Source organism: Yoonia sp. R2331 (assembly GCF_041103235.1).
Lineage (GTDB): Bacteria > Pseudomonadota > Alphaproteobacteria > Rhodobacterales > Rhodobacteraceae > CANMYO01.
Genome location: NZ_JBGCUN010000002.1, coordinates 1 through 230,686, shown reverse-complemented (window position 1 = coordinate 230,686; position 230,686 = coordinate 1). Strand labels below are relative to the sequence as shown.

Here is a 230,686-nt window from a genome sequence, read left to right as displayed (position 1 = left end):
CGCTGTGAGCTTCTGCACGAGCTCTGCAGACAGACCCCCCAAGGCACCAAAGTCCGTATCGCGCGGAATGATCGTTGCTTCATCTTTCGCCATCGCGGCAATGTCTTTTTCCTGTCTTTTGATGTAGTTGGAATAAAGAGCGTCGTTCTTGATTTGCTCTTCGATCCCCGGTTCAAGCGCAGGAACCGCGTTAGAAATCCCGCGTAGCTCAGCAAAGCCAAAGTCGTTTAGGGAAAGCGCATCAAGCGCCGTTCGCTTTGGGCCATCTACATTCAGCTTTGCACCAGACGACGCAATGTCACGCGCCGATAGTGTAATCTGCGAAAGCGTCGCGGCACCGCGTTTGATTTTTTCGATCTTTGATTCAAAATTCGCCCACCGCTGATCGTCAACCAACCCCAATTTACGTCCTCTTTCGGTCAAGCGCTGATCGGCGTTGTCAGCCCGCAAAAGAAGCCGAAACTCGGCACGTGACGTAAACATGCGGTAAGGTTCCGTCACACCCCGGCTGGTCAGATCATCAATCATCACGCCGATGTAGCTGTCTTTACGGCTGAACACGACAGTATCTTGATCACGCGCACGCATCACAGCGTTGATTGCCGCCACTTGTCCCTGTGCGGCCGCTTCTTCGTATCCCGTTGTGCCATTGATCTGGCCCGCAAGGAACAATCCAGGACAGGCCTTCAATTCGAGCGATATGCGCAGCGCACGCGGATCGACGTAGTCATATTCGATGGCATAGCCCATCTGCTCAATTTCGACCTTTTCGAGCCCCGTCATGGAACGAACGTATTGTTCCTGCACCTCCGCCGGCAGAGAGGTTGAGATCCCATTAGGGTAGACGGTGCTGGTGGTCAGTCCCTCTGGTTCGAGAAAGACTTGATGTGAATCTTTATCCGAAAACCGAACCACTTTATCTTCGATAGATGGGCAATAGCGGGGACCAACACCGTCAATATGTCCGCCGTACATCGCTGATCTGGATAGGTTTTCCCGAATGATATCATGGGTCTGTGTGTTGGTATGGGTGATGCCGCAAGAAATTTGACGGACCGCAGGTGCCACAGACATAAATGAAAACAAACTTGGGTCTTCATCGCCTGGCTGCTTATCCAAACGCTCCCAGTCAATCGTAAGACCGTTTAGACGAGGCGGTGTGCCCGTTTTCAGACGGCCCATCGGCAGACCAAAGCTATCTAAACGCTCGGCCATTGCGACAGAGGCGTTATCACCGACACGGCCGCCGGGGCGCGATACATCCCCGATATGGATAACCCCACGAAGGAACGTTCCGGTCGTCAAAACAACACTCTTGGTCGAAAGTGTCGTACCGTCCGCAAGATGAAGCCCTGTAACCTCACCACTTGCAACACGCAGATCGGTCGCCTCAGCCTCAATCACGGCCAGATTCTCTAGTCCAGCAAGCGACGCCTGGACAAATTCCCGATAGAGGACCCGGTCAGATTGCGCACGTGGTCCACGAACAGCCGGACCCTTAGTGCGATTGAGCAGGCGAAATTGAATACCAGCCGCGTCGGCCGCAAGCCCCATCAAACCACCCAGCGCATCAATCTCTCGGACTAGGTGGCCTTTGCCAAGGCCGCCAATTGCCGGGTTACAGGACATCACACCAATTGAATCCTTCCGCAGCGTGACCAGCGCGACCTTTGCGCCCATTTTGGCCGCAGCCCACGCCGCTTCAGAGCCAGCATGGCCACCGCCCACGATCACAACGTCAAAGTGTTTCACGTGAAACATCCTACTTTCCGATGCAGAAGCTAGAGAAAATCTCGTCCAGAAGGTCCTCTACATCCACGCGCCCGACGATCATGTCAACCGCCCGGATCGCCTGCCGAATATCCTCTGCCAGAAGGTCCATTGGCCGACTCTGTGTCAGATCGATGAGCACCCCATCTATGCGATCCCGCGCATCCATCATCGCAACCCGATGGCGGTCCCGCATTGCGACTCCGGCTGAGCCTGCTCTCTTCTGAAGCTCTGACGTAAGTGCCGCCAACAAAGCGTCCAAACCTTGGCCCGTCAGTCCAGACACCGCCAGTCCATCTATAGCACGCACATCGGCCTTGCCTTGGACCACGAGATCACCAGTTTCAACGGGAAGTGGAAAATCATCCTGATCCGTTACCAAGAACAACCGAATGTCCGCCAACCGTGCCCTATCGACAGCACGTTGAACGCCAATTTCTTCAACAATATCAGTTGTTTGCCTGATACCAGCAGTGTCCAACAAGGTCACGGGCAACCCCGCCAAATCCATCTGAATTTCGATCACATCGCGGGTCGTCCCAGCGACATGCGACGTGATCGCCGCATCACGTCCGGCCAGCCGGTTCAGCAAACTCGATTTTCCCACGTTAGGTGCGCCGACAATCGCGACCTCAAATCCATCCCGGATCCGCTCTGCAATGGCGACACCATCGATCTGAGCGCTCAAGTCAGATGCAACCTTTGTCAGCAATGCCTGAACCTCTGGTGTGACATCGACGGGGACATCCTCATCGACGAAATCAATGGTCGCTTCGATCAACGCTGCCGCTCTTATCAGATCAACGCGCCAAGCCTCTGCCAAATTTCCCAAGCCACCAGCAAAAACGCGCATCGCCTGTTTCCGCTGCGCTTCTGTTTCTGCGTCGATCAGATCCGCCAGCCCTTCCACCTGGGCGAGGTCAAGCTTGCCATTCTCCAATGCCCGCCGGGTGAATTCACCTGCTTCCGCGCTGCGGCCACCTGCCGTTTCCAATGCAGATAGGACCGCCCGCACAATCGCCGGACTACCATGCAGGTGAAGTTCGACAACCGGCTCACCGGTAAAGCTCTTTTCACCTGGAAAGGACAAAACCAGAGCCTGGTCCAGAACAACCCCATCCGCAGACCGAAGAACCCGCAAGCCCCGCTGCACCGGCAGGTCAGACATCAACCCACCAGCAAGCTCAAACGCCCTCGGTCCCGATACGCGCACCACGGCAATACCCGCGCGGCCGGCGGCAGTGGCCAGCGCAAATATCGTATCCTGCGACATCGTCGTCAGGTGTTCATAGAATCGAAGAAGTCAGCGTTGGTCTTGGTCTGCTTGAGCTTACCAAGCAAGAATTCGATAGCATCTGTCGTGCCCATCGGGTTGAGGATCCGCCGCAAGACATATGTCTTCGCAAGATCGTTCTTATCGACCAACAATTCTTCCTTCCGGGTACCGGATTTGAGGATATCCATCGCAGGGAACACACGCTTGTCCGCTACCTTGCGGTCAAGCACGATCTCAGAGTTACCCGTACCTTTGAATTCCTCAAAGATCACTTCGTCCATCCGACTACCGGTATCGATCAGCGCGGTCGCAATGATCGTCAACGATCCGCCTTCCTCAATGTTCCGCGCGGCACCAAAAAAGCGCTTGGGCCGTTGCAACGCATTGGCATCCACACCACCGGTCAACACCTTGCCAGAGGACGGCACAGTGGTGTTGAACGCACGGCCAAGACGAGTGATCGAATCAAGCAAGATCACAACGTCCCGCTTGTGTTCAACCAGGCGCTTTGCCTTTTCGATCACCATTTCGGACACCGCGACGTGACGGTCTGCGGGTTCGTCAAACGTCGACGACACAACCTCACCTTTCACAGACCGCTGCATGTCCGTCACTTCTTCTGGGCGTTCATCGATCAACAGGACGATCAAGTAACACTCTGGGTGGTTCTTCTCGATCGAGTGCGCGATGTTCTGCAGCAGCACCGTTTTACCCGTGCGCGGGGGCGCCACGATCAAGGAACGTTGCCCTTTACCAATTGGCGACACCAGATCGATAATCCGCGCGGACCGGTCTTTCTTCTGGTGCTCGTCATCAACCTCCATCTTCAGTCGCTCATCTGGATAAAGCGGGGTCAGGTTGTCAAAGGCAACTTTGTGTTTTGTCTTTTCCGGGTCCTCGAAATTGATCCGTTCAACCGTGTTCAGAGCAAAGTAGCGTTCACTGTCGTTCGGTTCCTTGATCAACCCTTCGACCGTATCGCCGGTCCGCAGCGAATGCTGGCGGATCATCTCAGGTGACACATAAATGTCGTCAGGACCGGGCAGGTAATTCGCCTCTGGCGAGCGCAGAAAGCCAAAGCCGTCCTTGACGACCTCTAGCACCCCATCACCGCCAATCAGCCACTCTTCGTCTGCACGTTCACGCAGAATCGCGAACATCATGTCGCCCTTCCGCATGGTCGAGGCATTCTCGATCTCAAGCTCTTCAGCCAGCGATAACAGATCCTTGGGGCTTTGCGCCTTCAGGTCAGCAAGGTTCAGACGATGTTGGGACATATTATATTCCATGAGCGCACCGAAACGGCCCGCATTGTGTTCTTACGATTGGAAAACGCTTGTCGCCCGGACGGGCAGCGCCGCTTCATCTAAGGCGCTTCCAGCGCGGAGTCAACAAAACCTAGAACGGACGCACGATCACGGCAATCACAATGACAAACATCAAAACGGTCGGCACCTCGTTTATCAACCGATAAGTCCGCCCGCTGCGCGTGTTCTGGCCCGCGGCAAAGTCTTTGCGGCGCGCGGCCAACCAACCATGCGCGCCTGACATTGCTAAGACCGCGATAAGCTTCGCCCAACTCCACACAGCGCCAAAATCAAACGCCCCCATCCCGATCAACAAAAGACCACATACCCATGATACAATCATTGCCGGGTTCATGATTACACGCAGCAGCTTTGCTTCCATCACTTGGAACGTCTGATCAAGCTCTGACCCTACGGTCGCTTTCTCAGCATGATAGACAAACAGCCTGGGCAAATAGAACATTCCAGCCATCCAGGAAATCACCGCAATGATATGTAATGCCTTGATCCAATCATAGAATGGCAGAAGCCAGCTCATGTGATCCTCTCTTTCATGGTCTTGTTCTTCCTTAATAAAGAAAGAAAGAAAAGAAGGATGATGATGATTATGGGTTGCCCGAATCTGTGGATTACAAATTCATGCGCAGGTTTATCCCCAGTCTTAGGCCAACAGAGATATCCCTAATATATCAGTAGTATCAGATATTATCATTTATCTACAAATAGATATGCGAAAACAGAGCCGCCAAATTTCCTTACCTCTCCCCTTGACCTCACCAAACTATCAAAGTTTTGCACACCCCGACTTATCCTTATCCCAAGGAGATAAATTCACCTGAACGCATCTGGAAGTAGCCGGTTATCCGCAGGCCTTGCATTCAACCCATCTTCATCCCAAACCTGTCCCCCATGAACACCCAAGGTTATCCCGGATTTCATCCACATGGCTGAACCGATCATCCTCGCTTCCGGCTCTTCGATTCGGGCCACTTTGCTGCGCAACGCTGGTGTCAATTTCACGGTTGATGTTGCGCGCGTAGACGAAGACGCGATGAAATCCGCGTTGCAGGCAGAAGCCGCAAAGCCCCGTGATATTGCCGATGCGCTGGCGGAAATGAAAGCCTTGAAAGTCGCAGCGCGCCATCCCGAGGGCTTGGTCATCGGCTGCGATCAGGTACTGGCGCACGGGCAAACGACATTTTCAAAGCCACGTGATCCCGATGATGCCCTTGACCAGCTCAAGCAGTTGCGCGGTGGTCCACACCAATTGTTATCGGCGGCGGTGATTTTTGGTGAAGGGCGTCCGGTTTGGCGTCATGTCGGTGTCGTTCGGCTGCATATGCGTGATGCGACTGATGCCTATCTTGAAGACTACGTCGCCCGCAATTGGGAGGATATTCGCCACGCGGTCGGCGCATATCAGCTTGAACAAGAAGGTGCACGGTTGTTTCACCGGGTCGAAGGCGATTATTTCACTGTACTGGGCCTGCCCCTATTAGAGCTCTTGTCATATCTGACGTTGCGCGGAACACTGCCGGGATGATACCTGCCACCCCCCTTGCCGGTGTGATCGGAAACCCGATCGGCCAATCCAAATCGCCTAAGGTGCACGGCCATTGGCTGCGTCGCTACGGCATCCGTGGCCAATATCTGCCGCTAAAGGTGGAGGATACGGATCTCGCAGAGGTGATCCGCGCAATGCCGAAGATGGGATTTGTCGGCGCGAATGTCACGCTTCCGCACAAGGTCGCTGTGATGCAGCTTGCCGATCACATCAGTGACCGCGCGATCTTGATTGGTGCGGCCAATACGCTGATCTTTCGCGAAGATGGCAAAGTCCACGCGGACAACACGGACGGCTATGGATTCATTGCCAACCTGCGGCAAGGTGCGCCGCATTGGGATCCAAAAGCCGGGCCAACGGCTGTGTTTGGTGCTGGCGGTGCTGCACGGGCGATCATTTGCGCGCTAGCCGATGCAGGCGTGCCAGAAATCCTGCTGTCCAACCGCACTCGTCCAAAAGCGGATGCGCTGCGCGCTGAGTTTGGTACGCGGATCAATGTTGTGGATTGGGTTCAGGCTGGCAACATGCTCGAAGACGCAACCACGGTTGTGAATACAACCTCTCTGGGCATGACAGGTCAGCCCGAACTTCGGGTGCCTCTGGACGGTTTGCGCCCGGATGCCGTAGTGACGGACATCGTTTATGCGCCCTTGCGGACCCAACTTCTAGCCGAGGCAGAACGCCGCGGCTGCACGGTTGTTGATGGGTTGGGCATGTTGCTGCATCAGGCCGTTCCAGGCTTTGAACGCTGGTTTGGCGTCAGGCCCGAAGTGGATGATGCCTTACGCAAAGCCGTCATCGGATGAGCTTTGTTCTGGGTCTGACCGGCTCCATCGGGATGGGCAAGAGCACAACGGCCCAAATGTTTGCAGAAGCGGGTGTGCCAGTGTGGGATGCCGATGCCGCAGTTCATCAGCTTTATGCGCCAGGTGGTGCCGCTGTTGAAGTTGTAGCCGAATTGTTTCCCGATGCGATTGACGATGATCAGGTTTCACGCCCGAAACTGCGGCAGCGGATTGTTGATGATCCGAAGGCCCTAGACCGGCTTCAGGACAAGGTGCATCCGCTTGTCGCGCGTGACCGGGCGGCGTTTCTTGCCGCGCAAGCGGCGGATATCGTTCTTCTTGATATTCCACTTCTTTTTGAATCAGGGGCCGAGGGTCTATGCGATGCAATTGTTGTTGTCTCGGTGGACGCACAAACACAGAAAGCGCGCGTCATGGGTCGGGGCGAGATGACAGAGGCCGCATTCAACATGATCCGCGACCGCCAAATGCCAGATGCTGACAAACGTGCGCGGGCTGACTACATCATCCAGACAGATACAATGGATGGCGCACGGCAAGCCGTGCAGTCCATTATCGCGGACATCAGGGGCAAGTTGAATGCGTGAAATCGTGCTGGATACAGAAACGACCGGATTTGAACCGGGCGAGGGCGACCGGATCGTTGAAATTGGCGCTGTTGAGTTGATGGGTCATGTGCCAACAGGGCGCACATACCATCAGTACATCAATCCGCAGCGGTCGATGCCTGAAGAAGCCTTTGCCGTGCATGGGTTGGGCGATGAATTCTTGTCCGACAAACCGGTCTTCAAAGACATTGCACAGGACTTTGTGGATTTTGTCGGCGACGCCAAGCTGATCATCCATAACGCCGCTTTTGATATGAAGTTCCTGAATGCCGAACTTGGCTGGGTGAACCGCCCGCTTTTGCCGATGGATCAGGCGTTAGATACACTTGCCATCGCACGCAGGCGCTTTCCCGGGTCACCTGCTTCGCTGGATGCGCTGTGTCGCCGGTTTGGCATAGATAACTCTAGCCGGACGCTTCATGGCGCGCTGCTGGACAGTGAAATTCTGGCAGAGGTCTATCTGGAACTGATTGGTGGTCGTCAGCCAGATTTTGCCCTGTCGGCGCAGACAGAAGCCAAGTCAAATGCGCAAACTGCCGAAGACTGGCGGCCAACGGCGCGGCCAACCCCGCTGCCGTCACGGCTGACCGAAGAAGAGGCCGCCGCCCATGCCACCTTTGTGGACCAGTTGGGCGACAGCGCGCTTTGGAAGCGGTTTAGTTGACCTTTTGCTGGTCCTGCTGACGGCGGGCCAGCTCAGCGCGGTAAAGCGCCAAAAAGTCGATCTGTTCGAGGTTCAGTGGCGGGAAGCCACCGTCACGCGACACATCCGATACGATGCGGCGCACAAATGGGAATGTGATGCGCGGGCATTCGATCAGCAGATAGGGGTGCAGTTGTTCTTCTGGCACACCTTCGATTTGGAAAACACCAGCATACTCAAGCTCCAACACGAAAAGCGGCTCGCCCTTTTCCTTGGTCTTGGATGTGATGTTCAGCTTGGTAATGACTTCGTACTGGTTGTCGGCGCCGCGCTTGCGAGCGTCCAGATTGACCTGCACCTGGATTTCGGGCTGCGCATCGCCACCCACACCCTTTTGGGCCAGTATGTTTTCAAACGATAGATCGCGCACATATTGTGCAAGCACCTTGCTGGTGATCTGTTGCGGCTGGGCGGCAGCTGCTGCGGCCTCTTCTGGTTTGGCGTCGTCTTCGGCCATTGTGCTCTCCGTCATGCTAGGTTGGATCGCTCTTAGCAGGGGACGGGACGAGCCTCAATGCTAATGGCGGGTCCAGCCAGATGGTTCATGGGTTGGCTTTTGCGGCTGATCAACCTCTTCAAACTCGCCATCAATGACACGGTCGCGGGGTCCGGGGCGGGGTTGGGCAGATTGTGGGCCCATTTCAAAGCGGGCGACTTTCACGCGCGACCGCAGGTATTGATAGACCCGCGCCCGCACCGGTGGGACCAGCAGAGCGAACCCGACGATGTCGGTGAAAAACCCCGGTGTCAGCAAAAGCGCGCCGGAAAACAGGATCATGGCACCATTGGCCAGGGATTCCGACGGATCGCGCAATTCACTGAAGCTGGACCGCAATTGGGCCATTTCCCGCGCACCTTGTTGCCGGACCAAAGTTGACCCGATGATCGCCGTCACAACCACGATCAAAAGCGTTGGCCACAGACCCAGCCATCCGCCGACTTGAATGAACAAGGCGATCTCGATCAACGGAATTGCAATGAACAGCGCCAAAAGGGGCATTGGGTTTCCTTATTGTGACAGGTGGGGCAGTGGACTCGGCCCCGTTGCCACCCTACATAAGAACCCAACACGGCGGTTTCCATGCCGCAACAGAAAGAGGCGACGATGAACGCACCTATTATACAGCTTTTGGTCCTTGCTGCGATCGCGATTTTCCTGATCGTCCGCTTGCGGTCTGTGCTGGGTACCCGCGAGGGTTTTGAGAAGCCGCCGATCCCGAAACAGTCGGAACGTGCGGTGGATCGTCGCGGGTTTGAAGTGATTGAAGGTGGCGTTGATCACGATATCGCAGACCACGCCCCAGAGGGCAGTGATACCGCTTTGGCGTTGGCCAAAATGAAATCGGTTGATCCGTCGTTCAACGTGACCGAATTCTTGCAAGGCGCCCGCGGTGCCTATGAGATGATTTTGATGGCGTTCGAGCGGGGTGATTTGTCTGATGTGACTCCGTTCATCAGCGAAGACGTGTTTGAAGCGTTTAGCGAGGTTGTCGATCAGCGTCAGGCCGAGGGTCTGACAATTGAGGCACAGTTTGTTGGCATCAGTGATCTGGGTCTCAACGAAGCGACATTCGACGAGGCCACGAAAGAGGCCGAACTGACCGTCCGCTTCACCGGTGAGATGACATGGCAGGTCCGCGACAATGCGGGCGATGTGATCGAAGGCAACGATACCGAGATCAAGCGCCAAAAGGATGTCTGGACCTTTGCCCGTGAAATGGGCAGCGACAACCCGAACTGGCGGCTGGTTGCAACGGACGCATGATCCGCGCGCTTGCGGCGACCTTGGCGTTAACGGGGGCAGCCGTGGCCGAACCGAACTATACGTTTCTAAGCTTTGACGAACTTGATGGATGGGCTGCGGATGATCATGCCGCAGCCTTATCCGTTTTTGCGGAAACTTGCGGCGATATCCCCCGGACGGACTGGCAACGCTTATGCGCCTTTGCCAAAGACGGGCCAGCCGCGCGCGATTTCTTTGAGACGTTCTTTCAGCCGGTGCTGATCGAAGACGGTGATCCGATGTTGTTCACCGGCTATTTTGAGCCAGAGATTGCAGGCGATCTGGGCCGGTCAGAGGCTTACGCCCACCCAATTTACCGCTTGCCTGATGACTTGGTCGAGGGGCAACCCTATCTGACCCGCCGCGAGATCGAAGAAAACGAAGCGCTGGCCGAAAAGGGTCTGGAAATCGCCTGGCTGGCTGACCCGGTCGAGCTGTTTTTTCTGCAAGTCCAGGGATCGGGCCGTATCAGGTTGCCGGACGGCGAGGTCATTCGCGTCGGCTATGCTGGTAAGAACGGGCGGGACTATTCCTCTGTCGGGGCCAAGCTTGTCGAAAGGGGCGCGTTCGCTGCACACGAGGTTTCCGCAGACGCGATCAAGGGCTGGGTGAAAGACAATCCCGAAGAGGGGCGGGAGCTGCTGTGGCAGAACGATTCATACGTTTTTTTTCGCGAAGTGAACGAAATACCGTCAGAAAAAGGGCCGCTGGGGGCGATGAACCGGTCGATCACGACGCTGAGGTCGATTGCGGTCGATCCGTCGATCACCCTGCTGGGCGCCCCGGTCTGGATCGAAAAAGACGGTGATGATCCGATGCGGCGATTGATGATCGCGCAGGACACAGGTTCCGCGATCAAGGGTGCGCAGCGGGCTGACATCTTCTTTGGTACAGGGCCAGAGGCCGGGCGTCAGGCGGGTAACATCAAGGACGGTGGCCGGATGGTTGTTCTGATGCCGGTTGAATATGCGCTGTCCAAGGTGACAGAGCCGCTGGAATGAGAAAGCCACGCCACCTTTCGCCAGAAGATCGGGCGATTTGGGATCAGGTCGCCCGCCGGGTCGAACCGATGCATCCTAAACTGCAAGAACCCAAAGCAGAGCCTGAGCTGGTGAAAACCCCGGCCAAGCCTAAGGAATCTCTTCCCTTTTTCGAAGTTGGCGCCAAGTCAAATCCACGACGCGAGGACGATGTCTTGCCCGGACTGGGGCAGGCCCTGCGACAAGCGCCAGTACAGATGGACCACAAGGCCTTTGGCAAGATGTCCCGCAGCAAGCTGAAGCCAGAGGCGCGGATTGACCTGCACGGGATGACACTTGATCAGGCGCATCCAGCGCTGATGCAATTCATCTATAACGCCTTTGACGATGGCAAACGGCTGGTTTTGGTGATCACTGGCAAGGGCAACATGCAGGCGCAGCCGGGGCAGCGCGGGGTTTTGCGGCGCTATGTGCCGCAATGGTTAAGGTTGCCGCCGCTGGGTCCGAAGATTCTGGAAATCCGGCCTGCGCATATCCGCCACGGTGGTGACGGCGCGTTCTATGTTTACCTAAAGCGGGCGCGTTAATCGGGGATGCACAATGCGTGCACAAACCATGCACAACCCGGCTGCAAACAGGAAATATAATGTCAGCCAGATCATTTGCGTCGGAAAATTAACGCCCAGATCGATGATGACACCAGAGATGCCCGGTCCAATCGCTGACCCAAAGACCATGATTGCCCCGGCCGCGGCCTTGATCGCGCCAAGGTGTCGGGTGCCAAAAAATTCTGCCCAGAATGCACTGGCGAGTGTGGATTGTATCCCTTGTCCGATCCCCAGAACCGCCAACCCGACAGCCGCCATAAAGATCGTGGATGCCGCACCAATCACAAAGAAGGCGACGGCGAAGGGCAGCATGTAGAACGGCAGAATGCGGGCAGAGCCGAACCGGTCAATCGCCCAACCGCACCCAAAGGTCGCGGCAACGGTCACGGCGGTGGACAGCGGGAAGAGGGCGACAAAGGCGACGTGACTCCACCCTTTGACATCGGCGATATGCACCTGCTGAAACCACAAGGCCGTGCCCCATGCGGGCGGGCCGAGAAGGGCGGGAACCAAAAGCCAGAACACAGGGTGGCGCAACACCTCTGCCCGTGTCCAATGGCGGCTGTCCATGCCGAGCGCTTCGGATTCTTCGGCCATGGACTGGGGGGTCCGCTCTTGTCGCAAAAGCCGCGTGACCACAGGAATGGTCAAGAGCAGGACCGCAGCGCAGATAAGCCACAGGATGCGCCAATCGGTTGTCAGCAAGAGGGCCGCAAAGATGATTGGCAAAAACGCGGTGCCAATCGAAAAACCGATGCTGGCAATGGACAATGCCTTACCACGGGTGGCAACGAACCAACGGGCCATCGCGACTACGGCGAGATGTGACAACATGCCTTGTCCGGTAAAGCGCAACAGAAAGACGGTCAGCACTAGCCACCAAACAGCGGGCGCTTGCGTCATCATCAGGCAGGCCACCGCGAGGCCGATCATCACAAAAATTGCCAAAGCGCGGATGCGAAAACGGTCGGTCAAAGCGCCCGCCCAAATCATCAGAACGGCAGAGGCTGTGGTGGCGATGGTATAGGACAAGCCCCAGCCGCCATCGGTCAGCCCATGCGCTGCTTTGATCTGATCTGCGAAGATCGAGATGAAGAACGTCTGCCCGTAAGACGACGAAAATGTCAGGATCACTCCGGCAAGCAGGAACGACCAATTGTCGCGCAGGAAGTTGAGGTAAGACATGCCGCTTTGGTTTCAGGTTTTCCGACCCGAGGGAAGCGCAAGTTTGTGTGGGCCCCGGATCAATCCGAAGCCCGCAATAAGTTGAAGGCGGTCGGCTTAGAGAACGTAGCGCGAGACGTCCGTGCTGCGCGCGAGTTCGCCCAGGTGTTCCTCGACGAAATCCGCGTCAATCGTGATCTCATCGCCCGCGCGGTCTGGGGCTGAGAATGACAGGTCCTCGAACACACGCTCGATTACGGTGTAAAGTCGGCGGGCCCCGATGTTTTCAACGCTTTCGTTCACCTCTGCCGCGATCTTGGCGAGGGCGGCGATACCGTCGGGGGCAAAGGTCACTGTGACCTCTTCGGTTTTCATAAGTGCAGAGTATTGCAACGTCAGGGCGTTGTCCGTTTCGGTGAGGATGCGGACAAAATCGTCTTCGGTCAGTGCGCGCAGCTCTACACGGATTGGCAGACGGCCCTGCAATTCCGGCAACAGATCTGACGGTTTTGCGACGTGGAATGCGCCGGAGGCGATGAAAAGGACGTGGTCGGTTTTGATTGGCCCGTGCTTGGTGCTGACGGTTGTGCCTTCGATCAACGGCAGCAGGTCGCGCTGCACACCTTCACGTGACACGTCAGCGCCTTTGCGGTCCTGGCCGGCAGCGACCTTGTCGATCTCATCCAGAAAAACGATGCCGTTCTGTTCGACCGCTTCAAGTGCGGCTTTGGTGACGGTTTCATCGTCCAGTAGTTTGTCAGCCTCGTCCGCGATCAAGGCCTCATAGCTTTCGGCGACGGTCATCCGCTTTTTGACGGTGCGCCCGCCCATTTTGCCGAAGATATCGCCAAGGTTCATCATGCCACCCATCTGGCCTGCGCCCGGCTGGCCGGGGATTTCGAAACCGCCAAAGGGGTTGGAGGTATCGGCCAGCTCAAGCTCGATCACGGTGTTGTCCAGATCGCCAGCTTTGAGCTTTTTGCGGAACATCTCGCGCGTGCTGTCGCGGGCATCGGTGCCAGCAACGGCGGTGATCACGCGATCCTCTGCCTGTTCGATTGCCTTGGCTTTCACATCTTCGCGCATGTGTTCGCGGGTGTCGATAATCGCGGCCTCGACCAAGTCGCGGATGATCTGCTCTACATCGCGACCGACATAGCCGACCTCTGTGAACTTCGTCGCCTCGACCTTGATAAAGGGTGCGCGCGCTAGTTTCGCCAAGCGGCGCGAAATTTCGGTTTTGCCGACGCCGGTGGGCCCGATCATCAGGATGTTCTTGGGATAAACTTCGTCCCGCAGGTCATCGCCCAGTTGCTTGCGCCGCCAGCGGTTGCGCAGAGCGACGGCGACGGCACGTTTTGCGTCTTTTTGGCCGATGATAAAGCGGTCCAGTTCGGACACGATTTCGCGGGGGGTGAGGTCGGTCATTTTTGGGTCCTGACGTAGGAAGATGGGGGCAGGCGATGCAGCGGCACAAAGCCGGGCATCAGCCGCAGAAGAAATGCGCGGATGCGTTCCCAGAACGCGCCGAGCAGCAAGAGGATCATGCCAAGGAAAAGAATGGTCCAAGCAGCGCCCGCGCCGTCAAAGACGGTTGCTGCGATGGCAACAATATAGCCGATGGCGGCAATCAGGAATGACCGGCGGTCAATAACGATTGCAACAAGCGCAAAGAGCGCAAGGATCACCAGCAAGATCAGATTGGCGGTTTGGGTTTCCTGTTCCAGCAGAGTCAGCGCCATGGTGTTAACCAATGCAGGCGCGGCCACAACGTGGAGCCAAAACCCATTGGCGCTGCGCCGGGTCACGCGGTGTGGGTCGGACATGTCAAAGGCCATCGCAACAGCAAAAACCGCAAGTCCCAGCGCCAAAGTGATAAAGGCGAAAGGTCCGCCTGCGGACAACAGAAACAAGTCGGACACGTCCTGTGGGGTGCCGGATGTTGTCGCAGCCATCAGCATCGCCACGATGAAAAGCCCAACGGCGATCATTGCCATGGTGAATGGAACCCGAAAGCGCATCCAGTAGATCAACAAGGCCACAGTGCCGAGTGCGAAGGGCATGGGCAAGCTGCTGAAATCGTCCTGTGCGACCATGAATGGTTGGGCAAAGTAGACCGTGAGCGCCAGCGCGGCATTTCCCGCAAACAAGACCGAAAGCGCGATAGCAGGGGCCACCATGCGGCGGCGACGGACGAAGTACTCCGACAACCCCCAAAGGATCGCCGCACCAAGAAGCCCGAAATACACCGCCTCTTGTTGCGGGTTGTTGATTTCGGCGACGTAGATTGAGCCGACAACAAGCGCCCAGCCCGTTGCAAGGATGCCAAGGCCCACGACGATGAAGATCTCGTTGAAGCCTTTAAACAGCTCGAACGGTTCGTCGCCCGGCGACAGGTTCTCGCGCGCGCCTTTTCGGCTATGGGCAAGGGCGGCCATATTGGCGGCTTGCGCCTCTGTGATCAGGCCTGCGGCCACGGATGCTTTGATGTCGGACGGGTCAAGCATGGATCACAAATCCGTTTGCGCTGTAGGTGCTGTGGGCGGAAGGGTTTAGCATGGTAGAAACCAAGACAGGAGAAACACGATGCATCGCCGCACATTCATAGCAGCCGGAGTGAGTATGTTTGCCGCCCCGGCCCTTGCCGGTGGACATGGCCGATTGGGCCAGCTGGAAGGACGTTCGACGCATACGTCCTCTGGCACGGCCGAGATTGCGGGCGATACTGTCAGCCTGCTGGATGACTTCTTTCTCGACAATGCGCCGGACCCGGTTGTCGGTCTGGGCAAGGACGGCACCTATGATCCCAACACCTTCATGGGTGAATTGAAGGCCATGCGTGGCGGGTCGACCTATACGGTGCCGGCGGGCATCAACACTGACGACTACAACGAGGTTTACGTCTGGTGTCGGGCGGCGAATGTGCCGCTGTCGGTGGCGCGGGTTAACTGATTTTTTCAACGGTCAGGTTTCCGTTGGTGTAGACGCAGATATCAGCGGCGATGGCCATTGCTTTGCGGGCGATGGTTTCAGCATCGTTGTCGCTGTCCATCAGGGCGCGGCCCGCTGCAAGGGCATAGTTGCCACCCGATCCAATGGCTGCGATGTCATGTTCGGGTTCTAGCACGTCACCGGCACCGGTGATCACGAACAGATCCTTGCCGTCCGAGACAATCAGCATCGCCTCGAGCTTTTGCAGGTATTTGTCGGTACGCCAGTCCTTGGCAAGTTCGACCGAGGCGCGGGCAAGTTGGCCCGGTGTCGCTTCGAGTTTCTTTTCCAGCCGTTCCAATAAGGTAAAGGCGTCAGCGGTGGACCCGGCAAAGCCGCAGATTACGTCGTCACCACCCGGCGAAAGACGTCGGACCTTGCGGGCGGTGCCTTTGATCACGGTCTGGCCAAGGCTGACCTGCCCGTCGCCCGCGATCACAACCTGCCCGCCCTTGCGGACACCGATGATTGTGGTGCCGTGCCACCCCGGGAATTCGTTTTCAGCCATTGTTCGCCCTTTTTCGCAGTTGCGGTTTATATGGACGCAAGAATTGCAGCAAACAAGGGCGGGACTTGAACCCCGGTTAGCCGCCACCTAGCGTGGCGCGCATGGAACAGCCCGATGATGTGACCTTTTACCTAGAGCCCGGGCTGCTGGAAAGCGCCCAGAAGGGAGAGCATAATTTCATCGGGCTGGTCGCATCCGTTCTGCAAGAGGCAGGGCTGAACCCGCAATACACGCCGAACACCGGGGTGGCCCGTCTGCGGGCCGAAACGCGGCCCGGATATGCGCTTTTTCACATGGATCAGCCAAACCACGATCGCGCACTGACGATGCGGCGAGCCTATTTCTATCCGTTCTGGCAGATCGAGGCGTCGTCGAAGCGGTGGGAATGGGATGTGGCCTTGACCGAGTTTGATCCCGCACAGGTGGACAGGGCCGAAGCGGATCGCTTTTTCAACTTTTGGGGTCGGCGGCTGTATCAGCAAAAACCGTCAAACGCCGTGCGCCAAAAGATGATCTATGTGCCGCTTCAGGGTCTGATCCGGCAACGCAGATCATTTCAGTGGTGCAGCCCGGTTGAAATGCTGGAACTGACTGCGCAACGCTTTCCGCATCATCAGATCATCGCAACATTGCACCCCAACGAAGACTACACGTCTGCCGACCGCATGGCGCTGGCCAAAGTGATAGGACGCCACCCCAAGGTCGAGATCATCGAACGCCCGATGGAGCTGTGTCTGCGGGATTGCGATTTTGTGGTGACGATGAACTCAAGCGCAGCCTTTAGCGGATTCTTGTTCCGCAAACCGGCGGTTCTGTTCGGGCAGATAGATTTTCATCACATTGCGGGCAGCGTGATGCGCGACGGAGAAGATGCCGCCTTTGACGCCGTAAACCGGCAACCGGATTATGCCGGTTACATGTGGTGGTTCCTGCAGCAGATGTCGATCAATGCAGGCAAGGACAACGCAAAAGAACGGATCAAGAGCGTGCTGCGCGGCCACGGTTGGCCGGTTTGATCAGGTCGACGGCTTGATGATTGATGCTTGGTCCCAAGGTTGGGCGGCGTCGATGTAGATTGAGCGCGTGGGCGCATGTCTTCCCGGGTCATCCAGCGAAGACGCGTGCGCATAGATCCGGTCATTTGATCGTTCGCTGCGTCGGGTCAATTGTGAACCGCAGTTGGTGCAGAAACCGCTAAACGTGGACTGACCTGAGCCACCTTGCATTTCAAAGGTTTTGTAAGGGCCGTCGATTTGGAATGTGTTTCGTTCCAGCGGCACCATCTCAGAATGACCGGTTCCGGTCAGTTGTTGGCAATCGCGGCAATGACAGCGAAACATAGGTGCGTCGAACTGAAAGCCCTGAAATCGGACCAATCCGCATTTGCAACCACCGTGTACAGGGTTCGTCATGTCAAACTCTCCGTTTCGGAAAGCTTAGAGCCAACGAACCAAACTGTCAGCTATCCCATCAAAAAGGGCGCCCCGGTTTGGGACGCCCTCAAACCTGTGGTCGTTTGGATCAGATCGAGGATTCGATCCAGCTTTGCAATGCGGCCTTGGGGGCAGCGCCAGCTTTGTTAGAGATCACTTCGCCGCCCTTGAACACGAACAGTGCCGGGATGCCGCGCACGCCCATTTGAGCAGGAGAGTTTGGATTTTCGTCAACGTTCACTTTGACGATCTTTACTTTGCCTTCCATTTCGGATGACAGTTCTTCCAGTGCCGGGCCAATTTGCTTGCAGGGGCCGCACCATTCGGCCCAGAAATCGACAACAACGGGGATGTCAGACTGGCGCACTTCGGCGTCGAATGTGGCATCGGTGACAGCAACGGTGGCCATGAGTATTCTCCAATAGGATAGGGTCAGGTGCGGAACCTAAGGACGGCTAGGTCCGGGGTCAAGATGTCGTCACACGGGCGAGAGCGGCTGCAACAATTTGTGCCGGAAGCGGCATCAGCGTGGCACTACGGGTCCACAAGATCGCGGTGTCGATCTGGCGATCGGGGTAAATCTGAGCCAAAGCAGCAGCATAGGCCCCCATTTGCCGCAGCAATCCTTCGGGAACCTCCTCCGCGCTGGGCGGCACCTTGCGGTTTGTTTTGAAATCAACTGCCAGAATATGCGTGTCAGTTATAATCAGACGGTCAATCGCACCATGAATGCGCGCGCCGTTAAGGTCGGGCAAGTTGGCGGTGATTCCGACCTCTGCGCGGGCATCGGGCGCAAAAATATGTGCAAGGGCGGGCGTATCCAGCACGGTGATGGCGTCGGCGATCAGGGCTTGTGAAACTGCTTCGCTGTGCACATCGGGCGCGGCGGCCATCACGCGCGCCGCCATATCGCGGCGTTGGGCCGCTGGAACTGTTGGCAAGTGTTCAAGCAAAAGGTGAAAGCTACGCCCAATGGCTAGCGCCTCTTCTTGATCCGCCTGTGCGGGGTCACCGGGTACGGTCTTTTCTCCGCCGAGATCAGAGGGGGATAGGGTCGCATCCCGCGTGACCTCTGGCAGGGGGGTGAAGTCAGGCAATTCCACTTTGGTGACCAACGGGTCAGTCGCGTGTTGCAGATGACCAGCACCCCACTCGCCATGGGTGTGGCGCAAGATCGGGAGTGAACCGGCCAGCGCATCGTTGGCCCCGACTTGAGCCATGCCGATGTTGACAAGATCGTGCCAACTGTCGCCGTCTTTGCCCAGATCGCCTGCTGCACCAACGATCAGCCAGTTTTCCGCACGTGTCATGGCGACGTAAAGCAGGCGCAGGCGTTCATTCTTGAGCGCTGCGACCTTGGCAGCGCGTTGGTCAGCGATGGCTGGGGGATCATCGGCGGCTTTGGTCTTCCAAAGCGCCGTTTCACCCGCAATCAGGATTTCGTCTTTCACGTCGGTCTTGCGGGCAGCGCAGTCGGGGAGGATGACAATCGGAGCTTCAAGCCCCTTTGAACCATGTACAGACATCACCCTGATCTGATCGCCCTGGTTGTCCATCTGGCGTTTGATTTCAAGATCGTCCGTATCCATCCACGACAGAAAGCCGGTCAGACTGGGTGTGCCCATGCTTTCAAACGCCAGCGCCTGCGACAGCAGCGCATCAATGCCATCCTCGGCCTCTGTGCCAAGCCGGGCCAGCAGGTTGCGGCGGCCATCGTGGCGCACAAGGATGCGGTCGATCAGGTCGTATGGGCGCAGGAAGTCGGCTTGTTTCAGCAGATCATGCAGGATTGCAAGGGTCTGTTGGTGGCTGGAGTTGCGCAGCGCTTCCCACAGCACACCTTTGGCGGGGCGGTGGTGTGCGAGTGTGTAAAGATCCTGTTCGGACCAGCCAAACAAAGGGGACCGCAGGGCGGCGGCAAGGCTGAGGTCGTCATCGGGCAGGGCAAGAAAGTTCAGCAAAGCCGCAATGTCGCGCACGGCCAGCACAGCGCCTACGCGGAACCGGTCAGCACCGGCGACGCGCAGGCCTGCGGCCTTGCAGGCGCGGATGATCTCGGAAAAGAGGGTGCTACGGCGCTGCACAAGGATCAGAAAGTCGCCTTCGGTGATGTGTCTGCGTCCCTTATCTGTCGGCAGGTACTCATCGGCGATCATGCGCTTGATCTGACCGGCGATCTGGTTGGCCATCTGCACGTCATGATGGCTGGTCTGTGGTTGGTCGACGGGATTGTACCAGGCGTCTTTGTCTTTTTCCGGTTCTTCCGTCTTTTCGATGACGGGCCAAAGGTCCACGCGCCCGGGCATCTCGGATTTGAAGGCGATGTGAAATTCGTCGTGTCCAATTGCGTCGCGCTTATCAGGATCAGCAAACGTGGCATCAACAGTGCTAAGGATCGCCTGCGACGACCGGAATGAGTGGCGCAAGTCGGTGGATCGCAGCCCCGGCCCGGGTGGTGCGAGGGCAGCATCGTAGTGCGCCTGCATGCGGTCAAATTCGCGCGGATCGGCACCTTGGAACGAATAGATTGATTGCTTTTTGTCACCGACGACAAAGATTGTGCGTGCATTTCCGTCACGCTCTGACACGCCAGAGGTCAGTTCCTGCGTCAGGTTCTTAATCACTGTCCATTGCGCGGGGCTGGTGTCTTGGGCTTCGTCCACCAAGACGTGGTCGATACCGCCGTCCAGCCGGTAAAGCACCCATTGCGCCACGCGCCAATCGGTCAAGAGCGCTGCCGCCTTGTCGATCAGATCGTCAAAATCCAACAATCCACGGGCCGTCTTTTGGGCCGCGTAGCGGGTGACGAATGGGTGCGCAAAGTTGTGAAGCACGCGACTGCGTTCGAAAGCCTGGAGCGTCAGGCGCGTGTCGCGCGATGCTTCCACCTCCTCCATCAACACGATCAACGCGTCGATCAGTTCAGGATGAGCGGCACGCAAGGCCTTTGTCGGAAAGCTGTCAATCTTGGCGCCATATGGGGTTTTCGCCTTCTCACCGAAAAGAAAAGTGGATTCCAATATGGCCAGATCGTCGAACCCCGGTGCGTTGAGCGAGAGTTTCGCAAGTTTGTCGGCAGCCTTGTTGTCGTTGGTGCCACCTGTTCGCAGCACATTGATCAGATCGGTAATGATCTCTTGATTGTCGCGGCTGAAAACCTCGCTGATGAGAGCATCAGCGGATTGATCAGGCCGCAGATCCAAGGCCGCGCGCAGATCGTCAATCTGTGTCGGTGACGCAAAGTGTTTTCGCCTGCTGGTCACTTCCGCCAGTAGCTTGTCAATTTCAGCGCCTGTGAAATGTCGCATCAAGTCATATACGACAGGGCGGTCAGGCCCTTGGGCCATCGCATCGACCACTTCCGCGCGCAACAAGACGGCGGCGCGATCCTCCATTTCCTGAAACTGCGGGCTTACCCCGGCCTCGAGCGGGAAACGGCGCAGGATGCTGGCACAGAAAGAGTGGATCGTTTGAATCTTTAACCCGCCCGGGGTTTCGATCGCGCTGGCAAACAGCGTGCGGGCCTTTGACAGCGAAATTGCATCAAGGGATTGATCGACGCCGAGTTGGGCAAGTTGGTCGCGTAAATCGGCATCATCTTTCATCGCCCAGTCACCCAGACGTTGAAACAGGCGGTTCTGCATCTCAGCCGCGGCGGCCTTGGTGTAAGTCAGACATAGGATGTTTTGCGGCGCGGTCTCACCTAGCAACAAGCGCGCGACGCGGTCCGTCAAAACCCGGGTCTTGCCCGAGCCGGCATTCGCCGTCAGCCAGGTTGAGGCGACAGGGTTGGCCGCGTCGACCTGACGTTGGCTGGCCTCATCACGGATCATGTCAGGTCCACCGGTTCGGGATCGTCGCTGATATCCCATTCGCCAAACCGTGAAAGGTGGTCAAAATCGCTGTGATCCGTGGTCGAAAACATCGCCAAACGGGCAGAATATCCACGATCTGGCCGCTGCCAACGCTGCATCAGAGCAACGAAGTTGGTCCAGACCTCACGCGCCGGATAATCGGCCAGGGGCGCTGGCGTGGTGACGGTATCGCGCGACACACCTAGAAAGCTTGCCCCGGCAACTGGCATCGGGCCAAGTTCTGGAAAGGCACCTTGTTCGACCATCGCCGCCTCGAGCAAGAGCTGTTTGTCGAAAAGCTCTTGCTGGAGTTTGCTTGGCACGGCACCAGTCTTGTAGTCATAGATCAACGCCTTGCCGTCATCCGTCGCGTCAAAGCGGTCTGCCTTGCAGGTCAGCGTGACGCCGGTCTGACCGACGCCAATTTCGCCCTTGGCTTCTGCCAGTTTGAAGGTCGCCGCGTCTTGCCGTGCTGCCTCGTCCGTAAGAAACGCAGCTGCGACCTGTTCCATCCGGGCCAACCATTGCAAGCGCACCGCGGGCCATGGACAGTGAAGTTCCAATTCATGTACTGCGATGTCGTGTAGCCGTGTCAACGCAGCGGGGTCGCGAGCGTCATGGCGTTCCGAAATGAAAACCTCGAGGATTTTGTGAATGATCTCGCCCCGCAACGGCGCGTCGGCGCTGGGCTGAAGCGGATCGAGTTTGTTCAGGTGCAGGACCTTGCGGGCATAGATCGCGTAAGGATCGCGGATCAGTGTTTTGATTTGCGTGACCGACAGCGATTTGGGTCGTGCCGCAACCGGGGGTCGCGGCGACGGGCGCGTGGCACGGGGGACATCGGCGGCAGGGGCGTTCAAGGCGGCCGCCATCGCAAGCCAGTCTTGGCCGCGCGCGCGCATTGCCGTCAATGCATCGGGGCCGTTCTGGTCCGGCAGCCCAGCCAGAAGGTTGGTCAAACGGTTGACCCAGCGCGATGGCACGGTTTCGGCGTCAGCAGATCGTTTGGCGCGGGTTATCCACACCTCTTTGCCCGCGACGGCCTGCTGATAGTCATGTGCAGAAAGCCCGATGCGACGTTCAGGCAACAGCAAGCCGGCAGAAAGCCGCATCTGTCTGTTCAGCCATGGATCGGGTGATGGCGTTTCGGGCCAAGTGCCGTCGTTCATCCCGCCGAGGATGACCAGATCAGCGCCGCCTACCCGCGCCTCGAGCGTGCCCCAGATCAGAATGCCGGGGTGGCCAAGGTCGCGATCCCGGACAGAGCCTGCGCTGAGCAGATTGCCAAAAAGGGCGCGGTAGTCTGCGATAGAAATCGGTCCGGCTGCGTCGGCGTCACGCGCGATCATGTCACACACGCTGCGCGCTTCGCGACCCGCCTTTTCGTCCCAAAGTGGGCCCGTGTCATTCTTGGAACCGGCGGACAAACGTTCGGCCAGCGCCGTATGGCGCGCCAAATGATCCGACAAAGTGGCGTCTTCATCTGCTGCGGCTTCGGTCAGGATCGTACCAATCCATTGTGCCCAAGGCACGGCATCAGGGTCTTTTTCCGCTTCGCCCGTCGCCCAATCGGTCAAATCCGTGGCGGTTAGAAATGGTGGACCGTAGCGGCGCAGGCGCATTTCAAGCCGCCGGGTGCGGAGGAGGTGGGTGTTGCGTCCTTCACCTGCGTGGGTCAACGGATGTTTGAGCAGGATCAGCAATGCCTCGGCCGTTGCGATTTGCCCCATCAGATCGGCCACGTGGCGCAGCAAGCGGCCAGAAGCAGTCTGCGCCAATGGGACGCCCGCGCTGTCGTCTGGTGTAATATCCCAACGGTCAAGTGCTGCTGTGACCTGTCGGGTCAAGTTGCGGTCGGGTGTGATCAACGCGGCGGTTTGCCCATCTTGTGCGGCTTGGCGCAGACGCAGGGCAATTGCCTCTGCCTCTGCCCTTGGGCTTTCGGCCTCGACCAATGTCACATCTTTGGTCGGAAGTGTCAGGTCGCCCAGCGCAGGCCCTTCCGCGCGCCATGCATCTGTCACCGGTGCGGGGCGAAGTGATAGTGAAATCAGCCGGTTGCGCGGGTTGTCGGGCATGTTGATCCATTGCCCGACCTGTTCGGGTCGCATGGTAAGGCCATCCAGCAAGCGGCGATATCGGAATTGCGGATGATCCTCTGCCGTCAGCGGATCGTCCAGCGCGGACCAATAGGTTTTCAGATCGGGGTCAAACCCGGGCAGTAGTAGCGCACCTTGCGGCAGACGCGCGACGGCTTGCATGAAAACCTGCGTCGCACCCCGCGAGCCCGTTGAACCTGCAACGATAATGGGATGATCCGGTGGTTTGTCCTGCCAGCGGGCGGCCAATTGAGTCGCCACACGCCGAAGCCGTGCTTGCGCGTCCGGCGGGCGATCATCGGCATCAAAGAAGGGGCGGAGGATGTTCAGGAACTGCAGGGCGCGCTGCCAGTGGCCGGATTGGTCGGTGACGTCCAGCATTGACAGCGCGTCGGGTGATACGCCTTCGCCGTGCATCTCTTCCATCAGGTTGGCGAGGCTGTCGGACAAATCGTAAAGTGCAGATCGTGGCGCAAGGTCTGGTTCCTTGTCCAACAGGGCTGCGACGAACGTCGAAAGCTCTAGCCTGCGGCGTAGCGCGGGAACGGGCATGGGAATACCGGCCTGCGTCGCCTCGAACCCCAGATCGGTGACAAGGCGAACCTGCGGCAAGAGCCGTGCAGGGCCTGCGTCAAACAACGCACGGATGCGGCGTTGCATTCGGGTTGTGTTGACGTAGACAACGGTGCGCGCGAGGTCGTCGGCGCGGGCGGTTAACCCATCCACAAGTGAGACAGGAAAATCTGCGCCGGGTGGCGTGCCAAAGACGCGGGGGGTGTCGATCGGGTCAAACATGGCGGCTTAGCAATTCCTCTGCCAGGGGAATGCTGTCAGGTTTGCCAACGTCGCACCAGTGACCGGGGTATTCGACGCCAAAAAGGCCAGCTTGTGAAGCAGCGCGGTCCCACAGGACGTTCATTGAGAAGGCGATGTCCGGAATGTCATTCAGCTCGGCTGTGCGGGTCAGTTGCAGTCCAGTGTAGATCGGGCCAGGGCCGCGAGAAAGCTGTCCATCCGTGGCAATCAGGAAATCGCCCTTGCCGGGGTGCCCGATCGCGCGCGATTGCGGAACCACCAGCAGCAAAGATTGCATCGTATCGCGCCAAGCGGCGCACAGTACGTCGATCGGATTGGGGCCGCGCCAAACTGCATCTGTGTTCAAGGTCAAAACAGGGTCGCCACCCAACAGCGGCAGCGCCTGACGCAGCCCGCCGCCGGTTTCAAGGCGCAGATCAGTTTCGTCAGAAAACAGGATATCCTGCCCAGCAAGGTGGTCCCGGATCATTTGGCCCTTGTAGTGCAAGTTCACCACACGCCTCCCGACGCATGGTGAGCGGGTCAAATCCAAAGCGTGGTCTAGCAGATTGCGCCCGGCTACGGAGATCAACGGCTTGGGGCGGTCGCGGGTCAGATTGCCCATGCGCGTGCCCAGCCCGGCAGCAAATAGGAGGATCGGATAAGTCGTCATGCAAAGCCTGCCTGAGCTGGTGTCGGCAGCTGAGAGACCAAAACTGCACGCAAATCTTGAAGCGCTGGATGATCCAGATCTGCCATTAGATTTGCCCAAACGCGCGGCATCAGGGCCTGATATTTCGGCTTTGCATCCTCTCGGATCAGACGGGCAAACACCCCGAGGATGCGCAGATTGCGCTGGGCACCTAGGGAGGCCAACTGGGGCGCAAAGCTGTCGCGCGGGGAACCCGTTTGGGTGCAATAATAATCCGTCATCTGCGCCACAACGTCCGGTGCGACTGGACGACGAATGTCGCGTAGCAAAGACGCAAGATCATATCCCGGCGGCGCGATGAAGGCATCCTGGAAGTCCAAAAGCCCAATACGATCAGTGCCAGAGTTATTGGGCCTCCAGATCAGGTTTTCGGCGTGAAAATCACGGAGCGCCAAGACGTCAGGTGCGTCGACCAGACTGTCGAAATGTCGTGTCACACATTGCGCCAAGACGTCGGCATCGGCTTGTGGTGCGTAATGAGTGGCCGTGATCCGCACCATGTCACCGGCGACCTTTGGGGTCATGACCGGCAAGCGCGGCGGCGTGACGTCTTTAAGGCGCACCACGACATCGACCGCAGCTTGATACAGCGTTTTGGCAGACGCGCCGACCTCGAGCGCCTTTGCGATATCGGTTTGGCCGAGATCTTCGAGGACCAGAAATGGATCAGCGCGGTGAAGCACCTTGGGCGCGCAAAGCCCCTGTTGGGCCAGAAACACGGCCATGTCGGTGAATGGATCGAGCGCAACGGGACCGCTGTTCATCAGCACAACGGTTTGATCATTTGCCCCGGTCAGTCGAGCGTAACTGCGGACAGAGGCGTCACCCGCAATCTTACTGTGGCGCCAGTCCGCCCAGGGCGTCCCGGCGAGAGGATCGGTCAAGTCAGACATCCAGCCGCTCTGCCCAGTTACCTGGCATGCTCAAGGTAAGGTGATGCGCCGGATCACCTGCGGTGAACTTGAGTTGTAGCGCACCGGGGGGGGCTTGCTGGCCTAGTCGGTCTGGCCATTCAATCAGGCAGACCGCTGTTTCAAGCGCCTCATCAAGCCCAAGCTCAAAGACTTCTTGGGGGTCGGTCAGGCGATAAAGGTCGCAGTGCCAGATTGTCAGATCAGCATCGTCGTAGGTCTGAACGAGCGTAAATGTGGGTGAGGGAACATCTTCTTCCCAGCCAAGGCGCGCGCGGATCAGGGCGCGTGCAAAGGCTGATTTGCCCGCGCCAATTTCACCTGACAGCAAAAGCGTGTCGCCAGCGCGCAGCAACGGTGCGATCGCTGCCGCAAACCGCGCGGTGGCATCTTCGTCTGGCAATGTGACGGAACGGGTCTGGGGCGCGGACATGGGTGCAGATTATGCAGCACGCCGTTCGCTGCAAGTGCAATCAGCGTTTGGCCAGCTTTGCAGCGTGAGCACGTGTGGTCATTGGGGCCAGAACCGGCTCTTTCGGTTTTGCGATCTGGAAGCGCACCATTGTCATGCGCCCGGCCAAGGGTTGGGCATGGCATTCGGCATGGCGCCCATCTAAAAGGGTAACCCGATCTGAAAACGGCTCTCGACGGCCATTGGTGGAAGCGAAATCTTCAAGCCGGGGCCACAAGGGTGACGGCAAGCTGGCGTCGCGCCAAGACTGCATGGCATCGCGCAGGCTTTGACTGTGCACGACGTCATCGTCTTCAGATTCCCACAGTGCGCGATAGGCATCATTTGCGGTGACAAGCGTATTGGCGTTGGAAAAGACGGCAATCGCGTCGGGCAGTGAATCGATCACCGCCTGAGCGGTCTCAAGCTCTGTTCTGAATTGGCGGGTCAAGGAAACCTCTGCACTGATATCCTCGAACAGGAAGGCCAATGCGCCATCAGGGTGCGGTTTGCCGGTGACACGGAATGTCTGGCCGTCCGGCAGGTCCCAGTTTTCGCAATAGGTCCCTTCTTGTGCCTCAGCCTCTAGCCGGGTGAATTGTTCCCGCCAACTGGTGTAGTCCTTTGGTTCTGGCAGGCGACGCATGTCGCGCATACGGTTCAACAGCATTTCGATGGTTGGACGGGCACTTAGAAATTCAAAGGGCAGCCCAGTCATATCCAAGAGCGCCGGGTTGAACATCGACAGCTTGCGTTGGTCATCAAAAATCGCAAGTCCCGTCGCCAATTGTGCAAAAGTCTTGCTCAGCGTTTGCTGAAACTCGCGCTTTGTATTCTCTGCCCGGACAACCGCGTTCACATCAACCGCAAAGTGGACGGTTCCGCCCATCAGCGGCATCGTGGTAACATCGAACCAATGTTCGGAATTTTCACCGCGCAGTTGAACAGAGGCCCGGCGCACGCTTGGTTTGCCATCCTCGCGCGGGAAAGTGTTAAGGTCTTGGAACAGCTTTCCGCCGGGCCAGACCTGATCGGCCATCTCAGCGTTTTCTGCGGCGCGGTCAGAGTAAGTCAGAAACGCACCATTGGCCCAGATCAAACGACCATCAGCGTCTTCACGCCAGATCAATTGTGGGGCCGCGTTGGTCAGGTCGCGCAGCATCGCAAGCTCTTCGCCAAAGGCGGTTCGGGCGAGCGCGGCATAGTGCAGATCAACATCATTGCCGTCCTGCGCACCCAGGATGATCCGCTTGAGCCCGTCATGACAAGTCAGCGTCAGCATCAAAGGGGTTCCATTCAACGGTGTCAGAGTTTGGGTTTGTCCGGGGCCAAGTGCCTCAAGCTCTGCGGCGAGTTCGGGAAAATCGCGATCCAGCAGGCGGATCAGTGCATCCCGTTCCGAAAGACCATTTGGTCGGTCCGATATCAACTGTGCACCGCCCGGTGTTGCATCAACCAACTCTGTGCCATCAAACAGAAAAACCGGTTGCGAGGGCGGACGATCTGCAAGCGTCAAAGTCGCCCGAGAAGCCGGCCAGAGCCGGGTCAAGGCCATATAAATGATCGCTGCAGAAAGAACTGAAGCGACAGTGACCGGTAGAATCGAAGGCCAGATGATGTCCATCAAGGTGAATCCCAACGCAATACAGGTTGAGGATGGGTTAAATTGCTTAATGGCTGGTTAAAGGAGGTTAGCTTACGATGGGCTGGTTCTGGCCAAGGGCGCCTTTGCCCGTTTGCGCAGTCCGATCCAGCAAGATGCGATCCCACGAAACCGTCACCACGGCGCCACCCGTTGCCTGCCCAGCCCAGCCGGCGTGTCCGTGACGACGCCCATTAGCAAAGGTGAGTTTTGCGCCCGACCGTTCCAGCAAGGTTTTGGCAATAAAAAGTCCCAGCCCCATGCCTTCATAGCCCGGGCGTCGCGCACCATCGAGACCGCCGCGCCGCCGCCGGACGAAAGGATCGCCAATGCGACCAATCACAGACTGAGGAAAACCGTGACCGTCGTCGGAGATGCGAACAGTCACCCTTTCGTCCGTCCAGGTCGCTTCAATCTCGACACGGCTGTCCGAAAAATCGACCGCGTTCTGCATCAGGTTCCGTAGTCCGTGAATGATTTCGGGTCGCCGGGTGATTGTGGGCTGCAAATCGTCGCTGTCATCATCGGTACCGATATAGAATACGACCTGTTTGCCGCGCTCCAAATGTGGCTCAGCGGCTTCGCGCACGACGGTTTCCAAAGGTGCTGTGCGCAGGTGCAGATCGTCTTTGCCTGCGCGGCCCATGGAGTGCAGGATGTCGCGACAGCGTTCCGCTTGCTCCCGGATCAGGGCTGCATCCTCTAACAGCTCCGGTTGCTTTTCGAGTTCTTCTATCAACTCGCTGCTGACAAGTTTGATTGTTGCAAGCGGCGTGCCCAATTCATGCGCGGCGGCAGCGACGACGCCACCAAGGTCCGTCAGCTTTTGTTCGCGCGCCAATGCCAGCTGCGTTGCAAGCAAAGCCTCGCCCATTGTGTGCATTTCGTTGGTGACCTGTCGGGCATAGATCGCCAAAAAGATTACCCCTATGACCAGCGCCACCCAGAACCCGAACTGAAACAAATCAGGCAGCATCAAAATCTCGCCAGTGGCGCGCTCAATCGGGATGTTGGTGCGATAGAGTAATGTGGTGATAGTGATCGCCAGTATGCCCAAGACCACCGTGCTGGACAGGTGCAACACGGTTGCTGCGATAGTGACCGGGGCCAAGAGCAACAGCGCAAAGGGGTTGGACAGGCCGCCAGTCAAATAAAGCAGCACGCCCAGCTGCACGACATCGAAGCTGAGTATGAACGATGCCTCTCTTTCCGACAGGCGCTTGTTCTCAGGGTAGAGAAAGCTGAAAAACAGGTTCGCTAAAACCGACGCTATGATTGTCAGTGCGGCAGCCGGAACCTCGATCCGGAGGCCGTAGAAACGAACGGCTACGAATATCGCGATGATTTGACCGGTGATCGCGAACCAGCGCAGTAACACAAGTGTGCGCAATCGCACCCAGTTGCTGCGCTCGCGCTCTTGCAGGACGTCATGTATTTCCGTGGGCATTGGGGGCCTTGGGGCTGCGGCAAGCTGTGCCATTGTTAAGGGTCGCACAATCTAGGATCAATGCGACGAATTGAAAGGAATTCGAATGATCAGGATGATTTCAGTGGCGGCCAGTGTCGCGGTCCTTGGGGTTTTGGGGACGACCTATGTCCTGACCCAGCGGACCCCGGCAGGCTGTGGCGGCGGTGTTGTTGCCGGTGGCGACTTTGGCGGGCCGTTCACGTTGGTCGATGGCAGTGGTGCCACGTTGACCGACGCTGACGTCATCACTGAGCCTACGCTGATCTATTTTGGCTACACTTTTTGCCCCGATGTCTGCCCGATTGACAATGCCCGCAACGCAGCCGCCGTAGACATACTGGCGGAACAAGGCATCGACGCGACGCCAGTATTCATCAGTATCGATCCTGCGCGTGATACGCCGCAGGTGGTTGGCGACTACATCCAGAACTTTCATCCAGAGATGATCGGCCTGACAGGTTCAGACGAGCAGATTAAGGCTGCGGCAGGCGCATACCGCGTGGTCTATTCTCAGGCAGACGACGATCCAGATTATTACCTGATGAACCACTCTGTCTTTACTTATTTTGTGACACCTGAAGACGGCTTTGTCGATTTCTTCCGACGCGAAGATGGGCCTGAAGCCTTGGCAGATCGTGTCGCCTGCCATGTCGCGCAAAGCTGAGATTTGACCATGGGAGAGGTCACACTAAATCTGGTTCATGGAACAAAAGGCAATCAGAATGGACAACGAAGCGCTGGATCTGGGTCCTGACGGCTCTTTGCTGCTGGTCGATGATGACGAAGCCTTCGTCAAGCGGCTGGGCAAGGCTATGGAAAAGCGCGGCTTTGCAGTCGAAACTGCAGAAACTGTCGCTGCTGGAAAGGCCATCGCAACCGCGCGGCCACCGGCCTATGCGGTGGTCGATTTGCGGCTGGAAGACGGAAACGGGCTGGACGTGGTTGAGGTTCTGCGCGAGCGCAGGCCTGAGAGCCGGATCGTAGTCTTGACTGGTTATGGCGCTATTGCAACGGCTGTTGCGGCGGTCAAAATCGGTGCGACAGATTATCTGGCGAAACCAGCGGATGCGCGGGATGTCACCAATGCGTTGCTTGCGCGCACTGACGAACTTCCGCCACCGCCGGAAAACCCGATGAGCGCGGATCGGGTGCGCTGGGAACATATTCAGCGGGTCTATGAACTGTGCGACCGCAACGTCAGCGAAACGGCGCGGCGGCTGAACATGCATCGGCGGACGCTACAGCGGATTCTGGCAAAACGTAGCCCGCGTTAAGCGGCCGATTTCAGCCAATCGGCAAAGATTTTCAGTCGCGGTGACACCACACCGGGTCGTCTAACGATAAAATAGCCCAATCCTGATTGCGGTACTTCGAGGACCGCGGTCAGTGTGCCGTTGGCAATGTCACCTGACACCAGCGCCTTTGACGCAATGGCAACACCCGCGCCTGCGCGTGCGGCGGCAAGCACCATGCTGAGCGTCGCGACTTCTTTTGTTTGACAACATGCCGGGTCGAGCCCTTCTGACATCGCCCAGACATAGGTTTCGCGGTGCATCGATTCAAACAGCCAAGGAAGGTCAGAGAGATCTGCAAGGGATGTGGCCGTTCGGCCCCGCAACAGATCAGGGCTAGCGACCACGACGTAGTCGGCAGACACCAGAAACTCTGACGAAAGGCCCGGCCAGTCGCCTTTGCCATAACGCACTGCCAGATCGAACCCGTCACGCCGCAGGTCACTTAATCCGGTTGAGGGTGTGACCGAGACGGTGATGTCAGGATGCGCCGACCAGAACGCCCCCATACGCGGCATCAGCCAGTTTTCCGCAAAGCTGGGCGTGACAGAGATGGAAAGCGGCGCGTCTGCAGCCTCTGCCATAACATCGCGCACCCCCGCGATAACTTGGGCAAATCCTGTAGTCAGAGCAGGCAACAGCTGTTGTCCCTGAGGGGTTAGAGCCATGCCGCGTCCTTGCCGCGTCAGCAGTGGACAACCCATGAAATCTTCGACTGTGCGAAGGTGCTGAGCAATGGCCGCATGTGTGACGTTCAATTCAGCCGCTGCTTTTGACAATGACCCGGTACGGCCCGCGGCCTCGACCGCGCGCAATGCCGGAAGGGAGGGGACAGAGCGCCAATCCATTATGAAAGCTCAACTATCATATAGGTATTCTTCCTGAGTCGCACTGTATCTGTAAACCCCTTATCTGTTGGTCATCGACTGATGAAAGGAACAGACCATGCTATCAATTTTTGCTTCATCGTTTCAAACGGCGGCCCGTCAGGACAATTGGGCGGCACCAACATATTGGACAACCCATCGCCGCCCAATCAACCGGCGTCAGGCGCAGCAGATCGAGGCCGAGCGCAAGCTTGCACAGCTGCGCAACGTTGGCATGTGGTAATGGCTAAAGATCGATGCGCTTAAGGATGCGGTCCAGGCGTGTGCCATCCATTGCGCATCATAAGGCGTTTGGTGCGCAGTGGTTTCACCAGCCAAAATGATTTCGTTTGTCAGTGTTGTCATGGCCACGGCATCGTCAGTGGTGGCCGGACGAATAATCATAGGTCTGCCATCAGGCTTTGGCAGCGCGCAGTGAAATCCTGGCGTACCTCGACGGGGGGTCGCAAGCGAATATCCAGCGATTGTGCAAGCGTTGGGTCTTGCTTGCCAAAGAACCTATCCGCTTCGGCGCGTGTGAAACCTGCGATCTGGATTGCTTCCAGCCACGCAGACAATTTGTCGGCGCGCTTGATCTGCTTTTTAACGGTCACCGGGATCTGCGCAGGCAGTCCGAACCGGAGATGAACGGCAGCGGTCAGCCGATCATCAAGCTGGCCGTAACTTGGGCCAACCGCGGCCTTCACGGGGCTGATCATATCGCCGATGACATATTCCGGCGCATCGTGCAGCAACGCGGCCAATTGCCATTTGATAGGGGCCTTTGGGTTCTGCGAGCGAAAGATCTGCTCCACCAGAAGCGAATGTTCGGCAACCGAATAGGCAAAATCACCTTTGGTCTGCCCATTCCAACGTGCCACAAAGGCCAACCCATGGGCGATATCTTCGATTTCGATGTCCACCGGGGTCGGGTCCAGAAGGTCCAGCCGACGGCCCGATAACATCCGTTGCCATGCACGAGTTTGCTTTGCCATTTGCACTTAGTGCCGTGGATGGATCGCAGGGTCAAAGGGGCGTTAGCAAACTTTTTGCCTTTTTGTTCCATGGTAAACGCACAGGGAGGCGAATTTGTCTCGCGCGGAAAACTGCGCCCGAAATGGGAGCCTCGAAAATGGCCCGACGTCACGTACTTGCGGCAGCAGCCGCCACGATTATCGCCACGACAACCGTTGTGCAGGCGCAACAGACCTGTCTAACCCGCGAAGTCATCGTTCAAAAATTGGGCGAAGGGTATTCAGAACGACTTGTTGGCCGCGGCCTGCAAGGTGAGGCGCGCCTGTTTGAGGTGTTTATGTCCCGGGATGGTTCCAGTTGGACCATCATCCAAAGCTTTCCAACCGGCCTGTCTTGTATCATGGCCGCGGGCACGCATTGGCAGCAGGACGATATATCTCAGGTTTTTTCAGCGGACGGCTGATTGGCCCGTTTCTTGCGCAGAAAGATGTGAAACTGGGGCCGCAAGCTGGGTGGCATCAACCAATTGTAGAACATCCACAGCCGCGCGAGCAGCATCTTGTTGCCATGATAGGCCGCGCCAGTCGTCATGAAATAGCTGCAATCCTGATAGTCTTCGGGCGCGAAGAAGCGGCGGATTGTTTGGCGTGTATTCAGACGATACGTCGTTGGAAAGACGTCTTCTTCTTTGCGCTGTGGTGCGAGTTTGCGAAGCACGCCGACATGCATCTTGTTGGGAACTGCGCGGGTGATGATCCCGGTCAAACCCCATTTGTTGGGCGTGCCTGCGCAAATCCAACCGCCCGGTCGCAAGATGCGGTCTAATTCTGCGGCGTAGAATGCAGGATCAGCAATATGTTCGAAGACCATCCATGAAAAGATGATGTCAAAGCTGTTGTCTTGAAACGGCAACGGCGCGCCAACTTTGGCGTGGTGTCGGTCTTCAGTATCGGGGTTTTCGAGCACGACGGGATCGACATCAAAAGCTGCGAAACGCGCCACGCGGCCGGTCAGGTCGGTATGCACACGCGCGCCTTCACTTTCGCCATAGCTAAACCGGCCGCGCCCGGCGCCAAAATCGAGGACATGCGCCTCTTTTGGTAGGATCGATGCCAGTCGCGTGAAAAAAGCGACCCGGCCATTGGCGTGGTGATAGCCGCCTGCGTCGAACTCCGGATAGATCCGCCTTAGAAAGTCACTCATTCCAATGGTTCCGCCAATGCGCTGCGCGCTGCTCTTACCGCGAACTTAACAGCGACAAAAGGTTTCTTGTCCGTTGGGCGGTTCTTTTGTATGCGCAAGCACAAACCAATTGGATTCAGGACACCGAAAATGGCCAAAGACTACGTTGTAAAGGACATCGAACTTGCGGCTTTTGGCCGCAAGGAACTTGATATCGCAGAAACGGAAATGCCGGGCCTGATGGCCTGTCGCGAAGAGTATGGCAATAGCAAGCCGCTGAAAGGTGCGCGGATTGTCGGGTCATTGCACATGACCATCCAGACGGCCGTTCTGATTGAGACTTTGGTCGAACTGGGCGCTGACGTGCGCTGGGCGTCTTGCAACATTTTTTCAACCCAAGATCACGCTGCCGCTGCCATCGCAGAAGCAGGTGTTCCGGTATTTGCGGTTAAGGGTCAAAGTCTGGAAGAGCATTGGGACTATTTGGACAAGTCCTTCATGTTCCCGGAAGGCGCGAACATGATCCTTGATGATGGTGGCGACGCGACGCTTTATGTGCTTCTAGGCGCACGCATGGAAGGGGGTGAGGACGTGCTGGCGGTCCCGACCTCGGAAGAAGAGGAAGTGATCAAAAAGCAAATCCAAAAGCGGATGGCAGAGACCCCCGGCTGGTTCACAAAGACCAAAGCCGACATTCAGGGCGTGTCCGAAGAGACGACGACGGGCGTGCACCGCCTTTACGATCTGCACAAAAACGGTCAGCTGCCGTTCCCTGCGATCAACGTTAATGACAGTGTCACAAAGTCGAAGTTCGACAACAAATACGGCTGCAAGGAATCGTTGGTCGACGGTATTCGCCGGGCTACCGACACGATGATGGCCGGTAAGGTCGCTGTGGTCTGCGGTTATGGCGATGTGGGCAAAGGCTCTGCCGCGTCGCTTGCCGGCGCGGGGGCCCGTGTCAAGGTCACCGAAGTTGATCCGATTTGTGCGCTTCAGGCAGCTATGGACGGATTTGAAGTTGTCGTGCTGGAAGACGTGTTGGACAGTGCTGATGTCTTCATCACAACCACTGGCAACAAGGACGTCATCCGTATCGAGCATATGCGCGAGATGAAGGATATGGCGATCGTCGGTAACATCGGCCATTTCGACAACGAGATTCAGGTCGCCGCGCTGAAAAACCACAAGTGGACCAACATCAAGGAACAGGTGGATATGATCGAGATGCCGTCCGGCAACCGGTTGATCCTGCTGTCTGAGGGCCGCCTGTTGAACCTTGGCAATGCGACAGGCCATCCGTCATTTGTCATGTCGGCCTCTTTCACCAACCAGGTTCTGGCGCAGATCGAACTTTGGACGAAAGGCGATGAGTATCAACCGGGCGTCTACATCCTGCCCAAGCATTTGGACGAAAAGGTCGCGCGCCTGCACCTTGGCCGCATTGGCGTCAAGCTGACTGAGCTGAAGAAAGAACAGGCCGATTATATCGGCGTAACGGTTGACGGACCGTTCAAGCCAGAGCACTACCGCTACTAAGAGGTGGGCAAATTGCCCGCATTCCGCAAGATTACAGGCCGCGCGATCCGACGCGCGGTCTTTCTGTCTGTTCTGGTTTTCGGCTGCATTTTAGGGGCGGCTGCAATCCTGCACCCGGAAACGCCGCTGCCAGATTACTGGAATCCGTTGCGCCCTCTAAACGTCGCGGCACCGCTGACGCCGATGACCACGTGGAAGCTGGGGCGCACTACTGCAGACCCTGAGGCGTGTCTGGCGGCGCTGGGCAAAGTGTCACAGATCACCTCTCGCGCGTCTTTTGCCACGAATAACCCTAATTGCGCGGTCACTAACCCTGTCACGATCCGAGATGTCGGTGCCGCGTCATTGGGGACACTCGAAACAGGGTGCGCTACAGCACTGCGGTTGGCGATGTGGGAACGGCACAGTGTTCAACCAGCGGCACGCGAACACCTGGATACTGACGTGTCCGAAATCCTGGATCAGGGCAGCTACAATTGCCGCGCGATGCGTACGTCTGCCGGCAACAGCACCCGGTGGAGCACGCACGCGACGGCGGATGCGATTGATGTGCGTGGCTTTCGCCTCAGTGACGGCGGTCAGGTCATTTTGCTGCGCGACTGGGGTGCTGAAAGCGCAAAGTCTGCCTTTCTGCGCGAGGTTCAACGGGGGTCGTGTCGGTGGTTCAAGACAACACTGGGCCCTGACTACAATGCTCTCCATGCGGATCATTTTCACCTGCAATCGCGGGGATGGGGCACCTGTCGTTGATCCGCCGATCCGGTTTTTCCCCCTTCTTTTTGCTTGTTCCGGCACACGACCTGTTATTACCTTGCCGCAACGCCTCGCATGGGTGGGGTGAATGGGGCCATTTCAGGCCGAAACACAAACGACGGGGACAGCCATAATGGGCAAAAGAGACGAGTGGATCGCGAAGTACGCGGATGATCTTACAAACAAGTGCGGCATGACACCTGATATGGACCTGCTGACCAAAGTGACCATTGGGTGCGGCCCGGCGATCTACAATGCGGATGCGTCCACCGTGGCTGGCGGCCAAGAATCTGAGCTGGAAACCGTCAAAAACAATTTCCTGATCAAAAAGCTTGGCTTGTCGGACGGGCCAGAGCTGATGGATGCAATCAACAAGGTGATCGAGGTCTACGGCAAGTCAGAGCGCAACAAGTACCGCGCCGTTGTCTATTACATGCTGACCAAGCATTTCGGCAAAGAAAGCGTCTACGGCTAACACCGGACGCAGAATGCTGGAAACGCCCGCCAAAACTGGCGGGCGTTTTTTGGTTTAGAACAATGTCAGTACGATCCCGATAGTAGCTGCTGCCAACACCGCATAGCCGCTGTCGATGATGGCCAGCTTCCAAGGCCGTTTCGAATACCCGGTGTTGATGAAAATCCACGGGCTGATGAAGAACAAGCCAACGCCCAGTCCCGAAATCAGGCCTTTGCCCACGCCGTCGATTCCCGAAAGCGCGAATGTGTGGCGCATCATGCCTGCGACCAGCAGGATCATGATAAAGGACACGATATAGGGGGTCGGCCCGTCTTCTAAGGGCTTGCCATCTTCGCCAACTTCGATGTCAGCGACCTCCATCCAAGGCTTTGATAGCGCCATGTAATAGGCGGCCCCGACTGCAAATGCCGCAACGGCGGCGATGATAACGCTCAAGAATCCCATGATCTTCCCTTCCTGTTGGCTGAGGCGATTATAGGTGGGACCGTTAAAGTTGCTACGGTTTTGTCTTTCCCAGCGCACACAGGATGTTCCATTCATCCGCGGTAACCGGCTGGACCGAAAGCCGAGAGTTCTTGACCAGCACCATTTCTGAGAGGCGTGGATCGGCCTTGATGGTTTCAAGGCTGACGGGTTCGACAAAGGGACGCAAGGCACGGACATCGACGCATTCCCAACGGTCATCATCGGTTGTGCTGTCCCGGTGCGCGGCAGCGCAAACTTCGACAATTCCGACGATTTCAAGGCCAGAGCGTGAATGGTAATAGAACCCGGTGTCGCCGACCGACATGGCGCGCATGTTGTTGCGGGCCTGATAGTTGCGCACACCGTCCCATTCTTCACCCGCGTCGCCTTTGGCAACCAGATCATCCCATCCAAAGACATCGGGTTCGGATTTGAAAAGCCAATGGGCCATTGTCATTCCTCTTTCAACGGGCGCGCCAGTAGAGTCTGAAGCGCGGTTTGGGGGTCAATCTCATGATGGGCGAGTTTGGCGACAATTGCGGTCACCGGCAAATCAAGGCCAAGATCCCGTGCCAGTTTTGTCACCGCACGGGCGGTCGCGGCGCCTTCGACCGTAGTGCCGCTGTCAAAGGACTTGCCAGCACCTAGTGCGAGGCCGAACCGATAGTTGCGCGACAGATCAGATGTGCAGGTCAGTGCCAGATCACCCAATCCTGAAAGCCCGGTCAAAGTGCTCGGGTCGGCGCCCAGATGGTCCGCAATCCGCTGCATTTCGGAAAATCCCCGGGTCAGCAATGCGGCGCGCGCGCTATCACCAAGGCCCGCGCCAATCGCCACGCCGCAGCCAATCGCGACCACATTCTTGAGCGCGCCGCCAAGTTCTGCCCCAATCACATCTGTCGTCGTATAAAGCCGCAAATTCGCGGTTGAAAGCCATTGCTGCAACATCTTGCCAGCAGCCTCATCGCCGCAGGCCAGCGTCAGTCCGGTGGGCAAGCCACGCGCAATGTCATCGGCAAATGACGGGCCGGTCAGCATCGCAGGGGTGGCAGAGGGGACGATGTCGCGCACCAGCGCAGACGGGCCGGTCAGGGTTTCAAGGTCGATACCTTTGCAGCAAGCGACCAGATATTTGTCTGCTAGCGCTCCCGCATTGTCAGTCAGAAAGCCGCGTAAGGTCTGCGCGGGGATCGCCAAAAGCAAAGTGTCGCATGCAAACAGCCGTTGCAGATCACCCGTTGCCAACAATGCATCGGGCAGCGTCACACCTGGCAGGCGAGGGTTCTGGCGGGTGCTTTGCATCTTTTGCGCCGCGCCTGCATTGCGCGCCCAAAGCGTGACGGGTCGTTCATCGCGCGCCAAAGATACAGCCAAAGCCGTTCCGAATGCACCAGCACCAGCGATCCCTATCATGCCTTGGCTCCTTTCTTGCCTGATCCCAGCATGGCCGGGGTGCGGTCGTCCAATGGCCAGCGCGGCCGCGCCGACAGTGTCAAATCATCCCTTTGACCCGCAGCCAAACGCAATCCGCCCGCATAGGCAATCATGGCGGCGTTGTCAGTGCAAAGCGATAGTGGCGGCGCGCTGAATGCGACCGACCGATCTTCACAAAGTGCTTTCAGCCGCGCGCGGATTTCGGTGTTGGCTGCAACACCGCCTGCAACGGCGAAACATGGGGTCGGTGGATCGAGGTCAAGGTAGCGGGCCAGCGCTCGCTCCGTCTTGTCGGTCAGAATATCAGCCACAGCGCGTTGAAATCCGGCAGCAAGGTCCGACTGATCGGCCGCCGTGAGACCGTGTTGGTCTGCTAGGACGGAGTCGCGCGCGCGCAACATTGCAGTCTTAAGGCCGGAAAAACTGAGATCACAACCGGGTCGATCCAACAGTGGGCGCGGAAGTTTGAACCTGTTGGGATTGCCGGTTTCAGCGGCCTTCTGAACGGCTGGTCCACCAGGTTGCCCAAGGCCCAAGATACGCGCTGTCTTATCGAATGCCTCACCCGGGGCATCGTCAATTGTACCACCGATACGGGTAAAGTGGTCGTGCCCGTGAGCGATCAGAAACTGACAATGGCCACCCGAAACCAACAGCATCAGATAGGGATAAGTCACATCGCCCAATAGCATCGGGGTCAGGGCATGGCCTGCAAGATGATTGACGCCGACGAGCGGTTTACCGGACGCGGCAGACAAACCCTTTGCGCACATCACGCCGGACAGAACCCCGCCGATCAGGCCCGGCCCCGCGGTTACGGCAATCCCGTCGACATCATCCAAGGTCAACTTGGCGGTGCTTAACGCCTCTTCAACACTCAGGTCGATCTTTTCGGCATGTGCGCGCGCGGCAATTTCTGGGACCACACCGCCAAACGCGGCATGCAACGTGGTCTGGCCGTAGACCACGGATGACAGAATCGAAGTGCCGCGCACCACGGCGGCGGCGGTGTCATCGCAGCTGCTTTCAATGCCAAGAATGGTGAGCGTCATTGCCGTCCTTACCTTGCGCCGGGTGGTCTGGCAGGTAACACTGAGAGGCCGCGCAAACAATGGCGGCGGAAAAGGTCCATGACACCGACGCTTTTGATCACGCGCCCACAGCCTGCTGCAGACAGCTTTGCATCTGCTGTGATTGCGGCACTGCAAGAGGACGTGCCAGTCGTGATCTCACCTGCCTTACAAATTGTGCCGTTGGATCCTGGCACGATCCCTGCCCCAGCCCATGTCGTTTTTACGTCTGTCCACGGAGTGGCACAGGCCGTTCGGCTTGGCGTTACGAAGGTTCCGGCGTGGTGCGTTGGTGACAAAACGGCAGCCGCGGCGCGCGCGGCAGGTTTTGATGCAACCTCTGCCGGTGGCGCAGCGAACGACCTGATCGCATTGGTCATTGATCGCGCGCCTAACGGGCCGATGTTGCATTTGGCTGGGCGACATCACCGCGGTGACATTGCGGCAAAGCTGTCGCGTGCCGGGTTCCAGTGCACCACCATCGCGACCTACCTCCAAGACCTTTTGCCCCCAACCGAAGCCGCAATCGCGCTTGCACGGGGAACGAAGCCTGTTGTTGCCCCTGTCTTTTCCCCCAGATCGTCCCATATCGTGAACGGGTTGGAGTGGCATGGCCCATTGCATGTAATCGCGATCAGCGGTGCTGTTGCCGAAGAGATGGCGCATATGGGGTGCGATACTATTCAAACGGCCAGCCAACCAACCGAAGCCGCCATGATCACGGCGACCGCCCGGCAGTTGCGGGCGATATTGGATCGGTGAGGTGGCTTGAGGGTCCGAACGGGCCGGGATAACGTAGGCGTTGCGTCCATTCCGGCGCAATTGTCAGCAAAAGGGTGTGGACGTGGCAAAAGAGCCTGCAAAACCGCGCAAGCCGCGGAAGAGCACAAAGCCGAAAGCAGAAACGCCTGCTGAAGAGGTGATCGGGGCAACAGCCGAAGACGTGACTGTCACAGAAGGTGACAAGTCGGGTGCGGTGGCAGAACCTGTACCAGAGTCCGTCGAGGACGCGCCCGCTGAAGAAAAGCCAGTCGAGGAAACTCAGACCGAAACTGAAGAAAAACAGCCTGAATCCACGCCCAGTGCGCCTGTTGCTGCTGCGCAGACGTCGCATCAGCAAAGCATCTTTGTTCCGCTTTTGTTGGGCGGCTTGCTGGCCGGCGGAATTGGTTATGGCACTGCTTATCTGCGCTATGCAGACCAAGAGACGGTCGAACCTGCGGTTTCAGCGGCAGACCTTGCCGAGTTGCGTGACGAGATCGCAGCCTTGCCGGACCCGACAGATACAAGTGATTTGTCAGCGACCGTTGGCGAATTGCGTGATGAAATCGCGCGAATCGATTCCGACGTTGCAGCACTGGCACCGCGCATCGACACGCTTGAACGGCAACCGAGTGGGGATGGCACATTGCCGCAGACCGCAGTGGATGCGTTTGAGGCTGATATGCAAGCGTTGCGCGATCAGATTGCGACCCAACAGGCCGAACTTGCTGCAGTCGCGGACCAGACCGCAGCACGGTTGGAAGACACGCGCGCCGAGGCGATAGCGATTGAACAGAACGCGGTAGAGGCAGCGCGCGCGGCGACAGCCAAAGCATCACTTGCCCGGGTGCAGGGTGCGCTGGAAAGCGGCGCGCCGTTTGGCGGACTGCTGGGAGAACTGGAATCGGCGCTTGGCGGTCCCGCACCCGAAGCGCTTGTCGCTGTGGCTGAAGGAACCGCGACACTTGGCAGCCTTCAATCGGACTTTCCTGCAGCTGCACGGCGTGCTTTGTCTGATGCCCGCGCTGAGGGGGTCGATGGCGATGAATCCTCTGGCATAGGGGCATTCTTGCGAAACCAGCTTGATGTGCGGTCCGTGGCGCCAAAAGAGGGTGCCGGTGTCGACGCCACATTGTCACGTGCCGAGGGTGCGCTGCGTGAAGGGCGGTTGAACGATGCCTTGTCAGAGATCGGAACGCTGCCCGATGTTGCGCGCGCGGCCATGTCCGATTGGCTGACCCAGGCAGAAGCGCGCGCGGCAGCCATTGATGCCGCTGATACCCTTTCCAATTCACTTTCAGACAACTGAAGGCCGCCCTAATGCTATTGTCCTTGATCAAGATTATCGCCTTCATTGCCATCGTGACTGGCCTGACCTACGGCGCCATGCAATTGATGAGTGTCGACGGCGGGGCCATCGTATCCGTTGCAGGCATTGAGATGACGCTGTCACCCCTGCAACTTGTCTTTGGCTTTGTCGGGCTGGTGGTTTTGGTTTGGCTGCTGCTGAAATTGATGACGTTCCTGTTGGCGACTTATCATTTACTGAACGGCGACGAGACAGCGATTTCGCGCTATTTCGATCGCAATCGCGAACGCAAAGGGTTCGAGGCGCTGTCAGAAGGCATGATGGCATTGGCATCGGGCGAAGGGCATCTTGCGATGACGAAGGCACAGCGTGCACAACGTTACCTGAACGCGCCGGAACTGACGACATTGCTGACCGCACAGGCCGCCGAGATGACAGGCGACAAACGTCAGGCCGAGGAAAGCTATAAGGCACTATTGGAGTCCAGCCAGACCCGCTTTGTCGGGGTGCGCGGATTGATGAAACAAAAGCTGTTGGCGGGGGATACCGATACGGCGATGGCGCTGGCGAAAAAGGCTTTCGCCCTGAAACCCAAACATGAAGAGACGCAGGATGTTCTTTTGAAGCTTCAGGCCGAAAAGGAAGATTGGGCCGGCGCGAGAGAAACACTAGGCGCAAAGCTGAAGGCCGGCAATTTGCCCCGCGACGTACACAAACGCCGCGATGCGGTTCTGGCCCTGTCAGAAGCGCGTGACATTATGGAAGACGGTCAATCGATCGAGGCGCGTGAAGCTGCGATCAACGCCTACCGGCTTTCGCCCGATCTAATACCGGCGGCGGTGATGGCTGCGCGCGGCTATATCGCGCAGGACAAACCGAAATATGCAGCACGAGTGTTGTCAAAGGCTTGGGGCGTGCAACCGCACCCGGATCTTGCTGCGGCATTCGCCGAAATCGCGCCGAATGAAACGGCGGCGGCACGTCTTAAGCGGTTCGTGTCCTTGACCAAACAGAACCCCGACAATCCCGAAACCAAGATGCTGCTGGCAGAACTGCATATCGCGGCAGAGGATTTTCCGACGGCGAAACGTGCGCTGGGCGAATTGGTCAATGATGATCCGACTTCGCGAAGCTTGACCTTGATGGCGGCGATTGAGCGCGGCAGCGGCGCCGAAGATGCCGTTGTCCGTGGTTGGCTTGCGCGCGCGTTGACAGCGCCGCGAGGGGCGCAGTGGATCTGTAATAATTGTCAACACATCCACACCGAATGGGTACCTGTCTGCAGCAACTGCGCGTCATTCGACACGCTGGCCTGGAAGCGCCCACCAGCGGGAGAGGTAGCAATGCCAACCGGGACAGAGATGCTGCCGCTGATCGTGGGACAAGAGCCCGCCAACGATGTTGTCATGGTTGAAGACGTCACCGATGTGCCCGAGGCGGAAGTCGTGGAAGAGGCGAAATAGGTCTTTTCCACGCCCGGGCAGGGTGCTAACACACACCCCGGAACGCCGCTGTAGCTCAGCTGGTAGAGCACGTCATTCGTAATGATGGGGTCGTAGGTTCGAGTCCTATCAGCGGCACCACCGACATTCAGAAATTTCCGGCGATTGCGCAGGCAATTGCCAAAATCTGTAGTTCTTGAAACTTATCAATCAGCTCCACTGAATGGCGACGCCATATTGCCGATGATCGGCATCATGGCGTAGCTTGCGTGAATCTTGAAAAATGTCAGTGCAACTGTCCTTGCACGGTTGACGTCAATTCCGTCAAAGAGAATGGCTTGGGCAAGAAGACCGAATTTGGAATGCGGTCGTCGGTGTCGGAAAACGCGTCTTCGGCGTATCCGGACACAAACACAACTTTGGTATCTGGTCGATCCACCAGCGCCTCTCTGACCCAGGTTGGTCCATCCATGCCGGGCATAATGACGTCGGTGACGAAGATATCGACGCTCAAATCCTTGTCGGACAAAAGCTCCAGCGCCGCCTCGGCGCTGTCTGCTTCGAGCACCGTGTAGCCGCGTAATTGAAGCGCGCGGCTGGCAAAGGCCCGTACGGGTGCTTCATCTTCGACCAGCAATACCACCCCTTCGCCGGCCTCGCTGCGGATGCGTGGTTGTTCAACCACCAGCGGTAAACTTTCGGCGACCGGCAATGTGTAGGCGGGGAACAACAGCTGAAATTCGGTCCCCGATGTCATGTCACTGGTCGCAAAGATGAAGCCGCCGGTTTGTTTGACGATGCCATAGACGGTCGACAAGCCAAGACCTGTGCCTTCGCCAGTGCGTTTGGTGGTGTAGAAGGGTTCGAAAATCTTGGGCAGGCGTTCAGGTGGGATACCGTGCCCTTCATCAATGACTTTGACCACGACGTATTCGCCAGGCGGAATCGTGGCGCGATCGCGTTCGAGTACCCGTTCCACGACCATATTCTCTGTCTTGACTTTGATCTCGCCGCCTTTGGGCATGGCATCGCGGGCGTTGACCACAAGGTTCATCATAACCTGTTCCAACTGCCGCTTGTCGGCTTTGATCGAGGCAAGGTTCTGATCGTGATCTAGCGTCAGACGCACCTTTTCACCTACAAGCCGGTTCAGCAGATGGGTCAGATCGGCAAGCGTGTCACGCAAATCGATCCGTTCGGGCTGCAGGTTTTGTTTGCGGGAAAACGCCAAAAGCTGGCCAACAAGGCTTGCCGCCCGGTTTGCGTTTTGGTGAATCTGAATGAGATCGCCGTAGTCCTGATCGCCCTGGTCATGGCGCAACAAAAGCAAGTCGCAATGCCCTGAGATGGCGGTAAGCAGGTTGTTGAAATCATGCGCAACCCCGCCTGCCAATTGCCCGATGGCCTGCATTTTTTGGCTTTGCACGAATTGCGCTTCGAGCGTTTTGAGTTCGGTCACATCGTTCAGCACCGCAATCAGTTGCGGCCCCTCGCTGCCTTGGGCGTGGTTCAGCGTGACCTGCACGAATGTTTCATGATGATCCCCGCGTCCGCGTAGAAATTGAGAAACATGTCCGCCTTGACCGTTAACAGCCTCGCGCAGCCAATCGCCGATGGGGCGGCCAAGACCATCAAGGACATCCTGCACCTTTTGTGACCGCGATTCGTCGATCCCGAGCAGCTGCCGTGCCTCGCGGTTCGAGGCGAGAATATCCCCTTCCTCTGCGATCTTCATCAGCGGTACTGGCAGGTCCTCGATGGCATCCCAGCCGCCTGCCATGGGTCGCGCAATTGATCCGGACCCTTCGTGGGTTGGCAATGCATAAAGCTCTCTTCGCCCGGCGGGTCCGTTCACAATGGCAACCAGGACATCTTGTGCGCCATCTTCGCATTGGACGCGCAGTACCTGACCGTTGCTCAACTCGGTCGTTCCAAAGACATCAACCAGCGATTTTGGCCGACGCCCAAGCAATTTGCGAAATGCTTCATTCAGATAGAGGATCGCGTTCGACGGCCCCACAGTCATCATCGGCAGCGTCAGGTTATCCGCAGCGCGCCCGGATGATCGGGTGTTTTTGCCGGTGTCGTCCAGACGCCAAAGCTGCGCGTCGTCGGCCACCTGGACCACCGACAGCCGGAATTGACCATTACGAGTCGAAAGGTCCTCTTTGGCAGACCCTACAGTAAAGGCCCGGTTCTGAAGTCGGTATAGAGCTACCTCAGGATTGGCGAGAATTTTGCCAAATGCGGTCGTCAGATGGTCCTCGCTGGCGTCGCCAAAACGTTCTTCGGCCGCGGCATTGGCGAATCGAATCTCACCTTCAGCATCTGTCAGAAAGGCAGGGTCTGTGTCGTGGCTGATCAACGCACGTACAGCGTCTTCCAACGCAGCCTTTTCGCGCTGCTCCTTCTTTTGCGCGGGGCTTAGCGCGGCCGGCCAGCGCCCAGCGTAGATGGCAATCACTGTCAGGGATAACGCGAAAATACCAAGCCCAATCCGCAAAAGCGGATGGTTAAGAAACACCGATGCGGCAGAGGCAATTGCGGCGCACAAAAGGAATACCCAAGCCGGCGGACCGAGCCGTCCATCATCCGTCACCAATGTGCGCAGCTGCCGTTGATCCGCGTCCAAATCCGAGCCCCTTTGTGTTGGGCTTTGCTAGCGCAGACTGCTTAACTAAACATTAAGCGCGCTGAGCATTCTTGGGACAGGCAATCAGACAAGTTGCAGGATCGCAAGAAAAAACCCGTCATGCGTGTGTGTTGGCAAGAGCTGCTCACGGACCGTAAGCCGGAAATCGGGATGCTCTTTCAAGAAATCGTCAACAATTTCATCGTTCTCCTGATGCAGGACAGAACATGTCGCATAGGCTAGATGACCATCGTCTTTTACCCGTTTTGCCCCTTGTCGGATTACGTCTCGCTGCATTTCGGACAGTTCTGCAAGGCGGGCCGTGTTCAGTGTCCACTTTGCCTCGGGCGTGCGGCGCCACGTGCCGCTGCCTGAACAGGGGGCGTCGCAGAGCACCAGATCGTACATGTTTTTCGGTGCATCTACTGCAATGGTGATCGACACATCGGCGCGTGCGGCACGCGCGGGGATATCCGCCATCCGCCGCGCAGCGATGTCATGTGCCGTAATCTGGGCATCAGTCATATCGGCCAGTGCCAGCGCCTTGCCGCCACCGCCCGCGCAATAGTCCAGCACACTGCCACCGACAAAGGGCGCAACCGTCTGCATCGCCCATTGAGAAGCCGCATCTTGCAGCTCGACCAGGCCATTCTGAAACGCAGCGCTCACCGCGACGCGCCGCGGGTTTTCCACAACCTGCAAGGCTGTTTTGATATCAGCGATTGGTTCGGTTTTGACGCCGTCGTCCGCCAGCGCCAATTGTGCGGTGTCCCGACTACCGCTCCGCAGGTTCACGCGCAACGACACCGGCGCGCGGTTCTGTTGGCATGTAGCTGTTTCCCTCGCTTGGTCCCCCAGATCGGCCTGCCAGGTGGGCCAAAGCCAATCGGGCATGTCGAATGCCTCGGCATCGGTCATTTCAGGTGATTTCGGTGCAGCCTCTGTTGTTGTCAGTTCGGTTGGACCATAACCGCCTGCGCCAAAGACGGTGGTGGGATCAACTCCACCTTTGCGCAGTAAGCCAAGGATCAATGCGCGCCCACCGGTTCCGCCGCCCCAAGCGGCGACGCTGCGCTTTTGTCGCAGGACGTCATAGACGTGATCGCGGATCGCCGCGCGGTCCTTTGACCCGGCAAAGCGGTTTTGGCGCGCCCAGGTCGTCAGCACCTGTTCTGCCGGTTGCGCGGCGCCAATCAAGTCAAGAATTTCGATCGCAGCGGCATAGCGGGCAGCAGGTGTCATGCGGTTACCGCACTTGATATTGAAATGATGCGAGTGGCCTTACCCAATGCGATAATTCGGGCTTTCGCGGGTGATCTGCACATCATGCACATGACTTTCTTTCAAACCCGCACCAGTGATTTTCACGAACGAAGAATTCGTCCGCATTTCTGCCACCGTCGCATTGCCGGTATAGCCCATTGCCGCACGCAGCCCGCCGACCAATTGATGCACGACGGCACTGGCAGAGCCTTTGTAAGGGACTTGTCCTTCGATCCCCTCTGGCACCAACTTGTCGCTGGCCGCATCCTTTTGAAAATAGCGATCCGCTGATCCGCGCGCCATCGCACCAAGCGACCCCATGCCACGATAGCTTTTGAAGCTGCGGCCCTGATACAGGATCACTTCACCGGGGCTTTCATCCGTGCCAGCAATCATGCTGCCGACCATCGCGCAGGACGCGCCCGCGGCAATTGCCTTGGCAAAGTCGCCAGAAAACTTGATTCCGCCGTCTGCAATGACCGGCACGTCATCGGCTGCTGCCGCACAATCCATGATGGCGGTCAACTGTGGGACGCCAACACCCGCAACCATCCGCGTTGTGCAGATCGAACCGGGGCCGATCCCGACTTTTACGGCATCAGCACCTGCACCGATCAGCGCCTTTGTCGCCTCTCCCGTGGCAACATTACCCGCGACAACCTGAACTTCGTTCGACAATGTCTTGATCCGTTCGACGGCCTTGGCGACCCCTTCAGAGTGACCGTGGGCGGTGTCGACGACAATCATATCAACGCCGGCTTCGACCAATGCCTCGGACCGCTCAAACCCGCTGTCGCCGACGCCGGTGGCCGCTCCGACCCGAAGCCGTCCCAAAGGGTCTTTGCAGGCCATTGGGTTCAGCACGGCTTGTTCGCTGTCTTTGAGCGTCAGAAGTCCAGTTAGCTTGCCCTGACCATCGGTGATCAGCAACTTTTCGATCCGGCGCGCCTGCATCAAGCTGCGTGCCTCATCAAGATCAGCAGGCTCTTGCAACATGGCAAGGTTGTCGCTGGTCATCATGACGCTGACAGGTGTGTTGTCATCGGTCGCAAATCGCATGTCACGGTTGGTCACAATACCCACGACCCGTCCATCTGGTCCAACAACGGGAAAACCTGTCACGCGGTAGCGTTCCATCAAAGCCTTTGCATCGGCCAACGTTTGATCCGCGCGCAGCGTCACAGGGTTATAGACCGTGCCAGAGACGAAACGCTTGACCCGGCGGATTTCCTTGGCCTGCGCATCGACATCCAGGTTCTTGTGCACCACGCCCATGCCACCAGCCTGCGCCATTGCAATTGCCATGCGACCCTCTGTCACCGTGTCCATCGCGCTGGACAAAAGTGGGATATTCATGGTGATCCCGCGAGTTGCGCGCGTGGCCGTATCAGCAGTCGACGGCAGTACAGAAGATGCGCCCGGCACCAGCAAAACATCATCAAAGGTGAGTGCCTCACGAATCTGCATCGACCTGTCTCCTGGCTCAGTCCCGTTGGCACGTCCCTATTGCATGGTTACCCCACCTGTGAAAGGCCAAATTGTCGCGAACATGCTTGTCCCCACCACGTCTTGGGCGCATCCTCGCGCAATGGGACCTCCGACATCAACGCAAACGCCACCGCCGTGGCGTAAGAGCCTGCCGCGATTGATACTGCGGCTGGCCGTTGCAGTGTTGCTGGCGTGGTTAGGGTTGCAGTTCTACGAATGGGTTTCTGTGCAGGCGATGTCGATGACAGGCATCGGTGGCAGCCAGATGATGCTGGGCGTGCTGACATTGGTCTTGATCGGTTACGCAATCCTGCTGGCGGTTCCCTTTATGCCGGGGGTTGAGATTGGCGCGGCCCTGCTGCTGATGGAAGGGGCGAGGATTGCACCATTCGTTTATCTGGCGACAGTGATCGGACTGGTGCTTGCCTTTGTTGTCGGTCGAAATGTCTCGCTCAAATGGCTGCATCATGTCTTTCGCGACCTCCACATGTTGCGCGCCTGTGCGATGATTGACCGGATTCGAACGCAAGAACCACGGGACCGTCTGAACGGGCTTTCTGACGCACTTCCCAAACCGCTGGCGCAGGTGCTGATTGGCTGGCGCTATTTGACCATCGCCGCTTTGATCAACCTACCGGGATCGGTGGTGATTGGCGGCGGTGGCGGCATTCTGATGCTGGCCGGGATCAGCCGCCTGTTTCACCCCGCCTGGATGCTGTTGACCATCGTGCTGGCGGTTGCGCCGGTGCCACTGGGCGTCTGGATATGGGGCACAGACCTTTTGCGGTGACCGGTCGCATGACGCTGCGCATAATGATTATGCCGTGAATTGGCCTTTTTCATCGCTGACATTCCGCTAAGTTTCGGACAATGCGTCAAAAAGGCTGATCATGCGTAACGATCCTCTTGTCATCTTCACCCCGTCGGGCAAGCGCGGGCACTTTCCCGTTGGCACGCCGATCCTGACCGCTGCGCGGCAATTGGGTGTCGACCTTGATAGTGTCTGCGGCGGACGCGGGATTTGTTCAAAGTGTCAGATCACACCCGGTGTTGGCGAATTCCCGAAACATGGGCTGACCGTGGAAGTGGATTCCCTTTCGGAATGGAACAGTACCGAACAACGCTACGACGACATTCGCGGTCTGAAGAAGGGCCGGCGTCTGGGATGTCAGGCGACGGTGCAAAAGGACGTTGTCATCGATGTGCCCGCCGAAAGCCAAGTGCACAAACAAGTCGTTCGCAAGCGTGCCGAGGCGCGCGACATCGTCCTGAACCCTTCAACCCGGTTGTACTACGTCGAGGTTGCCGAACCCGACATGCACGACCCCTCTGGCGATCTGGAGCGCTTGATCACAGCGCTGCGCCGCGACTGGGATCTCCCGGCGCTCGAGGCCGACCTAGGTGTGCTGACCAGTCTGCAACCGGCCCTGCGCAAGGGGCAATGGAAGGTAACCTGTGCTGTGCATCTGGGCGACGCGACCTTCAGCCCCCGGATCATGCAAGTCTGGCCCGGTTTCTATGACGGATCGATCTATGGCTTGGCGGTTGACCTTGGGTCCACCACGATCGCGGCCCACTTGTGTGACCTGCATACCGGCGACGTAGTTGCATCATCGGGCGTGATGAACCCGCAGATTCGATTTGGTGAGGATCTGATGAGCCGTGTCAGCTATGGCATGATGAACCCTTCGGGCGCCGAAGAAATGACCCGCGCCGTGCGCGAGGGGATGAACAGCCTCTTCGTGAACATCGCGGCCGAGGCGGGCATTGACCGCAATCTGATCGTGGACGCTGTTTTCGTGTGCAACCCGGTGATGCATCACTTGTTCCTAGGCATCGACCCGTTCGAGTTGGGCCAGGCACCCTTTGCCCTGGCAACTTCGGAATCTCTATCGCTGCGCGCGTTGGAACTCGATTTGAACCTGCACCCCGCCGCACGGGTCTATATGTTACCTTGCATCGCGGGGCATGTGGGTGCGGACGCCGCTGCGGTCGCGCTTTCCGAAGCGCCCGACAAGTCCGACGACCTTGTTCTGGTGGTGGACGTGGGCACGAACGCCGAAATCCTGTTGGGCAACAAGGACAAGGTGCTGGCCTGTTCGTCCCCCACCGGGCCTGCGTTTGAAGGCGCGCAGATCAGCAGCGGCCAGCGCGCGGCCCCCGGAGCAATTGAACGGGTTGAAATTGATCCGGCGACCAAGTTACCGCGCTTCAAGGTCATCGGCTGTGATCTTTGGTCCGACGACCCCAAATTCGGGGCAGAGACTGCGACCACCGGTGTGACAGGCATCTGTGGATCAGGCATCATCGAAATTGTCGCGGAAATGCGGATGGCCGGCATTGTGGACGGCCCCGGCCTGATCGGGTCAGCCGAACAAACCGGGTCCCCCAATTGTTTTCCCGAAGGTCGCACCAACAGCTACCTTGTGTATGACGGTTCGTCTGAGGGCGGACCCAAGATCACCGTGACAAACGTGGACATCCGGCAAATCCAGATGGCCAAAGCCGCGCTTTATTCCGGTGCGCGCCTGCTGATGGACAAGTTCGGTGTGGACAAGGTTGATCGCGTGGTGCTGGCCGGGGCTTTTGGTGCGCATATCTCGCCCAAGCACGCCATGGTGCTTGGCATGATCCCCGATGCGCCGCTGGACAAGGTGACCTCTGCCGGGAACGCCGCTGGCACAGGCGCGCGCATCGCGCTTTTGAATACCAAGGCGCGGGCGGACATCGAAGAAGTCGTCCACAAAATCCATAAGATCGAAACCGCGATCGAGCCGCGCTTTCAAGAGCACTTTGTCAATGCGTCCAATATCCCCAACGCGGTTGAACCCTTCCCGATCCTGAACACCATCGTCGATCTACCCGCTGTCAACCATAACCAAGGTGGAGACGATGGAAGTGGTGGGCGCAGACGCAGACGACGCGGCTGACTTAGGCTGCTCGTCTAAACGCTGGCCCGGTCTGAAAAGGTACGGCCAGCATTGGCGGCATTTTATATGCTCCCTTTGCGCGACGCGAGGTCCAGACAAAGGTTTCCACATATGGCGCCTGACCCGTCGCACGGCCCAAAATCATTGCGCCCACGATCCCGGTGTAAAGCGTCAGAAGGTAGAGTGGATAGGCCAGCATCAGCGCGTCGAGCTTTCCAACGGCCAGCGTGGCAAGTCCGGCAGCGACAAGTGACACAACCCATGTGGTCATCGTCTCGCTGCGTGGATCGCGGAAAGCTTTCCAAATTGTCAGGCCCCCCGCCAGCAGGCTGATACTGATCGAAATCGCCAGCGCAAGTCCCGGCGAGTCGGTCATGTACCACAACCCCAGGCCAAATGCCGCCAGCGACAGGATCACCTTGTTCCGCCGACTAAGATACGCACCAAAGCCGCGCGTGATGGATTGCAAAAAGACAATCACCGTACCGCTGACCTGCACCACTGCAAACCAGATGGCAGGCCCCGGCCCGGCGGCCAGTTGCGTCGCGAGCGCAATCGACCCAAGCACCGACCAAATCAACCAACCCGCCCGGTCCGGCTGTGTTCGGCCTTTGGCGGTATCAATAATGTAGGGGACAAAGGCAAAAGTGCTGAGCAGTCCCGACATTAGACCAAGCAGCAACAATGGGTCCGCGAACAAGCGGGTCACAAACGCATCAATCATGAAACGCGATCCAGCAATAAGGATTTAGGGGAAGGACCCCCCATCTATTCCCTGCAACCTATCCAGCGGGCTGATACCTCGACAGTCAGGTATTCCAGACCTGTCCAAAACATGGGATGTGTCACCAGAAAGTCAGACGTCCAGATGCGTGAAGGGGCCGTGCGCCTGCTCGGGGTGACAGTGGGTTGCCCGCAGTGCCCCGTGTCGTGAAGCCGCAAGATCTGGTACGGGTCTGTCTAGGTTTCATCGCGGCAGAATTTATTGCCCGGCCGATTCAAGACCAACGGTTGGCGGAGACTGATGATGAAGGCGCGAAGACTCCTCTTGAATGCCCTCCGAATCCCTACGCGCCTGTGCGTCTTGGGCGCGATCTGACCGATAGGAATCGTGCAACTGTGCGATCTTCCGGCGGTCGAGCGATCCAAGAAAACCGCACTTTCGATGAATTCGACCTTGGAAATGCGAAAAATGTATAGTCGTTTAGGCAAATCATATTGGTTTAGATGCAGTTCAGTCGACACCATAAGACACGGTTTGAATTTAGGAACCCGAGATTTCTGGGAGGAAAATCATGAAATCACTGATGAACTCGGCTCTGGGCCTTTCGCTGGTTGTTGCAGGCGCAACAACAGCAACGGCTGACAGCCACGCAACTGAACTGACAATCGCAATCGTCAACAACGGCCACATGATCAACATGCAGACCGTTGCGGAAGCTTACACCGAAGAAACCGGCGTCGTCCTGAACTGGGTCTCGCTGGAAGAAGGCGTTCTGCGCGAGCAGGTGACCTCTGACACCGCAACCGGTGGTGGCCAGTACGACATCATCAACATCGGCATGCAGGAAGCACCGATCTGGGGTGCCGCAGGCTGGATTGAGCCGCTGAACTTTGGCGCTGAGTACGACGTCGACGACATGCTGCCAGCAATGCGCAACGGTCTGTCGCACGAAGGCACACTCTATGCTGCACCATTCTACGGTGAGTCTTCGATGGTCATGTACCGCAAGGACCTGATGGATGCTGCCGGCGTGTCTATCGCTGACAACGACAGCTGGGACAACATCAAGGCAGCTGCTGCTGCAATCCACGATCCCGACAATGGTGTCTACGGCGTATGTCTGCGCGGTAAGCCAGGCTGGGGCGACAACATGGCGTTCATCACAACTGTTGTGAACTCCTTTGGTGGCGCATGGTTTGATGCTGACTTCACGCCAACACTCGACTCTGACGAGTGGAACGCTGCAATCAACTTCTATGTTGATCTGCTCGGCACATACGGCCCTCCAGGCTCTGAAGGTAACTCCTTCAACGAGATCCTCGCGCTTTACAACGAAGGCAAGTGCGGCATGTGGATCGACGCAACAATCGCTGCTTCTTTCCTTGAAGTAGACGGTGTTGCATATGCTCAGTCGCCAAACGCTGGTAACCCAGTTGGTGCGAACTGGCTGTGGGCTTGGGCGATGGCAATTCCTGCCGGTTCGCCAAACGCCGAAGCTGCTGCAGACTTCATCGAGTGGGCCACTTCCAAAGAGTACATCCAGGCCGTGGGTAACCACCCTGAGTTCGGCTGGGGCTCTGTCCCAACTGGTACACGTGCGTCCACGTATGAAATCCCTGAGTTCCAGGCTGCTGCTGCATTCGCCGCCGCCGAGAAAGCAGCGATTGACTCTGCCGCTCCAGAAGCAACTGACATCAAGCCATACGTAGGCGTTCAGTTCGCTGCCATCCCTGAGTTCCCAGAGGTTGGTTCCGCTGTTGCTCAGGAAATGGCAGCCGCACTGTCCGGTTCCAAGTCCGTCGAGGATGCACTGGCTGCTGCACAAGCTGCTGCTGTCGCCATCATGGACGAAGCTGGCTATTAAGCCGCCTTACAAAATGCGGGGTCCGGCCATCGCTGGCCGGACCCCACCCCACCGCATAATTTGATCGCCGCCCCGAACCGCGCAATATTGATGCTGCTGGCAGGGCGGTGGCGACCCGCCACTTGACCGACCACACTACTCCTCAGCTTTGCAAGGGTACTCAAGCCATGTCTGACAGAACCATCCCAAGACTGCTGCAAACCCCCGCCGTGCTTCTTTTGCTGGTGTGGATGCTGGTCCCGCTGAGCATGACGCTCTTCTTCTCGTTCATCCGCTATGCACTGAACAACCTGCGGCGACCTGAATGGACAACGCCCGACATCGCCAACTGGCGTGGTTTCGGCAACTACAATTACGTGCTGAACAACAAGGACTTTTGGTTCGCCATCCAGAACTCAGTCCTGATCGTGGCCAGCATCCTGATCATCACCGTCATCCTTGGATTGGCCATCGCAGTGTTGGTAAATCGGTCCTTTCCGGGCCGTGGGATTGTCCGGGTCTTGCTGATCTCACCCTTCTTCGTGATGCCCGCTGTGAATGCAGTTCTGTGGATCAACATGATCCTTGATCCGGTGCTTGGGCTGAACGGTGTCGCCGTCGAAGGCATCAACAACATGGTGGCTGGTCTCAAGGATGCGCCGCTTGTCGGTTGGTTCTTTGCCCTTTGGCCGGAACTGCGGCCCATTTCGTTCCGCGGCACAGATACGTCGGCCTATGCGGTCATCATGATGGTCGCGTGGCAATGGACGCCGTTTGCAGTGCTGATCTTTATGACCTCGCTTCAATCCGAAGACGAAAGCCAGAAAGAAGCAGCGACGCTGGACGGTGCAGGACCCTGGTCGCAATTCATCAACCTGACCGTGCCCCATCTGGCCCGACCCATTGCCATCGTGGTAATGATCCAGTCGATCTTTCACCTCTCGCTTTATGCCGAGATTGAGATTGTCAGCCGGGGCAACGGCAACAAGAACCTGCCGTATCTGATCGGCGAATTCTCTTCCAACAACATCGGTGCCGCGAGCGCCACGGGCATTTTCGCCGTCATTCTCGCCAACATCATCGCGATCTTCTTGTTGCGCATGGTTGGCAAGAGCTTGATGGACTAAGGGGGCAAGACGATGGCTGCAGTTACTGAACGCTCAAGATTTGGCGGTATCATCTGGCCCACCGTGGCCTGGATCGTCGCGCTGATCTTCTTCTTTCCGATCTTCTGGCTGGTCTTCACCAGCTTCAAAACAGACGCAGATGCGGTGAAGCCTGAACATCTGTTCTTCTTCACGCCGACGCTCGAAAACTACGCCAATATGACCCAAAACTACGATTACTGGCGCTTTGCCATTAACTCGGTCATTACATCGACATTTGCGACCCTGTTCGCATTGGCCGTCGGTGTGCCTTGTGCCTATGCGATGGCGTTTAACCCCAGCCGGCATACCAAGGACATCCTGATGTGGATGCTGTCGACCAAGATGCTGCCAGCGGCTGCGGTGCTTTACCCGATGACCTTTCTGACCAAGAATTTCCTTGGCATCTTCGACACCCATTTTCTGGTGATCCTGGTGCTGTGCCTGATCAACTTGCCGATCGCGATCTGGATGCTTTTCACCTACTTTAAGGAGATCCCGAAAGAGATCATCGAAGCCAGCAAGATGGACGGCGTCACCACATGGGGCGAGATCAAGGATATCCTGATCCCGCTGGCGTGGGGCGGTGTCGCCTCGACCGCGCTTCTGACCTTTATCTTTTGCTGGAACGAGGCTTATTGGACAGTTCGCCTGACAACCGTTGACGCAGCCACGCTGTCAAAACTGATCGAAGGCAACCGCGCGCCCGAGGGTCTTTTCTTTGGCCGCTTGTCGGCGGTGTCGACGGCCGCCGTCGGCCCGATCATCGTGCTGGGCTGGTTCTGTCAGAAGCAGCTGGTCCAAGGCCTGACCTTTGGTGCGGTAAAGTAATGTTGAATCCTGCCCCCACAGATATGACCGGTAAGACAGCCCTTGTGACGGGTGCGTCCGGCGGCATTGGTGCCAGTGCGGTCGCACATTTCGCGGCGCTGGGGGCTACGGTCTATGCGACCGACATTGCCGACGAATTTGAGGGGCCAGCCACCTATGAATCTTTCGATTTGCTCGAAGATGGGGGCCTCGCGGATTGCACCGACTGGATTGCCACGATCAAGCCCGACATCCTGTTCAACAACGCCGCGATCTTTGACATGGGGTCAGTTTTGGACGCGGATCTTGCGCAATACGACCGGTTGTTCGGCGTCAACGTGCGGGCGTTCTATGCAGTGATGCAGGCCGCGGCCAAGTCAATGGTTGCCGTCGGGCAGGGCGGGTCGATCATCAACCTCGCTTCACAGGCGGGCCACCGGGGCGAGGCGCTGGTGGCCCATTACTGCGCCACCAAGGCGGCCGTCATCAGCTATACCCAATCTGCCGCGCTGGCGCTTGCGCCGCATAAAGTGCGAGTTAACGCGATCAGCCCGGGTGTGATCGACACACCAATGTGGGGCACAGTGGATGCCCTGTTTGCAAAGTTTGAAAACAAGGAACCGGGTCAGAAAAAGCGTGAAGTCGGCGAGGCCGTGCCCCTTGGCTACATGGGATCACCAGATGATGTGGCCCGTGCTGCGGTATTCCTTGCTAGCGATCAGTCGGCCTATATGACGGCCCAGACCATCGGTGTCGATGGCGGCAACGTCTTGAGGTAGCAACATGTCAATCATCGCGCCAGAAATCGAAATGGTCGACCGGTCCAGCCGGTCCATCCGGTATCTTGAACATGGCTGGCCCAGCGATCTGTGTCGGTGGCATGCGCATGAGGAATACGAACTGCATCTGATCGTGGCCACCCGAGGCAAGGTCTTTGTCGGCGATTACATCGGTGACTTTTCGGCGGGCGATCTGTTCATGACCGGTCCCAATCTGCCACACAACTGGATCACCGACAAAGTCTGGTCAACGCCTGTCGCCACCCGCGATATGCTTGTGCAGTTCAGCCATGAAAGCGTTGAAAAGCTGGCCGAAGGCTTCCCCGAATTCTCGCAAGTTCTGCAACTGTTACATTTGGCCCAATCGGGCATCCGCTTTGTTGGCTTCAACCCGACATTTGCGCGCGGTCACATGGAATCGATCCGCGACAACAAGGGCGCCGAACGTATTCTGGCCTTTGTCCGCTTTTTGGTGCGCCTGAATGAACACGCCGAGAAAGAGGTCTTGTCAGCTGCCAAACTGGTGCAGCCACAAGGTGGCAGCAAACACGCCCGGATCGGGCAGGTGATCGATCACATTACCAAGAACTTCAAGGATGAGATCGCCGTGGCACAAGCCGCCGATATGGCCGGAATGACCCAAGCCACTTTCAGCCGCAACTTTCAGGCCGTCACCGGTCACGGCTTTGTCGATTTCCTCAACCGGATTCGTATCGGACAAGCATGCAGCATGCTCTATGCCACCGACGAACAGATCACCAACATCTGCCACGATGCGGGCTTTAACAACCTGGCTAATTTCAACCGCCACTTCCTGAAACTCAAGGGCATGACCCCGTCGGAATATCGGGAAACGGCCCGCAAGGATCTGGCGCCCAAACTGGAATCGACCTCATGAACACTGCTACGACCTCTCATGTTCATGCGACAAGTTTTGTCCGCACCGATTGCGCGGTTGGCGTGGTCCACCTGGGGTTCGGCGCCTTTCATCGCGCCCATCAAGCAGTCTATCTGGACGACTACATGCAAGCCTCTGGCGATCTGCGTTGGGGCATCGCCGCAGTAAATCTACGCGGGTCCGAAGCCGCGCAGTTTGAGGCGGTCGTCGAGGATATCGCGCGGCACGACGGTTACCTTCTCAAGGCGACATCCCCTGACGGCGATGTAGCACTGCGCCGGGTTCGCTCGCATGTCGCCTTCGCGGATTGGAGCGTTGATACGGCCGGTTCCGAGGCATTGCTGTCCCTGCCATCGGTTCATCTGGTCACTATCACAGTCACTGAAAGCGGTTACTACACCGATCCTAGGGGTGACCTGAACACTGCCGATCCCGTCATTGCGGCAGAGGCCAAGGGCAGTGACGCGCAAAGCGTTTATGGCTACCTGCGGGGCGCACTTGCCAGCCGTATGCAGCGGACCGACGCGCCGCTGACCATCGCTTGTTGCGACAACATTCGCCAAAATGGCAAGATGCTGCAGCGGAACTTGCTGGCCTATCTTGAGGCAAGCGGCGAAAGCGAACTGCATAGCTGGGTCGCATCCAATGTGGCGTTCCCATGCTCGATGGTTGACCGTATCACGCCACGCAGTCCTGACAGCCTGGGCGCAGAGCTTGCGGCACTTGTGGGCAAAGACGTGACCTCGCCAATCATGGCAGAGGATTTCATGCAGTGGGTGTTGCAGGATAACGCCGCGGCGGACATGCCGGACCTTGCACAGGCCGGCGTCACGGTCACTGCCGACGTCGATCCCTACGAGGAAACGAAGATCCGCGTGCTGAATGGCGGCCACACTGCTTTGTGCTATCTGGCGGCTCTGGAAGGTGTTGACACTTTCGATGCGGCGATGCGCGTGCCTGCTTTGAATGACCATTTCCACCGGTTCCAAACGGATGAGGTTCTGCCCGCGATCCGTATCGCGCTGCCGTTTTCTAAGACTGACTACCGCGACGCCATAGCGCGCCGTTTTGGCAATCAGGCCATTGGTGACACGGTTGCTCGCATCTGTGCGGATGGCATGGCCAAATTCCCGATCTTCATCCGTCCGACCCTGCAAGGCTGTCTCGAACAAGGAATTGTGCCGGTCTATACCGCGCGCAGCATTGCCAGTTGGTACGTCTTTGCCCGTCACGTCGCCGCTGGAAAGATTCCTTTCAAATATGTGGAGCCTAGCTGGGCAGAGCTTAAGGCAATGCTTGGCACCGATGGCTTTGTCACTAGTCGAAAGCTGTGGGGAGACATCCCCGAAACCTATCCCGAATTTGCCGCCACACTGCGGCACGAAATCAAAGAATTGGAGACGAAATGGCCGGTTTGACGCTACGCGATGTCCGCAAAAGCTATGGCGAAACTCAAGTCATGCACGGTGTCGATCTTGATATCGAAGACGGCGAATTTGTTGTGTTCGTAGGCCCATCGGGCTGCGGTAAGTCCACCTTGCTGCGCATGATTGCGGGGCTCGAAGAAATTTCTGACGGCTCTGTGGCGATTGGTGATACCGTCGTGAACGAAGTCGCGGCCTCCAAGCGTGGCGTCGCGATGGTGTTCCAAACCTATGCTCTTTATCCGCATATGACCGTCTACAAGAACATGGCTTTTGGCCTGAAGCAGGCCAAGACCGACCCCGCAGAGATTGATCGCCGTGTCAAAGCTGCGGCCGAGATTTTGCAGATCACCGACTATCTGGACCGCGCCCCGCGCAACTTGTCAGGCGGGCAACGCCAGCGGGTCGCCATTGGCCGCGCCATTGTGCGTGACCCAGAGGTGTTCTTGTTCGATGAACCATTGTCTAACCTTGATGCGGCCCTGCGGGTTGCGACACGCCTTGAAATTGCACGCCTGCACGAGCGCCTGAAGACAACAATGATCTACGTGACCCACGACCAGGTCGAGGCGATGACCCTGGCCGACAAGATCGTGGTGTTGCGCGATGGCCGGATCGAACAGGTCGGTTCTCCGATCACGCTCTATGACACTCCGGCAAACGCATTTGTGGCGCAGTTTATTGGCAGCCCCAAGATGAATTTCTTTGGCGCGGACGAGCTGTCCGCAAGCGCCAGCACCGTACTGGGTCGAGAGGTTGCCGCCACTGAGCAAGTCGGGTTCCGCCCTGAACATCTGACCGTTGGTAGTGAAAGCAACGCAGTTATCGAAGGTCGCATGGAACTGATTGAAAACCTGGGTGAATACGCACTTGTTCATCTCATCTCACCCGCGGGCACGGAATTCATCGCCAAAACCGAAAAGCCGCCAGCAGGTGCAAAGGGCAGCACGATCCACTTCTCGATCAAGCCTGAGCTGGCTCACTACTTCGACCGGGAAAGCGGGTTGCGGGCCTAAGTGCCTGCAGGTGCTTTGATTAGCGCAAGGGTTGCGGATTTAATGGTTCGCAACCGCTGATCAAGATGGGCCGCATCTGCGGCACCATATTTGGCGTTGAAGCTGCTGGAATAGAAGAATTCGACAATGTCATCCAATGGTGTTGCGATCTTGGGCGCAGGTCCCAGCGCATCTGCAAAAGCGCTGGTCAATTCTGCTTTCCAAAGGACTTCAAGCTCGGCCATTTCCTCGGCCGCGGCGGTGTGCATGCCTTCCAGCAGCTCTGCCCAATCGGGGGCCGCATGTATCGCTTCATACCATGTCTGTGGTCCCAATTTTTGAAAGGTGCTTAGTTTGGCGTCCAGTGTCGCATCACTGGCCCAAGCCGCTTTGATCTGGTTCAGCGACTCTTCACCGTAAAGCCGGACAACGGCCCGCAAGATTTCTTCTTTGCTTGAAAAAGTGTTGTAAACAGTCTGACGGGCGACATTTGCCGCAGACGCAATGTCATTCATCGTCGTCTTGCCAAAGCCATAGCGCGAAAACTGTGCGTGCGCCGCTTTGATTATGTTGATCGTCTTCTCATTCATCGCAAACGATTTGACAAACTCATCTCAAGATGTCAAATGGACAAAGGTGATACATTTGTCCAAAACGTTGGAGGATCCCAATGAAACTGACAGTGAACGGCCAACCGCGCGAGGTTGATGTCGAAGATGACATGCCTCTGCTTTGGGTCTTGCGCGACGAATTGGGCCTTACCGGCACAAAATACGGCTGCGGCATCGCACAATGCGGGGCCTGCACAGTGCATATGGATGGCTTGGCCGTGCGCAGCTGTCAGGTTGCCGCCGCAACCGCTGATGGTGCCGATATACTCACCATCGAAGGGTTGGGAACACCCGACGCACTGCATGCGGTGCAGGAGGCTTGGGTTGAACATCAGGTCGCGCAATGCGGCTACTGCCAATCTGGTCAGATCATGCAGGCGGCGTCACTTCTTGACCTGAATCCGAACCCCTCTGATCAGGACATAGACATCGTGATGAGCGGTAATTTGTGCCGCTGCGGGACTTATCCGCGTATCCGCGATGCGGTCAAAACGGCCGCTGTCAAATTGCAGGGGGCAGGATAATGGGTCGCCTTCGCACAATTAGTCGTCGTAGCTTTCTGGTCGGGTCCGCTGCCGTGTTGGGCGGGGTCGCCTTTGGCGTCTATCGCGCAAATCGCCCGTTTGAGAACCCGAATTTGGCGGAATTGTCGCAGGACGCCGTCAGCTTCAATCCGTGGGTCATCATTGATGCCGAAAAGATCACGCTGATCGCACCTCATGCTGACAAGGGCCAAGGCGTCATGTCCGCGCAGGCCGCCTTGATCGCTGAAGAATTGGACGTCACCCTTGATCAGGTTGAAATCAGCTTTGGTACGCCAGATCAGGCCTACTTCAATACAGCCTTCGCTGACGCGGCTGTGCCGTTCCCGCAATACGACTTCGGCGACACTGCAGAGACGATGCGCGGGATCGCGGGCGGTGTTCTGCGTGCATTTCTTCCGATCATGGGAACGGGTGGATCCTCGGCCATGCCGGACAGCTACGACAAGTTGCGTCAGGCCGGAGCATTGGCGCGTGAAACGTTGAAAGCCGCCGCCGCGCAGCAAGCCAGTGTCGATGTTAGCACTCTGAAAACCGCAAACGGCGCAGTTGAACTGCCCGATGGCAAAACGCTGCTCTATACCGAATTGGCTGCAGCCGCCGGACAAATCGCGCCGGTCAAAGATGTGAAACTGCGGGACCCGTCACAATGGCGCATTCTGGGCAAGCCGATGGAGCGGGTGGACATCAAGGCAAAGTCCACCGGCACGCAGACCTATGGAATCGATCATCAGGCTGACGACCTGTTGCACGCGACGATCAAGGTCAATCCCCGGCAAGGCGGCGCACTGGAATCCTATGATGATACTGCAGCACGCGACATGCGCGGTGTTGTTGATATCTTTGAAATCACCGGCGGGATCGCGGTGGTTGCCGACAACACATGGCGCGCCATTCAAGCTGCCAATGCCGTGGACTGCACCTGGGGCCCTGCATCCTATCCAGCAGAACAGGATGCCCACTGGGCGGCCTTGTCGGCTGCGTTTGTGCCCGAAAAACTGAATGCTGAGGCGCGCACAGTTGGTGATGTTGATGCTGCCTCGGGCGATGAAGTCACCGGCGAATACCGCTCACCTTACGTGGCACATGCTCCGTTGGAGCCACTGAATGCCACGATTCTTGTAACCGATGACCGGGTTGATATCTGGACCGGCCACCAGCTTCAGATGATGGTGGAATCGGACGTCGCCAACCTCACCGGGCTCGACGCCAGCAACGTGCACCTGCACAACATGTTCATCGGTGGCAGTTTTGGTCACCGGCTCGAAATGGACTTCGTGCGGCAGGCAGCTGAGATTGCAATGAAGATGCGCGGGACGCCTGTCAAAATGACCTATTCCAGGGAAGAGGATTTTGCACATGACTTCCCCCGTCACATCACCATGGGGCGCGGCGTTGGCAAACACGCTGATGGCAAGGTCGTGTCGTTGGATGTGCAGATCGCGGGGCAATCCGTGCTGACCTCTCAGATGTCGCGTATGGGGCTTAGCTTGCCTGGTCCGGACACCCAGCTTCACGAAGGGGCCTGGGACGTCCCAAACCTTAACCTACCCAACCTACGGGTCCGGTCGTACAAGGAAACCAGCCTTGCACCAGTATCGTCTTGGCGTTCTGTCGGCGCGGCGCCCAATACGTTCATCTATGATACGCTGCTGGATGAAACGATCCATGCCGCCGGTGCGGACCCGCTCGCAGAACGTATCCGTTTGATGGGGCATGACGTCTCTGTAAAAGTGCTCGAAACGGTTGCCGACATGTGCAGCTGGAACGGCCATGATCTGGGCAATGGGCGCGGGCGCGGGATTGCCTATGCCTTTTCCTTTGGGGTACCGGTCGCGACCGTGGTCGAGGTGACACAGACCGATGGCGGCATCCGCCTTGATGAGGTCTGGATCGCCGCGGACGTGGGGCAAGTGATTGACCCGGTCAATCTTGAAAACCTGGCGTTCGGCGGCACGATCTTTGGCCTAGGCCATGCGATGAACTGCGAGATCACATATGCCGACGGCATGGCGCAGCAGTCAAACTATCACGCGCACGAAGCGATGCGCCTGTATCAGACGCCGCGCATGCATTTCACTGCGCTCGAAAACACACCCAAGATCAAAGGCTTTGGCGAACCACCGGTGCCGCCCGCGGCACCTGCGCTGGGCAATGCAATCTTTGCAGCAACCGGCCAACGCCTGCGCGAAATGCCGTTCAACAAATTTGTCGACTTTGTCTAAGGGGCCACCGTTATGAAACTTTGGTCGGCATCAGCCATCATCGCATTGACCGCTTCGTCCGTCTTGGCCGCGGGCGAAAACGTCGAAATCACGCCGCCTGCAGATGGCACGATCAGCCGGGAACAGGCGCTTGCCGCATGGGACCGCATTTACGAGGTTGCGTCGCATCCGCGGTGTTCGAATTGCCATGTCGGCCCAGAGAACCGCCCGATGTGGTCAGGCCCAAGCTACGGCAAGACCCGCCCGCACGGGATGAACATCAATGCGGGCGACAGCCGCATCGGGGTTGAGACGATCCAGTGCAGCACGTGCCACGCCTACCGCGAGGGGTTGAACGACATACCTCATGCCGCGCCGCAGGTCGCCATGAATTGGCAACTTGCCCCGGTCGAGGCGGAATGGTTTGGCACATCCTCAACAGATGTTTGCAACCAACTGCGCGACCCTAACCGCAACGGTGGACGCGACTATCTGGAAATCGCCAGCCACCTTGACCACGACCTGATCCTGCATTGGGCATGGAACCCCGGTGGCGGCCGCGAACCGGCCCCTTACGATCTGCAGTCCCACGTCAATGACGTGCTGGCCTGGGGAGTCGGCGGCATGCCCTGCGCGAATGATGAATGAGGCAACGACCATGACACTGATCCAAGGCCCGTTTCGCTGGGCAATTCCTTTTGTGTTGATCAGCGCGCTCTTGCATCTGATTGCGCCGGTGATTAGCGGCTTTGCTGTCCCGTCGCTGATGCTTTTCGTCATTGGCTTGATCTACTTGGCCTGCGCCTCTGGCCTGTCACGCGGAATGCGGTGGTTGGGGTATGTCATGTTCTTTGTGATGGCCGTTGGCGGCATTTCGGCATTGGGCGCTATCTGGGCGGCGGGTCCAGTGCCTGGATGGCTTTTTGCCTCCATCGCTGTGGTCAACTGCCTGGCGTTCCTGACGCTTTTTGCGACGCTCTGGCGCGCGCCGGAAACGGTCTAGGTCACACGGGCCTTGCGCAGGTAGACGGGGTCGTCCCACAGTCGCTGGTCGAGCACCTCGGCCAGCACATCCACGGCGCGGTGCACGTCGCTGTCATCCAGATAAAGCGGTGTAAAGCCGAACCTCATGATGTTGGGCGCGCGAAAGTCCCCAATCACATCCCGCGCGATCAAGGCTTGCATCGCCGCATAGCCATGCTCAAACGCGAACGAGACCTGCGAGCCGCGCTCGGCCGGGTTGCGCGGGCTGGCAAGGGTCAATTGCGGGCAGCGCGTCTCGACCTCTGTGATGAAAAGTTCGCTCAGCGTGATACTTGCGGCACGCAAATCGCCCATATCGACGCCGTCCCAAACCGCCATCGCGGCCTCTAGTGCTGACATCTGCAACACCGGTGGCGTGCCCACGCGCATGCGTTCGATGTCCTTTCCGGGCCTGTAGGACGGTTCAAATGCAAAGGGCGCATCGTGGCCCAGCCAACCTGACAGCGCAGGCGCAATGGTGCCGGACAGGTCGGATCTAACGTAGATGAAGGCAGGCGCACCTGGACCACCGTTGAGGTACTTGTAGGTACAGCCCACGGCAAACTCACATCCCAGCGCTGCCACATCAACAGGGACAGCCCCCGCACTATGGGCCAGATCCCAGACCATCACTGCACCAAAGTCATGCGCGCGTTTGGTGATTGCCTGCATGTCGTGCATACGGCCAGAGCGATAATCAACCTGCGTGATCATGACCACTGCGACTTCTTCGGTGATGGCTGCGGTCACATCTTCGGGGGCCACCGTGCGCAATGTGTGGCCCGCATTAAGATGGGCGATCAGCCCCTCTGCCATGTAAAGGTCTGTCGGAAAATTCCCGGTGTCGGACAAGACCACCTTGCGATCCGGCCGCATGCTGAGCGCGGCCGACAGAGCCTGATAGACCTTGATCGACAGCGTGTCGCCCAGAACAACGGACCCGGCAGGCGCACCGATCAGCCGCCCAATGCTATCACCCAACCGCACCGGCTGCCTCATCCAGTCGTCTTGGTTCCAACCTTTGATCAGATGCTGCCCCCATTCATCCGCGACGACGCGCGCCAGATGCTCTGGCACCGCGCGCGGCAGAGGCCCCAAAGAGTTACCATCCAGATAGACCATGCCATCAGGCAGAACGAACTTGTCTTTCATCGGCAGGGAAGGGGGCATCTGTGATCCTGTGAACTTGCGAAAATCAGGTCATCTTGGGATCAGGATCGGGCCGCTGCAAGGCCAATTCGGGCGCGCCGTATCCGGGTTGGAATTCTGTCGGGCAGTGTGCATTCTCGGCGTTATGTCCCACCAACCCTGGTCATCGCTCTGGCAAACAATCGAAGGATCTGGCGACCGCCCTGCACTGATTGGTGCGGACGGACATGTGCTGACCTATCGCGGATTGTGCGAGCGTCGCGCGACATGGCATCGGGCGATTCATGTGGCAGGGCCATTGCGTGTGGCGACGCTGTTCGAGAACGGCCCTGACACGGCTGTTGCCCTCTTGTCGTTGCTCGATCAGGTGCGGCTTTGTCCGCTGAACCTTGAGGCGCAATCAGCGCGCCTGTCTGACAGCATCACCGAGGCGCAAATTGACGTGGTGCTGTATACTTCGGCGCTCTCCGTCACGACCCTTGCCCATCTGCAAAAGGAACATCCCGGTAAACTTGTGCCCGTGGATCTACAAAACGCCCGTCTGCTGGGCGAACTGCCAAAAGGTGGGCGCAATCAGGCGGGGCTGACCCTGTTTACCTCTGGCAGCACAGGCACACCAAAACGGGTGCCATTGACGCCCGATCAATTGGCGCTGTCCGCCACCAACATCTGCAACCACCTGCGCCTTGGACCCGCAGACCGCGCCGTACATGCGCTGCCGATGTTCCATGTTGGCGCGCTGGTTGATCTGTTGCTCGCGCCATTGTCAGCCGGCGGGACCGTCATTATTGCCGCAAACCTCGAATCCACCTCACTGGTCAGCGCCGTCAGGACACATGCGGCGACTTGGCTGCAACTGGTGCCCACTGCGTTGCATCGGCTGGTGGCCGATCTGGACGACGCAACAGCGCAGGAAATCGGCCAAAGGCTGCGATTTCTACGTATGGTGTCCGCTGATTTGACGCTTGAATTGCGGGCGCAGGCCACGTCTCGCCTTGGTCCCGTGCCGATCATTCAGATGTATGGCATGACTGAAACCGCGGGGCAGATCACCTCAATGTCGCTTGATGAACATGCGGACAAACTGCGCTCTGTCGGTCGCGCTGCCGGGCCAGAGGTCGCCATCATAGACAGTTTTCGAAACCGCTTGCCTGCCGGACATGAGGGCGAGGTGTGTGTAAGCGGACCCACCATCATGACTGGCTACGAAGGGACCGACATCACCCCGCGCTATGGTGACTGGTTCCGCACCGGCGACCTTGGGGTGTTGGACGAAGATGGCGTTTTGACGCTGACCGGACGCCTGAAAGAGCAGATCAATCGCGGCGGTGAAAAGATTTCACCTTTGGTGGTTGAACGCGCTGCCAAATCGGTGCCGGGGGTGTTGGATACTGTGGCCTATGGCGTGCCACATCCAACGCTGGGAGAGCAGGTGGCTTTGGCCGTTGTCACTGACCAACCCCTTGAAGAAACGACCTTGCTGAAAGTGTTACAAAGCCAACTTTCGGCGTTTGAAGTGCCGCGCAGAGTGCTATTCCTCGACGCTTTGCCGCGGTTGCCCAGCGGCAAAACCGACCGGCGGTCCTTGGCGTCAATGCCGGACCAGTCCGAAACTGCACACAGACCAACCGACCCTTTGACGACCAAGGTGGCCACGATTTGGGCGACACACCTGCAATGTCGCACTCCACATGCCCAGTCCGATTTCTTTGACGATGGCGGCGACAGTCTGGCCGCGACCGAATTCATCACCCTGCTGGAAGAAGCGCTGGGCAGATCTGTTGACCCAAATATCCTATTTGAAGCACCGCGACTTGATGCGCTTGTCGCTGCCCTGAGAGCTGATCAACCCAAGACGCAATCAGAACCGGCACACCTACAATATCTGCGCAAACGTATCGCGGGTTGGCAAGGACAACGGGTTGGGCCGCATGGTCTGATTATTCTACGCAACTCGCTGGCACAGGGGACACCTGCATTCTTTTGCGCCAACGGCATGGCGATGCCGCGCCCCTTGTCGAACCACATTTTCAAGGATCACCCATTCCACATCATGCGGTCGCTGTTTGGCTTTGGCGGAAAGGATACCGCGCTGAACGCGGAGCTGGCAAAGCTATACGCCCGCGACATCGCTAGCCTCCTGACCCCTGCCGAACCGGTAATTCTGGGTGGCTTTTGTGAAGGTGTCCGCGTGATGGAAATGGTGGGACAGGACCTGACAAGGCTAGGCCATCCCATCTCAATGTTCCTCGCAATCGACAACATTTTCGACGTATCGACGCCCTACCCGGTCTACTATGTCTGGTCGAATAGCCCGAACTATTCGGGCGCTGTCCGCTATCGCGACCCCAGTTTGGGCTTTGCTGTGCTCCATCCGAAGGGAGCTGTCTTTCAGGCCTTTGACCGGGCCCACGTACATTTGCTGGATCGAGAGACCTTGCCGAAGTTGCGCAAGGCTGTGACGCCTTACCTTGAGGGCAAGCCTCTGCCGCGTCAGACACCTACAGATCAGACTTCTCTGCCAGAACGCAAAGTGCGGCACGACGCCCGGATTGCACTACATGCGCCACGGTTCTTGTCGCGTTCCAAGGCAAAAAAGGTGACTGTCACCGTCACAAACACCAGCAAGGTACCTTGGCCGCCAACCGTGGACAGTGGCTTGTTCTTATCCATCGATTTCGATGTGAACGGATTGGACATGGCCATCCTGCGCCATGCGATCGCCGATTTTGCAACGGCCGTCGCGCCGGGGGAAACGCAGCGCTTTGGGTTTGACCTGACATGGCCGAGCGCGCGGCGCCGGCCCTACCGATTGACTGCCCGAATTGTGGACGATGGATTGGCCCGGTTTGGTAATGACACCGGTTCGGGCAACGGACGGCTCGTGTTCCGCATACCCTAGTCAGGCAAATCGATCATCACGCCCAACGGCCAGCGGTGCCCAAACCTGTGCTGATAGTGCAAGTCTGCAGGTGTAAACTGCATCGTGACACCCGCCGCCAGCAAGGCTGAAACTGCCGCTTCTATCAGCAATAGAGCCAGCTGCGTGCCGATGCAGGCATGGCGACCCCGCCCAAAGATCAGCGCCGCGCGCGCATCGCGGGCAAGGTCAAACGCGGCGGGTTCGTCATGCGCATCTGGATCGCGGTTGGCACTGCCCAACGCCAGAAACAATGGCGTGCCGGGCTTGAGCGTGATTCCGTGCAACACGGTTTCCTCTTGGATTATGCGCGGGATGATCTGGGCGGGGCTTTCGAGTCGCAACGCCTCGTGAACCGCATTGGCAAGCTGTCCCGGATCGGTCTGCAAGGACTGCCAGACATCCGGTTGCTGCTGCATCACCACAAAGAAGGTCGCGACACCCGCCGCGATATTCTCGACCCCGTCCGCAAGGATCAAAAGGGCGTTGTCGCAGACCGCCTGTGGGGAAAGATGCGGCGATAACTGCGCCAGAAAGCACTGTGGATCCAGCGTGGGTTGGGCCATCACCTGTTCGATGAAATGGCGGGCTTCGGCCAGCCGGGTATTTGTCCTATCCAGTGCTTCGCGGCTCTGGATCGGAGCGAACAAGCTGAACAAGGCATCCGTGGCTTGACTGATTGCTGTGGGATCGTGCGGCAGACCAACAAAACGGGCCATCGCGGCAATGGCGAAAGGTCGGGCAAATTCAATATTGGCGTCAAAGCTGACCCCACGCGCCATCGCGCTGATCTGGTGGTCGGCCAGTTGTGGCAGCCACGTTTTGCACGCCGCAAAGGACTGATAGAACGCGGCCGAAACCGGGCGCCGGATTTCCACATGCCGAGGCTTGTCCAGAAACGGGGGGATATTTGCCGCGACGTCGGCACTGACATGTGTGGCGCGCTTCCCTTCTGACAGCGCAGAGAACCGTGAAGGTGCATTGCCAAGGTGCGAGTCGGATAGTGAGGCTACGATATCGACAGCGCGGGTTAGCAGATACCCACCGCCCTGCACCTGTGCCAATGGACGTGTCTTGCGGAAAGCGTCGTAGATCGGGACCGGATCGGCAAGGAAGGCATCGCTCGTCAGATCAACCGGTTCCACCGCCTGCGCCTGGTCACCCAGCAGTCCTGCGATCTGTGACCCTAACTTTCTGAACACCGCCTTCGCCTTTCGCAGGAACTGGGCAGATCATGGCGCAACGCGCTGTTACGGTCAAAGCCGAGTTTTATGCATGTCTTGGGGGAAAGTGGCGCCCATGTGAGGAGCGGACTTGTCGAAACTCGAGCGTCGCGATGCTCTTCTGTTTAGGAGATTTCCTGATGAGTTACTTTCAAAACGCCAGGTCAAGGAGCTGATCCTGTTCTCGCGGCAGTACATTGCAAAGCTGGAGAAGACAGGCCCACTCCCGAAGCGGATACAGCAGGGCCCGAACTGCGAGGGGTGGGAAGAAGGTCTATGGCTAGAGTGGCTTGAAAAAACGGCTTGCGCAACTTGAGGGGCCGGACTGACACTCCCCTCACAGTGAGCTGGATAGCTGGGGCGGCAAACCTGGCCACCCGCCAACTCCGGCAGGAACATGCAATTACCAACGGACCAAGATTCTGCGGTCGAAGCCCGCTGAGTTGCCTTTTGCTGCGAACACACTTCCCAATGCAGACATCACATTCAGTCGCCGCTATTGCTTCCTCAAGGATTGATGGACCACTAACCAAATGGCCTGCGGTGTTTCGCCACTGGTGTCTTCTGCTAGAATGCTCTTGATGAACAGTGATTTGAGAATCGTTAGGAAAAAGACGATCTTGGGGAGTAACATGGAGATTGGCGTCAGAGAGGCCGCGAAACAGCTGGTGCAGATGTGCGCCGCACGGGACTTGCCCATGTTGCGGGTGCCAGGATCAAAGTTGTCGGAATGAGATCGCTAACGCTACGCAGTGAGCAATTGGTGATGGATGGGCAAACCCATCTGACAGACCACGGCGATTTCTGGGTACAAGAGACACCGAAAGAACCGGATTTCTGGATGGGCAATCAGTTGATCCTAAAGTCCGCTGACGTCCCGGTCACGGAAGCAGAGGCTGCTTTTGTGCGGGCATTTCCCAATGCCAAACACCGAGCGATGGTCTGGGATATTCCGGGGTTGGATGTGGGCACTGTCGCCCCGCCGTTTGTGGCTGAGGGCTATGAACGGGATGTGGTGGACGCGTTGTTTTTGACTGGCGCAATTGCGGATGTTGACACGCCAGAAGGCATCAATTTACGCACGTTAGACACGGAATCTGACTGGGGGCAGGCATTGGCCTTGTCGCTTGAGATTGGTGTGGAAGAGGGTCATCCGGCGGAGAGCCACATCGGATATTTGCAACGGCGCACGGGTGCGCGCAGGGCGCAGATCGCGCGGGATCGGGGGCAGTGGTTTGGCGCGTTTGAGGGCGATTTACTGGTCGCGCAGATGGGAATTTTTCACGACGATCAGGTGGCCCGCTACCAGCAAGTTGAGACGCGCAAGGGCCAACGAAGACGTGGGATTTGTGCCGCGTTGTTGCTGCATTGTTGCAAATGGGCGCAGTGCCGCGCGCCGGATGCGGTGCCATTGATTGTTGCAGATGTCGAAAGTGACGCAGGACGGCTTTACCGTCGCATGGGGTTCGCCCATGCAGAAACCATCGTAGGTGTTCTGCGCAAAGGTTACTGAGGTTTCAAGGCGGCGGTCACGTAGTTCACCGAAAGATCGCGGTCAGACATCGACCACGAAAAGTGCAGGAAGTTGAAAACGTAGCCCTTGCGGTCCACCGGGGTCAGGCCCGCCTTTTCCAGCAGTGCGAACAATTCGTCCGGGGTGATGAACTTGTCCCATTCATGGGTGCCCTTGGGCAGCCAGCGCATGACCCATTCGGCGCCCACAATCGCCATTGCAAAGCTTTTGGGGTTGCGGTTGATGGTGGAACACAGGTGCAGGCCGCCGGGTTTCAAGAGCTGGTGGCAGGCGGTCAGATAGCCCAGTGGGTCGGCCACATGTTCGATGACCTCCATGTTCAGCACGACGTCAAACTGCTCGCCTGCCTCTGCCATCGCCTCGGCTGTGCCAACGCGGTATTCAATGTCGAGCCCGGATTGTTCGGCGTGGATTTGCGCCACGGGGATGTTTCGCGGGGCGGCGTCAACACCCACCACCGTTGCCCCAAGGCGCGCCATCGGTTCGCATAAAAGCCCACCGCCGCAGCCGATATCGAGAATGCGCAGCCCGGAGAAAGGCTTTTCGGTCGCCAGATTGCGATCAAATTCGGCGGCGATCTGGCTTGTGCTATAGTCCAGTCGCACCGGGTTCATCATGTGCAGCGGCTTGAACTTGCCTGCTGGGTCCCACCATTCGGCGGCCATCGCCTCGAACTTGGCGATCTCGGATGGGTCGATTGTATTGGTGGTCATTGCGTTCGTCTGCTTGTCATGATTTGCGTCACTCACGCCCTATATAGGTCTGATATGGATAAGGTCCTGAGCCAAAAGAGCGCAACCGCGTATTTATATCCGCCGATTGATCCGTTCGATCAGCGGATGCTGGACGTGGGCGATGGTCATCGGGTGTACGTGGAACAATGCGGCAATCCGACCGGCATTCCGGTGGTTGTGCTGCATGGCGGCCCTGGTGGCGGATGCAGCCCCGCGATGCGGCGCTATTTTGATCCTTCCGTCTATCGCGTCATCCTGTTTGATCAGCGTGGCTGTGGCCGGTCGCGGCCCCATGCCAGCGTGGAAAACAACACCACCTGGCATTTGGTGAACGATATTGAGCTGATCCGCACATCGCTTGGTATTGAACGCTGGATCGTTTTTGGCGGCAGTTGGGGTGCGACGCTGGCGCTGATCTATGGGCAAAGCCATCCGGAGCGCACCAGCGCCTTTGTGCTGCGTGGGGTGTTCCTGATGACCCAGTCAGAGCTGGACTGGTTCTATGGCGGAGGGGCTAGGCGGTTCTGGCCGGATTTGTGGGAACGGTTCGTCAAGCTGATCCCGGAAGATGAGCGTGACGACATGATTGCCGCCTATCACCGGCGGCTCTTCAGCGGCGACCGGACGCAGGAAACCCGCTATGCCCGTGCTTGGGCCACGTGGGAAAATGCGCTGGCGGCGATGGGCAGTGATGGTGTCACCGGCGAAAGCCCATCGGATTACGCGCGCGCCTTTGCGCGACTTGAGAACCACTATTTCCAGAATGGTGGCTTCTTGGGGCCGGACCGGCAGATCATGGATTGTCTGGATCGGATCGCACATTTGCCTGCAGTGATCGTGCAGGGGCGTTACGACATGATTTGCCCACCGATTTCAGCGTATCGTCTGGCAGAGGCTTGGCCAGGTGCGCGGTTGCATATGATTGGGCGTGCGGGTCACGCCCTTTCAGAGCCGGGGATTAGTGCAGAACTTGTCCGCACGATGGACCGTTTTGCCAGCAATCCCAAGGTGCTGGGCCTTTAGCCTTTACAGATGTCAATTGGCCGTTAGGGTAGTTTCCGGGCCATTGGGGACAGAATTTGGGAAACGTCGCGACGATTATTGTGCAGCGCCTGTTGCTGGGACTGCTGACGCTCTTGGTTGTGTCTATCGTGATCTTTCTGGCGGTGAATGCCCTTCCGGGTGACTTTGCCGAGGCAATCCTGGGCCAAGGGGCTACACCAGAATCCGTTGCCACCATCCGCCGCGATTTGGGTTTGGATCAGCCGCTTGTGGTGCGATATTTCAGTTGGCTGGGCAATATGCTGCGCGGCGATCTGGGGACCAGTTTCGCGCAGCTGAACTTTCGCACCAATCTAGGCGGCGCGGGGGACGTTGGTGTCGCCGAACAGATCGCGCCGCGGCTGGCGAACACGATGTTTCTGGCCACCACAACGGCGCTGATCGCGGTGCCGTTGGCGGTGACTCTGGGTGTTCTGGCCGCCCTTTACCGCAACACGGTCTTTGACCGTGCGGCCAACGTGGCAACGCTGAGCTCGATCAGCAGTCCCGAATTTTTCATGGCCTATCTTATGACGCTGTTTCTTGCGTTTATCTTTCCGATATTCCCGTCGCTGTCCAATATCTCTGCCGATCTGAGTTTTGCTGAGCGGTTGGAAAAGACGATGCTGCCTGCGATCACGCTGACGCTGGTGGTCACGGCCCACATGATGCGGATGACGCGTGCGGCGATCATCAACCTGTTGGCCAGTCCCTACATCGAGATGGCACGTCTGAAGGGCATGTCGCCAATGCGGGTGATCGTGAAACACGCCCTGCCCAATGCGCTGGCGCCGATCATCAACGTTATCGCCCTGAACCTTGCCTATCTGATCACTGGCGTGGTCGTGGTTGAGGTGGTCTTTGTCTACCCCGGCATCGGGAACCTGTTCGTGGATGCGGTAAAGAACCGGGATATCCCGATTGTGCAGGCCTGCTGTTTGATCTTTGCGGCAGCTTACATCCTGCTGAACCTGTTGGCGGATATTCTGTCGATCCTGTCGAACCCGCGTCTGAGGCATCCGAAATGAGTTTTGCGCTTTGGATTGTGGTGGCCCTTTTGGCCGTAGCGGCGGGTGGCTGGGTCATGCGGTTCGCCGGGCAAACGGCTACAAGTAACGCGCCGGTGTTTCGTGACATGCCCTATGGCGTGGCCTTTGGCTACGTGCTGGGTGCGGCGCTGCTGGTTGGGGGCATCTACTACTACTTCCAGCCTCGCATAAATGACGCAGGCACGGCGGTGGCCGGTGTCGTGTTTTTCCGCTGGGCGGTGCAAGGGCTGATCATAAGCATGATTGCCGCTTTTGCGTTCAAGCAGTTGGGCAAGTTTGTCGGCACTGCCGAAAGCCGCAAGCTGTTCCGGTCAATGCCGCTGACGGCTAGCTTTGGATTACTGGTGATCCTGATCTACGTGGTGCTTGCAGTTTTTGCGCCGGTGATCGCACCTTATGGGCAGGAAGAGGTTCTGGCGAACGCCAATGTGATCCCTGGCGGCAACCCTGCGCTGGGCGGTGATCCAGCCTATCCGTTGGGGACCGATCAGATTGGCCGCGACGTGCTGAGCCGGCTAATCTATGGCGCGCGGAACACGGTTGGCATCGCCTTTGCTACGACGCTGCTGGCGTTCTTGCTGGGCGCGACGTTGGGGTTTCTCGCCGCGACGCTGGGCGGTTGGCTGGACCAATTGCTAAGCCGGGCGGTGGATGTGCTGATGGCGATCCCGTCGCTGATCTTTGCGCTGCTTTTGATGACAATCGCCACGGTCTGGGCGACCGAATGGGGCATCCCGCTGACCATCTTTATGGTGGTCATCATTGCGGTCATTGACAGCACACGGGTGTTCCGACTGGCGCGTGCGGTGGGGCTGAATATCGTGGTGATGGATTATATCGAAGCGGCAAAGCTGCGCGGCGAAGGCCTGAGCTATCTGATCTTCAAGGAGATTCTGCCCAACGCCACGGCCCCCTTGCTGGCCGAGTTCGGGTTGCGGTTCTGCTTTGTGTTCCTGACCATTGCGGCGCTGTCGTTCCTGGGTGTGGGCATTCAACCGCCCTTGGCCGACTGGGGCACGATGGTAAAAGACAGCGCGTCGTTCATCAGCTTTGCCCAGTTCGCGCCAACCGCTGCGCTGCCACCGCTGCTGGCCGCAGGCGCGATTGCGTTACTGACCGTGGCGGTGAATTTCGTGGTCGACTGGATGCTGCATAAATCGTCGGGGTTGAAGGAATGAGCACACTGCTGAAGATCCGCGACATCCGGCTTGAAGGACGCTCGGACGAGCAGTGGAACCCAATCATCAATGGCGTTGATCTGACCCTGAAAAAGGGTGAGGTGCTGGGGCTGATTGGTGAATCCGGTGCGGGTAAGTCGACGCTGGGACTGGCGGCGATGGGGTTCACGCGCGACGGCGTGCGGATCAGCAGCGGCACGGTAGAATTTGACGGGATTGATCTGGTCAAAGCCTCGGCGGCGGTCAAGCGCGGCCTGTTGGGCAAGCGCATCGCCTATGTCGCGCAGTCGGCGGCGGCGTCATTTAACCCGGCCCATCGGATCATTGACCAACAGGTCGAGGGCCCGGTGCAGCACGGCACAATGAAGCGCGCCGAGGCGGAAGAAACCGGCATGGAGCTTTATGCCAAGCTGCGCCTTCCGGACCCCGACAACATCGGGTTTCGCTATCCGCACCAAGTCTCTGGCGGGCAATTGCAGCGGGCGATGACAGCGATGGCGATGTCCTGTCGTCCCGATCTGATCATTTTTGACGAACCGACAACCGCGCTGGATGTGACCACGCAGATTGAGGTGCTAGCGAGCATTCGTGAGATCGTGGACGAGTACAACACCGCCGCGATCTATATCACGCATGACCTGGCAGTGGTCGCGCAGATGGCGGACCAGATCAAGGTGCTGCTGAAGGGTGACGAGGTCGAGACGGCGGATACCCGCACCATGTTGTCGGCCCCGCAAGAGGATTACACCAAGAGCCTGTGGGCCGTGCGCAGTTTTGAGCGTCCGACCAAGCCCGCAGTGATCGGTGGCGCGGTGCCGGTTGTGAGCGTCAGGAATGTGGACGCAGCCTATGGAACGGTGCCGGTGCTTCATGACGTCAGCTTTGACATCCACGAAGGCCGCACCGTGGCTGTGGTGGGTGAATCCGGGTCCGGAAAATCGACGACGGCGCGGTGCATCACAGGGCTTTTGCCGCCCAAAGCGGGTGAGATCGCGTTTGATGGCAATGTGCTGCCCGCCGATTATCGCAAGCGCGACAAGGGTCAGCTGCGGCAGGCGCAGATGATTTATCAGATGGCGGATACCGCGCTGAACCCGCGCATGTCGATCGGGCGCATCATTTCGCGCCCGGTGGAGTTTTACACTGGGTTGACGGGCAAGGATCTGCGCGCCCGTGTGGACAGCTTGCTTGACCAAATCGAGCTTGAGCCGACGCAATACTACAACCGCCTTCCGTCCGAGCTTTCGGGTGGGCAAAAGCAACGGATCGGGATTGCGCGGGCGCTGGCGGCGGAGCCAAAATTCATCATCTGTGACGAGGTGACTAGCGCGCTAGACCAATTGGTGGCTGAAGGCATCTTGCGGTTATTGGCAAAACTGCAGGACGAGCTGAAGCTGTCATACATGTTCATCACCCATGACCTTGCGACAGTACGCGCAATTGCCGACGAAGTTGTCGTGATGAAAGATGGGCGCGTTGTTGAGCAGGGGGAGAAGAAGGCGATGTTTACCCCACCGCACCACGCCTACACCGATCTATTGTTGTCATCAGTGCCGGAAATGGACCCTGATTGGCTGACAAATCTGCTGAATGAACGCGGAGTTGATAACATCGGTGATGCAGCCGTTGATAAAATGTAAGCCGAATCATGCCTGTCCAAAGACAGGTTGATCAAAGGGGCCAAAAGGTTCCGACGTTAAAACTAGGGAGAAAACAATGACTCAATTTAGCAGACGCGGTCTACTTAAGACCGGTGTTGCTGCAGGTGTGCTTGGCCTAACTGGCCTGCCACTGCGCGCGCAAACCAGAGGCGGTAAACTGACCGCCGGTCTGGGTGGCGCCAACACATCCGATAGCTGGGATGGCCGGACACATTCGGACATCTTCATGATCGCCTCCGCACACGGCTGTGTGTTTGATTGCCTGACCGAAGTTGCCGCCGATGGCAGCCTGCAGGGCGAACTGGCCGAAAGCTGGGAAGCATCTGCCGACGCCAAGACCTGGACATTCAACCTGCGTCAGGGTGTGACGTTCCATGACGGCAAGGCGTTTGGCGCGGACGATGTGATTGCGTCGTTGCAGATGCACGTGGGCGAGGGATCGAAGTCGGCCGCCAAGCCGATTGTCGAAGCCATCACCGAGATGAAGAAGATGGGCGAGCATCAGGTGCAGTTCACGCTTGCCTCTGGCAACGCTGACTTCCCCTATCTGATGAGCGACTATCACATCCTGATGTTCCCAGCGGGCAACATCGAGAACGCCATCGCACAGGGCATCGGCACGGGCCTTTATAGCGTTGTGGCCTTTGATCCGGGCGTCCGCTTTGTTGGTAAGCGCGTCGAAGGTCACTATAAGGGTGACAGCGCGGGCTTCTTTGACGAGGTCGAATACATCGCGATCAACGACAACACTGCGCGGATGAACGCACTGATGACCGGTCAGGTTGATGCGATCAACCGGATCGACTTTAAGACCGAGGCGCTTCTGAAGGCGAACCCGAACCTGCGTATTCAGGAAGTGACAGGCAACCAGCACTATAGCTTCCCAATGCTGACAGACACATCACCGTTCAACGATGTGAATGTGCGACGCGCGCTGAAGTACGGCATCAACCGTCAGGAGTTGGTCGACAAGATTCTGCTAGGCCACGGTGCCGTTGGTAACGATACGCCCATCGGGCCTGCAAACCAGTACTATCACGCCGGAATGGAACAGCTGGAGTTCGATGCCGACAAGGCAAAGTTCTACCTTAAAGAAGCTGGTTTGGACTCGCTTGATGTTGATCTGAGTGCGTCGAATGCGGCCTTTGAAGGTGCCGTTGATGCAGCACAGCTTTATCAGGCGTCTGCGGCCGGGGCCGGTATCAACATCAACGTGGTACAGGAACCTGCTGATGGCTACTGGTCCAACGTCTGGCTGAAAAAGTCGTTCTGTGCCTGCTACTGGTCAGGTCGTGCGACCGAAGACTGGATGTTCGCGACCGCCTATGAGGCTGGCGTGCCGTGGAATGACAGCCAGTGGGACGAGAAAGACAGCGCCCGCTTCCAAGAGCTGCTGTTGAGCGCACGTGCAGAGCTGGACAGCGACAAGCGCCGTGAGCAGTACCATGAAATGCAGCAGATCCTGCGTGACGATGGTGGTGTTCTGGTGCCGATGTTTGCCAACTATGTGCAGGCGGTGAACAACCGCATCGTGTCGCCAGACACGGTTGGTAACCTGTGGCAGATGGATAACGCCCGCATGGCCGAGCGTTGGTCTGTGGCGTAAGCTAAACGGAAACAATCAAGGTGAACGCCCCGCCATTGTGCGGGGCGTTTGCATTTTCAGGCCAAAAACCCCCCGATTTCTTGCTGATCGTCCGAATGCCGCCGCAATTCGTTGCTAATTGATTAACTAGTTTTACGTGTTTCGGAGGCCATTTTGGCTCATTTTCAGCGAAATTGGGGATTTCACCTGCGTGCGGGTAAATCGTTTATCACGGGCGCAGTTACGATTGCGTTGCTGGTCGTTGGTGGGCCTGTTGTTGCGGATAACTCGGGCAAGGCTTCTGCCCGCACTGTGCAGAGCATTTCGTCCGTCGGAGCATCGGGACAAGGGTCGCGGGATGGCGGCGTGATGGCCAGCGCCCCTGCACCGACCGTTCAAACGTCATCGGTTTTGCAGGCCGCTGCGTCGAACCAGGCGGGTCGGGCGGCCAATTCGCGCGAGCGGAGTTCTGGGCACCGGGTCAACCATCAGGCGAAGATTCAGCTGATGCACAAGATGACACGGTTGGTGCAGTCGTCGCGCATTCGTCTGGAACGGTTGCACGCGGACTATCAGACGCTGGCAAACATGTCAGAGGCCGAAAAGCTGCAAGCCTTCCCCGAAGGTGATCACTTTGGCCATCTGCAGGCTGCCGCGATTCGTTATAATACCTCGGTCGAGGTGTATTATATGGCGGTGGCACAGCAGGATGTTGCCAAGGCCGCATTGACTGGTGGTCAGGCGCTTAGCGGCGGTGTGGTTGAAGAATTGAACGCCCTTTTGGGGCAATAAACGCAGGGGCCTTGCGGAAGGCGGACGCTTGGCCTATATCCCTTGCAACAGCGGCGTGCTGGCCTCCACCCCCAGCGCCCACCGGAAATCACAACGGGCCGCGCGCCCGTTTTTTTGTGCTTGGAGAGCGCATGACCGACATGATCGCCAAAGCGGCCATTGACCGCCGGATCACAGAGATCATCACACCCGTTGTCGAGGACATGGGGTTTGAGATCGTGCGCGTGCGGTTGATGAGCGGCAAGGAAAGCACGCTGCAGGTTATGGCGCAGAAACCCGATGGGACGATTGAGGTTGATGAATGCGGCCAGATCAGCACGGCGATCTCTGCCGTTCTGGACGTTGAAGACCCGATATTGGATGCCTATAACCTTGAAGTCAGCAGCCCCGGAATTGACCGCCCGCTGACCCGGTTGAAGGACTTTGACCAATGGCAAGGCTTTGAGGCCAAGATCGAAACCGAAGAGCTGATCGACGGCCGTCGCAGGTTCAAGGGCCCGCTTGCCGGTGTCGAAGGCGACGAGGTGCTGATCGACATTGAAGAGGGCACAATTGGTCTGAAGTTTGCATGGCTGACCGACGCGAAGCTGGTGCTAACCGATGAGTTGATCCGCGATGTGCTCAAGGGCCGCAAAGATGCGGGCCAGATCGACGAAAGCCAGTTCGACGAGATCGAGACGATTATCGACAGTGATGAAAATGTTGCCCCGTCCAAGACGGGCAAATCCAAGAAACGCCCAAGCGCGAACAAGGAGAAAACCTGATGGCAATTACCTCTGCCAACCAGTTGGAGCTGTTGCAGACAGCCGAGGCCGTGGCCCGCGAAAAGATGATCGACCCCAATCTGGTGGTCGAAGCGATGGAAGAATCGCTCGCCCGGGCTGCCAAGTCCCGCTATGGCGCGGAAATGGACATTCGTGTGTCGATTGACCGCAAGACAGGTCGTGCGACGTTTACCCGTGTGCGGACCGTGGTCGAGGACGAAGAGCTTGAGAACTATCAGGCGGAATTCACCGTTGAGCAGGCCAAGCAGTACATGGAAAACCCTGAGATCGGTCAGCAGCTGATCGAAGAGGTGCCACCGGTCGAGCTGGGCCGGATTGCCGCGCAGAGCGCTAAGCAGGTGATCCTGCAAAAGGTGCGCGAAGCTGAGCGGGACAAGCAGTTTGAGGAATTCAAGGACCGCGCTGGTACGATCATCAACGCGATGGTCAAGCGCGAAGAATACGGCAATGTCATCGTGGATGTGGGTGCCGGTGAGGCGATTCTGCGCCGCAATGAGAAGATCGGGCGCGAGGCATATCGCCCCAACGACCGCATCCGGTGTTTCATCAAGGACGTGCGCCGCGAACAGCGCGGGCCGCAAATCTTCCTAAGCCGCACCGCGCCAGAGTTCATGGCTGAGTTGTTCAAGATGGAAGTGCCCGAAATCTATGAAGGCATCATCGAGATCAAAGCCGTGGCCCGTGACCCCGGTTCACGCGCCAAGATTGCTGTTATTTCCTATGACGGGTCGATTGATCCTGTGGGCGCTTGTGTCGGTATGCGGGGTTCGCGCGTGCAGGCCGTTGTGAACGAGCTGCAAGGCGAGAAGATCGACATCATCCCGTGGAATGAAGACATGCCGACGTTCTTGGTGAACGCGCTTCAGCCAGCTGAGGTCAGCAAGGTGGTTCTGGATGAGGAAGCCGGCAAGATCGAAGTTGTTGTGCCGGAAGAGCAGTTGAGTCTTGCGATTGGTCGCCGGGGTCAGAATGTGCGTCTGGCATCGCAGCTGACGGGGTTGGATATCGACATCCTGACTGAGGAAGAAGAATCCAAGCGCCGTCAGGCCGAATTCGAGGTGCGGACGAAATTGTTCGTTGATGCCCTTGATCTGGACGAGTTCTTTGCCCAACTTCTGGTGTCCGAAGGCTTTACCAACCTAGAAGAAGTGGCCTACGTCGAAGTTGAAGAACTGTTAGTCATTGAAGGTGTTGACGAAGGCACTGCAAGTGAATTGCAGGCCCGGGCCCGCGACTATCTGGAAGCGATCAACAACAAGGCGATGGAAAACGCTCGTGCGCTGGGCGTTGAAGACAGCCTTGTGAACTTTGAGGGGCTGACGCCGCTGATGATCGAAGCGCTGGCAAATGACGGTGTGAAGACGCTGGAAGACTTTGCGACCTGCGCCGACTGGGAACTGGCCGGTGGCTGGACCACAATCGACGGTGAGCGGAGCAAGGACGATGGTGTGCTAGAGCCGTTTGACGTTAGCCTTGAAGAGGCGCAGGATATGGTCATGACAGCCCGCGTGATGCTGGGTTGGGTCGATCCGGCAGAGCTTGAAGCCGCTGCGGCGGAAGAAGGTGAAGAAGAAGCAGAAAACGCGGAGGCGGAGGCCTGATGGGCCTCTGACCGGACGCGATGACGCGGGGCGGAGCCAAAAAGAGCCGAGACGATGGGCCGGAACGCCGGTGCATTGTCACGGGTGAAAGCCAGCCCACGTCCGGGCTGATCCGCTTTGTTGTCGGTCCCGACAACAGCGTGGTGCCGGATGTACTGGGCAAGCTGCCGGGTCGCGGCATGTACGTCAGTGCCGACCGCGCCGCGCTTGAAGTGGCCAGCAAAGGCCAGTTCAGCCGGTCTGCAAAACAGTCCGTCACGGTGCCGGAAGGTTTGGCAGAGGAAGTTGAACGACAGTTAGCGCGCCGGGTCGTTGATCTGCTCGCGCTGGCTCGCAAGGCAGGGCTTGCCGTGTGCGGGTTCGAGAAGGTTAAGGGCTGGCTTGCCGGGGGTGAGCGGGTCCGGGTTCTGTTACAGGCCAGTGACGGCTCTGAGCGGGGCAAAACAAAACTGTGGACGCCCGAAGGGGCCCGATATTACGGGTGTTTGACATCCGCCGAATTGGGTTTGGCATTTGGGCGGCAAAGTGTGATACATGGCGCGCTCGCCACTGGCGGACTCAGCAACCGTGTTGTAGAGGAAGCCGCAAAGCTGAGAGGCTTGCGCGAGAATGACGGTGGTAAATCAGCCACCGGGAAGGACAAGTAGCTAGATGAGCGACAACGACGGCAAAAAGACACTCGGTCTTGGTGGATCGCGGCCCAGCAATGTAAAGCAAAGCTTTAGCCACGGGCGGACCAAGAACGTCGTGGTGGAAACCAAGCGCAAGCGCGTTGTGGTGCCCAAGCCGGGCGCGGCAAAGCCTGCCGCTGGTGGTGCATCGACCCCGGTTGGCGGTGATCCGTCCAAGCGGCCTGCAGGCATTTCCGAGGCCGAGCTGGAGCGCCGGATGAAGGCGCTGGCATTGGCTAAGGCGCGCGAGGCGGAAGAGACCGCCAAGCGCGAGGCCGAGGAAAAGGAACGCGCCGCCGAGCGTGACCGTCGCCGTGCCGAGGCCGAGGCCAAGGAAGCCGAAGACCGCAAGCGCGAAGAGCGTGCCAAGGCGAAGGCCGAGGAAGAAGAGGCCAAGAAGCGCGCCGCTGCAACAGCCAAGGCTGCGGCTGCCGCTCCTGCGGCTGCTGCTGTTCCCGGTGAGGCTGCGATTGATCGCCCAACCCGCGCACCCAGCAAGAACGAGCGCGAGCGCGCCAATCAGGACCGCAATAACAAGCCCGGCAAGGGCCGTTCGGATGACGATGGTCGACGGTCTGGCAAGCTGACGCTGAATGACGCCCTGCGTGGCGGCGGGGGTCGCCAGAAATCAATGGCCGCCATGAAGCGCAAACAAGAACGCGCGCGCCAAAAGGCGATGGGCGGCAATGTAGAGCGTGAAAAGGTTGTACGCGACGTGCAATTGCCCGAGGCGATCACAGTCGGCGAATTGGCCAACCGGATGTCCGAGAAGGTGGCTGACGTCGTTAAATCGCTGATGACCAATGGAATTATGGCGACACAAACTCAGACGATTGATGCGGATACTGCAGAACTGATCATCGAGGAATTCGGTCACAATGTTGTACGTGTGTCTGATTCTGACGTGGAAGATGTGATTGATCAGGTTGACGACAAGGACGATGACCTCAAGCCACGTGCGCCGATCATCACGATCATGGGCCACGTTGACCACGGTAAAACCTCGCTCTTGGATGCCATTCGCAACGCGCGTGTTGTCGCGGGCGAAGCAGGCGGCATCACGCAGCATATTGGTGCTTATCAGGTGACCACCGAAAGCGGTCAGGTGCTGAGCTTCCTGGATACTCCCGGCCACGCGGCGTTTACGTCGATGCGGTCACGCGGTGCACAGGTCACCGATATCGTGGTGCTTGTGGTGGCTGCCGACGATGCGGTCATGCCGCAGACGGTGGAAGCGATCAATCATGCCAAGGCCGCTGAAGTACCGATGATCGTGGCGATCAACAAGATCGACCGCGAGGCGGCGAACCCCGACAAGGTGCGCACCGACCTGCTGCAACATGAAGTCATTGTTGAGAAGATGTCTGGTGAAGTGCAGGACGTCGAAGTCTCTGCCATTACGGGTCAGGGCCTGCCAGAACTACTGGAATCCATCGCGCTGCAAGCCGAGATTCTAGAACTGAAGGCGAACCCCGATCGTGCCGCTTCTGGCGCGGTGATCGAGGCGCAGCTGGACGTGGGTCGCGGCCCTGTTGCCACGGTTTTGGTGCAAAACGGGACCCTGCGGCAGGGCGACATTTTTGTTGTGGGCGAGCAGTGGGGTAAGGTCCGCGCGTTGATCGATGACAAGGGCGACCGCGTCAAAGAAGCGGGGCCATCGGTGCCAGTTGAGGTGTTGGGCCTGAATGGCACGCCCGAGGCGGGTGACGTTCTGAATGTTGTCTCTTCCGAAGCACAAGCGCGCGAGATTGCGGAATATCGCGAGAAGTCCGCCAAGGACAAGCGCGCCGCTGCCGGCGCGGCCACCACGCTGGAACAGCTGATGGCGAACGCCAAGGCGGACGAGAACGTCAGCGAGCTGCCGATTTTGGTGAAAGCCGACGTGCAGGGGTCTGCCGAAGCAATCGTGCAAGCGATGGAAAAGATCGGCAACGATGAGGTCCGCGTGCGCGTTCTGCATTCAGGCGTTGGCGCGATCACCGAAACGGATATCGGCCTTGCCGAAGCATCTGGCGCGCCGGTATTCGGGTTCAACGTGCGGGCCAATGCCTCTGCGCGAAATACCGCGAACCAGAAGGGCGTCGAGATCCGGTATTATTCGGTGATCTATGACCTTGTGGACGATGTGAAAGCAGCGGCCTCTGGCCTGCTGAGCGCCGAGATCAAGGAAAAGTTCATCGGGTACGCCAACATCAAAGAGGTGTTCAAGGTCACGGGCGTCGGCAAGGTTGCTGGCTGTCTGGTCACCGAAGGTGTCGCCCGTCGCTCCGCAGGCGTGCGCCTGCTGCGCGACAACGTGGTGATCCATGAAGGCACGCTGAAGACGCTCAAGCGTTTCAAAGACGAAGTGCCAGAGGTGCAGTCCGGTCAGGAATGCGGCATGGCGTTTGAAAACTACGATGACATCCGACCAGAGGACGTAATCGAGATCTTCGAGCGTGAAGAGGTCGAACGGACGCTGTAAGCACGGCATCAGGAAAAACGAAGGGCGGTACAATTGGGCCGCCCTTTGTCTTTTGGTGGGCAAAACCCTTTGAAGGGTTTTGGGTAGAGTTTTCGAAAACTCTGCGACCTCAAAGCCATTCGCGCAGGATTGGGATCAGGGGTACGTCTGCCGCGGGCATCGGGTAGTCGCGCAATTGGTTGGCGCGGACCCATTTGAGGTCTTGGCCTTCGCGAGATTGTGGGGTGCCCTCCCATTTGCGGCAGGCAAAAAGTGGCATCAGAAGGTGAAAATCGTCGTAAGTGTGACTGGCGAAGGTCAGCGGCGCGAGGCAGCTGGCCCAAGTGTTGATGCCGAGTTCTTCCTCTAACTCGCGGATCAGGGCGACCTCTGGTGTTTCGCCGGGTTCAACCTTTCCGCCCGGAAACTCCCACAGACCCGCCATTGACTTGCCTTCGGGTCGTTGGGCAAGCAGCACACGCCCGTCGACGTCGATCAGCGCAACCGCAGAGACCAGAAGTGTTTTCAAGACCGGTAGTCCGCGTTGATCGTGATGTAGCCATGGGTCAGATCGCAGGTCCAAACAGTGCTGGTGCCGGTGCCAATTCCAAGGTCGATGCCGATGGTAATGTTCTGACCCTTCATATGTGCGGCACCGGCCTCTTCGGTGTAGCTGGCCGCAACCCAGCCGTTTTCGGCCACAAGAACATCGCCAAAGGTGATTTGCAGGCGGTCGCGGTCAGCGTAAGCACCGGATTTGCCAACGGCCATGACGATGCGGCCCCAGTTTGGATCCTCGCCCGCGATGGCGGTTTTGACCAGTGGGGAATTGGCGGTTGCCTTCGCGACCAACCGGGCATCCGCGTCAGATGCCGCACCGGTCACGTTGATCGTCACGAACTTTGTCGCACCTTCGCCGTCTTTGACGACCTGATGGGACAAATCCAGCATCACGTCATGCAAGGCCGCCTCGAACCCTGGATCGCCCTGCACATCCGCGCCAGTTGCACCGGTGGCGGCGATCATTAACGTGTCAGAGGTGGAGGTATCGCTGTCGACGGTGATGTTGTTGAAGGTCTTGTCGGTCAGGCGCGTCAGCATGGCCTGCAAGTCGGGTTGAGCGATCTGGGCATCTGTGAAGATGTAAACCAACATCGTTGCCATGTCAGGCGCGATCATGCCGGACCCCTTGGCGATACCGGCAATCTGCACGGTCTTGCCGCCAATGTTGCACTGTGCGGTTGCCCCTTTGGCAAAGGTGTCGGTAGTCATAATCGCGCGGGCGGCTTGAGCGATGCCAGACGGGGTTTGTCCGGCGATAAGGTCATCGATCTTGGCGGTGATCCGGTCGTCAGGCAGGGGTTCACCAATGACGCCTGTTGATGCAGTGAAGACGCGGTTTTCATTAAGGCCGGCTTTGGCCGCCACGGCGGCACAGATGCGCGCAACAGAGCCATCACCGGCCTTGCCGGTGAAGGCGTTGGAGTTGCCGGAATTGACGATGATCGCCGCACCGCCGTCCGTTGCAAGACCAGTCTTGGCCTGACAATCCAGCACGTTGGCGGACCGTGTCGCGGAACGGGTGTAGACCCCGGCAACGGTACTGCCGGACGCCAGAAGAGCCAGCATCACATCCGTGCGGCCCGCGTATTTCACGCCTGCGGACGCACTGGCAAAGGTCACACCGTCAATGACGGGCAGGTCAGGAAACGCTGCTGGGGCAAGGGGTGAGATGGTCATTACTTTGGTTCCAGCAGGTCCATCGCGTTCAGCAGCTCTGGGTCAAATGCGCCATCTTCGGGGCGTGTGACGTCTGTTGCCGCCTCAAGTTCGGCCAGTCGTGCGAGGATTGCAGCCTCTTGCAATTGGCCTACGATTTCTTGGCGCATCTGGTCAAGTTCCGGCAGCGGTTGGTTGCGTCGGTCGTTCAGGGTGACGATGTGCCAGCCGAATTGCGTTTCGACCGGTTCAGACAACCCGCCGGGTTCTAGGTTTTGCACCGCTTCTTCGAACGCAGGCACCATCATGCCGGTTGAGAACCAGCCAAGTTCACCGCCAGAAGGACCAGACGGCCCGGTCGAGACGTCGCGGGCGACGTTGGCGAATTCTTCGCCTGCTGTGACGCGGTCACGGGCGGCTACGGCCGCTTCTTCGGTTTCGACCAACAGGTGCGAGGCATTCCATTCAACCGTTGGGGTGCTGCCGTCGGTGATCTTCTCAAATTCGGCGATGATCGCCTCTTCTGTGACGGCGTCTTCAGCGATCTTGTTGATGGCCTCGCCCGCCATAAGGCTGCGTTCTTCGGTGCGTAGTGACAGCATGACGCGCGCAGGCACTTCGCCCGCGCTATCGGCCAGAAGCTGCTGTTGGATCAGTTGATCGAGAATGCCGTCAAACAGCGCCGAAACGGGGAAGTCGCGATAACGCGGGGGCAATTGCGCGCGAGCGATGATCATTTCACCCAGTGTGATTTCGGTATCGCCCACAGTTGCGACAACGGTGTTGGCGTCCTGCGCGGATGTGGCCCCGGCAAAAGCGGTCGAGAGGGCAAAAACACCCGCAAAAGTCACATGTTTCAGCATTAAACGTTCCCTTGATGAGCCGTGCCGGGGGCGCGACGTTGACAGTGCATATCCGGCCCCTTACATCCCGTAGAAGCCTCGAGGGGGCTGGTCTTGATCCCTGTTTAGGCCGGGCGCGTGACGCCCACAAGCGACCTCCTCTCAATTAGACGTCAGACGGGTGCAACGCACCATTTCGGAGAAGATATGCTCGGGTTTGAAACGATCAGTAAGAAAGTCTTTGGCACGCCGAGTGATCGGAAGGTGAAAAAGGCGCGGCCCTTGGTCGCCAAGATCAATGCACTTGAGGAAGAGTTCAAAGCACTGTCCGACGATGGGCTGAAGGAAAAGACGCAAGCGCTGGCCGAACGGGCGATGGGTGGCGAGAGTCTGGATGACCTGCTGCCAGAGGCGTTTGCCAACTGCCGCGAGGCCGCGCGCCGTGCGCTGGGGCTGCGGGCCTTTGACACACAGCTTTTGGGTGGGATTTTCCTGCACCAAGGCAATATCGCCGAGATGAAGACGGGCGAGGGCAAGACGCTTGTGGCAACCTTTCCAGCCTATCTGAATGCGCTGACCGGAAAGGGCGTTCATATCGTCACGGTCAACGATTATCTGGCAAATCGTGATGCGGAGTGGATGGGCAAGGTGTATGCGGCCCTTGGTTTGACCACCGGTGTGGTGGTTCCGCAGCAGCCCGAGGACGAAAAAAAAGCGGCGTATGCCTGTGACGTGACCTATGCCACCAACAATGAGCTTGGGTTTGACTATCTGCGCGACAACATGAAGTCCGAGTTGGATCAGATGTACCAGCGCCCCCACAACTTTGCGATCGTGGACGAGGTGGACAGCATTCTGATCGACGAGGCGCGGACGCCGCTGATCATCTCTGGCCCCGCGCAGGATAGGTCCGAGATGTATCGCGAGATCGACAAGATCATCCCCGGTGTGGAAGAACAGCACTACACTTTGGACGAAAAGACCCGCCAGGCGACATTTACCGATGAGGGTAACGACTGGCTGGAAGAGCAGTTGTCGCGCATCGGGCTGCTGCCTGAGGGGCAGACGCTATACGACCCGGAGAGTGCTACCATTGTGCATCACGTCAGCCAGGGTCTGAAGGCGCACAAACTGTTCACAAAGGACAAGGACTATATCGTGCGCGACGGCGAGGTCGTGCTGATTGATGAATTCACCGGGCGGATGATGATTGGTCGCCGCTTGTCGGACGGTTTGCATCAAGCGATTGAAGCCAAAGAAGGCGCTGCGATCAAGCCGGAAAACGTGACACTGGCGAGCGTGACGTTCCAGAACTACTTCCGTCTCTATAACAAGCTCGCAGGCATGACTGGCACGGCGTTGACCGAGGCGGATGAGTTTCTAGAGATCTATGGGTTGGGTGTGGTCGAGATGCCCACCAACAAGCCGATTGCCCGTGTGGACGAGAATGATCAGGTCTATCGCACCGCGAAGGAAAAGTTCGACGGTGTCGTGAAAGAGATCAAAGCCGCTCATGAAAAGGGTCAGCCGATCTTGGTGGGTACAACGTCCATCGACAAGTCGGAATTCCTGTCGAACCTCTTGAAGGCTGAAAACATCCCGCACAATGTGCTGAACGCGCGTGAGCATGAAAAGGAAAGCCAGATCATCGCTGATGCCGGCAAGTTGGGCGCTGTGACAATTGCGACCAACATGGCTGGACGCGGCACCGACATTCAGCTGGGCGGTAACGTCGAAATGAAGGTGCTTGAGGCCTTGGCGGCGGATCCCGATGCGAACCCGGATGAGGTCCGCGCCAAGATCGAAGCGGAACATGCAGGAGATAAGGAAAAGGTCTTGGCCGCTGGTGGACTGTTCGTACTGGCCACGGAACGCCACGAAAGCCGCCGGATCGACAACCAGTTGCGCGGACGGTCTGGCCGTCAGGGTGATCCAGGGCGGTCGTCGTTCTTTCTGAGCCTTGATGACGACCTTATGCGGATTTTCGGGTCAGAGCGCTTGGACAAGGTACTGGGCACGTTGGGCATGAAGGAAGGCGAGGCGATTGTGCACCCTTGGGTGAATAAGTCGCTGGAACGCGCGCAGGCCAAGGTCGAGGGGCGCAATTTTGACATCCGTAAGCAGCTGTTGAAGTTTGATGATGTGATGAACGAGCAGCGCAAGGTGATCTTTAGCCAGCGTCGCGACATCATGGAAAGCCAGGACCTGTCCGAGATTACGCAGGACATGCGGTATCAGGTGATCGAAGATCTGGTGCAGGACTACATGCCGCCCAAGTCCTATGCAGACCAGTGGGATACTGAGGGTCTTTATGCGGCCACGATTGAAAAGCTGGGCATAGATGCGCCGGTGATGAAATGGGCCGAGGAAGAAGGCGTCGACGACGCGGTCATGCAAGAGCGGCTGGAAGAGGCCACAGACAAGCATATGGCCGAGAAGGAAGCGGCCTTTGGCGCGGAAACCATGCGCAATGTGGAAAAACAGCTGTTGTTGCAGACCATTGATGGCAAGTGGCGCGAGCATTTGTTGACGCTTGAACACCTGCGGTCAGTGGTTGGGTTTCGCGGCTATGCGCAGCGTGACCCGCTGAACGAATACAAGACCGAAGGATTCCAATTGTTCGAACGCTTGCTGGACAGCCTGCGTGAAGATGTGACGCAGAAACTGGGGCAGATCCGGCCCATGTCGGCCGAAGAGCAGCAGCAGCTAATTGCGCAGATGCAGGCCGCTCAACAGCAGGCCGCTGCCGCCGCTGACGACAGCGTTGCACGAGCCACGACAGATGCCACTGGGCAGGGATCGACCCCGCGCGAAGGCTTTGTCGAGGATGATCCGACCACATGGGGCAGTCCCGGCCGGAACGATCCTTGCCCCTGCGGATCGGGCAAGAAGTTCAAGCACTGCCACGGCCGGCTCGCCTGATCCTCGCCCCATTTACGACATGTTAATACCTTCCCGCGGTCCATCTGCGGTCACGGGAAGGTGACAGTTTCGGCCCCAATCTCTTGCTGGGGAACGGAACGGACATGGCACAGACACGAACAAGACGTCAGTTGGCGACTGCCGGTGCGACTTTTGCAATCGCGCTGAGCATCGGATTTGTGATGCAATACGGCGACGCAGTTGCAGGGCGCTGGGGCGCGGATGCGCCTGTGGCGGGCCCCGAGACCCGATTGGACCCAGAAACTGTGGTGGTCCCTGTGGCGGCGAGTGTTGCTGTCCCCACAACGCTGGCGATGCCTAGCGCAAGCCTGCCGCGTTTTGAGAAAGTCGGATACACCGAAGGCCTGAGCGAGATTGACGCACCGTTGATGTCTGTCCCTTCAGCCACTGATTTGGCAGCCACCGATATCATTGCGACGGATGCCGTTGAAACGCCCGAGCCGCTGATCACTCCGATCGCCGAGGTCGCAGAAGCACCAGCATGTGACACCACATTGACGGCGACCCCCACGGATTTAGCAATGGTCGAGCTGACATTGGCGGATGATTGCCGCCCGGATGCCGTGGTCTCGATCCACCATCAGGGCATGATGTTCCATGCTTTGACAGACGGAAATGGCAACTTGACCGTGACTGTCCCGGCGTTGGCTACCGAAGCGTTCTTTATTGCTGCTTATGACGACGGCGAAGGGGCCGTGGCCATCACTGGCGTGCCAAGCCTTGCGATGTACGATCGCGCCGTACTGCAGTGGCAAGGTGAAGATGACGTTCAGTTGCACGCCTTTGAGTTTGGCGCAAGCTATGGTGAAAACGGCCACATCTGGGCGGCGTCTGCTGCTGATCCGACACAGGCCGTGGCCGGATTGGGCGGCTTCTTGACAAGCCTTGGCGATGTGTCAGTGCCGGATGCGTTGATGGCAGAAGTCTACACCTTCCCCAGCGGCATTGCCCTGCGTGACGGCGCGATTGAGATCAGCGTCGAGGCAGAGGTGACAGAGCGGAACTGCGGCCGTCTGGTCGAGGCGCAAAGCATACAATTGGTCCCCGGGGAAGCGGCAGCTGCCACTGATCTGACGATGACCATGCCGGGGTGCGACGCTGTGGGCGAATATCTTGTATTGAAAAACATGTTTCAGGACCTGACACTCGCGTCGAAATGACGTGCAAACAAAGGTTCAAAGAGCTTGTAAAATGTGCGGCGGTCTTCGCCGCACTTTTGCTTTGTGGGCGAGCCGCGGCGCAGGATGTGACGATTATCAGTCGCGGTGGTGCGCTATCCGTAACTGGCCGCGTCATCGGGTTTGACGGCACTTACTTGCAAATTGAATCACCCTACGGGCCGCTGACGCTGAACTATGCTCAGGTGACCTGTTCCGGTACCGCCTGTCCAAATCCTCAGAGCCATATTCCGGTCGTTCGCATGTCGGGCGCAGCGCAGATGGCTGACGTGCTGATACCGGCGCTGATCGATGGCTATGCCCGCGCACAGGGATGGCGCAGTGCGCTGCGGCAACTGGGCCCGACACGCCTGCGGATCGAGCTATCTGATGACAATGGTGTCGTGGGGGTCTTTTCCGTGCATGGCACGACATCAGACGAGGGGTTTGCTGATCTGATCGCGTTTCAATCCGACATGGCCCTGTCCACGCGCGAAGTGTCACCAACTGAGCTTGCCTTGGGGCACGAGGTGGGGCTGGGCGCGTTAGACAGTGCTTTGCAAAGCCGGATTGTTGGGTTGGATGCTTTGGTGCCGGTGATCTCTGCGCAGAACAATGTGGGGGACGTGTCACTGTCTGAACTGGCGGGGATCATGGCAGGTGCCATCACGGATTGGGGTGCGCTAGGCGGGAATGACGCGCCGATCACATTGCACCTTGGCTCGCAGCGCAACGGGCAAGTGCAATTCCTGGCCACGGTCTTGGGCGCAGAGCCAACCGCGGGGGCGATCCATCACGATACCACGGCAGACATGGCTGCCGCCGTTGCACGCGACCCGGATGGGTTGGGCATTGGAAGCTTGGGTGAAACGGGTGTGGCGGCGCCGGTGGCGTTGTCTGATGCCTGCGGATTCATTTCCGCGCCACGGGTTGCAGCCCTGAAGGCCCAGGATTATCCGCTGACAGCACCACTGTTCATTTACCTGCCAGAGTGGCGGTTACACCCCGTTGCGCGGGGGTTTCTTAGTTTCCTGCGCACCCCTGCAGCACAGTTGATCGTGCGGCGGGCGGGGTTTGTGGATCAGGGCGCAGTGCCGGTGCCATTGGATGCGCAGGGGCAGCGGTTTGTCAGCGCGATTGCCGCTGCCGGGCCAGAGATCCAGCTGCCGGAACTACAGCGGATGGTGCGAATCCTGACCGCCCTGACGCGACAGTCTGTCAGCTTTCGGTTTGAGGTCGGATCAACGCGGCTGGACGCGGGATCACGTTCGAACTTGACCCTGTTGGCGCAGCGGATCAAAGACGGGGCCTATGCCGGACGCGCGCTGTGGTTGGTTGGGTTCAGTGACGGGCGCGGGGACGCGCTGGCGAACAGCGATCTGTCAAGCGCGCGTGCAGAGGCGGTGAAAAGCGATCTGCTGGACCTGTTGGGTGCCTTGCCTGAGGGTGTGACGCTCGAGACGGAAGCCTTTGGCGAAGCGCTGCCAATGGGATGTGATGACACCGAATGGGGACGTCAGATGAACCGGCGGGTCGAGCTTTGGGTGTCAGAGTAACCCTTCGGCCCGAAAGCTGAGTTCGCGGTTTTTGCCGATGATCAGATGGTCATGTACCTGTACATCTACGGCATAGGCGGCATTGGTAATCTTGGCGGTCATTTCGATATCGGCGCTGCTGGGCGTCGGGTCACCAGAGGGGTGATTGTGGACGAGAATCAGCGCCGCGGCATTGAGTTCAAGCGCGCGTTTGACAACCTCGCGCGGGTAGACGGGGACATGGTCGATGGTGCCTTTGGCCTGTTCTTCGTCGGCAATCAGCGTGTTTTTGGTATCAAGGTAGAGAATGCGAAACTGTTCGGTGTCGCGATGCGCCATGACTGTGTGACAATAGTCGATGATTGCTTGCCAGCTTGAGATCACGTGCCTTTGCATCACGCGGGACCGGGCGAGGCGGTGGGCGGCAGCCTCGACTATTTTGAGTTCGGTCACGACGGCATCACCAATGCCGCTGACAGCACGCAACTGGCTGATCGGCGCGGCAAGGACGCTGTTGAAATCGCTGAATTGGTCCAGCAGCGCGCGAGCCAACGGTTTGACGTCCTGCCGAGGAATGGCGCGAAACAGGACAAGTTCAAGAAGTTCATAGTCCGGCATCGCCGTCGCACCGCCAGTGAGGAACCGTTCACGCAGACGCTTGCGATGATCTTTGATGTAGGACGGTAGTTTCGCGGGGACGGGCGCAGGTGTCGCCTCGTCCAGGTCGCGGAACAGGCCAGGGGTTTCGGCGAAATGGGACATATGCCCATTTCGCGCGATTCAGGTGAAAGATTGGTTAACGATGGGCGGCTTAGCCCTTCATCGAATCCCAAAACCCTTTGACCGATTTGAAGAACTTTGACCCATGCGGGTTGTTCTCTTCGCTCAACTTGTCGAATTCCTTGAGGATTTCCCGCTGGCGACTGGTCAGGTTTACCGGTGTTTCAACCGCCAGTTCGATGAACATATCACCCGCACCGCCGCCGCGTAGGGCAGGCATGCCTTTCCCGCGTAGGCGCATTTGTCGACCCGATTGCGACCCTTCCGGAATCTTCACACGGCTGCGGCCGCCGTCGATTGTTGGCACTTCGATCTCTCCTCCCAGGGCCGCAGAGGCGATGCTGACCGGGACGCGGCAAAAGAGGTTGTTGTTCTCACGCTCAAAAAGCGCGTGCTGCGTAACCTCGATAAAGATGTAGAGGTCACCCGCAGGGCCGCCGCGCATCCCGGCCTCACCTTCGCCCGCGAGGCGGATGCGGGTTCCGGTTTCGACGCCCGCGGGGATGTTGACCGACAGCGATTTCTCTTTCTCGACGCGGCCCGCGCCGTGGCAGGTGCGGCAAGGGTCCTTAATCGTTTGGCCCATACCGTTGCACGTCGGGCAGGTGCGTTCGACGGTGAAGAATCCCTGTTGCGCGCGAACCTTGCCCATGCCGTTGCAGGTGGGGCAGTTCTGCGGCTCTGATCCGCCTTCGGCACCCGTGCCGTTACATGCATCACACCCGACAGCAGTGGGCACCGTGATGGTTTTCTGCATGCCCGCAAAGGCGTCTTCGAGGTTGATGCGCAGGTTATAGCGCAGGTCATTGCCGCGCTGGGCGCGGTTGCGCCCGCCGCCGCGGCCACCGCCCATCATGTCGCCGAAAAGGTCGTCAAACACATCAGAGAAGGCAGAAGCAAAATCGCCCTGACCGCCGCCGGGCCGACCGCCGCCGCCCATGCCGCCCTCGAAAGCGGCGTGGCCAAAGCGGTCATAGGCCGCTTTTTTCTCGGCGTCTTTCAGGACGTCATACGCTTCGGCCGCTTCCTTGAACTGCTCTTCCGCCTTTGGGTTGTCTGCGTTGCGGTCCGGGTGCAATTCCTTGGCCTTTTGGCGATAGGCCTTCTTGATTTCAGCAGCATCAGCGCCTTTGGCGACGCCGAGCGTTTCATAATAATCGCGTTTTGCCATGTTCAGTTTTCCCCTTTGGGAATGGAAAAAGACCGACCCGGTTCCTCGGGCCGGTCCATTTCGCTAGGCTGTCGCCTTAGTCACGCTTGTCGTCGCCCAAATCTTCGAAGTCGGCATCAACGATGTCTTCTTCGTCAGCGCCTTTTGGCTCTTCGTCTGGGTCAACCTCACCGGCCTCTTCCTGGCTGGCCTTGTAGATGGCTTCGCCCAGTTTCATGGCCGATTCAGTGACATTCTGGATGCCCGACTTGATCTTGTCTGCGGTGATGTCGTCCTTTTCGAGGTCGTCCTTCAGCGCGGCAATCGCAAGTTCGATGGCTTCAACCGTGGTTGGATCAACCTTGTCGGAATGCTCCTCCAGTGACTTTTCGGTGGAGTGGATCAGGCTTTCAGCGCTGTTGCGCGCTTCGACCATTTCCTTGCGTTCCTTATCGGCCTCTGCGTTTTCTTCGGCGTCCTTGACCATCGCTTCGATGTCGTCATCGGACAGACCGCCAGAGGCCTGAATGGTGATCGACTGCTCTTTGCCGGTGCCTTTGTCCTTTGCGGCAACCGATACGATGCCGTTGGCGTCGATGTCGAATGTCACCTCGATCTGCGGCATGCCGCGTGGTGCGGGCGGGATGTCTTCAAGGTTGAACTGGCCCAACATTTTGTTGTCGGCGGCCATCTCACGCTCACCCTGGAACACGCGCAGTGTCACGGCGTTCTGGTTATCCTCGGCGGTCGAGAATGTTTGCGACTTCTTGGTTGGGATCGTGGTGTTGCGGTCGATCAGGCGGGTAAACACTCCGCCCAGCGTTTCGATGCCCAAGGACAGTGGCGTGACGTCCAGCAGAACCACGTCTTTGACGTCGCCCTGAAGAACACCGGCCTGAATGGCGGCACCCATGGCAACAACTTCATCGGGGTTCACACCCTGATGAGGCTCTTTGCCGAAGAATTTGGTCACTTCTTCTTTCACGCGGGGCATACGGGTCATACCGCCGACAAGAACGACTTCGTCGATGTCAGATGTGGACAGGCCCGCGTCTTTGATCGCAGCCTGACAAGGCTTCATTGAGGATTTGATTAGGTCAGACACCAGCGACTCCAGCTTTGCACGGGTCAGTTTCATGACCATGTGGAGCGGCTGGCCGTTGGATCCCATCGAGATAAACGGCTGGTTGATTTCTGTTGTCGAGGACGAAGACAGTTCGATCTTGGCTTTTTCAGCCGCTTCTTTCAGGCGCTGCAAAGCCATCTTGTCTTTGGTCAGGTCGACGGAGTGTTCCTTTTTGAACTCATCCGCGAGGTAATTGACGATGCGCATGTCAAAGTCTTCACCACCCAGGAAGGTATCACCGTTGGTGGATTTCACTTCGAACAGGCCATCGTCGATCTCGAGGATCGTCACGTCGAAGGTACCACCGCCAAGGTCATAGACCGCGATGGTTTTGGTTTCTTTCTTGTCGAGGCCGTAGGCCAGTGCAGCGGCGGTTGGTTCGTTGATGATGCGCAGCACCTCGAGGCCCGCGATTTTGCCGGCGTCTTTGGTCGCCTGACGCTGGGCGTCGTTGAAGTAAGCAGGCACGGTGATGACCGCTTGGGTCACGTCTTCGCCAAGGTAGGACTCAGCAGTTTCTTTCATCTTGCCAAGGATGAAGGCAGAGATTTGTGAAGGGGAGTATTTCTCACCCTTGCTTTCGACCCACGCGTCGCCGTTGCCGCCATCAACGACAGCGAACGGCATGTTCTTTTTGTCCTTTGCAAGATCCTTGTCGTCGAAACGGCGGCCGATCAGGCGCTTGACGGCAAAGATGGTGTTTTCGGGGTTGGTGACGGCCTGACGCTTTGCAGGTTGGCCGACGAGACGCTCATCATCTGTGAAGGCGACGATCGACGGCGTGGTGCGGGCACCTTCGCTGTTTTCGATCACGCGGGGCTTGGAGCCGTCCATGATGGCGATACAAGAGTTAGTGGTTCCGAGGTCAATTCCGATGACTTTGGCCATGTTTCAAATCCCTTTTGCTTCAGGCGGTTTGAGCGGCGCGAACCCGTTTCGGCACCCGCGCCTATTTTCATGAATTGCGATCGGGCTTTCGGCCCGTCTCGCGACTTCGCGTATATAGGGTTGGGTTTTGGGGGCTGCAACCGCCTGCGGGCCCTGATTTGCGCCCAAAACCGGAATCTTTGCGGTGTCAGCAGAGATTCTTGGTGAATGTGACCTTACCAGCGCCGCGATCATAGAAATCAGGGATGTGCGCCGCCTTTTGATAGCCGCAGCTTGTGTAGAAACGACGTTGCGGCGCAAAGTCTTCCGTATCGAGCGTGTCGACCAGCATAAGGCGCGCCTTTGCCTTAATCAGGGTGGATTCAGCATAGCCGACGAGGGCGGCACCGATGCCTTGCCCTTGGTGATCGGGTGAGACCGCCAGCGCCAACATGTTCCAGGTGCCGGATGTCATCCGTTCGGGTTCGAGGAAGGCGAAGCCAACAACGATGTGACCGGCCAGCGAGACACACCAGCGGTCGTCGGATTGCTGTGTCAGGTAGCCCTGCACCATGTCGTCCAGCATGTCAGCAGGAAACAGGTCAGTTGCGTTCAGGATGTCAGTGAGTTCGGATAGGTCATTTTTGCGCAAGGCGCGGCAGGAGATGGTCATGAAGTGGCCTTTGGTGTTTGGGCAAAAGGAAGATGTCCCCCAAAAGGGGTCGACGGGTGCCCAAACACGAAATCAGAGGTTGGCTAGCCCCTGACAGGTCGCAGGTCAATCGTTAGCGCGATGCGCCCCAGCTGATTGAGGCGTTCTTGCGGGTGTAGAATTCGCCCATCAGGCCAATCGCGACCAGCACCAGCCCCACATAAAGCGGGTACATCGCAGAGCTGAAGTGCGGATTATAGTTGATAAACGTGAATCCCCGCGCCTGGTCGATGGTGTGAAAAAGCGGATTCCAGTCAAACAGCACCAGCATCGAGGCAGGCAATGAGTTGGCAAGGAACATCTTGCCCGAGGCGATCATATTGGCGCGCGAGTAGATCGAGCTGACTACTGTCACCACGTCTGGCATCCAGGGTTTTATCGCGAGAAGGATCAGCCCGACACCTACGCCGGTGAACCAGGACAGTAGCAGCATTGCCATCGCGCCAGTGGGATCGTCTATGACAACGGGATTGAACAGCACATGGTAGAAGAACAGCACCACCAAGAGGGACAGCAATTGCAGGTAAAGCGATGAAAGTGCGGCCGCCGTGATCGAAATGGCGGTTGTCATCGGCGCATGTTGCATCATCGCTGATGCGGGTCCCTCTGACCCGATAACGGCTTGCATGGCTTTGGTATGGGTCAGGTAAAGGAAGATACCCGACATAATATACAGCAAAAAGTCGCCGCGCACGGCGGCACCACGCAGACCAAGAAGCGAGTACATCAGATAGAAAGTCAGTACGAACACGATGGTTTGCATCATGTTCAGAACAAGCCCCAGAAACGCATTCCTGTGGCTTTTGCGGACGTCACGCACGACCGAGTGATAAATCAGCTCGAGCATGGCGAAAACGCTGCGTCGGCGTTCATGTGTGACAGGGGCCTGAAACATGCCGGTTCCTTTTAGGGGCGAGGCCCCTGATGACACGAATTTCTTGCTGTTCGCTTGACGCCCGATCATAAGGACCGCGTTCGCGCATTTCAATCATTGCGCCATCAGGAAAAAGCAGGGTGTGACCATGGATTTCGGGAAACTGACAGATGTGATGCGCAAGTTGGCGCTGGAAGCAGGCGACGTCATCATGGAAATCTACGACAGCCCCGATTTCGATGTCCGATCGAAAAGCGATGACAGCCCGGTGACAGCAGCGGACGAGGCGGCGGATGCGGTGATCGCTGCGGGGTTGCGCGCGGCGTTCCCGGACGTGGCGCTGGTGACTGAGGAACAAGCGGATACCCACGGCGAAAGTGCTAACACGTTCCTGATTGTAGACCCGCTGGATGGCACCAAAGAGTTCATCAAGCGGCGCGGCGATTTCACCGTGAATATCGCTTATGTGGTCGATGGCGTGCCCAAAGCCGGGGTCGTTTATGCACCCGCCAAGGGGCGGTTGTTCTACACCGATGCGGATGGGCGGACGGTCGAGGAGATGGCTCCGTTTGACAAAGCCAAAATCGGTAAGACCAAGCCGATTTCAGTGTCTAACCCGGACAATTCCGCGCTTTTGGTGGTGGCATCCAAGTCCCACCGGGATGAAGCAACGGACGCCTATATCGGCAAATACCAAACGGCAGACATGAAAAGTGCGGGGTCATCACTCAAGTTTTGTCTGATCGCAACAGGAGAGGCGGACATCTATCCGCGCCTGGGACGCACGATGGAGTGGGATACCGCAGCCGGGCACGCGGTGTTGAACGGGGCGGGCGGGCGCGTGGTGCGTTTTGATGATCATTCGCCGCTGGGCTATGGGAAGGACACCTTTGCCAATCCGTTCTTCATCGCTTACGCGCCGGGCGTCGATTTGGTGCAGGGCTGATGTCTGTTCTGGTCGTCATACCGGCGCGCTTTGCCAGCACCCGCTATCCGGGCAAGCCGCTTGTGGCGCTGCGGGGCGCCGGTGGCGCTACGCGGAGCCTGATCCAACGTAGCTGGGATGCGGCGCAATCGGTCAAAGGCGTGGACAGGGTGGTGGTGGCCACCGATGACGGGCGGATCAAGGACGCTGCGGAGGCTTTTGGCGCAGAGGTCGTGATGACATCCGAGGACTGTCAGAACGGCACTGAACGCTGCGCCGAGGCGCTGGATGCCTTGGGCGGTGGCTATGACATTGTGGTCAATCTGCAAGGCGACGCGCCGCTGACCCCTGCGTGGTTTATCGAAGATCTGGTGCGCGATCTGGCGGCCCATCCGGTGGCTGAAGTTGCGACACCGGTGCTACGCACCGAGGGCCGCGCACTGCGCGGGTTTCTGGAAGACCGGCTTGCTGGCCGGGTTGGCGGGACGACGGCGGTGTTTGGCGCGGATCACAACGCGCTATATTTCAGCAAAGAGGTGATCCCCTATACCGGTCAGACCTATGCGGACGATGCCGAAACACCGGTTTTCCATCATGTTGGTGTCTATGCATACCGTCCATCAGCGCTTGCTGCGTATCCGCGCTGGCCGACCGGTCCGTTGGAGCAGTTGGAGGGGCTGGAGCAGTTGCGGTTCCTTGAGCAGGGGCGGCATGTTCTATGCGTTGAAGTCGCGGCGCGCGGGCGGCAGTTCTGGGAGTTGAACAATCCCGAAGATGTCCCCCGGATCGAGGCGATGTTGAAAGACATGGGCTTCAAATGACACACCCGGCTGTCAGCGTCGTTGTTGTCAGCCTTGGCCGCCCGGCAGAGCTTAACCGGTGTTTGGTCGGACTTTTTCAACTCGACTACGCCCCGTTTGAAGTTGTGGTTGTTGCAGATGCGGAAAGCTGCAAAGGGCTTGGCACATTTCAGCGTCGCATCAAGCTGGTGCATTTCGAAACGGTCAACATTTCTGCCGCGCGCAATGCCGGGATCGCGCAGGCGTGCGGTGAGATTGTGGCGTTTATTGATGATGATGCCGTGCCAGAGCCTTCGTGGTTGCTGCATCTGATTGCGCCATTTTCAGACCCCTACACAGCGATTTCGGGAGGTTTTGTGATTGGCCGGAACGGCATCAGCCTGCAATGGGCGGCGCGCCAGGTGCAGCGTGACGGAACAGCAGAGGCAATTGAACCTTGGGGGGATACGCCGCGCCGGTTTGACCCTAAAAGCAGGATCATCGCCAAAACCGAAGGCACCAATATGGCGGTGCGTAGGACGGTGCTGGAAGCCGTTGGCGGGTTTGATGAGGCGTTTGCGTTTTACCTTGATGAGACCGACTTGAATGTGCGGATTGCGGATGCTGGTCATGTCACAGCGGTTGTGCCGATGGCACGGGTGCACCATGGCTTTGCCGCAAGCGCGCGCCGGACCGCGCACCGCGTGCCACGGGATTTGACGGAAATCGCCGCCTCTACTGCCGTTTTTCAGCGCAAGCATTTAGGACGGACAGACAAAGCCCCGGCCCGCCGAGCCCAGCGTTTGCGTTTGGTGCGGCACATGGTTGCAGGTGATCTGATGCCGGGCGATGTGCTGCGGATGATGCGAGGGTTTGATCGCGGTTGGTCTGCAGGCGAGACGCGCGATGCAAACCAGCGGGCACAGCCGTCTACCCCGCCCGAATTCAAACCGGTTACGGTACAAGTCAGGGGCCACCGAACAATGACGGCACGGTTCTGGCGGGCAAACCGCGCAACGGCCCATGCGATCAAGGCCGTAGAGGGTGGATCACGGGTGACGCTGTTTCTGTTTTCAGCAACGGCGCGCAAGCATAAGGTCTGGTTTGATCCGCGTGGGTTTTGGGTGCAACGTGGCGGGCAATTTGGACCGTCAGAGCGTGACCAGCCCTGGTTCCGGCGGTGGCGTGCAAAGACACGGACACAGCAAGAAATGGCCCGTTTGTCACAAGTTCGCCCATTTGATGCGGGATAAGCACCACCAAGCGGTCGATTCGCGCCGGACCCTTGGTTTCTTGGCCTGAGTCATTTAGATCAAAATCAACAAGACTCATTACAGGTCCACTATGCAAACCAAAGTTACCAAAGCCATTTTCCCCGTTGCTGGTATGGGCACCCGTTTTTTGCCCGCGACGAAATCTGTTCCAAAAGAAATCATGACCTTGGTGGATCGCCCGTTGATCCAATACGCAATCGATGAAGCGCGCGCGGCGGGGATCAAAGAATTCATCTTCGTGACCTCGCGCGGAAAGTCCGCGCTTGAGGATTATTTTGACCATGCGCCAGACCTTGAAGCCTCGTTAAAGAGTGCGGGCAAGGATGAGCTGCTTGAGGTTCTTCGCAACACCAACATGGAAAGTGGCGCCATCGCCTATATCCGTCAGCACAAGGCGATGGGTCTTGGGCATGCCGTTTGGTGTGGGCGTCGGTTGATTGCTGACGAACCCTTTGCAGTGATGTTGCCCGATGACGTGATTGCTGGTGACACACCGTGCCTGCAGCAGATGGTCGAGGCTTACCATGAGACCGGTGGCGCGATGGTTGCGGCGATGGAAGTGTCGCCAGAGCAAACCAAAGCCTATGGTGTTCTTGACGTGAATTCCGAAAGCGGGCGCGTTGTGTCTGTGAAAGGCATGGTAGAGAAGCCCGCGGAAGGCACAGCACCTTCCAATCTGGCGGTAATCGGTCGCTATATTTTGACGCCTGATGTTTTGAACAACATCAGTTCTGTCAAAAAGGGAGCCGGCGGGGAGGTTCAGTTAACCGATGCGATCGCCGCCGAGATCACGCAGGGCCGCGACGTCTATGGTTACCGGTTTGAAGGCCAACGTTATGATTGCGGTTCCAAAGCCGGATATCTTGAGGCGACGGTGGCGTTTGCACTGGCCCATCCACAGCTGAAAGATGACTTTGCACGTTACCTGAGCCAGATGATTTCCTTGAAGAATGCCGCGCAATAGACACTGTTTCGGTGTCCTGTGGGCGCCATCATGACGGTGTGCCGCCTGCTGGACGTTTCGAGGGTGGTTAGTCGGGCAGGTCTTGTCCTGACAGGTGTTGACCGGGTCGAACTTGCCTATCTGAAGCAGATTGCAAAGACCGAAAATGCATTTGGTCTTGCCCGGACGGCACTGGGCTATGTTCTGCTGGATCAGAGCGGATTGAAGGCATTGCTTGACGCGATCGAAAGCGATGAATGGGGTGCGCCCGATGCCTTGTCACGGTTCAATCGCCGTCTGACACCTGCGGCGCGACGGGGGCAGTCGTTGGTGCGACGTCATGCTGCTGCCCGGTGCCGGCGCCGCGGCCTAGCGGGCATTTTGGCCAAACAACTGGAACCTGGGTTCGCCTATTACAACGTTGGGCACAGTAATCTGACAGCCGGAACGTTGCAGGCCGTTGGTGCGGGGGAAGGCAAAGCCTCGGTCCTGATCCACGACACCATTCCGCTGGATTGGCCCGACATGCAACGCGACGGCACGGTGGAGTCCTTTGGACGTAAACTGGCTGCGGCAGGGGCATATGCGCAGCGGTTGATCGCCTCCACCCAAACTGTAAAGCAGGATGTTGGTCGCCATGTTGCAAACGCCCCGGTCGTGATTGTTGCGCCATTGGGTGTAGAAATGCCGGAGGTTTCGGCCGTTTTGCCCATGTCAAAGCCTGAAACGCCGTACTTTCTAACTGTCGGCACCATTGAACCGCGCAAGAACCACGCGTTGTTGTTGAACGTCTGGGAAAATTGGCCAGATGCGCCACCCTTGCTGATCTGTGGGCGGCGTGGATGGAAGAATGAGGACGTCTTCAAACGGCTGGATGAGGGGATTGCCGGTGTGCAAGAGCATTCGGATGTGTCGGACGGTCAGATCGCCCATTTGATGGCAGGTGCGCAGGCTTTGTTGTTTCCGTCATTTGCCGAGGGCTACGGCCTTCCCCCGGTTGAGGCACTGGCACGGGGGACGCAAGTGGTTGTCGCCGATCTGCCAGCATGTCGCGAGGTTCTGGGCGACGACGCCGTTTACCTGGACCCGCATGACCGATATGCATGGGAAAATGCGTTAAAGAATATAGCCTTGGCCCCTAGAAGCGGCACAAAAAGATCCCGAGTTCCCCCTGACTGGGACACACATTTCAAGTTAGTCTTTACGGATGGATGGTAGACCTGCATTGAGCGGCTGTTGAAGCAAGGATTACTTTGGGCGTTTTGGAGACATATCGATTGCGGCTTCAGCGGAAACGCTGGATCGGGCGCGCGCGCCGAAAGCAGCGCGAACTGACGTCGATTGTAGACCGCACCGATGCGATCAAGCCCAAGGATATTCTGGTTTTTTCGACCTTCCGCAATGAAGATCTGCGGTTGCCCTATTTCCTGCAGTACTACCGCGAAATGGGTGTGAGCCATTTCCTTATGGTCGACAACGAAAGCACCGATGGCGGTGGGGACTTTCTAAAGGAACAACCTGATGTGTCGCTGTGGTCGGCGCGCGGCAGCTATAAGCGTGCGCGGTTTGGTGTCGATTGGCTGAACAGGTTGCAATACAGATACGGACACGGCCACTGGTGCCTCGTGGCCGACCCTGACGAGCTGTTGGTTTATCCGTTTTGCGACACACGTCCCTTGCGTGCGTTGACTGATTGGCTGGATGCGTCGTCGATCAAATCCTTTGGTGCAATGCTGCTGGACATGTACCCTAAGGGTCCGGTGAATAGCACACCCTATCAGCGCGGGTCCAACCCGTTGCAGGTGGCAGAATGGTTTGACAGTGGCAACTACACGATTGAACGCAATCCAATGTTTGGCAATCTGTGGATTCAAGGCGGGCCGCGTGCCCGCACCTTTTTCGCAGAAGAACCTGCACGGGCACCAGCGCTGAACAAAGTGCCGCTTGTCAAATGGGACCGGCGTTATGCCTACGTCAGCTCGACCCATATGCTGCTGCCGCGTGGCTTAAACCTTGTCTACGACGAATGGGGTGGGGAAAAGGCATCGGGCGTGATGCTGCACACCAAGTTTCTAAGCACCTTCGCCGACAAGGCGCGGGAAGAATTGGTGCGGCAGGAACATTATGCCAATAGCCATGAATACCGCGCCTACGCTGCAGGATCAGAAGAAAACCCCGATTTGTGGTGCAAGTGGAGCGAGAAATACATCAATTGGCGGCAGCTTGAGATTTTGGGCCTGATGTCCAAAGGGAACTGGGCATGACCGTCGGGATCGTCATGCTGGTGCACACGGCACTTGATCGCGCAGAACAGGTGGCGCGCCATTGGGTCAAAGGCGGCTGCCCTGTTGTCATCCACGTGGACAAGAACGTGGATGATGGCACTTTTTCCACCTTCTGCGATGCCCTGGCCGATCTGAGCGACCATATCCTGTTCAGCGAACGACATCGTTGCGAATGGGGCACCTGGGGCATTGTGGCGGGCGCGCAGTCAGCGTCCGAGATGATGTTGAAACGCTTTCCCAAGGTCAGCCATGTTTATCTGGCCTCAGGGTCATGCATGCCATTGCGCCCGGTCAAGGAACTGCGGCGCTATTTAGAAAGCCGACCGCGCACCGACTTTATCGAGAGCGCAACCACCGCCGATGTGCCGTGGACAGTTGGCGGGCTGGACCACGAGCGCTTTACCCTGCGGTTCCCGTTCTCGTGGAAGCGGCAGCGATATCTGTTTGATCGCTATGTGGCAATTCAGCGACGGATCAAGTTTCGCCGCAAGATACCCGAGGGTCTTGTTCCACATATGGGGTCACAATGGTGGTGCCTGACGCGTCAAACATTGTCGGCCATTCTGCAAGACCCGGACCGCCCGATTTATGATCGCTATTTCCGTCGTGTCTGGATCCCCGACGAGAGCTATTTTCAGACCCTTGCACGGCTCTATTCGCAGCATATCGAAAGTCGGTCGCTGACGCTTTCCAAGTTTGATTTTCAGGGCAAGCCGCACATCTTTTATGATGATCACTTGCAGCTTTTGCGGCGATCGGATTGCTTTGTTGCGCGCAAAATCTGGACGCATGCCAATCGCTTGTACGACACCTTCCTGAATGACGACATGGCGGTGATGAAGGGGGCGGAACCGAACCCTGGCAAGATTGACCGGATATTCTCCAAGGCCGTTGAACGGCGGACGCGGGGGCGTCCGGGGCTATATATGCAAAGCCGGTTCCCCAACAATGACTGGGAAAACGGAATTACCTGCGAGCCGTTTACCGTGCTGCATGGATTCACAGAGCTGTTCGAGAATTTTGAACCCTGGCTTGCCAAGATGACCGGCGCGCGGGTGCATGGGCATCTTTATCACTACAAACGCGTCGAGTTTGACGGGCGTCAAGATCATTTCCATGGGGCGCTTACAAACAACACCAAACTGCGCGACTACAATCCGCAGATGTTCTTGACCAACCTGATCTGGAACACGCGCGGTGAACGTCAGGCGTTTCAGTTCGGACCAACGGACCACCAAGCGATGAGCTGGAACCTGTCGCGCGACAAGAACGCACAGATTGCGGTTGTCACCGGCAGTTGGGCGGTACCGTTGTTCCAATCCAATCGAAACTTTGCCGATCTGCGGCAAGAGGCGGCTGAACTGCAGCGGATTGAGAACGAACATCTAAGTTGTTTGCGGTCGCCTTACGGAAAGGCGCGGGTGCGGATCTGGTCGATGGCAGATTTCATCGAGGCACCGATGGAAGCACTGCAAACCGTGGTTGAAGACATGACTGGCAAGACACTTGGCCGCCTGGCAGAGGCGCCGCGGATGCATGACCTGACTGGGTTTGGTCAGTTCCTGCAAAACCTCAAGAACCAAGGCATGCATCCCTATCTGATGGGGGATTTCCCGGTTGATCCGCCAGCGGACAACAATGTGCCGCAACCCCGAAAACCCTATTTGGTGCGATAAGACGTGGCACGATTTGATTACTTTGTGGTGTTTGCGGAAATGCGCACCGGGTCGAACTTCTTGGAATCGAACATCAATGCGTTCGACGATCTGAGCTGCTTGGGTGAGGCGTTCAACCCGCATTTCATCGGCTACCCGAACAAAGATGACGTGTTGGGGATCACGCAGGCACAGCGCGAAGACGATCCTTTTGCCCTGATAGATGCAGTCAAAGGCGCGCCCGGCTTGAACGGGTTTCGGTTCTTTAACGATCACGACCCAAGGGTGCTGGACGCGATCCTCACTGATCGGCGCTGTGGCAAGATCATTTTGACGCGTAACCCGGTGGAGAGTTTTGTCAGTTGGAAGATCGCAAGCGCGACTGGCCAATGGAAACTGACCAATGCCACACATGCGAAATCACATGCAGTGACCTTTGACGCAGATGAATTTGAAAGCCATATGGCGGGACTGCAAGCCTTTCAGGTGCAACTGTTGAACACTTTGCAACGAACCGGACAGACAGCGTTCTATGTGGCCTACGAGGATTTGCAGGACGTCGATGTCATGAATGGCCTGGCCATGTTTCTTGGGGCCGAAGGGCGGATTGCGGGGCTGGATCGAAAGCTGAAGAAACAGAACCCGGCGCCCATGTCATCCAAGGTCGCGAATTTCACGCAGATGGAAGAGGCCTTGGCGCGGATGGATCGGTTCAACCTGAATCGGACTCCAAATTTTGAACCGCGCCGAGGACCGCTCGTGCCCACATATGTGGCGGCGGCAAAAGCGCCACTGCTTTACCTTCCGCTTAAATCCGGCCCGGTGGAGGCGGTCGAGACATGGATGGCTGCACTGGACGGGGCAGAGACAGCGGCATTGCAGCGCAAATTCAGCCAGAAAACGCTGCGCGCGTGGTTGTCGGACAATCCGGGTAACCGCAGCTTTACAGTGCTGCGACACCCCGTGGCTTGGGCCCACGCGGCGTTCTGTGACCGAATACTTCCGATCGGTCCGGGCAGTTTCAAGGAAATTCGCGGCACCTTACGTAAAATCCACAAGTTGGATGTGCCAAATTATACGCCCGAGCCTGAGACAGACCCGCAATATGATATGGCAGCGCACAGACGGGCATTTTTGACCTTCTTGACGTTCTTACGTGGCAATCTGTCGGCGCAGACGGCAACCCGCATCGATCCGGCGTGGTCAACGCAACTATCTGTTCTGCAAAGCATGGTGGAATTTGGTCCGCCCGACATGATTTTGCGTGAAGATCGGCTACGTTCCGATCTGGCTGGACTGGCTAGTCAGTTAGGGCGCTCTAAAATGCCCGTCGTGCCTGACGTCACGGACCCGTGGCGCGCAAGATTGGACGCAATCTACGATGCTGAGGTCGAAGCGGCAGCGCGGCAAGCCTATTCGCGTGACTACCAGATGTTCGGATTTGGCGACTACGCCGCCTGACTGGCGGCGGCTTCTGTCAGCAAAGCAAAAAGCGTTGCGGGGTCATTGTTGGCTCGCAGCTTTGTGCAAACTTCGTCGCTGCGCATGGTGCGCGACACTAGTGCCAGCGCCTTGAGGTGTTCGACCCCGGCCCCTTCGGGCGCAAGCAGGCAGAACACCAAATCAACCGGCTGGCGGTCGACAGATTCAAAATTGAGCGGCTTTTCCAAGCGCACAAACAGACCCAAAACGCTGTTCACGTCAGCCATACGGGCATGGGGCAGGGCGATGCCGTGGCCAACACCAGTTGGCCCCAGCCCTTCGCGTTCGATCAACGCATCAACGACATCGGCACAGTTGAGGTCATAGCATCCTTCTGCCAACGCGCCGAGGTCATGAAACATCCGCTTTTTGCTTGTGCAGCTGTTGATCACCTTTACGGCGTCCTGCTTGAGGATGTCTGCCACCTGCATCGTATGTTTCCTTTGGTTTTGCGCCCGGACTAGCCAGTCGCGCGCGGGTCGATCCAACCGATGTTACCATCGTCCCGTTTATAGACTACGTTTATTCCGTTGTGTTTTTCATTGCGGAACACGACCACACTGGAATCGGAGATTTCCATTTGCATCACTGCTTCGCCAACTGAAATGGACGGAATCTTGGTTTCCATCTCGGCCACGATCAGCGGCGTTGCTTCTGTCTTTTCAGCCTCATCCGACTCATCTGTTGAGGCGAGGATATAAGAGTCGGCATCAGAAAGTTCAACAGGCTGTGAACGCTCGCGGTGGTGGTCTTTCAATCGGCGTTTGTACCGTCTGAGTTGCTTGTCCATCTTCTCGTTGCTGCCATCAAAAGCGGCATAGATTTCGGGCTCGTGCGCGCGGGCTTGCGCGGTCAGGCCAGTGGACAGGTGAACAACGGTTTCACAAACATATTCGTGCCCGGACCTGGAAAAGACGACGGTCGCCTCGGTCGGGCGGCCTGCATATTTTGAAAGCATGTCGTCCAATTCGGTCTGGACATGCGTTTGCAGGGCCTCGCCAATATCAATCTGTTTGCCGCTGATCTGGTACCGCATCGTGTCTCCTTTTCGTGACGTGTCGGCGCGCGAACGGGCCTGCTGTGGCAGGTCAGTTTCGGTCCGTGGGGGAGTGACAAAAGTGAATTTTGGCTGGTTTATCATGTCCGTCAGGCAGCGAGGCCTGAAGGCGAACAAGAATCTGAGCCGGGTCTTTCATCTCGTTCATTGAGCGCCAGAAGCACCATTCATGTCAATGAAATCTTGGAAATAACCCACAGCAAATCAGTTCACGCGGAAGCCTTTGCCAAGGTAGACGCGCCGGACGTTTTCATCTTGCACGACCTCATCTGTCGTGCCGCTCATAAGAATCTTGCCATCGTGCAGAATATAGGCGCGGTCGACGATCTGTAGGGTCTCGCGCACGTTGTGATCAGTGATCAGAACACCTATGCCGCGATTCTTAAGGTCAGCCACGAGGTGGCGGATTTCGTCCACGGCGATGGGGTCAACGCCCGCAAAAGGCTCATCCAGCAGGACGTACTTGGGCCCGGCTGCAAGACATCTGGCAATTTCAGCGCGCCGCCGCTCACCACCCGAAAGGGCAATGGCGGGTGCTCTGCGCAGGTGTTCGATCGAGAATTCGGACAGCAATTCTTCGAGCCGTTCACGCCGCTTGTGGCGGTCGCTGATGCTGATTTCGAGAATGGCTTTGATGTTGTCTTCAACGCTCATCCCCCGGAAAATCGACATTTCCTGCGGTAGATAACCAATGCCAAGTTTGGCCCGGCGATACATTGGAAGTGTTGTGACATCACTGCCGTCCACCGTGACGCTGCCGCCTTCGGGGTTGATCAGCCCTGCCACAAGGTAAAAGCATGTCGTCTTGCCGCTGCCGTTGGGCCCCAAAAGTGCGACCGCCTCGCCCCGGCCAAGGGTCATCGACACATCGCGGATAACTGGGCGCTTGCGATAGCTCTTGCGCAGGTTCGTGACGTGCAGTCCGGCGTCGCCATCTTGAACAGTGAGGGCAGGGGCCATCAGTTGTTCCCCTGTTGAAAGACGGTTTTGACGCGGCCCGTCATCTGCGCGTTGCCTGTGGTCAGGTCGATTTGCATCTCGTCCGCGGACAGCGCGCTGGCCCCTTGGGTCAACAAAACCTCGCCACCTAACCGCAGGGTGCCGGCGGTCAAATCATAGTCGGCGGTTTGAGCCTCAGCCGCTTCGGTGGTGGTCACAAATGTGACGCCGCCTGCCGCTTTTAGGCGCGCAATATCGCCAGTTGTGTCTGAATAGACCACTTCAACTTTGCCCGCCGCCAAGCGCAGGTCGCCCTGGCCAATGACCACGTTGCCGGAAAATACGGCGGTGCCAGTGTCTTGATCGACCGAAAGGCTGTCGGCAGTCACCTCAACCGGGGCGGACGGATCTGCCGACAATCCACCAAGGTTGATGTTGGTCTGTGCCAGCAGCGGGGTTGCAAGGACACAAGCCAGACAAAGGGCGATCACGCGGGTCATATTGGGGTCCTATTCACGTTGTCCTTTCGGGTCATATAGCAGTCTTACGCCATTGGTGAAATCCATGCGCTGGCCGGTTCCGTCTGTGGATGCCAGGATTGTGACCAACCCGGCGGTGATGCTGCCATAAGGCGCCTGAATTTCAAGCGGACCGGCCGAGGCTATTTGCCCAGTTGTCAGATCGGCCGTCAGGGCTTGGGTTTCCATCAAATAACCGGTGGAGGTTTCCAGCCGCGCCAGCCCTGCCAGTTCCGCCGTTTGCGCCAGACTGTTAAGCCTGCCAAACCCAGCCTTAATTGTCAGGCGCGTGCCGTCGGATGCATCCAGCGTCAGTTGCGGCGCAAGGATTGTCAGATCTGCGCCCGCTTCTGGCTTGGCCGATTGCGCGGTAATCGCAATCACTGATCCATCGTCGGTCACACCACTAAATCGGGGTGCTGTGATGCGCTGCTCGCGCGCAAGGCGGTCTAGTTCGGCAAATGGAATGTCCGGGGTCTCGCCGGGATCTTGGGCAAACAGGAAAAGGGTCGACAAAAGTGCTAGTGCGGCCAGCGGCAGCAGGATCTTGAGCCATCCGATCACCCTGCTGCGCATGCCTGTGTTTTCGGTCATGGGTCAGACGACGCCGGCGCGCAGACAATCGTGAATATGCAGGACTCCGGCGACCTGGTTCTGGTCGTCAACCGCAAAAAGGCAGGTGATTTTGCCGGACATGCGCGCCACCGCTTCTTCGGCCAAGGCAGATGGGGCGATTGTTGTGGGGTTTGGCGTCATGACCTCGCCCGCGGTTTTTGACATCAATCCGTCCATGTGGCGGCGCAGGTCACCATCGGTGATCACGCCGGCCAATGATCCATCGCGACCTGTCACGGCCACCACGCCGAACCCCTTTTGGCTGATAACCAACAGGGTGTCGGCCATTGCCGTCGCGGTTTCGACGCTGGGAATCGCATCACCGGTGTGCATCAGGTCAGACACTTTCGACAGCCGCGCACCCAGTTTGCCGCCCGGGTGGAAGGCATGAAAGTCAGCGGGCGTGAATGCGCGTGCTTGCATCAGGGTAATGGCAAGCGCGTCCCCAACGGCTAGCGACATGGTGGTCGAGGTCGTGGGAACCACGCCAAATCCACAAGCCTCACCCAGTTGCGGGATGTTAATGCGAATGTCCGCTTGTTTCGCAAGCGTGCTTTGATCGCGGCTGGAAATCGCGATGAGCGGGATTTGAAAGCGGCGGGTGTAGGCGACAAGATTGGCAAGTTCCGGTGCTTCGCCTGAATTGGACAGGGCCAGGACGATATCATGGCTGGTAACCATGCCCAGGTCACCGTGGCTGGCCTCTGCCGGGTGAACAAATTGCGCGGGCGTCCCGGTCGAGGCGAGGGTCGCTGCAATCTTGCGCGCGATGTGGCCGGATTTACCGATGCCCGAAACGATGATGCGGCCCTTGGCCCGCAAGATCAGATCAACGGCCGCCTCGAACCCACCACCCAGACCGTCAGCCAGAGCAGACAGGCCCGCAGCCTCGTCAAGGATGACGCGACGGGCGATAGTCAGGTGATCGGCCTTGTTCGCCATATCAATGGGCAAAAATATCGGTTTCGGGCCACCCTGCCAGGTCGAGCCGCGCGCGCATTGGCAAGAAATCGAAACAGGCGGCGGCAATGTCGGTCCGACCTTCGCGGGCCAGCATCTGGTCTAGCGTGTCGCGGAGCCGATGTAGATAGAGCACGTCGGATGCCGCGTAATCCAATTGTGCCTCGGTCAACAATTCCGCGCCCCAATCGCTTTGCTGTTGGTGCTTTGAAATGTCGATACCGACCAGTTCCTGCAACAGGTTTTTGAGCCCGTGTCGGTCGGTGAAAGTGCGCACCAGTTTCGATGCAATTTTGGTGCAATATACCGGGGCTGTTGTCGTGCCGAAGCGGTGCATCAGGGCTGCGATATCAAATCGGCCAAAGTGAAACAGCTTCAGAACGTCAGGGTTTTCCAGCATCGCACAGAGGTTCGGCGCCTCGGTCTGATTTTGAGAAACCTGAATCAAGTGACAATCTCCATCGCCGCCCGACATCTGGATCAGGCACAGCCGATCGCGATGGGGGTTCAGGCCCATGGTTTCGCAATCGATCGCGACCACGGCGCCAAGGTCCAGCCCATCGGGCAGGTCGTTTTGATAAAGATAATTGGCCATGAGGTTGTCCGATCCGGTTGTTGAACTTCAAATACGGGCTGGCGCGCGTGTTCTCAAGCCCGGAGCTTTGCCGGCGACAATTTCCCGCGCGATTGACGCAGGTAATCTGCGGCCCAATTTGTAAAGTCGTTGGCCACCATCGGTCTTCCAATGCCGTAGCCCTGCCCAATGTCGCAACCGGACGCGCGCAAGTAGGATAGCTGCGCGTCCGTTTCAACACCTTCGGCGACGACATGCATCGCCATTTCATTGGCAATGGCAAGCATCGCGCGCACGATGCTTTCGGCGTCTTTTTGCGGCAAGGGCTGGATTAGGGACCGATCCAGCTTAATGCCGGACAGGTCTAGTTGGATCAGTTTTGATAGCGAAGCGTAGCCGGTGCCAAAGTCGTCCAATTCAACGGTGATGCCCGCCCCAATCAGACGGTCGATGTTAATCGCAGCGGTGTCATCAATGCTGCTGATGAGTGTTGTTTCCAGAACTTCAATTGCGACATGTTCCGGTTGCAGGCCATAGGCGTTCATATCAACGAGGAGATTTGTCACGACACGTGGATCGGCGATGGTTTCGGGGGCTGCGTTAAGCGACAGGCGCGGGATTGCTATCTCACCCGTCGCCCAGGGCTGGAACTGCTGCATTGCCTTCGACCAGACCATCTGATCCAACTCGCGCGAGAGCCCCTCTGCTGCGGCGAGTGGCAAAAACACATCCGGTGGTACAATGCCGTGTTCTGGATGCTGCCAGCGAGCCAAAACCTCAACCCCGGCAAGGGTGCCATCTGCGAGCGCAATCTGCGGCTGGAAAAACGGCACGATTTGCCCGCTTCGCAGGGCATTTGGCAGTTCCGCCGCCAGTCGGTCACGCTGATTGCGTGCATCTTTCAGGTCTTGGGCAAAGGCCTGCACCGCACCGCGGCCTTGTTTCTTTGCAGTCTTGAGTGCGAGCTCCGCGTGAGAAATGATGCCAAGCGGGTCGGTCACATCGGGCGTGGCGGTCGCATGTCCAATTGTCAATCCAACCTCGATCCGGCGACCGGACAGATTTGCGGGATGCGCCACATCCCTTTGAATCTTATGAATCAGATCATCCGGGTTTGCATCAGTCAGAATCATGAATTCGTCGCCGCCGGTGCGGGCAACACAATCATGTTCTCGGGCGCAGTGCTGGAGTACGTCGCGCACAAACAATAAGACTGCATCGCCTGTTTCCTCCCCGGCGATTTCATTGATCGCGCGGAACCTGTCCACGTCCAGGTGCAAGAGGCTGAAGCTTGGATTTTGATTGCGGATCTCGCGCGCAATTTGACCAACCAAAAATGTTCGGTTCGGCAGTTGGGTCAAAGCATCGTGGGTCGCGGCGCGTTCAAGTGCAGCATGAGACTGTCGCAGCTTGACCTGATTTTGCATCAACGTCTGGCCATTCTGACGCAGTGCGCGAATCGTCGACGTTACCGTCAGATGCGCGGGTGCATAGATGAACATGGCCTGCAAAATAATCACCATTATTGCGCCGCCAAGGATGATGGTTTGTTGAACGCGAAGTGTTTCACGCGCTTGCTGCGCTTCGACAACAAACATGGTCACCATTTGGTCGAGGTCTCGCAAAAGACCATCGTGACCAAGTGACAACAACGTGTTCAACGCAGGCCCCACTGCGACGCTTTGTTCAAGGCTGACATAAATACCGCGCGCCGCAGCAGAGAAGAGTCGGACACGGGCATCGACATGAAGTGGTGCATCGAAATAGGCAGCTCGCATGCGCGGGCTGAGCGTCGCGTCAGTACTGAGCGTGTGATGAGTTGCATCAAAGGTCGAGATGGCATGCGCCAAGTCGTCAAGACTTACGTCTGGGTTGGCGTCGTTCGCAAGTTCCACAGACAACAGCAATATCCGTTGCGTCAGCATGCGCATCTTGCCGGATGAATTGATGACCCTTGCGTCGACAAGCCCCTGTTCGATTGTGGTTTTGTTGGCTTGGTGGGCCGAAAGGATCAGTAGGACAACAAGCACCATGCCAGCGACGTAACGCTTCCACAGACCTTCGGGCGGGATATCCCGCGCCCGTTTTTCCATCATGTGTCTGAATCTGCGAATGACTTTCAAGGCCCGAATCCCAAGGTGATCCTCGGAACCCTGATCGAAAAGATTTAAATTTTAGTGTTTTGAGTTCGTTCGCGATTTCAGGGTCGCATCAGGTCAAAGGCGCGGTCCGAAGGCGCAAGGCATTTGTCACAACAAAAACAGAAGAGAGCGCCATCGCAGCGCCCGCTAGCATAGGTGAAAGCGTCCAACCAAATGAGGGATAAAGAAGCCCGGCGGCGACGGGGATCAACGCGATGTTGTAAGCAAATGCCCAAAAGAGGTTTTGGCGGATATTGCGCATTGTTGCGCGGCTAAGCGTCAGCGCTGTCACCGCACCGGGCAAAGCGCCCGACATCAACACCACATCGGCGGCCTCGATGGCGACGTCCGTGCCGTTGCCAACAGCGACACCGACATCAGCGGCGGCGAGCGCTGGTGCGTCGTTGATCCCGTCGCCGACAAAGGCGATGGGCCCGAAATCGGTGCGCAGCCGGGTGATTGCATCGACTTTGCCATCGGGCATGACCTCTGCCACGACTTCATCAATCCCGAGCTGCTGCGCGATTACATCGGCAACCGGCTGTGCATCCCCAGTTATCATGGCGATCTTGATGCCTTTTGCCCGCAAGATGGCGAGGGTGTTTGCGGCGTCTGGCCGGATTGGGTCGGAGACTCCAAGTGCCGCGACAATGCGACCATCTATGGCGGCAAACAGCGGCGTTGCCCCGGATTTCGCAATGTCCTGTCCAGTTTGGTGCCATTCGCCCAGCGGAATCTTGTGTGCTTCAAACAATCTGCGCGCGCCGATCGTCACAGTTGCCCCTTCGACTTGACCGATAACGCCTTGGCCGGGCATGGCGGCGAAATCGGTCACTTTGGGCAGGGGCGCATCGCCTGCCGCGCGCAAGATTGCCTTGGCGATTGGGTGCTCTGACTGACGCTCGACCGCGGCAAGACGTGGCAAGAGCATGTCTTTGTCCGTGTCTTCCGCTAGTCGCAGTGTGGTCAATTCCGGCTGGCCCGCAGTCAGGGTTCCGGTCTTGTCAAAGGCGATCACGCGGATGGTTTCGAGGCTTTGCAGGGCGGTGCCTTTGCGGAACAGCACACCTTCGCCTGCCGCGCGCCCGATGCCCACGATGATCGAGGTGGGGGTTGCCAGACCCATGGCGCAAGGGCAGGCGATGATCAGCACCGAAACACCTGCAACAAGTGCATAGGACAAGGCGGGGTCAGGGCCAAATACCAGCCACGCCAGAACCGAAAGCAACGCGATAAGCATCACGATGGGCACAAAGATGCCGGTCACGCGGTCCACAAGGGATTGAACCGGCAGCTTTGCGCCTTGCGCCTGCGCAACCATCGCGATGATCTGCGACAAAACTGTGTCGTCTCCAACCGCGGTGGTTTGCACTTCCAATGCGCCGGTGCCGTTGACGGTGCCGCCGGTCACAGGATCGCTTGGCGCCTTTTTGACTGGAGTGGGTTCACCGCTCAGCATGCTTTCGTCGACCCATGATCCGCCTGCTGTGACGATTCCATCAACTGGAATGCGTGCGCCTGGCTGGACCATGACAGTGTCTCCGATGCGTAGTTGATCGAGTGGCAATGAAACGATCTTGCCCGCGCGCAGAACCTGCGCTGACGTGGGCCTTAGCCCGGCAAGTTTGCGTATGGCCGCCCCGGTGCGGCCTTTCGCGCGCGCCTCAAGCCAGCGGCCCATCAAGATCAGTGTTGTGATCACGGCCGCGGCCTCAAAAAAGACGGCTCGAGCGCCGGGTGGAAACAGCGCGGGCGCGATCAGCACAAGCGTGGAATAGCCCCAGGCGGCAGAGGTGCCCAGCACTACAAGCGCATTCATCTCTGGCGCGCGGCGCAGAAGGGCAGGGATGCCTTTGGCAAAGAATACCCGCCCTGGACCAAACAGTACCAAAGAGGTCAGGACAAACTGGATGATCCAACTGGTTTGGTGGCCGATTGTCCGCCCGATCCAGTGGTGGAACGGAGGAAACAAATGCCCGCCCATTTCAAGGATCACGACAGGTAGGCTCATGGCGGCGGCGATTAGTGCCGCTGCGCGAAGGTTCGCGGCCTCTTTATCAATCTGCGTCTCGGGCGCGGTCTGGGTGGCAACGTTTGCAGGATAACCCGATTGTGTGACGATTTGCGCCAGTGCAGCCGGGGTAACTGCACCGGCGACATAGGTCGCGCGAGCGGATTGTGTGGCAAGATTGACCTGTGCGTCTTGCACCGCCGGAGAAGCCAGCAAAGTGGTTTCGACGCGGCGGACACAAGACGCACAGGTTAGATCGGACAGCGTCAGCGTGACCGTTTCAGTTTGCGCCGGGTATCCCGCACCTTCTAATGCTGTGGTCAGATCGTGCAGCGTTGCGCCATCGTGTGTGATTGATGCGGTGTGGTTGGCAAGGTTTACATCCGCCGTTTTAACCCCTGCCACCGCGCGCAATGCTGTCTGCGCCCGCGCCACACAAGAAGCGCAGGACAGGCCAGACAGATGCAGTTGAAGGGGCTGAGACATGTCTTTCCACGCTCCAATAGGTGCGAATATTCTCTATAAGGAGATCAATTGCCTGCTGGTCAAGGGATTGGCGCGACCGGGATAGGGTAAACAACCGGAATCCCGCAATATTCTGGACAGGCAGGCCCTGGCTTGTCAGTCTGGTGTCATTGTTCTGGTTTTGGATTCTGAATCCCACATGCATCTTTCAACACTGCTGCCACTTGGCACGATCTTTTTCAAACACTGGCATACGGACGATTCCGAAGTGGGGGTCGCGGTTGCCAAGGCACAGTTCGAAATCCGTGAAGATGGCACGCTGAAATCCGTTAAACCGGGCCCCGAACTTGAGATGTCGGACGTATTCGCCGCCGAGGTTGCTACGTCCCGGTTGCTCATGGAACAGGAAATCGCCCCCGCCAAGGTGGCTACCGACCTGACCATGAACGCAGTGGCACATGCGCCGGGTGGCAAGCCCGCGCAGGATTGGGAGGTGTCGGTCAATATTCCGGACCGGTTGCACTATGCCTGCCGCGTGCGTGGGCCCACATTGTGGAGCAGGGGCGTGATGGGATGGTCTTTGTCAGACCCCGAACCGGTGTCGCAGGTGCCGTTGACTTATGATCTGGCTTACGGCGGACCGGCACAGGGTGACCCCGATGCCAAGACGCCCGATATTTACGACCTCAATCCGGCTGGTCAGGGCTATGCCACCAAAGAAAGCCTCGAAGGAAAACAAAGCTTTGCTGCCGCACAGATCGGCAACATCGCCGAATTCATGATCAAGGATCCGCTGGCACTGTTGACAGTCCATGGCTTTGGGCCAGTGGCCAAAGCGTGGCTGCCTCGTCGGGTACATGCAGGCACGTTTGACGAAGATTGGGAATCAACCCGACACCCCCGCATGCCAGAGGATTATGATCTTCGTTTTTGGAACGCAGCGCCCCACGCGCTGCAAATTGAGCCTATGCTGGAGGGAACTGAAACGATTCATCTGGACGGTATGACCGAAGGCGGCGGTCGGCGCAGTCTGACACTTCCAGGTGTGAAATTGATGCTGGCAGCAGAAGGCGAGAACGTGAGCAAGAACCATACCATGAAGCTCGACACGCTCCATATTGATGTGGCGGATCCTGATCCAGCGCAGCATCGGGTGACGCTTGTCTGGCGCACGCTTGTGACGGGGCCTGAGCGGTTCACAAGCGGCCAGCTGCAAAGTGTGAAGATCGGATAATGCCATGGATATGACAATTGCCCGCAAGCAGGGCCCGAACGCGACAATCATCTGTATGGCCCCGGATGTCTGCAAAACACCGGTCGGCAATGCGGTGGTGCCGATCCCCTATATGATCATCTCGCGTCTTGATTGGGCCACCAAGACGGTGCCAAGCGTCAAGATCACGGACAAAGAAGCGTTTACGATGGCGTCGCGCACCGACAAGGTTGTGGGCGATGAGCCGGGCACCGTTGGCGGGATCAAGTCCAACGTGAACCGTGGCTGGTGCCGCCCGATCGCGAACCACGGCACGGTGTTGGTGGATGGCAGAGAGCTGATCCAGAACAACAACCTGTATGAAATGAACTGCTCTGGCCCAGATGGACCTGGCAATACGATTGGTCGGCTTTTGTATTTCGAGCCGCCGAAGCTGTGAAATGATGAAATGATGACGGGACCAGAATAATGGCTGCTAAGACGTCACAACTGATGCGTACCGCGCAACTGCATACTGATCTGGGCAAGGACATTCTGCACCTTCGGCAGTTTGACGGCACGGACTACGTCGATGATCTGTTTTCCTACGAGGTCGAGGCGCAGTGTGCGGATACCTCCGTAAAACTTGACAGTTTGTTGGGGACCCACGCGACCGTTGTGGTCATGTCGCGCGATCATGGGCCGCGGTATTTTGACGGGATCGTCACCTCTGGCCGCTGGATTGGTGAGACGGATGACCGCGCGGTGTTCCGGCTGACGCTGGAGCCGTGGTTTGCGCTGCTGGACAAGCGGCGCAATCAGCGGATTTTCCACAACATGACGGTGGTACAAATCCTCGAAGAGCTGTTGAACACCTATTCAGGCCTGGGTGATCCGGCCTATGAGATTTCGCTAACGAAGTCCTACCCAGAGCTGGAATACACCGTCCAATACCGCGAAAGCGATCTGGCTTTTGCGCGCCGGATGATGGAGCGGTTTGGCCTATCGTTCCATTTCAAGCATGCGGCAGGGTCGCATACCATGGTGATCACCGACGCTGTTGACAGCTTTGATGACGTCATCGCAGACAGCCGACCCTACATGGATGTCGCGGGCCATCATGACGCCGATGAAGAGCACTTTTGGCTATGGCAAAAGGCCCGCAACATGACCACGGGTGCGGTACTGCTGAAGGATTTCAACTTCAGGGTGCCGACGGCCAAGATGGATGTGGACCGCAAAGGCGACGCCACCTATGCCGAGGGTGAGATTGAGGCTTATGACTATCCGGGTCTCTATCTGACCGAGGATGACGGCAAGGCGTTGATCGCCACCCGGATCACCCAGGAACGCGGCAAGGATCACCGGCACACGGCCGAGGGCGATTGCATCAGCCTTGGCGCAGGGATGAAGGTCAAGCTTGTGGGGCAAGCAGCAGATCAGGTGGTGGGGCAATCTTATTTGTGCCTGTCTGCGACGCATTCCTTTGCCGATCAGGCCTATATTTCGGGCAACAACGACCCCGGCTATGTGTTTAAAGCGACCTATAGCTTTGTCCCGGTTGATGAACCCTATGCGCCTGTGCGCAAGACCCCGCGCGCGCTGGTGCACGGCCCACAGACCGCGATTGTCGTGGGTGAGGGCGAGATTGATTGCGATGACTACGGCCGGATCATCGTGCAGTTCCACTGGGACCTTGAGGGCGCCTATTCCATGCGCTGCCGCGTCAGCCAGAACTGGGCTGGGAACGGCTGGGGTGGCATGGTCATCCCGCGCATCGGGATGGAGGTGCTGGTTGAATTCCTTGAAGGCGATCCTGATAAACCGCTAGTAACGGGCTGCGTTTACAACGGCAAGAACGCGGTTCCCTACAACCTGCCAGAGCATAAGACGCGTAGCACGTTCAAGACGGACACCCATCAGGGCAAGGGATTCAATGAACTGCGGTTCGAGGACAAGAACGGCGAGGAAGAAATCTTTATCCACGCCCAAAAGGACCGCAATGCCAAGATTGAGAACAACCAGTCCGAACGGGTGAACGTCAACAAGGTCGAAAGCGTTGGCCACGACAAGGCCAGCGAGATTGGCAACAATCTACTGCAGGTTGTCGATGGTAACATGGATATCCGCGTAGGGCCGGGCAACAAGAACTCGGTCACTCCCGCGGGTTCGTCTGATAGCCCTGAAGGTCTGCCGACTGTTCCAAGTGCATATGGCAAGGCAGGGTCCAGTCCCGGCGAGGGGTCGCTGAATATGGCCGTCGAGGTCAACAAGGTACAGACTATCGGCGAAAACCACTCTGAAGAGGTGGGTAAGGACAAGGACAGCAAAATCGGCAACAACTACACGCTGGATGCAGGCAAGAACATCGAAATCACTGCAGGCGACAAGATCACAATTACAGTGGGGCAAAGCCGGATCGAGATGACGGCGAAGGGCGACATCAACGTCAACGGCAAAAAGATTTCCCTGACGGCAAGCAGTCTGGTGAAAATTCTGGGCAAGATGGTCAAGATCAACTGACGCCATGCGCCGCGTATTGATCATATGCGCTGTTCTTGCGCTGGTCGCCGCCGCCGCGTTCTGGGCGTTTCAGATGTGGCAGGTGAACCGTTTCGCAAGCGGGTTGGAAGATGGGTTGAACAATCTGGCCGCGCAGTCGGCGACCCGCACAGCACAGGCCGAAGAAGATGCTGCGCAGATGGCAAAGGAAAGTAAGGAGATGACCGTGAGCACCAATTTTCCAGACGCGCCAGATCTGGTGACAGAGGTCGCTGGGGTCATCCTGGACGGCGCTGTGCCGACGCCCGATCAGATCGCGGCGCTGGGAGACGACCTTGATCGCAGCTGGTCGATGCCATTCTCAGCTGATGCGCCGACTTTTGGGCATACCCTGCTGCGTGAGGCTGTCTTGGCACGCAACTTTGAAGCGACGCAGGCGCTTGTCGCGGCTGGGGCAAATGCCCGGTTCAACGCCGATGAAATGGCGTTTCTGGCGGTGACCTATCACACCGAAGGCTGGCGCGTTTGGTTCCCGGATTACCGGCCTGGAATGAAGTTTCTAAACCTGTGGCTGGAACAAGGCGGTTCGCCAGCTGCGGTGAATAACTACTATTCCAGCATTGGAGACTTGCTGCACGCAACGCCGCGCGACAATCTGGAGGCCGCAATGGTCTTATTGCAGAATGGCGCGGACGGTTGGTTGCGACACAAACCCGCGGACGCCGATCCCGATGATACCTTCGTGTTTGACAGCTATTTTGAAGGTTTGGCGAACGCCAATCTGATGAGTTGCGAGCTGATTTTCAGACTGGCACAAGCGGAACTGTTGAAGCCCGGTCCAACCGATGTCGTTGACGCCTTCTTTGAACGTTACGAGCGTGTTGCCGATCAGTATCGCGATGCGTCTGGTCCCAGTGATCTGGCAACGGCTTGGGGCTTGGGCCGTGCGATGGAGGCGGCGTATACAAACCTGGGCCGCACACCCAATGAGGCGGCGCAGGCCGTCATAGACCTGACTATCCCCGACGACATCGGCGGCTTCTTTCTGGCGCCCACAGAAATCCGGTCTGACGATGACCCGGATCAGCGTGTGAACAACGACAATCAGGTCGGCAAAGAGAAGTGGCATGACGGGTAGTTCGACCAGCACCGGTGACGCAATTTCCGACCTGTGTGTGCAATACGCAGGCCTGCTAAACCTTGATATTTACGATAGCCAGAAGGCTGACCTCCCGCCTGAGCTGCGCCCGAAGCTAGATGAGGTCAAACAATACTGGACCATGAAATGGGAGATGAAGAACTCTGACGGGTTTCTGTGCCGCTTTTACGAACCCAAGGCGGGCAACGACAACGACCCGGATTCCGTGTGTCCGCCCGTCTTGGTGTTTCGCGGTTCGGACAGCGAGCCTGAGGACTTCGCGGAAATTGCGATGGGGCTACAGCTCAAATTCAACTTTGATCTCGATACGCCCTTGGCCTCTGCCCGCTTTGTTGAAGATCAGGTATTTGATAAATCCGCTGGCGCAGGGGACCTGATGGGCAAGACGATGGCAGAGCTGTCGCAGCAACTGCCTCTTCGCGAAAACCTGTTCAGCAATCTCGCGGGCGAAAAGACAGTGCGGGTCGGGGGTTGGCGGTGGGCGCGATCAACCTTGACCGTGAAATGGACAGCCTCTGCAGCACTGTTTTATGGTACCAACGGCGATTGGGCGGTGAATTTTGCGCAAGGGCTGGGGCAGGTGCCGCCGCAATATGTGACTGCCGGTCAGGCCGGTGCCCGTGCCGCAGCCGACGCCAAGAAGGATTGGAACAAGCGGCTGATTGTCACGGGCCACTCTTTGGGTGGCGGTTTGGCTTCGGCCGCCTGCATCCGCATCCTGTCAGAGCATGATGATTTGAATATTCGTTGCGATACGTTCAACGCAGCCGGTTTGCACGCAAATACGGCCAAGGAGATGGGCGGCGATCTGTCGATGGGGTCCGATATCCCGATCCGGGCGCGTCATGTAAAAGATGAAATCCTGAACTCGATGCAGGCCAAGACCCGGATGGTGCCGTTTCTTGCGGACGTTCTGGCTTGGGGCAACAAGACCATGCCGCCAGCCATCGCCAATCCTGCCGCGTCACCGGGCAAGAGCCCCGGGCCAATCGACTTTTCAGGGCTCGCAAGGGACTATGGTGCCGCTTTTGAGGCGATGCCGATCTTGTTCACTATTGATAACCAGACGCTTGGCGACAAGTTCGAAATCATGAATGAAATCGTGGCGTTAGCCAATGCTTCGCCTGATATCAACGTTTTCGTCAGCAAACTGGTCGACTACATTTTCAACAAGCTTAAGACCGGGGATGTGATCACCTATACAGAGGTCTACCGGATCGTGCAGGGGGCCAGCGGCGATGGGGTCAGCGCGGACCTTGGCAGGCAAATCGGAAAGGCCTTTGTGGAGGGCACGGACCCGCCGGATCTGGATTTGGGGGACGAGGATTACCACAACACGATTCTAGAACCCTTTGTGAATACCTTGCTGAAAGAAGCGGTTCTGCTGGGCCAGATCATGCTTGCGTCAGGCATCTATCACACCTTCCCGCCGTGTGCGTATACGTTCCACCTACGGCAGTAGCTTTTTGGTTAATCTCCTTTAAGGTGTAGGAACATACTGCGAAAATGACCGTTGCACCCGCGACCACAGTGCCGCGGCAATGGGTCGTTAACCAATGTTTCCTGTTGATTGCAGCGCCTTACCGTGTTTCGGTCTTTGTTAACGGTTATTTTACCAAAGGAATTGCGTCATGCGTGCCCTGTTGACATCACAGCATCCCCGCACCCCGCTCAAAGCGCGTTTGCTTGGGACCTCTGCCATTGTTCTGGCAACCACATTGATCGGCGCCGGATTGCCCGCACCGCTGACGGCGGAAACTCTCTATTACGATAATACAGGTGACACGAGTTCGGCCCCGCTTGAGACAACAGATGGAATCTGGGACGTTTTCACAGACAGTTGGAACAACGCCGCGGATGGCAGCGGGACGCACAAAAGGTTTCGGAACAATCCGGCGAATGATGTGGTCTTTGGAGCGACGGGTGTCAAAGTGGATTTGCAGTCCTCGGTCCGCCCGGTGTCCATCACTTTTGACGTAAATGGCTATGTGATCCGTCCGGATGCGGGCGCGACAAATCCTGAAATCGTTGTGCGCGGAAGCGGGGCGTCCGATCTTGCGATTGACGTGACCAACGCCTCTGACGTGGCACAGATCTCGGCCAAGATTTCAACCAAGGGTGATACGGGTCGGACGATTACCGTGAACGCATCTGGTGCGGGCACCCTGCGCCTGACCGGCGATAACTCGGAAGCTGTCGGGACACTCAACCTTGAGGGTGGCCTTCTGACCAACCTCGCGGACTACGGCGGTCGGATCAACGTGAACGGTGGCCAGATGCTGGCGCTGGGCGGTGATATCCAAGATGTCATCACCGTGGATGGCGGTGAGCTGATTTTGCAAGGCGGCACCTATTCGACGACTGGCGGCAACGGTCAGATCGACCTGACCAGCGGCTCAGTCAAGGTGCGCCACGGGTCCGACGCCGCGACAGATGCGGACCGGCTTGTAGATGTGAACGTCAATGGTGGTGATCTTACCATCGTCAACGGCAACACGTTGACCGGCACTATCACCCAGACCACCGGTCAGGTGACGAACGAGGGTGTCTATGTCGGCACAGCATCAGTTGAAGGTGGAACATTCACCAACGAAGGTGATGTAACGGGCGGCATTGATGTCAGCAGCACAGGTGCGTTGGTCGTTGAAAGCGGCACAGTCACCGGCACCATCACAAATGCCGACACCGGCTCGATCCTGCTAAGCGGCGGGACCATAACAGCGGGCGTCGAGAATGATGAAGGCACAACAACGGTCGACGGAATGGTCGCGGCGACCATCACAAACGGCACGGATTCCACAAACGGTACGCTGAATATCCTGGCGACAGGCGTCGTCACTGGCGGTGTTGTCAATGAAGGCGGCACCACGACCAATGATGGTGAGGTCGTTGGCACGGTCGCAGCAAACGGCGGCACCTTTGACAACAACAGCACGATCACCGGCACTGTCTCTGCGTCTGGAGGTGGTATTTTCAACGCCAACAGCGGATCAACGATCACCGGGTTGGTTACCAATCAGGGTGGCGACATCAATGCGCTGGGCGGTGGCTTTGATACTGGTGTGCTGAACAACGCCGGTTCTTTTGACGTTATGGTCAATACCACTGCTGATGTGACCAATGCCGGGGGCACTGTCACGATCGACAATGGCATCACCCTGTCTGGTGCATTTACCAGCACCAATGGCACTACGGACAACTCCGGCATTATTGCTGATGCCGTGACGCTGTCTGGCGGTACGATCAACAACCTTGCCACCGGTGACATCAGCCAGTCGGTCACTTTGTCGAGCACCGGTGAGCTCAACAACGCCGCCGGCGGCGAGGTCTTTGGCCTTGTTACGTTGAACGGCGGGACCGTCAACGATGATGGCGGGACGTTTGCTGCGGGCATTGTGAACAACAGCGGCATTGTGAACCTGAACGCTGCTGCGACGTCGACGGTCGTGCAGAACGAGGGCGGCACTGTCATCGTGGATGCGGCAGCTACTTGGACGCATGACTATGTCAGCAACAAGGGTGCGACCACTAACAACGGCAGCATGATCGGAGATCTGACGCTGTCAGGTGATGCTGCGGATGCGATCGCGGATCAGTTCGACAACGTTGGGTCGATTGTCGGCGATATTACAGTCGATGGCAGCGCAATTCTTAACGCACAGCTTGGCAGTTCTCATACCGGCATGCTGACCTTGGATGGTGGTACTGTAAACGCCGATGGAGGGACGTTCACGCAAGAGATTCTGAATCAGGGCGGTGATCTGAACATCACCGGTCCGACGACAGTTGATGTACGCAACACTGCTGGGTTGTTGACGATCGAGAGCGGCGAAACACTGATCGGTGAGGTCGATAACTTTGGCGGTGATATGAACAATTTGGGCACCCTGACCGGCGCGCTTATTGTCGATGGTGGTTTGGTGACCAGCACAGGTGATTTCAGCAGCACGATCCGGTTGGTGGATGGCGCCGTAGATGCAAATGGCGGGACGGTTACCGGTCAGGCGCGGGTTCTTGATGGACAGATGACCACCGATAGTACCACCTTCCTTGGTGGGCTGCGTGGCCAGGGCGGTACGATCACCGTGGACGGCGATACAATTGCTGATCTGACGAACGTGGGATCTTCTGTCACGGTGCTTGGCGGTCAGGCTTTGACCGGTGCGCTCGTGAACACGGACGGTACCGTTGACAACCAAGGCACGCTGGCCGGAACGGTCAAGGCCAATGGCGGCACGGTTTCATCGAGCGGTATCATCACTGACAAGGTGACGGTCAACGCAGGCGGTACGTTTGAGGCGACGGCAGGCACGCTGCAAGCTGACGTCATCAATTCTGGCGGGATGATCGATGCCACGGGCGGTACGTTCCAGGGACAGTTCCGCACCAACAGCGGCACTACGACGGTCGACGGTGAAATCACCGTTGCGACCTTGTTGAACGCCGGCGGCAATCTTGACATTTTGGCCAACGGCGTCGTGGACGGCGCTGTTAGCAACACGACCGGGACCACGACGCAAGTGGGTCGCGTCGTCGGCGATGTGAACGTGCAGGGCGGCACCTACAATGCGCAGGGGCGCATCAACGCGGACCTCAACAACAATGGTGGATCGATTGTTGTCGACGGGCTACGGGCCGATGGTTCGGTCCGCAATAACTCTGGCACAATAACCGTGGCTGGCAATGGGATCGGTACGCTGATCAATGCGGATGCTTTGGATATTGAGGCCGCGGGCCGCTGGAATGGTGCGATCACGCACAATGGCGGCGTTGCAACAAATGCAGGAACTGTCACTGGTGAAGTGAAGGTCCGCGGCGGCACTTGGACGCAAGAAACGGGTGCCAATACTGTTGGCGTTACCACGTTGACCACCGGCGCGTCGCTTGTGGCTGACGGTGGCCAGTTCGCCGGTGGGATCGTGGCGAATGGCGGTTCGCTTTCGATCACGGGTGATACCTTTGCCGCGATCCGCAACAACGGAATCAACATCACTATCGGCTCTGCCCGGTCGGTGACTGGCGAATTCATGAATAACAGCGGAAACCTGACATTGAACGGTAAGCTGTTCGGTGACCTCAAGGTATCCGATGGAACCGTGACCAGCGGCAACAACTCGCGCGTGAACGGGGCAACCACGGTCAGTGGGACCGGCACGCTCAACTTGAATGGCGGTGTCTACACCGGCGAGGTGCGCGTGAATGCGGGTGACGTCACTGTACAATCCGACACCAATGCCGACATTCGCAATATCGCAGGCAATGTGACGGTGAACGCAGGCGTGTCGCTGACCGGTGAACTCGCCCAATTGGGCGGCACGAGTGCGAACGCGGGGTCAATCACCAAAGCGGTCACGTTGTCCGGCGGAACATTGACCAACACCGGAACGCTGAGTGGCAATGTCCGCGTCTCTGGCAGCGGTGTTTTGGATCACGATGGCGGGACGATCACACGTAACCTGACCCTGACCGGTGGTGATGTGAACCTGAATGGCGGTGATCTGTCACAGTCCATCGTGATCAGCGGCGGTGATGTGAACTTGAATGCCGATACCGCCGTCGAAGTCGTCAATCGCTCGGGTGACCTTTTTGTCAACACCGGGCAGACGCTCACAGGTGATGTGCGCAATCTGCAGGCTGGCTATGTCCGTCTTGATGGCGAGATTGACGGGAATCTGATCAATCGTGGTCTGGTCGACTACTTTGGCGACGTGACGGGCACCCTGACCAACACTGGGACCATCAACACCGATCCAAACGATGCGCGCGCCAAGGTTGCCGCACGGTCGAGCGCGCAGGCCTTTACGCTGAGCGGCCCGACGTCGAACATCGGTGTGCTTGAGAACACGCAGACCGGTAACCTGAATCTGGATGACCGCAATTTTGTTGCCGGGTCCTTTGACAACCTTGGTACGATTAGCATTTCTAACGGCTTCGTGCTTGCCTCGCGCAGCACCGGTACGTTCCGGTCCAACAGTACGCTGACCGTCGATGACGGCACGGTCGCGGGTGATTTGTCGTTTGCCAATGGTGCGACGGTGAACCTCAACGACGCCACGCTTGAAGGTACGGTGACCGCGAACTCTTTGATCACGACTGACGGAACAACCCGTGTCATCGAAGGGTCGTTCCCTGGCGTGCCGGGACCAATTGGCGATGGCAGCATCAACTTTGGCGCAACCGGCGCGTTGCAGGTCAATGGCGATCTGTTCTCGGTCGAAGGTGATCTGACAACCGACGGCGGCTCTGCCCTGACGGTTGCGGCTGGCGCGACGCTGGAAGCGGCCAACCTTACCAGCAACGGTACGCTGAATTTGGGTGCCGGTGCCACGCTGCGGTCGCAAGTCCTGGGGACCAACACAGGCACTGCAACCTTTGCAAATGGTGCGATGGTCGAAGGCGCGTTCTCGAACACAGGTGTCATCATCGGGTCCGGTACATTGAGCTTTGCCGACGGCCTGCGTGGCGGTGGTCGTGTCAATCTGACACGGAACGCTGCAACAGGTGACCGCGTAAATATCGATGGTGATCTAGGTGCGCAAACCTTCAATGTGGACATCGACCTGTCCGGCACAGTTGGCACCGCCGACCAGATCGTGATGTCGCCGGGGTCCTTTGTGACGGGCGATGTTGTGCTAAATTTCAACGTTCTGGACGCAGGTGGCGAACAGGATGTTGATGTTGTGGTTCTGGATGCGGCGAGTGGCCAGGGCGCAATTGACTTTACTGCCGATGGGCTTCCGGACTCTAGCGACCTGCGGTTGACTGATGGCATCATCATCTACGGCCTGTCGCAGAACGATGCCGGTGATCTAGTCGTCTTTGACGCGCTTGATCAGGGCATCTCTTCGATCGCGGGTACAATTGTTCTAGCGCAATCGCTGATCGGTTCAGTCATTAACCGTCCATCAAGTCCGTTCGTTAGCGGCTTGGCGTTCGAAGACGAAAACCCATGTGGTGTGGGTGTCTGGGCGCGTGCGATTGGCGGGTCTGCTGATGCAACTGGCCAGATTGACCAGATCAACGGCACAACAGAGCCTTTCGACAGCAGCATCTCGGCTGACTACTACGGTGTGCAGTTGGGTGGGGACTATGCCTGTTTCAACGGCTTCTATGACGGATGGGACCTTGCGTTTGGCGCCATCGGTGGTGTGAACATAGGTAAGTCGAACCAGCCGATCTTTGCGCCCGATCCGAACCAACCTAGCGGTTTGTCAGGCGTGCAGACTTCGGTCACCGACGTCGATTTTACTCAGGCCTACGGTGGTGTCTACGTTGCTGCCGTGCGTGATCGCCTGGCCGTTGACCTCCAGTATCGGCTTGAAAGAACCGACTATACGGCCACCAATATCGAGGCTGCCGGCGGCGCATCGTTGGGCCTGACCGACGAAGAGTTCTCGTCTGATGGTCGCACGCTATCCGGTGCTGTATCCTATTCGATCCCGATCAAAGAAACGGACCTGACTTTTGTGCCGACCGTTGGGTTCGCCTACAGCACAGTGTCGACCGACCCGATCACCTTTGAAGGGCGCGGTGTGGTGCAGATTGACGACTATGACAGCCGCATTGGTTTCGCCGGTGGCACGCTTACCCGAACCCGTGTGGGTTCAGATGGCGTGTCTGCCTTGACCCAGTTCGGGACACTGACGGTCTACAACGACTTTGCGGATAATCCGACCTCAACCTTTACGCGGGCCGACAACGGCGAAGAGACTCTGATTTCGTCTCAGAACCTTGGCACATACGGCGAGGTTAGCGCTGGTCTGAACTATGTGAAGATTTTGCAGCCCGGTGAATTTGGCGCGGTCAAGCAGTTCAACGCCTCTGTGCGCGGTGACATCCGTGTCAGCGACCGGCTGGAAAGCTGGGGCGTCACGGCGCAAGCCCGCTTCCAATTCTGATCAAAACAAAGGGCCGGGACAAATCCCGGCCCTTAAGCTATTGAGTGGACCGCTTTTTGCGCGGGCCAAGGCTTGACCGCAGGGGGTCAAGGTTCCAGACTTGCCCGCAACGCCCAGCCTATTGAAGATGATTGGATTGCAATGTCGTGGTTTAGCAAGGTTGCCTGGAAAGAAGGTCTGTTTCTGCAGCCGCAACACCTGCAACAAAGCGATCGGTACGTCGAAAAGCTGATCCAGTCTCGGACAGAAGTGATCACGCCCTATCCTTGGGGCATTTCAGAGATGACTGTAGACCGGGACATGGCGCAGCAAGGCCGGTTTGGTCTTCGCACTGTCACCGGGATCATGCCTGACGGGACACCGTTTGATGTTCCTAACGCCGGGGATCTGCCGACGCCAGTTGATGTGCCAGAGGATGCTAAGGGCCTTTATGTCTGGTTGACCCTGCCGGATATGTCCCAGAACGGTCAGGACGTCGGGGTCGGGCCAGAAGCCGCGACAACACGCTATGCGCTGTCATCGGCGACAGTGGCTGACAATGCATCCAATGCGCGGGTCGAGCATCTGATTGAAACCGCGGTCCCAAGGCTGGAACTCGACGTGCGCAAATCTGCCAAGCCGGGGTATCAATGCTTGCGGATCGCGCGGGTCAATGAAGTGCGCGATGGAGTGATTTCGCTTGATGATACGGTGCCACCACCTGCGCTGATCATTGCGGTGCATCCGGTCACCGTGGGATATCTCACCCGTGTCATTGGCTGGATCGAAGCGAAATTAGAAAGCCTTGCGCGTTATGCCTCTGACCCATCGGCGGGCGGCGGTATGCAGGCCACTGATTACCTGATGCTGATGACGCTGAACCGTAACATCGGCGTGCTGCGCCATATGGCGACCAGTCGCGCAGTGCATCCTGAACGGCTTTACGAGCATCTGATTGCGCTGGCTGGCGAATTGGCCACCTTTGATCAGGGTGAACGGATGGCGCGGGATTATGGCGAATATGACCACGGCGACCCCAAAGAAACGTTTGGCCCGGTTGTCGCGGACATTCAGCGCGCGCTTAGCCGTGATGTTGGTCGCGCGGTGCGCCTGAACCTGAACCAAGTACGGCAGAACTCCTATCTGGCCGAAGTAAGTGACCGGAACCTGTTCCGCGACGCTACATTTGTGATCGAGGTCGAAAGCGCCAAGCCGCTGACGCAGGTGCAAAGTCAGTTCCCAGAGCTATGCAAAGTTGGCCCCAACACACGAATGCGCGAGATTGTGACCAACAACTTGCCCGGGATCAGCCTTGTGCATTTGCCAAACCCGCCGCGGCAGATCAGGGTTGTCAGCACCAATGTCTACTTCCTGCTCGAAAAGAACACGCCCATGTGGCAGGAGTTTTCGACCGCGCCTGCCATTGGAATGCACTTTGCCGGTGACTGGCCTGAACTGAAACTGGAACTCTGGGCCATTCCGGAGAAGAACTGATGTCGAAGGACGACGACAAGACAGTCTTCGGGGGTAAGCTGCCGCAGCAGCCTGCCCAACCACCGCGCGCGGCACCCACAGGTCCGTCAGCGGACCGGACGGTAATTGGCGGCGCATTGCCGCCGCAACGGCCTGGACAGGCCGGGATCGGTACGCCTGCGTCTTCGCCGCAAGATGGGAACACCTGGCTGGGTGGTGCCTTGCCACCTGCGTCCCAGCCCGCGCCACCGGGGCAAGCACCCGGCGCTCAGCAGCAGGGATTTTTTCCTGATGTGCCATCGGGGCAACCCGAAGCGCCGCAAGGGCTTCAGACGCCGCGCATCGCGCTGGAAGAGGCTTTGCGCGCGACAGGGCTGGGCAAGGGTGGACCGACGAATCCGTTGTTGGCTGCAGCGGCCAATTTGCTGATCTTGTTTGGACGTCTACGCACCGGCATGGTCGAAATGCAGGCCGAGCCGCTGATGAACCATGTGGTGCGTGAAATTGAGGCCTATGAACGCAACGCTGTGCAAGAGGGCGCAGACCCGCAAGAGGCGCAAATTGGCACCTATGTGTTGTGCGGCACGGCGGATGACATTGTGCAAAATCTGCCCGGCACCGACAAAGGCACTTGGCTGCAATACTCAATGGTCGCGCGATTTTTTCAAAAGCGCGACTCCGGTGTAGGGTTTTTTCAAGAGGCTGAAAAAGCCATGCAGGCCCCGGCCCAGCGTTATGGCCTTTTGGAGTTGATGTTGGTCTGCCTGTCGCTGGGGTTCGAAGGACAGTATCGCACAATGCCGAATGGTGCCGTGGAACTGGCCCGGATCAGGTCGGCGATCTACGAAACATTGCGCCGGGTGAAGCCGCGCCCGGATGAAGATATTGCCGTCAACTGGCAGGCCGTGCCGATGGCCGCGAAGAAACGGTTGGGCGGGTTGCCCATGTGGGTCGCGGCGAGCATTGCGGGCGTTCTGGTCGTCGCGGGCTATGCAGGCATGTCCACCTATATCAACCGCGAAGGCGGGGCGTTGGCGACGCAGCTTTTCCGAATGCATCCCAATGCCGCAAACATCAGTCTGGTCCGCAAGGCCCCGGTGCAGGCCTTTGTGGCGCCCGTGGACACAACGCAGCTGGACCGCATTCGCGTCTCGTTGGCAGATCAACTGGCTGATGGGACGGTTGAGATCGGTGAGAAGGGCGCATTCATTTATATTCGCGTCGGCAACACGCTGTTGTTCCGGTCGGGCAGCGCGACCGTCAGGCCAGAGTTCGCAGAGCTGGCGAGCCAGATCGTTGATACGCTGAATGCCGAACAGGGCCCGGTCCGGGTGCTGGGATATACCGATGATATTCAACCGTCGGGCCGCGGGCTTTACAAGACCAACCTAGATTTGTCCGTCGGACGTGCCGCTGCCGTCAAGGACGTGTTGGATGACCTTATGACAGACCCTGACCGGCTCAGCATCGAGGGCCGGGGCGAAGCGGATCCGATTGCCGACAATGCCACCGCAGAGGGACGTGCATTGAACCGACGGGTTGAAATCATGCTGGCAAAAGAGGGCACGTTTTGAGGTTTTCGGTCCTTTTCCGTTTTCTGAAATGGAAGCCGTGGATGCGCATCCCGCTGATCATCATCGGCATGATCTGCCTGTGTCTGGCGATCTGGTTCGGCTTTGGCATGATCCCGTGGTGGCTGACCCAAGCGGTCTGGTTCCGCGCGACACTTATCGGCGTTTTGCTCGGCATCATCCTACTTGTGCAAATCCTCAAGTGGCGCAAGCGTCGCAAGCTTGCCAAGGAAATGGAAGAAGAGCTGGTCAAAGAACCAGCCGGCGATGGCAAGGTTCTGGCCGAAAAGATGAATTCGGCCCTTGCACGGTTGAAAAAGTCGGGCGGGGCTACGTATCTGTATGATTTGCCGTGGTACATCATTATTGGCCCACCCGGTGCGGGTAAGACGACCGCGCTGAAAAACTCCGGCATCGAATTTCCTGTTGCGGGCGATGAAGACGGCGGCATGGAAGGGTTCGGCGGCACCCGGTATTGCGATTGGTGGTTCGCCGAAGATGCGATCTTGATCGACACCGCCGGGCGTTACACCACCCAAGACAGCGATGCCGAGGCTGACAGTGCAAGCTGGACGTCGTTCCTGCAATTGCTCAAGCGTTCGCGCCCAAATCAGCCGATCAATGGCGTGATGTTGGCGTTTTCCGCCGAAGATATGATGACCTCGACCGACGAGCAGCTGACAGAGCATGCCAACATCGTGCGCGACCGTCTCGCGGAGCTGCACGAAGCGCTGCGCGTTGATTTTCCGGTCTATGTTCTGTTCACCAAGGCGGACCTGATCAGCGGGTTCCGCGAGTATTTCAGCAGCTTCAGCCAGCACCGCCGCAAGGCGGTTTGGGGCGTGACGTTCCAGACCAAGGATCGCACGGCGCAGACACATGACGATGTTGGCCCCGAATTCGACAAGCTGGTCAGCCGCCTTTCGGACGAGCTAATTGACCGCTTGTCCGAGGAACCCGATGGCATCAGCCGGGTCGCGATCTTTGGCTTGCCCGGTCAGATGGCGCTGATGCGCGAAAATGTCAGCGAGTTTTTGCGCCGGGTCTTTGCGCCGTCCAAGCACAAGACAAATGCGATCCTGCGCGGGTTCTACTTTACCTCCGGCACGCAAGAGGGCACGCCAATCGATCAGGTGCTGGGCGCGATGGCCCAGACTGAAAACGCCAGCGGTGCATTTGCGCCGTCTTTCATGTCCGGACAGGGCAAATCGTTCTTCATCCACGATCTGCTGAAACGGGTCATCTTTGAAGAACGCGACTGGGTCAGTCATGACGCCCGCGCTGTGCGCCGCACGGCGATTTTGCGCACCTTGGGCTTCTCTGCCATTTCACTTGCGACCGTCGGCCTTTTGGCGGTGTTTGGGTTCAGTTTCTGGCAGAATTACAACCTGCTGGGCAACGCCGAAGAGGAAACCGGCAAGTACGCCCGTGCCGCCCAAGATGAAATTGCCCGGACCGAAATTGACGATCCGGGGTTGGAGCCGATCTTGCCGTATCTTGACCAACTTCGTGACATGCCGGCGGGTTACGGTGTCGCGACAGAGCCGACATTCTGGGAAGGTCTGGGGTTGGGGCAGCGCGAACGGCTGAGTGTCGCGTCCGACAGTGCCTATGCCGATGCGCTGGAACAGATGCTGCGGCCCCGTCTTATCCTTGATCTTGAAACGCAACTGCCGCAGATCCGCGCCGCTGGTGAGCCCGCCCAGATCTATCGCGCGCTCAAGGTTTATATGCTGCTGGGTGGTCAGGCACCGCAGTCTGACGACGCAGCAGTCAAAGCCTGGTTCGAGGGTATCTGGCGGGAACAGTTTTCCAGCGCGTTTGAGGTCAACCAGCGCGATGCGCTGAACGCCCATCTGGATGCGATGCTGAAACTGGATGACACCCGCGACATTCAGGTCGAAATTGACACCGAAACAGTCAACGCCGCCCGCTCGGCCATCGTGCAAATGTCCCTGGCTGATCAGGCCTATGCGCTGATCACTGATCGCGCCAGCACCGCCGGGCTGGTCGATTTCAATTTGGTGCAGGCCACCGGCAATGACGCCAATCTGGTGTTCATCACCGAGGACGGTTCTGATTTGTCGACGGTAGGTGTGCCGGGGCTTTATACCTACGAAGGCTATTGGTCGTTCTTCTTTGACCAACTGCTGGATGTCCGCGACGCGCTGGAGCGTGACAAATGGGTTCTGGGCGATCAGGCTGATCTGGTGAATTTCGACAACCAGATGCGCGGCCTCGATCAGGCGTTGCAGTCGCGCTATGGGCAGGATTTCCGCGACGCGTGGTACACGATGTTCGGCAACATCAAGCTGGCCAATATGTCTGCGGACAAGCCGCAGTATGACATTCTTGCTGCCGCGTCTGCGCCGTTCTCTTCGCCGATCCTGAAGCTGGTCGAGGCGGTGGATGGCGAAACCCAGTTGATGCGAGAATTGGAACGGATTGCCGCCGCTGCAGAAGAAGCAGAGGCAGCGGCATCAGGTGGTGCCGCAGGTGTGGCTGGAACGCTGGGCAATGTGTTCCTTGATGGTGCGCGCCGCCGTTCGGATCGCGCAGGCAAGGTGCTGCTGGATGCAGCGCGCGACGAAAAAAATCAGAACCGAGTCAGCGGATCTGCCGATGGGCCACTCCGCCCCGTGGAACGCATTCAGGAACAGTTTCGCGACTGGCATGTGATGCTGGAAGGTGCTGAAGGACAGCGTCCGATTGATATCGTACTGGCCGACCTTGCGGCGATCCGCGACAACCTGCGGCTTGCATCCTCGAACCCAGGTCAATCTGCGGCCCTTCTTCCGCAACTCTTGTCCAACCTGACACGCAACAATTCACGTCTGCCCGGCGACTTGCGCGCGTTTGTGAACGACGCCGAAAAGGATTTCCGCAACGAAGCCTCTGACGCGACATTGGCCGAAATGAATCGCGCGCTGACCAATGAGATCGCGTTCACCTGCCGTGAAGAGATCGCATCATTCTTCCCCTTTGCCGACACCCCGCGCCAATTGCCGCCTGGCACCTTTGGTCAGTTCTTCGGTCCCGGTGGCGCGATGGATCGCTACTTCAATACTTATCTGGCCCCGCATGTGATCCGCACAGGTGACGGGTTATCGGTAGATCCCAACAGCCCGCTGGCTGATCGAATCTCGCCTGCGACGTTGCGGCAATTCGATCGGGCAGAAAAAATTCGCCGCGCCTTTTTTGCCGCAGGCACGCCCGCGCCAGAGGTCAAGATCACCGTGCGGCATGTGGGCAACCACGCCTCGGTCGAACAAGCGCAATTGGACATCAACAGCTCTATCATGCTGTCGCGTACCGGTGATCCGGCCAAGGCCTTTGATTGGCCCGGTGCCGGTGGGTCTGCTACGATCCTGCTGTTCCCTTCGCTTGACCGGACTTCTGCCGTTGGGTTCCAGGATGGGCCATGGGCGATTTTGCGGTTGATGAAGCGGGCCGCGTCCATTCAGGACAATGGCGGACAACAGCGTTTGACGTTTAACATTGGCGGCCGGTCGATCAGCTATGACTTTGGCTTTAGTGCCGCGACCAACCCCTTCACCATGCCAGAACTGTCGGCATTCAGCTGCCCGCAGAGCCTGGATTGATGCGATGACCGAGGATCAGTTCACAGACACCATCCCAAGCGTCGCTGTTGGCCTCTACGGCAAGCACCCGGCCTTTGGTGATTTTGTCACGAACGGCCTGCCTGAAACTGCGCAGGCCACGCTCGAAAAGTGGCTGCACCACGTGATGCCCGCAATCCGAGATGGTTGGGGTGATGGATGGGGTGACTTGTTTGATGCCAGCCCGCCAATCCGGTTCTGGTTTGGTGGCGCGCTGGTGGATGAGGTCGGCCCAATCTTTGGCGTCATGGCCCCATCGCGCGACACCGTAGGGCGCCGGTTTCCGCTTGCTGCAGCGGTTGTCGGGTCAGATCAGCCTGCCCCGGTGCATGGCAGCGATCAAGCGATTTACGTGGCTTTGACCGATGCCATGCGCAGTTTTACCCGCGACAGCGACACAGGTGCCAGCGATTATACCGCCCATGTTCAGGCGGCTGTTGCCCCTGTGCTGCCCGGCCCCGCCACCCCGATAGAGCCAGACTTCTGGGCCGCGCGGGGCGATGGCAATTTGCAGCGACTTTGGGGCGATGTGGCAGAGGTTGATCACAACCGCGCCGCTGCGGCACGCAGCTATCTGTGGTGCGAAGGCCCGGGCGGTGCGGCTGTGCACGTGACGCGGGGCTTGCCGGATGCCCCTGTGCTGGCGTGGCTGATGACGGATGCCGTGCGGGCAACCGCGCCTGCAGCCGTGCCAATGCCTACGCTTGATGATGATGATCGGGGCGCGCCCGCAGCGCCCGAAACTGATAGAACTGTGCCGCCTGCGGCTGACAATGAAAACACCGTCTCGCCGGTTGATATGCCACAGATGACGGATTGAGGGGCACTTGATGCAGACCGAATACTTCCTTTTTGAAACGGGTGCTGCGACCGATACCGGGCGCGTCCGTGACCACAATGAGGACAGCTATTTTGTCCGGCCGGAGTCCGGTGTCTGGGTTGTGGCTGACGGCATGGGCGGCCATGATGCGGGCGATTTTGCCAGCCAGACCATCACCGGCGAGATGGAGACCGTCGGCTTTTCCATTTCCGCAGGCGACCTTCAGGCCCGGTTCATGGAACGTTTGGGCCGCGCGCATCACAAGATTGGCGATCATGCCATCAGCCTTGGTGGCGGCACCGTGGGTGCGACGCTTGTCGCGCTTTTGGTCTATGAAGAAAGCTATGCCTGTATCTGGTCCGGGGATAGCCGGATCTATCGGTTGCGCAATGGAACGCTGGAACAGCTGACCCGCGATCATACCGAGGTGCGCGAGCTGCTGGACGCGGGCATGATCAGCAGTGATGAGGCCGAAAACTGGCCCCGCAAAAACGTGATCACCCGCGCCATCGGCGTATCAGAGGAACCAAACTGTGATGTCGTCAGCGGGGAAATCCGGCAAGGAGACATGTTCCTTTTGTGCTCTGACGGGTTGACGGAACATAACAGCGACGAAGATATCGCGGAGGCGCTCAAGCGCGGGCAAACGGCGCAGTCCGTGTGCAATGATCTGATCGCCCAGACGCTTGATCGCGGTGCAAAAGACAATGTGACAGCAGTGGTCGTGCGGTGTTTGCCGCCCGAGCCGTTCTTTTAGGCGGAGGGTGCGTGATGCAAGACGAAACACCTGATCCCGACAAAACGCTGCCACCAAAGAGTGACGCGGAAGAGGCGATTTCGCCGCCGCCAGCTGATCCTGACCGGACAGTGATTGCAGGCGCGGCCCTGCCGCCTGCGGATGATGACCGAACAGTAATTGAACCGATCGCTGATGCAGCACCTGCGGATGATCGCACGCAGATTGTGACAGACACACCTACGCCGGAAGAGGAAGACCGCACGCAGATTATTGCGGATGCACCTGCGGCTGTCGCGCCCCCTTCGGCAGAAGCATTGCCCGAAGATCCGGCATCGGAAGAGGCTGTCTCGAACCCGCCCACTAGCCTGCCGCCAGTGGCAGAGGACAGTGGCATCTCGACCCCGCCAGTCACCGCAGCACCCGTTGCAGAGGCGGACAGCGGCATCGCTTCGCCTCCAAAAACTGAAGCGCCAGCAGAGGGTCAAAGTGACCTCGCCTCGCCGCCTAAGACCGAAGCACCGGCAGAGGGTGAAAGTGGCCTCGCATCTCCACCCAAGACAGAGGCAACGGCAGAAGGTGAAACGGGGATTTCTAGCCCGCCTGTGCCAGAGGATGTTAGCCCAACGGACGAAGGCATCGCGACGCCACCCGACGCGGCTGCTCCTGTGGAAGAGCCAAGTGGCGTGTCGACGCCACCGCCGGTCGTGGCCGCAGCGGTCGCAGAACCAGAGCTTGAAGAACCCGCAGAGTCGCCGAAAGAGCCGTCGATTGCGCCACCGCCTGACGATCTGTCCGACGCGCCAATTGATGCGCCGACCCCTCCCAAGGACGCCGTGCCAGTCGGCACGATGATCAACAACAACTACGAGATCAAAGAGTTGATCAGCGCCGGTGGCATGGGCGAAGTCTTTCGCGGGGTGAACGCCTTTACTGGCGATGCGGTGGCGATCAAGATCGTGCTACAATCACTGGCCAATGACAGCAAGATCGCGGCCCTTTTCATGCGTGAAGCCAAGGTGCTTTGCGGCCTGTCTGACAATGCGATTGTGCGTTATTTCAACTTTGTCAAAGATGCGGACCTCGACCGGTTCTGCCTGATCATGGAGTTCATCGACGGGGTGTCCCTGTCGGACTTTGTGCGTGACGAACGCCCCTTGACCGAAGACGAAGCGCGTGGGCTTCTGCGTCGCGTCGCGCGCGGTCTGGACCGGGCGCATCAGATGGATGTTGTGCACCGTGACCTGTCACCAGACAATGTGATGCTGCGTGATGGAAAGGTGTCAGAGGCCGTGCTAATTGACTTTGGTATCGCCAAGTCGACCGAGATGGCCGAAAACACGTTGCACGGCCAATTGGCGGGCAAATTCAAGTACATCTCGCCTGAACAGCTGGGCCACTTCGGCGGAGAGATCGGGCCGCGCACAGACATTTATGGCCTTGGTTTGTTGATGGCGGCTGCCCTGCGGGGCGAGCCTTTAGATATGGGTGCCTCTGTCGTGGAAGCGGTAAATGCGCGACGGGAAATTCCGGACCTGAGCGACGTGCCAGATGGGCTGCGCCCGTTGCTGGCGCATATGCTGGAACCCGACCCGATCCACCGTCCCGCACGGATGCTGGATGTGATCCGTTTGTTGGACCATCCCGCTGATATTCCTGAAAAATACGGCGGGGTCCGGCCTGTTGCAGATGGTCAAACCAATCCGCCCCAAGGGCAAGCCATGGCCGGGTTGCAGACGCCGGGACTGCGGCAACCGCCAACCCATTCGGGCCAGACCCAACAGCCCGCGACCTTGGGTGGGCAGAGCGTTGTTCCTGCAGCGGTTGACGCCACATCGGCAAGCCCCTTTGGCGGACCAACAGGCGTCGCACCAGGGACCTTTGCTCCGGGAATGACCGCACCGCCTGCGACCTTTGCGCCGGGTCAAAACACGATGGCCGGTACACCGAAACGCCGCCGCGACAGCGAGGGCGGCGGCGGTTTCCTGCGGTGGCTGATGATCCTGGTGGTCATTGCCGGTTTGGGCGGATTTGTTGCGTGGCAACAAGGACTTATTCCGGATAACATGCTGCCGGAAGGTATGCGGCACGCAGATGCGGGCGATACCAATACAGTCGAAGACCCCGTCACCTCTACACCGTCCGGGCCAATGACGCGCGCCAGCTTTCTGGCCAGCTATGAGGCAGGGCCCTGTTCCTATGCCACGCGAATTGCGACAGGCCCCGAGGCTGGAGTTGTTGCGGCTTATGGAAACAACTTGGCCGGGTTTGACAGGCTGGCGGACGATTTTGAGGCGGCATTTGACAGCCGCCCAACAATCCGGACCAGCCCGGTGCCGGACACCCATTGTGCGGCCCTTGATCTGGGTCGAACGCTGCAACAGACCGAAGGTGCGCCGCCCATTTTGGTGTTGGATTCCAATGAGATGCAAAGCGGTGGTTCGATTGTTGGTCGGTTGAGTGACCGCCGCGGCCGCCCGGTTTGGCTGGTGCTGATTACGGCAGCAGGCGGAGTCTATAACCTGACGGACCGGATGACCGAGGGGGCTGATGGAAGTGCCACGTTCAGCTTTGGCCTCAACAGCGATGGCAGCGGCGAAGCGCAGCCGCAGATGATCATGGCAGTCGCATCGGACGCGCCGCTGATCGCGGCAGCGGCGGCCAACAATGGGGCCCGTGCGTCGGATTTGCTGCCGCTGATCGAGGCGGAAATCGCGGGTCGAGAGGGACGCGCCGGGGCCGCGATTGCGGTGTTTGATTTGCTGCCCTAGAGCAGGGCACAACTGATGCACATACCATGCACAAACCGTGCAGGTGCAAGTCCTGACAAGCGTTAACCGTACGGTGGTTAGCGGACCTCGAACGGGATCATGACAAGCGGCACGCTGGTCCCGATTTCGGCTTTGAGGGCGGGAAAGAAATCCTCTGCCAGTTGACCGTTTTGTGCATCCAGTGTCCGGGGGCGGCTATCGGTCGTGAGGGCGATAAGCATCTGGGACGTATCACGTGCAGCCCCTTCGCGGCGCATCGGAACAGAGAAACGGGCGTCGGCGCCGGCAAAGGTCAGATAGCTGCCGATGTCCTGCACCACGCCGTTATCATCGACCAGCAGAAGCGTCACGTAGGCGCCCGCAGCGCGGCCCACCACGCCCGTTAACTCTTCGCCAGATGGTAACCGATCATTTACCACACCGAGTGACAGCCGGAATGCCGGGTAGCTGACGTTTTCGCGGATGAAGGTTGCCGCCGGGCATTGTCGCGGGTCGATCAGCACACCGCGTTGGCCGGGGCGGGGATCAATCTCTTCCAGCACGTCCGCCGCGAAGGCCGAGATGCTGGGTTCGTCGGCGGCCAGCATCACCAGTTCGGGCGCGCCATCCTGCCCCTGTTGCGGCATGGCCACCAGACAGGCATCGGTGGTGTTGGCGCGGATCTTGGCGACCAATTCGTTGACGACGGCCTGCGGACTGCCAGGGGCGGGCGGTTCGGCGGCGGGCCTGCGCGGGGCAGGCGGAGTAAGTTGTGGGCGGGTCGAAACCGGCGCGATCCGGGTGGTGGTTGTGCCAGTGGCAGGTGCCACGGCGATGGGCGCGATAGAGGGTGCGGCTGCCGACAGACGTTCGGGCGACCCGCCGTCGATGGGGGCCAGTGCCGCGACGGTATCGTCATCAGGGCGCAGCGGGCTAAGCGGTTCGGGGGCCAGTGCGGTGGGTTCGGCAGGCACGGGTTCCAGCGCCTCTGGCACAGCCTCGGCGATCTCTGGTTCGACCGGTTCGGCGGCCAGCGGTTCGGGTTCCACGGCTTCGGGTGTCAGCGTTTCTGCCTCAACCGCCTCTGGCGTCTCGGGCGCGGGCAGGTCGGGTTCTTCAGGCTCTGCTGCGGGTTCCGGTTCAGGCTCTGGCGCGGGTTCCGGGGCCAGCGCGGGGAGGTTCTCGGGCGCGTCCGGGTCGGCAACGTCCCCTTCGCCGTCGATCCCTTCCGCGCCAGTCGTGTCAGGGGGCTGTTCGACAACGATGTTGTCGAATTGCAGGCTGGTGACGATGATGTCGGCGGCGGTGTCTTCGTCCGACGGTTGAAATAGCTGCAGGTCGCGGACGAAATCCAGCGCAAAGAAGACCAGACCGACGTGGACTAGGGCCGATAGGCCAAAGGCCTCGGCCCAGTGGATGGGTTTGCCGCCGCGCCCGGTCATGCGTCGTCACCCGGTACGCGCAGGGTGACAAGCTTCATATTGGTGCCCGAGAGTTCTGGGCGGTTGACGATGCCCAACAACGTGCCTGCGGGGGCATCGCCAGAGATCAGGATATGCAGGGTCAGCGGTTGCGGCAGGTCCGCGATGCTGACGCCCAGAAGGTCGGGGGCCAGTGGCTGGCCGTCCAGTTCCCAATTGCCAGCGGGGTCCACCACAAGGATCGGCGAGGGCAGTTGGTCAAGCGGCAGGTCGGTGGTTTCTGCCAGATCGACCCCTTGGGCGGGCGGGTTCAAAAGCTGGCCCGTGGCCAGAAAGAAGAAGATCAGCAGAAGCACGATGTTGACAATGGCCAGTGACACATCAAGTTGAATCGGCTTGCGGGGGCGCGGCAAGGCTTGCATGTCAGGCCCCCCCGCTTTCAGCGATCTGAACAGAGGCGACACCGGCGGCGGTCAGCGCCTCGAGCACGTTGGACAAGTCCTGTACCTGTGCCGTGTCCCGCAGGATCAGCACGACGGCGGCGTCATCATTGGCGGCAAGGGCTGCGGCAAGGGCCGACAGCTGGTCTGGTTCAAAGCGCTGGCCCTGTGCTGTGACTTGTCCGGCGTCGACGGTCCAGATGGCGGCATTTGCCGGGGCTTCGGCGATTTCGTCCGGGATCGCCTCGCCCGTGCTTTGTGCGCCCTCTTCGCCAGTCAGTCCGGTTTTGAGGGTCAGCAAGGAATAGGGGGCGAGGTTTGAGGACAGCATGAAGAAGATCAACAGCTGGAACATCGCGTCGGCCAGAGGGGTCAACACAAAGTTGTAGCGCCCGGTGTGCCGGGGCAGCGCAACCTTTGATCGGGTCTTGGACATGCCGCCCTATTGCGGGGTGTTGGCGTCAACGCGCCCGTGGATCGCCGCAGAGATCAGGGTTTCGATGGACTGGCGTTCGTTTTCGATCCGCCCTTCGAGCCAAGTGGCGATGAAGTAGGTGATCAGCGCGATGGCCAGACCGGCGGCGGTGGTGGTCAGCGCGGTCCAGATGCCGCCGGCAAGCTGGGTCGGGTCCACAGCGCCATCGGCACCGGCAAGGGTCGAGAAGGCGTCAATCATGCCGATCACCGTGCCCAAGAGGCCAAGGATAGGTGCGGCTTGCACCACGGTTTCCAGCACCCGCATCCGGCTGGTCATGTTGGAAAGTTCGACAAGGGCGGTTTGTCTGCCGAGTTCTTCCGCGAATTCCTGATTGTCGGGGCGCGCGCGCAGGCCCGAGAAGACCGATTGCAGCACGCGGGCAAGGACGAAGCGGCGTTCGGCAGCACGGCTGAGGGCGGCATCGGCGCGGCCACCCAGCCAGTCTTCCAAGATGTCTTCGGCTGCGCGGCCTTTGCCCACACCCATGCGCGCGAATTGGAATACCTTGAAGAAGGCCACTGTCACCGCCAGCAGCGACATGATGGCAAGGGCGCCGAACACGGCAAGAGTGGACGTGTTGAGGGCCGATAGGTCAGGAGCGTTCATGGAATGCCTTTGTCATCAAAATCAGAGGCCCGCGACGGTGCGCGGGCCGAAGCGATCAGATCCCGAACTGGATCGTAGAACGTGAGGCGGTGACCAGACCGGAAAGGCAGAAGTCGCCCTCTCCCGTGCCGTCGGCCAATGTGCAGGCAGCAACGTCATTGACCACGATGCGGCTGAGGCCGGTGCAAGGTTGGTCGGAGAGGTCAAACTGCACGACTTTGGTCTTGCCCACGGTCAACGCACCGAATTCCAGCACAAGGATTCGGCTGACGACACCGTCCGCGTTGAACACCGCAACCTCGTAGGCGGTCTGGGCCAGTTCCTGACCGGTTTTGTTGGTCGCCACATAAGTCAGACGGCAACCACCGGCGGTGGTTTCTGCGGCGTTATTCAATTCAAGCGAGAATTCAGCGGCGTCTTGGGCTGCGGCAGGCAGCGCGGTCAGCGCAAGCGACCCAGCAAGGACGGCGGCGCGTTGGATGTTTTTCAGCAATGACATGGCTTCCCCGGACAATAATGATGTGGCGCAATGGTATTAGACCCATCGCGGTTTTGTCTATGGCTGATCGGGGTTTGATCGTGGTTTCAGGTCAGCGGAAGACCCCAACGCTCCACCCTGCTGATTTCAGCATCAATTGGTGCAACTGATCCTGTTCTTCCAGCGGCATATCAACCAGCGTGGCGGGTACGCCCTGATTCAGCAGGGTTTGGTAGGTAGCGATTGTGACGTTGTGGGTTTCCGTCGCGCGACCAATCCGCACAGTGACCATCTGGTCTGCAAACGATTGCTGCAGTTTCGCGGCACCGGGATCAAAGGCGAGGGCCATCGCAGGAGTCACACAGGTCGCCACAATGGCAATCACGGTGCGGAGGGTCGAAAATTCCATCAGGAATATCCTTATCCAAAGTCACAGACGCCCCAGCAATGCGTGGTCTATGACACAAATTGGCCTATCAGGCAAAGGTTGCGGGGTCGTGAACGGGTTTGCGTTCGCATTCGCGCAGCGGCGTTGTATCAATGCCCCATGCCCCGGTTCGCCCTCTCTGCCTTGTTTGCACCTCTGTTTTGCGCCCTGCCCATGCAGGCCAAGGCCGCTTTTGCCGTGTGCAATCAGTCATTTGACGTGGTCAACGTGGCCATCGGCCAGTTCGAGGAAGACACGTTTGTCACGCGCGGGTGGTGGACGATTGGCCCCAACCAATGCGCCAATGCGATCAAAGACAGCCTGACGGCGCGCTATATCTATGTTTTTGCGCAGGACGTCTTTGGCAATGAAATCATGAATGGCAGCACACCGATGTGCATCGGCACCAACCGGTTTGTCATTCGCGGGGTCGAAGATTGCCTGATCCGGGGGCATTTGCCTGCAAACTTTGTTGAAGTAGACACGCAGCAGACCGAACGCTGGACCCTCTTTTTGACGCCGCAGCCCTAGCTTGAACGGGTTGGTTGCAGTAGCCTGAGGCTGGAAGGAACGTGATGATGTGGCGCTGGAACAGACCCATGACCGATCTGGCTCGCTTTGGCGGGGTGGCGGGCTTGTGTCTGGCCGCTGGTCAGGCTGCAGCGCAGGACCGCAATGCGCTGGTCATCGCCAACACCGGATATGCCGCAGAGGCAGCATTGGACGGGTTGCGCCGGGATACCGAAAAGATGTCAGAGGCGCTGTTTGGCCTCGGCTTTACTGTTACGCGGCTGGAAAACGCAGCGAAGTCGGACATTGATGCAGCCTTGGCAGATTTGGCCGCGAAAGACGGGCCAGGTGTTGTCTACTATGCGGGACACGGCTTTGCGCTGGACGGGGTCAGCTATGTGCTGCCCGTCGGGGCCGCCGGCGAGACACCGGAAGAGACCGCAGCCGCGTCGGTGCAGGTTGTCGATTTGCTGGGACGCGACGGCGCGAGGGTTGTGATGCTGGACACCTGCCACGGAGCGGCGTCGCAAGGCATTATTGGCGCCGGCGCGCTGGATGCGTCCCTGGCCGAGGTTGCGGCTGTCACGCCGGATCTGGCGCTGTTCAGTGCGGTGCCGCCCGGGGTCGCCTGCCCGGCAGAGCAGGGCGATAACCTGACAGCGGTGCTGCTTGACAGGTTGACCGTGCCGGGGCTGCCATCATCGGAATTGCTGCCACCGAGGCCAGAGCCGGTGGTGGAGATCGCAGAAGACGGCACCGAAACGGTGATCTCGCAAGCCGGATTGTGGGCCGCATCGACGCTGCCGGACCCTTTTGTTTTCCGTCCCGCGACCAGTGGTGTGGCGTTGACCCAGAAGGACTATGAGATGCTTGAAAGCGTCTCGCCTTCGGCCCGGGCGCAATTGTTGGCAATGTGGCAAGACGCCGGGATCGCTGTGGATTTCGCTGGTGAGGTGCCAGAGGCCCCTGCCAGCGTCGGCACCGTGACAGAAGAAACCGTCGTGCTGATGGAACCAGTGCGCCCGGTCAGCGTGGCAAGTGCGGTGTCGCCCGTGTCCGTCGCGGCGTCCAACGTGGGGCAGGTGCAAGGCGATGTGTCGATCCTGACTGTGGCCCCGCAGCCTGTGTCGTCCGCTCCGCGCCCTGTGCCCGGCGCTGGCGGCTTACCAACACCGTCGATCATTGTGGGTTACCCCGAAGAGGTGGTCGAGGCGAGCTTTGACGTGGCACCAGATGATGATGGTGCAGCCGTGGGCGGATCGGAAGTCAGCGCCGAGGATGTGGCCCTGCGCCGCGACTTTGCCGAAAACAACCGAGAGCTTTACCTGAACCTTGTCGAGAGTGGCGCGTTTGATCCGCCAGAGCCGCAATTGGCCCGGTCGATCCAGACAGAGATGAAGCGGATGAACTGCTATTATGCAGAGATTGATGGCATCTGGGGGGGTGGGTCGCGCCGGTCGGTCACGCTCTATTTCTCGCAGTTTGGCGGCGAATACGCCGGGCAGGATCCGTCGATTGCATTGTGGCGTCAGATCCTGTTGAAGGACGATGTGCGCTGTCCTGATCAGGTCATCGCGGCCCCTGCGCCACGCCAGAGCACAACACAATCCGCGCCGCGTCGTCAGACCACAACGCAGTCCGCACCGCGCCGCGCGACGCCTGCGCCAGCAGCCCCTGCGCCTGCTGCACCGGCCCGCCGCACGCTTAGCAATACCGGCGGTACGGGCGTGTTCCGCTAGGCGCGCAGATGATCGAGGTCGACCCAGCCTTTCAGAAATCTCAGGCCCGGGCCAAGCGCAGACGCGCGCAGCGCCGCATCCAGCGGATTGCAGCGGGTGCTGGTGGGGTGGTGCTTGTGCTGGTCTTGGGCTTTGGCATCTTCTGGCTGTTCAGCGGCGGGGATGATGCGCCTGAAATGGCGGATGATCTGGCCCCCGAAGAGGGTCAGTTCGTGCAGGTCGAAACCGAAGAGGTGGCAGCCCCACCGGTCCGGGCGGCGACGCCATTTGTGGATATCGCGGGCGACCCGATGATCCTGCGGTTTGAAACCGGCGCTGCGCAGGACAGCCTGAGTTTGTCCGGGCCGATGACGCTGGACGCACGGCGGGTGGGCAGCCCGTCGCCGACGCGGTTGTCGCTGGTCCGCGAACCGCTGATCGTGCAGGAACGTCAGTTGATCACAGCGCTGCCGTCCAGTCGCGAGGATTTTGCGTTCTTTCAAGCGCAACGGTCTGCGTCGCTGAATGCCCCGGCATTGCCGGCGGCCGAGGTCGCCACGCCCCAGGATGAGCTGGACGTGGTGGTGGTGGCCGCCGACAGTGATGACAGTTGGGGGACCGCATTGGGCGAGGATGACGCGGCACCTGCGAGCTATGTTGAGACGCGGATCGAGAACACCACCAGCGTGTCGTTCGTTCGGCCAGAGGCACTGCGCAAACCGCTTTATGAAGACATTGTGGTTCGGATGATCACCACCCGCAGCATCGCGGACGTGATGGCAACCAATGGATTTGCAACAGAGGCGGCAGAGACATGGGCTGGACAGATTGCGACGGTCATTCCAGAGGCGGCAGAGATGGCGCCGGGGTCCATCGTGGCGATCCGCGCGCGGCGCGAGGGGGAGGCCCTGACGCCGCTGCAAATCTCGCTTTATGGGCCGCAGGGATACATAAATTCCACCGCGCGACGTGGCGCGCTGGGATTCGAGGTGGCGGCGGACCCTTGGGTGGATGTGGACCTTTATGCGCTGTCGTCGCCTGCGGCGAACATCGCGGCCCCGCAGCAGGATTATCGTTTGTTGGACGCGGTCTATAGCGCGGTTATTCGCAAGGGTGTGCCCACTACGCTGGTGGGCGAGATGATTGTGATGATGTCACAGGCCTATGATCTGGATGCCTTTGCGGCCCCTGGTGACGAGGTCACGGTGCTTTATGCGCCCGCACCGGGGCCGGGCGGCAGCGGGCCGGGGCAGATCTTGTTTGCGGGGATCACCGGACCATCGGGCGAGATGCCCTGCTATGTGAGCGCCGACGATGATGGCAAGTTCAGTTGCTTCAGCAACACCGGTCGGGCCGGGGCCGCATCGCAAGGCGGGTTCACCACGCCGGTGCAGGGCACGTTGACCAGCAAATTTGGCCCACGGCACCACCCGATCCTGAAGACTGTGCGTCTGCATGGTGGTGTTGACTGGGCAGCCCCCACGGGCACGCCGATTGTGGCAGCCCTTGCCGGGACGCTGAAGGTGGTTGGTGACGGCGGTGGATATGGCAATGTGATCTACATTGATCATCCCGGTGGGTTGCAGTCGCGCTATGCCCATATGAGCCGGTTTGGCGAGGGTATGCGCCCCGGACGGCAAGTGCAGCAGGGTGAAGTGATTGGCTATGTCGGCACGACGGGCCGGTCAACCGGCCCGCATTTGCATTTTGAGTTCCGGCAGAACGGCACGCCGGTTGATCCCTTTACTGTGAATGTGCAGGGCGGGTCGGTTGTGGCCTCTGGCGGGGCGGCCTCTGGCGCGGTGGAGGCTTTGGTCAACCAGATCATCAAGGTTGAAAGTGCGGGCAATGCCAATGCCAAGAACCCGTTGTCCACGGCAACCGGATTGGGTCAATTCATCGAAAGCACCTGGTTGCGGATGATGCGCGATTACCGCCCGGATCTGGCGGGCACGATGAGCCGGGCCGATCTTTTGGCGCTGCGCACGGATCCGACGCTCAGCCGCGAGATGGTGACCAATCTGGCGCGCGAGAATGAGCGGTTTCTGTCAGGGCGTGGGCATAGCATCACGCCGGGGCGCCTGTATCTGGCGCATTTTTTGGGGCCGGGTGGGGCCAATACGGTGCTGTCGCGCGGCGATGGCGAGACAATCCTGGCGGTGATGGGATCGGGCGTGGTGAATGCCAACCCGTTCCTGCGCAATTACACAGTGGCCGATCTGAAGGCCTGGGCAGATCGCAAGATGCGCGGTGCGGGATCAGGTGGTGGTGCTGTGGTCAGCGCGCCCCGGCCCGTGATGACCGCGGAGATGCGCGCCTATAAGGAGGTCATTGATCAGCTGTTGTCGGAGGCCGGATAGGTCTGATCCAAAGGCGCGGGCAAAGCCCGCACACGATTTGTTGTTGGGGGGACGCTGTCCCCCCAAGACCCCCCTGGGATATTTGTGGCCAGAAGAAGTTGGAGGACAAGATGGGACGCAAGACCTATGAAGGCGCTGAAATCAGCGTGAGTTTTGACATGAAGCGCTGCATTCATGCGCGGAATTGTTTCCTGAAACTGCCGGATGTGTTTGACCCCGCGCAGCGGCCTTGGGTGCAGCCTGACAATGCCCCGGCAGAGGAGATTGCGGCGATGGTGCGGACCTGCCCGTCAGGCGCGCTGACCTTTGCCTATGCTGATGGACGCGCTGAAGCGGCACCGAAGATCAACCGGATTGCGGTGTTGGAAAACGGGCCATTGGCGGTGGCTGGCAACGTGTCAGTCGACGGGGCCGAGGCCGAGACACGGGTGACGTTGTGCCGTTGTGGGTTGTCGAAGACGAAGCCCTATTGCGACTATTCCCACGTGGATGGCGGGTTTGAGGCGACGGGCGAGCCCAAGGTCGAGGTTGCGGGGCAGGTGGAAGAAAGCGGCGGGCCGATTGCTGCGCTGCGGATTCCTGACGGTCCTTTGAAGATTGAAGGGAATGTAGAATTGACGACCGGGACAGGTCACAAGATGGGGCAGGTCGGCAAGGCGTTTTTGTGCCGCTGTGGGGCGTCCAAGAATAAGCCGTTTTGCGACGGCAGCCATAAGGCCGCAGGGTTCAGCGACCCTGTTTAAGAGCGTAGCGCCCGGTGGCAGGTGTTGGCCGGGGGCGCTGCCCCCGTCAGCAAAGCTGACTCCCCCGGGATAATTTTTGGCCAGAAGAAGCCCGATCAGTCGTAGAAGTTCTTCCAGAAGCGGTCGAGCTTGGTGTTGATGCGGCGGCCTTGCGCGTCATAGAGCGTTTCTTCCTGTATGGCGTCCATCAGCAGGTCACCGCCGATGGACCCGACCACGCCGCCGATGGCAACCGCCGCGATCACGCCCCAGCCAACAGGGGTGCCGACAAGTGCCAGTGTGACGAGGCCTGATCCGATTGCGGCCCCGACATTGGTGCCGACGTTATCCAGAAGGATCACGGTGCGCTCTTTGTTGTCGGAGGCGTTGTGGATCTTGGTGCCGGTATCAACGATGTCAGCGACTTTAAGGACAATTGCGCCGTTTTTGGCGAGTTTGACGGCGCGGTCGAGGTTCATGATCTCTTTGTTGATCTTGTGGGTCCGCACCTCTGCCAGGCGGTCAATGCGGATGGCTTGCCGCCCTGTCTTGCCCGGTGTCAGCAAGGGGCGCATGATGCCCAGTTTTGCATCGGCGCGTTTCAGCGCAACCTTGCGGCGGTAGTCGTATTGGCCGCGGGTGATGGTCTTGGCCTGCATCTGATAGTAACTGAGGCCGACCTTGCGGATGTCGTCAGCGGCGGATTCGCCGATCTTGGTAACGCCATCGAGAAAGCCCATGCCAGAGGCTTTGAACAGTTTGTCTGCCGAGAGCTGTTCCATGATGGATTGGGTCACGCCGTCCGTTTCCGCAATGGTCTTTGCCAGCGCACCGGAGGCCACTGCCAGATCAGGGGCGACACAGGTCATTTCAGCAGCATGAGCGGGGGTATCAGGCAGCATGATGACCTGACCGGGAAAGATCAGGTCGATGTCGGCGATCTGCGGATTATTGGCCTGAAGGTTTGCTGTGAGACTGGCCTGATTTGCGAAGAATTTGGCGTCGCCATAGTGGCTGCGCATGATGCGGTAGAGTTCGTCGCCACGACGGACGACGTAATAGTTCAGAGACATTTAATTAAAACCTGTCAGAAAGAGTACTGCTGGTTAACCCAACATGATGTCGGAGCGCAGATTGAAGTCGCCGACGTTGCCGATGGATTTGTCGAGGCCTGTCGCACGGGCAACGCGCAGATTGGATTGCATCCATTGCCAGCTCGCCAGTGCGCCCGCTTTGTCCTGAGCGACTGTGACGTTGGTGAAGTCGTGAATGTCTGCCAGATGTTTGCCCATCGCAGCGACTGCACCGATTTTTGCCTTTGTCGACATTTCTTCGATCTTGCCGGACTTGCCCGCCTTGTCCCAGGGACAGCCGCCGACACCGCCATGAGTGCAGAAGAATTTACGGAACACGGGCAGGCCCTTGGATGGGTGTTTCAGGCCGCAGTTGCCAAAGCTTTCGCGCGATCCTGCCTTGGGGTCGCGTAGGGCGTGATAGACCATCGCGACGTTCTTGGAAATCGTGTCGCAGTTTTCCAGTGGCGAACGGTCGACCGCATCAAAGAGCATCATGCAATGCACGGGGATGCCTTTTTTGTTGAGGTTGTAGGCCAGTTCGATCACAGCCGCACCGCCACGGCTGTAGCCGCTGAGGAAAATGCGGGTTGGTTTGGCCGAAAGAGCAGAGCGGACCGTGGCCAGTTTCTGCTGTTTCTCCCATTGCTCGACGACCCAATCCAACCCCTGCTTTGACTTGGCGGGGGTGCCGGTTCCGTGCCAGCGCGGGCCACGGAGATAACCAGCAAGGGGCGTGTGCCATTGTTCGAAAAGTTGCCTGACGTGGCTGGACTGAAAGTCCGTTTTGTAGGTGTCGTTGTCGTCGGGACCCGTCCCGTCGATGCCAAAATAGATGTCCATGATCAGGCCCTTAGCTGAATTCGTATGCGATTGCGCCGTCTTTCAGGACGACCTCGACCGCTTGCATTTCTTCGCCCGAGACCATCTTGGACAGGACCTGACGCGACAGGTCCGGCAAGATGGAATTGGTGATGATGTTGTCGATCATGCGGCCACCGCTGTCAGGGTCGCGGCATTGTTCGACGATGTGGTCCAGCACGTCCTTGCTAAAGGTCATATTGGCGCCATGCGCCTCTTTGAGGCGTTTGATCACCGACTTCAGCTTGAGGTTCGTGATCCCGTGCAGCGCTTCGGTCGAGAGCGGGAAGTAGGGGATCGTGACAATCCGGCCCATCAGCGCCGGTGGGAACACATCAAGCGTGGCGGGCTTGAGGGTTTCTGCGAGCGCTTCGGAGTCGATTTCATCATTCTTGCGGCCCTGATCCGTGGCGTCCATGATGACGTCTGTGCCAACGTTGGATGTCAGCAGGATCAGGCAATTCTTGAAGTTGATCGGGCGGCCAGAGCCGTCTTCCATGATGCCTTTGTCGAAGACCTGAAAGAACATCTCGTGGATGTCGGGGTGGGCCTTTTCAACCTCGTCCAGCAAAACGACCGAATAGGGCTTGCGCCGCACCGCTTCGGTCAGGCGACCACCTTCGCCGTAGCCAACGTAGCCCGGAGGCGCGCCTTTGAGCAGCGAGACAGAATGTGCCTCCTGAAACTCGGACATGTTGATGGTGATGATGTTCTGTTCGCCGCCATAAAGCTCTTCGGCAAGCGCGATGGCAGTTTCGGTCTTACCGACGCCAGAGGGGCCGGCAAGCATGAAGACACCGATGGGTTTGTTGGGGTTGGACAGGCCCGCGCGGTTGGTTTCGATCCGTTTGGCAATCATCTTGAGGCCGTGATCCTGACCCACGACACGTTCTTTCAGGTGGTCGGCGAGTTTGAGGATCCGATCGAGTTCGTCGGCCATCATCCGGCCCGCAGGGATACCTGTCCAATCAGAGATGATGGAAGCCACGGCCTGTTCGTCGACGTGGCTATAGACCATGCGGTCGTCGGGGTTGCCTGCCTCGAGCTTGGCCATTTCTGCCAGCATCTCTTCACGGATGGCGTCGGGGTCGGCAGGGATGTTTTCGCTGACCTCGGGTGCGGGGGGTGGTGGTGCGTTATCACCCTCGGCTGTGTCTTCTGCCGGAGTGTCCTCTTCGGTTGCTGGCGCGCCCTCATCGGGGTCTGCGGCCTGGGCGTCTTCTTCCTCTGCGCCCTCGGCTTCTGTCAGCGCGGCGCGCAGGGCAAGGATGCGATCCACGATGATCTTCTCGGCGGCGTATTTTTCCTCGTATTCCGCGAGTTCCTTTTCTTTGGCGGCCTTTTCTTCGGCGGCCTCAGCCAGGCGTTCTTCGTTCTCTTCGCCAAGGTCTTTTTGCGCGGTCTTGGAGGACATTTCGACGTCCAATGACACGATCGCCTCTTTCAGATCGGCGATACGGGCGGGGATTGTCGCCTGAGAGACGGCGACGCGGGCGCAGGCGGTATCCAGAAGGCTGACCGCTTTGTCGGGTAGTTGCCGCGCGGGAATATAGCGGTGCGAAAGGCTGACCGCGGCGACGATCGCCTCGTCTGAGATGCGGACCTTGTGGTGGGCCTCCATCGGGTTGAGAATGCCGCGCAGCATGTAGCAGCAGCGGTCAACGTCGGGTTCGTCCACCTGCACCGGCTGGAAACGGCGGGTCAGGGCAGGGTCTTTCTCGAAGTACTTGGCGTATTCGCTTTGCGTGGTGGCACCGATGGTGCGCAGGGTGCCGCGCGCAAGGGCTGGTTTGAGCAGGTTGGCGGCATCGCCGGTGCCTTGTGCGCCGCCTGCGCCGATCAGGGTATGTGCCTCGTCAATGAAAAGGATGATAGGTGTGGGGGAGGATTGGACCTCGTCAATCAGGGATTTGAGGCGTTGTTCAAATTCGCCTTTCATCGAGGCACCGGCCTGCATGGCCTGAATGTCCATCTCAAAAAGCTTGGTGCCTTTGAGTTTGGGCGGCACGTCACCGGCGGCGAGGCGCTGGGCGAAGCCTTCGACCACTGCAGTTTTGCCCACGCCAGCCTCACCCGTCAGAATCGGGTTATTCTGGCGGCGGCGCAGCAGGACATCGACGATCTGACGGATTTCGTCATCGCGGCCAACGATCTTGTCAGTGTCACCAGCAGCGGCGGTCATGTCCTTGCAGAACCGGCCAAGCGCGGTCGAAGCAGAGGCCGTAGGATCACCGGCGGCCCCACCTTCGCCGCCACCAGAAGACAGGCCAGAACCGTCCATCGGGCGCATGTCTTCTTCTTCGGATTCTTTCCAAAGATTGCGGCTTTCTTTGCCGAGGGTGTCGACGGAAATGCCACCCAAAATGGGGGACAACCGTGTGATTTCGCGTGCGAGGTTCTTGTCGTTGAGCATTGCCAAAAGGGCGTGGCCGGTGCGGATCTGCGCTTCGCCAAAGAACAGCGTCGCATAGGTCCAAGCGTGGTTCAGCGTCGATGACATGCCTTCGGAGATGCCAGGGCTTTCAGTGACGTTTTTGTCGAGCCGGGACATGGCTGCATCGAGTTGCTTCAGGACGGCCCCGCGATCAAGGCTGAGCGCGTTGAGGGTGACAGAAACGTCGCAGTCTTTGTTGGCGACGACGTGAAACAGCCAATGCACCACTTCGATGTTGCGGTTCTTTTCGGAACGGGCGTGGCGCATTGCCTTGAGAAATGCGTCATAGCCAGCGCGGTTCATCTTCCCGGCATATTTTTCGATATTGATCTCAGCCATTTTCCGTCCCCTTGGAAATTTTATATATTATCAATGCGTTATGCTACTTCGGTCAAGGCGTATGTGGCGCCTTGGACCGGTGTGTTGGCGGGTGGCGGGATGCGCGGCGGCATCACGGCCATCCAGCCAAGTTCGGCGCTTTCGCCGATTTTGGCGGCCTGCACCTGATCGGCGGGCAGGGTCAGTGAGACGTTCACCTCGTAAGCGGCACCAAGGTACCAGTTCACGATGTCCTGAAGTCGGGCATGAGAGGTGCCGCCAGGCAAAAACGCGCGGTATTCGGCCAGCGTTTCGGTGTGGATATGCAGGACGATCTTTTCCTCGACAGATTGAGCGCGGGCCCCCAGATACATGTCGCGGCCCAGTGAAGACCCGGCCATGCCAAGCGCGTTGCGCGCGTCCTCTTCAAAGGCGATCCAGACGGGCACGTGTTCCTCGACCGCGATGTCTGCACCCAGATCGGTTTCGAGCATTTGTTGCAGTTTGCGCGGACTTTTGACGCGGCCCAATGCCAGTGGGGCCAGCGCAATCTTGTTGAGGTCATGTAGGCTGTCGCGGGATTGGAATGCGGGTGTGCCAATGCCAAGGACCGCGCCCACGTAGTTGGCAAAGCGGTCGTCGTGGGGGTGGTCGAACTGGGTGATCGCGCGGGCGTCTGACCACGCGCGAAAGAACAGCTGCTGAAAGCGGGTGGCGAAGATGTCTGTGAAGCGGACAAATGCCATGTCGCCCGACAGCGCCCAGCGATAAACCTCTTCGGTGATATCAAGCGGCAGCGCGCCGTTCGAACCGAAGAATCCAATAATGTTGTTGCGGACTTCTGGCAGGCTACGCTTGCCGTCAAGCAGGCGGTTGAGGTCGTGTATCGGGAAGGCCATCAACGGGTCTTGGCCGATGTTCACCGCTTCTTCGCGCAGGGCGGTGTTGGACCCGATGCGCGGCTTTTCGGCATTGCGCTGTTCGACCGCGCGCAGAAAGTTCAGAAACCCGATGCCGTCGACGGGTTGATCTGGAGTTTCTGTGACGACCGGTTTCTTCATATCAACGGGCCCGATCCGGTGCGGGGCGGGAATGTGGTGATGTCGCCGCGTTCCTGACTGGCAATGATGGTTTGGGTGAAGCTGTTCACGGCTGCGTATTCGGCCAGAAACCGGTCGAGAACGGCACCGAGAAGGATCACGCCTGAACCTTCGAAGGCGCTTTCGTCGAAGGTGATCCGCACTTCGATACCACGGGCGGCATGGAAGCTGCCGGAACGCAGGATCGAGCGCACAACGGGGCGGGTCTGCACCTCTTTAATGCCTTGCAGTTGCGCTTCTGTGATGCTGTCGGAGAGGTCCGCAAACAGCGAGAGCATTTCGCGCAGACCATCGGCGGCAGAGATCGCGTCATTGCCATCAAGCGCGAATTGCGACAGCGACAAATAGCTGATCAGACGCCAATAGTTGTCGCCTGCAGTGTTGCGGTGGCCCGCGGTCTTTTCGACGTCTGTCAAAGCGGCGCGCGGCGCGGTCGGACCCGCGATAACAGCCAAAGAGACGCTGACATCGTCACACATGTGGAAGTCATCGCGGGATTGCGCGATGGGCAGGTATTCCGGCAGGTGCCGGTTGGAACACAAGGTCCGCACTTGCAGCCGCTGCGCTTGACCCTGCGCCCCGGTTTCCGGCGGTTCATAGAGCGAGATGAACGTTTCTGTCCCGCGATAGCGCTGGGTCGCGCCGAACCGGCGTTCCTTGGCCGTAGGGCGGCGTTGCCGCGTGCGGGTGGTAAAATAAAGCGCTTGGCGCGGTTTTCCGATGCCTTGTGGCACCGAATAAAGTGGATGCACCGGAACCTTGGACGCCAGATCGGCGTAGTAGGCATTTACAGCGGTGACTTGATAGATTTCGTAATGCGTCAGTGGGCTGCTGTCGGGGGTGACGACGTATTCGGTGCGCTTGCCGTCCATGCGGATCTGGCTTGCGGGTTCCTCGAAGAGGTTCACCGCAGGAGCCGCATTCAGCGAAAAGTCATCCGCCTCAATCCGCGCGGCAAGGCCTTGGTTGGCATGGCCGAATTCCAGCAAGAGTTGCACGTCAGAGCCGGTGATGTGGCGCAGCACCTGTTTCAAGCCAGTCAGGCGGAAGCCAAGAGTTTTGCGCGGAAAGACGAAAACCTCGCGCAGGCGAGCGAAGCCGTTGAACATGGACCCATTGCGCGGAAACAGGTGGTCTTTGTCGTCAAAGCCCACTTGTTCAATGGCGCGTGGGTCGAGGCGGACAAAGACCGGGTCGCCGTGTTTGTCGAGGTAGCGCAGTGAGGCGCGTTTGAGGTCACAGAAGATCTGTTCGTACAAGGCGACCGCATCAGGCATGTCGCCGGTCAGATAGATCGGCAGCGTGTCGGCAGCGATTTCGGAAAGCGGGCCGCCGTCCTGGTCGCTGCCCGCGCCAGCGGGGCGGTGGATGGTCAGATGCAGGCCGCCCTTGGTACCTTTTGCCACCTCTGATTCGCCGGCGGCAAGGAATGGCGCGGGGCTGGCGTAGTAGGTGGCGTTGCTGACAGTAAGGGGCCAGATTGAGAGAGGCGCGCAAAGACGATAGCGGCACGAAACGCGCTGATCGGAATCCACAAAGCGTGCATCAAGGTAAGCGCCCGCATCAAAGTGCAGCCCGTCGATCAGGTCCTTGTTGTCGTAAGGCGGGTTGCCCTGCACCAGCATCACAGAGGGCGTAGGTGCCAACGCATCCGGGAAGACCTGATTAAGAAGCTCTGTCGAGAAGGTGCGAAATTCGTCCTGAATTTTCAGCTGCACCCGCGCGGCCATAAAGGCGGTGCCTTCCAGCAATCCCGCCACAGCCGGATCAAGGTTTTCGCGCATCAGACCGCCCAGACGATCCGCGATGCCGGGATAGTCCTTTGCAAATTCTGCAGAGCGTTCGTAAAGCAGCGCCAATTCGCGGTTATAGGTGTCGCGGAATTCCTTTTTCACGTTTGCACCCGCAATTTGGTCATCTGGATCTTACCTGCGCCGTTGTCGACCTCGGCCACAAAATTGAGCGGGATATCAACCGGAGAGGCGGCCATTTCGGCGGAGATGTCAAAGGTCAGGCGCGCGCCTGCGACATCGTTTTCTTCTGATGCGGTGACTTCAAGTGTGTCGGCGATCAGGCGCGGTTCGAAGGCAAGCAAAGTCTTGCGGATCAGCGCGGCGATCTGGGCGGGGCCATCTACTGTGCCCGCCAACTGGCTGAGGTCGCCAAAGCCAAAGTTGGCCACGGATTTCTGAAGGTACGGATGATCGTCAAGCGGAACCGTGGCATCCAGATTGACCGTGTTCATCAGGCTGGCCATGTCGCGGTTGAGGTGTTGGCGCAACGTGTCTTCGTCGGTACCCGCACGGCGTTCCTTGCTGCGCTGGGTCAGTTCGCGGTTGCCTTCGACGAGGTTCCTTTCTTCTTTCGCGGCGTCACGGTTGGCGTGTGCTGCGCGAAAGACGTGCATCAAGGACAGCTGATGCCGGTCCCGAGGGGCCAGCGTCTTTTCCTGCGTTCTTGATGTGGTGGCGTTCATGTCCTGAGCCTTGTCAGTCGGGTGAGGCGCTGCGAACCGCGCGGCCCGCGACGGGGCAAGTCATGCCGTTCCGGGAACGGACCGGCCCCCACACGAAGGCCGGTCCAGTATTTGTATCAGCGGGTCCGCCTGGACCCAGCCAATTACATCGCTTCGTTCTTGGCGATGTCCCACTTGACGTCAGGCTTGTCGCCTTCGGCACCAGTGTCGGTCTGTTCGATGTACTTATAGTCCACCTGGCTGAAGTTCAGCGTGACGTTCTCTGTCAGACGATCCTCGCCACCGGAACCACCGGTCGAAACCGAAGACACGATGATGTCGTTGATTTTGATTGTCATGTACTCCAGCGGCTTGTCGCCGGCTTTGCGCACAACAAGGGTTGCTTCAGTGATGTGACGACCGGTCATACAGGCCTTCATCAGTTCGGGGGACGATTTGTCCACGTACTTGGTGAAGCTGATGTCCTGAACGTTGACTTTGCCCGAGCCACCGCCGCCGCCCATGTGGGTGGTTGCGGACTGGGACATGCCCCAGCTCCATGCAAGAACGTCGATCTCATTGGTATGAGAGCCGTCTTTCGATTCACCGTCGATGCCTTCGATTTTGAAGAACATATCAACTGCCATGGGGTAGTCTCCTTTTTGGAAATGCCGGTCTTTCTATGTATTGCCCGACAGGGGGGGTTAAAATGAGGGGTTAGCCACCAGATGGTAGCTTGGATACAAGGCTCATCCCGATATCCATTCCTTCCATCTGGAAGTGCGGTTTGAGGAAAAATTTGCCCATGTAGTAGCCGGGGTTTTCTTCGTCCTCAATGACTTGGACCGTGGCGGCTGCCAGCGGTTTGCGGGCCTTTTCCTTTTCGCTTGCGGTCGAAGGGTTGGCCGTGACGTAGTTGTTGATCCAGCTTTGCAGATCGTTCTGGATCTGTGTGCGGTCAGGTGTGCCGCCCACTTTGTCGCGGACCATACACTTCAGGTAATGGCTGAAGCGGGACACCGCGAAGATGTAAGGCAAACGCGAGGACATGTTGTCGGATGCGGTCGCCTCTGCATCGGTGAACTTCTTTGGTTTATAGAGCGACTGACCACCGATAAAGGCCGCCTTGTCGGTGTGCTTGCGGTGGACAAGGCCAATAAGGCCCGCCTTTGAAAGCTCACCCTCGCGACGGTCGGTGATGGACACCTCTGTCGGGATTTTCATGTCTTTGGCACCGTCGCCGGTGTCAAAGGTGTGGGTCGGCAGGTTCATCACCTCGCCGCCTGACTGCACGCCGCGGATGCGGACGGTCCAGCCGTGTTCCTTGTGCGCGCGGTTGACGTTCACGGCCATGGCGTGGGCTGCGTTCATCCAGGCGTACTGCTTGCCGTCGTGGCCATCTGTCTCTTCCTCGAAGTTGAATTCTTCAACAACGGAGGTGGAGTTCTGGCTGTAGGGTTCGCGCGACAGCACCCGCGGCAAAGTCATGCCGATATATCGCGAGTTTTCGCTTTCGCGCAGAGAGTTCCAGCCCGCGTAATCGGGGGTGTCGAAAATCTCGTTCAGGTCCTGCGGGTTCGGCATTTCGTTCCAGCTGTCCATGCCCAGAAGTTCCGGCGCGGCAGAGGTCAGGAATGGTGCATGAGCAACAGCAGCAATCTTGCCCATGTCGCGCAGCAGGTTCACGTCGCCAGAGGAATGGTCGAAGTAGAAGTCGCCGACGATAGCGCCGTACGGCTTGCCACCCAGCGTATCGAATTCCTGGCTGTAGATCTTGGTGAACAGTGGGGACTTGTCCCACTTGGCACCGGGGTAGCGGCGCATCTCTGACTTGAGCTCGTCCTTGCCGACGTTCATGACCTTCACGCGCAGGCTGCTGTCGGTTTCAGAGTTGTTGACCGTATAGGCCAGACCGCGCCAGCTGGCTTCCAGTTTCTGGAATTCGTCAGCGTGGATGATCTGGTTCACCTGATCGGTCAGCTTTTTGTCGATCTTGGCAAGCATCGCCTGGATCGTGTCGATGATGTCTTCCTGAACGAGTGTGTCATCGCTCAGCGCTTCTTTGACAAGCGTGGTTACTGCGCTGTCGACTTCTTTCGAAGCCTCTTCGGTGCGCGGCTTGATCGTTTTCTGCAGGATGTCGGAAAACTCGTCGAGTTCGCTCAGGCCGCCTTCGACCTGTCCTTCCTGTTGTGTGCCGTCGTTTGCCATCGTGTGATGTCCCCTGTTCGTATTCTGGATAGCACGCCAAACCCAGTGTCGGGCGCGCTACGTATTTTATGCGTTGTCTTCGCCTTCGGCGTCGTCGTCATCGTCGGACCCGGCACGTTCGGCTAGTGCTGCCATCAGTTCCGGATCGTCGAGCAGGGCGCGGATGTGATCCTGGGCCTTGGACTTGCCGTTCATGTAGCGGGCGAGGTTGGCGAGTTGTTCGCGCGCCTCAAGCAGTTTGTTCAGCGCGGGCACCTGACGGGCAACCTGGGCCGGGCCAAAATCGTCCATCGATTTGAATTCAAGGTTCACGCCCAGACGGTCGGTGCTGTCGGGGTCCAGCTTGTTTTCAACATTGAAGGACAGGCCGGGGTTCACCGAGGCGACATAAGCGTCCAGCGTGGAATTGGTGACGTCGGTAAAGTCGCGATCACCAATTGCTTCTTTCTCGACCGGAGAAGCGTTGCCCGAAAGATCGGCCATAACGCCCATGACAAACGGCAGCTCAACGACCTTCTCTGCGTCATAGGGGTCGGCGTAAGAAATGTTTACGCGGGGCGGACGGTTGCGCTTGATAAATCCTGTTGCGGAATCTGAAGCCATTATTTTTCTCCCAATATTTGAAGCAGATGAAACTGCGAATGGTGGTGTGAGTCAACGGTTGTGACTGCGGCAGCGGAAACGATTCTGGTTGTTTATTCGCTTTGTGTCTCAGCCGGGGGTGGTATGAGTTCTGCAACGATCGCGGCGAAGTCCTTTTCGAGATACGACCGTGCGCGGAAGAGCAAAACTGGTATAGGGCTGGCCGGTTCGCGTGCCCGAAAGAATTCTTCGAGCGCGGACAGGTGGCCTGCCACATCGGCCCGGTTGCCGACAACGGGGTCTTCACCGGGGTCTTCATTTTCGACGGCACCCGCAAGCGAGGCAGATTCGCCTGCCAGCATCTTGAGCCGGTTCATGTCCATTTTGAACCCGGTCGCGGGGCCAAAGTCGATCATCACGCGGGGTGCGTCGGCGGGCAAGAGGGTTTCAATCGCTTCGATCAGCGGCTTGCCAACCAAAAGCCGGGCCTGCGTGATCAGCAAGAGTGCCGGTGCGGCGGGTTCGTGGGTTGCAAAATAGGCCTCAACCGCGCTGAGGGTGCGCAGGGCAGCGGTCCGCGAGGGGATTGCGGTGACGACTGTGGGGGCCGCGACTGGAGCAGCTGCCACCGGTGTCGGGCCATCGCCGCCGTCTGCTGCTGTGCCGCCGTCATCTTCGGCCGGGTCGTCGGAAGCTGCGCTTTCGGTTGCGGCGGCTTCTTCCGCTGACCACGGGGTCAGATCGGGGCGGGCATTTGCGATCATCGCCTGAATGTCGGCGATGGTGGTCATTGTTGGGTCGACTGCGGGGTTAAAGGGCGGGTCGTTCAGCAGTCCCGCCTCTTTGATGCGGGCCAATGCGCCAGCTGCGCGGCTGAGCAAGGCATGGGCCGCATCAACGGCTTTGGCATTGCCCGGAGAGGCCAGTTCAGCGGACAGTTTACCCGGATCAAGGCCTAACTCGCCTTGACGCGGTTCGGATTTGCCAAGCGCCACCTGCATCCGGCGATAGCTCACCTCGCCCGGTCCGGCGAGTTCGGTGTATTGCAACGGAATGCCGACCACGACGGAATTACCAAGCTCGTCCAGTGCGCCGCGCTTGTCAGACAAATCCTTGGGGTTCACGTCAGCGGGGAAGGCCGCAAGTACATCGGCGGTGCCTTCAAGCGCGTCGACAAAGCCGGTCAGGTCACCGGCCAGAATGCAAAGGCGCGCCTGCAACGACAAAAGCCGCAGGTCGCGGCTGCGTTTCAGCAGCCCTTCGATCTTTGGGTTATGATCTTTGAGGCTGATCGACTTTTTGTCGAACAAAGCACCGGGCGCGAATTCGTCCTTGTCGCTTTTGATGCCGGGGGTGAAGTACCGCTCTGGCATAAGCGCTTCGGCTTCGTAGTAGTAATCAAGAAAACCTGCGTCGTCCGCCGCTTCGAGGTCTGGGCCCGCGGGTTCGTCGTCAGAAATAGGTTCGTTGAGCCAATCAAGCGTCATAGTCGTGTCACCTGCCCCGTCAGGTTAGCCATTCTGGCCTGCACAGTTACCATCTTACCCTGCGGTCAACCGACGCGCGGGTCAAGCAAGGGATTCCTTACTCTTGTGACAAGAGTGTGGCGATGGTGTTGATATTGCACGCTATCTTTTGGCCGATTGCACGGCGGTGCGGTAGCTTTCGGCGAAATGTTCAAGGAAAGCACCCAACATTCCGTTTTCATGCGCGCCCACTTTTTCGTCCCAGCGTTCGACAAATGTGTCCCAAGCCTTGCGCTTTCCGCCCCCAGACAAGAGCCCGCCACTGCCTGCCGAATCCTCAATCGCCTCGGGAGAAAGGTCGGACAGAAGCTGAATCAAGGCAGGCTGGATTGCGGCAAAGACGGCCATTTGATGCGTGCGGACATCGCGTAGGGCGGCGTCCATGCCGGTGCCGCCTTCCATAAAGCCGGGGCGCGATTGCAGGAACATCACCTCGAGCGCCTGAGCAGCGTCAGGCAGGAATTTCAGCGGGTTGTTTTCGGTGTTGCCCATCATGGTGCGTTCGCCACCACGGGTGAATTTCTTGGCCGATGCCCGGTCTTGCAGCATCGCCATCAGTTCCTGACTGGCGACACGCATGGTGCGGCCAAGTTCGCGGGCCAGGGCTTCGGCATCGGCGTTGCCGTAGCTGCCCGCGGGCAGGCCTGCACCTTCACAGAAAGCCGCCAGCACGTTGCCTGCGGCGGCTTGCGCCTGTCCCGGGGGCGGAGCGGCTTGCGGCACCATTGGCTGGACGGGTGGCACACCTGCGGCGGGCGGTGCATCGCCAAAGGGAGAGGCCGACCCCTGATGCGCAGGCTGTGGCGCAGGTGCGGGTGCCGGTGGTGTGGCAGGCGCATGGGGATTGACGATGAAATCCTGCGAGAAGTCCGCAAAGGGATCGCGGTTCGGTGTCGGATTAGGGTTTATTGGCGTGGCTGGCGCACCCATCGACCACGGATCATTGTCATCAGCCGGGGCCGCCGCCGGTGGGGGTGCGGCAGCAGGGGCCGCAGCGGTTGGCGTGAACCCGGTCGGCTTCGGGGCCGCGCCTTCGACGGAGGCGACAATGTAATAGTGACCCACCTGAAAGCGATCACCCGATTGCAACCTATGCGCGCCTTCGATCCGGTGCCGCTGACCATCCAAGAAGACGCCATTGGTCGAGGTATCCACAAGGAAATAGGCGTTATCGCGGTATTCCACGCTGAAATGGTGGCTTGAGATATGGCGTTCAGGATCCGGCAGGGTCCAATCCATCGAGGTGGAGCGGCCTATTTGCAGCCCCTTGCCGGTGACGGTCACAAAGGTCGGACCACCGTCCTGCAACACGTCATAATTGTCGATTTTCAGCGTTAGCGTCATGGAAGTCCGGGCGATTCAGGTGTGTGTTGACGGTTCAATACACTTTGAAGAGCGATTGTGCCACGTCCATAAACCGCGTCAAATAGATCGTGCGACGGCTGATGTTGGCCTGCGCAAGGCAGGACAAAACCGCAGTGTTGATCGCGCGGGGGCATCGGTGCAATGGTACGGATGCCGGGTCATTGGGTGCAATCGAGCCACCGGACCAGCCCACCGCCAATGCAAGATGCACACCGGGACACTTTTCGGTGGCCCAAAGCGCCTCTCGCATCAGGGTGTGGCGGTTTTCCATCGTTGGCTGCCCGATCCATTGAGCGATGCCATCCATCATCTCGCGGTCGAGCGGGGTCAGCACCTCTGGGATTGAACGAAGGCATTCATACCCCCACCAGATCGCCAATTTTGGCACAAACGCAAAGGCGGTAAAGGTAATCGCCTCTTCGGGGGTGTTGGAGCGGCGCAGGCGAAACAGCACATCTTGCGCGTCTTCGTTTGGGCGCGGGCGGTCGCGGGTCAGTTCGGCCAGTTGCGGGATGGCAGCAAAGAGGTCAGCCAGCGTTTCATAGCGCATCGTCACGGCAGGGGGCCGGGTCTTTTCGCCTTCGTCGCCGGAGCGTCCGACGGGGCCGTTTGCTGGCATGGTATGCGTGTCCAAAGCGCGGGCCTTAAATGCTGTGCGTGACAATATCACCCCCAAGTGTTCCGGTTTCAGGGCGAACCGTCAAGCGCGCATTCGCTTGGCACGCGCGCTGCTTGCCCCTAATCTTGGCGCAGTTCATTTGTTCAAGGCGACCGCGTTGTCCCCCACCCCCGATCCTCAAGCCGCCCCGGACCCCGCGCGCACGGCCAAGCAATTGGTCGTTCTGGCGGCGCTGATTGGCTTGTGCTGCCTGATCGAAATCGTGCTGACGCTATCGGATTGGCAGGTCATTGATTACGTCCGGCTGCGGCAACGCGCCTATGAATACGCCGGGTTCTGGCCCGGTTTGTTAGATAACTGGCGGCCTAACTATGCCGCGCAACCGGCAACCATGTTTTTGACCTATGGGTTTCTGCACGGGGGGATGGGGCATCTAATTGTCAATATGATCACGCTTTTCAGCCTTGGCAGTGCTGTGATGGACCGTGTCATCGGGCGCGGGTTCTTGGTGATCTATTGTGGTTCGATCCTGGGTGGGGCTGTTGCTTATGCGCTGTTGGCGCAGACACCGCAGCCAATGGTTGGTGCCTCTGGCGCGCTGTTTGGTTTGGCGGGGGCTTTGCTGGGATGGAATTATCTGGACCGGGTTGATCTGCGCGAGGGGATTGGACCTGTAATCCGCATGGCGGGCCTACTGATTGCGATCAATATTGTCATGTGGTGGGCGTTGAACGGACATCTTGCCTGGCAGACCCATTTGGGCGGTTTTTTGACAGGCGCTGTGCTGGCGTTGACGGTTTATCGGAGGTCCTGAACGGTGGTGCGCATGGGTCACGATGGCGCGGGGGTAGGGCTGGTCGGACTTGCAATAGCGCGGCCGATCACCGACCACCCAAGGGAACCGCGAACCAATGCTGGATGTGATGTGTGAAGATTGAAGCGACAAGCCTGCCGGGTGTAATGAAGATTACGCCACGCCGTTTCGGCGATGCGCGCGGCTTTTTCAGCGAAAGCTGGAAGAAATCAGCACTGGATGAAGCGGGTCTGTCCTATGATTTTGTGCAGGACAATCATTCACTGAGTGAAGCGACAGGAACGTTGCGTGGGCTGCACTTTCAAGCGCCGCCTTATGCGCAGGCCAAGCTGGTGCGCTGTGGGCGCGGGGCGCTTTTTGATGTGGCCGTTGATATCCGCAAAGGCAGCCCGACCTACGGGCAATGGGTCGGCGAAGTGCTGAGCTTTGACAATGGCGCGCAACTTCTGGTGCCAGAGGGGTTTGCCCATGGGTTTGTCACGTTGGAGCCGATGACAGAGATCATCTACAAATGCTCTGACGTTTACGCACCCGATGCCGATGGCGGGGTGCATTGGGACAGTTGTGGCGTGGATTGGCCGCTGGAGGGTGCGCCCGTCCTGTCTGACAAAGATGCCGCAGCACCTGCATTGGCCGATTTTGACAGCCCATTTGAGTATCAAACATGAAGATATTGGTGACAGGTGGGGCGGGGTTCATCGGGTCTGCCGTGGTGCGGCAGGCGATTGCGCGCGGTGATGCGGTCGTCAATGTCGACAGCCTGACCTATGCGGCCTGCCTGGACAACGTGGCAGAGGCCGCGACAAGCGACCGCTATGTGCTGGAACAGGCAGACATCCGGGACCTCGCCGCGATGGACCGCATCTTTGCGGCACATCGGCCGGACACTGTCATGCATCTGGCCGCTGAAAGCCACGTGGACCGGTCGATTGACGGGCCAGAAGCGTTTGTGTCGACCAATGTCATGGGCACCTACACGCTGCTTGAAGCAGCGCGCGCCTATTGGATGGCGCAGGGCCAGCTAGAGGCGTTTCGGTTCCACCATATTTCGACCGACGAGGTCTTTGGGTCGTTGGGTGCCACGGGGATGTTTACCGAAGATACGCCCTATGATCCGCGCAGCCCCTATTCGGCGTCCAAGGCGGGGTCAGATCACCTTGTCCGGGCATGGGCCGAGACCTATGGCCTGCCGGTCATCGTGACCAATTGTTCAAACAATTACGGGCCTTATCAGTTTCCTGAAAAGCTGATCCCGGTGGTGATTTTGAACGCGCTGGGCGGCAAGCCGATCCCGGTTTATGGCAAGGGCGAAAATATTCGGGACTGGCTATATGTCGAGGATCACGCCGCAGCGCTGTTGCTGGCGCTCGACAAGGGGCAGGTCGGACGGTCCTACAATATTGGTGGCTTCAACGAGGTGAAGAACATCGACCTGGTCCACAAGTTATGCGCCATTCTGGATGAGTTGCGTCCGGCCAATCACCCTTACGCCGACCAGATCACCTTTGTTACCGACAGGCCCGGCCACGATCAGCGCTATGCCATTGATGCCAGCCGTGTTCAGGCGGAACTGGGCTGGACCCCGTCCGTGACTGTGGACGAAGGGCTGCGGCTGACGGTTGAATGGTATCTGGAAAACGGCGATTGGCTCCAAGGGCTGATGGACCGCGCGGGCGTGGGCGAACGGCTGGGCACCGCATGAGTGTGCTGGTGTTCGGACGCTCCGGTCAGGTGGCGCTGGCGCTGGGGCGTTTGGGCGCAGATTGCGTGGGTCGCGAAACGCTGGATCTGGCAGAGCCTGACCCGATTGCAGAGTTGATCGCTGCGCGTGCGCCAAATGCGGTGATCAATGCTGCGGCCTACACGGCTGTGGACCGGGCCGAAGAAGACGAGGCGCTTGCGACGGCGATCAACGCAACGGCACCCGGCCATATGGCGGCAGCCTGTGCGGCGCGCGACGTCCCGTTTTTGCATATCTCGACCGATTATGTGTTTGATGGCAGTGGTCACGCGCCTTGGGCGCCGGATGCGGCGACCGGCCCGCTGGGTGCCTATGGCCGCAGCAAGCTGGCGGGCGAAGTTGCTGTGCGCGCGGCGGGCGGGCGGGCAGTGATCTTGCGCACGGCGGCTGTCTTTTCCGCCGATGGTGCGAATTTCGTGAAGACGATGCTGCGGTTGGGGGCCACGCGCGATGCGCTGAATGTGGTGGCTGATCAAGTGACTGGTCCAACGCCCGCAGATGCGATTGCGGCGGCCTGTCTGGAGATTGCCGCGCAGTTGGATGATGCGCGCAAAGTGGGCACCTATCATTTCAGCGGCCAGCCCAGCACCTCTTGGGCGGATTTCGCCCGCGCGGTGTTTGCGGCAAGCGGCCAGCGGGTGACCGTGACGGATATTCCCAGCAGTGCCTATCCGACACCGGCAAAGCGGCCGTCCAATTCAAGGCTTGATTGCGCCACGTTGACGGACACTTTCGGGATTAGACCACCTGCATGGAAACCAGCGTTGGCGCGGGTTGTGGCAGAGGTAATGGAGGCAGACGCATGACGCAGCGCAAGGGGATCATCCTCGCCGGTGGGTCCGGCACGCGGCTTTATCCGATGACGCTTGCGGTGTCGAAGCAGCTTTTGCCGGTGTATGACAAGCCGATGATCTTTTACCCGCTCAGCATCCTAATGCTGGCCGGGATACGCGAGATTGCGATGATTACAACGCCACAAGATCAGGCTCAATTTCAGAGACTTATGGGTGATGGATCGCAATGGGGGATCAGCCTGACCTGGATTGTACAGCCCAGCCCTGATGGGCTTGCACAGGCCTATGTACTGGCCGAAGACTTTCTGGATGGCGCGCCCAGTGCGATGGTTCTGGGGGACAATATCTTTTTTGGGCATGGATTGCCCGATAGCCTGCAAAAGGCCGATCTACAGGCTGAAGGCGGCACGGTTTTTGGCTACCGCGTGTCTGATCCTGAACGTTATGGCGTCGTCGATTTTGAGGGCGATACGGTCAAGGCAATCATCGAAAAGCCCGAGGTCGCGCCGTCACCCTATGCGGTAACGGGCTTGTACTTTCTGGACGGCAGTGCGCCGGAACGTGCGCGCGCGGTCAAACCGTCGGCACGTGGCGAGCTGGAGATTGTTACGCTGCTGGAAATGTACCTAAACGACGGGCTGCTAACGGTCGAAAAGATGGGTCGCGGCTTTGCTTGGCTGGATACGGGCACACATGCGTCACTGCTGGACGCAGGGAATTTTGTGCGCACTTTGCAGGATCGGCAGGGACTGCAGACTGGATCACCTGAAGAGATCGCCTATGAGGCGGGCTGGATTGATGATGCAGCGCTGGAGGCGCGCGCAGACATGTTCGGCAAGAACACCTATGGTGCCTATCTGCGCGGTCTTTTGCGTCAGTAGCCGCCGTATCCGTAGCCTTGGGTCTCGTCCACGAACCGGCAATGGTTCAGCACGACACCGACCACGTTTGTCTGCTCTGCCACTTCTTTTTCGCAGACGTCGATTTGTTTGCTGGTCGAGGATTCGGCGCGAGCTACCAGCAGCACACAATCGGTATAGGGCAGGAATGACCGGGCATCGTCGTTGACCAGCAATGGCGGCATGTCAAAGATCATCATGTCGGGGTCATATGCCTCTTCGATGGCGCGCAGCTGGTGTTGCGTTTCATCACTGGTCAGATAGCGGGTTGGGTCCGCCGATCGGCGCGATGCCATTGAAACAGCGACGTTTTGACCGATCCGCAAGGCCTGATCCTGAAACGAGACTTGCCCTGTCAATACGTCACGGATGTCGTGATTGGGTTTGACCCCAAGAATGTTGGACAGGTTTGGTTTGCGCAGGTCAAATTCCATCAGAATCGCGGATTTCGCACCTTGCCGAGAGACACCATAGGCGAGGTTGGCGGCCAATGTCGTCTTGCCACATCCGGGCATCGGTGAGGTGATCATCAGGCGTTTCCAGCCGTTTTGCTGCATCTGTTGCATCACCTTGGTGCGCAGCACGTCAAAGGAGGACGACGCAGTATCGGCCTTGTGCGACACGATCCGGTTGCGAGTCATGTGCCGCGCGTCAGGGTTCATCTGCTTGATGTCGTCCCACAGCGTTTCACCACGCTCTGACGTAGCGCCTTGCGGTTTGCCCCGTCCAGGCGCACCGGCGGTTTTGCCAGTGCTGGCACCAGCGCGGGATTTGCGCGCTTCGGCAATCGCTTTTTGCAGCTTTTCCATCGCGGGCCTCTTTATTGGTGCGGGGCTTGGGTGCTCACAACCCAACCCTGCGCATGATTTTTTGCACGATTAGTTCGATCGGCATGTAGTAAGTGTCGACCACATAGATACTGGCGAGAATGGCGACGATCAGCACCAATATCGCCAGAAGCTTGAAGGAGCGGCGCGCGATGCGGCCACCCCGGCTTTCGATAAAGGGAATCGTGGCGATTGGTGTGATGCCCAAAGCATTCGTCAGTTCAACCGGGCGACGGATCGTGCGATTGATCAGTTCCAGCAGTGCAAAGAAGGCCGCAGCGGAACCCAGGCCAAGTGCGATGCCCATCATCGCAACACGTGGTCTGTTGGGGCTGCTGGGTTCATCGGGCGCGCGCGCCGCTTCGATCAACAGCAGGCGCTGGCCGCGCGAGGTCAACTCGATCCGCTCACCCATGTTGGCACGCGCCAAGCTGGCCACTGAACGGTCATATTGGGACCGAACATTTTCGTAGTCACGTTGAAGCGCATCTAGTGTCACGGCCACTCCGGGGGTGCGAGAAATGCTCTCGGTCAGGTCGGCAATCTGCAGCTGGGTGCGCGTGATTTCTTCATTGATGCGTTCAACACGCGAGTCGATTTCGGACAGTTGAAGTTCGAACACCAGTTCTGCGGCGTTATTGGTTTGCACCGGTTGCGCTTGCTCGGCGGCCAGCTGCGCCTCGAGCAATTCAATCTGATTGCGCAGCGAGACAACATTTGGGTTGGTCTCTGAATAGACGGTCAACGCCTGACGCAACTGCGTGCGCAACGAGGCGAGTTGGCGCTGTTCGGTGGAGTTTTGCTGCTGAACAGGGCGGCCGCCGGTGCGTTCGAATGCGGTTTGAATACGCTCTTTCTGTTCGTTCAGATTGGTGCGTTCGCGTTCAGAGGTCGCAATGCGTTCTTCGAGCAGGGACAGGCGCTGTTGGCGGAACGACAGATCGCTGGGAAGCGCATCGCTGTTTTCGCGTTGGAATTCGGAGATCGCGGAACTACGGTCATCCAGCTCTCTGGTCAGGCGCTCGACCTCTTGCGAGAAAAAGTCGAGCGTATCTTCGGCGGTGTCGGTCCGCAGGCTAACGTTTTCGTCAATGATGCGGGTTACGAATTCATTTACAACGTTGGCCGCAATCCGGCCATCGCGGGCTTCGAATTTGACCGTCACTAGCGTTGGGCGCGCGCTGCCGCGACCGCCACCTGACCCGCTTTGAAAGCTGCGGATGTCAGTGCGTCTGCGCATCTCTGACACGATCTGGTCAGGGGACATGTTGCTGGTGTCGGCCAGCACGTTCAACCGCTGCTGAATTTCCAGAAGGTTGGTGCGGGTAAAAAGCCGCTGGCGGATGAATTCGATTTCTTCGGTGGCCGAGATGCGGACAGTTGAAGCGGCGAGTTCATCGGGGATTTGCGGGGTTTCGACGATCAGCCGGGCCGAGGCTTCGTAAGTGGGGGGGAGGCGCCAGGCGGTAGCAAGGCCTGCGACAGAGAAGAGGATGAAGAGGACTGCCATGACAGGCAAGCGGCGCAGAAACAGCGACCAATAGAACCGAACAAGTGCACCCATAACCCTAACCCTCGTCCGGACTGTCGGACGTTACACCTTGCAGCAAGCCATCGTTCATCACACTTTGAACGATGGTTTTGTCGATGACCGTTTGTTCGGCCGTTGCTGCATAAACAATTGCAAAATCACATAATTTGTTGATCAGACGGGGGATGCCACCGGTATGTTTGTACACAAGTGCCGCCGCGCTATCGGTGATCTGATCACCTGATCCGCCGGCGTGTTCCAACCTGTGCCGGATATAGGCTGAGGTTGTGTCGGCATCCATCGGACCAAGGTGGAATGACGCCATGATCCGCTGTGCGAACTGACGCATTTCGGGGCGCGAGATCACCTCGCGCAGTTCTGGCTGTCCAATCAGGACGAGTTGCAGCAACTCGTCGGTGCGGGTGTTGATGTTGGTCAGCATCCGCAATTCTTCCAGGCCCTCTGGGCTAAGCTGTTGGGCTTCGTCGATCACGAGGATTGCGTATTTGCCTGAGGCGTAGTTCTCGACCAGAAAATTCTGCAGAATCTGGAAGGTTTCCACGTAGTTGGCTTCGCGCGGGCTGGGCACGTCGAGGGCAGATAGCGCCCAGCGCAGCAAATCACCACGGTTGCCATGGGCATTCGAGATGAGGCCCACAATCGTGTCGTCAGAGACCCGTTCCAGCAGGGCCTGCAATAATGTGGTTTTGCCCGCGCCCACATCACCGGTGATCACGGTGATCGGCGCACGGGTCATGATCCCATATTCAAGTACAGAATAGGCGCGTTTGTGTCCCGGGCTCCAATAGAGAAAATCTGGATCGGGCAAGAGCGTGAAGGCACGACGCTTCAGCCCAAAGCCTGTGGAAAAGAAGTCGCCTACAGGTTCGGTGTCATCGGCTGCGTTGCCGTCATCGTCATCGGGCGCACGCGCGCTCCGAAACGCGGGTGGGTCTGGCTGTGGCGCCAGTAAACTGTTGCCTTTGCGCCCAAACAGCTTGGACCAGATGGTCGCGTTTTCGGTGTCGTCGGTCTTGGCCAAGCCGATCATGCCTCGTTCTGGTTGCGCAATATCTGCCATAAATCCCGGTGGCAGGCTTGATAGATAGCGTTCCGATTCGCAGAACACCATTTGATCGTTGCCTAATCTGCCACAGTTTCCCTGAATCAGTGCTTTGTTCTGGTAACTTGAAACAAAAAACTAGGGCTGCTTCATGGCATAAACGCGCATAAATTCATGATTTTCTGCGCAGAAGGCTGAAATTTTGCAGTTCTGGCTAACAAAAGGTGAATTTCCCGAGGGCATTGTTTGCAAATTTGGCGAAAATTTGCCTATAAAGGTATGTGGTCATAAAATGGCTGCGGGGGATGATGGTAAGCGACCGTTTGTGGTGTTGATGAAACATCGTTCCTGATCGTTCGTTATAGGTAGCCCAATTTTTGGGCGTGTTTAAGGATAACAGTTTATGTCGTTTCATGATGACGATCTTTCGAGTTTCCGATCGTCCCACAAACCGGTCATTCTTTCGGCCATCAAATCAGTCACTACTGCCAGTGCAACCGACGGTGCCTACGCGCGTTTTGTGAAGCCCACCTTCGATTTTCTGATCGTATTGCTGTTCGCACCTATCATCCTGACAATCGTTGGCCTGAGCGCCCTGATCGTTGCGCTTGATGGGCATAATCCGTTTTACGCGCAAGAACGCGTGGGGCAGGGCGGTCGTGTATTCCGCCTGTTTAAGTTGCGTTCAATGGTTCCGAACGCTGATGCGCTGCTGGAGGCACACCTTGCCACCAACCCTGATGCGCGTCTGGAGTGGGAATTGAACCAAAAGCTTCGGGATGATCCACGTATCACCCGTTTTGGTCGCCTGATCCGCAAGACTTCGATTGACGAAATGCCGCAGTTTCTGAACGTGCTGCTGGGTGACATGTCCCTTGTTGGGCCGCGTCCGTTTACCGTTGATCAGCGGTCGCAGTATACAGGAGTGCGCTACTTCGACATGCGGCCGGGTCTGTCGGGCCTTTGGCAGATTTCGACCCGTCACGACAGCGAGTTTGTCGCACGTGCACAATTTGATGATCTCTACGCGAGAAGCTTGTCCTTTGCGGGCGACATTCGCATTATGCTTCGGACACTGGTTGCCATCGCCCGCGGGACTGGCTGCTAAGAAAGCGGGGCAAGACGCCCCGCACCGAACATGAGGTCATATAATGACGAATTTGATGCGTCCGTTCGCAGCGCTGTTGCTGTGCATTTTTCTTGTTGCATGCGATAGCGTCGAGGATCGCGCAGAGAAGCATTTCGAAAGCGCGATGGCGCTGATCGAAGACGGTGACTTCAACCGCGCAGAAATCGAATTCCGAAACGTATTTGAATTGGTTCCGCAGCACATCGAAGCGCGCACAGCTTATGCGCAGATGCTGCTGGACATGAACCGCGGTGGGGCAGCGAACGCGCAATACTTGCGTTTGGCAGAACTGCTGCCCGAAGATCCCGACCCGCGCCGCGCTCTTACCTTGCTGGCGCTGGAGTCCCAGAATTGGGATCAGCTTGAGCGCCACGGCACCAAGCTGGCGGAACTGCTGCCGGACGATCCGGTTACAGAGGTTGCCGAGGTAGCGCTAAGTTATCGCGCGGCGAGCGATGCCGAAGATCTGGCGGCGCAGCGTCAAGCTTCAGAAGCCGCCGAAGCGTTGTTGGACGAATTTCCCGACGTTTCGATGCTGCGGTTCATTCTGATCCAGCAGGCGATGAATGAAGAAAACGTCGATTCGGCTTTAGCCCAGATGGATGCTTTGATTGAAGGGCGCGGCGACGAGGTCGAGCTGCAGATCATGCGCCTGCAGATGCTTGGTGCGTTGAATCGACGCGAAGAAATCGAATCCAGCCTGATCGGGCTGATCGAACAATTCCCAGAGCGCGAAGAATTCTTGCCCGCATTGCTGCAATTCTATGCTGGCGAAGGCAGGATGAACGATGCGGTTACCTACCTGCGCGGATATGTTGATGCCAATCCAGGCGAGTTGGCCCCGATGAACACCCTGATCGAATTGGTCGCAGGTGCCGAAGGATCAGAGGCCGCGATGGCGGAGATCGACCGGTTGCTGGAAGCTGGTGAGAACGTCACAATTCTGGCCACACAACGTGCACGTATCCAGTTCGAAGGTGGTGATCGCGAAGGTGCAATCGCAGCGATAGAGGCGGTTCTGGCAGAGGTCGGCACAGAGACTGAAGACCCCGGCACGTTGGAAGATATCAATACAGCAAAGGTTGTGCTGGCGCGTATGTTGTTGGGCACTGGCAACGAAGTCGGCGCACGGCGATTGGTGGAAGAGGTGCTTGCCTCGGACACGTCCAATGCAGCGGCGACCAAAATGCAAGCCACGTGGTTGATTGCAGAGGACAACCCCGATGACGCGGTGACAATGCTGCGTGCGGCGATCGACAATAATCCTGACGATTGGGAAGCCATGTTGCTGATGGCTGACGCCTTTAGTCGCAGCGGCAGCCACGAATTGGCACGCGATTTTGTATCGCTGGCAGTTGATACGTCGAACAATGCACCGGGGCCAAGCCTGCGGTTCGCGAGCCTTTTGGTCCAAGAGGATCGTCTGATCCTGGCCGAGGAAACGCTGGTGGATGCGTTGCGGGCACGTCCTGATGATGTGGAATTGCTGGTGGCGTTGGGCCGGGTGCAAGTCGCGCGCGAAGATTGGCCGCGTGTCGAACAGATCGAAGACACCCTGCGCCGGATCGGTGGGGATCAGGCACTGCGCGTGGCGTCCGGTTTTGAGGTAGCGCGTCTTGCGGCGCAGTCGCAGGTGGAAGATGCCATTGGTATCCTCGAAGGATTGGCCGCCAGTGATGGGTCGATCCAGTCGGTCGCGGCATTGGTGCGCGCCCGTCTTGCGAACGGCGAGGCGGACACCGCGCTGGAGTTCGCCGAAGAAAGTCTGAGCGCTGATCCGGACAATGTAGGCCTGCAGATGATTGTCGCCTCGACCAAGGTTGGCATCGGGCAAGTCGAAGAAGGCCGGGCGATGATGGAAGACATGTTGGCAGAAAATGACCAGTTGGAAGCCGCGTGGACCACGTTGATCCGTATTGCATCGCTGCAAGGCGACAAAGAACAGCGCGATGCGCTGATGGAACGGGCCACAAGTGCTATGCCCAATTCGGTGGCGCTCGCCTGGGCGCAGGCCAGTGTTTTGACCGAAGAGGGTGATCCCGAAGGCGCGATTGAAATCTACGAACGGGTCTATGACCGGGCATCGGGGTCGCTGTTGATCGCCAACAACCTTGCGACTTTGCTGGCTAATTTCCGGGAAGACCCCGAAAGTCTTGAGCGGGCCTATACCGTGGCGCGCCGTTTGCGCGGGTCCGAAATTCCGGCGTTTCAGGATACTTATGGCTGGATCGCCTATCGCCGCGGCGACCCAGAAGAGGCTTTGCCGTATCTGGAAGACGCAGCCAAGGGCCTGCCCGATGATCCATCGGTGCTGTACCACCTTGGCGTCGTCTATCAGGCGCTGGAACGCGAGGCGGACGCTTTGAGGGCGTTCAATGATGCGACCCAGACCGAGGGGAGCCTGGCTCAATTCCCGGAAATTGCCCTTGCTCAGGCCGAAGCAGACAAGCTGATTGCTGCTGGGGTGACACCGACGGAGTAGGCCGAAAGTCACAAAAGCGCCTTATTTCAAGGGGGTTCTGTGACGGGAAGGAAACAAAATCCCGAAATTTCGGGGATTGAACCAGAAAATGGTTCCCCCGGATGCGTAACAGGTGAATAACGCTCTTTGGATGGGTGCGTTAACTGACAAAGGTCACCTGATGAAAAAGATTCTCGTTCTACTTTTTGCGCTGCTTTTCGCGAATGCTGCAGCCGCGCAGGATGGATACCGCGTTGGCCCCGGCGACACGCTGTCGATCGAGGTGCTGGAAGATCCCGGTTTGAACCGGAGCGTTCTGGTGTTGCCGAACGGGTCGATCACATTCCCCTTTGCCGGTTCTCTGCCTGTGCGCGGTAAGACACCTGGCCAGATCGGATCGATCATCGCATCGGGTATCGCCGCGCAGTTCGCGCAAACGCCCAATGTCTTTGTCTCGGTTCAGCAGCTGCGTCCGCGCATTCCAAGTTCATCAGGCCCGGCACCGGACCCAACCGTCGATATCTTCTTCTTGGGCGAATGGGCGTCGCCCGGTCCAAAAGAGCTGGATGAAGGCGTGACCATGTTGCAGGCGATGGCCGCCGGTGGCGGGTTCACAAATTTCGCCGCCCAGAAGCGCATCCAATTGCGCCGTACAAACACACAAACAGGTGCGGTCAGCACAGTCATCATCAACTATCAGGCTATCGCAGATGGGTCCGAGGTTCTTCGGGATATCGTTCTGCAGGATGGTGATGTTCTTGTTGCGCCAGAGCGCCGGCTATTCGAGTAACTGAACTGGAACTGACAACATGACACTACGGTTTGCCCGTTTTGGACACCTTCGGAAACGCGGGGTCCTGACCGTTATGTTGTGTAGTGTCGGCATTGGTGCTTTGGCGCAGGCGACGGATAGCAATCCGTCGCTTTTGCGTTTGTCTGCCGGGGCCGAGTTCGGGGACGACAACTTGTTGTTCTCGCGCGCTAATTTGCAGATCAACCGCGCCACCCGCACACAGCAGTTTCGGTTCTCTGCGGACGCCAAGATCGCAGAGATCAGCGAAGCCGACAGCAACTTTGGGATCATCAGCCCCCGCGTCCGGCTGAGCTATGCCCAGCAAAGCGGGCCGGTTTCGTTCAACGTCGGCTACAGCTATGCCAGCGACGACATCGACGGTTTAGCCGTCTTGGATGACCCGGATCTGTTGCTGGACGAGGATAGTTTCGTCACCACACGTGGCACCCGCACGCAACACACGGGATCGTTGGGTGCCGAATATGGAGAAAGCGGGCCGTTTGGCGTGCGGATTGATCTGGGATTTACGGACCTGTCCTATGACGACATCGGCAGTGCCGCGCTTTTTGACAACACGGTGCGGACCACCGATCTTGCCTTGCGGTTTGATGTCACGCGGGTCTTTAGCGTCAATGCAACGCTTGGTTACAGCGTCGATGATCGCCAGGATACGCTGAGCACTTACCAGGTACGTCGCGATGCCTCGATCGGGGTAGGTGCAAACGTCAACCGCGTCACGACAGCCGAAGCCACGGTCAGTTTTTCGGAGATTGAGACCGAGATTGATGATGGCACCGGCGGGCGGTCGAGCGTCACTGATGACGGCTTTGGCTTTGATCTGGGGCTCACGATTGCGCAGCGCGGCGGTGAAAGCCGGTTTGCCTATAGTCGGTCGGTGGATATTGGCGGTGCCGATGATCGTCTGACCTATTCCCGCACCAGCGAGCTGACCAAGACGCAATCGCTGAGCTATACGATCGGGGCGATCAAACAGGGCGATGATGTTTCCTTTCTGGGGAATGTGAATTTCGCGCAGCAGCTGCGTAACGGCCAAATTTCTGTCCGCGGGTCGCAGGATGGGTTTGTCACCAATGAAGGCACGCGGGCCATCGCGCGGCAGTTGCGGGCCAGCTATTCTACAGAACTGACATCGACGAGCAGTGTGACCTTTGCAGCATCTTTGGCGAGCCTTGACTATAATGATGCAGCCGTCGACGACGGCAGCAGTGCAGGCGCTTCGGTGACCTATCGCCACGAACTGACCCGCGACTGGGACGTGTCAGCGACCGTTTCGCATTCGGTCACCAAAGAAGGCGACGCTGAAGACGGCGACACCAGCCTGTCGGTCAGTCTGAACCGTGATTTTGAGCTGTTCCGCTAAGACTGGTCCAGCTTCAGCACGGTGTCGCGAAACTGCGCCATTTCGCCCTGTGAGGCGTGTTTTCCTGTGAACGCAATGATGTATTGCGCGACCTGATCCAGCCGTTCCTGGGTGGTTTCCTGGAGGTCGGCATCGGTATAGCCGATTTGCATGTAATAAAGCACACGCGCCCGAATACGGGAGTCTTCGGGTGTGTAGCCGTGACGTGAAAACATCGTTGCCAGCGCGTCGAGACGTTGATCATCGGACTGACGCAGAACCTTGCGCACATCCGGTGACCGACGCGCCCAGTCGCGCACTGCAAAGTCGAGCCTGTTGTTGAACCGCGCCTCATCTATGAAGCAGATAAAGACGTTGCAGATTGCGGCGGTGATGGTGGGTTGGTCCGCGTGGGAGTGACTGACCAGCGCCTTGGTATTTGTCGCAATCCAGTGGTCCAGCAGGGCGGTCAGCAGTTCCTTGCGGCTTTGGAAATACCAGTAAAAGCTGGAGCGTGAGACATCCAGACGTTGGGCGAGTGTCAGCACTTTGACCCGTTCAACCCCGTCAGAGACGAGGATCGCTTGCGCCGCATCAAGCCAGTCCTGCCGGGTGACTTTGGTATTGCCGGGAAGGGTGTCCTGATCTGTCATCAGCTGACCGGAGGCTCGCCGCCCGCGGCGGTGCCTTTGGCGATGTAGTCTTGCAACGCGCCAAGGCGGGTGGGGTCGACGGCGACGCTGGAGGGTTCAGCAAGGATGGATTGCCAGATCCCGGTCGCGCGTGTGGTTGCATCAACGGCACCCCGTTCTGTCCAAGTGCCGAAGTTGTCGTAGGTGGCGACAACGGGTTCATAGAATTCGGTTTGGTAGCGCGCCATCGTGTGGTTCGCGCCAAAGAAGTGGCCACCCGGTTGCACCTCTGCCAGCGCATCAAGGCCGATGTCGCTGCCCGCTTCGGTGCCAGCAGCGCAAAGCTCTGCCACCATGTTGAGCACCTCGATATCGGTAATCAGCTTTTCGTAGGACACAGATAGCCCGCCTTCGAGCCAGCCTGCGGCGTGGATGATCACGGTCGCACCGGCCATCAGGCAGCCCCAAGTGCCGAACTGGGTTTCGTTGGCGGCCTGAACGTCTGACAGGTTCGCCGCAGAGCCAGAGGCGCTGCGCCAAGGCAGGCCAATCAACCGCGCAAGCTGCCCGGCGGCGAGCGAGGCGCGAAAGTGTTCGGGCGTTCCAAAGACCGGCGCGCCGGATTTCATGTCAACGTTGCTGGTGAAGGTGCCATAGCAGACCGGCGCGCCCGGGTTGGTGAGCTGGACAAGTGTGATGGCGGCTAGTGCCTCTGCATGGGAAAGGGTGATCGCCCCCGCCACGGTGATCGGGGCCATTGCCCCCATCAGGGTGAAGGGCGTCACGATGCTGACCTGACCTGCCTTGGCAAAGTCCATCAGGCCCTGCGCCATGGGCACGTCGATGGTGCGGGGTGAGTTGGTGTTGATGATCGTGTAGCAATGCGACTGCGCGGCAAAGTCCGCGTCGGACAGGCCGCGAAAATCGCGCAGCATCTCGAATGATTGTTCAACCTGTCCGGTGCCGCGCGAGAAGATGAAGGGCACTTTGTCCGTCAGCGTCAGCTGCGATTCCATCGTGGCGTAGTGGCGCAAGTGGATCGGCACGTCCTGCGGTTCAATAAGCGGCGGAATCATGTGCAGCACATCGAAATGTTGGGTTAGCCGTGTCAGCTCGTCATAGTCATGACGGGTGCCGGGGCGGCGACCCCTAGTCAGGTCAGTGGCATGAGGCGCGCCTGCACCGGGCTGAAAGACAAGGTTGCCAAGCTCCAGCACGATGTCGCGGTGCCGCGCGCCGCCTGCAACGGGAATGGATTTCGGCGCGGAGGTGAGGGCGGACGTGACGATGTCACGTCCAATGCGCACCATTTCGGTGTCTTCGTCCACCAGTGCGCCGCCTGCGGCCAACATCGTGCGCGCTTCGGGCAGCAGCACCCTGATGCCAAGGGTTTCCAGCGTGTCGAGTGCTGCATTGTGCATCGCGGCGATGTGGTCATCGGTGAAGGCCTTCATCGGCGGGAAGGGGTTGCGCAGATTGCGGTAATCCACGTTACGGGCGGCAGGCGCTTCGGTTGCGCTGCGCCGCCTTCCGCCCCGCCGTGTTGGCCCAAGGGTCATCCGCGCATTGCCTTGCCCGATGGGTCATAAGGCGACGGTGCGATGACCTTGGCGGGGCGCTCTACCCCGACGACATGCACCGCAAGGTCGGTGCCTTCGTGGGCATGTTCAGCGTTGACCAGCGCCATTGCCAGCGATTTTCCGGTGGTGTGGCCGTATCCGCCCGAGGTGATAAAACCGACCTTTTCGCCGTTCGCCCAGATCGGTTCATAGCCGCTGGCGTCGGCGTTGGTGGCGTCGATTTCAAGCGTCACCTGCACCTGTGCCGGGCCATTGCCATCGCGTTCGGCAATGGCCGCGTCGCGCCCAACAAAGTCACCCTTGTCCCATTTGATCCAGCGGTCCATCGCGGTCATGCCGGGTGTATAACCTTGGGTGAATTCGGCGTTCCAGATGCCAAAGGACTTTTCAAGCCGCAGCGAGAGCAGCGCATTGAAGCCATATTCGATCATGCCTTCGTCGGCACCGGCGGCGAGCAGTGTCTTGCGCAGGGTGATGTGGTCGCCCATGCGGCAGTTGATCTCAAACCCCATTTCACCGGTCACAGACATGCGGGCCACGTGCGCGCGGATCATGCCGATGTCATAAGTTCCGCAGCCAAACAGCGGCAGTTCGCCGATGGGGGCATCTGTGAGCTTTTCGATGACGTCGCGGGATTTGGGGCCGGACAGCGAGAAGCCCGCCATTTCCTCGCCCAGGTCGCGGACGATGACGCCTTCGGCCATGTGATCGTCAAACCAGCGCATGTGCCAGCGGCGCAGGTAATAGCTGCCCATGATCCACCATGTGCCATCGCCCCAGTTGAAGAGCGTAAGGTCCCCCTTGAGGCGGCCGTCTTCTGCCAGCATCACGGCCAATCGCGCCCGGCCGGGTTTCGGCAGGGCGGTGGCCATGATGGAGTTGAGCCAGCTTTCGGAATTGGGGCCAGAGACCTCGAACCGGGAAAAGCCGGAGATGTCCAAGAGGCCGACATCTTCGCGGACCGCCTTGCATTCGCGGGCGACGATGTCGAAGGCGTTCGAGCGCTTGAGCGAGGGGGTTTCTTCAAAGCCCGGTTCTGCAAAATAGAGCGGCACTTCCAGATCCCAGCTTTGGCCCCATTGGCAGCCCGCGGCGGTCATGTCGCTGTAGGCCGGGGCGGTCTTGAGCGGGCGGCCAGCAGGCAGCTGCTCGTTGGGGTAGGTCATCACAAAACGGCGCGAGTAGAACTGGCCGGTGGTTTCCTTGATGTATTGCTTGTTCTCGGCCCAGATGCCGTAGCGGGCGACGTCCATGCCATAGACGTCCGCCTCTGGCGCGCCGTGGATCATCCATTCGGCCAAGGATTTGCCAACGCCGCCGCCCTGCAAGAAACCAGCCATGACGGCACAGGCCGACCAATAGCCGCGCAGTCCCGGCACCGGGCCGACCAGCGGGTTGCCATCAGGCGAGAAGGTGAAGGCGCCGTTGACCCAGGTTTTGACACCCACGTCCTGCAGGGCGGGGTAACGTTCAAACCCCATGATCAGTTCTTTCTCGATGCGATCGGGGTCTTCCTGTTGCAGTTCGAACCCGTATTCCCAAGGCGCGCCGTCCATCATCCAGTGCTGGTGATCGACCTCGTAAATGCCCAGCAGAACGCCCTTTTGGTCCTGCCGCAGATAGGTGAAGCCTTCGAGATCGACGGTCATCGGTACTTCGAAATCAAGCTCCTCGAGCGCTGGGATCGTGTCAGAGATCAGGTAGTGGTGGTTCAGCGGTGAAACGGGCAGTTCGATACCCGCCATACGGCCCACTTGTTTGGCCCATAGGCCACCGGCGTTGACCACGTGTTCGCATGAAATCGTGCCCTTTTCGGTCACCACGTCCCAGCCTTGCAGGGTCTGGCGGAGTTCCAGCACGCGGTTGTGTTCGATCACCTCTGCGCCGCGTTTCTTGGCGGCACCGGCGTAGGCATGAACGGTCCCGGTTGTGTCGACATAACCTTCGCGGTCGGCCCACATACCACCCAAAAGGCCATCGCCTGACATGATCGGGTTAAGTTCGACCGCTTCTTCCACAGTCACAAGACGGCAATCTTCGATGCCGATGGATTGGAAGGTGCGATAGGCCGATTGCAGCCATTCCCAGCGGTCGGGCGTGCCCGCCATCGTCAGGCCGCCGGTCATGTGCAGGCCAATGTTCTGGCCTGATTCCTCTTCGATCTCGGACAACAGGTCGATGGTGTATGCCTGAAGGCCCGCGATGTTAGGGTCTGCATTTAGGGCATGAATACCGCCAGCGGCGTGCCAGCTAGACCCGGCTGTCAGCACTGAGCGTTCGACAAGGGCGACATCTGTCCAGCCCAGTTTGGCAAGGTGATAGAGCACGGACGCGCCAACAACGCCGCCGCCGATCACCACAACGCGGTAATGAGATTTCATCCAGGTCTCCATTCGTCAAAAAGCGAGTCGTTTTGTGAACGCTAATCGACGTTGGACACTTGTGTCTAGACACTTCTGTCTAGTGGTTTGTTCGGGTCAACCGGTTGGGTCGTGACGGTATCGTTAGGGGTGATCTTCGCGGACCAGATCACTAACTTTTTCACCAATCATGATCGCGGGCGCGTTGGTATTGCCCGACACGATCTCGGGCATGATCGAACAATCTGCCACGCGCAGACCGGTGATGCCGTGTACGCGCAGGCGTTCGTCCACAACCGCGTCGCGGCCGTTGCCCATTTTGCAGGTGCCGGTGGGGTGGTAAATCGAAGCGGTATTGTTGCGCGCCCAGTCGAGCGTGGCGTCATAGTCATTCATGTCCAGCGTTTCGTGCGGGCGGAATTCCTGACTGATCTTCGAGGTCAGCGGCGCGCGTCGCGCAATCCGGCGGGCGATGTTGACGCCTTCGACAATTGTGCGGCAGTCGGTTTCGGTCGACAGATAGTTGGGAATGATCTTTGGGTATGTCGTCGGGTCTGCACCGGCAAGGCGGATTTCGCCTTTGCTTTCGGGGCGCAGCTGGCAGACCGACATGGTGAACGCCGAGAAGGGATCAGCCCCTTTGCCCGGGTTTTCGGCGGACAGTGGTTGGACGTGAAACTGGATGTCCGGGGTTTCAAGATCGGCGCGGGTTTTAAGGAACCCGGTGGCGAGGCTGGCCGCCATGGTCATCGGACCTGCGCGGAACATCGCATATTTCAGGGCGATCTTGGCTTGCCCAAAGAGGCTGCGAACCTCGTCATTCAATGTCGGTTCGTTGCACTTGTAGACAAGCCGCGCCTGCAGGTGATCTTGCAGGTCTTTGCCAACGCCCGGCAGGTCTTTTTGCACCGTGATACCATGCGCGGAAAGCTGTTCGGCCTCTCCTATTCCAGACAGCATCAAAACCTGAGGAGAATTGATCGCACCACCACACAGGATCACTTCTTTTGCGGCTTTGATTGTCTGAGTATTGCCGCTGCGATCGCGATAGCTGATCCCGGTGGCGCGGGTGCCGTCGAGTTCGATCTTTTGGACAAGGGCGTGAGTAACGATGGTAAGATTATCGCGCTCCTTGACCGGGTTAAGATAGGCCACAGCAGAGCTGCACCGCCGCCCGTTTCGCGCGGTTAGTTGAAAGAAGCCAACGCCTTCCTGGGTTGCGCCGTTGTAGTCGGGATTAAACGGGTAACCTTCGGCTTGTGCTGCCGCCACCCAGGCATCGGTGATCGGACGCTGAATGCGCATGTTGCTGACGGAAAGTGGCCCCTGATCACCGTGGAATTCATCTGCGCCGCGTTCGTTCTTTTCGGCCCGCTTGAAGAGCGGCAGAACGTCATCCCAGCCCCAGCCTGCGTTGCCCATTTGCCGCCAGCGGTCGTAATCTTCTGGCTGGCCGCGCACATAAAGTAGACCGTTCAACGAGGACGAGCCGCCCAGCACCTTGCCGCGTGGCCATTCAATAGAACGCCCGTTCAGTCCTGGATCAGGCTCTGTCTTGTAGCACCAATCGACGGACGGATTGTGGATGGATTTGAAATATCCGACCGGAATATGGATCCACGGATTCCAATCTTTGCCCCCCGCCTCGACGAGAATCACCCGGTGTTTTGGGTTCGCGCTAAGCCGATTCGCAACGACACAGCCCGCAGAACCCGCCCCAACTACAATAAAATCAGCCTCCACAGCGTCGATCCTTCCGTTTTCGAAAAAAACCCTAGGCAGATTACGAGAACCATACTAGTCTTTTTTTGAGAATAAGAGTCTCAATAATCGACAGTCTGGGAGGACACAATGAAGTTGCAGAAAAACCTTAGCGGCATCTCGCGCCGCGACCTGTTTAAGCTGGCTGGTCAATACGGGATGAGTTCGACGCTGCTTGCTGCCGGTAGCTTTGGCGGTGCGATGAGCTTGGCAAACCTGGCGAATGCTGCGGAATCGACCTACGAGAAACGTTTTGCCAAAGAAGCGAAATTCACGCTGAAGTTTGGCGCAGCCGGCTTCAACCAGCGCAACCTGCTGATCGAGCGGGCCGGGTGCTTGGAATTCGCACGTGACCTTGAAAGCCGCACAGACGGCGAAATCCGGGTCGAGTTCATCGGCGACAACCAGATCTGTGGTCAGACATCCTGTGTTGAAAAGACGCAGCAGGGCATCACCGATATCTATGCAGCATCCACCCAAAACTCTGCCGGTGGTGCGCCCTATCTGAACGTGTTGGACTATGCCTACATGTTCCGTAACCGCGCCGATCAGTACTATTTCATGTACAGCCCGGAATCGCAGGCGCTGCTGCGCGAGCCCTATGAGCGTAACCACGGCCTGAAATTCCTGTTCAGCCACGCAGAACTGCGCGGCATCCAGCTGGGTCTGGCATGGGAAGACAAGGACACCGTCACCAGCGTTGAGCAACTGTTTGGCACAAAGAACCGTGTGACAGGCACGCAGTTGGGTCGGATCGCGATGACCGCGCTGAACCTGAACCCGGTTCCGGTGGCTTGGGAAGAAACGCTTGATGGTCTCAAGCAGGGTCTGATCGACGGTGCTGAAACCTGGGCGTCTGCCGTGGCCTATGCCAACATGTCGCCTGTTGTGTCGCAGTCAGTTCACCTGAACTTCTTCTGCGGAACAGAGCACACCGCGATGTCCGCATCTGTCTTCGACAGCCTTGGTGGCGAATTGCAGGATGCGGTGATGGAATCGGCCTATCTGGCACAGGTCCACGTGCAAGCCGCCAACGAAGCGGCGCTGGTCAAGACCGTGGGTCAGTCCGATCCACAGCTGCCCGGCACCATCTTCGCAGAGAACAACGTACGCAACGCGTTCTTGTCTGATGCAGAGATCAAAAAGGCAGAAGAAATGTGCTCGCCCGAGTTCCAGCCCCAGCTTTGGGAAGAATGGCGCGAGCGTATCAACGGTTGGCAGGGTGGCGCAGACACCTATCAGGAGATTTATGACACGGTGCGTCAGCTTCCTGGTGACACATTGCCAGAGAACGTTGAGCCCCGCCGCTGGTGGAAGGCATAAACGCCACGACATGAAGAAGGGCCGGCCGGGCGGGAGAGTGGCCGGTCCTTTTTCTTCTGACGAAACGCACAAATACCGTGCCAGAATAAAGCGACACATTGGGGAGGGCGCGCCATGTCGATATGGTCAGACGCAGGAACAATTCTGGCGGCGACATTTACCGGGGACATTGACTTTCAAACGGTCAATGCATTCAGGTCAAACGCCGCTTGGCTTGTTTTTGGACCGATGACTGCTTTGGCAGCGGTCATCGTCTATTACATCTACAAGGCGGTTCCGTTCCTGGATCGGCATCTGGAACGGACCATCGTGGTCTGGACCTATATCGTGATCGCAGGGATCATCTTTGTTGGCGTGCTGCAGCGCTTTCTGCCGTTTCTGCCCGGACAGCCACCCTGGTCCACGACCGTGCCGCCGCTCTTGTTCATGGTCATGGCTTGGTTCGGGTGTTCCTTTAACGTCCGACTGCGCACGCATCTGTCGTTCAGTGAATTCCGGTCAAAGATGCAGCCACGCATGCAAATGACGATGCTGTCGCTTGACGCGGTTCTGTGGTTCATTTTCTGCCTGATTGTCGTGGTCACGACCGCGCGCGTGACGGTCAATGCGATTTCCAACTTCATGATCGTGCCCGGGACCAACAATCTGATGTTGTGGTGGTTTGTTGTCACCGTGCCGATTGCTTTCTCGCTGATGGCCGCGCGCGTACTGCAGAACTTTGTCGAGGATATCGGCAAGTATCGCCGGGGTGACCCGCTGATCGAACAATCCGTGATCGGAGGAGATGTGTGATGACTGACGGAACCTGGATCACGATAATCTCGTTGGCAGTTACGCTGCTGTTCATGCTGGGCACGCCTGTGTTGCTGGTCATCTTCTATTGGGTGCTGGGCTGTTCGTTTGTTATTGGACTGCCGGTCGACAACATCGGGAACGAATTGCTGAACGTGTTCAGCAAGGGCTTTGCCCTGTTGGCAATGCCGCTCTTCATCCTGACAGGTGACTTGATCAACAAGTCTGGCATTGCGCGAAGGCTTTCGGATTTTGCCTATTCCTGTTTGGGCTGGTTGCGCGGCGGACTGGCGATGGCGTCCATCGGGGCCTGTGGTCTGTTTGCTGCGATCTCGGGTTCGAACTCTGCCACGACGGCGACAATCGGCTCTATGTTGCACCCAGAGATGGTCAAGGGTGGCTATGACGAGCGGTTCTCTGCCGCGACGGCAGCCGCCGGTGGTACGGTGGGGATCATCATCCCGCCGTCGATCATCTTTATCGTTTATGGTTTTTTGCTGAACTTGCCGATTTCTGATCTGTTCGTTGCAGGGATCATCCCCGGCACGCTGATGGTGCTGGCGATGATGGTGATGTGCTTTGTGATCTGCACGATCCGTGGCTGGGGCTATCTGATCGCACTCAGCCCGATGCGGGTGATCAAAACCGCCATTGGCGCGTGGCTGGGATTCTTTGCCATCGGCCTGGTGCTTTGGGGCATCTATACTGGCAAATTCTCACCTACAGAGGCGGCAGGTGTGACCGTTGGCTTCTGTGTAATCGTGGGTTTGATCAGCTATCCGTTGAACAAGATCATGGGTACAGATTCCGACACGCCTGTATCAGAGCGGTCGGTGACATCGATGTTCGTGGTAGAAGGCTTCACCTTGCCAGAAATCCCGTCCATCGTGGTACGTTCCGCGCAGATCACGGGTATTCTGGCCCCGCTGATCGCGGTGTCGGTTGTGATGCAGCAGGTGCTGTCCTCGATGGGTGCACAGGAAACCATAGGTGGTTTTGTGACCAGCATGGGCGGCTATTATCCGGTGTTGTTCACGGCGATGGCGATGGTCTTTGTGGCGGGCATGATACTTGAATCACTGCCGGTGACGATCATTCTGGCACCGATTCTTGCGCCGATTGCAGCCTCTGTTGGGGTGGATCCGGTCCACTTTTCGGTGATTTTCCTGGTGGGTGCATCCATCGGCTTTATCACGCCGCCGTATGGCTTGAACCTCTATGTGGCGTCGGGTGTGACGGGTGTGCCGTACTTTAGGCTCTTGCCATTTAGCTCACTTTACCTGATTTCATTGATCAGTGTGTGGATTATCGTCGCACTGACACCGTCATTGGCGCTGTCGCTGCTTCCGGCCCGCTAGGGAATAAAGATGCCAGATGACCAAAGCGTAACAGAACGAGGGCAAATTCCCACGAACTTGCGACTTTTGGCAGTCATCGAAGAGGTGGTCCGCGCAGGTGTGCCGGTCACACCTTCGGCGGTGAACGACGTGCTGGGCTTACCAAAACCCACGGTTCACCGCCTGTTTGCCACAGCTGAGCAGCAGGGTTTTCTGCAACGCGACATTGACGGCCGGTCCTATGGGCCGGGGCCACGATTGCGGCGGCTGGCGGTAGACACGATGACATCCGAACGGGTGCGGGCCTTGCGCCTGGCCGTGCTGCAGCGTGTGGCTGAAAAAGTGGGCGAGACCTGTAATCTGGCGATACCGGACCGGGACGGCATGTTCTATCTGGACCGGGTTGAAACGCATTGGCCGTTGCGGATCAACCTGCCTGTCGGAAGTCAGGTGCCGTTTCATTGCACGGCCAGTGGCAAGATGCATTTGTCCTGTTTGCGCAGCGACTATCTGGATCGGTTGCTGAACAGTCTGGCCTTACGGCAAATGACCAAAAAGACCATCACCGACACCGGGATTTTGCGTCAGGAATTGGCAGCGTCTCGCGAGAACGGATATGCCACCGACAATGAAGAATTCATGGAAGGTATGTCTGCAATTGCGGTGCCTGTGAAGGATCGGCGCGGTCGATTGCTGGCGACGCTTTCGGTCCACGCGCCTGTGCAGCGACACACATTGGCGTCACTGAAGGGGCATCTGGACACCCTTATTGACGCAGCAGCAGAGCTGAGCGACATCGCTGCGGAATAGTGCTTGAAACTGACTGCTGTGGCGCGATGATTGGGGTCTGATCCCGAACCGGAGTTTGCCGTATGTCTACCTATCAACCTGCCGCTGATCGCTATGATCGCATGGCCTATCGCAGATGCGGACGATCGGGGGTTCAACTGCCCGCCGTATCCCTTGGGCTTTGGCATAATTTCGGTGGCGATACGCCGCACGAGGTCAAGCGTGCCATGTGCCGCACGGCGTTTGACCATGGGATCACCCATTTCGACCTTGCCAACAACTACGGGCCGCCACCGGGCAGCGCTGAACATGCGTTTGGTTCGATTTTGGCTGAGGATTTCAAAGGGTTACGGGATGAGATGATCATCTCTTCCAAGGCCGGGTATTATATGTGGCCGGGGCCCTATGGCGAGTTGGGTAGCCGCAAGTATCTGATTGCGAGTTGTGATCAATCGCTCAAGCGCATGGGGCTGGATTACGTCGACATTTTCTATTCCCATCGGTTTGATCCCAATACACCGCTCGAAGAAACGATGGGCGCATTGGACCATATCGTGCGCTCAGGACGCGCACTTTATGCCGGGATCAGTTCCTACAACACCGAAAAAACGCGCGAAGCTGTGAGCATTCTCAACGACTTAGGTACGCCCTGTCTGATCCACCAGCCCAGCTACAACATGTTCAACCGGTGGGTCGAAACCGATGGGCTAAAGGACGCGTTGCAGGACTTGGGGGTTGGGTCGATCGCGTTTACGCCTTTGGCGCAAGGGATGCTCACCAAGAAATACCTGAATGGCATTCCAGAAGACAGCCGCGCCGCGCAGGACAAGTCATTGGCACCGGGGCTGATTACGGATCAGGCGATTGAAGCGATTAAAAGTTTGGATTCATTGGCAAAAAGCCGAGGTCAGACTTTGGCGCAGATGGCGATTGCATGGGTCTTGCGGGACGAAGGGATCACCACGGCGTTGATTGGTGCGAGCAAACCAAGCCAGATTGAGGATTGTGCTGGTGCGGTGAATAGCTTGTTGTTTTCACAAGAAGAATTGGATGAAATTGACCGGATCGCCTCCGATCAAGCAATCAATCTGTGGGCGGCGTCATCAAATTCGGACAATGCGCCGAATTCTTAAAAATGATTGACGTTCCTCATTTTTGAATGATAGGGCGGTCGGCGAGGAGATTCCATGCCCCGCCCGACCATTCATGATGTTGCCGCCGCAGCCAAAGTCAGTCTTGCGACCGTTGACCGCGTTCTGAACGATCGTGGCGGCGTGGCTGCGAAATCTGTCGAAAAAGTGCTGAATGCCGTTGATAAGACCGGATATGTCCGGGATCAGACAGCGGCCAACCTGTCACGCAAGCGGGCGGAAAAGTTCACATTCGTCCTGCCTGGCGCACCGACCGCGTTTCTGGAGCGGCTACGCTTTTCGTTGCAACAAGAAGCGGAGCGATTGCAGGCCGATCGCATTGATTTTGAGGAACGCACCTCAAATTCCTTTGATACGGATGCAACAGCCACAACCCTGCAACATCTTATGCACAACCCATATGGGTGCGTGGCCGTCATGGCGCCTGACGGCCCTGCGGTGCGCGCCGAGGTGACGCGCCTGACAGAGGCCGGGGTCAAGGTGATTACCCTGGTGTCTGATCTGCCGGGCAGCGAGCGACGCGCGTTTGTCGGAATTGACAATCTTGCGGCAGGTCGCGCCGCCGCCCGCTTTATGGGCCGATTTATGAAGCAGGATCAGGGGCTTGTGAAAGTCATTGTCGGGTCGATGGCCGCACGTGACCATATGGAGCGTCTGATGGGGTTTCAGCAGATCATGCGGGATTACTATCCGCAGATCGAGGTTCTTCCGGTGGTCGAAGGATATGATGAACCGGATCGGATCAATGAAATTACCCGCCGCGCGTTAACGGACCCGTTAACCGGTATCTATCACACCGGCGCCGGAAACCGGGGTCTGGCCGACGCCTTGCGGGCGCACGACGGTCCGCGCCCCACTGTGATCGTACATGAGCTTACCCCGCAGACCCGCAACGGTCTGCATGACGACCTGTTTGATCTGGTGATTGATCAAGACCCCGCCCGCGCGGCCCGCCGCGCGATAACCCTGATGCGCGACCTGTCCGCAGGCCGCCCTGTGGCCGTGACCGATGGCGACATCCCCCTGAACATCTTTATCAAAGAGAACACACCATGAGCTATTTTGACGGCATCCCCGCAGTAACGTTTGAAGGCGAAGACAGCACCAACCCATTGGCGTTTCGCCACTATAACCCTGACGAGATTGTCATGGGCAAGCGGATGGAAGAGCACCTGCGGTTTGCGGTCTGCTATTGGCACAACTTTGTCTGGGAAGGGAACGATCCCTTTGGCGGACAGACGTTTGAACGCCCGTGGTTTCCGGCGGACACGATGGAACTGGCGAAACTGAAGGCCGATGCGGCCTTTGACATGTTCCGCATTCTGGGTGTGCCATTTTATTGTTTTCACGACCATGATGTGCGGCCAGAAGGTGGCAGTCTGAAGGAAAGTCATGACCGGCTGAACGAGATGGCAGATTACATGGCCGCCAAGATGGAAGCGGGCGGGCCAAAGCTGTTGTGGGGCACCGCAAATATGTTTTCCAACCGGCGCTATATGTCCGGTGCCAGCACCAACCCGGACCCGGATGTCTTTGCCTATTGTGCCAGCACGGTGAAATCCTGCATGGACGTAACCCACCGGCTGGGGGGTGAGAATTACGTGCTGTGGGGTGGTCGCGAAGGGTATGAGACCCTGTTGAACACCGATCTGTCCCGCGAGTTGGAACAGATGGGCCGCTTTTTGCAGATGGTTGTGGAATACAAGCACAAGATCGGCTTCAAAGGCGCGATCCTGATCGAACCCAAGCCGCAAGAGCCGACAAAGCATCAGTATGACTTTGACGTGGCCACGGTTTACGGGTTCCTCAAGCGGTTCGGGCTGGAAGATGAGGTCAAGGTCAATATCGAACAAGGTCACGCCATTCTGGCAGGTCATTCGTTCGAGCATGAATTGGCAATGGCGCGGGCGCTGGGCATTTTCGGGTCCATTGATATGAACCGGAATGATTATCAGTCTGGCTGGGACACGGATCAGTTCCCGAACAGCACGCCCGAGGCGGCGCTGGCCTATTACGAGGTTTTGCAAGCAGGTGGGTTCACCACCGGTGGCACCAACTTTGACGCCAAGCTGCGTCGGCAGAGCCTTGATGCAGAAGACCTGATTGCCGCACATGCGGGTGGCATGGACATTTGCGCCCGCGGCCTGAAAGCAGCGGCCCGCATGATCGAGGATGACGCGCTGGAAGCGCCGCGCCGCGCGCGCTACGCCGGTTGGGAAACAGCCGGGCATTTGGCGCAAGGCCAGACCTTGGATGGGATCGCAGCACAAGCTGAAGCGGCCAATTTGAACCCGCAACCGGTGTCGGGCGCGCAGGAAAAGCTGGAAAACATCGTCAATCGCTATGTCTAACTTGCGTTGATTGACCCTTTGCCCGCGCGTCCATTTTGCTTATGCAGCATGGGGCAAGCGCAGAGGGCCGGAATGGGCATTGTTGACACCGCGAAACGCCAACTGAAAGCGCTGCAGGATCGCACGATCCCGCAGCGCGTGGTGTTTCATCATGTGCCCAAATGCGGTGGAACCTCTGCCGGGCGGGCGCTGCGCAAGCGGTATCTGCTGAGCCAGGCCACGGTGAAACCCGAAGAGAGCTTTCGCGCGTTTGAGATGTTCACGGGCCGCACGGACCGAGAGGCGATGCTGGTCGATGTGTTGGATCTGCGCGAGCAGATGATGCTGTACCTGATGGCCGAGGATGTGCGGTGCGTGTCGCTGCATGTGCGGTTCAGCAAGACCGCACACGATCATTTCGCGGATCGCTACAAGTTCGTCACCTTGCTGCGCGAGCCGGTCGCGCGGTTCATTTCGCATTACAATTGGTCGTATCAGCGGGACGGGGCCTTTGGCCGGATTGATGAACCGTTGGAGGCGTTTCTGGATACACCCCGCGCGCGTCAAATGGGCGCGACCTATGGCGAGTATTTCAGCGCGCAGCCAGTTGGGTCCGATTTCGCCAGCGATGCATCGGTCGCGGCGGCTGTTGCAAATTTGAAGAAGATGGATGTGGTCGGGCGGCTTGATGATTTGCCCGGTTTTGAGGCGCAGTTGAGGGGGGCCTTGGGTGTCCGGATCAAGCTGGGCCACGAGAACCGCAAAGGTGCCGCCAGACCTGCGCATGACACGACAATCACACCCGAACTGCGCGCAAGGATCGCCACACTTTGTGCACCGGACATTTCCATTTGGAAGAGCGTCACGGGTGCCGAGTCTTGACGGCTGAACGCAAAGAGAAGGGGCTGCTTGGCGATATCAGCAGAACCCTGACGGGCAATCTGGTTTTTGCAGCGGCGCAGTGGTTCATCATCATTGTGGTGGCGCGTCTGGGATCGCCCGAGCAGGTGGGCTATGTGACGTTGGCCGCTGCCATTGTTACACCCATTTTTGCGCTGACGGGATTGTCGCTGCGGGATGCCCGGTCCGTCGATGTGCGTGGTGGGCACAGTGATCATGACTATATGCTGTTGCGGATCATGATGAACACCACCGCCGTCTTATTGTCGGGCGTTGTGATCCTTGGCTTTTATGGCGACCGGCCCGGTGCGGTCGTTTTTGCCGCTCTGGGTTTGGTGCTGACCAAAGTGCCGCATACGCAATCGCTTTTGCATTATGGCATCGCGCAGACGCGGGGGAGGTTCGATGTAATTGTCACCAGTCAGGTCTTGCGCGGGCTGCTTGGGGTGATGTGCTTTGGCGTCGTTTTTGCATTCACTGGCAGCGTCGGTGCCGGGTTTGTTGCGCAGTCCATCTGTTGGGCGGTTGTCCTGATTTTGGCCGAGCGGAGGCCGCTTGCCCGCGACGGGGTCGCCTTTGGGTTGGGGCGGATCGACTTGCCGAAGGTCCGGCGCGCGCTGGCGCTGATGGTTTGGATGTTGCCGTTGGCGATTGCGGGCGTCTTGCAGGTGGTTTCGCTTTATGTGCCGCGGTTGGTGCTGGCCGAATATGTGTCGTTCGAGGCGCTGGGCTTGTTCGGGGCCATTTACTATTTCCTGACCGCCATTCAGACGGTGATCCGCAGCATCTCTCAGGCCTCGGTGTCGCGGATGGCCAAGGCCGAGGCGTCTGGCAACCGGTCGCGCTTTTGGCGGATCACCGGGATCGTTTTGGCGGCAAACGCGGTGCTGGGGCTATTCATCATTGCCGGGGCTTATGCTGTCGGGGAATGGGTTGTCGCGGCGGTCTATGGGGCCGCTTATGTCGATCTGTTCCTGATCCTGATGGTGGCCGTTACCGCAGCGTTGCAGCTGATCATGGGTGTGACGCAATACACGATGCTTGCCAGCCATCACTTTTGGCTGCGGATGTGGGTCAATGGCATTTGCCTTGTTGCGGCGATTGGGTTGTCCTTTTTGTTCATCCCGGCGAGTGGCGTGACAGGTGCCGCTTGGGTGATCCTTTGGGTGTCCGTCATCCGGCTGGTGCTGGGGCTGGCGGTTCTGGGATGGTCGATGACCCGTCCTTCAACACCGCAATCAGGTGATGCAGATGCAACGCCCTGAGCGGATGATCCTGGTGACGGGCGCGCCGCGCGGGGGTACCACACCAGTGGGTGATCTGTTGTCCCGGCTGCCGCGCGCACGGATGGTGTACGAGCCGATGGGACCAAACGGCGATCTGTCCGTGCCGCATAGCTTTGCATTTCCCCAAGAACCGGAGTTTGAGCTTGGCGCGTTTGTCGACAGATTGATGGGGCGCAAATTGCGGATGGGGCAAGCAAAACGGCGCGCGTCCAATAGCGCGAAGATGGCGCTCGTCTACAGGCTACTGGGGACGCAAGCGCAGCATAGCTATCGGCTGTTCCGATACGATCCGTTTGTGCGAACGCTGATCTGGAAGGACCCGTTTGCGACCTTTTGCGCTGAGCATGGTGCGGCGCACAACTACCAGACGGTGATGACGATCCGCCCACCATTGGCCCATGCTGCGAGCTTTAAACGGATAGGGTGGACGTCGCGCGTGGCAGAGGTATATCTGCGTTACGCTAAGCATTTCGGCCCATTGCCCGGGTTTGAGGAGCAGGTCGCAACCTACGGAGCAAGCCCGCTTGGTTCAGGTGCTTTGATGTGGCGGCTGATCCATGACCGCTTTGCCAAGATGCCAAAGGCGGACCGGCAGGCCCTCTACTTGCTGGATATGGAGGCTTTGGGTGCGGACGAGGTCAGCGGATACGATGAGGTATTCGATTGGCTGGGCGTCAAGATGCCAGCGCGCGCGCGGGCGTTGATTGCGAAACGCGCGCAGGGGTCCGCGCAGCAAGATGCGCGGGCAGGACAGGTTCATGACTTTGAACGCAGTGCCAAGGCGACAAATGTCGCATGGAAGGGCATGCTGACCGAAGAAGAGATCGGCATCGTTAAAACGATCACGGGTGATCTTTGGGACCTGCTGCCGTGCGATAATCGCTAGCGATCAGACCAGCGGGACAAGTCAAGATCAAAGGCCTTGGCCAACTGTGCGTTGGCGGCTTCAAAGTCGCGGCGCAGCTGGGCCAATGCGTGATCATCCGCATCGGATGCCGCATCTGGAGCGCGGGTGTTCAGCCGCCGATAAAGGCCGCGCAAGGCGTTGTAGGCCGCACCTTTGGGCAGGCGGTTGCGGATGGCGATGTTAAGAGATTGCAGCCCGCGCGAGCGAGGCGCGTAAGTTTCATTGGCACGCGGGAATGCGTAGTCGTCAAAAAATGACGGTTCGATTTCAAGCCATGCGCAGATTGATTTCAGGAACGCCGATTGATCGGCCAACAGATCATCAAACAGCATGACCTTCATCCGCCCTGACCCGATTGCCGTTTGCCATGCCCTGAGGTGGTCCACGTAGGCGGCGTTGATCAGGCAGTCGCGGGCCAGTTCATTGCCTTTGAAGTCATGCGTACCAGCGCGGCAGGCTGCGAGGAACGCGGAGAAGGTCATGTCGCTTGGGATCCAGTCCCAATTGTTCTGGAAGTAGCGAAAGAGCGAGTAAATCTGGTCGGCCGGTTCGCGCAGTATGAACAGCACTTTGGGCGCGCCGGGCATGTCTGCCAAGGTTCTGCGGGCGGTGTCGCTGCAGATGTAGCCGGGGGTGGATTCCATGACGATCCGGGCCTGATCAACGGGCGGAAAATGTGCGGCATAACCTGCAAGCCCGCCGCTAATGTGGCTGTCGGGACGGTGCATATGCGTGCCGGGGTCGACAAGAAAATAGGTTTCTTTCTCGATTGAGCCGACGCAGTCGGGATGATCGGCAAGCCAGCCGTGGACAGAACTGGTGCCGGCCTTGGGGACCCCGGCGATCAGGAAGTTCGGGAGAATAGCCTGCGGGTCAGTCATCGTGGCGATCAACCTCGACAAAGGTACAGCCTTGGGGCGTCAGATGTGCCGCGGTCAAACGTCCGGTGGCATAGGCGCCGGTGTCAATGGCGATGCGCCCGTTGCGCGCCTCAGGCATGTTGACGATCGTGTGGCCGTGCAGAACCCACAGGCCATCGTCACGTTTGCGTTTGGCAAAGTCTGGGTGGCCCCAGATCAGTACCTTGTCGTCCTGATCGGCGGGGGCAAGGGCGGGGTCCGCGCCTGCATGGGTGATCATGACGTTGCCGCGCAAGGTCTGGCACGGCAGATCGCGCAGCCAGTCAATCAGAGCGGTGCCCATGGCGGTGCGCAATGCCTCTGATAGCCGCGTCAGCTGATCGGGGTCGTCGGTTTCCGCGCCACCTGTGACGCCAAAGCTGGCAAGGGTTTGCAGACCGCCAAAACGCAGCCAGCGGTTTGCCGGCCCAATGGGATTATCCAGAAACTTGAGCATCATCGCCTCGTGGTTGCCCATCAGGCAAGTGATGTCAGGGCGTGCCTGCAAAATTCCAAGGACGTCGGCAGAGTGGTCGCCGCGATCCACGTAGTCGCCGACGCAGATCAGGTCAGCGTCAGGGGGCGCGCGATCAAGGATCTTTGCCAGCAGATCCGCGCAGCCATGCACATCCCCGATCACAAAGCAGGGCGGGTCCACGGAAATCGGGACTGTTCGGTTGGACTGGCGGGCCGGCCATAGACGTTTCATTAGGCGCATGTGGGGTCCGCACGAAAATTGAACTTGTTGCCATTGTGGCGCAATTTCCAGCCGAGTGAAACGGGTGGCGGCAGAAATGGGCAGACCTGTCTGACAGGCGTGGTAAGCAGTGCAGGCAGCGACGTGGGGGCAGTATGATCGCGCAAGCGACACATCGGATTTGGCCTGTTTTGGCAGTGCTTGGTGCGGCTTCGCCTGTGGCGGCTGACACCTTGTCGTTTTATGGCACGCCCGGCCTGATCGACATGCCAAACGCCTATGTGTTGAACGACGGAGAGGTGGCACTCACCACTGCGGGGTTTGGGGACACGCTGCGCAATACACTGGCGTTTCAGATCACGCCGCGCCTGCAGGGTGTTTTCCGCTATAGCTATATCCGTGGATTCAACTTTGGCGGTGAGGACCGGTTCGACCGGAGTTTCGATCTGAGCTATCAGATCAGCCGCGAAACCGCGCGCTGGCCTGCGATTGCAGTAGGGTTGCGGGACTTTGGCGGGACGGGCGTTTTCAGCAGCGAATACCTTGTGGCGACCAAGGCGATCTCGCCCGACATCACGGTCACCGGCGGTCTGGGCTGGGGGCGGCTTGCGGGGCGTAACAGCTTTGCATCGCCCTTTGGCGGGATTGATGCGCGGTTTGAGACCCGTCCTGACGCCGCCGCAGGCGGGATTGCAACAACCGGCCAGGTGGATTTCGGCGCGTGGTTTCGCGGTGATGTATCACCCTTTGCGGGCATCAGCTGGGATGTGACGGATCAGTTGACGTTTGTGGCTGAGTATTCGCCGGACCTTTACACCAAGGAAGAAGAGCGCGGATTGGGCCGCGTGGCATCGCCTTTGAACTTCGGCGCGCAATACGCGTTCGACAATGGGGTAACGATTGGGGCCTATTCGCTTTATGGCCGCGATGTTGGCCTGTCGCTGAGCTATGTGTTTGACCCCGCCAAGCCCGCGATTCCCGGCGGGCGTGGGGATGCGCCACCGGCCTTGGCCCCGCGCGCTACAGGGATGGCCGATGGAGTGCCGACATTGCGGTCTGCGTTGGCGGCGCAGGGAGTGACGCTGGAAAATTTTGCGATTGTTGGAAACACGGCTCAGGTACGTGTGGTCAATACTCGCTACGGCGCGGCGGCGCAGGCGCTGGGTCGTACAGCGCGGGTTCTGGCAAACCGGGTTGACCCGGAGGTTGCGCAGTTTGAGGTTACTTTCGTCAACAGTGGCCTGCCGATCAGCACCGTCACCTTGCAGCGCAGCGATCTGGAAGAGCTTGAATTCAGCCCTGACAGCAGTTGGCGGTCACTGGCCCGCGCGCAGATCACCGATGCTTACGCAATGGACCGCGCCGGAGAGCTTGCCGGGCTTTATCCGGGGCGCAATCTGGGCTGGGGGGTCTATTTTACACCATCGCTTTTTGATCCTGATAACCCGTTTCGGTTTGAAACCGGGCTTAAGCTGACAGGGTTCTACGCGCCGCGTCCGGGCCTAGTGTTGGCTGGCGAGGTGCGTCAGCCGCTTTACAGCACGATTGACGAGTCGACCCGGCAGTCCGATTCCGTTTTGCCCAAAGTCAGGTCAGATGCAGTCCGATACTTCAGCGGTGACAATGCGCGTTTGACGCGGTTGACCGGAACCTATCTGGCGCATCCGCAAAAGGACGTGTTTGCCCGGATAACAGCAGGCTATCTGGAGCAGATGTTTGGCGGCGTCTCAGCCGAGGTGCTGTGGTATCCGATCGACAGCCGTTTGGCGCTGGGGGGCGAGGTCAACTATGCCCGCCAGCGTGACTTTGACGGTGGATTTGGGTTTCAGGATTATGACGTTCTGACCGGCCATGCCTCTGCCTATTATGACTTTGGCAACGGGTATTATGGGCAGGTCGATGCCGGGCGATACCTTGCCGGTGATTGGGGTGCGACCGTTACGCTTGACCGCGCGTTCAACAACGGCGTGCGGATTGGGGCGTTTTTTACGTTGACCGATGTGTCGTTCGAAGAGTTCGGCGAAGGGTCATTTGACAAGGGCATTCGGGTCACCGTGCCGGTAAGCTGGTTTACCGGGCAGCCGACCCAGCGCAGCATCTCGCAGACGATCCGGCCTGTTTTGCGCGATGGTGGCGCGCGGTTGGATGTGGGCACCCGGCTATATGACGCGACGCGCGCATCGCGCGGTGCAGAGCTGTCAGACAGTTGGGGGTTATTCTGGCGATGATCAGGAGAACCCTACTCTGGATTGGTCTTTCCGCTTTGACGGCCTGCGGCGCGCTGCCGCTGCCGGGACGGGCGCCGGCGGTTGATCCCGGCTTTGCGGCGTTGGCCCAAGCGGGTGCGCCACGTTTGCAGGTTGGACTGTTGTCGCAGCGCGCAGGTACCGTTGTGGTGCGCGACACTGTGCGGGACGGCTATGCAACATGGGTGTCGCAAGATGGTGCCAGTCTGACCCTGAACCGCGGGATGCTGGTGGCAACACGCGGTTTGGGCGGCGATATGCTGGGGTCTGATGTGTCCGAGCCTCTGGCGATTGTATTGCAGCGCAGCACCGGACGGGTGACCCGCTTTCACACGTTTCTGGATGGCGAGAACCGGCCCGTACGCCGCGCCTATATCTGTGACATTGAAGATCGCGGCCCACGCGCGCTGACTTTTGGCGCAGCGACGCTTCAAACTCGGTTGATCGGCGAGGACTGTGCGAGCCAGGACCAGACCTTTTTGAACCTCTACTGGATTGATGGCACAGGCCAGATCGTGCAGTCCCGCCAATGGGCTGGTGACTTTGCAGGTATCCTGACATTCCGTATTGTGCCATGAGACCACACCCGAAGGAGACGACGCGTGCGTAAACTGATGATGATCTGCTGTGTCGCGGCACTGGCAAGTTGCGGTGTGGCCTATAACAGCCCTGCGATTAATGCGGGGGATGCGCAGGTGCGGGTCGCCCTATTGACGGGTGAAAGCGTGCTGATTGCGAACAGCGCGCCTTACCGGCCCCGCACATTGCCTGCGATCTTTTCGGGCACTGCCGGAGGCGGTTCGGGTCTGCGCGGTGCTGGTGCGTTACCGGCGCCGGTGCTGGATGATCCTGCACGACCCGGCGCGTTGGAACTGCGGGTACCGCCTGCGGTTGATCCGGGGCCTTACCAGATTGGCGTCGGTGACGTTGTGCTGCTGGCTGTTCCGCGTGTCGGCAATACTGTTGAGGAATTGTCCGGCCTGCTGGCCGCGCAAAACGCGCGTCAGGGCTATACTGTTCAGGACGACGGGTCGATCAACATCCCTGATGTCGGGCGGGTGCGCCTGTCCGGTCTGACCATTGACGAGGCCGAGGCGGAGTTGTTCCAGCGTTTGGTCGAAAACCAGATCGACCCAACTTTTAGCCTTGAGATTGCGGAATTCAATTCACGCAAAGTGTCTGTTGGCGGCGCAGTGTCGAACCCGACGGTGGTGCCGATTGCGCTGACGCCGGTTCTGTTGGATCAAGTGCTGTCACTTGCGGGCGGCATCACGGTCGAGGATCAGGATTTCGCCTCTGTCCGGCTGTATCGGGATGGGACGCTATATCAGATTCCATTGAACAACCTGTTCAGTGATCCGCGCCTGCGCAATATCCGGCTGGTGGCCGGGGATGCGGTCTTTGTTGATACGGCGTTCGAGCTGTCACAGGCGCAGGCCTATTTTGAGCAACAGATCACCTTGGCCCAATTGCGCCAGCAGTCACGGGTGTCAGCGCTGAACGAGTTGACGCAAGAGGTGGCTTTGCGACGCGCCAATCTGAATGAAGCGCGCGATAATTTCCGCACCCGCACCGATTTGGGGGCAGTTGACCGCGACTATGTCTATCTGTCTGGCGAAGTGGGGCAGCAGACGCGCTATGCCCTACCTTACGAGCAGCAGGCGACCTTGGCTGATGCGCTGTTTGATGGCGGCGAAGGGATTCCGCTAAAAACCGGCGATGTCAGCCAGATTTACGTGTTGCGCGCCTCGCCCGATCCGCGTGAGTTTGGCGCGGTAACGGCTTGGCAGTTGGATGCGCGTAATGCGGCGAATTTCACGCTTGCGACCCGGTTCGAGTTGCGCCCTGACGATGTGATTTTTGTGGCCGAGCAACCTGTGACCCGGTGGAACCGCGTCATCCAGCAAATCACACCCTCATTACTGAACACCACGGTTTCGGCGGCAACGAATTAACGACCTGCAGAGGCGATGGGTTGTTGTGACCCCCAATTTCATGCTTACAGGCGGGTAAAGCAGTAGTGACGGATAGCGATTTGACCAACGCCGAGCCCAAGACGAACCGCGCCGCCGGTGTGACCAATGCCGAAAAGCGGCAGCTGCTGAACGTCTTTGTTCACGACCTGACGATGGACGAGGTTGTAGCCGATTTTGATGAGGGTCTGATGCTGACCCTTCACAGCGATATGCTGATCAAGCTACAGCGTGATCGGTCGTTTTATGATGCGTTTCAGCAGTTTGATCTGATCACCTGCGACAGTCAGATCCTGTATGCCGCGTTGAAACTGATGGGAACGCCTGTGCGCGAACGTGTGTCGGGATCGGACTACTTTCCGCGGTTTTATATGCACCACAAGGACAACCCGGATGTGACGGTGTTCCTGCTGGGTGGGTTGCCGGGGGTGGCTGACAAGGCGGCGGCGCGGATCAATGGCAAGGTCGGGCGCGAGATCATCGCGGGCACCTATGCGCCGCCATTTGATTTTGATGGCAAGCCCGAGGAAATCGACAGGATCGCCGAGGCGGTCAACGCGTCTGGCGCGACAGCGTTGCTGGTGGGGCTGGGCGGCGGGCGTCAGGAAAAGTTCATCGTGGCATATCGTGACCGGTTTCCAAAGGTGAAGCTGTTTTTGCCACTGGGCGGGACCATCGACTATGAGGCCGAAACGTTGAAACGCCCGGCACCTTGGGTGACGAACGTTGGGCTGGAATGGTTTTATCGCGTGATCAAAGAGCCGCGCCAGCGCTGGCGACGGTATTTCGTCGAGCAACCGCCGGTGATCTGGTTGCTGATCAAGCAAAAGCTGGGGCGCTATTCAAACCCGTTTGGGAACGGTTAGCGTGGCGGGATTTCTTGCCAGCACGATCCGCGCCGCAAACGCCAGTTTTCCAGGTTTGGGATTTGGTGATCTGCGCCTCAAGGCGCGATTTGTGCAGGCGGCCTTTGCGCATCGTGCCAGTGCTGTTTCGTTGCTGGACCCGACACCGGGGTCGATTTTGGCGGACGCCATGCGGGAGCGTCCGCAGATGGCCGGTATTCTGCTTTGGCCGTACCAATGCGCGGGCTGGGGACCGGACGCGCGGATCGCGCGGTTTGTGGCGCATTACGATGCTGCGGCAGCGCTTGGCCCACCGTGGCGGTTTGGGTTGCACGAAAAGCTGATCCTGAGCGATCTGGCGGATGAGTTTGCAGGGCTGCGACTGGTGATTGACCAGCCCAAGTGGCTGATGCGCGAAGGCGGGTTGGCGGTGAACCTGTTTGTAGACGATTTCCGCGCCTATTCGCTGGCGTTTTCGCTGTTTCGCACCGGCGAGGGGCCGCTGCAGGCGGTGATTGGCGGCTTGCAGGGGCGCAAGACGAATGAATCGCTCGGCCTTTACCGGGACCTGACAAAGGCGCTTTATGGGCTGCGTCCACGGGACTTTCTGATTGATGTGCTGCGGATGATATGCCGCGCGATTGAAGTTGACCAGATTGCGGCCGTCACGCAGGCCCACCGGCATCATCAACATCCGTTCTTTGGCAAAAAGGACCTGACACCGGACTATGATACGATTTGGGAAGAACGCGGCGGGATCAAACAGGACGAGATGTTTTACTCTTTGCAGGTCACGCAAGCGCGGCGCGAGATTGAAGCGATCAAGGCCAACAAGCGGTCGCTTTACCGCAAGCGCTATGCGTTTATGGATCGGCTTGATGCCCAGATTGCGAAAGACCTGCCGCATCTTTCGCCAACAACCTTTGTGGACCTATAGTCACACATGTTTCTGCTGAACCATCAGGACCGAAAGCTGATCGCGGCCATGCATGCCTATCAACGTGGGCGGGATGGATCGGGGCCTTTCGCGCGGTTGGCCTGCAATTGGGGAAAGCTACGATTCATGTTCTGGACGGTTATCAGCGGGTCGGACATCGACAGAGACGCCAGAATCGCAGCCACGGCCCGGTTTCCGCATTTGACCGGTGTTGTGATCCATCGTGACGCGATTGTGGACGACAATTGCCTGATCATGCAGCAAGTGACGTTGGGACAATTGGCGGAAGGTGGCGCCCCTCATGTCAAGGCGGGCGCCTATGCGGGCGCCGGTGCAAAAATTCTTGGGCCGATCACAGTCGGTGCAGGTGCGCGCATCGGGGCCAACGCGGTTGTGCTGCAGGACGTGCCCGCAAATGCCACAGCTGTCGGTGTCCCGGCGCAGGTAAAAGGCGCACAGAACGACTGATATGACTGCCTTATTGGGCTGGAATGAAACGCCCTAGTGGGGCTTGGACCTGTACTAACACGTCATTCAAGCGGGCCTCGGCATCTGCGTCTGTTTCGTTCGGCAGGATCGGCGTTGTCAGGCGCACCAGTGCGCCATCGGTACGGCCTGTGCGAACCCCGTCGATCATCAGCCACAGTTTGGCAGAGAAGTCCCAGGCGATGTGGCGCCCTTTTTGTTCGAACCAATAATAGACCATCATCCGTGTCTCACCCTTTTGGATGATCGCGCGGTTGATGTTGTAGGGCTCTGCACTGCCAAGCTGTTCGGTCACATCCGTGCGTTCCAGCCATGCAATTTCCCAACCGCCACCGGGGAGGCAAATCTCTGGCGAGTGCACGCCGCCGCTGCTTTGGTCATAATACCAGGCGGAGAAGAAGTTGACCGATGCAGCCGCATTAGGTGACGTGAATTGAACCTGATGGTAGTCGTCCGCGCCCAGCACAGTGGCAACGCTGGCATCCAGAACACGGCGTGGGCCAGTTTGTTCCCAGCTACCCAATGTGCGGGGGAAAGTTGAGAAGGATTCCCGATCGACGCGGATAGCACCACGTTCGGGCAGTGCTGCAAAGACGGCGACAGCCGCGAGGATTGCGCCGGCAGATGTAATCATCGCCGCAGAGGGCATGACGTGGCGCAGCCGCATGGCCTGTGTGCCAAGACCGTCAGTGTCGAGGTCAAGCGCCTCGATCAGGCTCATCTTGACCGGATTGAAGTACAGAAGAATGCGCGCCAGCAGGAACAGGATCAGGATACAGGCAACAAAGATCACCCAACCTTCGAAGAAGTGCGAAAAGCCCTCGACCCAGGCCAGACCCCAGTTGTTGACGATATAGCCCGCCACGGCGATCCGGACAGAGTTCATCAGGATGGTGATCGGAACGGCAGAGATCAGCAAAACGGCCTTGTGCCACATCTGACCGCGGTAGAGCACCGCAAAGATGTAGGAAAAGCTGAGGATCGGGAACAGGTAGCGCAGGCCCGAACATGCCTCTGCCACGTGTAGTTTGGTGACGCCAAGGTCGATGATATTACCGTCCAAGAAGACTGGTACGCTCATCAATTTCAGGAACCAGACACCCAGTTCGGAGGAAATGAACTGCAGCCATGTAGTGGTCTTGTAGTAGATCACGCCCGGCAGCGGCAGCATGTAGACAAGGTGTAGGACCGGGGGCCAGAAATGTTTGCCTGTCTTCCAGCCAAAGCTGACCAGAAGTAGGCCACCGATCCACAGGATCAGCGCATAAGCGACGATATCGTTGATATTCGACAGTTTGCCCAGCGATCCCATCGCAATGGCGGCAAGAATGACCGTGACGCCGATCCAGCGGTCGCGGATCGGGCCGGGACGTTCGGGAAATTCCTTGAGCTGGCGCAGGAACAACAGACCCGACAGCACGGGAATCAGTGGGCCGTGGCTGTATTCGGGCAATTGCCACGCTTCCAGCAGCGCGCCGATACCATCCCAAAAGAACACGCCTGCGGCTGCGCAAACAACGATCAACCAAAAGGTTCCCTTGTGCGCGAATGCGTCAAGTGCTGTAGATCTTTGGGAAATTTCGCTGCTGCTGGACATCAATACACTCTATTCGGTCAACTACACTGGGCCTTAACGGCGGGAAACGGCAACATCATGGCGATTGACCTTCAAAAATAAGATCAAAACGCCTGATAGCACGAGACACGCGAATTCCAAAGCCCGGCGATAGGCACAAAGCTGTTATCACTCACCAAATTGGCAACAGTGGGTTGTCCACTTGTGTGCAACAAATTTGCACAACAATGGAATAGAAGCGCTTTGTGCTTCCCCAATGGCCGGTTTCTGGGTCAAGAATGTCCGAGATTTCAGGCGGCCCGTTGAAAGCGATTTTGGTGAATTCAGCCACAAAGACCACATGTGACATCGGCGTCTTTGCTCATAATGAGCAAGACGGGATCGCGGCACTATTGGGCGAACTTGCACGGCAGGACCTGTTCGATGATCCCATACTGGATCTGCGCGTTCACATTCTGGCCAACGGATGCACCGATGCGACTGTGGGTCGTGCAAATGGGGCGATTGCAGAACTGCCCGCAACGGTCGGCAACCGGATTGCCGTGCTTGATTTAGAATTAGGCGGCAAGTCCCGGACTGTGCATCGTTTCATTCATGATATCGCGCGCCGGGATGCGACGATCCTGGGTTTCATGGACGCGGATATTGTTCTGCCGCAGGCCGATACCATCCGGCGCATGATTGCAGCGCTGCAAGACCGCCCAAAGCTGCAAGCCTTCACCAGTTGCCCGATCAAGGACGTTGTGCACGATCAACTTCCGACCGGCCTTGTTGGGCGGATCATCGGGGCCAGCGGGGGCGGCTTGGCAGATTTCAAAACAGCCATCTGCGGGCAGTTGTTCGTGATGCGCAGTGCGATGGCGCGTCAGATTGGATTGCCCGCTGGCTTGCCGGTCGAAGACGGGTTCATGCGTGCGATGATGCTGACTGATCTTTTGAGCGCGCCAGAAAATTTTGACCGGATCGACGGGGATGAGGCGATTTACCACGTCTATGAGTCAATCCGCACGATCCCAGAGCTGATCCGGCATCAGGTTCGGATTGTCATTGGCAGTGCGATCAATGCGGTTCTGTTTGCCAAGATACGGCGCGAGGCAGGTGATCTGGACGCAGCCCATGCGTTGTTGATGCGGGCCGCAGTGGATGAAAACTGGCTGCCCGATGTGATCAAGGCCGAGCTGCCAAAGTGGCCCTATGGCTACGTGCCGCTGCACTTTCTGACCTGGCGGGTGAAAGCGTTTTTTGCTGGGTCGCAAAAGAGCCTGCGCAGGTTTGCGCTGCTTTTGCTTGGTTTCGGCTTTGACTTTGTTGTTTATGTGCTGGCGAGCTTGCGGATGATGTTCCGGCCCAGTGCCGGTTTCTGGTAGGCCCAGATGACTGAAGAAAAGAAGACCGCACCGATGCCTGATCCTGCAAGTTACGTCGTGATTTCACCCTGCCGGAATGAGGCGGCGTATATGCGCCGCACGCTGGATAGTATGGTGGCGCAGACGGTGCAGCCGTCGCTGTGGTTGATTGTCGACGATGGGTCGACCGATGAAACACCAGAGATTTTGGCCGAATACGCAGCGCAGCACGACTGGATCAAGGTCGCACCCAAACCCGACCGCGGGCATCGTGCCGTGGGGCCGGGAGTGATTGAGGCGTTCTATTTCGGTTTGGATCAGGTCACGCTGAGTGACTATGCCTATTTGTGTAAACTGGACCTCGACCTGGATTTGCCGCCTGGCTACTTCGCGACATTGATCGCACGGATGCAGGACAATCCCCGGATCGGGACCTGTTCGGGCAAGCCCTATGCGCGCAATAGCCGAGGCGCGTTGGTTGCGGAAACGGCTGGTGATGAGATGTCGGTTGGGATGACAAAGTTCTTCTCAACCGCCTGTTTTGAGGACATCGGAGGCTTTGTCCACGAGGTGATGTGGGACGGGATTGATTGCCATACCGCGCGGATGAAGGGCTGGACGCCGAAAAGCTGGGACGAAGAAGGTCTGCGGTTCGAACATTTGCGCCCGATGGGGTCGAGCCAGCAAAGCATCTACACCGGGCGGCGCAGACACGGGTTTGGGCAGCATTACATGGGATCCGACCCGCTCTATTTCATCGCCACCGCGATCAACAAGATGCGGCACCCGCCGGTTGTGTTGGGTGGGCTGGCGATGCTGCAGGGTTATTTTGGCGCGATGTTGCGTGGCAACCGACAACATGATGATCCCCAGTTGCGGGCCTTTATTCGCAGTTATCAAAGGCGCGCCTTGCGTATGGGCAAGGCCAAGGCCATCGCCCAGATCGAGAAAGAGCGCGCACCGATTTTTGCCGCAAAAGCGCGGGCAGGCTGATTAGCCCTGCGCGGCGAGCCAGTCCTGAAACATCAGGACGGCCCAAAGTTGGCGACCCCAGTTGTGGCTGGCTTTTTGGTGTTGATCCCATTTCTGGCGGATGAGGTTGGTGTCGAAGTAGCCCTCGCGCGCAAGACGGTCAGGCGCCAGCAAATCCTCTGCCCAATCGCGCAGGTCGCCGCGCAGCCAAAGGCCAATCGGCACTTCGAACCCCATTTTGGGGCGTTCAATCAGATGGCGTGGGACGTGGCGATAAAGGACTTGCCGCAAGAGCCATTTTGACTGTCCATCCCGGACCTTAAGATCAAATGGAAGCTTACAGGCGAATTCAACGACGCGGTGATCCAGCAGCGGTGCCCGCGATTCCAAGGCGACAGCCATCGTGGCGCGATCGACTTTGGTGAGGATGTCGTCGGGCAGATAGGTCATCATATCCAGCTGCATCATCCGCTCGCTGACCCCCAGATCGCCGCGGTCGGGAAGGTCTTCAGCCAACAGACTTGGGACCGCATTTGCCCCCATCACGGCCTGATCCGGGAAGCGCCAAACGGCAACCATTTTGCGATGAAGCTCTTCGACCGTGGCGCTGGCACCATAGTCCGCCAAGCGGTGCAGGCGTTGCCCATTGGGTTCCTTGCCCTGCGGCGTCGCGCGCAGCGGTTCCATGAACCGGTTGAGCATGGTGGCGGGTATGCTGCGAAGTGCAGCGGCCCCCATGTTGCGCAAAACGCCAGGCATCTTAGCGGTCTTGTTCCAAAGCTGTGCGCCTTGCAGGTAACGGTCGTAGCCGCAGAACAATTCATCCCCGCCATCCCCCGACAGGGCGACCGTCACATGTTCCCGCGCCATAGCGGCCACCAAATAAGTCGGTATCTGAGAGCTGTCCGCAAAGGGTTCGTCATAGATCGCGGACAGGCGTGGAACCACGTCCAGCAACTCCTGTTTGCCGACGTAAAGCTCTGTATGGTGGGTGCCGAGGTGCGCGGCAATTTCGGCTGCAAATTCAGCTTCGTTGTAGCGTTTTTCGTGAAACCCGATCGAAAACGTGTGCACCGGACGGTCAGAGAGGTGCTGCATCAGCCCGACGATGGTCGAGGAGTCGATGCCGCCCGACAGAAAGGCGCCCAATGGCACGTCAGACATCATTTGCTGACCGACGGCATCCAGCAAGAGGGCTTCGAGTTGGTCGGTCGCCGTCTGCGGCGACAGCCCGTGTTGCTGCGGCTGTGTGGTGACGTCGTCAATCGACCAATAGCGCTCGGTTTTTGGCAGCGGGTCGGCCAGCGATACGGTGACCATCTCGCCGGGTCGCAGTTTGTGGATGCCGGCAAAGATCGCATGATCCTCGCCTATGTTGCCGTGTCGCAGATATTGCGGCAGCGCATCGCGGTTGATCGTGCCTTCAAATGACGGATGCTGCTTGAGCGCATGCAATTCTGAACCAAAGAGGAACGCCGCCTGTGGCCCCTGACCTTGCCAGCCATAGAACAGTGGTTTTTCACCCATGCGATCCCGTGCAAGGGTCAAGTGGCGACTTTCGTGATCCCAAATCGCAAGCCCAAACATGCCGATACAACGCTTGAGCGTCTCTTCGATGCCCCAGACGTCAATCGCGGCAAGCAGCGTTTCAGTGTCAGATGTCCCGCGCCATTCCGGGCTATGACCGCCGTCTGAAAGGCTTTTGCGGATGTGTTGGTGGTTGTAGATTTCGCCATTGAACGTGATCGTATAGCGCCCAGAGGCTGCCGCCATAGGCTGATGCCCGGCAGCCGTCAGATCAACAATGGCTAGGCGCAGATGGCCAAAACAGATGCCCGTTTCAAGGTCTCCCCAACTGCCGTTTGAATCCGGGCCACGATGCGCAATCGCATCCATCATCGCGGTAATGGTGGCATCACGCTGATCACTGGAAAGCGCCCCAGGTGCCTGCAAGTAGCCGGTAATTCCGCACATCAGCTGTCACCAGTTTCGGTTGGAAGCGTTGGACGCGCAGAGCCTGCGGGGTCACCTTCAAAAAGCATCAGCAGGCGGGCCGCTTCGGTTCTGACATCAAATTCCGACGCGACGCGGGCTTGTCCGGTTTGCCCCATGTTGGCCCGCAGATCAGGATCCGCAGCGAGCTTCAGGATGCGGTCGCGCAGCGTGTCGACATCGCCCGGCGGAACGATGAAGCCGCTTTTGCCATCTTCGACGAGTTCTGAAACGCCCGCGACTTGCGTGCAGATGACGGGAATACTTGCGGCCAGAGCCTCCATCAGGACCACGGGAAGGCCTTCGGCAAAACTGGGCAAAACAAATGCGTCGGCGGTTGCGAGTGTCGCCGCGACGTCTTCCTGTGACAGATATCCGGTAAATGTTACTTTCTCTGCGTCGGGTGCCGACAGTGTTTCCAGCTTTGCGCGGTCGTCACCGTCACCGACGATGGTCAAGTGCAGATCGGGGTTGGTTTTGAGCGCTTCGGAAAACGCCTGGAGCAGCACCCGAACCCCTTTGATCGCTGTCAGACGTCCGACATAGACCAGATGCGTTTTGCCGGGCATTGGTGTTTTGGGATGTTGGTACATCTCTGGGGTCACGCCGCAGTGGATGATCCGCAGTTTGGGCCAGTCGTCAGGGTCCGAGAAATACATCGCCTGACTGCGGGCAAAGTGGCTGATGCAGGCGACGAACCGCGCGTGGCGCACCTTTTCGCGAATTTTCCAACGCTCCGGCGCAAATAATTCTGCCGGGCCATGCAGAGTGAAACTGAATGGAATATCAGAGAGCTTCGCGGCCAAAACGGCGACATTTGCACTGACGTCAGCAAAGTGGTTGTGCAGATGCGTGACGTTGTGGCGTCTAAGGTCATCAGCAATGATCGTCGCTTCGGCGAAATAGATCAGCTGGTAGATCAGCGCGCGCAATCCTGGTGCGCGCATCGAAAGCGCCAACAAAAGGGTTGCGAAATAGGTGCGAGGCTGCCGGAACAACAATGCCTGCGCCGCCAGCAACGGGATTATTCGCTTTGCGGTGGCCAGCACATAGAAGGTGTCTCTTGCCGCCTCTTGTTCTGCAGTGCCACGCAAGTGATCCGCCGAGGGGCGGCGGATCGCATAGGTGCGGACCTTTGCGCCCAAGGATCGCAGCGCTTCGACCTCTCGCAAGATGAAGGTGTGCGAAACTGCCGGGTAGTGTCCGGTCAGATAGGCAACCCGCACCCCATCACTCGTCTTGGCCATGCAACCCCGCAAACGTTTGGCTTTCCCGGCACTCTATGCCGGGAGACGCGTCGCGGGCAAACAGGTTTGCGCAGGGTTACAGATCAGCCTCGAAGGCACCCATGGATTGGTGGACGGGGCGGAAGTTGCCAAAGAAATCTCCGACGGTGCGCAAGCTGTCGTCAGCGCTTCCCAATGCCGGAGACCCGATGTCCGGGCGGTAGATCGCGACCGGCACGTTATTGGTGGCATGGTTGCCGTGGGTGGCAGGGCTATCAGGGCAATAAAGCACGATCACCGCCTCACCGGCAGGCCAGGTTGTTCCGGTGTCATTAACGACCGTCAGCGAACTTGAACCAAAGGTGACCGGCACATCATGTTTGGGGTTGGCGTTCTTGTGACTGTTCAACCCGATGCGATGTGGAAGATCAGGGACGACGGCATAATCCGATTGTCCGCGACCCGTGGGGTACCCCAGCGTGATGCTGGCGCCGTCTGTCACGTCGCTTGGGATGATCACTTCGATCCGTTCAAATTTGGACCGGTAGCCGTTGTGCCGTGGCGTCCAAATCGGCGTGGCAACAAGCGGCGCCGCCGCGATGCTTGGCGTTCCGGTTGCCGGTGCGTGAAGGATGTTGTTGCTCTCAACGATATTTGTGAATGTGCCCAAGTTTGTCGCCTCAAAGACGATGACAGGCGGATTTATCTGATGTGCCGCGTCCATGAGGGACACACAGGTATTGTTGTAGACCTTGATTGGCCCTGCGGCGCATTCAGCGACGTTTCCCGTTTGCGCGCCTGGGTCTTCATAAAGCTCTGTTTGGACAAAGCCGCTGGGATTGAAGAGGCCGTAGAAATCGATCCGTGGCGCGTTTGGAACGGACATCAGGTTATTGCGAATTGTTGCGCCACCATAGGTCAGAACGATCACTCTGCGATCGAAGGCGGTACCTGCCAGCACGCACCGTTCGATCAGGTTGTTTTGCACGTTCACTTGAACATTATTGTTCATGCGAGCAATCGAAAGGCTGCCTTCGATGCTACAACGCTGCACGTTGAACCGGGTTCCGCGATTGCCCCGTTGATCGAAGCGAACAGCGGCCTGTTGTGTGCGAATGCCGAACATGTTTTCGAACCAGCCGGTACGGACAAAGATGTCGCAACCGTCGATTACAACGTTTTTGGCACTTTGAAAGCGCAGGATCGCAGCATCGTTGTGGTAGCTCGGCCCATTAAGACGCGGTCCGCCAGAAAGTGCATTGATGTTGGACATCGCCCGCACCCCCAAATAGGCGCAAGGTGCATTGATTTCTTCATAGAAATGGTATGACCGGCTGCCTTCACTGACGAGGTTGTGGAAGATGCGCACGCCAAGTTCGTTCGTAAAGCTGATCGCGACATAGGCATGGGCGCCAAAGTTCATGACATCAGTTTCGGTGACCAAGAGGTAGCTGCCCTGATCCGTCGACTGGCTAAAGCAACTGTTGTTTGCGGTTCCGGTTTCGGTCGTACTGTCCCAACCGCCTTCGAAGCTGATTCCGCTGATAACAGCGTCTTTGACATTGCTTGTGTCCCAGCCGACGAAGTAGATCATCCTGGATCCGCCAACGTGGTTGAGCTTGGGGCGGAGCGATCCAGTGCCAGACCCGACGACGTGCAACGACGGGCTGAGCGACGTCATCGCGACACCGGCGGTGTCCCATTCCTGATCATCCATCAGCATGACGCGATACGGTCCGGCCTTATTGTCGGTGAAGCTAAAGGCGGCCTCGATCGTCGTGCGCACGTGGGCATTCGGATATTGGGGTAATCCTGCCCCGGTCTGATCGACGATGATCGTAAGACCATTGGCGAACACATCGTCAGGGTTCTGGATCGTCGGTGTGTCTTCGTCAGGGCCGCCAATTTCGAACGTGGCCGTCGTGGTCTTGCCGCTTGATGGTTCGACCACAAGTACGCTGACCTGATAGTCGCCATGGGTGCTGTAGACATGAGCTGCCGTCGGGCCATAGGCCACATTGGCGTCGCGCTGATGGTCCATAACATTTTCAGTGGCCGTGAAGGTGCTGCCGGGGTCGCCGAAATTCCAGAAATAGTAGACATCATGATGCTGCGGGTCATAGGCATCAGGGTCGACAGGCCCCGGCGTGTCGAAGCCGACAAGATCGACCTCAAAGAACATACCTTCCGGCGCGACCTGCAGGTTAGACCGTTTCACAAGCCGGATTGACGCGGACACACCGGGAGAGGGATCGCCCCATGGATTGTCCCCGCCGCCCCAGTTGTCGGTCGACCCCGCTGCGGTTCGGCCTTGCTGTGCCACTTGGATGGCAAAGGAACTTGTCTGTGGTATGCCTGTTAGGCCAATTTTCCTGCTCATGCGCGCTGCCTCTATCCAGAGTTGGTGTTGTAGAAGTTGCTCGTGTCATGCAGCGTTGCAAACTCCGCAGCCAGCCGTGCATCCGAAGCATAGCCATCATAGAGAAATGCAAAAGACATGACTGCCTTAACGTGTTCGGTTGGGTTCGTGTCCTCAGCGCCAGTGAACCAGATCATCTGGCCGCCGCCGGGACGCGGTGTCACACCGGGATCGACAGCATAGGGGGTGCCATCGAGTAGCAACTTTCGTTCGGTCGCACCGTTGTACCCATACGAAAAGCGAACAGTTTCGGCGATTTCGGGGCGACGCGTTGCCCCAGGTACCATCCAGCCGTTCGCGTTTGACCAAGCATTGTAGCTGTCTGGGTTTGAGGATTCGCGGATCGCTGCCGTCGCGCGGTTCGCCTCGCCGCCTTGTCGCACCAAAGAGATCACCGCGCCATTATGCGGTAAGTCCAGCGGCATCACGCTCACACTGGCCGTCCAAACGTCCTGCGACGGCAGGTCTTGCACGCGCAAAGCATTGGTTTCGAACTGTAGTAGATCACATTTGTCAGATGGGCAGAGGCGGTAGATCGACGATGGATCGCTGTCGATCAAGACGAAAAGATCGCTGCCATCGGACGTGATCCCTTCAAATGAGCCACCCAGCATTGAGGTGAAGACTGGGGTCGGTGTGACGGTGCCGTCCGGCAAAGCCTCGTACAAGTGATCGCCTGCATCAGAGCTGAGGTACATTTTCCCGTCGTGGAAAACGATCCCTTGAAGCTGATTGATGGTCTGCGACAGCGCCAAGTTACCGAGATATGTGCCAGTCGGCGTGAAGTATGGAATGTTCGAACCATCAGTGTAGTCCGTGCAATAAAGGTTTCCATCAGCCGGGTTGATGGCAATTGCTGACGCCTCCCGACCGGCTGCTGAAATGTCATGACTGCGCACAAAGCTCAGGTCTGCTGGATCAAAGACGGCAATGTGTTGATTGGTGAATGGTCCGGAAGGCCAGACCTCAAGCGGGATCAGCAATTCGCCGTTGTGAATGCAGGGGTCACCAAGGTGGTTGACCGCCGAAAGGCCGCTAAGTCCAATTGGGTCGTCTTCGGTTTGAACAAGGTTCCAATCGACATCAAACTTTTTGATCTGGTTGGTATCAACGACAAACCAATGCGTGCCATCCCATGTTACGCCTTGATGCATCTGGATGTCTGGACTGACCCTTTCAAGCACATAACTATCCGGGAAACCGCCCGTTTCGAACACGGCATTTTGGCCGGTGCGGTCGATCCGTTCCGGGAAAGCAATGACTGACAAATAGTCCGCCCAAACCGCATTGCGTCCGATCGGGTCGTCTGTTGGGGCCAGCGGTGTGGACAAGCTGCGGGCGCGCAATGTGAAATCGGCATCTGCTGTTGCAAGAATGTCTTGTCTTACAAAGGCTGTCCCGCGCTGCAGGATCGGGTCGATCCAGATGATGTCCAGTGGATAAGACTGATCGTCCGCTGCGTTTGTCGCGCGTAGGTTACCCCCGTCGGCGCGCAGAGCTTGCCACATGACGGGTGACAGATCGGCCAGGTCGAAACGCACGGGGAAATTGGTTTGATCGACACCAACTGTGCCCGTTGGGATCGTGACCAACTGCGATGGGAACGGCAAAACAACGACGTTGCTGTCTGCATTGACGGCTGTAAGGCCTGGCTGATCGAGCGTTTCGGTCAACGATACATCGACGCCCGCGTTTTGCAGGGTCAGCGTGGTCGCAGTCTCACCCGGGATGGCGGTTCCATTGCTGCGCCATTGGATCGTCGATACCGGTGGTGCGAGACTTGCATCAAATATCCAAAAGCCGAGCGTCGCGGTCAGAACTTCGCCAACGTTTGCAGCACCGGAAATGACCGGCGGCACAAGGTTCACCGGACCCAGCGCCAATGCATCGGTTGTGGTCTCGTAAGTTCCGGCAAAGGGCGAAGGCGGCAGCACAGTGATCGTGAGAGCGCCCGCCTCAGCCGTGATTTCTAACGTCCCGCTCGATGTTGTTGCAACTGAAAGAACGCCGCCCGGCACATCAAACACGCCCGAAAACATGCCCTGCGCTGGGCCAAGGCCAAGCCCCAATCCGATGCCGCTCATTAGGACATGACCACAATGCCGGTTGCAGTCGTGCCAGTGGCCCAAATGCGGGCGGCACGAATTGGAAAGGCGATCCCTGCGGCAATGTTGACCGTGGCGACTGCACCATCAATCGTCGTTAGGCGCACGCTGCCATTGGCGGCGACGTTAATGGCCCGGCTTACGGTCGCGAGGTCCGCCGTATCGCTTGGTGTGACCTCGATGACAGAGGTTGCAGGGCTTTCAAGGCCAGATGAATGGTCAGCAAATTTGTCCTGTGGCATGTTGTGATCCTGCTCGATAAAATTGTTGTGGAGAGACGACGAGGATGACCTGCAATCGTTAGGGCAAAGGTCGCTGGCAAAGGTTAATTTGCCCAGATGCCACCGTGACGGACCAGATTTCCGCCCTCGCAATGCCAAAAAGTTGAGATAGCTCGCACCGAAATCCGCTACAAAGCCATCAGGTTCAACAGCTAGGAAAGGGGCCGAAAGTACATGTTCGCGTCGTTGGTTCTTTACAGTTGGCCTGTAGTGGTGCTGGTGCTGTTCCAAAAGTACCGGATGCCGATCGCAATCTCTGTCGCGATCATTGCCGGATATCTGATCCTGCCTTCCATTGCGGGATTGGACCTTCCTGTATTGCCGGTGCTGGACAAGGATTCGATCCCAGCGCTGACGGCGTTGTTCCTCGCGTTCTTTGCGCTGAAACGACCCAACATTGATGCATTGCAGCGTTGGATCCCGAAAAGTCTTGCCGCCTGGGTCATGTTGGTGGGCCTTGTCGCGGGTGCGTTTCTGACAGTCCTTACCAATGATGACCGTGTTGGTTATTTGCCAGGGTTGAGGGTCTATGACGGATTTTCTTCAGTTCTGGGGGTCATGATCCAGTTGATTCCGTTCATCTTGGCGTACCGTTTTCTGGCCAGTCCTTCGCAGCATCGCACATTGCTTATGGTGCTTGCACTGGCTGGTTTGGGTTACTCCCTGCTAGCTCTCTACGAAATTCGCATGTCTCCACAGCTTAATCGGATGGTCTATGGGTTCTTTCCACACGACTGGATTCAGCATGTGAGGGGCGGCAATTTCCGGCCTTTGGTGTTTCTTGAACATGGTCTTTGGCTTGCGATATTCTTTGCAATGGCGGCAATCGCAGCGGTCGGTGCGTCTGCTGCCTTCCCGAAGCAAAGGACAAAGCTACGGCTGGTTGCAGGCTGGATCTTTTTGACACTGCTTTTGTCAAGTTCTCTCGGGGCTGCGGCGATTGCGTTCGTGCTGGTTCCTATCGTGTTTTTTCTACCGCAACGGACCCAGATGCTGTTGGCGCTGATCATCGGTACCATTGTGTTGACCTATCCCATCTTGCGTGAACGCGGATGGGTGACTGGTGATACGGCGGTCTCAATTGCGGCTTCAATCAATGCTGATCGTGCTGGATCACTTCAATTCCGGTTGGAGAACGAAGATATCCTTTTGCAAAAGGCCAACCAACGCCCGTTGTTTGGATGGGGTGGCTGGGGACGCGCGCGGGTCTACGACGAATTGGGGACCGACATCAGTGTGACCGACGGCTATTGGGTGATCATTTTTGGTGTTGGTGGGTGGACAAGATACCTGTCCGAATTCGGACTGATGATCGCACCGCTTGTTTTCTTCTATGTTCGCCGAAAACGCTACAATGTCGGACCAGAGACAACGACGCTGACGATCGTATTGTGTGCCAATCTGATTGATCTTCTCCCCAATGCGACGATGACGCCATTGACGTGGTTAATCGCCGGTGCGCTTTGGGGCCGCATGGACTGGAAAGGTAACGATGGTTCTGATCAACACGACCCCGAAGAGCTAGTCCCGGTTGCAGTTAGCCCCTATACCCGCCAAACCAAACGGATCAAACGACGTCAGGCGATCTGAATTTTCCATGCCCAGTGAAATCTCTGTCTCGATTATCAACTACAAGACCGGCGACATGACCTTGTCGTGCGTGCAGTCAGTTCTAGACGACATTGGCGACCTCGCCGTGGATATTGTGGTGGTGGACAACGCGTCGGGCGATGGATCGGCTGAACAGATTGCCGAATGGATCGCGGCCCATCCGAACATGCCCGTAAAATTGGTAAGATCGGATGAGAATACGGGCTTTTCAGGGGGCCACAATCTGGGCATCACAAATAGCGATGGTGCCTATGTGCTTGTGCTGAATTCCGATGCTTTGCTTAAGAAGGGTTTCCTGAAGGCTATCATGGATAGGGCGAATTCTGCGCCTAATGCCGGTATGATTGCGCCAAGGTTGGTAGGTGATGACGGGACTGAGCAGATCAGCCGATTTCGCTTTGCTTCACCGCTGAGCGAGCTTGAAAGGGCAGCGGCAACTGGCCCCATAACAAAGTTGCTACGACGCTCATTGGTGGCGCTGCCCAAAGGCGCGCCAGAAGATAAGATCGACTGGGCCAGTTTTGCCTGCATCTTGCTGAACCGGGACATGATCAATCAGATCGGTTTGATGGATGACGACTATTTTCTTTACTTCGAGGATGCAGAGTATTGCCTGCGTGCGCAGCGGGCGGGGTGGCGAATAGTCGTGACTGATCTGGCGACCGCAATCCACTTTCGGGGTGGAAGCGGGCCGGTCAAGGCGCTGGAAAAGGCCCGCAAGCGGATGCCGACATACTTCTACGCATCGCGCTCTCGTTTCTTGCGTCAGGCGCATGGTTATTCAGGCCTGATCCTTGCCAATTTGTGCTGGCACCTTGGTCGGGCAATCGCACACCTCAAGCGTTTGGCAGGGAAAGAGGTTTATCCCGCCGTTGAAAATGAAGCGCGTGATATCTGGATTGGTGCGCGGGCCCCGCTCAAACCCTATCGGCAGGCGAATCAATAGGATGTCACCGGACTTTATGATCATTGGTGCGATGAAGTGCGGGACATCTACCTTGCAAGCACAGCTTGCAGCGCAGCCGCAGGTATTCATGACCACACCGAAAGAACCAAACTTCTTTTCGGATGATGACGTCTTTCAGAACGGCTTGGACTGGTATGCGGCGCTTTTTGCGGATGCAACATCTGGTCAACTGACCGGAGAAGCGAGCACGCACTATACAAAACTACCAACCCATCCGCATACGATTGCGCGGATGCGCGCGGCCCAATTGCGGCCAAAGCTGATATACATGGTGCGCAACCCGGTAGAGCGTGCTGTCTCGCATTTTATTCATGCATGGAGCATGGGAGAGGTCGATCAAGACCCGACAACGGCGCTTGCTGTGCTGCCCGAGATTGTCGAATACGGGCGTTATGCGATGCAAATTCAACCGTATTGCGATACGTTTGGTGTCGAAAATATCCACCTGACCAGCTTGGAGCAGGTGAAAGCTGATCCAGACGGAGAATTGGGTAAGATCGCAATTTTTCTGGGGCTGGAAGGGCAAGTTGCCTGGCAGCATGAGATGGAAAGCCAAAATGTGTCGGCGGACCGCATGCGCCCCTTCCCGCTGCAAGGGCTGATTATTGACAACCCAGTCGCGCGCGGCTTGCGCCGTGTGCTTGTGCCCAAGGCGCTGCGTGATCGCATTCGCAAGTCCCGGACGATGCAGGAACGCCCAAAGCTGACCACAGAAGATGTGGGGCGACTTGAGCATGTCTATCGGGCGGACCGCGCACATCTTGCAACGATGTTTCCGGGGCACCCTGCGTTGGACCTTTGCTATCCGTTTGCTGTCAAATGACGACCTTTGATGATATCGGCGCGGTCGTGATCGGTCGCAACGAAGGTGACAGGCTGATCACCTGTATCCAATCGCTTCTTTTGCAGCTCAAGACGGTGATTTATGTCGATAGTGGGTCGACAGATGACAGCGTCGACAAGGCCACCGCGCTGGGCGCAACTGTGGTTGCATTGGATCCCAACACACCCTTCACGGCGGCGCGTGCAAGAAATGCGGGACTGGACGCCCTTCTGGACGCTGGTGACTTTGCATTTGTGCAATTCGTGGATGGCGATTGTGAAGTTGAACCTGCCTGGATCACTGCAGCTCGCGCTTTTTTGGATGCTCATCCGGCAGCAGTTGTTGTCTGCGGGCGCCGCAAAGAACGCTATCCTGACGCGACGATATACAATCGACTGATCGATGCAGAATGGGATACTCCGATAGGTAAGGCGCGCGCCTGCGGTGGCGACGCATTGATGCGGGTCACCTCATTGAGAGAGGTTGGCGGGTTCAATCCTAACCTGATCGCTGGCGAAGAACCGGAATTGTGTGTCCGATTGCGCGCTGCAGGTGGAGAAATCTACCGGATTGCTCATCCGATGACCATTCATGACGCGGCACTCAAGCGTTTCGGGCAGTGGTGGCGCCGCAATCGTCGGGCGGGGCACGCCTATGCCGAAGGCGCGGCATTGCATGGCGCACCGCCTGAGCAGCACAATGTGACAGAAACCCGGCGCGCTGTCGCCTGGGGGGTCGTACTGCCCATTCTCTCGCTGATAGCGGTACTTCTCGGTGGCTGGGCGCTCTTGCTACTTGTGATTTGGCCGCTGCAGGTTACCCGCCTCAACATGCGCGGGATGGATTGGACGCGCGCATTCTTTTTGACCCTTGGAAAAATACCCGAAGGTTTGGGAGTTCTGGACTATCTATGGCGTCGCATTCGTGGCCGTCAGCCTGAACTGATTGAGTACAAATGACTTTCCTCAGTACCGAGGTCGGACTATGGGGTTCGGAAGCCAGAGAATGTCACGGGCGAGAACATGGCGCATCCTGATCCAGCCGCGAGCACCGAAAGTCTGAAGACCAGAGCCTTGCGAAGCTCTGGCAGCTTGCTGTTTGGCTTTGGTGGGCAAAATATGCTGCGCCTTGCCTCCAACCTTATCCTGACGCGCCTGCTGTTCCCGGAAGCATTTGGACTGATGGCCCTGGTGCAGGTCTTTATCGTTGGCCTAACCACGTTTTCCGACATCGGGATCACAACCTCGGTTATCACCAGTTCCCGTGGCGATGAGAGGAACTACCTGAATACTGCCTGGACGCTTCAGATCATTCGTGGCTTTGGGCTATGGCTTTTGGCCTGCGCGATATCATATCCGCTGGCTCATTTTTACGAAGAACCGGACCTTGTGCCGCTCTTGCAGGTTGTCGGGTTTTCTATGGTCATCAGGGGGTTCTTTTCGACCAAGGGCATGACCGCCGGCCGACATCTGGCATATGGGCGCGTGACCATTATCGAGATTGCATCGCAGGCTGTGGGGACGGTCTGTATGATTGTTCTCGCCTATATCTATCAATCGATTTGGGCGCTGGCGATTGGGACGCTTCTTGGTGGGCTGTCCCACACGATCATGTCCCATGTCTTTCTGCCGGGGCAGCGCAACCGTCTTCATTGGAATACCGATGATTTTTGGGAGATCTTCCACTTTGGCAAATACCTGTTCCTGAATACGATCGCCGGGTTCTTTGTGAAACAAGGCGACCGAGCAGTTCTGGGTGCTTACATCTCTTTGGGGCTGCTGGGGATTTATAACATCGGGATGTTTCTGGGGTCCGCGCCTTTGTTGCTTGGCCAGCGTCTGTTTTCGTCGCTTTTGGTCCCGCTCTATCGCATGCGACCGCCTGCAGAAAGTGAACAGAATCGCAGGAATATGCGCCGTGCCAGGCGGATGCTGATCGGGTGCCTGCTTGCGATGATCGCGCCGCTGATGTTTGGGGGATTGTGGCTGGTTGAAGCGCTGTATGATCCGCGTTACGTGCAGGCAGGGGCGATTGTGGTTCTTTATGCCATTTCAACCGGGCCAATGATCATTTCCGAAGACTACGGCAATGTTCTGCTGGCAAACCGAGACTCAAAAAACCTTTTGCTTGTGACGTTGTTGTCTGCGGTGATCCAGATGGGAACCTTGATTGTTGGGATCAACATGCTGGGTATTGTAGGTGCAGTCCTTGCACCGGGGGTCACGGCAATCGTCACGTACCCCCTGCGGGCCTATTTCGCCAATCGTTTCAATGCGTGGGACCCTATTGCAGACTTCGTCTTTTTCGTCGTTTTTGTGGGCCTAAGTGCGACGGCATTGGCCTTCAATCAGGATATGTTCATTGGCATATTGTCGACGTAAGCTTTGCGGCGAAGCGAGCAATCAAAAGGCGGTGCGGGTCGCTTCCGAACGCACCGGAAGCAATCTGACGTGATCCGGCTAAGGCCATACAAAAACGCACTTTTTCGTCGGTTTGTGCCTGCGCATTCCTTGTCCGAGGCAAGCACCAGCGTAGTTGAAATCGCACCGGCAACACAAAGCCATTTCGCCCCATTGATCGCCTTGCCGGGTGAGAGTGAAAAGATCACAAAAACCATTGCAAATCATAATCTTGCGATGCACCTGCGTTATTTTGAACCGCAAGAGATCACGCATGCACCAGTGTTGCAGTATAACCTGCGGGACGTGCTTGTCCTGTTCAACGGAGTATTTGCGCGGGGCGGATCGTTCAATCGGGCCAAAGGTTTGGACCACCGAGCGTTGCTGACAGATCCGATCCATGAATTGGACGAAGCTGCCTATTGTCTGGAAGACCGATCATACTTTTTCTTCGGGCATTGGTTGCGCAGTTTTGCGCAATGTCTGCTGCCTGCAAAGGATACACAACGCATACACTTTGCGGCAACATCATGGGGGCATGCAGGCGCGTATGAACGCATTTTTGACCTGCCTTCGTTAACCAATGGCCAGTACCACGTCGCCCGGATGGCGCTGTTTCAGGATTTTGCGCAGTCGCCGCACAAAGCAGAACGGTACAAGGAATTGCGCCGCCGGATGTTCGAACATGGCGCAGCGTCGGTACGTGACGGCAAAAAGGTCTATCTGAAGCGCGGTGCGACGGGTGCGGCGCGGCTAATTTCGAACGAAGATGCGTTGGAAAAGGCGCTAGACGTCATGGGGTTTGACGTCATCGACCTCGCCACCACACCCATCCAAGAGATGATCGCGCGCTGCGTCGGGGCAGAGGTGGCATTGACCATCGAAGGCAGCCATACCGACCACCTGCATTGGCTGATCAAACCTGGCGGAACGCTTTGGGTGTTGAACCCGTCCAACCATTTCAACACCAGCCAATTCGGGGTGGCCCTGTCGATGGGAAATCGCGCGGCCTGCAATATTATCACCGAGGATGGGGATGCGGCATATCGCGTTGATCTGGCGCGATTGCAGGACACCTATGACCTAATCCTAAAATAGATAGCTGACGTCGTCGACGAACTGCCCGCTGTCCAGATATTGCTTGGCCCGGTTCCAAGCCGTATTTGCAATCGTCTGACATTGCACGGGGTTCGCCAACGCGTGTGCAACGACATCGTCGAGGTCGCTGAAATCCCACTTCACGGGAAGATAGGTCACCCCTGGCTCATAAAGATCGGGCAGCGTTTGCAGATGCGACATGTCGGGTTTGATCATCACAGCGCCTGTTTGGATCGCTTCAATATCGCGCCAGCACAATTCACCGAAACCGAACGGGCTAAAGCAAAGTTTGGCGCTGCGCATCTCGGCCATATAGGCATCATAGGGCATCGCACCCTGCGGCGAGGTCTTGAGGTGCGCAATCCGATCTACCGCGCCAAGCGCGGCATTGCGCATAGCGGCGTAGATTGGCCCCCCCTTTTTGCCAAGCCGAAGCTGCATATCCAGAGGTCTGCCAGTGATCGGTGGTGGCTGTTGGTCGAAGCCAAAGACAAAATGCGGCGCGGTCAAGAAATTCGGAGAAAGCCGGAGTTTGTCGATGATCGTGGGCGGTGTCTGAAAGTCGGGTGCCTCTGCAGTGATGCCATACTGGTCCGCGTAATACTGCATCATCTGCGTATCGCCGCGATAAGTGTTCAGATAGTCCGATGGAGTCTCGAAGAGCGACTTTTTGATATAAAATGCCAGATCTTCGGGTAGGTATCGCGCCAATCGCAGGTCGTTGTGGGCGTAGGAATCCAAGAACGACACCGAAGCGCCGGTATGTTGCTTTGTGATCTGTTCAATGGCCCGTGTCAGGTCGTTCGGCGCAATGGTGAACCACGGCTGCAAGATCACGATATCCGCGGTGTTCTGCGCATTCGCAGTGCCATCCAGAATGGCATCGAAAGGTTCTGCCCGGACCTCGACGCCATAGCGTTCGAACAAGGCATCGGCGTAGTGAAAGAATGGATAGACCTGCGCATAGCTGATCCGGTTCGGATCATGGTAGAACATCAACCGCACCTTGGCATGGCGCGAGAACGGTCGTTTCATGTGGCGCGCGGCCAGCCCGCGAAATCCGCGTTCAAGCCTGCGTGCTGGGAGGTTCGTCAGTGATGGTTTGGCCATGTCTAGCGCCCCCCGACCCAACGCCGCGCGGGCGTTTCAAAAAGGCGAAATGACAATGCACCGCAGAGCAAAGTCGCAGCCAGGCAGACGACCACAAACACTGTGGCATTCTGCGGGGTGGCCAGATCAAGGCCAAGCTTGCCGAAGACCAGATACATGGCAGCCCGGATGGGAACGTGCAGCATGTAGATCGAATAGGAAATGTCGCCAAGCCAAACTAATGGTCGGACCCCAAGGCCGGCCGCGACGCTGCCGGTATCTTTGCGCGTGATCAGAACCAACAGGGAAAAGAGCGGGATTAGCAAGATTGACAAGGAGCCGGAATGCAGGATTGCGACGATGCCAAAGAGCGAAAGGACCTGAAGCACATTGCGGGCCGTGGCGGACAGGCCTGTGTCAGCATCACGATAGACAAACAATGACATGCCAAAGATGAATGCCGGTATCGCTCGCCATAGGCTGAGCCGTTCGTTGATGTCGAACCCATCACCGAATGCAAATAAAGCGGCATAGGCAATCGTCGCTGCCGCAACCAGCGAGGTCCAGATTGTAGGCCGTGCGCAAGCAAAAGCGAAAAACGGGAACAACAGGTACAGCATCCATTCAGCGCTGATCGACCAAGAGGGAAAGTTCAGGATATAGACATCGTTCATACCCCAGGCGTGGATCATCAGTAGGTTTTCGATCACGTCGCTGGCGGCAGGCATCGGTTTGCCAGCAACGGCCAAAAGGCCGATGAAGGCGATGATGGTGGCAAGGTGCAAAGGATAAATACGTGCGACGCGCCGCTGCAGAAAGCCTTTGACCTGCGTAAGGCCGACGCCGTCGCTGAACCAATGTGTGTAGTTCGCAGCAAGAATGAACCCGCTGAGGACAAAGAACAAATCGACAAACGCCCCCGCGCCCGCCAGGAATTGTGTGTACTGATCGATATCAAAGGCAGGCGTCAGATTTTGCCGATAGTGCAACAGCACGACGGCCAGAGCTGCGATGCCGCGCAGGCCGGCGTGTGATCGGATTGTTTGCTGGGGATGAGAAGTCACAAACGGGGCCATTTGATCATTCGCGGGCGTAGACGTCTTCATACCGGATGATGTCGTCCTCGCCGAGGTAGGCGCCGGTCTGTACTTCGATCAGAACCATCGGCAGCTTGCCGGGGTTTTCCATCCGGTGAACAGCGCCAAGCGGGATGTAGACAGACTCATTCTCGCTGACCAGTTTCACGTCTTCGTCGACAGTGACCTTGGCGGTGCCCTGCACGACGATCCAATGTTCGGAACGGTGATGGTGGGACTGCAGGCTTAGCGCGGCGCCCGGATGGACAACGATGCGTTTGACTTGAAAGCGATCGCCGATGACGAGGCTTTCGAACCAGCCCCAGGGACGGTGATCCTTCGGGAAGGCTTCGGCTTGCGGGGCGTCTTTGGATTTGAGCGCGGCGACAGCTTGTTTCACCTCTTGGGCACGGTCCTTGTGGGCCACCAAAACGGCGTCCGGCATGGCAACGGCGATGACGTCAGACAAGCCGATGCCGACAATCTCCTGCCCTTCGTTTTCGGACCGCAACAGGCTGTTGTCGCAATCGATCTGTGTCGCGGGGCCTGTCAGCGAAAGCCCATCTTTTTCGGTCTCACGCCATACCGCCGCCCAATCGCCCAGATCGGACCAGCCGGATGCGAAAGGGACAACGGACAGGTTTTCGGCCTTTTCCATCACCGCGTAGTCCACTGATGTGGCGGGAGCGTCTGACCATGCCGTAGGGTCCAGCCGGGTAAACCCAAGGTCGCGTTTGGCGGCAGAGGTTGCGGCGCTGACGGCGTCAAACATCGCGGGCGCATGTGTTTCGAACGCAGCACAGATGGTATCGGCACGAAACAGGAAGATGCCCGCATTCCACAGATAATTGCCTGACGCGACCATCTGGGCTGCGCGATCAGCATCGGGTTTTTCAATAAAGGCACGCAGCGGCATGGGCGACGGCGCGCCTGTCTCATCTGGTGCTGCCTCAAGTTCCAGATAGCCATAGCCCGTCTCTGCCCGGTCCGGGGTGATGCCAAAGGTCACCAACGCACCGTTTTCAGCGGCGGGGCGCGCGGCCTCAACGGCGTTGGAAAACGCCTCCGCATCTGGGATGACGTGATCTGACGGTGCTACGAGCATCAGCGCATTGGGGTCATTGCTGCGCACATGAAGGGCTGCTGCCAAAACGGCGGGCCCTGTGTCGCGGCCTTCAGGCTCAATAAGAACGGCAGCGGGCGCGACCTCTATCGCGGCCAGCTGCTCGGTCACGATAAAGCGAAATGGGTCCGCAGTGACGACTATCGGTGCGCTGTAGGTCACGCCAGACAGGCGTCGGGTCGAGGCTTGGAACAGGCTTTCGTCACCGATTAGCGGTGCGAATTGCTTTGGATAGCTTTTGCGAGACAGCGGCCAAAGACGGGTCCCCGACCCGCCACATAGCAAAACTGGAATGATGCTCTTCACGTTTGACCTCTTGTGGTGCGTTCCGCTTATTGCTGCGGATTTCGTCAGAATTACTGCAATTGGGCGAACTTCGCCAGACTCTCGCATGGTCGCCGATTGGGACGAAACGATGTCAGCCTCCGGGTATTTGGTGGTCGGAGGCACCTGATGAGACCGGAATTAACATAAAATTAAGGTAAATGAGACCGAATGAGACTGTTCTAGTCGTTAAGGCTGATGATGTCAGATAGTCTCGACCATCCTGTCTATCCGCTCTCCTCCACCTTTGGGGTGGCCCATCGACACTGGAGTCATTCCCGGTTCATCACCTTTTTTTGGATTCTTGTGCCGATTACGCTGGTGTTTCGTCTCATGGCGCTGCGCGTTGCCGGTTTTGACTTTGCGCGGAATTGGTTTGAACGAGAATCCTTAAAGGGCACGGACACGGTCGTTGCTGATTTGACGTACGATGATCTGGCGTTTGATTGGGTCGTCCAGCAATCCGACGTGATCTTTCGCGGGATTGCACATGATATCTTATTTGTAGCGTTAGTTGCCGGTATCCTATGTGTGTTCGGCAGAACGTTGTTCCAAATTGCTGTCATTTTACTTGTGGCCTTCTTGGCCGCGAACATAGAGCACATCAAATACAACTTTGATCATATCCAGCTTTCGACAATCGGGCTGGGGTTCGACCAGACTTTTATCCGTGGCTCACTGACCCGGGATGTCATCAAATATGCCGTGGTCATTGCGGGGGCGGGCGTATTCGGGTTGGTGTTTGGGATGCAACGCGTGCTGCGTCCCGGCGCAGGATACCTGGCAATAGCGATTGTGCTTGCGGCCTTTGGCTATGGGTTCAAGACTTTCCCTGACGCGCCTGATTGGATGCAAACGACCCCTTTGTTGCCCATTGCCCCACAGCAGAATCTGCCAACACTCGCCGCAAAGCCACCTGACCAAGCAGTCGCATGGACGGCACAGCCGGTGCGCGCCGTGGGGCAGTACAACGTCCTAACGGTGTATCTGGAGGGGTTGTCGCATGCCAGCCTGGAACGGGGCGATATGCGGACGCTTTCTTCATTGGCGGAACAAGGCGTGCAGTTCGAGAACTATGTCAGCCGCCAGATAATCACTGCAAACGGCCTTTACGCGGCAATGACGGGTGACACGCCGTCATTTTTGCGCCGGTTCATCAAGTGGGAGGAGATGGAAGCAGATTCGCAGGTGGCCGCGCAGTCTCTTCCGCGGGTCTTTGCAGAGGAGGGCTATCAGACTAGCTATCTGCAGTCTGCGCAGCTTGGCTTTATGGCCAAGGACGCCAAGTTGCAGCATATGGGGTTTGACGACATTCGTGGCGATGCTGCGTGGGACACCGCACACAGTCGCAACGGCTGGGGCGTGGATGACCTGACCCTGATCGAAAATTCGTTGGCGGAAATTGACAACCTATCGGTCAACGGTCCGTGGTTTGTCAGCACACTGACCACCGGCACGCATAGTCCATATAACGTTCCGGGGTTGGACAATCCGACGCGCTATGATGCCTTGCAGGCTGCTGACCGTGCTGTTTCGGTGCTGATCGAAGGACTGCGCGCGCGCGATCAATTGGACAATACGGTTGTGATCATCACCTCGGACGAGGGGCGCGAAAGCACTGGTCGTGACGGGTTCCTGGGCGACATGGCGCTGAACAGATTGCCGTTGATCGTGTTGCACCCGGATATGGAGGGTGCGGTCATAACGCACAATCTGCTGAACACCGATCTGCGTGATATCACGCTTTTGCTGTCGCATCAGATCGACGCAGACACCTTCGTCAAATCGCTGCCTTTGCATGAAGACATCGTTTTTGGCAATTTCATTACCGGAAAGATCTTTTGGTACGATGCGGTCGAGAAGTCACTTGCCGGTTGCCGGACGCGTAGCTTTGACTGCCAAGTATGGGAGGATCAGGCGACGCTTTTTGGTCCGACATCTGATATCCCAGAGCGGGTTCATATGCCTGCGTTTTCGCAGTTGATCCGCGCGCACGATCGTGTGCCCGTTCAGCACAGCCCATAAACCATTAACCCCGCGCGGCTGGCGCAGGTTCGGTGATGGGTGCTAAGACGCCTTTGGAATTGCGCAAAGGCGAAGTTATGAAGATTGCGATTGCTGGTATCGGCTATGTTGGGCTGTCGAATGCTGTTTTGTTGGCCTCTCAGCACGACGTCGTTGCCGTTGATCTTGATGAGGGGCGCGTTGCGGCCCTGAATGCTGGCAAAGCCCCGATCATGGATCCTGATATCGAGGTGCGGCTGGGGCAGGGTGGGCTGTCTTTGCGTGCAACCACGGACAAAACTGATGCCTACAGCGGTGCGGATTTCGTGATCGTGGCGACCCCGACAAATTACGATCCGCATACCGCCTATTTTGATACATCGTCGGTCGAGGCCGTGATCCGTGATGTGATCGCGGTCAATCAGGCAGCGACCATCGTTATCAAGTCAACGATCCCGGTCGGTTTCACCGAAAAGGTGCGTGCAGATATCGGGACCGATCAGGTGATCTTTAGCCCCGAATTCCTACGCGAAGGCCATGCCCTGCACGATAACCTGTACCCGAGCCGTATCGTCGTGGGCGAACGGTCAGAGCGGGCCAAGGTCTTCGCCGACATGCTGCTTGCAGCGGCTAAGAAGGACGATGTACCTGTGCTGCTGACCGGCCCCGCAGAGGCGGAAGCGATCAAGCTCTTCGCAAACACGTTCCTTGCGATGCGCGTTGCATATTTCAACGAGTTGGACAGCTATGCACTCAGCCTTGGCTTGGATAGCCGCGAAATCATTAACGGTGTCAGTGCAGATCCGCGTGTTGGAGATTACTACAACAACCCGTCATTTGGGTATGGCGGCTATTGCCTGCCCAAAGACAGCAAACAGCTTTTGGCCAACTATGCCAACGTGCCGCAAAACATGATCCGGGCCATCGTCGACGCCAATTCGACCCGCAAGGACTTTCTGGCAGATCAGATCGTTCAGATGGCGCCCAAAGTCGTCGGCATCTACCGTCTGACCATGAAGGCCGGGTCTGACAATTTCCGCGACAGTTCGATCCAGGGGATCATGAAACGGATCAAGGCAAAGGGAATCGAAGTGGTGGTTTACGAGCCGCATCTTGATGAAGACACGTTTTTTAACTCTGACGTCATGACCGATCTGGCGGCCTTCAAGGCGATGTCAGATGTCATTGTGGCGAACCGCAAAGAGGCGGCGCTGGAAGATGTGGCCGACAAGGTCTTCACCCGCGACCTTTCGGGAGAAGACTAATCAGTCTTCGGATGGACCAACACGCGCCTCGACAAAAGTTGTCTGTTCATCCGCATCCGCGTTGTTGTCTGACACCATGGTCAACCGAATGCCATCGGTGGCTTGCCAAACGGCGATGCCTTCAAGGTTGCCAAACGCCCCCCGTGCGGATGTCCAAAGCGTTTCAATTTCGACAGGTGCGGTGATGTTGCTGATGCGACGCACGCGACTTTGCCACCACAGTCCAAGGACCAGCTTACGCTCTAGCAGGAACAACGCTCCGTCGGTGTGAAAGTCCGCGCCGACGATCGCAAAACCATCAGACGGCGCGATCGCACCGTCAATCGTCCAGCCGTTCGGAGAAAGCCGGTAGATTGCGAAGGTGCCGTCCAACGGTTCTTCTGCAAAGGTATAAAGATCACCGTTGGGGTGGATCGCGAGCGCTTCCAGCTGGCGGTTGTCGCGATAGCTTGCAAATGTAGGGTGATCCGCGATCCAGGTGCTGGCTGTCGTTAGTGTAGGGTGTCGTGCGACCCGCGCCCACCGTTCGTAGGAGATCCAAACCGCGCCATTCTCACCAATCGCAAGGCCTTCCGCATCGGACCAATCGCCGACCCGCCTTGCGGCAACAGGCAGGCCGTCATTGCCGAGAATTGGCTGAAGGCTATGCAGCGTCACATCCGTCAGGACCCCATCCTGACGTTCAAATCGCCCCGTGATGTACCAGCCCCGGTCGCTGATTGTAGAAAAGGACGTGCCATCGGAAGCAACCTCAAGGCCCGACAAGCCGATCGCACCGTCCTGTTTCCAGATGAATGTGCCCAAGACGTCCAGGGTGTCTGCCGCCGCAGATGACGCAAGGCCAAGACCGAGCAAAAGGTGAAGCGGCATCAAGCGGCGAGTAGTTTGGCGAATGGGCGGGATAGGGTTCATTGACGCAACGATAGGTCCGGGCATTCCTTTCGCCAACATGAGAATCGACGGGAATCCGCAAAATTCTGCGGGCGGCAGACGGCTGACCTTTGGTGAACCGGCGGAAATCGACTGATCCGATTGCGCCGTCTGGCGGACACCTGCTGACAGTCGCCCGCGCAGAACACTGCACAGTTTCGCATCCCTTAAAAATTGCTAACGGACTTCGCGAGCGCCTGTGTTTTTGGGCCTTTGCCTAAAAATCAACATAAATGCAGCCGCAGTTCAGCCGCATTTCCTAACGAGTTGTTAACCTCGCTGACCTGGGGTTTTGGGGTTAGCTGCCATTTTCGCCGGTCGATTGGGGCCGGTAACCTGCTGCTCGCGACCAACATTGCACAGCGCTCATTTTGGAGGTGATCATGATCGCCGCACTCTTAACTGCGCTTATGTCGCTTTTCGCTGTCATGGGTTTGGGCCGCTCGTCTGGCGACAGCAGCAATTCGCAAACTGCAAACCAATCTGATAACGAGCGCGAGTCTGGTGGGGAAGGCGGCGATACGCGTGCGCTTGAAGGCGGTGGACGACAAGATCCCAATGCGCCGGACGCGCCAAAGCAATCGGACGAAGAGACCGATGGCTATCCGACAAAGCCAAAGCCCAAACCACCAGCCGATGAAGAGGAGGAGGACACAACACCTCCACCAACCGAGACTTTGCCGGAGTATACAGGTGATCTAACCAAGATCGTTGGCCCCGATGCGACCGCAGGGCGTGTGCTGAAGGTCACGCCAGATGATCATGATGATATCGCAAGCATCCAGATCATCGACCCGCCGGTCGAAGGAAATGTCACCGTCAATCCAGACAACACGCTTGCGGTTGTTCTGACGACTTCGGATTCGACCAACGACATCGCCTATCGCTACGAGGTGACTTTCAAGGATGGCTCGACAGAAGTTTTCGAGAGCTCGCACAAGGTTCAAGCCGGATCGCAGGATGCTGGCTGGGGTGAGGGCAAGTTCTTTATGTTGGAAACCGATGCCA

194 protein-coding genes, 1 tRNA gene and 1 pseudogene (1 of these 196 cut by a window edge) are annotated in these 230,686 nt (G+C 58.1%); 108 read left to right on the top strand and 88 right to left on the bottom strand.

Annotated features, from left to right (window positions below; genetic code table 11):
* The 4 genes from mnmG to hemJ form a co-directional block, all read right to left on the bottom strand.
* Window positions 1-1,761 carry the 5' portion of a tRNA uridine-5-carboxymethylaminomethyl(34) synthesis enzyme MnmG gene (gene mnmG / locus AB3Y40_RS15880; protein WP_369439856.1) on the bottom strand. It extends 111 nt beyond the left edge of the window, so 1,761 of the gene's 1,872 nt are visible here — the first part of the coding sequence; the start codon lies at window positions 1,759-1,761; the stop codon falls past the left edge of the window.
* A 1-nt stretch (window position 1,762) separates the two neighbouring features.
* Window positions 1,763-3,043: a tRNA uridine-5-carboxymethylaminomethyl(34) synthesis GTPase MnmE gene (gene mnmE / locus AB3Y40_RS15875; RefSeq protein ID WP_369439855.1), complete on the bottom strand. Its 1,281-nt coding sequence runs from the start codon at window positions 3,041-3,043 to the stop codon at window positions 1,763-1,765.
* Window positions 3,044-3,048: 5 nt separating this feature from the next.
* Window positions 3,049-4,323 carry a transcription termination factor Rho gene (gene rho, locus AB3Y40_RS15870; RefSeq protein ID WP_369439854.1) on the bottom strand — a complete coding sequence of 425 codons (1,275 nt, stop codon included), beginning with the start codon at window positions 4,321-4,323 and terminating at the stop codon, window positions 3,049-3,051.
* A 121-nt stretch (window positions 4,324-4,444) separates the two neighbouring features.
* A complete protein-coding gene (gene hemJ / locus AB3Y40_RS15865; RefSeq protein WP_369439853.1) occupies window positions 4,445-4,891 on the bottom strand; it encodes a protoporphyrinogen oxidase HemJ in 447 nt (148 codons plus the stop codon).
* A gap of 405 nt (window positions 4,892-5,296) precedes the next feature.
* Here hemJ and AB3Y40_RS15860 point away from each other — a divergent pair, with 405 nt between their 5' ends.
* Genes AB3Y40_RS15860 through dnaQ form a run of 4 tightly spaced genes read left to right on the top strand, consistent with a single transcriptional unit; the run spans window position 5,297 to window position 7,995 of the window.
* Complete coding sequence (locus AB3Y40_RS15860; protein WP_369439852.1) at window positions 5,297-5,896, top strand: Maf family protein; 600 nt, start codon at window positions 5,297-5,299, stop codon at window positions 5,894-5,896.
* Complete coding sequence (locus AB3Y40_RS15855) at window positions 5,893-6,723, top strand: shikimate dehydrogenase (protein ID WP_369439851.1); 831 nt, start codon at window positions 5,893-5,895, stop codon at window positions 6,721-6,723. Before AB3Y40_RS15860 ends, AB3Y40_RS15855 begins: the two co-directional genes overlap by 4 nt.
* Window positions 6,720-7,310 (top strand): dephospho-CoA kinase, encoded by a 591-nt coding sequence (coaE, locus tag AB3Y40_RS15850; RefSeq protein WP_369439850.1) that lies wholly within the window; start codon window positions 6,720-6,722, stop codon window positions 7,308-7,310. The genes AB3Y40_RS15855 and coaE overlap by 4 nt, the downstream gene beginning before the upstream one ends.
* Entirely contained in the window at window positions 7,303-7,995 is a 693-nt protein-coding gene (dnaQ, locus tag AB3Y40_RS15845; RefSeq protein WP_369439849.1) for a DNA polymerase III subunit epsilon, read from the top strand. The genes coaE and dnaQ overlap by 8 nt, the downstream gene beginning before the upstream one ends.
* On the opposite strand, the gene secB is transcribed toward dnaQ, so the two are convergent.
* Window positions 7,988-8,491 (bottom strand): protein-export chaperone SecB, encoded by a 504-nt coding sequence (secB, locus tag AB3Y40_RS15840; RefSeq protein WP_369439848.1) that lies wholly within the window; start codon window positions 8,489-8,491, stop codon window positions 7,988-7,990. The two genes, dnaQ and secB, sit on opposite strands and share 8 nt — an antisense overlap.
* Window positions 8,492-8,551: 60 nt before the next feature.
* Window positions 8,552-9,034, bottom strand: coding sequence for an FxsA family protein (locus AB3Y40_RS15835; protein ID WP_369439847.1), 483 nt, complete (start codon window positions 9,032-9,034; stop codon window positions 8,552-8,554).
* A 105-nt stretch (window positions 9,035-9,139) separates the two neighbouring features.
* Between AB3Y40_RS15835 and AB3Y40_RS15830 the strand changes: the two genes are divergently transcribed.
* The 3 genes from AB3Y40_RS15830 to AB3Y40_RS15820 are packed head-to-tail and all read left to right on the top strand — an operon-like array spanning window position 9,140 to window position 11,384.
* The gene (locus AB3Y40_RS15830) at window positions 9,140-9,799 is read left to right on the top strand and encodes a Tim44/TimA family putative adaptor protein (RefSeq protein ID WP_369439846.1); all 660 of its coding nucleotides are present in this window, start codon (window positions 9,140-9,142) and stop codon (window positions 9,797-9,799) included.
* Window positions 9,796-10,818, top strand: a complete 1,023-nt coding sequence (gene mltA, locus AB3Y40_RS15825; RefSeq protein ID WP_369439845.1) for a murein transglycosylase A — start codon at window positions 9,796-9,798, stop codon at window positions 10,816-10,818. Before AB3Y40_RS15830 ends, mltA begins: the two co-directional genes overlap by 4 nt.
* A complete protein-coding gene (locus AB3Y40_RS15820) occupies window positions 10,815-11,384 on the top strand; it encodes a Smr/MutS family protein (protein WP_369439844.1) in 570 nt (189 codons plus the stop codon). The genes mltA and AB3Y40_RS15820 overlap by 4 nt, the downstream gene beginning before the upstream one ends.
* Here AB3Y40_RS15820 and AB3Y40_RS15815 read toward each other — a convergent pair.
* From AB3Y40_RS15815 to AB3Y40_RS15805, 3 genes are all read right to left on the bottom strand, one after another.
* Window positions 11,367-12,590 (bottom strand): MFS transporter, encoded by a 1,224-nt coding sequence (locus tag AB3Y40_RS15815; protein WP_369439843.1) that lies wholly within the window; start codon window positions 12,588-12,590, stop codon window positions 11,367-11,369. The genes AB3Y40_RS15820 and AB3Y40_RS15815 overlap by 18 nt on opposite strands.
* 96 nt (window positions 12,591-12,686) lie before the next feature.
* Entirely contained in the window at window positions 12,687-13,997 is a 1,311-nt protein-coding gene (gene hslU, locus AB3Y40_RS15810) for an ATP-dependent protease ATPase subunit HslU (RefSeq protein ID WP_369439842.1), read from the bottom strand.
* Window positions 13,994-15,076, bottom strand: coding sequence for a hypothetical protein (locus AB3Y40_RS15805; RefSeq protein WP_369439841.1), 1,083 nt, complete (start codon window positions 15,074-15,076; stop codon window positions 13,994-13,996). Before AB3Y40_RS15805 ends, hslU begins: the two co-directional genes overlap by 4 nt.
* 79 nt (window positions 15,077-15,155) lie before the next feature.
* On the opposite strand from AB3Y40_RS15805, the gene AB3Y40_RS15800 reads away from it, so the two are divergent.
* Window positions 15,156-15,521 carry a DM13 domain-containing protein gene (locus tag AB3Y40_RS15800; RefSeq protein ID WP_369439840.1) on the top strand — a complete coding sequence of 122 codons (366 nt, stop codon included), beginning with the start codon at window positions 15,156-15,158 and terminating at the stop codon, window positions 15,519-15,521.
* Here the strand turns inward: AB3Y40_RS15800 and hslV are convergent.
* Window positions 15,514-16,068 (bottom strand): ATP-dependent protease subunit HslV, encoded by a 555-nt coding sequence (gene hslV / locus AB3Y40_RS15795; protein ID WP_369439839.1) that lies wholly within the window; start codon window positions 16,066-16,068, stop codon window positions 15,514-15,516. The genes AB3Y40_RS15800 and hslV overlap by 8 nt on opposite strands.
* A gap of 101 nt (window positions 16,069-16,169) precedes the next feature.
* Here hslV and AB3Y40_RS15790 point away from each other — a divergent pair, with 101 nt between their 5' ends.
* Complete coding sequence (locus tag AB3Y40_RS15790; RefSeq protein ID WP_369439838.1) at window positions 16,170-17,084, top strand: capsular polysaccharide export protein, LipB/KpsS family; 915 nt, start codon at window positions 16,170-16,172, stop codon at window positions 17,082-17,084.
* On the opposite strand, the gene AB3Y40_RS15785 is transcribed toward AB3Y40_RS15790, so the two are convergent.
* The 9 genes from AB3Y40_RS15785 to regB all read right to left on the bottom strand — a co-directional run bounded on the left by AB3Y40_RS15785 (window position 17,085) and on the right by regB (window position 29,412).
* Window positions 17,085-17,480 carry a GFA family protein gene (locus tag AB3Y40_RS15785; protein WP_459553997.1) on the bottom strand — a complete coding sequence of 132 codons (396 nt, stop codon included), beginning with the start codon at window positions 17,478-17,480 and terminating at the stop codon, window positions 17,085-17,087.
* Window positions 17,481-17,589: 109 nt separating this feature from the next.
* Complete coding sequence (gene trxA, locus AB3Y40_RS15780) at window positions 17,590-17,910, bottom strand: thioredoxin (protein WP_369439837.1); 321 nt, start codon at window positions 17,908-17,910, stop codon at window positions 17,590-17,592.
* A gap of 58 nt (window positions 17,911-17,968) precedes the next feature.
* Window positions 17,969-21,334 (bottom strand): double-strand break repair helicase AddA, encoded by a 3,366-nt coding sequence (gene addA / locus AB3Y40_RS15775; RefSeq protein ID WP_369439836.1) that lies wholly within the window; start codon window positions 21,332-21,334, stop codon window positions 17,969-17,971.
* Entirely contained in the window at window positions 21,331-24,249 is a 2,919-nt protein-coding gene (addB, locus tag AB3Y40_RS15770; protein ID WP_369439835.1) for a double-strand break repair protein AddB, read from the bottom strand. Before addB ends, addA begins: the two co-directional genes overlap by 4 nt.
* Window positions 24,242-24,922 carry a nucleotidyltransferase family protein gene (locus tag AB3Y40_RS15765; protein ID WP_369439834.1) on the bottom strand — a complete coding sequence of 227 codons (681 nt, stop codon included), beginning with the start codon at window positions 24,920-24,922 and terminating at the stop codon, window positions 24,242-24,244. The genes addB and AB3Y40_RS15765 overlap by 8 nt, the downstream gene beginning before the upstream one ends.
* The gene (locus tag AB3Y40_RS15760; RefSeq protein WP_369439833.1) at window positions 24,919-25,854 is read right to left on the bottom strand and encodes an aminoglycoside phosphotransferase family protein; all 936 of its coding nucleotides are present in this window, start codon (window positions 25,852-25,854) and stop codon (window positions 24,919-24,921) included. Before AB3Y40_RS15760 ends, AB3Y40_RS15765 begins: the two co-directional genes overlap by 4 nt.
* Entirely contained in the window at window positions 25,847-26,305 is a 459-nt protein-coding gene (gene tsaE / locus AB3Y40_RS15755; RefSeq protein WP_369439832.1) for a tRNA (adenosine(37)-N6)-threonylcarbamoyltransferase complex ATPase subunit type 1 TsaE, read from the bottom strand. Before tsaE ends, AB3Y40_RS15760 begins: the two co-directional genes overlap by 8 nt.
* A 40-nt stretch (window positions 26,306-26,345) precedes the next feature.
* A complete protein-coding gene (locus tag AB3Y40_RS15750; protein ID WP_369439831.1) occupies window positions 26,346-27,839 on the bottom strand; it encodes a PAS-domain containing protein in 1,494 nt (497 codons plus the stop codon).
* 175 nt (window positions 27,840-28,014) lie between these two features.
* On the bottom strand, window positions 28,015-29,412 hold the full coding sequence (gene regB, locus AB3Y40_RS15745) for a sensor histidine kinase RegB (protein WP_369439830.1): 1,398 nt from the start codon (window positions 29,410-29,412) through the stop codon (window positions 28,015-28,017).
* Window positions 29,413-29,497: 85 nt separating this feature from the next.
* Between regB and AB3Y40_RS15740 the strand changes: the two genes are divergently transcribed.
* Window positions 29,498-30,097: an SCO family protein gene (locus AB3Y40_RS15740; protein WP_369439829.1), complete on the top strand. Its 600-nt coding sequence runs from the start codon at window positions 29,498-29,500 to the stop codon at window positions 30,095-30,097.
* Between the two features lie 58 nt (window positions 30,098-30,155).
* The gene (locus AB3Y40_RS15735) at window positions 30,156-30,707 is read left to right on the top strand and encodes an ActR/PrrA/RegA family redox response regulator transcription factor (protein ID WP_369440239.1); all 552 of its coding nucleotides are present in this window, start codon (window positions 30,156-30,158) and stop codon (window positions 30,705-30,707) included.
* On the opposite strand, the gene AB3Y40_RS15730 is transcribed toward AB3Y40_RS15735, so the two are convergent.
* A complete protein-coding gene (locus tag AB3Y40_RS15730; protein ID WP_369439828.1) occupies window positions 30,704-31,573 on the bottom strand; it encodes a LysR family transcriptional regulator in 870 nt (289 codons plus the stop codon). The two genes, AB3Y40_RS15735 and AB3Y40_RS15730, sit on opposite strands and share 4 nt — an antisense overlap.
* Before the next feature lie 97 nt (window positions 31,574-31,670).
* Between AB3Y40_RS15730 and AB3Y40_RS15725 the strand changes: the two genes are divergently transcribed.
* Window positions 31,671-31,835, top strand: coding sequence for a hypothetical protein (locus tag AB3Y40_RS15725; RefSeq protein WP_369439827.1), 165 nt, complete (start codon window positions 31,671-31,673; stop codon window positions 31,833-31,835).
* 157 nt (window positions 31,836-31,992) lie between these two features.
* On the opposite strand, the gene AB3Y40_RS15720 is transcribed toward AB3Y40_RS15725, so the two are convergent.
* On the bottom strand, window positions 31,993-32,586 hold the full coding sequence (locus AB3Y40_RS15720; protein WP_369439826.1) for an HD domain-containing protein: 594 nt from the start codon (window positions 32,584-32,586) through the stop codon (window positions 31,993-31,995).
* Window positions 32,587-32,723: 137 nt separating this feature from the next.
* Between AB3Y40_RS15720 and AB3Y40_RS15715 the strand changes: the two genes are divergently transcribed.
* A complete protein-coding gene (locus tag AB3Y40_RS15715; RefSeq protein WP_369439825.1) occupies window positions 32,724-33,029 on the top strand; it encodes a hypothetical protein in 306 nt (101 codons plus the stop codon).
* Here the strand turns inward: AB3Y40_RS15715 and AB3Y40_RS15710 are convergent.
* Window positions 33,005-33,769, bottom strand: a complete 765-nt coding sequence (locus tag AB3Y40_RS15710) for a class I SAM-dependent methyltransferase (RefSeq protein ID WP_369439824.1) — start codon at window positions 33,767-33,769, stop codon at window positions 33,005-33,007. The genes AB3Y40_RS15715 and AB3Y40_RS15710 overlap by 25 nt on opposite strands.
* A gap of 129 nt (window positions 33,770-33,898) precedes the next feature.
* Here AB3Y40_RS15710 and ahcY point away from each other — a divergent pair, with 129 nt between their 5' ends.
* The 3 genes from ahcY to AB3Y40_RS15695 all read left to right on the top strand — a co-directional run bounded on the left by ahcY (window position 33,899) and on the right by AB3Y40_RS15695 (window position 36,515).
* Window positions 33,899-35,287, top strand: coding sequence for an adenosylhomocysteinase (gene ahcY, locus AB3Y40_RS15705; protein ID WP_369439823.1), 1,389 nt, complete (start codon window positions 33,899-33,901; stop codon window positions 35,285-35,287).
* A 12-nt stretch (window positions 35,288-35,299) separates the two neighbouring features.
* Entirely contained in the window at window positions 35,300-36,037 is a 738-nt protein-coding gene (locus AB3Y40_RS15700) for an extensin-like domain-containing protein (RefSeq protein WP_369439822.1), read from the top strand.
* Window positions 36,038-36,173: 136 nt separating this feature from the next.
* Window positions 36,174-36,515 carry a DUF2853 family protein gene (locus AB3Y40_RS15695; RefSeq protein WP_369439821.1) on the top strand — a complete coding sequence of 114 codons (342 nt, stop codon included), beginning with the start codon at window positions 36,174-36,176 and terminating at the stop codon, window positions 36,513-36,515.
* Window positions 36,516-36,569: 54 nt separating this feature from the next.
* Here AB3Y40_RS15695 and AB3Y40_RS15690 read toward each other — a convergent pair whose 3' ends face one another.
* The 4 genes from AB3Y40_RS15690 to tsaD are packed head-to-tail and all read right to left on the bottom strand — an operon-like array spanning window position 36,570 to window position 39,469.
* On the bottom strand, window positions 36,570-36,962 hold the full coding sequence (locus AB3Y40_RS15690; protein WP_369439820.1) for a DUF1761 domain-containing protein: 393 nt from the start codon (window positions 36,960-36,962) through the stop codon (window positions 36,570-36,572).
* A 52-nt stretch (window positions 36,963-37,014) separates the two neighbouring features.
* On the bottom strand, window positions 37,015-37,434 hold the full coding sequence (locus AB3Y40_RS15685) for an EVE domain-containing protein (protein WP_369439819.1): 420 nt from the start codon (window positions 37,432-37,434) through the stop codon (window positions 37,015-37,017).
* Between the two features lie 2 nt (window positions 37,435-37,436).
* A complete protein-coding gene (locus AB3Y40_RS15680) occupies window positions 37,437-38,396 on the bottom strand; it encodes an NAD(P)H-dependent glycerol-3-phosphate dehydrogenase (protein ID WP_369439818.1) in 960 nt (319 codons plus the stop codon).
* Window positions 38,393-39,469 carry a tRNA (adenosine(37)-N6)-threonylcarbamoyltransferase complex transferase subunit TsaD gene (gene tsaD, locus AB3Y40_RS15675; protein ID WP_369439817.1) on the bottom strand — a complete coding sequence of 359 codons (1,077 nt, stop codon included), beginning with the start codon at window positions 39,467-39,469 and terminating at the stop codon, window positions 38,393-38,395. Before tsaD ends, AB3Y40_RS15680 begins: the two co-directional genes overlap by 4 nt.
* A 78-nt stretch (window positions 39,470-39,547) precedes the next feature.
* On the opposite strand from tsaD, the gene AB3Y40_RS15670 reads away from it, so the two are divergent.
* From AB3Y40_RS15670 to AB3Y40_RS15655, 4 genes are all read left to right on the top strand, one after another.
* Window positions 39,548-40,249 carry a uroporphyrinogen-III synthase gene (locus AB3Y40_RS15670; RefSeq protein ID WP_369439816.1) on the top strand — a complete coding sequence of 234 codons (702 nt, stop codon included), beginning with the start codon at window positions 39,548-39,550 and terminating at the stop codon, window positions 40,247-40,249.
* A gap of 82 nt (window positions 40,250-40,331) precedes the next feature.
* Entirely contained in the window at window positions 40,332-41,558 is a 1,227-nt protein-coding gene (locus AB3Y40_RS15665; RefSeq protein ID WP_369439815.1) for a COG4223 family protein, read from the top strand.
* A gap of 11 nt (window positions 41,559-41,569) precedes the next feature.
* The gene (locus AB3Y40_RS15660) at window positions 41,570-43,021 is read left to right on the top strand and encodes a heme biosynthesis protein HemY (protein ID WP_369439814.1); all 1,452 of its coding nucleotides are present in this window, start codon (window positions 41,570-41,572) and stop codon (window positions 43,019-43,021) included.
* Between the two features lie 44 nt (window positions 43,022-43,065).
* Window positions 43,066-43,141 (top strand) — tRNA-Thr (locus tag AB3Y40_RS15655).
* Window positions 43,142-43,286: 145 nt separating this feature from the next.
* On the opposite strand, the gene AB3Y40_RS15650 is transcribed toward AB3Y40_RS15655, so the two are convergent.
* The 3 genes from AB3Y40_RS15650 to guaB all read right to left on the bottom strand — a co-directional run bounded on the left by AB3Y40_RS15650 (window position 43,287) and on the right by guaB (window position 48,362).
* Entirely contained in the window at window positions 43,287-45,632 is a 2,346-nt protein-coding gene (locus AB3Y40_RS15650) for an ATP-binding protein (protein ID WP_369439813.1), read from the bottom strand.
* Between the two features lie 84 nt (window positions 45,633-45,716).
* Complete coding sequence (locus AB3Y40_RS15645) at window positions 45,717-46,874, bottom strand: RsmB/NOP family class I SAM-dependent RNA methyltransferase (RefSeq protein WP_369439812.1); 1,158 nt, start codon at window positions 46,872-46,874, stop codon at window positions 45,717-45,719.
* Between the two features lie 39 nt (window positions 46,875-46,913).
* Window positions 46,914-48,362 (bottom strand): IMP dehydrogenase, encoded by a 1,449-nt coding sequence (gene guaB, locus AB3Y40_RS15640; RefSeq protein ID WP_369439811.1) that lies wholly within the window; start codon window positions 48,360-48,362, stop codon window positions 46,914-46,916.
* A 121-nt stretch (window positions 48,363-48,483) separates the two neighbouring features.
* On the opposite strand from guaB, the gene AB3Y40_RS15635 reads away from it, so the two are divergent.
* Together AB3Y40_RS15635 and AB3Y40_RS15630 are read left to right on the top strand one after the other, a co-directional pair.
* Window positions 48,484-49,173: a hypothetical protein gene (locus AB3Y40_RS15635; RefSeq protein WP_369439810.1), complete on the top strand. Its 690-nt coding sequence runs from the start codon at window positions 48,484-48,486 to the stop codon at window positions 49,171-49,173.
* 100 nt (window positions 49,174-49,273) lie between these two features.
* A complete protein-coding gene (locus AB3Y40_RS15630) occupies window positions 49,274-51,313 on the top strand; it encodes an ASKHA domain-containing protein (RefSeq protein WP_369439809.1) in 2,040 nt (679 codons plus the stop codon).
* Window position 51,314: 1 nt separating this feature from the next.
* Here the strand turns inward: AB3Y40_RS15630 and AB3Y40_RS15625 are convergent, their stop codons facing one another.
* Window positions 51,315-52,037, bottom strand: coding sequence for a hypothetical protein (locus AB3Y40_RS15625; RefSeq protein WP_369439808.1), 723 nt, complete (start codon window positions 52,035-52,037; stop codon window positions 51,315-51,317).
* Window positions 52,038-52,608: 571 nt separating this feature from the next.
* Between AB3Y40_RS15625 and AB3Y40_RS15620 the strand changes: the two genes are divergently transcribed.
* The 7 genes from AB3Y40_RS15620 (at window position 52,609) to AB3Y40_RS15590 (ending at window position 59,952) form a co-directional block, all read left to right on the top strand.
* Window positions 52,609-53,901 (top strand): ABC transporter substrate-binding protein, encoded by a 1,293-nt coding sequence (locus tag AB3Y40_RS15620; RefSeq protein WP_369439807.1) that lies wholly within the window; start codon window positions 52,609-52,611, stop codon window positions 53,899-53,901.
* A 167-nt stretch (window positions 53,902-54,068) separates the two neighbouring features.
* Entirely contained in the window at window positions 54,069-55,007 is a 939-nt protein-coding gene (locus AB3Y40_RS15615; protein WP_369439806.1) for a carbohydrate ABC transporter permease, read from the top strand.
* 12 nt (window positions 55,008-55,019) lie between these two features.
* Window positions 55,020-55,856 carry a carbohydrate ABC transporter permease gene (locus tag AB3Y40_RS15610; RefSeq protein WP_369439805.1) on the top strand — a complete coding sequence of 279 codons (837 nt, stop codon included), beginning with the start codon at window positions 55,020-55,022 and terminating at the stop codon, window positions 55,854-55,856.
* 23 nt (window positions 55,857-55,879) lie between these two features.
* On the top strand, window positions 55,880-56,614 hold the full coding sequence (locus AB3Y40_RS15605) for an SDR family oxidoreductase (protein ID WP_459553996.1): 735 nt from the start codon (window positions 55,880-55,882) through the stop codon (window positions 56,612-56,614).
* A 4-nt stretch (window positions 56,615-56,618) separates the two neighbouring features.
* Entirely contained in the window at window positions 56,619-57,512 is an 894-nt protein-coding gene (locus tag AB3Y40_RS15600) for a helix-turn-helix domain-containing protein (RefSeq protein ID WP_369439803.1), read from the top strand.
* Entirely contained in the window at window positions 57,509-58,930 is a 1,422-nt protein-coding gene (locus tag AB3Y40_RS15595; RefSeq protein WP_369439802.1) for a mannitol dehydrogenase family protein, read from the top strand. The genes AB3Y40_RS15600 and AB3Y40_RS15595 overlap by 4 nt, the downstream gene beginning before the upstream one ends.
* Complete coding sequence (locus AB3Y40_RS15590) at window positions 58,918-59,952, top strand: ABC transporter ATP-binding protein (protein ID WP_369439801.1); 1,035 nt, start codon at window positions 58,918-58,920, stop codon at window positions 59,950-59,952. Before AB3Y40_RS15595 ends, AB3Y40_RS15590 begins: the two co-directional genes overlap by 13 nt.
* Here AB3Y40_RS15590 and AB3Y40_RS15585 read toward each other — a convergent pair.
* The gene (locus tag AB3Y40_RS15585) at window positions 59,949-60,521 is read right to left on the bottom strand and encodes a TetR/AcrR family transcriptional regulator (protein ID WP_369439800.1); all 573 of its coding nucleotides are present in this window, start codon (window positions 60,519-60,521) and stop codon (window positions 59,949-59,951) included. The two genes, AB3Y40_RS15590 and AB3Y40_RS15585, sit on opposite strands and share 4 nt — an antisense overlap.
* An 80-nt stretch (window positions 60,522-60,601) precedes the next feature.
* Here AB3Y40_RS15585 and AB3Y40_RS15580 point away from each other — a divergent pair, with 80 nt between their 5' ends.
* Genes AB3Y40_RS15580 through AB3Y40_RS15565 form a run of 4 tightly spaced genes read left to right on the top strand, consistent with a single transcriptional unit; the run spans window position 60,602 to window position 64,291 of the window.
* Window positions 60,602-61,066, top strand: a complete 465-nt coding sequence (locus tag AB3Y40_RS15580; protein ID WP_369439799.1) for a (2Fe-2S)-binding protein — start codon at window positions 60,602-60,604, stop codon at window positions 61,064-61,066.
* Entirely contained in the window at window positions 61,066-63,309 is a 2,244-nt protein-coding gene (locus AB3Y40_RS15575) for a xanthine dehydrogenase family protein molybdopterin-binding subunit (RefSeq protein WP_369439798.1), read from the top strand. The genes AB3Y40_RS15580 and AB3Y40_RS15575 overlap by 1 nt, the downstream gene beginning before the upstream one ends.
* Window positions 63,310-63,321: 12 nt before the next feature.
* The gene (locus tag AB3Y40_RS15570) at window positions 63,322-63,936 is read left to right on the top strand and encodes a hypothetical protein (RefSeq protein WP_369439797.1); all 615 of its coding nucleotides are present in this window, start codon (window positions 63,322-63,324) and stop codon (window positions 63,934-63,936) included.
* Between the two features lie 10 nt (window positions 63,937-63,946).
* Window positions 63,947-64,291: a hypothetical protein gene (locus AB3Y40_RS15565; RefSeq protein ID WP_369439796.1), complete on the top strand. Its 345-nt coding sequence runs from the start codon at window positions 63,947-63,949 to the stop codon at window positions 64,289-64,291.
* Here AB3Y40_RS15565 and kynU read toward each other — a convergent pair.
* Window positions 64,288-65,481 (bottom strand): kynureninase, encoded by a 1,194-nt coding sequence (kynU, locus tag AB3Y40_RS15560; protein ID WP_369439795.1) that lies wholly within the window; start codon window positions 65,479-65,481, stop codon window positions 64,288-64,290. The two genes, AB3Y40_RS15565 and kynU, sit on opposite strands and share 4 nt — an antisense overlap.
* A 124-nt stretch (window positions 65,482-65,605) precedes the next feature.
* Here kynU and AB3Y40_RS15555 point away from each other — a divergent pair, with 124 nt between their 5' ends.
* Window positions 65,606-68,362, top strand: a complete 2,757-nt coding sequence (locus AB3Y40_RS15555; protein ID WP_369439794.1) for a non-ribosomal peptide synthetase — start codon at window positions 65,606-65,608, stop codon at window positions 68,360-68,362.
* On the opposite strand, the gene AB3Y40_RS15550 is transcribed toward AB3Y40_RS15555, so the two are convergent.
* Window positions 68,359-69,582 carry a cytochrome P450 gene (locus tag AB3Y40_RS15550; RefSeq protein WP_369439793.1) on the bottom strand — a complete coding sequence of 408 codons (1,224 nt, stop codon included), beginning with the start codon at window positions 69,580-69,582 and terminating at the stop codon, window positions 68,359-68,361. The genes AB3Y40_RS15555 and AB3Y40_RS15550 overlap by 4 nt on opposite strands.
* A 751-nt stretch (window positions 69,583-70,333) precedes the next feature.
* Between AB3Y40_RS15550 and AB3Y40_RS15545 the strand changes: the two genes are divergently transcribed.
* Window positions 70,334-71,116: a GNAT family N-acetyltransferase gene (locus tag AB3Y40_RS15545; RefSeq protein ID WP_369439792.1), complete on the top strand. Its 783-nt coding sequence runs from the start codon at window positions 70,334-70,336 to the stop codon at window positions 71,114-71,116.
* On the opposite strand, the gene ubiG is transcribed toward AB3Y40_RS15545, so the two are convergent.
* On the bottom strand, window positions 71,110-71,850 hold the full coding sequence (gene ubiG / locus AB3Y40_RS15540; RefSeq protein WP_369439791.1) for a bifunctional 2-polyprenyl-6-hydroxyphenol methylase/3-demethylubiquinol 3-O-methyltransferase UbiG: 741 nt from the start codon (window positions 71,848-71,850) through the stop codon (window positions 71,110-71,112). The genes AB3Y40_RS15545 and ubiG overlap by 7 nt on opposite strands.
* A gap of 54 nt (window positions 71,851-71,904) precedes the next feature.
* Here ubiG and pip point away from each other — a divergent pair, with 54 nt between their 5' ends.
* The 10 genes from pip (at window position 71,905) to infB (ending at window position 84,698) form a co-directional block, all read left to right on the top strand.
* Complete coding sequence (pip, locus tag AB3Y40_RS15535; RefSeq protein ID WP_369439790.1) at window positions 71,905-72,894, top strand: prolyl aminopeptidase; 990 nt, start codon at window positions 71,905-71,907, stop codon at window positions 72,892-72,894.
* A gap of 56 nt (window positions 72,895-72,950) precedes the next feature.
* Complete coding sequence (locus AB3Y40_RS15530; protein ID WP_369439789.1) at window positions 72,951-73,940, top strand: ABC transporter permease; 990 nt, start codon at window positions 72,951-72,953, stop codon at window positions 73,938-73,940.
* Window positions 73,937-75,139, top strand: coding sequence for an ABC transporter permease (locus AB3Y40_RS15525; RefSeq protein ID WP_369439788.1), 1,203 nt, complete (start codon window positions 73,937-73,939; stop codon window positions 75,137-75,139). The genes AB3Y40_RS15530 and AB3Y40_RS15525 overlap by 4 nt, the downstream gene beginning before the upstream one ends.
* Window positions 75,136-76,779, top strand: coding sequence for an ABC transporter ATP-binding protein (locus tag AB3Y40_RS15520; RefSeq protein WP_369439787.1), 1,644 nt, complete (start codon window positions 75,136-75,138; stop codon window positions 76,777-76,779). The genes AB3Y40_RS15525 and AB3Y40_RS15520 overlap by 4 nt, the downstream gene beginning before the upstream one ends.
* Before the next feature lie 76 nt (window positions 76,780-76,855).
* Entirely contained in the window at window positions 76,856-78,406 is a 1,551-nt protein-coding gene (locus AB3Y40_RS15515) for an ABC transporter substrate-binding protein (protein WP_369439786.1), read from the top strand.
* A gap of 153 nt (window positions 78,407-78,559) precedes the next feature.
* Complete coding sequence (locus AB3Y40_RS15510; protein ID WP_369439785.1) at window positions 78,560-79,177, top strand: hypothetical protein; 618 nt, start codon at window positions 78,560-78,562, stop codon at window positions 79,175-79,177.
* A 131-nt stretch (window positions 79,178-79,308) separates the two neighbouring features.
* Window positions 79,309-79,941, top strand: coding sequence for a ribosome maturation factor RimP (gene rimP / locus AB3Y40_RS15505; protein ID WP_369439784.1), 633 nt, complete (start codon window positions 79,309-79,311; stop codon window positions 79,939-79,941).
* Window positions 79,941-81,563, top strand: a complete 1,623-nt coding sequence (gene nusA / locus AB3Y40_RS15500; RefSeq protein ID WP_369439783.1) for a transcription termination factor NusA — start codon at window positions 79,941-79,943, stop codon at window positions 81,561-81,563. The genes rimP and nusA overlap by 1 nt, the downstream gene beginning before the upstream one ends.
* A 20-nt stretch (window positions 81,564-81,583) precedes the next feature.
* On the top strand, window positions 81,584-82,210 hold the full coding sequence (locus AB3Y40_RS15495; RefSeq protein WP_369439782.1) for an RNA-binding protein: 627 nt from the start codon (window positions 81,584-81,586) through the stop codon (window positions 82,208-82,210).
* Window positions 82,211-82,214: 4 nt separating this feature from the next.
* Window positions 82,215-84,698: a translation initiation factor IF-2 gene (infB, locus tag AB3Y40_RS15490; protein WP_369439781.1), complete on the top strand. Its 2,484-nt coding sequence runs from the start codon at window positions 82,215-82,217 to the stop codon at window positions 84,696-84,698.
* Between the two features lie 109 nt (window positions 84,699-84,807).
* Here the strand turns inward: infB and mutT are convergent, their stop codons facing one another.
* Genes mutT through AB3Y40_RS15475 form a run of 3 tightly spaced genes read right to left on the bottom strand, consistent with a single transcriptional unit; the run spans window position 84,808 to window position 87,259 of the window.
* Window positions 84,808-85,206, bottom strand: coding sequence for an 8-oxo-dGTP diphosphatase MutT (gene mutT, locus AB3Y40_RS15485; RefSeq protein ID WP_369439780.1), 399 nt, complete (start codon window positions 85,204-85,206; stop codon window positions 84,808-84,810).
* The gene (gene argJ, locus AB3Y40_RS15480; RefSeq protein ID WP_369439779.1) at window positions 85,203-86,417 is read right to left on the bottom strand and encodes a bifunctional glutamate N-acetyltransferase/amino-acid acetyltransferase ArgJ; all 1,215 of its coding nucleotides are present in this window, start codon (window positions 86,415-86,417) and stop codon (window positions 85,203-85,205) included. Before argJ ends, mutT begins: the two co-directional genes overlap by 4 nt.
* Window positions 86,417-87,259, bottom strand: a complete 843-nt coding sequence (locus AB3Y40_RS15475) for a peptidylprolyl isomerase (RefSeq protein ID WP_369439778.1) — start codon at window positions 87,257-87,259, stop codon at window positions 86,417-86,419. Before AB3Y40_RS15475 ends, argJ begins: the two co-directional genes overlap by 1 nt.
* Window positions 87,260-87,445: 186 nt before the next feature.
* On the opposite strand from AB3Y40_RS15475, the gene secA reads away from it, so the two are divergent.
* The 3 genes from secA (at window position 87,446) to AB3Y40_RS15460 (ending at window position 92,894) form a co-directional block, all read left to right on the top strand.
* Window positions 87,446-90,160, top strand: coding sequence for a preprotein translocase subunit SecA (gene secA, locus AB3Y40_RS15470; RefSeq protein WP_369439777.1), 2,715 nt, complete (start codon window positions 87,446-87,448; stop codon window positions 90,158-90,160).
* 104 nt (window positions 90,161-90,264) lie between these two features.
* Window positions 90,265-91,341 carry a hypothetical protein gene (locus AB3Y40_RS15465; protein WP_369439776.1) on the top strand — a complete coding sequence of 359 codons (1,077 nt, stop codon included), beginning with the start codon at window positions 90,265-90,267 and terminating at the stop codon, window positions 91,339-91,341.
* Between the two features lie 86 nt (window positions 91,342-91,427).
* Entirely contained in the window at window positions 91,428-92,894 is a 1,467-nt protein-coding gene (locus AB3Y40_RS15460) for a phosphate ABC transporter substrate-binding/OmpA family protein (RefSeq protein WP_369439775.1), read from the top strand.
* Here the strand turns inward: AB3Y40_RS15460 and radC are convergent.
* The 5 genes from radC to AB3Y40_RS15435 all read right to left on the bottom strand — a co-directional run bounded on the left by radC (window position 92,886) and on the right by AB3Y40_RS15435 (window position 98,403).
* The gene (gene radC / locus AB3Y40_RS15455) at window positions 92,886-93,635 is read right to left on the bottom strand and encodes a RadC family protein (protein WP_369439774.1); all 750 of its coding nucleotides are present in this window, start codon (window positions 93,633-93,635) and stop codon (window positions 92,886-92,888) included. The genes AB3Y40_RS15460 and radC overlap by 9 nt on opposite strands.
* A gap of 49 nt (window positions 93,636-93,684) precedes the next feature.
* The gene (gene dnaJ, locus AB3Y40_RS15450) at window positions 93,685-94,824 is read right to left on the bottom strand and encodes a molecular chaperone DnaJ (RefSeq protein ID WP_369439773.1); all 1,140 of its coding nucleotides are present in this window, start codon (window positions 94,822-94,824) and stop codon (window positions 93,685-93,687) included.
* 76 nt (window positions 94,825-94,900) lie between these two features.
* Window positions 94,901-96,817: a molecular chaperone DnaK gene (gene dnaK / locus AB3Y40_RS15445; RefSeq protein ID WP_369439772.1), complete on the bottom strand. Its 1,917-nt coding sequence runs from the start codon at window positions 96,815-96,817 to the stop codon at window positions 94,901-94,903.
* Between the two features lie 187 nt (window positions 96,818-97,004).
* Window positions 97,005-97,469: a GNAT family N-acetyltransferase gene (locus AB3Y40_RS15440; RefSeq protein ID WP_369439771.1), complete on the bottom strand. Its 465-nt coding sequence runs from the start codon at window positions 97,467-97,469 to the stop codon at window positions 97,005-97,007.
* 112 nt (window positions 97,470-97,581) lie between these two features.
* Window positions 97,582-98,403, bottom strand: coding sequence for an ABC transporter permease (locus AB3Y40_RS15435; protein WP_459553995.1), 822 nt, complete (start codon window positions 98,401-98,403; stop codon window positions 97,582-97,584).
* Between the two features lie 127 nt (window positions 98,404-98,530).
* Here AB3Y40_RS15435 and cysQ point away from each other — a divergent pair, with 127 nt between their 5' ends.
* The 8 genes from cysQ to AB3Y40_RS15395 all read left to right on the top strand — a co-directional run bounded on the left by cysQ (window position 98,531) and on the right by AB3Y40_RS15395 (window position 107,704).
* Entirely contained in the window at window positions 98,531-99,328 is a 798-nt protein-coding gene (gene cysQ, locus AB3Y40_RS15430; protein WP_369439769.1) for a 3'(2'),5'-bisphosphate nucleotidase CysQ, read from the top strand.
* Window positions 99,328-100,128 (top strand): 3-deoxy-manno-octulosonate cytidylyltransferase, encoded by an 801-nt coding sequence (gene kdsB, locus AB3Y40_RS15425; protein WP_369439768.1) that lies wholly within the window; start codon window positions 99,328-99,330, stop codon window positions 100,126-100,128. The genes cysQ and kdsB overlap by 1 nt, the downstream gene beginning before the upstream one ends.
* On the top strand, window positions 100,125-101,339 hold the full coding sequence (locus AB3Y40_RS15420; RefSeq protein ID WP_369439767.1) for a glycosyltransferase family 2 protein: 1,215 nt from the start codon (window positions 100,125-100,127) through the stop codon (window positions 101,337-101,339). The genes kdsB and AB3Y40_RS15420 overlap by 4 nt, the downstream gene beginning before the upstream one ends.
* A gap of 91 nt (window positions 101,340-101,430) precedes the next feature.
* Complete coding sequence (gene galU / locus AB3Y40_RS15415) at window positions 101,431-102,324, top strand: UTP--glucose-1-phosphate uridylyltransferase GalU (protein ID WP_369439766.1); 894 nt, start codon at window positions 101,431-101,433, stop codon at window positions 102,322-102,324.
* A 30-nt stretch (window positions 102,325-102,354) separates the two neighbouring features.
* Window positions 102,355-103,521 carry a glycosyltransferase family 4 protein gene (locus tag AB3Y40_RS15410; RefSeq protein ID WP_369439765.1) on the top strand — a complete coding sequence of 389 codons (1,167 nt, stop codon included), beginning with the start codon at window positions 102,355-102,357 and terminating at the stop codon, window positions 103,519-103,521.
* Window positions 103,522-103,580: 59 nt separating this feature from the next.
* Window positions 103,581-104,567, top strand: coding sequence for a glycosyltransferase family 2 protein (locus tag AB3Y40_RS15405; RefSeq protein WP_369439764.1), 987 nt, complete (start codon window positions 103,581-103,583; stop codon window positions 104,565-104,567).
* Window positions 104,564-106,264 carry a DUF5927 domain-containing protein gene (locus AB3Y40_RS15400; protein WP_369439763.1) on the top strand — a complete coding sequence of 567 codons (1,701 nt, stop codon included), beginning with the start codon at window positions 104,564-104,566 and terminating at the stop codon, window positions 106,262-106,264. Before AB3Y40_RS15405 ends, AB3Y40_RS15400 begins: the two co-directional genes overlap by 4 nt.
* Before the next feature lie 3 nt (window positions 106,265-106,267).
* On the top strand, window positions 106,268-107,704 hold the full coding sequence (locus AB3Y40_RS15395; protein WP_369439762.1) for a nodulation protein NodH: 1,437 nt from the start codon (window positions 106,268-106,270) through the stop codon (window positions 107,702-107,704).
* Here AB3Y40_RS15395 and AB3Y40_RS15390 read toward each other — a convergent pair.
* From AB3Y40_RS15390 to AB3Y40_RS15350, 9 genes are all read right to left on the bottom strand, one after another.
* Window positions 107,692-108,156 carry a PTS sugar transporter subunit IIA gene (locus AB3Y40_RS15390; protein ID WP_369439761.1) on the bottom strand — a complete coding sequence of 155 codons (465 nt, stop codon included), beginning with the start codon at window positions 108,154-108,156 and terminating at the stop codon, window positions 107,692-107,694. The genes AB3Y40_RS15395 and AB3Y40_RS15390 overlap by 13 nt on opposite strands.
* A 29-nt stretch (window positions 108,157-108,185) precedes the next feature.
* On the bottom strand, window positions 108,186-108,761 hold the full coding sequence (hpf, locus tag AB3Y40_RS15385; protein WP_369439760.1) for a ribosome hibernation-promoting factor, HPF/YfiA family: 576 nt from the start codon (window positions 108,759-108,761) through the stop codon (window positions 108,186-108,188).
* 225 nt (window positions 108,762-108,986) lie between these two features.
* A complete protein-coding gene (lptB, locus tag AB3Y40_RS15380) occupies window positions 108,987-109,742 on the bottom strand; it encodes an LPS export ABC transporter ATP-binding protein (protein ID WP_369439759.1) in 756 nt (251 codons plus the stop codon).
* Window positions 109,742-110,221 carry a lipopolysaccharide transport periplasmic protein LptA gene (lptA, locus tag AB3Y40_RS15375; protein ID WP_369439758.1) on the bottom strand — a complete coding sequence of 160 codons (480 nt, stop codon included), beginning with the start codon at window positions 110,219-110,221 and terminating at the stop codon, window positions 109,742-109,744. Before lptA ends, lptB begins: the two co-directional genes overlap by 1 nt.
* Window positions 110,222-110,230: 9 nt before the next feature.
* Window positions 110,231-110,833, bottom strand: a complete 603-nt coding sequence (locus AB3Y40_RS15370) for a hypothetical protein (protein WP_369439757.1) — start codon at window positions 110,831-110,833, stop codon at window positions 110,231-110,233.
* 3 nt (window positions 110,834-110,836) lie between these two features.
* Window positions 110,837-111,796: a KpsF/GutQ family sugar-phosphate isomerase gene (locus tag AB3Y40_RS15365; protein ID WP_369439756.1), complete on the bottom strand. Its 960-nt coding sequence runs from the start codon at window positions 111,794-111,796 to the stop codon at window positions 110,837-110,839.
* Between the two features lies 1 nt (window position 111,797).
* Entirely contained in the window at window positions 111,798-112,409 is a 612-nt protein-coding gene (locus AB3Y40_RS15360; protein ID WP_369439755.1) for a ribonuclease D, read from the bottom strand.
* Window positions 112,410-112,462: 53 nt separating this feature from the next.
* Window positions 112,463-114,481, bottom strand: coding sequence for a putative bifunctional diguanylate cyclase/phosphodiesterase (locus tag AB3Y40_RS15355; RefSeq protein WP_369439754.1), 2,019 nt, complete (start codon window positions 114,479-114,481; stop codon window positions 112,463-112,465).
* Window positions 114,482-114,599: 118 nt separating this feature from the next.
* Window positions 114,600-117,026 carry a heavy metal translocating P-type ATPase gene (locus AB3Y40_RS15350; protein WP_369439753.1) on the bottom strand — a complete coding sequence of 809 codons (2,427 nt, stop codon included), beginning with the start codon at window positions 117,024-117,026 and terminating at the stop codon, window positions 114,600-114,602.
* A 178-nt stretch (window positions 117,027-117,204) separates the two neighbouring features.
* On the opposite strand from AB3Y40_RS15350, the gene AB3Y40_RS15345 reads away from it, so the two are divergent.
* The 12 genes from AB3Y40_RS15345 (at window position 117,205) to AB3Y40_RS15290 (ending at window position 140,726) form a co-directional block, all read left to right on the top strand.
* Complete coding sequence (locus AB3Y40_RS15345; RefSeq protein WP_369439752.1) at window positions 117,205-118,239, top strand: DUF2169 family type VI secretion system accessory protein; 1,035 nt, start codon at window positions 117,205-117,207, stop codon at window positions 118,237-118,239.
* Window positions 118,240-118,243: 4 nt separating this feature from the next.
* Entirely contained in the window at window positions 118,244-118,657 is a 414-nt protein-coding gene (locus tag AB3Y40_RS15340; protein WP_369439751.1) for a DUF4150 domain-containing protein, read from the top strand.
* Between the two features lie 29 nt (window positions 118,658-118,686).
* Complete coding sequence (locus AB3Y40_RS15335) at window positions 118,687-120,720, top strand: type VI secretion system Vgr family protein (RefSeq protein WP_369439750.1); 2,034 nt, start codon at window positions 118,687-118,689, stop codon at window positions 120,718-120,720.
* A gap of 4 nt (window positions 120,721-120,724) precedes the next feature.
* Window positions 120,725-121,837 (top strand): hypothetical protein, encoded by a 1,113-nt coding sequence (locus AB3Y40_RS15330; RefSeq protein ID WP_369439749.1) that lies wholly within the window; start codon window positions 120,725-120,727, stop codon window positions 121,835-121,837.
* On the top strand, window positions 121,827-123,320 hold the full coding sequence (locus AB3Y40_RS15325) for a hypothetical protein (protein WP_369439748.1): 1,494 nt from the start codon (window positions 121,827-121,829) through the stop codon (window positions 123,318-123,320). Before AB3Y40_RS15330 ends, AB3Y40_RS15325 begins: the two co-directional genes overlap by 11 nt.
* Before the next feature lie 169 nt (window positions 123,321-123,489).
* Window positions 123,490-129,756 (top strand): hypothetical protein, encoded by a 6,267-nt coding sequence (locus tag AB3Y40_RS15320; protein WP_369439747.1) that lies wholly within the window; start codon window positions 123,490-123,492, stop codon window positions 129,754-129,756.
* A gap of 141 nt (window positions 129,757-129,897) precedes the next feature.
* Entirely contained in the window at window positions 129,898-131,229 is a 1,332-nt protein-coding gene (gene tssK / locus AB3Y40_RS15315) for a type VI secretion system baseplate subunit TssK (protein WP_369439746.1), read from the top strand.
* Window positions 131,229-132,782, top strand: a complete 1,554-nt coding sequence (icmH, locus tag AB3Y40_RS15310; protein WP_369439745.1) for a type IVB secretion system protein IcmH/DotU — start codon at window positions 131,229-131,231, stop codon at window positions 132,780-132,782. Before tssK ends, icmH begins: the two co-directional genes overlap by 1 nt.
* Window positions 132,783-132,823: 41 nt before the next feature.
* On the top strand, window positions 132,824-136,381 hold the full coding sequence (gene tssM / locus AB3Y40_RS15305; protein ID WP_369439744.1) for a type VI secretion system membrane subunit TssM: 3,558 nt from the start codon (window positions 132,824-132,826) through the stop codon (window positions 136,379-136,381).
* A gap of 4 nt (window positions 136,382-136,385) precedes the next feature.
* Window positions 136,386-137,219, top strand: a complete 834-nt coding sequence (gene tagF / locus AB3Y40_RS15300; protein ID WP_369439743.1) for a type VI secretion system-associated protein TagF — start codon at window positions 136,386-136,388, stop codon at window positions 137,217-137,219.
* 10 nt (window positions 137,220-137,229) lie between these two features.
* Window positions 137,230-137,976, top strand: coding sequence for a PP2C family protein-serine/threonine phosphatase (locus AB3Y40_RS15295; RefSeq protein ID WP_369439742.1), 747 nt, complete (start codon window positions 137,230-137,232; stop codon window positions 137,974-137,976).
* Between the two features lie 14 nt (window positions 137,977-137,990).
* Window positions 137,991-140,726 carry a serine/threonine-protein kinase gene (locus AB3Y40_RS15290; protein ID WP_369440238.1) on the top strand — a complete coding sequence of 912 codons (2,736 nt, stop codon included), beginning with the start codon at window positions 137,991-137,993 and terminating at the stop codon, window positions 140,724-140,726.
* 77 nt (window positions 140,727-140,803) lie between these two features.
* On the opposite strand, the gene AB3Y40_RS15285 is transcribed toward AB3Y40_RS15290, so the two are convergent.
* From AB3Y40_RS15285 to AB3Y40_RS15260, 6 genes are all read right to left on the bottom strand, one after another.
* Entirely contained in the window at window positions 140,804-142,147 is a 1,344-nt protein-coding gene (locus AB3Y40_RS15285) for a hypothetical protein (protein ID WP_369439741.1), read from the bottom strand.
* On the bottom strand, window positions 142,144-142,548 hold the full coding sequence (locus AB3Y40_RS15280; protein ID WP_369439740.1) for an ExbD/TolR family protein: 405 nt from the start codon (window positions 142,546-142,548) through the stop codon (window positions 142,144-142,146). The genes AB3Y40_RS15285 and AB3Y40_RS15280 overlap by 4 nt, the downstream gene beginning before the upstream one ends.
* Window position 142,549: 1 nt before the next feature.
* Complete coding sequence (locus tag AB3Y40_RS15275; protein WP_369439739.1) at window positions 142,550-143,002, bottom strand: ExbD/TolR family protein; 453 nt, start codon at window positions 143,000-143,002, stop codon at window positions 142,550-142,552.
* Between the two features lie 6 nt (window positions 143,003-143,008).
* Complete coding sequence (locus AB3Y40_RS15270; protein ID WP_369439738.1) at window positions 143,009-143,650, bottom strand: MotA/TolQ/ExbB proton channel family protein; 642 nt, start codon at window positions 143,648-143,650, stop codon at window positions 143,009-143,011.
* 55 nt (window positions 143,651-143,705) lie between these two features.
* Entirely contained in the window at window positions 143,706-144,149 is a 444-nt protein-coding gene (locus AB3Y40_RS15265; RefSeq protein WP_369439737.1) for a hypothetical protein, read from the bottom strand.
* 91 nt (window positions 144,150-144,240) lie between these two features.
* On the bottom strand, window positions 144,241-144,537 hold the full coding sequence (locus AB3Y40_RS15260) for a hypothetical protein (protein WP_369439736.1): 297 nt from the start codon (window positions 144,535-144,537) through the stop codon (window positions 144,241-144,243).
* Between the two features lie 138 nt (window positions 144,538-144,675).
* Between AB3Y40_RS15260 and AB3Y40_RS15255 the strand changes: the two genes are divergently transcribed.
* The 4 genes from AB3Y40_RS15255 to AB3Y40_RS15240 all read left to right on the top strand — a co-directional run bounded on the left by AB3Y40_RS15255 (window position 144,676) and on the right by AB3Y40_RS15240 (window position 149,886).
* Window positions 144,676-145,086, top strand: coding sequence for a DUF1036 domain-containing protein (locus AB3Y40_RS15255; RefSeq protein WP_369439735.1), 411 nt, complete (start codon window positions 144,676-144,678; stop codon window positions 145,084-145,086).
* Window positions 145,087-145,154: 68 nt separating this feature from the next.
* Entirely contained in the window at window positions 145,155-146,804 is a 1,650-nt protein-coding gene (locus AB3Y40_RS15250; protein ID WP_369439734.1) for a caspase family protein, read from the top strand.
* Between the two features lie 8 nt (window positions 146,805-146,812).
* A complete protein-coding gene (locus AB3Y40_RS15245; RefSeq protein WP_369439733.1) occupies window positions 146,813-149,143 on the top strand; it encodes a peptidoglycan DD-metalloendopeptidase family protein in 2,331 nt (776 codons plus the stop codon).
* Between the two features lie 110 nt (window positions 149,144-149,253).
* Window positions 149,254-149,886, top strand: coding sequence for a CDGSH iron-sulfur domain-containing protein (locus tag AB3Y40_RS15240; protein WP_369439732.1), 633 nt, complete (start codon window positions 149,254-149,256; stop codon window positions 149,884-149,886).
* 95 nt (window positions 149,887-149,981) lie between these two features.
* Here the strand turns inward: AB3Y40_RS15240 and AB3Y40_RS15235 are convergent, their stop codons facing one another.
* The 12 genes from AB3Y40_RS15235 to AB3Y40_RS15180 form a co-directional block, all read right to left on the bottom strand.
* Window positions 149,982-150,938 (bottom strand): LysM peptidoglycan-binding domain-containing protein, encoded by a 957-nt coding sequence (locus AB3Y40_RS15235; RefSeq protein ID WP_369439731.1) that lies wholly within the window; start codon window positions 150,936-150,938, stop codon window positions 149,982-149,984.
* A gap of 33 nt (window positions 150,939-150,971) precedes the next feature.
* Window positions 150,972-151,781, bottom strand: coding sequence for a hypothetical protein (locus AB3Y40_RS15230; protein ID WP_369439730.1), 810 nt, complete (start codon window positions 151,779-151,781; stop codon window positions 150,972-150,974).
* 10 nt (window positions 151,782-151,791) lie between these two features.
* The gene (tssH, locus tag AB3Y40_RS15225; protein WP_369439729.1) at window positions 151,792-154,572 is read right to left on the bottom strand and encodes a type VI secretion system ATPase TssH; all 2,781 of its coding nucleotides are present in this window, start codon (window positions 154,570-154,572) and stop codon (window positions 151,792-151,794) included.
* A gap of 38 nt (window positions 154,573-154,610) precedes the next feature.
* Window positions 154,611-155,612: a type VI secretion system baseplate subunit TssG gene (tssG, locus tag AB3Y40_RS15220; protein ID WP_369439728.1), complete on the bottom strand. Its 1,002-nt coding sequence runs from the start codon at window positions 155,610-155,612 to the stop codon at window positions 154,611-154,613.
* Entirely contained in the window at window positions 155,609-157,546 is a 1,938-nt protein-coding gene (tssF, locus tag AB3Y40_RS15215) for a type VI secretion system baseplate subunit TssF (protein ID WP_369439727.1), read from the bottom strand. The genes tssG and tssF overlap by 4 nt, the downstream gene beginning before the upstream one ends.
* A complete protein-coding gene (gene tssE, locus AB3Y40_RS15210; RefSeq protein WP_369439726.1) occupies window positions 157,543-158,127 on the bottom strand; it encodes a type VI secretion system baseplate subunit TssE in 585 nt (194 codons plus the stop codon). Before tssE ends, tssF begins: the two co-directional genes overlap by 4 nt.
* Before the next feature lie 143 nt (window positions 158,128-158,270).
* Entirely contained in the window at window positions 158,271-158,753 is a 483-nt protein-coding gene (locus AB3Y40_RS15205; protein WP_369439725.1) for an Hcp family type VI secretion system effector, read from the bottom strand.
* Window positions 158,754-158,823: 70 nt separating this feature from the next.
* Entirely contained in the window at window positions 158,824-160,317 is a 1,494-nt protein-coding gene (tssC, locus tag AB3Y40_RS15200; protein WP_369439724.1) for a type VI secretion system contractile sheath large subunit, read from the bottom strand.
* A gap of 66 nt (window positions 160,318-160,383) precedes the next feature.
* Window positions 160,384-160,920, bottom strand: a complete 537-nt coding sequence (tssB, locus tag AB3Y40_RS15195; protein WP_369439723.1) for a type VI secretion system contractile sheath small subunit — start codon at window positions 160,918-160,920, stop codon at window positions 160,384-160,386.
* A gap of 92 nt (window positions 160,921-161,012) precedes the next feature.
* Window positions 161,013-162,386 carry a type VI secretion system protein TssA gene (locus AB3Y40_RS15190; protein ID WP_369439722.1) on the bottom strand — a complete coding sequence of 458 codons (1,374 nt, stop codon included), beginning with the start codon at window positions 162,384-162,386 and terminating at the stop codon, window positions 161,013-161,015.
* Between the two features lie 141 nt (window positions 162,387-162,527).
* Complete coding sequence (gene tagH, locus AB3Y40_RS15185) at window positions 162,528-163,769, bottom strand: type VI secretion system-associated FHA domain protein TagH (RefSeq protein WP_369439721.1); 1,242 nt, start codon at window positions 163,767-163,769, stop codon at window positions 162,528-162,530.
* A gap of 34 nt (window positions 163,770-163,803) precedes the next feature.
* Window positions 163,804-164,409 (bottom strand): DUF6931 family protein, encoded by a 606-nt coding sequence (locus tag AB3Y40_RS15180; protein WP_369439720.1) that lies wholly within the window; start codon window positions 164,407-164,409, stop codon window positions 163,804-163,806.
* A 157-nt stretch (window positions 164,410-164,566) separates the two neighbouring features.
* Here AB3Y40_RS15180 and AB3Y40_RS15175 point away from each other — a divergent pair, with 157 nt between their 5' ends.
* From AB3Y40_RS15175 to rfbA, 5 genes are all read left to right on the top strand, one after another.
* Window positions 164,567-165,223, top strand: a complete 657-nt coding sequence (locus tag AB3Y40_RS15175) for a rhomboid family intramembrane serine protease (RefSeq protein ID WP_369439719.1) — start codon at window positions 164,567-164,569, stop codon at window positions 165,221-165,223.
* Window positions 165,224-165,336: 113 nt separating this feature from the next.
* On the top strand, window positions 165,337-165,891 hold the full coding sequence (rfbC, locus tag AB3Y40_RS15170) for a dTDP-4-dehydrorhamnose 3,5-epimerase (RefSeq protein ID WP_369439718.1): 555 nt from the start codon (window positions 165,337-165,339) through the stop codon (window positions 165,889-165,891).
* Window positions 165,888-166,925, top strand: a complete 1,038-nt coding sequence (gene rfbB / locus AB3Y40_RS15165) for a dTDP-glucose 4,6-dehydratase (protein WP_369439717.1) — start codon at window positions 165,888-165,890, stop codon at window positions 166,923-166,925. Before rfbC ends, rfbB begins: the two co-directional genes overlap by 4 nt.
* Entirely contained in the window at window positions 166,922-167,770 is an 849-nt protein-coding gene (gene rfbD, locus AB3Y40_RS15160) for a dTDP-4-dehydrorhamnose reductase (protein WP_369439716.1), read from the top strand. The genes rfbB and rfbD overlap by 4 nt, the downstream gene beginning before the upstream one ends.
* Window positions 167,767-168,639, top strand: coding sequence for a glucose-1-phosphate thymidylyltransferase RfbA (gene rfbA / locus AB3Y40_RS15155; protein ID WP_369439715.1), 873 nt, complete (start codon window positions 167,767-167,769; stop codon window positions 168,637-168,639). Before rfbD ends, rfbA begins: the two co-directional genes overlap by 4 nt.
* Here rfbA and AB3Y40_RS15150 read toward each other — a convergent pair.
* From AB3Y40_RS15150 to AB3Y40_RS15140, 3 genes are read right to left on the bottom strand one after another with little or no spacing between them, the layout of a single operon-like run.
* A complete protein-coding gene (locus AB3Y40_RS15150; protein ID WP_369439714.1) occupies window positions 168,633-169,466 on the bottom strand; it encodes a CpsD/CapB family tyrosine-protein kinase in 834 nt (277 codons plus the stop codon). The genes rfbA and AB3Y40_RS15150 overlap by 7 nt on opposite strands.
* Window positions 169,467-169,500: 34 nt before the next feature.
* Window positions 169,501-171,048, bottom strand: a complete 1,548-nt coding sequence (locus tag AB3Y40_RS15145) for a GumC family protein (RefSeq protein WP_369439713.1) — start codon at window positions 171,046-171,048, stop codon at window positions 169,501-169,503.
* 4 nt (window positions 171,049-171,052) lie between these two features.
* On the bottom strand, window positions 171,053-172,066 hold the full coding sequence (locus tag AB3Y40_RS15140; RefSeq protein WP_369439712.1) for an ExeA family protein: 1,014 nt from the start codon (window positions 172,064-172,066) through the stop codon (window positions 171,053-171,055).
* A 415-nt stretch (window positions 172,067-172,481) separates the two neighbouring features.
* Between AB3Y40_RS15140 and AB3Y40_RS15135 the strand changes: the two genes are divergently transcribed.
* From AB3Y40_RS15135 to AB3Y40_RS15120, 4 genes are all read left to right on the top strand, one after another.
* A complete protein-coding gene (locus AB3Y40_RS15135; RefSeq protein WP_369439711.1) occupies window positions 172,482-173,186 on the top strand; it encodes a sugar transferase in 705 nt (234 codons plus the stop codon).
* A 43-nt stretch (window positions 173,187-173,229) separates the two neighbouring features.
* A complete protein-coding gene (locus AB3Y40_RS15130) occupies window positions 173,230-175,689 on the top strand; it encodes a tetratricopeptide repeat protein (RefSeq protein WP_369439710.1) in 2,460 nt (819 codons plus the stop codon).
* Window positions 175,690-175,849: 160 nt separating this feature from the next.
* On the top strand, window positions 175,850-176,458 hold the full coding sequence (locus tag AB3Y40_RS15125) for a polysaccharide biosynthesis/export family protein (protein WP_369439709.1): 609 nt from the start codon (window positions 175,850-175,852) through the stop codon (window positions 176,456-176,458).
* 76 nt (window positions 176,459-176,534) lie between these two features.
* Window positions 176,535-177,842, top strand: coding sequence for a hypothetical protein (locus tag AB3Y40_RS15120; protein ID WP_369439708.1), 1,308 nt, complete (start codon window positions 176,535-176,537; stop codon window positions 177,840-177,842).
* Here the strand turns inward: AB3Y40_RS15120 and AB3Y40_RS15115 are convergent.
* The 4 genes from AB3Y40_RS15115 to AB3Y40_RS15100 all read right to left on the bottom strand — a co-directional run bounded on the left by AB3Y40_RS15115 (window position 177,839) and on the right by AB3Y40_RS15100 (window position 184,136).
* Window positions 177,839-178,474, bottom strand: coding sequence for a TetR/AcrR family transcriptional regulator (locus AB3Y40_RS15115; protein ID WP_369439707.1), 636 nt, complete (start codon window positions 178,472-178,474; stop codon window positions 177,839-177,841). The two genes, AB3Y40_RS15120 and AB3Y40_RS15115, sit on opposite strands and share 4 nt — an antisense overlap.
* Window positions 178,474-180,012 (bottom strand): trimethylamine methyltransferase family protein, encoded by a 1,539-nt coding sequence (locus AB3Y40_RS15110; RefSeq protein WP_369439706.1) that lies wholly within the window; start codon window positions 180,010-180,012, stop codon window positions 178,474-178,476. The genes AB3Y40_RS15115 and AB3Y40_RS15110 overlap by 1 nt, the downstream gene beginning before the upstream one ends.
* Window positions 180,009-182,414, bottom strand: coding sequence for a GcvT family protein (locus AB3Y40_RS15105; RefSeq protein ID WP_369439705.1), 2,406 nt, complete (start codon window positions 182,412-182,414; stop codon window positions 180,009-180,011). Before AB3Y40_RS15105 ends, AB3Y40_RS15110 begins: the two co-directional genes overlap by 4 nt.
* Window positions 182,415-182,537: 123 nt before the next feature.
* Window positions 182,538-184,136: a GMC family oxidoreductase gene (locus AB3Y40_RS15100; RefSeq protein ID WP_369439704.1), complete on the bottom strand. Its 1,599-nt coding sequence runs from the start codon at window positions 184,134-184,136 to the stop codon at window positions 182,538-182,540.
* Window positions 184,137-184,244: 108 nt separating this feature from the next.
* Between AB3Y40_RS15100 and AB3Y40_RS15095 the strand changes: the two genes are divergently transcribed.
* From AB3Y40_RS15095 to AB3Y40_RS15050, 10 genes are all read left to right on the top strand, one after another.
* The gene (locus AB3Y40_RS15095; protein ID WP_369439703.1) at window positions 184,245-185,477 is read left to right on the top strand and encodes a TRAP transporter substrate-binding protein; all 1,233 of its coding nucleotides are present in this window, start codon (window positions 184,245-184,247) and stop codon (window positions 185,475-185,477) included.
* Window positions 185,478-185,591: 114 nt separating this feature from the next.
* A complete protein-coding gene (locus AB3Y40_RS15090) occupies window positions 185,592-186,269 on the top strand; it encodes a TRAP transporter small permease (RefSeq protein WP_369439702.1) in 678 nt (225 codons plus the stop codon).
* Window positions 186,269-187,627 (top strand): TRAP transporter large permease, encoded by a 1,359-nt coding sequence (locus tag AB3Y40_RS15085; RefSeq protein WP_369439701.1) that lies wholly within the window; start codon window positions 186,269-186,271, stop codon window positions 187,625-187,627. The genes AB3Y40_RS15090 and AB3Y40_RS15085 overlap by 1 nt, the downstream gene beginning before the upstream one ends.
* 9 nt (window positions 187,628-187,636) lie before the next feature.
* Window positions 187,637-188,416, top strand: coding sequence for an IclR family transcriptional regulator (locus AB3Y40_RS15080; RefSeq protein WP_369439700.1), 780 nt, complete (start codon window positions 187,637-187,639; stop codon window positions 188,414-188,416).
* 62 nt (window positions 188,417-188,478) lie between these two features.
* Window positions 188,479-189,528, top strand: coding sequence for an L-glyceraldehyde 3-phosphate reductase (gene mgrA / locus AB3Y40_RS15075; protein WP_369439699.1), 1,050 nt, complete (start codon window positions 188,479-188,481; stop codon window positions 189,526-189,528).
* A gap of 54 nt (window positions 189,529-189,582) precedes the next feature.
* The gene (locus AB3Y40_RS15070; RefSeq protein ID WP_369439698.1) at window positions 189,583-190,602 is read left to right on the top strand and encodes a LacI family DNA-binding transcriptional regulator; all 1,020 of its coding nucleotides are present in this window, start codon (window positions 189,583-189,585) and stop codon (window positions 190,600-190,602) included.
* A complete protein-coding gene (xylA, locus tag AB3Y40_RS15065) occupies window positions 190,599-191,897 on the top strand; it encodes a xylose isomerase (protein WP_369439697.1) in 1,299 nt (432 codons plus the stop codon). The genes AB3Y40_RS15070 and xylA overlap by 4 nt, the downstream gene beginning before the upstream one ends.
* Before the next feature lie 72 nt (window positions 191,898-191,969).
* The gene (locus AB3Y40_RS15060) at window positions 191,970-192,758 is read left to right on the top strand and encodes a sulfotransferase family 2 domain-containing protein (protein WP_369439696.1); all 789 of its coding nucleotides are present in this window, start codon (window positions 191,970-191,972) and stop codon (window positions 192,756-192,758) included.
* Complete coding sequence (locus tag AB3Y40_RS15055) at window positions 192,755-194,041, top strand: lipopolysaccharide biosynthesis protein (protein WP_369439695.1); 1,287 nt, start codon at window positions 192,755-192,757, stop codon at window positions 194,039-194,041. Before AB3Y40_RS15060 ends, AB3Y40_RS15055 begins: the two co-directional genes overlap by 4 nt.
* Window positions 194,028-194,948, top strand: coding sequence for a hypothetical protein (locus AB3Y40_RS15050; RefSeq protein ID WP_369439694.1), 921 nt, complete (start codon window positions 194,028-194,030; stop codon window positions 194,946-194,948). Before AB3Y40_RS15055 ends, AB3Y40_RS15050 begins: the two co-directional genes overlap by 14 nt.
* On the opposite strand, the gene AB3Y40_RS15045 is transcribed toward AB3Y40_RS15050, so the two are convergent.
* Entirely contained in the window at window positions 194,945-195,850 is a 906-nt protein-coding gene (locus AB3Y40_RS15045; RefSeq protein ID WP_369439693.1) for a sulfotransferase domain-containing protein, read from the bottom strand. The genes AB3Y40_RS15050 and AB3Y40_RS15045 overlap by 4 nt on opposite strands.
* Entirely contained in the window at window positions 195,843-196,586 is a 744-nt protein-coding gene (locus AB3Y40_RS15040; protein WP_369439692.1) for a metallophosphoesterase, read from the bottom strand. Before AB3Y40_RS15040 ends, AB3Y40_RS15045 begins: the two co-directional genes overlap by 8 nt.
* Window positions 196,587-196,720: 134 nt before the next feature.
* On the opposite strand from AB3Y40_RS15040, the gene AB3Y40_RS15035 reads away from it, so the two are divergent.
* The 6 genes from AB3Y40_RS15035 (at window position 196,721) to AB3Y40_RS15010 (ending at window position 203,034) form a co-directional block, all read left to right on the top strand.
* Window positions 196,721-198,793 carry a YjbH domain-containing protein gene (locus AB3Y40_RS15035; protein WP_369439691.1) on the top strand — a complete coding sequence of 691 codons (2,073 nt, stop codon included), beginning with the start codon at window positions 196,721-196,723 and terminating at the stop codon, window positions 198,791-198,793.
* Window positions 198,790-199,389 (top strand): YjbF family lipoprotein, encoded by a 600-nt coding sequence (locus AB3Y40_RS15030; protein ID WP_369439690.1) that lies wholly within the window; start codon window positions 198,790-198,792, stop codon window positions 199,387-199,389. The genes AB3Y40_RS15035 and AB3Y40_RS15030 overlap by 4 nt, the downstream gene beginning before the upstream one ends.
* A gap of 24 nt (window positions 199,390-199,413) precedes the next feature.
* The gene (locus AB3Y40_RS15025; RefSeq protein ID WP_369439689.1) at window positions 199,414-200,766 is read left to right on the top strand and encodes a polysaccharide biosynthesis/export family protein; all 1,353 of its coding nucleotides are present in this window, start codon (window positions 199,414-199,416) and stop codon (window positions 200,764-200,766) included.
* Window positions 200,767-200,846: 80 nt separating this feature from the next.
* A complete protein-coding gene (locus tag AB3Y40_RS15020) occupies window positions 200,847-201,650 on the top strand; it encodes a WecB/TagA/CpsF family glycosyltransferase (RefSeq protein WP_369439688.1) in 804 nt (267 codons plus the stop codon).
* Between the two features lies 1 nt (window position 201,651).
* Window positions 201,652-202,566 (top strand): VirK/YbjX family protein, encoded by a 915-nt coding sequence (locus AB3Y40_RS15015; protein ID WP_369439687.1) that lies wholly within the window; start codon window positions 201,652-201,654, stop codon window positions 202,564-202,566.
* Between the two features lie 6 nt (window positions 202,567-202,572).
* Complete coding sequence (locus AB3Y40_RS15010) at window positions 202,573-203,034, top strand: serine acetyltransferase (RefSeq protein ID WP_369439686.1); 462 nt, start codon at window positions 202,573-202,575, stop codon at window positions 203,032-203,034.
* Window positions 203,035-203,044: 10 nt separating this feature from the next.
* Here AB3Y40_RS15010 and xrtD read toward each other — a convergent pair whose 3' ends face one another.
* Window positions 203,045-204,577: a VPLPA-CTERM-specific exosortase XrtD gene (gene xrtD, locus AB3Y40_RS15005; RefSeq protein ID WP_369439685.1), complete on the bottom strand. Its 1,533-nt coding sequence runs from the start codon at window positions 204,575-204,577 to the stop codon at window positions 203,045-203,047.
* A gap of 329 nt (window positions 204,578-204,906) precedes the next feature.
* Here xrtD and AB3Y40_RS15000 point away from each other — a divergent pair, with 329 nt between their 5' ends.
* Together AB3Y40_RS15000 and AB3Y40_RS14995 are read left to right on the top strand one after the other, a co-directional pair.
* On the top strand, window positions 204,907-205,995 hold the full coding sequence (locus AB3Y40_RS15000) for a glycosyltransferase family 2 protein (RefSeq protein ID WP_369439684.1): 1,089 nt from the start codon (window positions 204,907-204,909) through the stop codon (window positions 205,993-205,995).
* A 6-nt stretch (window positions 205,996-206,001) separates the two neighbouring features.
* Window positions 206,002-206,967 carry a glycosyltransferase family 2 protein gene (locus AB3Y40_RS14995; protein ID WP_369439683.1) on the top strand — a complete coding sequence of 322 codons (966 nt, stop codon included), beginning with the start codon at window positions 206,002-206,004 and terminating at the stop codon, window positions 206,965-206,967.
* On the opposite strand, the gene asnB is transcribed toward AB3Y40_RS14995, so the two are convergent.
* The 5 genes from asnB to AB3Y40_RS14970 all read right to left on the bottom strand — a co-directional run bounded on the left by asnB (window position 206,968) and on the right by AB3Y40_RS14970 (window position 214,930).
* Window positions 206,968-208,920 carry an asparagine synthase (glutamine-hydrolyzing) gene (asnB, locus tag AB3Y40_RS14990; RefSeq protein WP_369439682.1) on the bottom strand — a complete coding sequence of 651 codons (1,953 nt, stop codon included), beginning with the start codon at window positions 208,918-208,920 and terminating at the stop codon, window positions 206,968-206,970. It lies immediately after the preceding gene.
* Window positions 208,920-210,185 carry a glycosyltransferase family 4 protein gene (locus AB3Y40_RS14985; RefSeq protein ID WP_369439681.1) on the bottom strand — a complete coding sequence of 422 codons (1,266 nt, stop codon included), beginning with the start codon at window positions 210,183-210,185 and terminating at the stop codon, window positions 208,920-208,922. Before AB3Y40_RS14985 ends, asnB begins: the two co-directional genes overlap by 1 nt.
* Window positions 210,186-210,261: 76 nt before the next feature.
* On the bottom strand, window positions 210,262-212,544 hold the full coding sequence (locus AB3Y40_RS14980; RefSeq protein ID WP_369439680.1) for a hypothetical protein: 2,283 nt from the start codon (window positions 212,542-212,544) through the stop codon (window positions 210,262-210,264).
* 11 nt (window positions 212,545-212,555) lie between these two features.
* The gene (locus AB3Y40_RS14975) at window positions 212,556-214,667 is read right to left on the bottom strand and encodes a hypothetical protein (RefSeq protein ID WP_369439679.1); all 2,112 of its coding nucleotides are present in this window, start codon (window positions 214,665-214,667) and stop codon (window positions 212,556-212,558) included.
* Window positions 214,667-214,930 carry a spike base protein, RCAP_Rcc01079 family gene (locus AB3Y40_RS14970; RefSeq protein WP_369439678.1) on the bottom strand — a complete coding sequence of 88 codons (264 nt, stop codon included), beginning with the start codon at window positions 214,928-214,930 and terminating at the stop codon, window positions 214,667-214,669. The genes AB3Y40_RS14975 and AB3Y40_RS14970 overlap by 1 nt, the downstream gene beginning before the upstream one ends.
* 357 nt (window positions 214,931-215,287) lie before the next feature.
* Between AB3Y40_RS14970 and AB3Y40_RS14965 the strand changes: the two genes are divergently transcribed.
* The 6 genes from AB3Y40_RS14965 to AB3Y40_RS14940 all read left to right on the top strand — a co-directional run bounded on the left by AB3Y40_RS14965 (window position 215,288) and on the right by AB3Y40_RS14940 (window position 221,867).
* Window positions 215,288-216,559: a hypothetical protein gene (locus AB3Y40_RS14965; RefSeq protein ID WP_369439677.1), complete on the top strand. Its 1,272-nt coding sequence runs from the start codon at window positions 215,288-215,290 to the stop codon at window positions 216,557-216,559.
* A gap of 7 nt (window positions 216,560-216,566) precedes the next feature.
* A complete protein-coding gene (locus AB3Y40_RS14960; RefSeq protein WP_369439676.1) occupies window positions 216,567-217,526 on the top strand; it encodes a glycosyltransferase family 2 protein in 960 nt (319 codons plus the stop codon).
* A gap of 1 nt (window position 217,527) precedes the next feature.
* Window positions 217,528-218,370 carry a sulfotransferase domain-containing protein gene (locus AB3Y40_RS14955; RefSeq protein WP_369439675.1) on the top strand — a complete coding sequence of 281 codons (843 nt, stop codon included), beginning with the start codon at window positions 217,528-217,530 and terminating at the stop codon, window positions 218,368-218,370.
* On the top strand, window positions 218,367-219,329 hold the full coding sequence (locus AB3Y40_RS14950) for a glycosyltransferase family 2 protein (protein WP_369439674.1): 963 nt from the start codon (window positions 218,367-218,369) through the stop codon (window positions 219,327-219,329). Before AB3Y40_RS14955 ends, AB3Y40_RS14950 begins: the two co-directional genes overlap by 4 nt.
* Before the next feature lie 63 nt (window positions 219,330-219,392).
* The gene (locus tag AB3Y40_RS14945; protein WP_369439673.1) at window positions 219,393-220,751 is read left to right on the top strand and encodes an oligosaccharide flippase family protein; all 1,359 of its coding nucleotides are present in this window, start codon (window positions 219,393-219,395) and stop codon (window positions 220,749-220,751) included.
* Between the two features lie 255 nt (window positions 220,752-221,006).
* A complete protein-coding gene (locus tag AB3Y40_RS14940) occupies window positions 221,007-221,867 on the top strand; it encodes a glycosyltransferase 61 family protein (RefSeq protein WP_369439672.1) in 861 nt (286 codons plus the stop codon).
* Here the strand turns inward: AB3Y40_RS14940 and AB3Y40_RS14935 are convergent.
* Genes AB3Y40_RS14935 through AB3Y40_RS14925 form a run of 3 tightly spaced genes read right to left on the bottom strand, consistent with a single transcriptional unit; the run spans window position 221,859 to window position 225,461 of the window.
* Entirely contained in the window at window positions 221,859-222,977 is a 1,119-nt protein-coding gene (locus AB3Y40_RS14935) for a glycosyltransferase family 1 protein (protein ID WP_369439671.1), read from the bottom strand. The genes AB3Y40_RS14940 and AB3Y40_RS14935 overlap by 9 nt on opposite strands.
* 2 nt (window positions 222,978-222,979) lie before the next feature.
* On the bottom strand, window positions 222,980-224,020 hold the full coding sequence (locus tag AB3Y40_RS14930; RefSeq protein ID WP_369439670.1) for an acyltransferase family protein: 1,041 nt from the start codon (window positions 224,018-224,020) through the stop codon (window positions 222,980-222,982).
* A 16-nt stretch (window positions 224,021-224,036) separates the two neighbouring features.
* Window positions 224,037-225,461, bottom strand: coding sequence for a mannose-1-phosphate guanylyltransferase/mannose-6-phosphate isomerase (locus AB3Y40_RS14925; protein WP_369439669.1), 1,425 nt, complete (start codon window positions 225,459-225,461; stop codon window positions 224,037-224,039).
* A 351-nt stretch (window positions 225,462-225,812) separates the two neighbouring features.
* On the opposite strand from AB3Y40_RS14925, the gene AB3Y40_RS14920 reads away from it, so the two are divergent.
* Both AB3Y40_RS14920 and AB3Y40_RS14915 read left to right on the top strand, forming a co-directional pair.
* Window positions 225,813-227,504 (top strand): LTA synthase family protein, encoded by a 1,692-nt coding sequence (locus tag AB3Y40_RS14920; RefSeq protein WP_369439668.1) that lies wholly within the window; start codon window positions 225,813-225,815, stop codon window positions 227,502-227,504.
* Window positions 227,505-227,581: 77 nt separating this feature from the next.
* Window positions 227,582-228,748, top strand: a complete 1,167-nt coding sequence (locus tag AB3Y40_RS14915) for a nucleotide sugar dehydrogenase (protein ID WP_369439667.1) — start codon at window positions 227,582-227,584, stop codon at window positions 228,746-228,748.
* Here the strand turns inward: AB3Y40_RS14915 and AB3Y40_RS14910 are convergent, their stop codons facing one another.
* A complete protein-coding gene (locus tag AB3Y40_RS14910) occupies window positions 228,749-229,660 on the bottom strand; it encodes an esterase-like activity of phytase family protein (protein WP_369439666.1) in 912 nt (303 codons plus the stop codon).
* 401 nt (window positions 229,661-230,061) lie between these two features.
* On the opposite strand from AB3Y40_RS14910, the pseudogene AB3Y40_RS14905 reads away from it, so the two are divergent.
* Window positions 230,062-230,686: pseudogene (locus AB3Y40_RS14905) on the top strand (hypothetical protein); the annotation flags it as partial.

Bases quoted from the DNA above. Each gene is read 5' to 3' on its own strand.
- mnmE (WP_369439855.1), bottom strand. From the start codon at position 3,043: ATGTCGCAGGATACGATATTTGCGCTGGCCACTGCCGCCGGCCGCGCG.
- rho (WP_369439854.1), bottom strand. From the start codon at position 4,323: ATGTCCCAACATCGTCTGAACCTTGCTGACCTGAAGGCGCAAAGCCCC.
- hemJ (WP_369439853.1), bottom strand. From the start codon at position 4,891: ATGAGCTGGCTTCTGCCATTCTATGATTGGATCAAGGCATTACATATC.
- AB3Y40_RS15860 (WP_369439852.1), top strand. From the start codon at position 5,297: ATGGCTGAACCGATCATCCTCGCTTCCGGCTCTTCGATTCGGGCCACT.
- AB3Y40_RS15855 (WP_369439851.1), top strand. From the start codon at position 5,893: ATGATACCTGCCACCCCCCTTGCCGGTGTGATCGGAAACCCGATCGGC.
- coaE (WP_369439850.1), top strand. From the start codon at position 6,720: ATGAGCTTTGTTCTGGGTCTGACCGGCTCCATCGGGATGGGCAAGAGC.
- dnaQ (WP_369439849.1), top strand. From the start codon at position 7,303: ATGCGTGAAATCGTGCTGGATACAGAAACGACCGGATTTGAACCGGGC.
- secB (WP_369439848.1), bottom strand. From the start codon at position 8,491: ATGGCCGAAGACGACGCCAAACCAGAAGAGGCCGCAGCAGCTGCCGCC.
- AB3Y40_RS15835 (WP_369439847.1), bottom strand. From the start codon at position 9,034: ATGCCCCTTTTGGCGCTGTTCATTGCAATTCCGTTGATCGAGATCGCC.
- AB3Y40_RS15830 (WP_369439846.1), top strand. From the start codon at position 9,140: ATGAACGCACCTATTATACAGCTTTTGGTCCTTGCTGCGATCGCGATT.
- mltA (WP_369439845.1), top strand. From the start codon at position 9,796: ATGATCCGCGCGCTTGCGGCGACCTTGGCGTTAACGGGGGCAGCCGTG.
- AB3Y40_RS15820 (WP_369439844.1), top strand. From the start codon at position 10,815: ATGAGAAAGCCACGCCACCTTTCGCCAGAAGATCGGGCGATTTGGGAT.
- AB3Y40_RS15815 (WP_369439843.1), bottom strand. From the start codon at position 12,590: ATGTCTTACCTCAACTTCCTGCGCGACAATTGGTCGTTCCTGCTTGCC.
- hslU (WP_369439842.1), bottom strand. From the start codon at position 13,997: ATGACCGACCTCACCCCCCGCGAAATCGTGTCCGAACTGGACCGCTTT.
- AB3Y40_RS15805 (WP_369439841.1), bottom strand. From the start codon at position 15,076: ATGCTTGACCCGTCCGACATCAAAGCATCCGTGGCCGCAGGCCTGATC.
- AB3Y40_RS15800 (WP_369439840.1), top strand. From the start codon at position 15,156: ATGCATCGCCGCACATTCATAGCAGCCGGAGTGAGTATGTTTGCCGCC.
- hslV (WP_369439839.1), bottom strand. From the start codon at position 16,068: ATGGCTGAAAACGAATTCCCGGGGTGGCACGGCACCACAATCATCGGT.
- AB3Y40_RS15790 (WP_369439838.1), top strand. From the start codon at position 16,170: ATGGAACAGCCCGATGATGTGACCTTTTACCTAGAGCCCGGGCTGCTG.
- AB3Y40_RS15785 (WP_459553997.1), bottom strand. From the start codon at position 17,480: ATGACGAACCCTGTACACGGTGGTTGCAAATGCGGATTGGTCCGATTT.
- trxA (WP_369439837.1), bottom strand. From the start codon at position 17,910: ATGGCCACCGTTGCTGTCACCGATGCCACATTCGACGCCGAAGTGCGC.
- addA (WP_369439836.1), bottom strand. From the start codon at position 21,334: ATGATCCGTGATGAGGCCAGCCAACGTCAGGTCGACGCGGCCAACCCT.
- addB (WP_369439835.1), bottom strand. From the start codon at position 24,249: ATGTTTGACCCGATCGACACCCCCCGCGTCTTTGGCACGCCACCCGGC.
- AB3Y40_RS15765 (WP_369439834.1), bottom strand. From the start codon at position 24,922: ATGACGACTTATCCGATCCTCCTATTTGCTGCCGGGCTGGGCACGCGC.
- AB3Y40_RS15760 (WP_369439833.1), bottom strand. From the start codon at position 25,854: ATGTCTGACTTGACCGATCCTCTCGCCGGGACGCCCTGGGCGGACTGG.
- tsaE (WP_369439832.1), bottom strand. From the start codon at position 26,305: ATGTCCGCGCCCCAGACCCGTTCCGTCACATTGCCAGACGAAGATGCC.
- regB (WP_369439830.1), bottom strand. From the start codon at position 29,412: ATGCCCACGGAAATACATGACGTCCTGCAAGAGCGCGAGCGCAGCAAC.
- AB3Y40_RS15740 (WP_369439829.1), top strand. From the start codon at position 29,498: ATGATCAGGATGATTTCAGTGGCGGCCAGTGTCGCGGTCCTTGGGGTT.
- AB3Y40_RS15735 (WP_369440239.1), top strand. From the start codon at position 30,156: ATGGACAACGAAGCGCTGGATCTGGGTCCTGACGGCTCTTTGCTGCTG.
- AB3Y40_RS15730 (WP_369439828.1), bottom strand. From the start codon at position 31,573: ATGGATTGGCGCTCTGTCCCCTCCCTTCCGGCATTGCGCGCGGTCGAG.
- AB3Y40_RS15725 (WP_369439827.1), top strand. From the start codon at position 31,671: ATGCTATCAATTTTTGCTTCATCGTTTCAAACGGCGGCCCGTCAGGAC.
- AB3Y40_RS15720 (WP_369439826.1), bottom strand. From the start codon at position 32,586: ATGGCAAAGCAAACTCGTGCATGGCAACGGATGTTATCGGGCCGTCGG.
- AB3Y40_RS15715 (WP_369439825.1), top strand. From the start codon at position 32,724: ATGGCCCGACGTCACGTACTTGCGGCAGCAGCCGCCACGATTATCGCC.
- AB3Y40_RS15710 (WP_369439824.1), bottom strand. From the start codon at position 33,769: ATGAGTGACTTTCTAAGGCGGATCTATCCGGAGTTCGACGCAGGCGGC.
- ahcY (WP_369439823.1), top strand. From the start codon at position 33,899: ATGGCCAAAGACTACGTTGTAAAGGACATCGAACTTGCGGCTTTTGGC.
- AB3Y40_RS15695 (WP_369439821.1), top strand. From the start codon at position 36,174: ATGGGCAAAAGAGACGAGTGGATCGCGAAGTACGCGGATGATCTTACA.
- AB3Y40_RS15690 (WP_369439820.1), bottom strand. From the start codon at position 36,962: ATGGGATTCTTGAGCGTTATCATCGCCGCCGTTGCGGCATTTGCAGTC.
- AB3Y40_RS15685 (WP_369439819.1), bottom strand. From the start codon at position 37,434: ATGGCCCATTGGCTTTTCAAATCCGAACCCGATGTCTTTGGATGGGAT.
- AB3Y40_RS15680 (WP_369439818.1), bottom strand. From the start codon at position 38,396: ATGATAGGGATCGCTGGTGCTGGTGCATTCGGAACGGCTTTGGCTGTA.
- tsaD (WP_369439817.1), bottom strand. From the start codon at position 39,469: ATGACGCTCACCATTCTTGGCATTGAAAGCAGCTGCGATGACACCGCC.
- AB3Y40_RS15670 (WP_369439816.1), top strand. From the start codon at position 39,548: ATGACACCGACGCTTTTGATCACGCGCCCACAGCCTGCTGCAGACAGC.
- AB3Y40_RS15660 (WP_369439814.1), top strand. From the start codon at position 41,570: ATGCTATTGTCCTTGATCAAGATTATCGCCTTCATTGCCATCGTGACT.
- AB3Y40_RS15645 (WP_369439812.1), bottom strand. From the start codon at position 46,874: ATGACACCTGCTGCCCGCTATGCCGCTGCGATCGAAATTCTTGACTTG.
- guaB (WP_369439811.1), bottom strand. From the start codon at position 48,362: ATGCAGATTCGTGAGGCACTCACCTTTGATGATGTTTTGCTGGTGCCG.
- AB3Y40_RS15635 (WP_369439810.1), top strand. From the start codon at position 48,484: ATGGGACCTCCGACATCAACGCAAACGCCACCGCCGTGGCGTAAGAGC.
- AB3Y40_RS15630 (WP_369439809.1), top strand. From the start codon at position 49,274: ATGCGTAACGATCCTCTTGTCATCTTCACCCCGTCGGGCAAGCGCGGG.
- AB3Y40_RS15625 (WP_369439808.1), bottom strand. From the start codon at position 52,037: ATGATTGATGCGTTTGTGACCCGCTTGTTCGCGGACCCATTGTTGCTG.
- AB3Y40_RS15620 (WP_369439807.1), top strand. From the start codon at position 52,609: ATGAAATCACTGATGAACTCGGCTCTGGGCCTTTCGCTGGTTGTTGCA.
- AB3Y40_RS15615 (WP_369439806.1), top strand. From the start codon at position 54,069: ATGTCTGACAGAACCATCCCAAGACTGCTGCAAACCCCCGCCGTGCTT.
- AB3Y40_RS15610 (WP_369439805.1), top strand. From the start codon at position 55,020: ATGGCTGCAGTTACTGAACGCTCAAGATTTGGCGGTATCATCTGGCCC.
- AB3Y40_RS15605 (WP_459553996.1), top strand. From the start codon at position 55,880: ATGACCGGTAAGACAGCCCTTGTGACGGGTGCGTCCGGCGGCATTGGT.
- AB3Y40_RS15600 (WP_369439803.1), top strand. From the start codon at position 56,619: ATGTCAATCATCGCGCCAGAAATCGAAATGGTCGACCGGTCCAGCCGG.
- AB3Y40_RS15595 (WP_369439802.1), top strand. From the start codon at position 57,509: ATGAACACTGCTACGACCTCTCATGTTCATGCGACAAGTTTTGTCCGC.
- AB3Y40_RS15590 (WP_369439801.1), top strand. From the start codon at position 58,918: ATGGCCGGTTTGACGCTACGCGATGTCCGCAAAAGCTATGGCGAAACT.
- AB3Y40_RS15585 (WP_369439800.1), bottom strand. From the start codon at position 60,521: ATGAATGAGAAGACGATCAACATAATCAAAGCGGCGCACGCACAGTTT.
- AB3Y40_RS15580 (WP_369439799.1), top strand. From the start codon at position 60,602: ATGAAACTGACAGTGAACGGCCAACCGCGCGAGGTTGATGTCGAAGAT.
- AB3Y40_RS15575 (WP_369439798.1), top strand. From the start codon at position 61,066: ATGGGTCGCCTTCGCACAATTAGTCGTCGTAGCTTTCTGGTCGGGTCC.
- AB3Y40_RS15570 (WP_369439797.1), top strand. From the start codon at position 63,322: ATGAAACTTTGGTCGGCATCAGCCATCATCGCATTGACCGCTTCGTCC.
- AB3Y40_RS15565 (WP_369439796.1), top strand. From the start codon at position 63,947: ATGACACTGATCCAAGGCCCGTTTCGCTGGGCAATTCCTTTTGTGTTG.
- kynU (WP_369439795.1), bottom strand. From the start codon at position 65,481: ATGCCCCCTTCCCTGCCGATGAAAGACAAGTTCGTTCTGCCTGATGGC.
- AB3Y40_RS15555 (WP_369439794.1), top strand. From the start codon at position 65,606: ATGTCCCACCAACCCTGGTCATCGCTCTGGCAAACAATCGAAGGATCT.
- AB3Y40_RS15545 (WP_369439792.1), top strand. From the start codon at position 70,334: ATGAGATCGCTAACGCTACGCAGTGAGCAATTGGTGATGGATGGGCAA.
- ubiG (WP_369439791.1), bottom strand. From the start codon at position 71,850: ATGACCACCAATACAATCGACCCATCCGAGATCGCCAAGTTCGAGGCG.
- pip (WP_369439790.1), top strand. From the start codon at position 71,905: ATGGATAAGGTCCTGAGCCAAAAGAGCGCAACCGCGTATTTATATCCG.
- AB3Y40_RS15525 (WP_369439788.1), top strand. From the start codon at position 73,937: ATGAGTTTTGCGCTTTGGATTGTGGTGGCCCTTTTGGCCGTAGCGGCG.
- AB3Y40_RS15520 (WP_369439787.1), top strand. From the start codon at position 75,136: ATGAGCACACTGCTGAAGATCCGCGACATCCGGCTTGAAGGACGCTCG.
- AB3Y40_RS15515 (WP_369439786.1), top strand. From the start codon at position 76,856: ATGACTCAATTTAGCAGACGCGGTCTACTTAAGACCGGTGTTGCTGCA.
- rimP (WP_369439784.1), top strand. From the start codon at position 79,309: ATGACCGACATGATCGCCAAAGCGGCCATTGACCGCCGGATCACAGAG.
- nusA (WP_369439783.1), top strand. From the start codon at position 79,941: ATGGCAATTACCTCTGCCAACCAGTTGGAGCTGTTGCAGACAGCCGAG.
- AB3Y40_RS15495 (WP_369439782.1), top strand. From the start codon at position 81,584: ATGACGCGGGGCGGAGCCAAAAAGAGCCGAGACGATGGGCCGGAACGC.
- infB (WP_369439781.1), top strand. From the start codon at position 82,215: ATGAGCGACAACGACGGCAAAAAGACACTCGGTCTTGGTGGATCGCGG.
- argJ (WP_369439779.1), bottom strand. From the start codon at position 86,417: ATGACCATCTCACCCCTTGCCCCAGCAGCGTTTCCTGACCTGCCCGTC.
- AB3Y40_RS15475 (WP_369439778.1), bottom strand. From the start codon at position 87,259: ATGCTGAAACATGTGACTTTTGCGGGTGTTTTTGCCCTCTCGACCGCT.
- secA (WP_369439777.1), top strand. From the start codon at position 87,446: ATGCTCGGGTTTGAAACGATCAGTAAGAAAGTCTTTGGCACGCCGAGT.
- AB3Y40_RS15465 (WP_369439776.1), top strand. From the start codon at position 90,265: ATGGCACAGACACGAACAAGACGTCAGTTGGCGACTGCCGGTGCGACT.
- radC (WP_369439774.1), bottom strand. From the start codon at position 93,635: ATGTCCCATTTCGCCGAAACCCCTGGCCTGTTCCGCGACCTGGACGAG.
- dnaJ (WP_369439773.1), bottom strand. From the start codon at position 94,824: ATGGCAAAACGCGATTATTATGAAACGCTCGGCGTCGCCAAAGGCGCT.
- dnaK (WP_369439772.1), bottom strand. From the start codon at position 96,817: ATGGCCAAAGTCATCGGAATTGACCTCGGAACCACTAACTCTTGTATC.
- AB3Y40_RS15440 (WP_369439771.1), bottom strand. From the start codon at position 97,469: ATGACCATCTCCTGCCGCGCCTTGCGCAAAAATGACCTATCCGAACTC.
- AB3Y40_RS15435 (WP_459553995.1), bottom strand. From the start codon at position 98,403: ATGTTTCAGGCCCCTGTCACACATGAACGCCGACGCAGCGTTTTCGCC.
- cysQ (WP_369439769.1), top strand. From the start codon at position 98,531: ATGGATTTCGGGAAACTGACAGATGTGATGCGCAAGTTGGCGCTGGAA.
- kdsB (WP_369439768.1), top strand. From the start codon at position 99,328: ATGTCTGTTCTGGTCGTCATACCGGCGCGCTTTGCCAGCACCCGCTAT.
- AB3Y40_RS15420 (WP_369439767.1), top strand. From the start codon at position 100,125: ATGACACACCCGGCTGTCAGCGTCGTTGTTGTCAGCCTTGGCCGCCCG.
- galU (WP_369439766.1), top strand. From the start codon at position 101,431: ATGCAAACCAAAGTTACCAAAGCCATTTTCCCCGTTGCTGGTATGGGC.
- AB3Y40_RS15410 (WP_369439765.1), top strand. From the start codon at position 102,355: ATGACGGTGTGCCGCCTGCTGGACGTTTCGAGGGTGGTTAGTCGGGCA.
- AB3Y40_RS15400 (WP_369439763.1), top strand. From the start codon at position 104,564: ATGACCGTCGGGATCGTCATGCTGGTGCACACGGCACTTGATCGCGCA.
- AB3Y40_RS15390 (WP_369439761.1), bottom strand. From the start codon at position 108,156: ATGCAGGTGGCAGACATCCTCAAGCAGGACGCCGTAAAGGTGATCAAC.
- hpf (WP_369439760.1), bottom strand. From the start codon at position 108,761: ATGCGGTACCAGATCAGCGGCAAACAGATTGATATTGGCGAGGCCCTG.
- lptB (WP_369439759.1), bottom strand. From the start codon at position 109,742: ATGGCCCCTGCCCTCACTGTTCAAGATGGCGACGCCGGACTGCACGTC.
- lptA (WP_369439758.1), bottom strand. From the start codon at position 110,221: ATGACCCGCGTGATCGCCCTTTGTCTGGCTTGTGTCCTTGCAACCCCG.
- AB3Y40_RS15370 (WP_369439757.1), bottom strand. From the start codon at position 110,833: ATGACCGAAAACACAGGCATGCGCAGCAGGGTGATCGGATGGCTCAAG.
- AB3Y40_RS15365 (WP_369439756.1), bottom strand. From the start codon at position 111,796: ATGGCGAACAAGGCCGATCACCTGACTATCGCCCGTCGCGTCATCCTT.
- AB3Y40_RS15360 (WP_369439755.1), bottom strand. From the start codon at position 112,409: ATGGCCAATTATCTTTATCAAAACGACCTGCCCGATGGGCTGGACCTT.
- AB3Y40_RS15355 (WP_369439754.1), bottom strand. From the start codon at position 114,481: ATGGAAAAACGGGCGCGGGATATCCCGCCCGAAGGTCTGTGGAAGCGT.
- AB3Y40_RS15350 (WP_369439753.1), bottom strand. From the start codon at position 117,026: ATGTCTCAGCCCCTTCAACTGCATCTGTCTGGCCTGTCCTGCGCTTCT.
- AB3Y40_RS15345 (WP_369439752.1), top strand. From the start codon at position 117,205: ATGCATCTTTCAACACTGCTGCCACTTGGCACGATCTTTTTCAAACAC.
- AB3Y40_RS15340 (WP_369439751.1), top strand. From the start codon at position 118,244: ATGGATATGACAATTGCCCGCAAGCAGGGCCCGAACGCGACAATCATC.
- AB3Y40_RS15335 (WP_369439750.1), top strand. From the start codon at position 118,687: ATGGCTGCTAAGACGTCACAACTGATGCGTACCGCGCAACTGCATACT.
- AB3Y40_RS15330 (WP_369439749.1), top strand. From the start codon at position 120,725: ATGCGCCGCGTATTGATCATATGCGCTGTTCTTGCGCTGGTCGCCGCC.
- AB3Y40_RS15325 (WP_369439748.1), top strand. From the start codon at position 121,827: ATGACGGGTAGTTCGACCAGCACCGGTGACGCAATTTCCGACCTGTGT.
- AB3Y40_RS15320 (WP_369439747.1), top strand. From the start codon at position 123,490: ATGCGTGCCCTGTTGACATCACAGCATCCCCGCACCCCGCTCAAAGCG.
- tssK (WP_369439746.1), top strand. From the start codon at position 129,898: ATGTCGTGGTTTAGCAAGGTTGCCTGGAAAGAAGGTCTGTTTCTGCAG.
- icmH (WP_369439745.1), top strand. From the start codon at position 131,229: ATGTCGAAGGACGACGACAAGACAGTCTTCGGGGGTAAGCTGCCGCAG.
- tssM (WP_369439744.1), top strand. From the start codon at position 132,824: ATGCGCATCCCGCTGATCATCATCGGCATGATCTGCCTGTGTCTGGCG.
- tagF (WP_369439743.1), top strand. From the start codon at position 136,386: ATGACCGAGGATCAGTTCACAGACACCATCCCAAGCGTCGCTGTTGGC.
- AB3Y40_RS15295 (WP_369439742.1), top strand. From the start codon at position 137,230: ATGCAGACCGAATACTTCCTTTTTGAAACGGGTGCTGCGACCGATACC.
- AB3Y40_RS15290 (WP_369440238.1), top strand. From the start codon at position 137,991: ATGCAAGACGAAACACCTGATCCCGACAAAACGCTGCCACCAAAGAGT.
- AB3Y40_RS15285 (WP_369439741.1), bottom strand. From the start codon at position 142,147: ATGACCGGGCGCGGCGGCAAACCCATCCACTGGGCCGAGGCCTTTGGC.
- AB3Y40_RS15280 (WP_369439740.1), bottom strand. From the start codon at position 142,548: ATGCAAGCCTTGCCGCGCCCCCGCAAGCCGATTCAACTTGATGTGTCA.
- AB3Y40_RS15275 (WP_369439739.1), bottom strand. From the start codon at position 143,002: ATGTCCAAGACCCGATCAAAGGTTGCGCTGCCCCGGCACACCGGGCGC.
- AB3Y40_RS15270 (WP_369439738.1), bottom strand. From the start codon at position 143,650: ATGAACGCTCCTGACCTATCGGCCCTCAACACGTCCACTCTTGCCGTG.
- AB3Y40_RS15265 (WP_369439737.1), bottom strand. From the start codon at position 144,149: ATGTCATTGCTGAAAAACATCCAACGCGCCGCCGTCCTTGCTGGGTCG.
- AB3Y40_RS15260 (WP_369439736.1), bottom strand. From the start codon at position 144,537: ATGGAATTTTCGACCCTCCGCACCGTGATTGCCATTGTGGCGACCTGT.
- AB3Y40_RS15255 (WP_369439735.1), top strand. From the start codon at position 144,676: ATGCCCCGGTTCGCCCTCTCTGCCTTGTTTGCACCTCTGTTTTGCGCC.
- AB3Y40_RS15250 (WP_369439734.1), top strand. From the start codon at position 145,155: ATGACCGATCTGGCTCGCTTTGGCGGGGTGGCGGGCTTGTGTCTGGCC.
- AB3Y40_RS15245 (WP_369439733.1), top strand. From the start codon at position 146,813: ATGATCGAGGTCGACCCAGCCTTTCAGAAATCTCAGGCCCGGGCCAAG.
- AB3Y40_RS15240 (WP_369439732.1), top strand. From the start codon at position 149,254: ATGGGACGCAAGACCTATGAAGGCGCTGAAATCAGCGTGAGTTTTGAC.
- AB3Y40_RS15235 (WP_369439731.1), bottom strand. From the start codon at position 150,938: ATGTCTCTGAACTATTACGTCGTCCGTCGTGGCGACGAACTCTACCGC.
- AB3Y40_RS15230 (WP_369439730.1), bottom strand. From the start codon at position 151,781: ATGGACATCTATTTTGGCATCGACGGGACGGGTCCCGACGACAACGAC.
- tssH (WP_369439729.1), bottom strand. From the start codon at position 154,572: ATGGCTGAGATCAATATCGAAAAATATGCCGGGAAGATGAACCGCGCT.
- tssG (WP_369439728.1), bottom strand. From the start codon at position 155,612: ATGAAGAAACCGGTCGTCACAGAAACTCCAGATCAACCCGTCGACGGC.
- tssE (WP_369439726.1), bottom strand. From the start codon at position 158,127: ATGAACGCCACCACATCAAGAACGCAGGAAAAGACGCTGGCCCCTCGG.
- AB3Y40_RS15205 (WP_369439725.1), bottom strand. From the start codon at position 158,753: ATGGCAGTTGATATGTTCTTCAAAATCGAAGGCATCGACGGTGAATCG.
- tssC (WP_369439724.1), bottom strand. From the start codon at position 160,317: ATGGCAAACGACGGCACACAACAGGAAGGACAGGTCGAAGGCGGCCTG.
- tssB (WP_369439723.1), bottom strand. From the start codon at position 160,920: ATGGCTTCAGATTCCGCAACAGGATTTATCAAGCGCAACCGTCCGCCC.
- AB3Y40_RS15190 (WP_369439722.1), bottom strand. From the start codon at position 162,386: ATGACGCTTGATTGGCTCAACGAACCTATTTCTGACGACGAACCCGCG.
- tagH (WP_369439721.1), bottom strand. From the start codon at position 163,769: ATGACGCTAACGCTGAAAATCGACAATTATGACGTGTTGCAGGACGGT.
- AB3Y40_RS15180 (WP_369439720.1), bottom strand. From the start codon at position 164,409: ATGCCAGCAAACGGCCCCGTCGGACGCTCCGGCGACGAAGGCGAAAAG.
- rfbB (WP_369439717.1), top strand. From the start codon at position 165,888: ATGAAGATATTGGTGACAGGTGGGGCGGGGTTCATCGGGTCTGCCGTG.
- rfbD (WP_369439716.1), top strand. From the start codon at position 166,922: ATGAGTGTGCTGGTGTTCGGACGCTCCGGTCAGGTGGCGCTGGCGCTG.
- rfbA (WP_369439715.1), top strand. From the start codon at position 167,767: ATGACGCAGCGCAAGGGGATCATCCTCGCCGGTGGGTCCGGCACGCGG.
- AB3Y40_RS15150 (WP_369439714.1), bottom strand. From the start codon at position 169,466: ATGGAAAAGCTGCAAAAAGCGATTGCCGAAGCGCGCAAATCCCGCGCT.
- AB3Y40_RS15145 (WP_369439713.1), bottom strand. From the start codon at position 171,048: ATGGGTGCACTTGTTCGGTTCTATTGGTCGCTGTTTCTGCGCCGCTTG.
- AB3Y40_RS15140 (WP_369439712.1), bottom strand. From the start codon at position 172,066: ATGATCGGCTTGGCCAAGACCGACGACACCGAAAACGCGACCATCTGG.
- AB3Y40_RS15135 (WP_369439711.1), top strand. From the start codon at position 172,482: ATGTCGTTTCATGATGACGATCTTTCGAGTTTCCGATCGTCCCACAAA.
- AB3Y40_RS15130 (WP_369439710.1), top strand. From the start codon at position 173,230: ATGACGAATTTGATGCGTCCGTTCGCAGCGCTGTTGCTGTGCATTTTT.
- AB3Y40_RS15125 (WP_369439709.1), top strand. From the start codon at position 175,850: ATGAAAAAGATTCTCGTTCTACTTTTTGCGCTGCTTTTCGCGAATGCT.
- AB3Y40_RS15120 (WP_369439708.1), top strand. From the start codon at position 176,535: ATGTTGTGTAGTGTCGGCATTGGTGCTTTGGCGCAGGCGACGGATAGC.
- AB3Y40_RS15115 (WP_369439707.1), bottom strand. From the start codon at position 178,474: ATGACAGATCAGGACACCCTTCCCGGCAATACCAAAGTCACCCGGCAG.
- AB3Y40_RS15110 (WP_369439706.1), bottom strand. From the start codon at position 180,012: ATGACCCTTGGGCCAACACGGCGGGGCGGAAGGCGGCGCAGCGCAACC.
- AB3Y40_RS15105 (WP_369439705.1), bottom strand. From the start codon at position 182,414: ATGAAATCTCATTACCGCGTTGTGGTGATCGGCGGCGGCGTTGTTGGC.
- AB3Y40_RS15095 (WP_369439703.1), top strand. From the start codon at position 184,245: ATGAAGTTGCAGAAAAACCTTAGCGGCATCTCGCGCCGCGACCTGTTT.
- AB3Y40_RS15090 (WP_369439702.1), top strand. From the start codon at position 185,592: ATGTCGATATGGTCAGACGCAGGAACAATTCTGGCGGCGACATTTACC.
- AB3Y40_RS15085 (WP_369439701.1), top strand. From the start codon at position 186,269: ATGACTGACGGAACCTGGATCACGATAATCTCGTTGGCAGTTACGCTG.
- AB3Y40_RS15080 (WP_369439700.1), top strand. From the start codon at position 187,637: ATGCCAGATGACCAAAGCGTAACAGAACGAGGGCAAATTCCCACGAAC.
- mgrA (WP_369439699.1), top strand. From the start codon at position 188,479: ATGTCTACCTATCAACCTGCCGCTGATCGCTATGATCGCATGGCCTAT.
- AB3Y40_RS15070 (WP_369439698.1), top strand. From the start codon at position 189,583: ATGCCCCGCCCGACCATTCATGATGTTGCCGCCGCAGCCAAAGTCAGT.
- xylA (WP_369439697.1), top strand. From the start codon at position 190,599: ATGAGCTATTTTGACGGCATCCCCGCAGTAACGTTTGAAGGCGAAGAC.
- AB3Y40_RS15060 (WP_369439696.1), top strand. From the start codon at position 191,970: ATGGGCATTGTTGACACCGCGAAACGCCAACTGAAAGCGCTGCAGGAT.
- AB3Y40_RS15050 (WP_369439694.1), top strand. From the start codon at position 194,028: ATGCAACGCCCTGAGCGGATGATCCTGGTGACGGGCGCGCCGCGCGGG.
- AB3Y40_RS15045 (WP_369439693.1), bottom strand. From the start codon at position 195,850: ATGACTGACCCGCAGGCTATTCTCCCGAACTTCCTGATCGCCGGGGTC.
- AB3Y40_RS15040 (WP_369439692.1), bottom strand. From the start codon at position 196,586: ATGCGCCTAATGAAACGTCTATGGCCGGCCCGCCAGTCCAACCGAACA.
- AB3Y40_RS15035 (WP_369439691.1), top strand. From the start codon at position 196,721: ATGATCGCGCAAGCGACACATCGGATTTGGCCTGTTTTGGCAGTGCTT.
- AB3Y40_RS15030 (WP_369439690.1), top strand. From the start codon at position 198,790: ATGATCAGGAGAACCCTACTCTGGATTGGTCTTTCCGCTTTGACGGCC.
- AB3Y40_RS15010 (WP_369439686.1), top strand. From the start codon at position 202,573: ATGTTTCTGCTGAACCATCAGGACCGAAAGCTGATCGCGGCCATGCAT.
- AB3Y40_RS15000 (WP_369439684.1), top strand. From the start codon at position 204,907: ATGTCCGAGATTTCAGGCGGCCCGTTGAAAGCGATTTTGGTGAATTCA.
- AB3Y40_RS14995 (WP_369439683.1), top strand. From the start codon at position 206,002: ATGACTGAAGAAAAGAAGACCGCACCGATGCCTGATCCTGCAAGTTAC.
- asnB (WP_369439682.1), bottom strand. From the start codon at position 208,920: ATGTGCGGAATTACCGGCTACTTGCAGGCACCTGGGGCGCTTTCCAGT.
- AB3Y40_RS14985 (WP_369439681.1), bottom strand. From the start codon at position 210,185: ATGGCCAAGACGAGTGATGGGGTGCGGGTTGCCTATCTGACCGGACAC.
- AB3Y40_RS14980 (WP_369439680.1), bottom strand. From the start codon at position 212,544: ATGAGCAGGAAAATTGGCCTAACAGGCATACCACAGACAAGTTCCTTT.
- AB3Y40_RS14975 (WP_369439679.1), bottom strand. From the start codon at position 214,667: ATGAGCGGCATCGGATTGGGGCTTGGCCTTGGCCCAGCGCAGGGCATG.
- AB3Y40_RS14970 (WP_369439678.1), bottom strand. From the start codon at position 214,930: ATGCCACAGGACAAATTTGCTGACCATTCATCTGGCCTTGAAAGCCCT.
- AB3Y40_RS14960 (WP_369439676.1), top strand. From the start codon at position 216,567: ATGCCCAGTGAAATCTCTGTCTCGATTATCAACTACAAGACCGGCGAC.
- AB3Y40_RS14955 (WP_369439675.1), top strand. From the start codon at position 217,528: ATGTCACCGGACTTTATGATCATTGGTGCGATGAAGTGCGGGACATCT.
- AB3Y40_RS14950 (WP_369439674.1), top strand. From the start codon at position 218,367: ATGACGACCTTTGATGATATCGGCGCGGTCGTGATCGGTCGCAACGAA.
- AB3Y40_RS14945 (WP_369439673.1), top strand. From the start codon at position 219,393: ATGGCGCATCCTGATCCAGCCGCGAGCACCGAAAGTCTGAAGACCAGA.
- AB3Y40_RS14940 (WP_369439672.1), top strand. From the start codon at position 221,007: ATGCACCTGCGTTATTTTGAACCGCAAGAGATCACGCATGCACCAGTG.
- AB3Y40_RS14935 (WP_369439671.1), bottom strand. From the start codon at position 222,977: ATGGCCAAACCATCACTGACGAACCTCCCAGCACGCAGGCTTGAACGC.
- AB3Y40_RS14920 (WP_369439668.1), top strand. From the start codon at position 225,813: ATGGCGCTGCGCGTTGCCGGTTTTGACTTTGCGCGGAATTGGTTTGAA.
- AB3Y40_RS14915 (WP_369439667.1), top strand. From the start codon at position 227,582: ATGAAGATTGCGATTGCTGGTATCGGCTATGTTGGGCTGTCGAATGCT.
- AB3Y40_RS14910 (WP_369439666.1), bottom strand. From the start codon at position 229,660: ATGAACCCTATCCCGCCCATTCGCCAAACTACTCGCCGCTTGATGCCG.